Source organism: Bradyrhizobium sp. USDA 10063 (assembly GCF_054063735.1).
Window position 1 is genome coordinate 6192508 of the sequence record NZ_JBSSGP010000002.1, and the last position, 230686, is coordinate 6423193.

Below are 230686 nucleotides of genomic sequence, written 5' to 3' on the forward strand. Positions count from 1 at the left end.
TTCGCGCTGGGTGATCTTGCGCTCGCTCTTCGGCGTGTAGTTGATGATCAGCGCGGCGCGCCGCACTTCCTGCGTGCCCGGCGGCACCCGGCCGCCGTCAACGAACACGCTTCTCACCTCCGGCCGCTTGCGCAGGCGCGCGACGATCTCTTCCGTCACCTTCTCGGTATGCGCAAGCTGCGAGCCCGGCGGCAGCTCCATCGCCAGCAGGGAGCGCGCGGTGTCCTGCGCCGGCAGGAAGCCTTGCGGCAACAGCCTGATGCTCCAGATCGATGCCGCGAAGACGGCGAAACCGATCACCACCGTGATGTAATGGTGCTTCACCGACCACGTGACCAGGCTGTGATAGGTCCGCAGCACGCGGCCCGGCGGCGGCTCCTCATGGGCATGGTGCTTGAGGAAGTAGGCAGCCAGCATCGGCGTCACGAAGCGCGCCGCAAGCAGCGAGAAGAACACCTGCACCGACACCGTGATGCCGAACTGCTTGAAGAACTGGCCGGCGATGCCCGACATGAAGCTCGCCGGTGCGAAGATCGCGATGATGGTGAGCGAGATCGCGATCACCGCAAGCCCAATTTCGTCGGCAGCTTCCAGCGCGGCGCGGTAGGGCGACTTGCCCATGCGCATATGGCGCACGATGTTCTCGATCTCGACGATGGCATCGTCGACCAGGATGCCCGTCGAAAGCGTGATGGCGAGAAAGCTGACGAGGTTGAGCGAGAAACCCAGAAGGTCCATCGCCCAGAATGCCGGGAAGATCGATAGCGGCAGCGAGACTGCGGCGATGATGGTGGCGCGCAGGTCGCGCAGGAACAACAGCACGATGATGACGGCGAGTATCGCGCCCTCGAACAGCGTCGAGATCGCGGCTTCGTAATTGCCCTTGGTGAACTCGACCGAGGTATCGATCAGCTTGAGATCGACATCGGGGTAGGCGGCCTTCAGCGCATCGATCCGCTTCTGCACGGCGGCGGCGACCACGACGTCGCTCGCGCCCTTGGAGCGCTTGATGCCGAGTGCGACCACCGGCTCGCCGTTGAAGCGGGCGAAGGTGCGGCGGTCGGCGATGGTGTCGGTCACCGTGCCGAGATCGTCGAGCCGCACCTCGCCGCCGCCGAACAGCGGGATCATGGTGCCGGCAAGCTCGTTCAGCGTCTTGGCTCCGGCGAGCGTGCGGATCGCCTGGTCGTTCTTGCCGATCTCGGCGCGGCCACCGGCGAGGTCGACATTGGTGCCGCGCAGGATCTGGCTGACATTGACGGCGGTGAGCCCCGCCGCCTGCAGCCGATCGGGATCGAGCGAGACCAGGATCTCGCGCTCGACGCCGCCGATGCGCTCGACCTGGGCGACGCCGCGCACGCCCTGCAGCGCGCGCTTGACAACGTCGTCGACGAAATAGGAAAGCTGCTCCGGTGTCTTGCCAGGCGAGATCGCGGCATAGGTCACGATCGGCAGGCCGATGACGTCGACGCGCTGGATCAGCGGTTCGGTGACGTTTTGCGGCAGGTTGGCGCGGACGCGGGTGACGGCATCCTTGACGTCGTTCAGCGCGCGATCGGTGTTGGTCTCCAGCGCGAACTGGATCGTGGTCACTGACAGGCCGTCGGTGATCGACGAGGAGATGTGGCGCACGCCCTCGACGCCCGAGACGCCGTCTTCAATCGTCTTGGTGACCTGCGCTTCCAGTTCGGACGGCGCCGCGCCGAATTGCGACACCGCCACGGAGATCACGGGGATGTCGGCGCTCGGCAGCCGCGTCACCGCAAGCTTGGCGAAGGAGACCCAGCCCAGCACCAGCAGGATGATCGAGAAGACGATCGACGGCAGCGGGTTCCGGATCGACCAAGCCGAGATGTTCAAAGCCATTAGCGTGTCCGCGTGCGCTCGAGTTCGTCGGCGAACATGATCTTGATCTGGTCGCCGTCATGCAGCGAGGTGCCGGCGTCGGCGACGACAGTTTCGCCGACGTCGAGGCCCTCAAGGATTTCCGTTGACGTGTCCGAGGTCAAGCCGACCCGCACTTTCCGCGTCTCGATCGTGTTACCCTTGACCACCTGCACGGTGAGGCGGTCGATCGCGGTGCGCGGAACGGCGACGCCGCAAGACCGCTTGGCGTCGATATTGGCGCGGGCGAACATGCCGACCTTCAGCGAGGGATTGTTGGTGAGGGATATCCTGACATGGCCGAGCTGGGTGTTGCGGTCGATCTGCGGCGAGATCTGACGCACCTTGCCGACCATGTCGGGTGCATCGTCGCGGCTGATCCGCACGGTTGCGCCGGGATTGAGCTTCAGGAGGTGAATGCTCGGCACTTCGGCATCCAGCTCGATCTCGTTGTTGATCGCGATCCGGAACATCGGTCCGGCCTGTGGCGAGGCGGGGGCTCCGACGGCGGTCCGCACCTCGGTGACCAGGCCTGCGGCCGGTGCGCGCAGGGAAAGCGATGCTGCGCGTCCGCCTGCCTGCTGCTGTTGCTGCGGCGGCGGGGTCAGGCGCGCCAGTTCCTGGTTCTCGGTCACGGTGTCGCCCTCACGGACAAGGAGATCGGTGACCTTGGAGCCTTCCTGATCGACGCCGACCTGCGCTTCGCGACGCGGCACGATGTAGCCGGTGACGCGCACCATGTCGGAAAAACAAGCGTTGGTGGATTTGGTGACGACGACGAGCGCCTGGCCCGGCGTTTCCTTCTCTTCCGGACGCGGGCGATGCTCCAACCAATAATAGCCGGCGCCAAGTGCGACGACGAAGACTGTTCCGAGCACAGGCTTTAGGTATTCGGAGAATTTCATCGCCGGATCGATCCAGACCTGAAGTTTAGCTGAAGCGGAACGCTTCGAATGTGTTGAAGTTTAGCTCAAAACAAAATGCGTCCCGCAGGGATGCGAGACGCATCTTACCCCTAAAATATCACGCCGCGCCACGCCGTTTACTTGACGGTTACTTGGACGCGGTCGCCTTATTTTCCATGTTCACGACCTGCACACGGCGGTTCACTTCCGCCAGCGGCTGGCCCGGATCCTTCAACTTGCTTTTGCCGTAGCCGACGGTGACGAGGTCGGAACCGTTGATGCCATATTTGTCGACGAGATAGCGCTTGATCGCCTCGGCGCGCCGCTCGGACAGGTCCTGGTTGAAGGCCTCGCCGCCGGCGGCGTCGGTGTGGCCGGCTACGACGAAGGTCGAGCCCTTCAGGTCGGCATTGGTCAGAGCACGGCCCAAGGCCTGCACGGAAGGCAGCGACTTGGCGTTGATCTGAGCCGAGTTGTAATCGAAGTTGATTTCCAGATCGATCTTGGGCTTGTCCTTGACGATGGTCGCGATCTCCTCGCGCTCGGCCGACGACAGCGAGCGGGTGGAGCGGCCGCGGATGGTTTGCACGAACTTGTCCTCAGTGGCGTTTGCGGCCGGCTCGACCTTCGGTCCGATCGACAGGCCGCGGGTCAGCGGCTTCTTCTCAGGCGTCAGCGCCCTGAGGATCTGTTCCTCAGTGACGTTGTCGCCGGCCCGGGCGTCCGCCATGCCAAGGGCAAGCGTGGCGCCGATCGTTGCAACCGAAAGCATGGCAGCAAGATTCTTCCTCGCAGAGATGTCGAACATTGTCAGCCCCCTCTTGCGCTGCTCGCGCGGTTTCAAATCAACTGCCAAAATCACTGCCGGTGCTTGATCCCGGCCCACCTTAAATTTTTAGTCTCACACGTCCGCTCGAGGTTCGAGGTCGGACGGCGCTACCTATCCAGATTATTGTCACTGCACGCCATAGTCGGCGAATTCCTTGACGATGTTCGGGTCCATCGCCTTGGCGTTGGTGATGTCCAGATCCCCTTCCGCGATCGCGCCGTTGCGCTTCTTGGCAAGGCCGCGCCCGTAGAGGGAGGACGTCAATCTGGGATTGATCTTCAGCGCCGCATCGAAATCTGCAATGGCGTTCTTGGCTTGCCCGCTCTTTAGATTCAGCAGGCCGCGGCTGTCGAGCGCATCGACGAAATTCGGGCGCAGCCGCAGCGCCTCGTTGCAATCCTTCAGCGCGGCCTGCAGGTCGCCGATGACGGTGCGGGCCCAGCAGCGGTTGTTGTAGGCCTCGACGTCCTTGGGGTTGAGCCGAAGCGAGTTGTTGAAGTCCTTGATGGCGAGTTCATAGGCGCCCTTGCTGGCATAGACCTGGCCTCGGCGGTAAAGCGCGGCCGCATCATCGGGATTGTCGTTGAGCCGTGCCGTCAGCGTCTTGATGGTCGGATCATCGGCCAGCGCGTCGGCCGGTTTTGTCGCCGGGGGAGCAGGCGGAGCCGCGGTTTCCACCGGTGGCGGCGTGGGCGGCGGCGGTGGCGAAACGGTCGTGGTTTGCGCCGGAGGCGGTGCAGGTGGCGGCGACGGTGGGGCAGGTGGTGGGGCCGGCGGGGCGACCGCCGTTTGAGCCGGCGGTGGCGGCGGAGGCGCAGGCGGCGGCGGGCTCTGCGGCCGCGCCGCGGAGCCCGGAATGAAGGAGAAATCTTCCGCAAGCGAAGACGATATCCACGGCACCTGTTCGCTGCGCGAGGCGCGGGTGACACCGACGCGGGTGCGATTCAGCGTCTCCTCCGCCATCAGGTCGGGCGTGCGGATCTCCTTGAGCAGTTCCCGCACAAACAGGCTGTGGTCGCTGCCATTGTCCGAGATCACGGACGACAGCGCCGCCGAATACATCACCAGCGTTCCGTTCGGCGCGATCACGGGTGCGAGGCCCGCTGAAAAGCTGCGGAATCGGCGCTCGAACGGGTTGCGCCTGGAAGCATCGATCAGGGCAATCTTGACGCCGGCGCCGCGGCTGTTGATCTCGCCCAGGACCGTCTCGAGACTGAAACCATCGCGGCGGACGTCGGCCTCGCTCCAGATCTGGGCGTCGATCGGGATCATGTAACTCTGGCGGCTGGACTGGATGCCGTAACCCGAGAAGAACAGCAGGACGACCGAGCCCGGCTTGATCTTGCCGTAGAGGCGATCGAAGGCGCGCCGCATCTGTTCGCCGGTCAAATTCTCCCCGATGTCGACATTGAAGCCGTCGCGCTTGAGCTCGTCGGCGACGTCGCGCGCGTCATTGATCGGCTCCTTCAGCGGCGCATCCGCGTCGGGATATTTGGCGTTGCCGATCACCAGGGCATAACGGTCGCCCGCAGCGAAGGTGGGGGCGGTCGAGGCGACGGCAAAAATCAACGTGAGGAGTAAAGCAAAGCAGATGTTCATAATCGCGGCAGTCCAGCCAAAAGACGCCGATCCCGGTCTGCGCCGCGGCGACCTTACTCTACGCAACCGGCATTATCAAACCGCGCTCACAGGCCGTCAACCGCTTGCGCTGTCATCGTTAATTGCGACAATTAAACGCGAGGCGACGGCTTCCGGCAGGGAATAAATCACGCCTCGTATGGCCGTGCGGATGGCGGCGCAGGTTCCGTCGGCAGCGCCGCAGTGGGCAATGTGGCACACCTCCGACATCGTCGCGCGCGGTCCTGTTATGCAGCCGCGGCAAGCACGCAAGGTTTGACCTTTGCGAACCGTGATGGCTTGCTTGCCGCGTGACGGCCACTCCAACAAGAAAAGCGAAACCGATGGGAAACGCCTACGAGATCTATGCCCTGCGCTATGCGACAATGTCGCCGCGCACCCCGCAGATGAACTTTCTTGCGCCTGATCCGCATGAAACCACGGCGCAGGACCTCGATTATTTCGTCTGGCTGATTCGAGGAGCAGGCCGCGATATCCTGGTCGATACCGGCTTCAATGCCGAGGAGGCCAAGCTGCGCGCCCGCAAGCTGACGCTCAATCCGGTCGATGCGCTCGATCGCTTCGGCGTCTCGGCGGCTTCGATCCGGGACGTGATCGTCACCCACCTGCATTACGACCACGCCGGCAATCTCGATCGCTTCCCGAACGCGCGCTTCCATTTGCAGGAACGCGAGATGAGCTACGCGACCGGGCGGTGCATGTGCACTGGCATGCTGCGGCATCCTTTCTCCGTGGAACATGTGACGCTGATGGTCCGCCATGTCTATGGCGAGCGCGTCACGTTTCACTCCGGAGATGGCGAGGTCGCGCCAGGCATCACCGTGCACCGTGTCGGCGGCCATTCCGATGGCCTGCAGGTGGTGCGGGTCGAGACCGCACGCGGTCCTGTCGTGCTGGCATCCGACGCCGCGCATTACTACGCCAATCTGCAGAAGCGCAGCCCGTTCCCGATCGTCTACAATATCGGCGACATGGCGATCGGTTGGGAAACCGTCGAGCGGCTCGCCGGGCATCCCGATCGTTTCATTCCCGGGCATGATCCAATCGTCGCCGAGATCTATCCGCGCGCCAGCGATAAAGTTGACGCCTTTGCCCTCCATCTTGCGCCGTCACGGTCGTTTGCGAAATAGGTGTTTAAGGCGCCTTGCCAGTCATCGCGAAGCACACCGTTTCCCCTCATCCTGAGGAGCGCGGCACGCGCGTCTCGAAGGATGAGGCCACGGCGGGGCCTCATGGTTCGAGACGGCGCGCTGGCGCGCCTCCTCACCATGAGGGACTAGGGCCAGCTAATACGCTTCCTTGGCGTCCGCCTCTTCGCTGGTCTGCACCAGTTCAAGGCTGTGTTCGATCTTGCCGAGCAGTTTTCCGAGCTGCCGACGCTCCTGCGCGGACAGGCATGAGAAAATCTCCTGCTCCCTTCGGAGCAGGCGCGGGATCAGTTCCTCGTACAGCGCCTTCCCCTTGCGGGTAAGCTGCAGGCGAAATTCGCGACGATCCTCGGCATTCTCGACGCGTTCGACGATCTGGCGTTCCATCAACGCGGTGACGGCGCGGCTGATGGTGGACTTATGCGTCCGCGTGCAATCGGCGATGTATTGTGCGCTGCAAGCATCGCGGCGGAAGCCGAGCGTTGCGAGGACGCGCCATGAGGGAATGTCGAGCCCGTAGCGCGCCTGATATTCCGCAGAAAGCGCCGAACTGACTTCGGCCGCCAATCGGTTGAGGCGGAACGGCATGAAGTGGAAGAGGTCGAGCCTTTTCTTGGCGGCCGAGTCTTCCCGGGGCGCGACAGAGTCCGGTTCGGACTGCGTCGCCGCCATGCCGTCGCTCGAAACCGATTTCGTCAAAATGCCTCCGCAGGGGAGTTGACGGCAGCGCCGTCCGGGAGTTTAAGATCGTTGCATGTGAGACTAATTTAACAGGGTCACGAGGAAGCGGCAAGGGTTTGAGCGAATGGCGCAGGCCAGCACTCAATTCGGCTATCTGAGGCATCCCGACCAGGACCGGGCGGCAGCCGACACGGCTGAACATCCCGTCGTGGTAGTCGGCGCGGGTCCCGTGGGCTTGTCCCTTGCGATCGATCTCGCCCAGCGCGGACAGCCGGTGGTGCTGCTCGACGACGCCGACCGGATCGGCGAAGGCTCGCGCGCGATCTGCTTCTCGAAGCGCTCGCTGGAATTCTGGGACCGGCTCGGCGTCGGCGAGCGCATGGTCCAGAAGGGCGTGGTCTGGAGTGTCGGCAAGATTTTCCACGGCGCCTCTCAGCTCTATCAGTTCAACCTGTTGCCCGAGGATGGTCACAAGCGGCCGGCCTTCATCAACCTGCAGCAATTCTATGCCGAGGCCTATCTGGTCGATCGCGTGCGCGAGCTTCCCGCGATCGACCTGCGCTGGCGCAACAAGGTGATTGGGCTGGAGAGCCGCAACGATGGCGTCGCGCTGACCATCGAGACGCCGGAGGGCGCCTACACGATCCGCGCTTCCTTCGTGATCGCCTGCGATGGTGCGCGCTCGTCCTTGCGCGGGATGGTCGGCGCGGAATTTTCCGGGCAGATGTTCGAGGATCAGTTCCTGATCGCCGACGTCAAGATGACTGCGGCGTTCCCGACCGAGCGATGGTTCTGGTTCGATCCGCCGTTCCATGCCGGACGCTCGGCGCTCTTGCACAAGCAGCCGGACGACGTCTGGCGGATCGACCTGCAACTCCATCCGGATGCAGACCCGGTGCACGAAAAGAAGCCGGAGAATGTGCGGCCGCGGATCGCGCGCATGCTCGGCCACGACAAGTTCGAGTTCGAGTGGATATCGCTCTACAAATTCCAGTGCCGGCGGATGGACAAGTTCATCCACGGCCGCGTGATCTTTGCCGGCGACGCCGCGCACCAGGTCTCGCCCTTTGGCGCGCGCGGCGCCAATTCCGGATTGGAGGACGCCGAGAACCTGTCGTGGAAACTCGACCGCGTGCTGCGCGGGATTTCGCCGGAATCGCTGCTCGAGAGCTATCACATCGAGCGCAGTGCCGCGGCGGATGAGAACATCCGCGAATCCACCCGCTCGACCGATTTCATGGCACCTGCCTCGCGGCAGGAGGCGCGGCTGCGCCAGGCGGTGCTGGCGCTGGCCAAGGAAACCGAATTCGGCAAGCGCATGGTCAATGGCGGCCGGCTGTCGGTGCCGTCGGTCTATGAGACGCCGCTGTCGACGCCGAATGGTGACGCATGGCGCGGCGGACCTCGGCCGGGCGCTTCGATGCTGGACGCGCCGATCGCCGGACGTGACGGCAGTCCGCAGTTCCTGACTGAGGCGTTTATCAGCGCGGGAACGCGGTTCACGCTATTGGAGTTTGGTAATGGCGCTGCGGTGGATGTGCCCGAGGGCATCAAGACCATCCGCATCGGTGGCGATGACGGCTTCGTCGACGCCACGGGTCTCGCCGGCAAGCGCTATGACGCCGAGCCCGGCTCCGCCTATCTGCTGCGGCCCGACGGCTATGTGGCGGCGCGCTTCCGCCACCCGACGCGGCCGCTGTTAGAGGCGGCGCTGGCGCGGGCGTCGGGCTTGAACTGAGGTTTGTCATGGCGCTGTCGACCAGCTCGAACTTCGCAAAACCCGACGACGCCTTCCGCGCCATCGTCGAGGCGCATCGTGGCCTCACCGATGCGCAGAGCGCCGATCTCGACGCCGCGCTGGTGCTCGTGCTCGCCAACCACATCGGCGACATCGACGTGCTGCACGAGGCGATCGCGCTCGCCAAGCGACGGATGCTGGAGGCGAGCCAGCAGCAACAACAACAGCAGCAGCAGCAATAACGAGGGCACCCGATGGCCAAAGGCTTTGCGTCCACCACGGATCTCGCGGAGAAGAAGATCACCTTCTCCGAGATCGGTACCGATCTCTACGCCTTCACCGCCGAGGGCGATCCGAACACCGCCGTGATCGTCGGCGAGGACGGCTGCCTTGTGTTCGATGCGCAGGCGACGCCGGCGATGGCCAACAAGGTGATCGAGCGCGTGCGTACTGTGACCGACAAGCCGATCAAATATGTCGTGCTGTCGCACTATCACGCGGTGCGCGTGCTCGGGGCCTCCGCCTACAAGGCGCAGGGCATCGTCGCCTCGCAGGAAACCTACCGCCTGATCGAGGAGCGCGGCCAGCAGGACTGGGATTCCGAGTACGGGCGCTTTCCCCGCCTGTTCCAGGACGCGCAGAGCATTCCCGGCCTGACCTGGCCGACGCTTACCTTCGAGGGCGAGATGTCGATCTATCTCGGCAAGCGCGAGGTGCGGCTGATGCAGCTTGGCGCCGGGCATACGTCCGGCGACATCGTCGCCTGGGTGCCGGATGCCGAGGTGATGTTCTCCGGCGATCTCATCGAATATCATTCCGCCTGCTATTGCGGCGATGCGCATTTGCGCGAGTGGCCGATGACGCTGAACGAGATCCGCGCCTTCAATCCCAAGGCGGTCGCGCCGGGTCGCGGCGACGCGCTGAAGGGCCTTGCCACCACGCGCGAGGCAATTGCGATGACGCGTGATTTCGTCACCACGCTCTACGGCGCAGCCGAGGCGTCGGTGGCAAAAGGGCGTACGCTGAAGGAGACGATGGCGGCGACGCGCGAGGTGATGGACCCGAAATTTTCCAGCTTCGCGATCTACGAGCATTGCCTGCCGTTCAACGTCTCGCGCGCCTATGACGAGGCGTCCGGGATCGACGATCCCGTGATCTGGACCGACAAGCGCGACCGCGAAATGTGGGCCGCCCTGCAAGGAGGAGGATGACCATGAACATCAACACCTCGCCTGATACGATCGCGAAAAGCTCCGCGCAAATCACGCCGGGCTACATGTCCGGCTTCGGCAACAGCTTCGAGACCGAGGCCCTGCCCGGTGCCTTGCCGGTCGGGCGCAATTCGCCGCAGCGCTGCGCCTACGGGCTCTATGCCGAGCAGCTCTCCGGCTCGCCCTTCACCGCGCCGCGCGGGGCCAATGAGCGCTCCTGGCTCTACCGCATCCGCCCATCGGTGAAGCATTCCGGGCGGTTTGCAAAAGTCGATGCCGGGCTGTGGCGCACCGCGCCGTGCCACGAATACGAGATGCCGATCGCGCAGCTCCGCTGGAATCCGGCGCCGATCCCGACGCAGGAGCAGACTTTTCTGCAGGGCGTGCAGACCATGACCACGGCTGGCGATGCCAATACGCAAGGAGGCATGGCCGCGCATGTCTATCTGATCACCAAATCGATGGTGGATCAGCATTTCTACAATGCCGATGGCGAGATGATGTTCGTGCTGCAGCAGGGCAATCTGCGCCTCGTCACTGAGTTCGGCCGCATCGATGCCGAGCCGGGCGAGATCGTGGTGATTCCGCGCGGTGTGAAATTCCGTGTCGAGATTCCGAACGGGCCCGCGCGCGGCTATCTCTGCGAGAACTACGGCGGCGCGTTCACGCTGCCGGAGCGCGGTCCGATCGGCGCCAATTGCCTGGCCAATTCGCGCGACTTCCTGACGCCGGTGGCCAGCTATGAGGACAAGGACACGCCGACCGAGCTCTATGTGAAATGGGGCGGCTCGCTCTGGAAGACGACATTGCCGCATTCGCCGATCGACGTGGTCGCCTGGCACGGCAACTACGCGCCGTACAAATACGATCTGCGCACCTTCTCGCCGGTCGGCGCGATCGCGTTCGATCATCCCGACCCCTCGATCTTCACGGTGCTGACCTCGCCGTCGGAGACGGCGGGCACCGCGAATATCGATTTCGTTATCTTCCCTGAGCGCTGGATGGTGGCGGACAATACGTTCCGGCCGCCGTGGTACCACATGAACATCATGTCGGAGTTCATGGGCCTGATCTACGGCGTCTATGACGCCAAGCCGCAGGGTTTCGTCCCCGGCGGCATTTCGCTGCACAACTGCATGCTGCCCCACGGCCCTGACCGCGAGGCGTTCGATCACGCCAGCAATAGCGAGTTGAAGCCGGTGAAGCTCACGGGCACGATGGCCTTCATGTTCGAGACCCGCTTCCCGCAGCGCGTCACCGAGTTCGCGGCGAGATCTGAGACGTTGCAGGACGACTACGCCGATTGCTGGAAGGGACTGGAGAAGCGGTTCGATCCGGGCAGGCCATAGTATAAACTCTCTCCGTCATTCCGGGGCGCGCGAAGTGCGAGCCCGGAATCCATTTCCCCACCCGCGCCTGTGGCCAAATGGATTCCGGGCCTGCGCCTTGCGGCGCACCCCGGAATGACGAACGATAGAGCGTCGAAACATTCGGCAGGAAAGCATGTCCCACCCCAACGACCCAAAGCTCCGCTCCTTCATTCCCGTCGATCCCGCGTCCGATTTCCCGATCCAGAATCTCCCTTATGGCGTGTTCTCGGCCAAGGACGGTCTTGCTCCGCGTGTCGGCGTTGCGATCGGCGACTATGTGCTCGATCTCTGGCAGCTTGCGCAGGACTGCCGGATCGATGTCGTCGAACCCGCGGTGTTCGCCGCGTCCTCGCTCAATCCGTTCATGGCGCTCGGTCCAAAGGTGTGGTCGCGCACCCGCGCACGGATCAGCGAACTCTTGCGCCACGACCATTCCGAGCTGCGCGACAATGAGCGCCTGCGCCAGCGCGCGCTGGTGCCGATGACTGAGGTGAAGCTGCATCTGCCGATCACGGTCGCCGGCTACACCGACTTCTATTCATCGAAGGAGCATGCCACCAATGTCGGCGTCATGTTCCGCGGCAAGGACAATGCATTGCAGCCGAACTGGCTGCACATGCCGATTGCCTATAACGGCCGCGCCTCGACTGTCGTCGTCAGCGGCACGAAAGTACGCCGGCCGCGCGGGCAGTTGAAGCCGCCGACTGCCGACGCGCCGAGCTTCGGTCCATGCAAGCGCCTCGATTTCGAGCTCGAGATGGGCGTCGTGGTCGGCCAGCCGTCTGCGATGGGCGAGATGCTTGGCGAGCAACAGGCCGAGGAGATGATCTTCGGCTTCGTGATCCTCAACGACTGGAGCGCGCGCGACATCCAGCAATGGGAGTATGTCCCGCTCGGTCCATTCCAGGCAAAGGCCTTTGCGACCTCGATCAGCCCATGGGTGGTCACGCGCGAGGCGCTGGAGCCGTTCCGCCTGCAAGGACCCACGCAAGAGCCGGTGCCGCTGCCCTATCTGCGCCAGACGAGGGCGAACAATTACGATCTCACGCTCGACGTCGCCCTGCGCGCCGCCGGGATGAACGAGGCGGCGCGGATCTGCCGCACCAATTTCAAATACATGTACTGGTCGTCGGTGCAGCAATTGGTGCACCACGCCTCCTCCGGCTGCGCCATGAATGTCGGCGATCTCTTAGGCTCCGGCACTATCTCCGGGCCGGAGAAAGACCAGCGCGGCAGCCTCTTGGAGATAAGCTGGAACGGCACCGAGCCAGTCGAACTCGCCGGCGGCATCAAGCGCACTTTCCTCGAAGACGGCGACTCGCTCGTCATGCGCGGCTGGTGCCAGGGCGACGGCTATCGGGTCGGTTTTGGTGAGGTGGAAGGGACGATTGTGCCGGCGGAGTGACCGAGGAGCATGTAGGGTGGGCAAAAGCGAAGCGTGCCCACCTTCAAGCACTCCGCTCGTGACGGTGGGCACGCTGCGCTTTGCCCACCCTACGCAGCTTCGCTCGCAATGACGATGTGGCTGCTTTAGCGCTGTCCCGGCGGAATGTCGCGCAGCCTCGCTGAATGCGCGGCGATATCCTCGAGACTGTACTTCAAATGCACCCGCTGCTCAGACGGCGTCTGCTTCACCGCACACACGCCCGGCCGCCATTCCTGCGCCGGCCTTATCGGCCGCGGTGCGAAGCCGCCGCCGCAGTTCGGGCAGACGTTGAACAGCCTGTGCTCCACGCAATCCGCGCAGAAGGTGCATTCGTAGGAGCAGATCATCGCCTCCGTCGCGCTCGGCGGCAGATCCTTGTCGCAATATTCGCAGTTCGGTCGCAGTTGCAGCGCCATGGCCGTTTCTCAGGGTGAGGCGAAACACATCATCGCAAAGTCGCTTTCCAAATCGAATGACGGAATTCCCTCGATTTGCGCCACGCTATTTGCTTATTGCCTTCAACGGCAATTTCGCGCTTTCCTTCAGCCGGTCAAGCACGATCGAAGAGCGCACATGGGCGACGCTCTGGTGCGGCATCAGCACATTGTTGACGATGTCGGACAGGCTCTTGAGGTCGCGCAGCACGGCCTTCAGCAGATAGTCGGCGTCTCCGGTCAGCGAATAGGCCTCCTGGATCACATCGACGCGGGTGACCAATTCACGGAACTTCTTCGCGTTGTCGGGCGAGTGCGTCGCCAGCGTGATCTGGATGAAGGCGATCAACTCGAAGCCGAGCGCCTCGGCGGCGAGGTCGGCGTGATAGCCCGAGATCACCTTCTCCTCTTCCAGCCGCATCCGCCGCCGCGAGCATTGCGAGGCCGATAGGCCGATGAGATCGGCGAGCTGTTGATTGGTCAGCCGGCCATCATCCTGCAATGCGGCCAGGATCTTGAGATCAAACGTGTCTAATTGAACCATGCGTTATGTGCCATTATGATGCACGGATTGTGCATGATGCTAACCCATAGCGCGCCATTTTGCATGCACCTTGCAGCCCGGCGGGAGGAGATTCAGCCAACCCAAGCCTTACGGAGAATCGCCAATGGGCCCGTTTCCGCACGATGCGCCGCCGGCCGAAATCACGGCCGACAATCCGATGGGCACGGATGGTTTCGAGTTCGTCGAATACGCCCATCCGAATCCGGAAGAGCTGCACCGCCTGTTCAGGCTGATGGGCTATGTGCCGGTCGCCCGCCACAAGACCAGGAAGATCATGATCTATCGTCAGGGTGACATCAATTATCTCGTCAATGAGGAGCCGGGCACGCATGGCCATGACTTCGTCGCCGCGCATGGGCCGTGCGCGCCATCGATGGCGTTCCGCGTGGTGGATGCCAGGCGCGCCTATGAGCGTGCGATCTCGCTCGGCGCGGAGCCGGCCGATACTGCCGCGCGGAAGACACTCGATGTTCCCGCGATCAAGGGCATCGGCGGCAGCCTGCTCTATCTGGTTGATCGCTACGGCGCGAAGGGCTCGGCCTACGATCTCGAATTCGAATGGCTCGGCGAGAAGAACCCGCGGCCCGAGGGCTCGGGGCTGTATTACATCGATCACCTCACCCACAACGTTCATCGCGGCCGCATGGATGTCTGGACCGGCTTCTACGCAAAGCTGTTCAATTTCCGCCAGATCCGCTTCTTCGATATCGAGGGCCGTGCCTCCGGCCTGTTCTCGCGGGCATTGACCAGCCCGGATGGCAAGATCCGGATTCCAATCAACGAGGACGCCGGCGAATCCGGGCAGATCGAGGAATATCTCAACGTCTATCGCGGCGAGGGCATCCAGCACATCGCCTGCGGCGCGCGCGATATCCATCGGACCATCGAGACGCTGCGTGCGGCCGGGCTGCCGTTCATGCCGTCACCGCCCGACACCTATTTCGAGAAGATCGACCAGCGCCTGCCCGGGCATGGCGAGGATGTCGCACGGCTGCAGAGGAACGGCATCCTGATCGACGGCGAGGGCGTGGTCGATGGCGGCCAGACCAAGGTGCTGCTGCAGATCTTCTCGGCCAATGCGATCGGGCCGATCTTCTTCGAATTCATCCAGCGCAAGGGCGACGACGGATTCGGCGAGGGCAACTTCAAGGCGTTGTTCGAATCGATCGAGGAAGACCAGATCCGCCGCGGCGTGCTGAAAGTCGACCACGCGGCATGATTTCGTAGGGTGGGCAAAGCGAAGCGTGCCCACCTTCTTGCACCGACCGTGGATGGTGGGCACGCTGCGCTTTGCCCACGCTACGCCGAGCGGATACAGACGGTTATCGCTTCCACGCGCTCACGACGTCGCCAAGCTCCGCCTTCACCGGCTCCCTGATCGCTGACGGCGTCCGCGAGAAGCGCGGGGCCGGCGCCGGCTGCGTCACGCCATGGCGCTCGACGAACACATTTCGCGCGGCCATGTGCGGATGTTTCGGGGCCTCCGCCATGGTCAGGATCGGCGCGAAACAGATGTCGGTGCCTTCCATGATCTTGCACCACTCCTCGCGCGTCTTGCTCTTGAATATCCCGGTGAGCTTTTCCTTCAGCGCAGGCCAGGCTTTGCGGTCCATCTGGGCGTCGAACTCGGCCTCCGTCAGGCCGGCGTGCTTGCGCAATAGCGCATAGAATTGCGGCTCGATCGAACCGATCGAAACGAAATGGCCGCAGGCGCATTCGTAGACACCGTAGAAATGCGCGCCGCCGTCGAGCATATTCTGGTCGCGTCCCTCCACCCAGCGGCCGTTCGCGGCCAGATCAAAGAACATCGACATCAGCGAGGCCGCGCCGTCGCACATCGCGGTGTCGACCACCTGACCCTTGCCGGATTTTGATGCCTCCAGCAGTGCTGCGAGCACGCCGACCACGAGGTAGAGCGCGCCGCCGCCGAAATCGCCGACGAGGTTGAGCGGCGGCACCGGCTTTTCCTTGGTGCCGATTGCGGCCAGTGCGCCGGTGATCGAAATGTAGTTGATGTCGTGGCCGGCCGCGTTCGCGAGCGGGCCCTGCTGGCCCCAGCCGGTCATGCGGCCGTAGACCAGCTTCGGGTTACGCGCGAGCACGACGTCAGGACCGAGGCCCAGCCGCTCCATCACGCCGGGACGAAAGCCCTCGATCAGTGCATCGGCATTGGCGAGGAGATCGAGCACCTGCGTGACCGCGGCCTTGTCCTTGAGGTCGAGCTCGACGACCTTGCGCCCGCGGGTCGAAACGCCTTTGAGATTCTTGCCGGCACCGATGCGGTCAAGGGTGATGACTTCAGCCCCCATGTCTGCCAGCATCATGCAGGCGAACGGTCCGGGACCGATGCCGGCGAATTCGACGATGCGGAAGCCGGCCAGCGGGCCGGAGGCGCGGACAGCGGATTGAGGGGCGGGTTTATCGAGCACGTTTCCATCCGTTTTTTAATTAGCCGATTAGCTAAATTGTCGGGCGATATGCCCGGCCTGGCAAGCGCTTTTTCGAAAGACCTTCATCGAAAATGGAACGGCGCGCATCGCTGCGCGCCGTTTGCATAGGTGGAAGGTAGGATGTTCTGGATCAGCCTGCCGCAGTCACTGCGCGCTGCGCCATCACCTTGATGAGATTGGCCCGGTAATCGGCGGAGCCGTGGATGTCGCTGAGCAATCCGGCGGACGGAATTTGCACGCTGTCGAGCGCAGCCGCCGACCAGTTCGCCTTCAGCGCCGTTTCGATCGGGCCGACGCGCATGACGCCGCTTTGCGATGCGCCGGTCGCGGCGACACGGACGTCACCATCCCCAGTTTTGGCGACGAACACGCCGGTCAGTGCGAAGCGCGAGGCGGGGTGCGGGAATTTGGCGTAGCCCGCCTTGGCCGGAATCGGGAACGACACCGCGGTGATGATCTCGCCGTCCTCGAGGGCGGTCGCGAACAGGCCCTGGAAGAAGTCATCGGCCGCAATCGTGCGCTTGTTGGTCTTGATGGTGGCGCCGAGCGCCAGCACTGCGGCCGGGTAATCGGCGGCGGGATCGTTGTTGGCGAGCGAGCCGCCGATCGTGCCGCGATGGCGCACCGCCGGATCGCCGATCAGCGTGGCGAGATAGGCGACCGCGGGGATCGCCTTTTGCGCCGCGCTGCTCTGCGCCACGTCATGATGCGGTGTCGCCGCTTTGATCGTCAGCGCGTCGGCGGTTGCTTCCACGCCGATCAATTCCTTGATCTTGCCGAGGTCGATGACGTCAGACGGCGAGGCGAGCCGCTGCTTCATCACGGGGGATCAGCGTGTGGCCCCCGGCGAGATATTTCGGCTCCTCACCTTTGGCGAACAGGGCCGCCGCTTCGTCGACCGATGAAGCGCGATGATAAATGGTCTCGTACATGGCTCACGCTCCTCGTTAGCCGTGAATGGCGTGCCAGACGCGATCGGGCGTCGCGGGCATTTCAAGCTTGTTGTTGCCGATCGCATCCGTGATCGCGTTGATCACGGCAGCCGATGCGCCGATCGCGCCGGCCTCGCCGCAACCCTTGACGCCGAGCGGGTTGCCCGGGCACAGCGTCGTGGTGTGCGAGATCTGGAACGATGGCAGGTCGTCGGCACGCGGCATGGTGTAGTCCATGAAGGATGCCGTGACGGGTTGGCCGTTGCTGTCGTAAACGGCACCTTCGAGCAGCGCCTGGCCGATGCCCTGTGCAAGTCCGCCATGGACCTGGCCCGCGACGACCATCGGGTTGATCAGCCGTCCGAAATCATCCGCCGCCACGAAGTTGACGAACGACGTCTTGCCAGTCGCGGCATCGACCTCGAGCTCGCAGATATAGGCCCCGGCCGGGAAGGTGAAGTTGGTGGGATCGTAGAATGCAGTCTCCTTCAATCCCGGCTCCATGCCGTCGGGCAGATTGTGCGCGGTGTAGGCGGCGAGCGCGACCATCGGCAGCGCGATCGACTTGTCGGTGCCGGTGACCTTGAACTCGCCGTTCTCGATCACGATGTCGTTCTCGGACGCTTCCAGTGCGTGCGCGGCGATCTTCTTGGCCTTGGCCTCGACCTTTTCCATCGCCTTCACGATGGCTGCGCCGCCGACCGCGATCGAGCGCGAGCCGTAGGTGCCCATGCCGAACTGCACCTTGTCGGTATCGCCATGGACGATCGAAACCTGGCCAATCGGAACACCCAAGCGGTCGGCGATGATCTGGCAGAAGGTCGTTTCGTGGCTTTGGCCGTGGCTATGCGTGCCGGTCAGGACTTCGATGGTGCCGACCGGATTGACGCGGATTTCGGCCGATTCCCACAGCCCGACGCCGGCACCCAGGCTGCCAACCGCCTTTGACGGCGCAATGCCGCAGGCCTCGATGTAGCAGGATACGCCGATGCCGCGCAGCTTGCCGTCCGCTTTGGCCTTCGCCTTGCGCGCCGGGAAGCCGGCATAGTCGATCGCCTTCATCGCGGCGTCGATCGAAGCATGGAAATCGCCGGTATCGTAGGTCATGATGACCGGCGTCTGGTACGGGAACTGGGTGATGAAGTTCTTCTTCCGCAGTTCCGTCGGATCGACCTTCAATTGCCGTGCCGCGGTTTCCATCATCCGCTCGAGCAGATAGCTCGCCTCGGGACGGCCCGCGCCGCGATAGGCGTCGACCGGCGTGGTGTTGGTATAGACGCCCATCACCTCCGCATAGATCGCCGGGATGACGTATTGCCCCGACAGCAGCGTCGCATACAGATAGGTCGGCACCGCCGAGGAGAACAGCGACATGTAGGCGCCGAAATTGGCGTGGGTTTTCACGCGGAGACCGAGGATCTTGTTGTCCTTGTCGAACGCCATTTCGGCCTTCGAGACATGGTCGCGGCCATGCGCGTCGGTGAGGAAGGCCTCCGAGCGGTCGCCGGTCCACTTCACCGGGCGGTCGACTTTCTTGGAAGCCCACAGCGCCACCATCTCTTCGGGATAGATGTAGATCTTGGAGCCGAAGCCGCCGCCGACGTCGGGCGCGATCACGCGGAGCTTGTGCTCGGGCGCGATGTTGTAGAAGGCCGACAGCACGAGACGGGCGACGTGCGGGTTCTGTGAAGTCGTATAGAGCGTGAAATGCTCTTCGGCGGCGTCATAGTCCGCAACCGCCGAGCGCGGCTCCATCGCGTTCGGCACCAGGCGGTTGTTGGTAAGCTCCAGCGTCACCACATTCGCCGCCTTGCTGAAGGCGTCCTTGACCGCGGCCTCGTCGCCGAGATGCCAGTCGTAGACCACATTGCCCGGCGCTTCCGGATGCAATTGCGGCGCGTCCGGCTTGATCGCGGACTTGATGTCCGGAACGGCCGGCAGTTCTTCGTACTCAACCACCACGGCTTCTGCGGCGTCGCGGGCCTGGTTCTTGGTCTCGGCGATCACGACCGCGACCGCCTGCCCGACGAAGCGCACGATCTCGGGCGCCATCGCCGGCCACGCACCCATCTTCATCGGCGAGCCGTCCTTCGAGGTAATGGCCCAGCCGCAGATCAGGTTGCCGACCTTGTCATCGACGAGCTGCTGGCCCGTGAGCACGGCGACCACGCCGGGCTTCTTCAAGGCCTCGCTCGAGTCGATGCCCTTTACCTTGGCGTGGGCGTGCGGGCTGCGGATGAAATGGGCATAGGTCATGCCCACCAGTTTGATGTCATCAACGTAGCGGCCTTTGCCGGTGATGAAACGGCGGTCTTCCTTGCGGACGACGCTTGCGCCAATGCCTTCGATGCCCATTGTGAATTCCTCCCGACCGGAGATGTGATGTCCCGCCGCTTCCATCGAAGCCCGGCGGCGTTTGACGAGCTGTGGCGGGCGGCGGCTATTCCGCCGCCTGCGCGACCTTCATGCGGCCGGCGGCGTCCAGCACCGCCTTGACGATGTTGTGGTAGCCGGTGCAGCGGCAGATATTGCCTTCCAACTCGTGACGGACGGTCGCTTCGTCGAGCTGGCCGCCATAGCGGTGGACGATGTCGATCGCCGACATGATCATGCCCGGCGTGCAGTAGCCGCACTGCAGGCCGTGATTGTCCCGGAACGCCGCTTGCATCGGGTGCAATTCGTCGCCCTTGGAGATACCTTCGATGGTGGTGACGTTCGAACCCGCCGCCTGGCCCGCCAGCACGGTGCAGGACTTCACCGCCCGCCCATCGATATGGACGACACAGGCCCCGCACTGGCTGGTATCGCAGCCGACGTGGGTGCCGGTCAGGTTCAGGTTTTCGCGCAGGAGATGGACGAGGAGGGTTCGGTCCTCAACGTCGACGGATACCGCTTTGCCGTTCACCGTCAGCTTGACTGTAGACACGCGTCGTTCCTCCAGACTGCTTTTAATTATTCCAATTAGAAACAGCGGCGACGAACTTGGCAACTGGGATTTTCGCTACCTTTGTCACGGCCATGACATCGGCGACGACGAACCGCGCCCCGCGAAGGGGATTCCACAACCTCTCCGAAATGTCTGCCGAATTTACTAGCTCTTATCCATTCTGCCTTAGTTTTGCGCGTCGGGTCCGGGCAACGCTTTCCGGACGTTGCTTGTTTTCAGAATGAAGACGGGGGTTAGGGGTGGGGCTGCTGGGGCGTGCGGGGTCGCGAATGCCGACCCTTCGATTTCGTGCGAAAATCATCTTGGGCTTTGCCGCGGTGCTGGCGATTACGGCAGCCAGCATGGGCTTCGCCTATCTCGGCTTTGAGCGTGTCTCCGTCGGCGTCGCCGCCTACCGCGCGAGCGTCCGGGAGGCCGATCTGGCGCGCAATATCGACCGCGAGCTGATCTCCTACCGTTCGCTGGCGCGCTACTATGTGGCGACCGGCAAGGAGGAAGACGGCAAGGCGGCGCTCGCTGCCGAAGCCAGCCTCAAGGAGGCCATCCTCCAGGCGATGAAGGGCACCACCGACCCCGCGCGGGTCGAGCAGGTGACGAAACTCGAGCGGGAGTTCCGCGCCTTCACCAAGATCTTTGCCGAGATCCTCAAGGTCAAGGAAGAGAGCGGGCTGATCGCGCAGAACCAGCTCGCCCGCGGTGGCAACTCGCTGCGCTACAAGCTCGACGATCTCGCTTCCAGCGCGGCCGAAGCCGGACAGTCCGCTGTCGAGATGGGCGCCAAGCAGGTCGCCTCGCAATTCCAGGCGGCGACCGCGCTCGCCAATACCTTCGTGGTCAATTCCGACAAGATCACCGCAACGAGCGGGGTGGCGCGGCTGAAATTCGTCGAGAACTCGCTGAAGGCGATCTCCGCGACCGACGAGAAGACCGTCGCCGCGCTCAAAGAGCTGATGAAGATGCTCGAAGAGTATCGGGAGGCGCTCTCGAAACTGATCGAGAACGCGAAATCGATCGACGAGCTGACCATCGAGATGACGGAATCCGCAGCCGCCATCAATCAGGGCTCCGGCGTGATGAAATCCGACCTGCTCGCCGACCAGAAACGCATGGAATCCGAATCGGATGCCGCGATCGGTGCGACAGAGCGGTTCATTCTGATGCTTGCCGCCGGTGGCTTCGTGCTCGGCGCCGTTCTCGCCTTCCTGCTGGGCACCGGCATTTCCCGCCCGATCCGGGCGATGTGTGCCGCGATGCGCGAGCTCGCCGCCGGCAATTTCGACGTCGTGCTGCCGGGGCTCGGCCGCAAGGACGAACTTGGCGAGATGGCCGGCGCAGTGGAGGAATTCAAGCTCCAGGCGATCACAAAGGCCGAGCGCGACGCCGCAAGCCACGAAGCGCAGAACAAGGCGAGCGCCGCGGCGCGCCGTGCCGAATTGATCCGCTTCGCCGACGAATTCGAGGCGGCGGTCGGCTCGATCGTCGGCAATGTCTCGGCCTCGGCGGTGCAACTCGAGACCGCGGCGGGCACGCTGACGCGGACCGCAGAGACCACGCAGAACCTTTCAAGCCAGGTGGCGGGTGCCTCCGAGGAGGCATCCAGCAACATGCAGTCGGTGGCCTCCGCCACCGAAGAGCTGTCTGCGTCCGTCGACGAGATCGGACGCCGCGTGAAGGAATCCAGCCGGATCGCAGATGCTGCGGTGCGGCAGGCCGAACAGACCGACGCCCGCATCGGCAAGCTCTCGATCGCCGCGCAACAGATCGGCGACGTGGTCAAGCTGATCACCGCAATCGCCGAACAGACCAATCTGCTGGCGCTGAACGCGACGATCGAAGCGGCACGCGCCGGCGATGCCGGCCGCGGCTTCGCAGTGGTGGCCTCCGAGGTGAAATCGCTCGCCAGCCAGACCGCGCGGGCGACCGAGGAGATCTCCAGTCACATCTCGGGCATGCAGTCGGCGACCCAGGAATCCGTTGCCGCCATCAAGGAGATCGGCGACACCATCGGCCAGATCTCTGAGATCGCCGCCAACATCGCCGGCGCGGTCGAGCAGCAGAGCACGGCGACGCAGGAGATCGCCCGCAGCGTGCAGAACGTCGCGCAGGGCACGCAGGAAGCCGCCACCAGCGTCACGCTCGTCAACCGCGGCGCCACCGAAACCGGCTCGGCGTCGGAGGAGGTGCTGAACTCGGCGCGCTCACTGTCCGCCGAAAGCACGCGGCTGCGCGACGAACTCGACCGCTTCATGGCGAACATCCGCGCGGCCTGACCTTCTCCTGTCGTCCCCGCGAAAGCGCGGACCCATCGCCACACGGCGCTGTTGTGGGGCGGGCAAGCGGTTGCAGCTTCGCGCATCACAAAACCCTGTGGCTATGGGTCCCGGGTCAAGCCCGGGACGACAGCGGAGAGTGGGCGACAAACTCACTCCCGCCCGAACTGGCGCTTCAGCTCCGCCTTCGCGCGTTCTAATCGCGCGCGCTGCGCTTGCGGCAGCGTCTTGCCGGCGCGGTTGATGTAGAACGTCAGCATCGACAGCGCCGAGCGGTAGGCGCCGGCCTTGCGGCGCGAGCTTCGCTCGGCGGAGCGCTTCAGCGATACCGCGATCTTCTTCGCACTTGTCTGCTTGAACACGCCGCGGTCGAGATCGAGCGCGTCGCTTCGCTGCGTCACACGCTGCGACCAGCGCCGCGATGACGTCTTTCGCGTACCGGTCTTTCTCGTGCCGGCCTTGCGCCGCGCGGCGGTTGTTTTTTTCGTCGTGCGTTTTCGTGCCGTGGCTTTTCGTGCGCTGCTCTTGCGGCGTTGTGCCATTGCGACCTCCGGTTTTTCAGGTGGAAACATCTGCAAATCCGTCTGGGTTCCTATGTCGCGATGCGGGAACCAGGAGGCGTCGCGGACGTTGTCGTGCGTGGTGGGCATCTGTTTGCCGCAAATGTTGGGGATGAGCACCTTGGGGCAAGCTGCATTCCGAGGTGATTTCTCATTGGTTCCGTGATGGATGTGCAGCCGATCCAGCCCAGTCCAGCAACTGCCTCTGCAACCGGTGGCGCTGACGCGCCGCCGTCGCAGGATCATGATCGCATCATCGAGACCTCGATCCCCGTGCGTCTCGACAATCTCTATTGGAGCGGCTTTCACACCCGCGTGGTGACGGCGCTCGGGATCACCTGGATCCTCGACGGGCTCGAGGTCACGCTCGCCGGCGCGCTTTCGGGGGCGCTGAAGGAAAGTCCGACGCTGCAATTCTCCAACTTCGATGTCGGCTTCGCCAACAGCGCCTATCTTGCCGGCGCCGTGCTGGGCGCGATCGGGTTTGGCTGGCTCACCGACCGCATCGGCCGCAAGAAGCTGTTCTTCATCACGCTCGCGGTTTATCTCAGCGCCACCGCTGCGACCGCGCTGTCGTGGAATCTCGCAAGCTATGCGCTGTTTCGCTTCCTGACCGGCGCCGGCATCGGCGGCGAATATACCGCGATCAATTCGACCATCCAGGAACTGGTGCCGGCGCGCTATCGCGGCTGGACCGATCTCATCATCAACGGCAGCTTCTGGATTGGCGCTGCGATCGGCGCCATCAGCGCGATCCTGCTGCTCGATCCCGCCGTGATCAATCCCGATCTTGGCTGGCGGCTCGCCTATCTCACCGGCGCCTGTCTCGGTCTCGTCGTGTTCGTGATGCGGATGTGGATTCCGGAAAGCCCGCGCTGGCTGATGATTCACGGCCGCCCCGACGAAGCGCATCGCATCGTCGACGAGATCGAGCGCTCGGTGAACGGCGAAGTCGAGGCACAGTCGCAAGGGCTGCCGAAGATCAAGCTCAGGATGCGCGACCACACGCCGCTCCGCGAAGTGGCGCATACGCTGCTCGTCAGCTATCGCCAGCGCGCGCTGGTCGGGCTCGTGCTGATGAGCGCGCAGGCGTTCTTCTACAATGCGATCTTCTTCACCTTCGCGCTGGTGCTGACCGACTTCTTCGGCATTCCTGCAAGCCATGTCGGCTGGTACATCCTGCCCTTTGCCGCCGGCAACTTCTTAGGGCCCCTTGTTCTCGGCCGTCTGTTCGATACGCTGGGACGCCGCACCATGATCACGCTCACCTATGGCGTGTCGGGTCTGCTGCTGGCGCTGTCGGGCTACCTGTTCTCGATCGGCGCGCTGAGCGCGCAAGGACAGACCATCGCCTGGATGGTGATCTTCTTCTTTGCCTCGCCCGCCGCGAGCGCCGCTTATCTCACCGTGAGCGAGACCTTCCCACTTGAAGTGCGGGCGCTTGCGATCGCGCTGTTCTATGCGATCGGCACGGGCATCGGCGGCGTGATCGGACCTGCGTTGTTCGGCGCGCTGATCGATACCGGATCGCGCAATTCCGTCTTCGCCGGCTACCTCCTGGGGTCGGCGCTCATGGTCGTCGCGGCTTTCGTCGCGTGGCGCTATGCCGTCGCCGCCGAGCGAAAATCGCTCGAAACTGTCGCACGGCCGCTAGCTGTTGTGGAGTAGTATGAGATGACTGAGGAACTGGTTGACATGTCCGTGGACGAAGAATTTTCGCCGGAAGATGAAGCCTCGCCGGAAACCGTGCCGGTGCCGAGCGCGCTGGTCGGGCATCTGCGCGAAACCGCGGTCCTGCTCGACGTCGACGGCACCCTGCTCGATTTTGCGCCGACGCCGCGCGAGGTCTGGGTGCCCCCGGGGCTGGCGAAAACGCTCCACCGCCTGCTCGAGCGCACCAACGGTGCGCTGGCGCTGGTCAGCGGCCGTTCGGTGAACGACCTTGACCTTATCTTTGCGCCCGATGTCTTCCCCGCGATCGGCGGCCATGGCGCGGAGATGCGGATCGATCCGCAGAGCGATGGCGACGCCGGCCACGCGCTGCAACTGGACAAGGAGCTGAAGCGCCGTCTGGCCGCCATCGCCAGGCTGAGCCCGGGCATTCTGCTCGAGGACAAGGGCTATTCGCTTGCGCTGCACTATCGCCTTGCGCCGCATGCGGAAAGGGCGATCTACGAGGCCGTGTCGCTGATCCGCGCCGATCTGCCGGATGCACCGATCGAGGTGCTGCCGGGCAAGCAGGTCTGCGAGATCAAGCTCGCCGGCTTCACCAAGGCAACGGGCGTGCGCGAATTGATGAAGCGTCCGCCGTTCAAGGGCCGCAAGCCGTTCTTCATCGGCGATGACGTCACCGACGAGACGGTGTTTGCGATCATGCCCGAGCTCGATGGGCTCGCCTTCTCCGTCGGCCGCCGCGCCAAGGGCGTGGCGGGGCATTTCGATGCGCCGAGCGATGTGCGCGAATTCCTTGCGCATCTGCTCGATGACGAGCGCGAAATCGCCGCGCCTTAGCCGAACCCTTATCAGCAAATTGGCGCGGAATCACCGCAGTTCCTGCGGCCGGCCGTCGCTCGCTCGCGAAAAATTTTCTTTTTGTGAGTTGACGCCCGGTTCCAGGCTGCAATGCCTGAATTTGGTTTCAATTCGGAGAAAGCGTGGCCAGGAACCATATTGATGAATGGTTGTTAATACGCGAATGCCCAACGGGAGGGGACCATTTGAACCTCGTTGTCGTTTCAAACCGCGTTGCGCGTGGAAAACCCAATGAACCCATGACGGGCGGCCTCGCCGCCGCTCTTTTGCCTGTTGTCGAGAAGTCCGGCGCGATCTGGGTAGGCTCCAGCGGCCGTGTCCGCGATGGGAACCAGAAGGAGCCGTTCGCCGAGGTGGAAGCCCTCGGTGCCGGTGCGCTGGCCATGCTCGATTTGCCGGCCGCGCATTACGGCGGCTACTACGAAGGCTTCGCCAATTCAGCGCTGTGGCCGGCGCTGCATTCGCGTGCCGACCTGATCCGCGCCTCGGAGGAGGACTATGCCAGCTACCGCGAGGTGAACGCGTTCATGGCGCGCGCGCTGCTGCGCTTCCGCAAAGAGGATTCGGTGTTCTGGATCCAGGACTACCATTTCCTCGCGCTCGGCGCGGAGCTGCGCGATCTCGGCATCGACAAGCCGATCGGCTTCTTCCTGCACACGCCGTGGCCGGCGCGCGCGGTGATCGAAGGCGTGCCGCATCATCGCGAACTGATCGAGGCGATGCTCGCCTATGATCTCATCGGCTTCCAGACCGAGGAGGATTGCGAGAATTTCCTCCGCTATGTCGAAGCCGATCTCGGGCTCGTGGTGCGGGGCGGCAGCGTGATCTCGCGCTTTGGGCGCACGCGCGCGGCGGTCTTCCCGATCGGCATCGATCCGGCGAAATTCGCGCAGCAGGCGACCAAGGCGATGACCCATCCCGACGTCTCGCGACTGCGCCGCAGCCTCAATGGCGAGCGGCTTGCGATCGGCGTCGACCGGCTCGACTATTCGAAGGGGCTGATCAATCGCATCAAGGCCTTCGACCGGATGTGGACGATGCATCCCTCGCTGAAGCGCACGATCTCGCTGCTACAGATCGCGACGCCGTCGCGTGGCGGCATCGAGGCCTACGGCAATCTGCAGAGCGAGGTGGCAAAACTCGTCACCGACGTCAACGGCATCCATGGCGAGGTCGACTGGACGCCGATCCGCTACCTCAACAAGGGATTCAGTCAGGCGGTGCTCGCCGGCCTCTACCGCACGGCGCAGGTCGGCGTGGTGACGCCGTTGCAGGACGGCATGAACCTCGTCGCCAAGGAATACGTCGCCGCGCAAAATCCGGCCGATCCCGGCGTGCTGGTGCTGTCGAAATTCGCCGGCGCCGCCAACGAGCTCGATGCCGCGCTCATCGTCAACCCGCACGACGTCGACGGCATGGCGCGCACGATCGCCACGGCGCTTTCGATGCCGCTCGCCGAGCGGCGGCTGCGCTGGGAAGCGATGATGGACAAGATCTGCACCCACACCATCCAGCAGTGGTTCGCCGATTTTGTCGAGGCGCTGCAGGACACCGGCGACGAAAGGCCCGAGCGCTCGCCGCCGCTGGCCGAAGCCACGCACTGGCCGTACCGCAGCGCGCGCATTCATTAGCCGCTCCCTCGCGATGTTGTGCCTCATCGATGTCGTCCCGGCTACGCCAAGGGGCTTCGCCGAGGCGCGCAAGCCCGGGACGGTAAGCGGGGAGTTCTGATTCAAATTTCAAACAGCGGAGGGGGCATGAGTCCGCGTTCTCGCGGCATTCGGTGCCCGAGCTCTGCGTGTCGTTTCACCCTCTCATCGAACAGAGGGCGCAGGGAAAGCCGGGTGCCGGTTGCACCCATGGGCCCCGTGCAACAAAAAGCACGGGGGTAGGACCACAGGTCAACCGAAGCAACTCCGGCTTTCCCTGCGCAGTGGTTTTACGGCTTACTTCGTGCTCTTCCCGGTGACCGGGCTTTCTTGCCACCGTCACTCGCGGATCATCTCCGCGAACTTAGCGCCAGCGTCGGGGCGCCAGAACCACACGACTTCGCCGTCCGCGTTACATGCGCTCGTCAGTCGCACGCATCGCGTCCACCGCATCCCACCGCAACGTTCGTGACGATCGCGACCCGCCCCTCATCTGGGTGAGATGCGCGGATTAATAATGCTGATTTGCCCGACGGCGAAAGCGAAATATTTTTCGCGCGAGGACTGGACGGGGCAAATCATCTTGGAATCGCTGGCGAATTTTTCTCCGCCGTCATTCCGGGGCTCATCGCTTCGCGATGCCCCGGAATGACGGAGAGTGAGGAGCCCGTGGCCATCCCTCGAGACGCCGCTTTCGCGGCTCCTCGGGATGAGGAGCATTCATTGCCGCGCCATCACTGCAAGCGCGGACCGATCACCCAATCAATAGCAATACGGCACGCCATCGAGCACCGGGCAGCGCGCCCGCCGCGGGTCGCTTGGATTCTCCATCGGCACGACGCCGCTGCCTTTGCCGACGAACACGCCTTGCCCGACCCTGACCGAGGACCGATTGCCGACGATCACGCTCGGATGCGGAGAGGTCAGGCTCGAGCGGGTGCCGTCGCTCCAGATGATGGTGTCGCCCGACAGCACCCCGCGCCGCCCATCGTCGCAACTCACGTCCGTGCCCGCCTTGCTGCAGCTTTGCGCCAGCGCCGGACCGGCGTCCGCGGCTGCCGCTACGACCAGGACGAGAATTGCAAATGCCCGCGTCATGCCGCCCTCCACCACTGATTTGCCTTGCGGTCGTCGTTGCCGACAAGATTCGGGTTTAACAGGCCGAACCCGCGCCCCGATCCGCACCGGCGATCCCGCCGAAAAGCCAAGCTGTTCCAAAAACTTAAGGAAATTTCAGCTTCCGCCCCCTCTCTCCCTTGCAAAATCCGCCCCATCCCTTCAAGAGAGGGCGCTTCCGGAGAGATGGCCGAGTGGCTTAAGGCGCACGCTTGGAAAGCGTGTGTGCGGGAAACCGTACCGTGGGTTCGAATCCCACTCTCTCCGCCATTCGCACGATTTTGTGCGCCAAACTGCGATCTTCTACGATCCTACGCGTTCGAACCGTTCTTGGTCCGTGATAGCCGTCGGCACGCGACGCTAAGAATCGCGGCTGCCGGCGCGATTGCGGCCTTGGTCGGCTCGCGCGTGCGGTCGGCGACAAGCGGCTGTCAGCCACCCTTCTGCAGGCCAGTCGCCAAGCTTTGCACCATCAAGCCGCGGGTGCCAGCGCAGGAGCGTGTCCAGCCGACAGCATCTGAATTCCAGGAGTCGTTTCATCTCTGCCAAGAACGCTTGAACATCGTTGCGCACTCGTGTGTTTGATCGTTGCGGTCATTCTGTCGCCAGTATCACGCGAGCCAGCTCCGACGGATTCTCGACGGCTGAGAAGTGGCCGGTATGTTTCAGCGTCACCATCTGCGCGGCAGGGATCAGCGACCGTGTGCGTTCGCGCTCATTTGGCCGGGACCAATCGCTATCGCCATAGACGAGCGTCACAGGCGCCGAGATCTGCCGATAGTAGTCGCGTGCCTTGCTCCAGGATCGCCAGCCTGCCAGCACCTTGCGTGCGGCCCGCTTGTATCCCGGGCGGTGGGCTACTTCATCGAATTCGGCGAGCAGATCGGCCGGCAGTCTGCGGGGGTCGTGATAGCCACCGCCCATGATCTTGCCGAGGATCATCTTGTTTTCGAGCGATGCATTCACCGCACCGAGCACGGGGATCTGCAAACTTCCGATGATGAAATTCGCGAGCCAGTTGCCGCGTCGAATACCGTCGCCGTAGCGGGTCTCGTAATCGTAGGGGTTGATCGCATAGACCCGCTTCACCCGCTGCGGAAGCGACGCCGCCACTGTGAGGGCCAGTGCGCCGCCGATCGACTCGCCAACAACCGTTACCGCCGAAAGGTCTAGCTCCTCGATGAAGCGAATGACGGCCTGCCTGAAGTAGGGTTCGTCGAAGCTCGCGCTCGGATCAATCGGTGAGTGTCCGTGGCCTGGGAGGTCAATGGCGTACACCGTGTGCGATGTCGCGAGGAGGGGCGCCAGACTGCGGAAATATTCGAGCTGCGTCCGGATCGTATGTATCAGGAGCAGCGGAGGCCCGCTGCCGATCTTTTGAAAACGTACGCTTAGCGTCTCCGATATTTTTAGCAAACTCGGTTTGACTTCAGTCGCGCTAAGCATTCGATCCCTCTCTCTGCTTTGAAGGGGGCGATCGTTCAAGCGCAGTCGCGTCGCGAACCTGTTCGGCCGCCGCGTCCAGAAGGGCCCGAGCCAGATCGGGGTCGTTGACGACGCGCGACAGCGTCACCGCGCCGACCATCGTCGCGAGAATGGCCATGGCCTTGCTGCTGGAGGTCTCGCCGCCGCTCTCGACAACGAAGCGGCCGAGCACTTCGAGATGCGCCTTGATTCCCGCTTCGAACGCGGCTTTCACGTCGGGGCCCTGCCTGGCGGCATCGGAGCCGAGCGCCACGATCGGGCAGCCGTCCATCCTTTCTTCGCGATGGTCGCCGCTGAGGTAAAACGCGATTACCGCGCCAAGCGGATCATCAGGATTTGCCGCAGCCGCGTCCGACCATCGGCCGGAAGCACTCTCCAATGCGCGCTTGGACGCCTCTAACGCCAGCTCCTCTTTTGAGCCGAACTGCTTGTAGAAGCCGCCTTGGGTTAGCCCGGCCCCTTTCATCAGATCCTTGAGCCCGATGCCATCGAAGCCGCGCTCCCTGAAGAGGCGACTTGCCACATTGATCACGGTTTGGCGGTTCTCGGCCGCCTGGGTGCGACTCACGCGCATCGTGGCTCTCCATTTGGATTTCGTTCGACTTCTATATTTTAAATAGAGTTCGAGCGCAATCTATCAAGCTGCGTGGCTTGGATTTGGCCGCCAGACGGGGAAAAGGCTCGGTTTCCGGGGATCACATTCGCGTTAGCGTCCTAAATTAGATTGCGATCGAAATCTAAGTCCCGTATAGAAGTCGAACGAAATCTAATCCAAAGGAGACGGTCATCATGATGAGGGGTGTTGCGGTGCTGGCCGGAATTCTGATCCCGGCGGGGGTGGCCACCTTCGTTGCTCTTGCGATTCCCGCCCAGGAAGCCTCTGCGGTCAGCGACCCGAGGCAGGAACCACCGATGGTCCGTGTGGTGACGGCGGCGCGGGTGAGCGGATCCGAACGCGGTTTCACGGGCACCGTAGGCGCGAGGGTGGAAAGCAATCTTGGTTTTCGCGTTGCCGGTAAGATCGTTGAGCGGCTCGTGAATGTCGGTGAGCAGGTCAAGGCCGGGCAGCCGCTGATGCGGATCGACGAAACCGACCTCCGCCTTGCGCTCACGGCGAAGCGCAACGCCGTTGCCGCGGCGCGCGCAACCGTCGTTCAGACGGATGCGGATGAGCGGCGATACGCCAACCTCGTCAACGACGGATGGACGTCCCGGCAGCGCTACGAGCAGGCAAAAGCCGCGTCGGATACAGCCAACGCGCAACTCGCCGCGGCCGAAGCCGAAGCTAGCGTCGCCGAGAACCAGGCGACCTATTCCGTCCTGGTGGCGGATGCGGACGGAACGGTCACCCAAACGCTTGGTGAGCCGGGACAAGTGGTCTCCGCCGGCCAGACGGTTGTTCGGCTCGCGCAGTCCGGTCCTCGCGAAGCCGTGGTGGCGCTTCCCGAAACGATCCGGCCGGCGATCGGCTCGCTGGCCGAGGCGAGCCTGTATGGAAGCGATGGGCGCCGCTATACCGCACGTCTCCGGCAGTTGTCGGATTCCGCCGACGCCCAGACCCGCACCTACGAGGCCCGCTACGTGCTCGATGGTGGGGCCGCGGCGGCACCGCTTGGTGCGACGGTCACCATTCGGCTTGCAAGTCAGGATAGTCAGCCGGAAGTCCAGGTGCCGCTGGGAGCCGTGCTCGACGACGGCAGAATGACAGGCGTTTGGGTCCTCGACAGCGCCACCTCGACCGTACGCTTTCAGCCCATCAAGCTTCTGCGTGTGACCAGCGAAACCGCCGTGATCTCTGGATCGAGCTCTGGTGACCAGATTGTTTCCCTCGGCGCTCATCTCCTGCACGAGGGCGCTCGCGTCAGGACTGCCTCTGACAGCGGGAGCAACTGATGAGCCTCAATCTTTGCGCGATTGCCGTTGGAGAAGTCAAATGCTGTACAGTTACATTGTCAGGAAAGAAATCCGAAAGACCTTCGACCACGTCAACAACCATCGCTGGGATGACGCGGTGAAGGCAGTCGCGCCGCATGTCCACCACCGCGTTTCCGGCGCCCACGCGCTTGGTGGTGAGCGCCACGACAAAGAAGCTCTGCGCCGTTGGTTTGAGCGCCTCGGCCGCCTCCTGCCCACTCTCCATCTCACGGTCAACAACATCTGGGTGAAGGGCTGGCCGTGGAACACCACCGTGTTCGCCCAATGGGACGCCACCGCAACGCTGCTCAACGGCGACGCGTCGTACGTCAACCGTGGTCTCCACGTGTTCACCCTGCGGTGGGGTAGAGTCTATGCACTCGAGGAATTTCAAGACTCGCAGGAAGCGGCCCGTGGGCTTGCCGCCCAAGCGGCAGCTGGCCTCAAAGAAGCTGTCGCCGAACCAATTGTAAGTAGCAGAAGCGCAGTCAGAGGCCGCGCTTTTTAGATAAGCGCGGTTCACTCGGCGCCCACCTGCTGCAGGACGGCGCGAGCGTCAGGACGGACGTCGAGGAAATAGGAGTGGCCAAATGATGAATTTCAATCTCTCCGCGATCGCCGTTCGCGAACGGGCCGTAACCCTGTTCTTCATCGTCCTGCTGGCGGCCGCAGGCGCCTACGCCTTTCTCATGCTCGGGCGTGCGGAGGACCCCTCCTTCACCATCAAGACCCTGACGGTCACGACCGTATGGCCGGGCGCGACGGCGCGCGAGATGCAGGACCAGGTCGCCGAACCGTTGGAGAAGCGGCTTCAGGAGCTGACCTGGTACGACCGGGTGGAGACGACCACACGGCCAGGATATGCGTACATGACGGTTACGCTGAAGGACAGCACGCCGCCATCCAGCGTGCAGGAGGAGTTCTACCAGGCCCGCAAGAAGCTGGGGGATGAAGCCCGCAAGCTGCCGTCTGGTGTGCTCGGCCCCTTCGTCAACGACGAATATTCCGACGTGAGCTTCGCCCTCTATGCCCTCAAGGCCAAGGGCATGCCGATGCGGGAACTTGCCAGGCAAGCCGAGACCATTCGTCAAGATCTTCTGCACGTGCCCGGCGTCAAGAAGATCAACATCCTCGGTGAACGTCCCGAACAGATTTTCATCGAGTTTTCCTATGCCAAACTGACGACGCTCGGCGTGTCGGCACAGGATATTGTTGCCGCCCTGCAGCGGCAGAACACGGTGACACCGGCAGGCTCGATCGACACCAAGGGGCCACAGGTCTTTATCCGGGTCGATGGCGCCTATGATAGCGTCCAGGCGATCGCCGACACGCCGATCGTCGCCGCGGGGCGGACGCTGAAACTCTCCGACATCGCGGAAGTCCGCCGCGGTTACGAGGATCCTCCCACCTACCTCATCCGACACCAGGGTGAGCCCGCCGTCATGCTCGCTGCGGTTATGCAAGAAGGCTGGGATGGCCTCGCACTCGGCAAGGCACTGGAAGAGAGGTCCGCAGCCATCTCTCGCACGCTGCCACTCGGGATGACGCTGGCCAAGGTCAGCGACCAGGCCGTCAACATCACCTCGGCGGTTGACGAATTCATGATGAAGTTCGCGATGGCGCTCGGCGTGGTGCTGCTGGTGAGCCTGCTCAGCCTTGGCTGGCGCGTCGGCATTGTTGTCGCGGCCGCTGTCCCTTTGACGCTTGCCGTCGTGTTCCTCATCATGCTGGAGACTGGCCGGTTCTTCGACCGCATCACGCTCGGCGCCCTCATCCTGGCGCTTGGCCTTCTCGTCGACGACGCCATCATCGCCATCGAGGTGATGGTGGTGAAAATGGAAGAAGGCATGGACCGCATCAAGGCGGCAGCCTACGCGTGGAGCCACACTGCGGCGCCGATGCTGTCCGGAACACTGGTCACGATCGCCGGGTTCCTCCCAGTAGGGTTCGCGCGCTCAACGGCCGGCGAATACGCCGGCAACATCTTCTGGGTCGTGGGGTTCGCCCTCATCGTCTCCTGGATCGTGGCGGTGATCTTCACACCATATCTTGGCGTCAAGATGCTGCCCGCGATCAAGCCGGTCGAAGGCGGTCACCACGCGATCTACGATACACCGAACTATCGGCGCTTGCGCGGGCTTATCACCTTCGCCGTGCGGCACAAGTTCGTAACCTGCGGCATCGTTGGAATCGCGTTCGCGCTTTCCGTCATCGGCATGGGTGGCGTCAAACAGCAGTTCTTCCCGACATCCGACCGCCCCGAAGTGCTGGTGGAGGTTCGTCTGCCGGAAGGCACGAGCATCGAGACGACGACTGCCACAGTCGAGAAGCTCGAACACTGGCTTGACCAACAATCGGAGGCCAAGATCGTCACCAGCTATGTCGGTCAAGGTGCGCCGCGCTTCTTCTTCGCGATGGCGCCGGAGCTGCCCGATCCGGCATTCGCAAAGATCGTCGTGCTGACGCCTGACGCAGAGGCTCGCGAGGCTTTGAAGTACCGGCTCCGACAAGCGGTGTCAGAGGGCCTTGCATCTGAGGCAAATGTGCGCGTCACCCAGCTCGTGTTCGGACCCTACACACCTTTCCCGGTGGAGTTTCGGGTGATGGGGCCTGATCCCGCGCAATTGTACGCCATCTCTCAAAAGGCCCTCCATGTCATGCGCGGCGTACCCGATGTGCGGCAAGCGAACCGCGATTGGGGCAATCGCACGCCCGTGCTCCGCTTCATACCGGATCAAGATCGACTGAACCTCATCGGCCTTTCGCCAGCCGAGGTGGGCCGGCAACTCCAGTTCCTGCTCACTGGCATCACGGTAACGCAGGTCCGCGAGGACATCCGCAATGTCCCTATCGTGGCACGCAGCGCCGGCGGCGAGCGGCTGGATCCGACGCGTCTGGCGGATTTCTCATTGATGAGCCGGGACGGCCGCTCGATTCCGCTCGACCAGGTCGGCCATTCGGAAGTCCGACTCGAAGAGCCGATCATGAAGCGGCGCGATCGCACACCCGTCGTCACGATTCGCTCTGATATCAATGAGGCGACCCAACCTCCGGAGGTCTCCAAGGAGATCAGGACAGCCCTTCAGCCGCTGATCGCATCCCTTCCGGCCGGTTATCGTATCGAACTGGGCGGATCGATCGAGGAGGCAACCAAGGCCAATGACGCGCTGGCGACGATCTTTCCCGCCATGATTGCCGCCATGCTGATCGTCGTCATGCTGCAGGTGCGATCCTTCTCGACGATGGCCATGGTCGTGCTGACGGGACCACTTGGCCTCGTCGGCGTCGTGCCGATGTTGCTGACCTTTCACCAGCCCTTTGGATTCAACGCGATTCTGGGCCTGATTGGACTGGCGGGCATCCTGATGCGCAACACTCTGATCCTGACCGAACAAATCAAGGAAAACCTTGCCGCCGGCCTTGATGACTATCACGCCGTCATCGAGGCCACGGTGCAACGTACGAGGCCCGTGATCCTGACCGCATTGGCTGCGGTGCTGGCCTTCATCCCCCTCACGCATTCCGTCTTCTGGGGATCGATGGCCTATACGCTGATCGGCGGCACCGCGGTCGGAACGGTTCTGATTCTGCTGTTCCTTCCTGCGCTTTATGCGGCGTGGTTCCGGATCAAGCCGACTGCAGATGAGCTCCATGGGGATTTGACGGAGGAACCGGAATTGCGAACAGCAATGGCCGCCGAGTAGGGCTCTCTTGTATCCATGAATCGTCCGGTCCGAGCGGGAGCTAATCCCGACGAGACGCGCACGCGCATCCTGGAGGTGGCGGAGGAGCAGTTTCGCCGCATCGGTTACCATAAGACGTCGGTGGCCGATATCGCCTCCGAACTCGGCATGAGCCCGGCGAATGTCTACCGTTTCTTTCCCTCCAGGGATGCGATCAACGAGTCGATCTGCGGGCGTGTCTTGCACGAAGTTGCCGACATCGCCTCGGCGATCGCACGCACGAACGTGCCGGCCATGGAAAAACTCGACCGGCTCCTGACCGCCGTTCACCGCCACAACAAGATGACGCTGGTCGAGAAAAAGCACATGCACGACCTGATTGTCGTCGCCATGCATGAGAACTGGACGATCATCAAGGCGCACGTCGAACGGATGGTGGCGATCTTCGAGGCGATCATACGCGCGGGCATCGAAGCGGGCGAGTTCGAGGTCGAAGATGCCGCGGAAGCCGCGCGAGCTGTCAAATCCGCCTTCACGCCATTCTTCCATCCGATTCTGATCGAGCACTGCATTCGACACGGCGAAGACACCGAAGCAGGCCTGCGCGACCAGATTCGTTTTATCCTGAAAGCTCTCGGCAAGTCCGGCTAAGCGGTGTGCTGCATTCAGGCCTGATGCGTTCGCCCGTCCGGGGCTGAATCCAGTTAAGCTTCCGTCTACAAGAAAACACTGCTCCGGAACAGTGGATTAGCGTGTAACGGAGCCCTGCTACTCTTTCTTGCGCCATCCCACACAGAGGCTTGAGGGGCAGGCGCGGTTGGGCCAATTACTGGTAGAGAGGACCGTAGGTGCCGTCCCCATAAGGCCGAGCGAATCCGCCTGAGCGAGGTTGCGTCCCAGGAGCTTGGTGATTTTGCCGGCGTGGGTCTGTAGATCGGCGTCGAGACGATCCGCCTCCCGCATCCGCTTCGCGAGAATCGTTGGACCGGATATTCGCGCAGGTTATGACTGGACAGGCTTGCGCCGGCAGCCGTTTCCGGAGGCGCGTCAGGCGTTGGCGATCAATGAAGCGATGTCCTCGAGCGGACGCCGGCTGAAGTCCTTCGCGAGCTCGCCTATGATCTTGCCTCTCAGGTCGCGGTGGAAGTGCTTGCGCATCTCCCCCAGGGTCCTGGGGTCGGAGACAACGACCAGGTGTTCTATGGTCCCGTCCAGGCTGAGCTTGTTCAGGAACGCGGCCGTCGCTGCCGCGAAGTCGTCTTCGACGAGCCGCCTGCCATCGGGGTTGGCAGAGCCGGTGTGATGCCGTGCACCCGAGCCTGAGCGGGCGGGCGCAGGTGGAGCCGCCGTGATCTCGACCAAGTGCACCCCAGGTTTCACGCCTGTATTGTGGAACAGGCGGATCGTCTCGCCGTCAGCGACTGCTACTGTCGTACCGATAGGTAGAATCATCGAAAGACCTCCCGTTCACGATCCCGCATAACGCCGGCGGATTATGATACTTGCATGCTGGCGCTCTGCGGCGCCTCTTCGATAAGCTCCTGGCTCGAAGCTCCCCAGAGCAGGGCAGTCCCAGCGACGGCCGAAAGAATCGACGCGGCGAACACGGCGATCTTGGCGGCCGAGAAGTCGGTGGCACTTGGAAACGCCTGTCCGGCGATGAAGAGCGACATCGTGAAGCCGATGCCAGCGAGAGCTCCTGCCCCGGCCAACTGCCGCCACGTGTACTCAGCCGGCTTGGCGGCTATGCCTGTGCGCACGGCCGCGGCGGCCGCGAGGAAGACGCCGAGCGGCTTTCCTATGGCGAGGCCAGCGACGATCGCGGCCATGAGCCAGCCATGCCCAATGAAGGCGCCAGGGCTGATCGTCACGCCCGCATTAGCCAGTGCGAAGATCGGAAGGACAGCGTAGCTCGACCGCGCGCCGGCGTGCCGCAGCAGCCGGTCGGCGGGCGATTCAAGTCTGTCGTAGATCGCGTCGAGCGCATGCAGTGCCGGCGTGGAGGGGCCGTGCCTGAGCACCTCGCCCTCATGCCGGGCCTCGGAGGCGATGATGGTGCTGGCCTGCGTCATCAGGGCGGCCAGGTTGGCTGGCGGCCGCGTCGGAATGAACAGCGCAAGTACCACGCCGGCCAGCGTAGCGTGGAGGCCGCCCGCGTAGACGAACGCCCACAACGCGACGCCCAACAGGATGTAAGGCGACAGCAGATAGACCCTCGATCGGCTCAGCAGCGCCAGCGCAACGACCATCGCCGCAGCCGCGGCCAGATAGCCCGGATGGATCTCGCCCGAGTAGAACACAGCGACGACGACGATCGCACCGATGTCGTCGACGATGGCCGCCGCGGTGAGGAAGATGCGCAGCTCGACGGGGACGCGGGCGCCCATCACGGCGATCAAGGCAATCGCGAAAGCGGTGTCGGTCGCCATCGGAACGCCCCACCCGTGCGACCACGTCCCCGCAGGGATGACCAGCGCATACAGAAGCGCCGGCACGACCATGCCGCCGAGCGCGGCCGCGATCGGAAGCGCGGCGGAGCGGCGGCTTGCGAGGTGGCCGACTGTCATCTCGCGCTTCACTTCCAATCCCACGACAAGGAAGAACACCGTCAGCAGGCCGTCGTTGACCCAATGGAGGATCGTCATCTGAAAGGTTGCGTCGCCCAAGCTCACGCCGAGCTCCTGGCGCCAGAGCGCCTCGAACGCCGGCCCGACCGGCGAGTTCGTCAGGACGATCGCCGCCACGGTCGCGAGGATCAGCAAAATACCGGCGGATGGGCCCCAGCTCGCGAAGTCAAGGGCCGCCGTACGGACGCGGTGGCCGAGCGTGCCAAGCATCGCGTCGACGAGAGAGCTCTCGTCCCAGGGCCCGTCGTAGCGCCGGCGGTTGATGTAGAAGGTCGGCGTGAACCTTACGCCGCTTGCGCGTGCGCTTGCGATGTCCGCCTCCACCCTCGCCCTCGCGCGCCGCACGGCGTCGCTGTCGCCGAGCACGAAGTCGGCGTTCACGCCGAGGTCGGCGGCCACCGCGACGAGGTCGTCCTCTGTGAGCTGCATCGACCTCGTCATCAGCTTGATGTGCGCGGACCAGAACGCCTCGGGCGTCTCGGCAAGCTCAGCGAGCTCGGCGGCCCGAAACGCAAGGCTGTTGTCCGTGAGCGGCATGTGCCGGAAGGCGTAGCAGACGCGGTCGCCGAGTTGGTCGCGTGCTTGCGCAATACGCTCGTTGGCAGCCCTGCAGTGCGGGCACGCGTAGCTGCCGTACTCGACGAGTGTGATCTCGGCATCGACGGGGCCGAGCACGTGGTCCGTCTCGTGGTCGACCGGACGGTCGAGGCGGCCGGGCGGGGTCATGAGCTCCATCGGTGAGCCGGTCTCCAGGTGTTCGCGCCGGCTACGACGTCGGCGTAGCTGTCGCTGGGTTGACGATGTGGAATACGCCGCCGATCTCCACGCACCTGGACGCAATGAGGCCGCTACCGCCATCGCGGACGCCCCGCACCCTTGCGCTCAACGCACGCTGCACTCCAAGCGCGACGCCTGTGCCGTCCGCGAGCACGACGACATCCTCCAGCGGCGGGCTTTCGACAGAACCGCAGAATGAAACGCCGATTGTCTCCTTGATGTGCATGTCGGACCTCCTGGCCTGCGATCGTTCAACGGAACGCCGACTTCGGCCCGTATACGAGGGCGGGCGACGATTAGGTCGAAGATTGAGTCCGTGACGGTCTAAAGGAAAATCACCTCTCGCCATGGAGTCGATAGCCGACCGTTATCGAGAATGGCTGAGAGACGCGCGGCACCGCTGCGGAGGGAGCGCGGCGCTTCCGCCTGCGAGCACTCGCCCGAGCGGAACTCTCGGCGACCGCGCAGAGATGTTCACGTGCCTACGGCCATCATAACGCGCGGCTATCGACTTCATGGCGTGACGTCATTTCCCATTCGCCGCGCGCAATCCCATCCTGACGAACGTGAGCAGCAACCTTTCGCCGCCACTCCGACACCCGAACAAGGGTCCACAATCAGGAGGCTACAAATGTCAGTGAAGCAACCGGTTCTCACGCCGCCCCGCGGTGGCCAGACGGTGACCTCGAACGGGGGCTCGAGCGTCGAGATGAAAGTGGAGAGCAGCCAGAGCGGAGGCGAATATGGCGCTGTCCTGTGGACGGTGCGGGCCGGGGAGGAGCCGCCACTGCACACCCACTCGCGCGAGGACGAGCTGCTCTACGTGGTGCAGGGGCAGCTAATCGCGCGGGTCGGCGATGCCCGCGTCGAGGTGGGGCCCGGCGCCTACGCGGCTCTTCCGCGCGGTGTGCCGCATACAATCGAGGTAGTCGGCGACCAGGCGACCCTGCTGCTCAGCTTCGTGCCGGGTGGGCTGGAGCGTTTCTTGGTCCCCCGGAAAGGCGAGCAGCCCGATCCGGCCGCTTTCGGCCTGACGTTCCCCTAGGGCGGGGACCGCGGCGCGCGGCGTTCGCGACCGTGCGCCCGCTCGGGCCCCGGGTGCCGGCCGCGCGCGACCGCGCCAGATGCTCCTTTCACCCGCCGACGGAGGAAATCCGCTATGGTCACTCGCGGTTTCACAGGTCGCCAATCCGGATCAGAACCATCGGACCGGATTCCTCCGGGACAGCACCTCGTCGACAATTTCCCGGTGCTTACGGCCGGCCCCACGCCGCGAATCGAGCCCGCGGACTGGACTTTCACGCTCAAGGTCGGACCTCGTCCGGTCAAAGCGTGGAACTGGTCGGAGTTCAACGCGCTCCCACGAACCAGGATGACGCGAGACATCCACTGCGTGACCTCGTGGTCGAAGCTCAACACCGCCTGGGAGGGCGTGGCCGTCGACGACATCCTCGCCGACGCTGGCCTTGGCGCACCCACTCCGTTCGCACTCGCACATTGCTACGACGGATACTCCACCAACGTGCCGCTCGCCGACCTCGCAATGGGGAAGGCGATGGTCGCGCTCAAGTACGAAGGCCAGCCGCTGCCGCGCGACCATGGGGGGCCGGCGCGCCTGCTCGTGCCGCATCTCTACTTCTGGAAGTCGGCGAAATGGGTGAACGGGCTTCAGTTCACGGAGCGCGACGAGGCCGGCTTCTGGGAGCTGCGCGGGTACCACATGTACGGCGATCCGTGGAATGAGCAGCGATACACGAATGACTGAAGCGATTGCCGCAACCGCGCGATGGCAGAGCTGTGCGATTGTCGAAGTCGCGACGAGAACGCCGGCTATCAAGAGCTTCTTTCTCCGCCTCTCCGAACCGTTCGACTATACGGCCGGACAGCACGTTGACGTGCGGCTGACTGCGCCCAACGGCTACACTGCCATGCGCAGCTACTCGATCGCCTCGGCCCCGAGCGACTCCAAGGTGATCGAGCTGGCGATCGAGCGCCTCCCGGACGGTGAGGTCTCCCCGTTTTTCCACGACGTCGCCCAAGTAGGCGACACGATCGAGCTTCGCGGGCCGCTTGGCGGACACTTTCTCTGGCCGGGGCCTTCCAACAAACCAGTGCTCTTGATCGGCGCCAGCTCCGGCGTCGTGCCGCTCATGGCGATGATCCGGTATCGGAAGGCCAGCGGAGAGCCAGTGCCTGTCGCGCTGCTGCTATCCTCCAGGACCTGGGGTGACGTGCTGTTCAGGGACGAACTCCTCGAGCTCGAGAGGTCGCTTCCCGATTTCGTGCTCGCCTTGGCCCTGACACGCGAGCCGGCGGCGCGCCGCACCGATTTCAGCAGGCGGATCGACGGCAGGATGGTCGCTGACGTCGCGGCGCGGCTGCCCGTGTCCCCCGGCTGCGCCTTCGTGTGCGGGTCGAACGCCTTCGTCGACATCGCGGCGGACGCCGCGCTCGCTTTGGGACTGGAAGCCGGGGCGATCAAGACCGAACGCTACGGCGCTTGAGAGACGATCCCTCTCGCTTGGCGAGAGGATAATTTTCGTAAACGCCGGATTATCCGTGGAGCGGGACACGACCATGTTTTCAGTGATTTTCGAGGTCCTCCCTAATAAAGAGAACTGGGATGACTACCTCGACAAAGCCAAGATGCTGCGCCCCGAGCTGGAGCAGGTCGAGGGCTTCGTCGACAACATCCGCTACAAGAGCCTGATCCGCGAGGGTTGGATCCTTTCGCTTTCGAACTGGCGGGACGAGAAGTCGCTCGTCCGCTGGCGCACCCGTACGCGCCATCACGAGGTTCAGCAGAAGGGCCGCGACGAAATCCTCGCAGACTACCACCTGCGTGTCGGCCAGATCACTGCCGACAACAAGGTGCCCGCGGGGTGCGCCCTCACGGAGCAGCGGCTCGACGAGACCGAGGTCGGGGAGGGAACGACGGTCACGCTGATCAACGCGACGCGCCCCGCGGAGTGGAAGCAGACCAACAACCCGTACGACTGCGCCGAGTGGCTCGGACTGAACCCTTGGGCCGCCGACTGCACGTCCTGGGACATCTTCGACGCAGTGCTCACGCCCGGCGACCTGATTCTGCTCATATCCTGGAAGGACGCCGCTGCAGCGCAGGCCTACGAGGACGCTTCCGCGCCGAATGACAAGGCGAGGGTCCGGAGAGTGCGGATCGTGCGCGACTACGGGAAATACGACCGTCGCGAGGCGCCTCAATACTACGCAGATGCCAAGGGCGGCGAGACCCTCCGCGCCTGACACCGCTCCGTCGGGAAGGGCCAGCCTGCCGCGAGTTCGACTCTGCGTTCGCCCTGCGAGGGTGTTCACGAATTGTCGTTGAGGCTTGCTCCGCTTGTTGTCGAACGATTGATCTCAGCGCTGACGATCACGTCTTGGGGATCGCGTACGCGCGACGCGGTGACCCGTCCGAACTGATCCCGGTCCTGGCCCACCTCGCAGCGCACTGGCCCGGCTCTCAGAAGTTCCTGAAAGCGTGTCCGTGCGTCCGAATCAATAGACCGAGCCGTTCCAACGTGTGCATGCAGGTAGCATCTACGCCCCATGATTGCGACGTGCCCCTCACGTCGTCGACTGCAAAGGCTCGTCGGTCTAGACGACCGCACCTTGACGGAGAACAACAGCCCATGGAGCTTCATCAGGTTCGCTACTTCCTCGCCGTGGCGTCCACGCTCAACTTCACCCGCGCCGCCGAGCAGTGCAATGTCACGCAGCCCGCCCTGACCAAGGGGGTGCAGAAGCTCGAGCAGGAGCTCGGCGGCCAGTTGATCTACCGCGAACGCCAGCTGACCCAACTCACCGATCTTGGAAAGGAAGTCCTTCCGATGCTGGAGCGCACACTGGCCTCGGCAGAGGCGGTGCGTCGCAGGGCCCAGGAGTTCCAACGCAAGGACGTCGCGCCATTGAAGATCGGCCTCGCCCCTTCAATCTCGGCCTCGCTCGTCCTCGATCCGATCGCGGAGATCGCAAAGTTCGTCCCTGGACTTCACGTCGAGCTGCGCGAGGGCGCGGCGGAGAAGCTCGTCGACCTCTTGCTTGAGGGCGAGATCAACGCCGCAATGGTCGGAGACGTGCAGGACGTGCCCGCCCGCATCGACGACTGGTCGCTGTTCGAGGAGCGCTACGTCGCGGTTCTCGCGCCGACACACCAACTCGCAAACCGTCCCTCGATCGGCATCGACGACCTCCGTGAAACCGTCTTGCTGGAGCGCGCCGACTGCGACGTCGCCCCGAAGATCCAGCAATCGTATTTCCCCGAGAAACCGCCCCAACTCGGCCACCGCAGCGGTCACGACTTGCACCTGCAGCACATGGCCGCGGCTGGCTTCGGCGTGATACTCGCGCCCGAGCACATGCCGCGCCTTCCGACGCTCAAGACCATTCCGCTCGAAGGCGACCCGGTTTCGCGCGAGGTGCGCCTACTGGCTGTGCAGGGGCGCCGCTACTCGCCGGCGCTGGACGCTTTCGTCAAGGTCGCGCGGCTTCGCGACTGGTCGGTCGAAGTCCCCGACCGGGGCGTGCCGCACGCAGCGGTCCCGGAGGTGGCGAGGACGCCCGCATGACCACGACGCGCACGCCGGCGGCCAACCGCTTCCAGCCAATCGATCCTCAGCCTGATGACTCCCCACCGATGCTAAACCAGACCGACAAGACACTCGCCCGGATTCGCACCGAGCTGTTGACGACGTTCAGCACCGCGGACTGGGAGTCATACAACCACCTCGTGGGCTGGCTCCGGGATACAGACGTGGCATCGCATGCGTTGAAGGTCGGAGACGACGCGCCGGACTTCCTCCTGCCGGACGCTGACGGCCGTCTCCACTCCTCCCAACAGCTGCGCCGCAACGGACCCCTCGTCCTGAGTTTCTTCCGAGGCGGCTGGTGTCCGTTCTGCACCGCTGAACTCTGCGCCCTCCAGGCTGCGAAGGATGAGTTCGAGAGCGTCGGCGCGACCCTCGCAGTCGTGACGCCCGAGACGAGGGACTTCCCGCGGCAGCTCAAGCGGAGCCTGGGCTTGGACCTGAAGGTGCTCTCCGACGTCGACTACGGCGTTGCCATGTCGTATGGCGTGCTGTTCCGGGTGCCTGACGAGACCAAAGCGCACTATTCCGGGCTAGGCTTCGACTTCGGCGCCCGGCACGGGTCACCGGTGTGGATGTTGCCCATTCCCGCGACCTACGTGATCGACGCGGAAGGCCGGATCCGCAGCGCGTTCGTCGAGCCCGACTTCACGATCCGGGCGGAGCCGGCGCAAATCCTGGCCTCGCTGCGCCAGACCGCTTCCACGTCCTGATGAGGGAGCCAAGAAGTGCCGTGCGCGCCGGCGTCCCGTCTGTCGGGATCAGCCGTCGAGGAGTGCGGCGTGCTCCTTGGACGACGATACCTCACGCCTATCGAATGCATGTCCAAAGGGAATTTCTAATTTCGTCGGCTGCGTCCGATCTTTGGGTCTGCTAGGCCGGCCGAGCACACGCGGTCGGCTCCACAGCGATTGAAACAGTGATTGAAGCCGTTGCGCCGGGTCACCGTGCGGCGCGCGAGCAGCAAAGGAGACCCCCCATGAAATTATCGAGGACCGTCGGCCTGGCTGTCGCCGTCTCGCTGGTCGCCGGCACCGTGGCAGCACTCGCGCAGATCAGCGGAGCGACTCCGGCCGGTCCGACCGCGAACGTGGTGGACGCCGCCGGGCACCTGCGCGTGCCGGCGGACTACCGAACCCTCTACCAAGCGCTCGGCACCTGGGCGATTGCCGCCGACAGCGGCCAGGGCTCGAAAGAAATCCACGCCGTCTACGCATCCCCGGGAGCGATCGACGCCTACCGGAAGACGGGGCACTTCCCGGACAGCGCCGTCCTGGTGAAAGAGGTCTTCGAGACTTCGACGAACGAGATGACCACCGGCACGGTAAGCCACGCCGACAAGCTCAAGGGTTGGTTCGTCATGGTGAGAGACAGCAAGGGAACGCACCCCGGCAACCCGTTGTGGGGCGACGGGTGGGGATGGTCGTGGTTCGACGCGGACAAGCCGCTCAAGACCACCTCGACGGACTACCGTTCCGATTGCCAGGGGTGCCACGTGCCGGCCCAGGCCACGGACTGGATTTATGTGAATGGATATCCGGTCCTGCGTCACTAGGCACCGTATGCGTGGGAGCTCTCCTCTTGCCGCGGTTTTGCGGAGGTCATGCCCGCAAGCTGGTGCGGCAAGAAGATTGAAGGGCCTATTGTGACCATCCGTTTCGGTTATCGACCTTTCGGATCAGACCGACGTTCAGAATACAAACGAGCGCATGGAGGTCGACGTGTCCTTCTCGGTCTATGACATCACGGTCCCCGTCATGGTGCACGGGCTGAACGTGATGGACGACTATCTCGACCATGCCCAAGCGCTCGAGCGGACCAGGGGATTTGAGCCTGGAAGGATCCTTGGCGAGCGGCTCGCGTCCGACATGCTGACTTTCGGAGAACAATTTTCCGTAAGCTGCAATAAGGTCGAAGCGCACATGGCGAAGCTGATGCAGCGTGACGCGCCAGCACCCCACGACACCCTCATGATGTATTCGGCATTGAAGGGGCGGCTCCTCGAGACGCGCGGCTTCCTGCAAAACGTGCAGCCGGACGAGATTGCCGGCGCGCAGTCCCACACATACGAGCTGACGCCGCCTATCGTGCGCGGGTGGTTCGGCGGCGACGACTACATCCGGCATCTGGTGCTACCCGACTTCTTCTTCCACATCTCGATTGCGCACGCGATCCTTCGGCACCTCGGAGCAAAGATCGGGAAGCGCGACTACCTCGGCAACCTCAGCCAGCAGAGCGGCGGTGACTATTCGTGAAAGGCGGGCGCGGTGCGCGACACGGGCCGAGGCCTTCAAGACAAGAAAGCAAGTTCAGGGGACGCCGATAGTGAACGAGTTGCGAGAGGTCATTGGCGCGCTGCAAAGCGAAGCGGACTTCGAGGCTGGAGGCGCGAATTGCATGAGTTTCCATGAGACGTTTCGGCGAGACAACGCCATGCATATGATCGACGTGCTCGCAAGCGGGGTTGCTCACGACTTCAATAATAGATTGCAGAGCATGGCCAGCGCCCTCAGCATGATACGCGCACGCGTTGCCGCCGGGTGCACGTCCGACCTCGGTTCCCTCATAGAAGTTGCAGAACGATCGCTCGTTAGCGCCAGCGAGCTCGCGCATCGTCTTATGACTGTTGCGCGTAAAACGCTTCATCAATCAGACAATCTATTTCACCTTAACGATGCCCTCCTTTCAATGAGTGATCTGCTGCGCTGCGTCGTCGGAGAAGGAATCGTGCTGCGCTTGGCTTTATCGGATTCAGCAACTCGGATCCGGTGTGATTCTCACCTGCTCAAATGCGCGATCATAAACCTTGTGATAAACAGCCGAGACGCAATGCCCAGCGGAGGTATCATTACAATCGAGACCAGTAAGACTTACTTGCCCAACGGCGACGATGGCCAAGAGTATGTTTCCCTATGCGTCACTGATTCTGGATGTGGCATTACCTCCGATGTCCTGGAAAAGATATTCGAACCATTCTTTACGACGAAGCCACAAGGCGTCGGAACAGGGCTTGGACTTCCAATGATACGCCATTTTGTTGATCAGGCGCGCGGCCACATTGAAGTTCACAGCACGCCGCAACAGGGCACATGCATAAAGCTCTACTTACCGGTTGCGGCCGAAAGCAAGATAGAAGCAGCTTAAGTCGCTAGTCAGTCTCGAACCACGAAGTCACTTTAGAGATGGCAGAGCGGTGCGCACAGCTTGGGATGGGAAGTTTGGTCTCGTCCTGTAGTGTCCGTCGACCGCCGGCAGGACCATGCTGCTCACGGTCCGCGATCGTAGCGAATATCGCGCGGGTGAGCGTGGGCGGGGGACACGCCGCTCCGCATGGCTGCGTCAGTGAAGTTGAGGGTGCCTGCCAGGTTTAGGAAATATTGAATCTGGTTGAATTCCATGCCTTCTAAGCCTCTCCCGAGCCGTCCGCTTTCGCCGCGACCGGTGTCAGGGTCATCGCGGCTGTAAGGGCGCCGCCGATCGAGGTCGCAGCGGCTACGGCGAGACCGACTTCGTAGCCGGACGCGAAAGACGCGACGCCGGCGGCCAGTGCCACGCCGGCAAGCTGTGCAATCCGGCTCGCCGCATTGTTGATGCCGGAGGCGAGTCCTTCGTCGGCCTGATCCACACTCGACATGACCGACGCAGTGAGCGGCGCCACGAGCACAGCGAAGGACAGGCCCAGCACGGTCATGGGTCCGATCACGCCGAGCATCAGCGATTCTTCCCGGCCGAGCGCCATCAAGATATAGGCGAGTGCCGCACCTGCCGGTCCCGCGACGAGCATGGCCCGCGCGCCAATCCTGTCCGCCAACCCGCCGAAGAGATTCGACAAGAATCCAACGCCAAGCGTGAAGGGCAGGAATGCCAGCCCGGCATCGGTCGACGACAGGGCGCGGCGATCGACGAGGTCAAAGGGTAACAGAAAGAACATGATCGAAACCGCCGCATAGACCATCAGGGTGGTCACGTTCAGCCCGAGGAAGGCGCGGTTCTCCACCAGGCGAGGTGGCGTCATCGGGTGTTCGCTTCTGCGCTCCCAGAACGCGTAGACGGCGAGCCCGACAATGCCAAGCCCGGCGACGATCGTGAGCACCGTGCCCGGCTGGGCTGGAGCGTCCGCGGCGGCCTGAGCTTCACCGGGGCCGATCTGGCTGAGTGCCCAGGCGAGCGCCCCGATCGCCGAAGCGAGGATCGCGGCGCCAATCACGTCGAACCTGCGCTGGATGCGGCCATCTTTCGGCGCGAAGACCAAGAGGACTCCCACTGTTACGAGCGCGAGCGGGGGGTTGATCCAGAACACGGATGGCCAGCCAAAGGTCTCGGTCAGCCAGCCGCCCAGGACGGGACCTCCAGCGGTGGTGAGAGCCGATGCCGCGGCCCATAGGCCGATCGCCCGGTTCCGCTCCGCACGCGGATAGGTGGCGCCGATCAGGGCGAGGCTGGCGGGGGTGACGATCGCTGCGGCCGCTCCCTGCGCGACGCGGGCAGCGATCAGCCAGGCGGGCGAAGGCGCCAGCGCGCAAGCCGCGGACGCCAGACCGAACAGGACGCAACCGAGCGCGAGCATGCGCGCCTTGCCATAAACATCCGCGAGCGCGCCACCAATCAATGTCAGCGAGGCGAGCGCCAGCATATACCCGTTGAGAACCCATTGAACGGAGGCAAGGTCCGCTCCGAAATCAGCTCGCAATCTCGGTAACGCGACGGGCAGCGCTGTCCCATCGATGAACGCCATCGAGGAGGCGAGCACACAGGCCGTAAGCACCATGCGCCGGCGCCGAGGCGGCGCTTCCCGCCCGAGCTCTCGCGGGCAGGGTTCTGCATCGATAACGCCGCGGCCGCAAGACTCTACAAACGGCTGCATCTCGTGGCGACGAGCTCGCCGTCTCTCGTTTGCAGGGTTGGTCACTTGGAGTCTCGTTTTGGGTTGTAGGTGCTTCTGACAGCGGTCTCACACTGTGGCGGTCGAACCCCGGCGAGGGAAATCACCTCTCGCCTTAGAATCGATAGGCGATCGTTATTGCCGCTCGCCGCGCGGCGTGACGCAGTGGCGGCCTGCGCAACTTGCCTTGATTTACGAATGGCGATGCGGACCGTCGCGGCACAATTCCTGGCCGCTATGAAAACTATATGCACCGGCTATTGGAAAAATTCGTCCGGCACTGCGATCAATAACCGCGACATTCGCAAATCTTAGCGAATAGCGCCCAGCAGAAAACAGGAGACCCCTGATGTCCGAGAGCTTTCCACTCCCAACTGAACCCGAAGGCGTTATCCCGTCTCTGCTCAAGCGATTTAACTCCGGAAAGATCGAGGCAATGATGGCCTTGTACGCCCCGGAGGCGGTATTCGTCGCGAACGACGGCCGAACCATCACTGATCGCGCCGAGTTCACGGCCATACTCGAGCACGATATCAAGCTCGGCCTGCCGCTGAAGGCAAATGTGCGCCATGTGTTCGTCGGCGGCGACACCGCCCAGATTGTGCTGGACTGGTCAATTGACGGAACAGGTCCTGACGGCAAGATCGTGCACATGCACGGCACAGCGAGCGACATCATGCGGCGCGGCGCGGATGGGTTCTGGCGGTACATTATCGACAATAATCAAGGCACGGCGGTGCGACATCCCGCCTGACGTATGTGCGCCACGGCAGCTCTCAGCGATGGAGCTGCCCTTCAGACTGGCGTCGACGATCACCGCGATGTCGTGCTGGCGCAGCTGCTGGCACGGCTTCGGGCTGCTGGTCAACGAGCTCGCGCCGCGAATCGCGCATTTATCGGGCAGGCGAGAGCTGGTTCGAACCGCCGGGCGCGACCCATTCGATCAGCCGCAACGCGAGCAAACAGAGCCGGCAAAGCTGCTCGCTGTCTTCGTCCTCGACACCAATGACAAAGTGCTGACCACGCCTGTCAAATAGCCTGCTCGCTGCGCCAGCCAAGAATCTATGGTGATGATATCGGCCGCGAGTTTACCGCGACCGTGCGTCGTCCGCCGTGTCACCGAAAGCGGATGCACCGAGCACCCTGGGAGATGGTCGATGCGACCGCATAGAGTTCAGATCGAGCCGGCAGGCGCGACGACGGGAAAGTCCTTCTCGGGATCGAACACGTTATTGAAAAAGTTCGTCAGGGAGTACATGGCAACCAGCGCGACGATCTCCATGACGTTCGCATCCGTGTAGCCGGCGTCTCGGACGGCTTTCAGATCGGCGTCACTGACTTTGCCGCGGGTATCGATCACTTTGCGCGCAAACTGGATGGCGGCGTCCCGCTTCGGTTCGCTGGCATGGCCCTTCCGAGCGAGAATGATTTCATTGGCCGGCAGCTTGGCCATATGATCGGCCGTAAAGCTGTGAACCGTCAGGCAGTAGTCGCAGCCATTCACTTCGGAGACAGCGAGGCCGATACTGTCACGCGTCTTCACGTCGAGCGCCTTGCTCATGGAGCCGAGCAGGGTGGCCCATGAGTTGAACGCGATCGGGCTTGCCGCGAAGGTCGCCATCATATTTGGGGTGAACCCGATGTTCTTGGTGAACATATCGAGGGTCGGTTTCGAATCGGCCGGCACCTGTTCCGGCCTTAGAGCCGCGCTTCTTGGCATGACAATTCCGTAAGCTGCTGGTTTCACCAATGATTAAACGAGATCCAAATACATCGACCACCGGCGGCGCGGCTTCTGCGGCCAGTTTCCGGGACGCACCGCCCCCACGGACTACAGCATGACCGGTACTTCGTCCTCGGCCAGTCCGCACTCGCGGTGCGCGGCTTCCGCATCGAAACCGATCGTCGGCGTCGAACCCGGGCCTGGCGAGCGAGCAGCATTGATGACCGCCGCCGCGACGAAGGTGCATCGAAGGCGCGTGTCGTTCACGGACGAACGCGGATGATCGTCTTCCCGCTGATCCGCTTGGTCGGATTGAAGGCGGCGACGGCATCGTCGAGTGTCGCGATGTTGCCGATGTTCGTCCGCAGTCGTCCGTCTCGCACCCGCTGGACGATCTCACTCAGTTGAGCACGATCGGATTCAACAACGAAGTCGATCGCCAGGCCGTCGGCGGGCCGCGCCTCGCTTGGCCCGACGATGGACACCAGTGTTCCTCCAGTTCGAATCAGGCGCGCGGAACGCTTCCCGATGTCGCCGCCGATGACATCGAACACCAGATCGACTCCGCCGACGTCTTCGAGGACGTCGTGCTCGAGGTCGACGAATTCCTGCGCACCGAGTTCGAGCGCCTTCTCATGATCGGCGGCACGTCCGGTGCCGATGACGTAGGCGCCGGCCTCACGCGCGAGCTGCGTCACCATCGAACCGACTGCGCCGGCCGCGCCATGCACGAGGACGCTCTGCCCCGCCCGAAAGCGGCCGTGCTCGAACAGTCCCTGCCACGCAGTCAGGCCCGAGATCGGCAGGCTCGCGCCCACCGTGAAGTCGACGTCGCCCGGGAGCGGCGCGAGGTTGCGTGCCTCCATGGCTACATACTCCGCCAGGGTGCCGTCGCGATACCAGTCGGCGAGGCCAAACACTCGCTGTCCCACCGACAGCCCCGTCGTGCCGTAGCCGAGGGCGGTGACCACTCCGGCCAGCTCGTGCCCAGGGATCGACGGTGTTCGATCACGGTCGAGGCGATCGGTCCAGGTCGAGGGCCACTCCAGCTCGGTCGGGACGAATCCCGATGCATGAACCCGAACGACGACGTCGTTAATCGCTGCCTGCGGCTCGGGCCGCTCCACGAGCCTCATCCCGGTCGTTCCCGCCGCCTGGTTCGTCACAACGATCGCCTTCATCATCCACCTCCTTGTGTGTGGTATGCCGTCATCTTCCGAATTCCTTTGCAGACGAGCAAAGATACGACCGCGAAACTCGATGGTCCAATGACCTGTGGCTATGGAATCGATGCCATCGACGCGGCGCGCAGAAAAAGCGCGCCCAACGCGGCAGTGAACCGCAGCGAATGCTCCGTGAGAGCATGATTTCTCGGGCTGAGGATGCTAGAGAGGTTCGGCGCGATCAGCCGAGGCCTGTACAACAGCAACCGAGAGGCTTCAGCCCGTCGGGCATCCGGAGTCGCGGGTTCAACCGAACTGAAGACCCTGCGGATATGATAGGCCGCGGCGCCGGGGTGCATTGATCGACGGCACGAGAGAACGCTCAATCCGGAGTGATATTCGGGATCGGGAGTTGAGCCAGATCATCCTCGTAGCTGGCCTGAGAGCCTGCGTTGTGCCCGGAAGTGGTGGCGTCCGGGCGTGTGTGAATATCCGCGCTAATGCCGAGAAGTTCGCCAACGGGGCAGAGGTTTGCGGCCTCCAGCAAGAATGCGCGTTGTTGCTCGTCGAGTTCTCCCTCCAGCACGAGAGTGCGCTCGAACGAATCTCTTTCGCCCTGGGCGCCGTGGCGGAAGCTGACGCCCACTTCTACCCGTTCCAGCGGAAATCTTCGGCGCCGGGCATGAAAACGAACAGTCATAGCGGTGCATGCAGCGAGAGACGCGCTGAGAAGGTCGTAAGGATTGGGACCGGGAGATACGTGGCCGGCTCCATCTGGGCCGCCGATGGGAAACTGAGACGCGTCGACACGACCAACCAGCATGCCGTGATTGGTGGAGTCGCTCACGACGACAACTTCGCGGATCTTGGTCATGATTAGGTCCCGATCGTTCGAATGATTGATCCACCGGCTTCGACGAATGTGTACGCCAGCAGCGGTGCAAAACGAGTCTTGGAGTTCGTGCGAGATCTCAGCGCCGCGTCCGCTTCAGCCAGTGCGTTCAGCAACTAAATCCGGCGACCATTCGGGTAAAGCTATCATGTCCATAACCGCCAGGAATGCTCCGTGAAGTCAGTGTCGAGGCTCCCGGGTGAGCGACTCCGTGAGCGCGCAGCGGGCCTAATGCACGCGACGTAGAAGTCTCTGCAGAATAAAAACGTCGCGGCTTCGAGTGCCATGCGGCTCGTGGCATCCTTGCTACGGCATCACGCTTGCGCGGCGAGCGGCAATAACGACCGTTTATCGACTCCATGGCGAGAGGTGATTTCCGTCGCCGGCGTTGCAAGGTCATTCTCCAAAGCATCGTCGAGCCGAAACTTGCGGTTTCGCGGGCGACACGCGGAACACGATGGAGGAATACTCGGCATCGGAATGGCGGTGCGAATGCTGCGGCCGTATCGAGGCCGGCGGGCGGGAACAGTGCGACCTGTCCAATTTGATTTCAGCATTCCAGGTCCTTGGAGAGACGGAAGTGAGTACGACTGACAGAACGGAGCATGCGGCTCCGGCGCGCGGTTCGTTTTGTCGCCTTCCACGATGCGGCGGCGCACCGATGGGTCTGCTGTTCGCGCTGGCGCTCGCTGGCTGCGACGAGAAGGCGCAATCGCAGGCGGCCGCGCCTCCGCCGCCGCCAGTGACAGTCGCGCAACCGGTCAAACGTACGGTCACCGATTGGGACGAGTTCACCGGCCGCTTCGAGGCGATCGAGGAGGTCCAGGTCCGCGCCCGCGTCGGCGGCTTCGTCAACAGCGTCGAGTTCAAGGACGGTGCGATCGTCCATGCCGGCGATCTGCTCTACATCATCGATCCGCGCCCATTCGAGGCGGTCGCCTCGCAGGCCCAGGGCCAACTCGACGACGCGCGGGCCAAGGCAGAGCTTGCCAAGCGTGAACTCGACCGTGGACTGAACCTGGTCCAGACCAGCGCAGTTTCGGTACAGGTCGTCGATCAGCGCCGTCAGGCCTTGCAGGCGGCTTATGCGGCCGAGACGCAGGCCGAGGGTGCGCTGAAGGCCGCGCAGCTCAATGTCGAATTCACCCACGTGCTGGCGCCGATCACCGGCCGCGTCAGCCGGCATCTGGTGACGCCGGGCAATCTCGTGCAGGGCGCCGATAGCGGCGCGACGTTGCTCACCTCGATCGTGTCGCTCGATCCGATCTACATCTATTTCGACGTCGACGAGGCGACCTATCAGCGCAACAGCCGGCTCTGGTTCGAAGGCAGGCGGCCGAGCTCGCGCGATACGCCGAACCCGGTGCAGGTGATGCTGACCGGCGAGACCAAGCCCTCGCATGAGGGGAAGATGGACTTCCTCGACAATCGACTGGACATCTCGACCGCGACGCTGCGCAGCCGCGCGATCGTCCCGAACAAGGATCTCTCGATCCTCCCGGGGCAGTTTGGCCGCGTCAGGATCATCGGCTCGTCACCCTACGAGGCGCTGCTGATTCCGGACACCGCTATAGCCACCGACCAGTCGCGCAAGATCGTGTTCGTGGTCAAGGAAGACAACACGGTGGAGGCAAGGCCGGTGGTGCTCGGGCCGCTCGATGAAGGGCTGCGCGTGATCCGCGAGGGTCTCAAGGCGGAGGATCACGTCATCGTCGACGGGCTGCAGCGTGCCCGCGTCGGCGCCAAGGTGACACCGAAAATGGCGCAGGCGCCGGCAGGCGACAAGGCTACGGCGGGTGCCACGCCATGAATCTCGGAAAACTTTCCATCAACCAGCCCATCCTGGCGATGGTGCTGTCGATCGTGCTTGTGATCGTCGGCACGATCGCCTACCAGACGCTGCCGGTCTCGGAATATCCGCAAGTGGTGCCGCCGACCGTTACAGTCACCACGCAATATCCCGGCGCCTCCGCGCAGACCGTGTCCGACACGGTGGCCGCCCCGATCGAGCAGGAGATCAACGGCGTCGAGGACATGCTGTATCTCTACAGCCAGGCGACCTCGAACGGCCAGCTCACCATCACCGTCACCTTCAAGCTCGGCACCGACCTCGACAAGGCGCAGGTGCTGGTTCAGAACCGCGTCGCGATTGCGCAGCCGCGGCTGCCCGAGGAGGTGCAGCGCAACGGCGTCGTCACCCGCAAGAACTCGCCCGACATCCTGATGGCCGTGTTCGTGCTATCGCCCGACGACACGTTCGATCAGCTCTACATTTCCAACTACACGCTGCTGCAGGTCCGCGATCAGCTTTTGCGGCTCGACGGCGTCGGTGACATCCAGATGTTCGGCGCGCGCGACTACTCGATGCGGTTGTGGCTCGATCCCGACCGGATCGCTGATGTCGGTCTGACGTCGGGCGAGGTGCTGGCTGCGATCCGCGCGCAGAACCTGCAGATCACCGGCGGGCAGATCGCGGAGCCGCCGATCGCCGATCGCGCGTTCCAGCCGAACCTCACCTTCACAGGACGCCTCAAGGATATCAGGCAGTTCGAGGACATCGTGGTGAAGGCCGGCTCCGACGGCCGTACCGTACGGCTGCGCGACGTCGCGCGCGTCGAGCTCGGTGCGCTGTCCTACGCCACCAGCAGTCGCATACTGCGCAAGTCGGCCGTCGCAATGGTGGTGACGCAACGGCCCGGATCGAATGCGCTCGCCACGGCGAGGGCAATCTCCACCACCATGGCGAAGCTGAAGGAGGGTTTTCCGAAGGGGCTCGACTACAATATCGGCTACAACCCCACCGAATTCATCGCCCAATCGGTCCATGAGCTGATTAAGACGGTCTACGAGGCGATGGCGCTCGTCGTCATCGTAGTGCTGGTGTTTTTGCAGGGGTGGCGGCCTGCGATCATCCCGATCATCGCGATCCCGGTGTCGCTGGTCGGCACCTTCGCGGTGATGGCCGCGCTCGGATTCTCGATCAATAATTTGACGCTGTTCGGTCTGGTTCTCGCGGTCGGCATCGTGGTCGACGACGCCATCGTGGTTGTCGAGAATGTCGAGCGACATCTCCAGCACGGTATGAGCCGGCGCGAGGCGGCGCTCAAGACCATGGAGGAGGTCGGCGGCGCGCTGGTCTCGATCGCGCTGGTGCTCTGCGCGGTGTTCGTGCCGACAGCCTTCCTGGGCGGCATTTCCGGACAGTTCTTCCAGCAATTCGCGGTCACCATCGCGGTCGCGACCGCGATCTCCTGCTTCTGCTCGCTGACGTTGTCGCCGGCACTGGCCTCGCAGATCCTTACTCCGCACGAGGAAAAACGTCCGCCGGCGCGCTGGAACATCATTGCGCGCGGCTGGGACGGCTTCACCGCGCTGTTCAACCGCATCTTCGATCGCCTGGCGTACGGCTACGCGGCCGCCGCCGACTTCGTGATCCGGCATACGGTGGTGATGCTTGCGATCTATCTCGCGCTGATCGGAAGCGCCGGCTGGCTGCTCGCCACCACCTCGCAGGGCTTCATTCCCGCGCAGGATCGCGGTTACCTCATCATCTCGGTGCAATTGCCAGGCGCCGCGTCGCTGGCGCGGACCGCTGAGGTGGTGCGCGAAATCGAGCGGATTGCGCTGGATACGCCGGGTATCGTCCGCGTCGGGGCGTTCAGCGGCTTCTCCGGCGCGACGCGCACGCAGGCCGGCAACGCCGCGGCGTTGTTCCCGGTGTTCGACGAGGCGGAGGCACGGCAGAAGAAGGGATTGTCGGCCAACGCGATCACGGCCGATCTGCGCAAGCGGCTGTCGGCGATCCAGGGCGCTTTCATCATCGTCATTCCGCCGCCCGCGGTGCCAGGCATCGGCACCGGCGGCGGCTTCGCCATCCGCATCCAGGATCGGCAAGGCCGCGGCCCTGAGCTGCTCGCAGCCGCGACCGACGAACTCGTCGCCGCCGCGCGGAAGTCGCCAAACCTGACCTCGGTCTTCTCGCCATTTACGGCGAATACGCCGCAGCTGTTCGTCGACATCGATCGCGTCAAGGCGCAGAAGCTCGGGGTGCCGATCGCCAACATCAATGACACCATCCAGACCTATTTCGGCTCGACCTACGTCAACGACTTCAATTTGTTCGGCCGCACCTATCACGTCACGGCGCAGGCCGATCTCCCATTCCGCAAGGAGACCTCCGACCTGGCGCGGCTGCGCACCCGCAACGCCGCTGGCGACATGGTGATGCTCGGCAGCGTCGTGGACTTCAAGAACATCTCGGGCCCCGACCGTGTCGCGCGTTACAATCTCTACTCCGCGTCCGAGCTGCAGGGTGAGCCGGCACCGGGCGTGAGCTCGACGACGGCGCTCAACACCATCAAAAAGCTCGCCGACGAAACATTGCCGAGCGGCTTTTCCCTCGAATGGACCGATCTGTCCTATCAGCAGGTGACGGGTGGCAATGCCGGCCTCTATGTGTTCCCGATCTGTGTGCTGTTCGTCTATCTGGTGCTCGCCGCGCAATATGGCAGCTGGACGCTGCCGTTCGCGGTGATCCTGATCGTGCCGATGTGCCTGTTCGCGGCCACCATCGGCGTGCGCATCATGGGCCAGGACGTCAACATCCTGACCCAGATTGGCTTCGTGGTGCTGGTGGGACTTGCCGCCAAGAACGCGATCCTGATCGTCGAGTTCGCGCGCGATATCGAGCTCGAGGGCAGGTCGCGGCTGGAGGCTGTCATCGAGGCCTGCCGGTTGCGGCTGCGGCCGATCCTGATGACGTCGTTTGCCTTCATCTTCGGCGTGCTGCCGCTGGTGGTGTCGACCGGTTCCGGCTCGGAGATGCGCCAGGCGGTCGGCGTCGCCGTGTTCTTCGGCATGCTCGGCGTCACGCTGTTCGGCCTGATCTTCACGCCGATCTTCTACATGGTGGTGCGCAACCTCGCGGAAGGCAGGAACGAGGGCAAGCCGACCCAGAGGATCGCGGCCGCGGCGGAGTGAGTCGCGGTGACGCCGATGCGCGATGGAGCGGGAACACTATCTCCGTTACCCTGAGGAGCGCGGAACCCGCGTCTCGAAAGGTGCACGGCCTCGCCTGGTCAGGGCGGGCAAATCGCTCCAAATTGCTGCTAAAACGAACGAGGATCCGCGGTCGCCATAGCCGGCAGGGCCAACGGCTGGCATTTCTCGGGTGATGGAGTACGATTTCTCCAGGCTGGAGAGAGGCCGCGCGTGCGGCGCGCGAAGAGCTTGATCCGCCGACTTCAAGCCGAAGCCCGACGCCGGAGTCTGACAGATGGTGCAGCAGTCGCTGAACGTCGGGTACTCGGACGGTAGCTCTCAGGTGTTGTGGGAGGACGGCGAGCGCGTGTTCAGCCGTGGCTGGCGACTGGACGACAATGGCAACCAGATCGCCGTGCTGCTTGTTGCCCCTGCCGCCGACCACCCGTCCCGGACAAGACTCGATCGCCTCACGCACGAATACGAGCTGAGAGATGAGCTCGACAGGGCATGGGCGGCGCGGCCGCTGGCCCTTATGCGCGATGCCGGTCGGATCGTGCTGGTGCTCGATGATCCGGGCGGCGAGCCGCTCGACCGTTTGCTCGGGAGGCCCATGGAGGTAGGACGCTTCCTGCGCCTGGCTATCGCTGTTACCTCGGCTCTGGGCAAGCTTCATCAGCGCGGGCTCATCCACAAGGACATCAAGCCAGCTAATATTGTGGTGGACTGCGCGGATGGACACGTGCGGCTCACCGGGTTTGGCATCGCATCGCGCATGTCCCGCGAGCGGCAGGCGCCCGAGCCGCCCGAGACCATCGCCGGTACGCTTGCCTACATGGCACCCGAACAAACCGGGCGGATGAACCGCTCGGTGGACGCCCGCAGCGATCTCTACGCCCTCGGCGTCACGCTGTACCAGATGCTCACGGGCGTTCTGCCCTTCACGGCGGCCGATCCGATGGAATGGGTGCACTGCCACATTGCAAGACCACCGGCGCCGCCCAGCGAGCGGTTAAAAAACCTCCCAGCCTCCGTCTCTGCGATCATTATGAAGCTGCTCGCCAAGACTGCTGAGGAGCGTTACCAGACGGCTGCAGGCGCCGAGAGCGATCTACGGCGTTGCCTTGCTGAATGGGAAACCCGAGGCGATATCGACGAATTCCCGCCCGGGGAACACGACACTCCGGACCGGCTGCTGATCCCCGAGAAATTGTATGGTCGGACAGCCGAGATCGATACCCTGCTTGCCTCCTTCGACCGTATCGTCGCCGGCGGCAGGCCGGAGTTGGTGCTGGTTTCCGGATACTCCGGCATCGGCAAGTCCGCGGTCGTCAACGAGCTTCATAAGCCACTTGTTCCGCCCCGCGGTCTCTTTGCATCGGGCAAGTGTGACCAGTACAAGCGCGACATCCCCTACGCCACCCTTGCGCAGGCCTTTCAAAGCCTGATCCGCCCACTTTTGAGCAAGACCGACGCCGAGCTGCGGCAATGGCGGGAGGTGCTGCTCGAAGCGCTCGAACCGAACGGTCGGCTCATTGTTGATCTCGTCCCGGAATTGAAGCACATCATCGGCGAACAGCCACCGGTCCCCGAACTGCCGCCACAGGATGCGCAGGGCCGCTTTCAGCTGGTGTTCCGGCGATTTATCAGCGTATTCGCGCGGCCGGAACATCCGCTCGCCCTGTTCCTCGACGATCTCCAATGGCTCGATGCAGCAACGCTCGATTTGCTCGAGGATCTGTTGACCCGGCCGGATGTGCAGAACCTGTTGCTGATTGGCGCTTACCGCGACAACGAAGTCGGTCCCATCCACCCGCTGATGCGCAAGCTCGAAGCGATGCGCCAAGCTGGAGCGATATTGCAAGACATCGTATTGGCACCCCTGACCTGTGAAGACTTGGGACAACTAATCGCGGATACTGTTCACAGCGAACCAGAGAGAAGCACGCCGCTGGCACAGCTCATCCACGAGAAGACAACCGGCAATCCGCTTTTCGCCATTCAGTTCATCTCCGCGCTCGCCGACGAAGCATTGCTCACTTTCGATTATGGCGAGGCGCGATGGTGCTGGGACCTGAATCGCATTCACGCCAAAGGTTACACCGACAATGTGGTGGACCTTATGGTGGGGAAGCTGAATCGCCTGCCCGCCGAAACCCGAAACGCATTGCAGAAGCTCGCCTGCCTGGGCAACGACGCAGGGTTCACCATGTTGCGGATCGTTTACCAGGACTCCGAGGAGGAGATGCATGGCCAGCTTTGGGAAGCGGTGCGAGCAGGGCTGATCTTTCGTTCGGAAGATTCCTACAAGTTTCTCCACGACCGTGTCCAGGAAGCCGCCTACTCCTTGATCCCGGAGGAATCGCGTGCCGAAGCCCATCTCCGAATAGGGATGCTGCTCGCAGCGCAGACCCCTCCAGAGAAGCTGGAGGAGACGATCTTCGAAATCGTCAATCAGCTCAACCGCGGCTCGCATCTCATCACGTCAATTGAGGAGCTTGAGCGGGTCGCGGAGCTGAATTTCATCGCAGGCAGACGCGCCAAGAGCTCGACAGCGTATGCCTCGGCGCTGAACTATCTGCTCTCCGGCGCGGCACTGCTGCCAGGGGACTCCTGGGAACGCTGGCACGACCTGATCTTTGAGCTGGAGCTGCACCGGGCCGAATGTGAGTTCCTCACTGGTGCACTGGCGGAAGCCGAGCAGCGCCTGGCGGTGCTGTCGACCCGTGCCGCAACGACGATCGAACGAGCCCGCGTCACGTGCCTGCAGGTGGATCTTTACACGACCCTGGATCAGGGCAGCCGCGCGATCGCAGTCGGTCTCGACTATCTCCGCCACCTGGGCATCGACTGGTCGCCGCACCCGACGGAAGACGAGGCTCGGCGCGAATATGAGCGGATCTGGTCCCAACTTGGCTCCCGCACGATAGAAAGCCTCATTGATCTGCCTTTGATGAGCGATGCCGCATCGCTCGCGACCCTCGATGTCCTGACGAAGCTCGGGCCGCCTGCCCACTATACGGATGCGAAATTACGTTCGATGGTCATCTGTCGAGCAGTCAATCTGAGCCTCGAGGGCGGCAATTGTGACGGCTCGTGCTACGCTTATGCGGTGCTTGGCAGGGTTGCCGGACCGGAATTCGGCGACTACCAGGCGGGACTTCGATTCGGCCGTCTCGGCTATGAACTGGTCGAACAGCGCGGGCTAAAGCGCTTCCAGGCCAGGACCTATTTGAACTTTGGATATTTACTCATGTTCTGGACGAGACATGTCCGGGAAGGTCGTGATGTGCTGCGGCGGGCGTTTGAGACGGCAAACCAGATCGGTGACCTCACTTTTGCGGCGTACTACTACACCCACCTGAACACGTATCTTCTCGCGGCGGGCGATCCGCTCGATAACGTGCAAGTCGAGGTCGAGCATGGTCTCGCGTTCGCGCGGAACATGCGGTTCGGTTTTGCGATTGACTCCATCGCCGGCCAGCTTGGGCTGATTCGGACGCTCCGCGGCTTGACGCCGATTTTCGGTCGCTTTGACGATGGGCAGTTTGACGAACTCCTACTGGAGTCCCGTTTCTGCAGGAACCCGGATCTGGCGTTGGCCGAGGGCTCATATTGGACCCGCAAGCTGCAGGCACGCTTCTTTGCCGGCGACTATGCGGGTGCCATCGAGGCCTCATCGAGGGCGCAACAGCTGCAGCCGACATCGGCGTCTTTTTTCGAATGCGCTGAATATCACTTTTACAGTGCGCTCTCCAGAGCGGCATCCTGCGAGTCCGCGGCGGCCGGCCAATGGCAGGAGCATGTCAGGGCACTGGCCGCGCACCACCGACAGCTCGAGATCTGGGCGACGGCTTGCCCGGACAGCTTCGAGAACCGCGCCGCACTCGTCGGGGCGGAGATCGCCCGGATCGAAGGCCGCGCGCTCGATGCCGAACATCTTTACGAGCACGCTATCCACTCGGCACACACGCACGGCTTTGTCCACAACGAGGCGCTCGCCAACGAAGTTGCCGCACGCTTTTATGCCGCACGCGGGTTCAAGAAGATCGCGCATGCCTATCTGCAGGACGCGCGGTACGCATACATCCGTTGGGGAGCCGACGGCAAGGTACGCCAACTCGACGAGTTGTATCCGCACCTCAGGGAGGAAAAGCCGGTTGCCGGCCCCACAAGCACGATCGGGGCACCCGTCGAACAACTGGATCTGGCTACTGTTATCAAAGTCTCGCAAGCCGTGTCGGGCGAGATCGTTCTAGAAAAACTGATCGACACGCTGATGCGCACAGCGATTGAGCACGCGGGTGCCGGGCGAGGTCTGTTGATCCTTGCGGTAGGTGATGGGTATCGGATCGAGGCGGAAGTCGCGACCAGCAATAATACGGTGACCGTCGGTCAGCGACAGGCAAGTGTAACCGCTGCAGATCTGCCGGAATCCATCCTACACTACGTGATCCGGACGAAAGAGAGCGTTCTTCTCCACGATGCCGCAGCCGCGAACCCGTTTTCTGCCGATAAGTACATTCATCAGCATCACGTCCGTTCAATTCTCTGCCTGCCGTTGCTCAAACGGGGCAGACTGGCCGGCGTACTCTACCTCGAAAACAACCTGACGGCCCACGTTTTCACACCTGACCGCGTCACAGTGTTGAAGGTGCTTGCGTCGCAGGCGGCGATCTCGCTCGAAAATTCGCAGCTTTATCGCGACGTCGCTGATCGCGAAGGGAAGATTCGGCGTTTGGTCGACGCCAATATCATTGGGATCCTCATTGCCGACCGCGAAGGTCGAATTCTTGAAGCCAATGACGCGTTTCTGCGTATCTTAGGATATGATCGTGAGGACTTGGTTTCGGGCCGCGTGCGCTGGACTGAGCTGTCCCCGCCCGAATGGCGCGAGCGCGACATTCTGACTCTGGCAGAACTGAACTCAACCGGGATAGTTCAGCCCTTCGAGAAGGAGTATGTCCGGAAAGACGGCAGCCGCGTTCCTGTGCTTATTGGCGCCGCTCTGTTCAAAGAAGGAGGCGACGAGGGCCTTGCATTCGTGCTCGATTTGACAGAGCGCAAGCGCGTCGAGGAAGCGCTTAGCCAAGCACAGAGACTCAGCCACACCGGCAATTGGATCTACGACGCGACCACGATGCGTTACCTCTATTGGTCGGACGAGAGCTACAGGATCTGGGGGTTTGATCCGCTGCAGGGCCTTCCAAGTCGACAAAGTATGTGGGAACGCATTCACCCAGAGGATCGCGACAGAGTGTGGGCAGCAGTTCAGGGGGCCGTGCACCAGAAAAGAGATTTGATTGCCGAGTTCAGACTCCTCCTACCTGATGGAACAATCAAATGGGTCGAAGGAACCAGCTATCATGTGTTTTCCCCCCGGGGCACGCTGGCTGAGGTCATCACCACGACCGTCGATGTGACGGAACGAAGGCGGGCCCAGGAGGAACGTGAAAAGCTGCGCCAGCTCGAGTTGGATTTCGCCCACATGAACCGCGTGAGCATGATGGGAGAATTGGCAGCCTCGCTCTCTCACGAAATCCTGCATCCGATCGCTACCGCTCGTAACAACGCCCGTGCAGGGATGCGCTTTTTTGGAAATGAAACCGCCAAATCTGGATGAGACCAGGGAAGCGCTCGCTTGCGTTGTCAGGGACACGGACCGAGCCAGGGATATCGTCGGACGGATGCGTGATCACATCAAGAAAGCGCCAACGCGAAAGGAGTGCTTTGATCTCAACGCTGCGATCAACGAAGTGCTCGTATTGGCGCAAAACGTGACCCACAGGAATGAGGTTTCGGTTCAAACCCGGCTTGCGGATGGATTGCTCCCGGTTCTGGGGGACCGCATTCAGCTGCAACAAGTCTTGCTGAATCTGATTCTCAACGCGGCTGAAGCAATGAGCTCGGTTGAAGAGGGAGCAAGAGAGCTGTTGATCAGCACCGAGCAGGACCAGACAGGCGCCCTCGTAGCCGTACGCGATTCTGGGCCCGGCATTGATGGGCAGCATCTCGATCGAGTCTTCGACGCCTTTTACACCACGAAGTCCAGTGGAACAGGGATGGGGTTATCGATATGCCGCTCCATTATCCATGCTCATGGAGGCAAGTTGTGGGCGGAAGCGAACGAACCTCGCGGCGCGGTATTTCAGTTCACCCTGCCGGCGGACAACGACTCATGAATTGTCTTCAATCGGCGTACCCGGCTGCAGAGCCGAGCGCAGGCATCGCTCGAGATAGTCGTCATCCACTGGCTTGCTGAGGTAGCAAACAATCCCGTCCTTTAGAGCCCGATCCCTGACGACCTCATCGGGGTAGGCGGTAACGAGGATCGTCGGGATCGCGTACCCTGCATCGACCAAATGCCTGTGCAGCTCGACTCCGGTCATTCCGGGCATGTGAACGTCGGCGATCAAGCAGGTGGTTTCCGGCAAAAAGCGTGACGCCAGGAAATCGGCTGCTGACGGAAACGCCTCGACAGTGTAGCCCATTAACACTACGAGCTTTCGCAGTGACTCACGATAGAGCTGATCATCGTCGACGATGGCTATCAGTGTTCGGTTCAACATTGCCGGTTCCAGGCGCCTTCCTCGCTCCACTACGTTGGCGGCATACCTCGCGCCTGCATGCAATTTCTAGTGTCCGGGACATTCGCCAATAATGCAATGACCGCGCCCGTAAGCGATGGCTTAGGCTTCCGGCTATCCGCTTAGGCAAAAGATACCTGTTCATCTCGACTGATTGTGCGTAGAATGACGCTGGAATAGGAAAAATGCGCTTCCCCACGCAGGATATCGAGAATGGGTGAGGCAAATCCCAGCGTCTTGGTTATCGATGACGATCCCGAGTTTCGCGACTCGGTCGTGCGGCTGTTGCGAACAGTGGGCTTACCTGCCCGACAATTTTCGTCTGTTCCCGAGTTTCTCGAGGCCGATCCGCCGGACGGTCCCACTTGCCTGGTGCTCGACGTGAGAATGCCGGGGCGAAGCGGTCTTGAGCTTCAGCGCGACCTTGTCGCCGCAAACAGGCAGGTGCCGATCATCTTCATCACAGCGCACGCCGACGTCCCGATGACCGTGCAAGCGATGAAGGGCGGTGCGATAGAGTTCCTTACAAAGCCATTCCGTGATCAGGATCTGCTTGACGCCATCGAGGCCGGCCTCGCTGGCGATCGTGCCCGTCGAGAGAGTGATAGGGCATTGGCTGCGCTCAAGGAGCGTTTCGACATGCTCAGCTCTCGCGAGCGTGAAGTTATGCTCGGCGTCGTGGCCGGTCGCTTGAACAAACAGATTGCCAACGATATCGGCATCTCCGAATCCACGGTGAAGGTGCATCGCGTGAACCTGATGCGGAAGATGAAGGCACGTTCGCTTCCCGAGCTCAGCCGGATGGCGGACCTTCTCAGTATGAGACTACAGCAGCCGCATAACTTCTGAGCCCAAAGGCATGTCCTCGGTGCTTTCGTGCGAGGGCGCCATCTACTCTCAAATTGCGTCTGCCGCATTTTTCTGCGCCGCCGATCCTCTCGCTTAGGCGCCGATCCGGCTAACGGATTCGGGGCGCGAGGTTTACGCCCTCACTTCTAAGCGATCGCTTAGCACAGGCAGCGACAAGCGAACCTCACAGTACCTCCGCGCAATCGACCGCAGCGCTCCAAGCCATCAAAATGCGAAGGTGACGACCAAGCGGCCGTTGACAGTCACCGAGGTCGTCTTCCCCCTCCTGGTGAACGACCACGACCGCCCGAGTCCGGACGGGCGACGCAAGGCTCGTCAATATAGTCCGCAGCGCCTTGACGGAGAACAACAGCCCATGGAGCTTCATCAGGTTCGCTACTTCCTCGCCGTAGCGTCCACGCTCAACTTCACCCGCGCGGCCGAGCAGTGCAATGTCACGCAGCCCGCCCTGACCAAGGGGGTGCAGAAGCTCGAGCAGGAGCTCGGCGGTCAGTTGATCTACCGCGAACGCCAGCTGACGCAGCTCACCGATCTTGGAAAGGAAGTCCTTCCGATGCTGGAGCGCACACTGGCCTCGGCGGAGGCGGTGCGTCGCAGGGCCCAGGAGTTCCAACGCAAGGACGTCGCGCCGTTGAAGATCGGCCTCGCCCCTTCAATCTCGGCCTCGCTCGTCCTCGATCTGATCGCGGAGATCGCAAAGTTCGTCCCTGGATTTCACGTCGAGCTGCGCGAGGGCGCGGCGGCGAAGCTCGTCGACCTCTTGCTTGAGGGCGAGATCAACACCGCAATGGTCGGGGACGTGAAGGACATGCCCGCCCGCATCGACGACTGGTCGCTGTTCGAGGAGCGCTACGTCGCGCTTCTCGCGCCGACACACGAGCTCGCAAACCGTCCCTCGATCGGCATCGACGACCTCCGCGAGACCGTTTTGCTGGAACGCGCCGGATGCGACGTCACCCCGAAGATCCAACGGTCGCATTTCGCCGAGGAGCCGCTCCACCTCGGGCACTGCAGCGGTAGCGACTTGCACCTGCAGCACATGGCCGCGGCTGGCTTCGGCGTGATACTCGCGCCCGAGCACATGCCGCACCTTCCGACGCTCAAGACCATCCCGCTCGAAGGCGCCCCGGTTTCGCGCGAGGTGCGGCTACTGGCTGTGCAGGGGCGCTGCTACTCGCCGGCGCTGGACGCTTTCGTCAAGGTCGCGCGGCTTCGCGACTGGTCGGTCGTCATTCGCACGGCGCGAAAATCGTGGAATGTGTCGAGCATCCGAGGAGAGCATGCGGCGCGTGCGGTCACCGCGGCTACTTCAAAAGCCATCTAAATGAGCAACGTTGAGGAAGGCGCAGCCGTGAAGCTAGGCGGACGGTTTTTCGTTATCGCCTGTGTCAACAAGCAACTTCGCGTGCGACGGCAACGAGATCATGGGTATCTCTACCCAGGCGCCGATCTGTGTTGAATTGGAGAGCAAGCGCGTCGGTGACGCCGATCTCGTGTTTTTTGTCCCGAGCCACCTTTCGGGATTGCGGGTGGTGCTGATTGCGCATGGCGTCGATCGACGTGCCGCAAATCGTCTTCGGGGCGCGGGCGTCGCAATAAGCGCCGCTATCATTTCGTCTCGGACGATTGAAGAGAATAAAAACGTCGGTTTCGAGGTGCGATGCGACTGGTGGCATTGCTCGCTAAGTCATCACGCGGCTGGGCGAGCGACGATAACGATCGTCTATCGACTCTATGGCGAGAGGTGATTTCCCTCGCCGGCGTCGCAAAGTCACTCTCCAAAGGCATGGTCCGATCAATCTCAGGATCAGGAGCCGCAATGGCGCTGCGTCGGCGACGGGTGTCGATTGAACGATACAAATGGTGCGAAAGAAAAAGACAAAGATGTCCCAGGAGGCCTACGATATTGTCATTGTCGGTGCGGGCGCGGCCGGTTGCGTTGTCGCGAGTTATCTCGCCGAACACACCGATGCGTCGATCGCGCTGATCGAAGCGGGCGACATGGATCGCGATCCGTTCATCCACATTCCAGCCGGATTCGCCAAAATACTAGCCCACGATCGGCATGTCTGGACATACGAGACGGTTCCCCAGCACGGCACCAAGCGAGCTTATCGCTCAGGCAAGGTGCTCGGCGGCGGCTCCTCGATCAACGCGATGTGCTACGTCCGTGGTCAGAGACGCGACTTCGCCGCGTGGCAGGATGCAGTCGGCGACACCGGTAAATGGTCGTATGAAGACCTGCTTCCAGTGTTCATGGCGCAGGAAGACAACGACACCTTCCACGACGAATATCACGGCATAGATGGTGGTCTGGCGGTCCAGTTGCCTAAGGGCATCAACAAGCTGAACCAATATTGCCTCAAGGCATTCCAGGAATATGGGATTCCCTATAATCCCGACTATAACGGCAAGAGCCAGATCGGCGTCTCGCCGGTGCAGTCGACCGTCGGAGATCAGCGCAGGTGCAGCGCGGTCGACGCTTATCTGCGTCCGCACCTCGCCTCGGGCCGCGTGACCCTCCTCACCGGAAAGACCGTCGTTCGCATCCTCGTCGAGAACGAGCGGGCTGTCGGCGTTGAGTTAATGGACAAGAGCCTGAAGAGGATCGCGGCCGACGAAGTTGTGCTGTCGGCTGGCACCGTTCATAGCCCGACGATCCTCATGCACTCGGGTATCGGACCAGCCGAGCAGTTGCGCCAGCACGGTATCGCGGTGATCGTCGATTCTCCGGAGGTAGGCGAAAATCTCCAGGACCACCCGATGGTACCGGTCCGTGTCTATGTAAAGGGCGATCTCGGCTATCAGGCTGCCGCGCAGGGCCTCGGCAGCGTGAAGGCGGGCTTGCGCTATCTCGTCACCAAGGATGGCCCGGCGTCGGGCAATGGCATCGAGACGGTGACACACTGGAATCCGTCAGATTTCACCGCCGAACCTACGATTCAATGCTATCACGCTCCTATCGTCTTGAACGAGCAACTCGGCCCGGCGGGCGACCGCTCGGGCATCACCTTCGAACTCGTGGTGCTTCAGCCCAAGAGCCGTGGCTGGGTGCGGTTGGCCGACAGCGACCCGACGTCGATGCCCCTCATCAACCCGAACTTCATCGGCGAAGAGGAAGACCTGAGGGCCGCGGTGGAATCGGTGCGCGCGATCCGCAAGGTCATGGCCCAGGAGTCATTGGCGCCGGTGATCGAGGAGGAGATGGATCCCGGCCCGCACATCCAGTCGGATGCGGAGATCGGCGAATGGGTGAAGCGTGTCGTGACGACAATGTGGCACCCGGTCGGCACCTGCCGGATGGGCCAGGATACGCGAGCGGTGGTCGATGCAAGGCTCAGGGTCCGCGGCGTCGACGGCCTCCGGGTAATCGATGCCTCGATCATGCCGAACATCACCAGCGGCAATACCAACGCGCCGACCCAGGCGCTTGCGCGCCACGCCGCGGCGATGCTGGTCGAGGATCTGAAGCGGACCTAGGGAGTTCTAGCGCGAGCCGGCGGCAGCGGTAGCCGGTCTACGTATGACAGTGGACTGCCCATCTGACTCGCCGACGTCGTAGACGCACGCTTGGAAGAGGGGCACCTCGTTCTCAGATATCCTTCGGGGCTTTGCCCTCCTTGGCTATCCGCCGATAGTCGCTCGGATCTCGATTGTACGCCTTTCGAAAAGCTCGCACGAAACTTGAACGGCTCTCGTACCCCGCATTAAGAGCAACGACGTCGATCGACATCGTCGTTGTCGTCAAATCGATCGCAGCCTGGCGCATTCTCAAGTCTCGCAATATGGCCATCGGGGATTGTCCAAAGATGTCCGAAAAACGCGCCATGAACGCCGAGCGACTCAATCCCGCACTGTGTGCCAAGCTTTGAACTGAATGGGCGGCTCCCGGCCGCGCCACCATATCCGCAAAAGCTCGGGTGACCTGCCTGTCGGCAAGTATCGAGAATCGCTCAGTCCACCGCTGGGATGACCTGAGGGACCGCCGCACCAACGAGACAACGATTTGCTTGAGCAGAGACGCTGTCATGGCTCCAACGCCGACCTCTTGCTGTAGCAGCTCGTCCATAGCCTCGCGAAGCTTCAGATCGATCCTGTCCGCTGGCTCGAATTGCTCAATCACCGGCTCGCGGAGTTCTCCGAACAGCCTCACAGACTGACCAAAGGATGCGTTAAAGAAGCCGCATATCTGAACGATTTCAGGTTGCTCGTTTGGCACTGCGATGCGGAGGATGCCGTCTTGACGAGTCCAGCAGTCTCTCGAAATGAGCTTCGGTGGGCCACTTCCACCGCCAACCTCGATCGCGAACGGAGTGTTTGGCGGCACGATGATGAGCAGATGAGGGCTCAACGGCATCTTCGGCCCGCCGTTGATGGACATCCGTCCCACGCCACTCAAGTTGTAGTGGATCCCGGGTACGTCAATCGTCCCAAATTCGACTCGATGGCCGCGCGGCACCAGAAGCTCGGTCAGCGCGATGACGTCGATGTCGAGCGCCTGCATCAAGTTGTTGAGGTCTGTTGTAGACAATTTGACAGTGGCGCCCGCGGGCGGCGAAACGTTCTGCCCGACGAGAGCCCGCTTTGGAACCGCTTTCGAAGCGTGCATGACTGTAGTGGCCCTTTACTGCCTGGCTACCGGCGCCGATAGTGCTCCGAAGCCTGTTCTCCAAGGATCAGCGGGGGCGTCGCCATGCTCGTTCGTACCACTGGACTTCGTCTCTTGCCATTAGACGAAATTGGGACCCGCGGAGAACGCGAACGCTCCCATAGTCGTTATGCTTCGGGGCTTTAGTTCCGGGCCGTCATCCCGTGCGCGCTACAACGCGTGCGGGACGACGGGCAAGGACTAAGACGACGACTTCAGCGAATTTGTATCGATCGGCAGGCTGCGCACACGCTTGCCAGTCGCGGCGAAGATCGCATTGGTCACTGCAGCACTGACAATGGCTGTCGGAGCTTCACCAACGCCACCCGGAGCCTCCGCGTTCTTAATCAAGTGTGTCTCCACCACCGGTACCTCGTCGATACGCATCGGCAGATAGCTGTCGAAATTGCTCTGCTCGACCCGTCCATCCTTGAAGGTGATTGACCCATGGAGAGCTGCGGTCAGACCGAAAAGCGTTCCACCTTGAATCTGTGCTTCGATCGTATCGGGATTGACATACATGCCGCAGTCGATCACACAGACGATCCGCTTGACTTTGACAGAGCCATCGCCCGCCACTTCGACCTCGGCGACCTGCGACGTGTAACTTCCGTATGCGAATTGTACCGAAATTCCGCGGCCATGCCGCGCGGGAAGGGGTGATCCCCACCCTGCTTTTTCCGCCGCAAGCGACAGAACAGCGAGCGCTCGCGGATTGTGGCCGAGCAATCCCTTGCGAAAAGCGACGGGATCCTGCTTCGCGGCATGAGCGAGCTCATCTATGAAGCTTTCGACCACAAAAACATTGTGAGTCGGTCCGACGCCGCGCCACCAAGACGTCCGGACACCGGGGGGCTCGACCCGGACATAGTCGACGCGGATATTGGGCAGTGCATAGGGCGGTTCTGCCGCCGCTTCTACGGCATCGGGGTCCAATCCGTCCTTGAAGTAAGGGGGATAATAGCGAGCCATGACTGAGGAACCGGCGATCCGATGTGTCCAGGCAACCGGCTTGCCGGCCGCGTCAAGTCCGGCCGACAGCCGATCGAGATAGTACGGCCGATACATATCGTGCTGGATGTCTTCCTCGCGGCTCCAGATCACCTTCACCGGGCCGTCGACGTGCTTGGCGATCTTGACGGCGAGGATCGTGCCATCGGCTTCCAGTCTTCGGCCGAAGCCACCACCAATCAGATGATTGTGAATTTTGATCGCATCCTTTGGCAGGCCGGTGAGTTCGGCCACCTGAGACTGCGTGATCGTAGGCGCCTGTGTCCCGACCCAGATGTCGCAACGATCCTTCCGCAGATGAACGGTACAGTTCATCGGCTCCATCGCCGCATGGGCCAGGAAGGGCACTCGATAGATGGCGTCAACCCGTTGCGCCGCCCCCGCAAGTGCCTTCGCCACATCACCGACGTTGCGGGCAACCGCGCCCGGCTTTTTGGATTCCTCCTCCAATTGCGTGACGATATCGGCGTTGCTGACCTTGCCGTTCGGCCCGTCGTCCCACGTGATAGCGGCGGCCTCGAGTCCCTTCTTCGCCGCACCCATGTGATCCGCCACCACGGCAACAGCTTCATCGATATTGACCACCTGCCGGACGCCCTTCACTGCCAGCGCGGCCTTCTCGTTTACCGTTTTCGCTTTGCCACCGAGCACGGGCGAAATAGCAACCGTTGCAACCTTCATGCCCGGCAGTCGCGTATCGATGCCGTAGAGCGCGCGCCCATCGACCTTTATCGGTGAGTCCACGCGCCTGGCACGCGTGCCGATCAGCGTGAAATCCTTCGGATCCTTCAATTTGACGGCTGCCGCAGGCGGCACAGGCAATTTCGCCGCAGCCGTTGCAAGTTCGCCGTAGCCCAGATGCCTCGAGCCTGACGCATCGAACACGACGCCATCCTTGGCGCGGCAAGTCGCTGGATCGGCATTCCAGCGCTTTGCGGCCGCCGCGATCAGCAGATTACGACCCACTGCCCCTGCCTGACGCAGCGGTGTCCAGAAGGCGCGGACAGAGGCGGAACCACCTGTATTTTGAATGCCTATGATCGAGTTGACGTAAAGCGCATGATTTGGCGGCGCATGCTGAACCTGAATCTGGTCAAGCTTCACTTCCAGTTCTTCAGCGAGAAGCATCGAGAGCGACGTGTAAACGCCCTGTCCCATCTCGATCATCGGAATGACCAGGGTCACGGCGCCGGTCGGATTGATCCGTATAAAACCATTCGGCGCGAAAGTACCCGTGACCTCGTTTTCGACCACCTGCGAAGCAGGCGCCGCGAAGACGGACCCCGTGCTTGCACCGGTCAGCGCAAAACCAAGCAGCAAACCTGTGCCCTGAAGGAAGGCGCGCCGCGACATCGCTGTTTCATCGACAATCTGCTCTTTCAGAAAAAGCTCATCCATAATTTCAAACTCCCGCAGCGTGCTTGATCGCGGCGCGGATGCGCTGATAGGTGCCGCATCGGCAGACATTGCCCGACATGGCGGCGTCGATATCGTCATCGGTCGGCTTCGGCGTGTCCTTCAGCAGCGCCGCCGCCGACATCACCTGGCCGGACTGGCAGTAGCCGCACTGCACCACCTCCAGCTCCAGCCACGCCTTCTGCAAGGCCGCGCCCTGCGGCGTCTTGCCGATCGCCTCGATCGTGGTGATCGCACTGTCGCCGACGCTGTCGACCGTTGTCTGGCAGGAGCGGACGGCCTGGCCGCCGACATGCACGGTGCAGGCGCCGCACAGCGCCTGGCCGCAGCCGAACTTGGTCCCGGTCATGCCGAGCACATCGCGCAGTACCCAAAGCAGCGCGGTGTCGCCGTCGACATCGATCTCACGGGGTGTGCCGTTGATCTTTAACGTGAAAGCCATGGACGCCTCTTGAGCGCGTTGGGGGTGAACGGCGGGCCCGCGAACACCCACACATTGAAATTCTTCCGCAGGATCAAGTTGCCCGATGTAGGTACGTTCGGGAGATAGCGCTTCCTCGTCGGTGCGCCGCCGTTATCGGATTGGGACTGCGCGAATGCAGCCGTCATAGCAACCGCGCTGAAGACGGTTCCGGCGATCGGTAGGGTAAGGCGCCTACTTTTTTCTCCACGACCAAACCTTTTTTCCCACGCCATTGGGTGACATCCGTCGAGGTCGCCTTAGGCGTTACTCGATGAAATCTGCGACGGTGCTACCCATTGATCGCAGCGCGGGACGGAGTTTTCCAATAGCCGATATGCATAGTTTCCATAGCAGCGGAGAATAATGCCGCGACGGTCCTCTCTGCGTAGCAAATCAAGGCGCGTGTGCAGGTCGCGATGGCATTGATTGCCGATACAGCGACCGAACGCGGCTCGGACTTCTCTTCAGAATGAGAACGTCGGTTGGACGTGTTGACGTCGAGGTGCTGCCTTCGGAGGGCAGACGCCGAGCCCCCTTCGCAAGTCGCTTGTTGGCACTGTTGTCGATGACGGTCCGTCGGACGGGACAGATCAGAAACGATTCACGCCGGCATCATCCTATTCAGAACGTCGCCCGCACTTCGAGCGACCCGCCGTTGTCGCTGGTACGGCTACCGAAGCGGCCCTCATAGCTGAGGCGCAGACTGAAATTCTTGCCTTGCCAAACGTCGAAACCGGCGGAGACTTGGGCTAACGTCCGATCGATCGGCGAAGTCGCCGTGAATGGCGCGATGCCAGCGGGTGCTCCTTCGAAGCTTGCCGTGGTGCTGAAGCTGTCCTTGCTCAGGAAGCGAACGCCGGCACGTACATAAGGCCGCCACGTGTAGCCGCCCTGCTGCCACTGCGTCCCGATCTCCACCGCCGGCGCTGCCGACGCCAACCAATCGTTCTGGCTTTGCACATGCAGGTTAAGCGCGCCGGCGCCACTCTCGTTGATCGCCCCACGCCACAGGCCCACCGCGTCAAAGTCGACAAGCGGTTTGACGTAGAGCGCCGGCGTGCCGAAGGCGTAGGCAAAGCGTAAGCGCAGGTCGAGCGTCGACGTATCAGCATGCGCTGTTGCCGTGCCTGCAGTCGGAATGCCGTAGCGGCTGGTATCATAGCGGGCGAGGCTGCCGCTCACGCTGCCGGCTACCAGCCAATTGTCGCGGATGTATTTGAGCGCGGCGCCGCCGTGGAACACGTCGCCGTTGGCGGAAGAGGTGTCGGTGCCGATACTCGAGCGCTCATAGCCGGCGCCGACGTCGAGATACCAATTGGCAGCCAGTTGGCCTTGCACGCCGCCGGTGAGGCCGGCTGCCCTCTCGGTGAAACCCATGTAGCCGTCGTGCCCGCCGATTGAGGCCCCACGTCCGTTCGGACGCAGCCAATAGCAGCTTTCCTCGCCCATCAGCGAGGCCCCGCTGCTCGGGACCGGGCAACTGAACAGCGAATTGACGAAGTCAAAGCCGGACCAGAGCGCGGTCTGCGACTGCGCGAGATAGGGCTCGGGGGTCAGGCGGTTGAGGCTCGCCGCGAATGGCCCGAAATCGAGCGTCGTCAGATAGGTCAGCAGATTGCTGAGACCACCACCGCCGGCAAGGTAAGCCTGCTGCAGGTTCTGCGCCACCGCTTTCTCGTTCGGCATCAATCCCGACGGGGCGAAGTTGACGGTGACGGCAAGGTTGACATCGGTCACGTTCGGATATGAGAGCGCGTAGGTCACCGCCGCCGTGTTCTGCACGCCGAGCACACCGAGCCCGGTGCCGATGGTGCCGCCGGCAGCGGACAGGATGGTGTAGGTCTGTCCTGCCGGGCCGAAGATATTCGTGAGCCTGGGCGCCACGGTGCCGGCGAGGTTAGCGGTGCCACTGACGTTGAGCCGGTCTGCCGTTCCGGTAGCGCGATCGATATCCACGGCAAATACGCCGCTTGTGTTCTGCACGAAATTGCCGGTGAGCGTCGTCGTTCCGACTGTGCCGATCCCGCCCGGCGCCAGCGTGCCGCTGCTGGTCAGCGCATTGCCGGCGCCGAGGTTGACCGTCGCGCCGCTGTTGAACACGCCGCCCGAAAGGTTGTTGAAGGCGTTGGTGCCGCCGCCGAGATCGACATTGCCGGTAACCGTGCCGGAATTGTTCGCCGTGTCGTTGCCGGCGCCGCCGACGATGGCGAAAAGGCCTCCTGTCACCGTCGCCGTCGAACCAACAGTCACGGTACTGGTGCCGCCGCCGTCCAGCTTAACGCCCGCGTTGGCGCCGGATATGGTCCCGCCATTGACCGTGACGTCGACATTGCCGGTGCCGTGCGCATAGATGCCGCTGCCAGTTAGCGATGTGACGTCGCCGGTGCTGTTCACCGTGACGTTGCCTATGGACCAAGCGTCGATCCCGTAGTCATGCGCGCTGATGTTTCCCCGGCTGGTGACCGACACGTTGCCGGCAACCGATCCTGCTTCGATTCCACTGCCGCCGGACGCGGTGATGTCGCCCGTACTGTCCACCGTGACGCCGCTTCCGAAGACATTCGACATGCGCGCGTTAATGCCGTCGCCGGGCGCGTGGATGTTTCCCCTGCTGGTGACAGAGATGGCTCGCTGTGCCGAGAGAGACATGCCGGCACCGGTGCTCGCGGTAATGTCGCCGGTGCTGTTCACCGTGAGATCGTTCCCGGCGGTTGCGATAATTCCATAGCGATGGGCGATAAGATTGCCGCGGCTGACAATGTTTATGTCGCCACTGGCATCCGCAAAGATGGCGTCGCTGTTGGACGAGATGATATCGCCATTAGAATGCGTGATCGTTGCGGACCCGCTGCTAGTTGCCCAAATGCCGATATAAACAGCCGACACGCCGCCGCTTTGCGAGACCGTTACATCGCCGCTAAACGATGACTCCGCGAAGATGCCGGAGGCCGCGACAATATCTCCGATGCTGTTGACCGTGGCACCGAATGAACTGTACGCATAAACGCCAAACCCGGCCGCGTTGATATTTCCGACGCTGCTGACAGAGGTGGTCCCATCGCGCGAACGGGCAAAAATGCCATTGCCGTTACTCGAATTGATATCGCCACTGCGCGTGACGACGATGGAAGCGCCTAAATTGTCGCGCGCGTAAATGCCATCACGATATGAAGCGATCGTGCCGCTGCTGGTGATGGCGATGCCGGTGGAGCCGAAAAAACCATCCGTGAATGCGTGGATGCCGAAACCGCCGGCCGACGTGATGTCGCCGGTGTGGTTGATCGTCACCATCCCGGAGGACCACGACCCAGGCACGAAGGTCTCGGCACGAATGCCGTCGGCGGTTCCGGTCACCGAGATGGAAACGGGCGAGATGTCGCTGTTGATGGTGACATTGCCGTTCGAGCGGTAGAAATCGATACCGTGCGTGCCGGCAGCCGGTGTGATATTGGCAGTCAGCGAATTGACGTTGAGCGTGTCGACGGCGGACTGATCGAAATCAGCAGCGCCGATCCCGGCCGACTGGTCGCCCGTGCAGGTGGCGGTCGTTCCGACCGTCGTGCAGCCACCGGGTCCGGCTTGCGCCGGTCGCGGCGCCATCAGCCACAGCGCACCGCTTGCCGCCGTACCGAGCAGCGCCAGGCGCCAGCCGCGGCTCGCGCTCAGCGCCTGGAATGTGTCCGCCCCCTCGCCGGCGAGCGCATGGTAGCTGTAGAGGCCGGTTTCGGTGAGCCGCCCGAGCCGAAGGGGGCGTGCCCAGTCGTCTTGCCATCCTCCCGCGGTTGCGCCGGAGCGCAACGACGCCTTCCCCTTCCGCATCACGTTCACTCGAGCCCACTTGTGTCGCGTTGGGGCGACGTTAGCGGATTCTTACGCGGCGCAATGTGCAGCGCGTCCCAATGGGCAAGATTGCTGCGTGGATGGTTGCCTTCTTTTCGGGCAGGCGGCGCTTGCGCGAAATCTATTCGGGCTGACATGGTCAGCCGTCATGGCCAGGCTGAACGCTTGTCCCGGCCATCCGCCGCGAGTTGTCGCATGGCGGCGGCCGGGTCGAAATTCAGCCCCGCGCCGCTGCGGCCGCTGTCATTTTGCGCGCGTGCCATCGCCAGTTCGCGCACCTCGCCGGGCGTGATGCCAAACCGGTGACGGAAGGCGCGGACAAAGGTGTTGTCGCTGCTGAAATGCGATTCGAATGCAAGATCGATCAGGCGCACCGCTTCGCCCAGGGGCGACATCAACCGGCGGAAGGCGCGGTCGAGGCGGCGCTCCCGGATGTAACGGTAGAGCCCGCCGTCGGGCTCCAACAGCCGGTAGAGCTGGGTGCGCGAGACGCCGAACCGCTTGCAGAGCGTCTCCGCCGTCAACGACGGCGAGTCGAGTTCGGCCTCGATATGGCGCTTGATCGCGGCGGCGAGCGCGCCGTTAGCGGCGCGCGCGACGGTGGCTTCGGCATCGCCGGCGGAGCCGACCGCACCGGCGACGAGCCGCGCCGCATCGTCGACCGCGGCGGGATCGTCCGCGCGCGCTTCGCCCCGACGCAGCGCCAGAAGATGGTCGCCGATGAGGCGGCCCGCCGGCGTATCGGCGGCGACGACTGAGGCGGACATCGAATCCGGCGTTGCCAGCAGCGGCGCCAGTCGCGCGCGGGGCACCACCAGCGTCAGGACGCGGGAGACGCCGCTCGCGCCGGCCTTCATGTGCGTGCGGTTCGCCTGCGCCATGTCGATGAGGCAGACGTCGCCGGTGCGCAAATGCGCGCTGCGGCGGCCGGCGGCGAATTCGGTCTCGCCGTCGAGATACATTGCGATCTGGTAGTGATCGATTCCGCCGCGTGCGACATGGCGCACCGTGCGCTGGTATTGCACGGACGTGGAGCGGGCGTCGATCAGCAACCCGCCGGAGAGAGGCGTACCCGTGGAAATATTGCGGAATGTGTCCGGCGTGACCGCGGAGCGGACATCGCAGATTTCGTCGGTCGCTTCGCAGAACTGCTTGAAGCCGCGTTCGCCGGCGGTGAACTGCTCCATGATCTATGATCGTTGCGAGCCGGTGCCGCTGTCTTCCATCCGGAAGCGATTCGCGACTCTGACCTTCCGATTCCCCTGTTCCAACTAAAGAATAAAGTTATCTTGTCGGTATTACAAGATCAGGACATCCCGCGCGCATGCTACGAAGGTGGCTGCATACATTGGCAATTGCGTAGGTAACTCATGGATGAACATTCCGAGCGTTTTCCTCCTGGACAGCAGGCACTCGTCGATCCTGCTCAGGCAGCGTCGAGCCCGCGGCAGCAGCAAGCGCCGGCGCAGGACGGCGCGCCGCAGTCGCAGCCGGTCAAGATCACCTGCACGCGCGGACTGGCGAGCTGGCTTCTGCGCAACAATGTCAGCATCGCCTTTAGCTCCTACCAGAGCGGCCGGCTTTATCTGGTCGGCGTGGACCGACAGGAGCGCGTCTCTTTCCACGAGCGCTTCTTCGCGCGTGCCATGGGACTATGGGCCGACCCGCAGCGCATTTTGCTCGCCACGCTTTTTCAGCTCTGGCGATTAGAGAATGTGCTCGGCCAGGAGCAGCGCACGAATGAAGGCGCCGACCGCCATTACGTGCCACGCGTCGCTCACACGACCGGCGATCTCGATATTCACGACGTCGCTGTGATGGCAGATGGGCGCATCGTTTTCGTCAATACGAGCTATTCCTGTCTCGCGTTGTTGAGCCCGGTCCATTCCTTTCGCGTCTTCTGGAAGCCGCCCTTCATATCCAAGCTGGCACCGGAGGACCGCTGTCACCTCAACGGTCTGGCCATGCGGGATGGTGCGCCAGCCTATGTCACTGCGGTCTGCAAAAGCGACGTCGTCAACGGCTGGCGCGATCGCCGCGCCGAGGGAGGCTGTGTCATTGACGTGGCCACCGATGCCATCGTCAGCGAAAACCTGTCGATGCCGCACAGCCCGCGGCTGCATCAAGGCAAGCTCTGGCTGCTCAATTCCGGTACCGGCTATTTAGGCACGGTCGATCTGGCGAGCGGTGAGTTCGTTCCGCACACCTTCTGCCCCGGATTTCTGCGCGGGCTTGCCTTCCATAACGGCTACGCCCTCGTCGGCCTGTCGCTGCCGCGGGGTGGCTCGTTTTCCGGGCTCGCACTCAATGGCGAGTTGAAGAAGCGCGATGCCGAACCGTGGTGCGGGGTGCAGATCATCGAGCTTTCGACCGGCAACATTGTCGAATGGATCAGGCTGGAAGGCGGCGTTACCGAATTGTTCGACGTGCAGGTGATCCCGGACGTACGGCACGCGACCGCAACCGGGATACTCACCGATGACATCCAGCGCATCGTGACTTTTGAAGCCGCGGCACGGCTACCATCGGACGCGCCGTAACCTCTATTGTGGCAACCATCAGGTAGGCTTGGCTGTAGCGGGACCTAGAGGTCCGTGACGTTCCGATGGTGCAATTTGCCTTTCGCTAGTTGCTTGACGGCATTGTTGTCGATGACGGGCTGCATGCGATTCCCGTCTCCCACGGATTGAGCTAACATCCGATTCGCGCGCGGCCCACGCCTCCCCCCTCCGATCGGGAAAGTATCATTCATACCGGGCTACCTGATCATCGAACCGACTGTTCGAGCGCCAAGCATAAGGAGGGATTGCGAAGATTGCTCGCAATAGGAGGTTGCCGATGAAGCTGTCTGCGCCGATTTACCATTTGAAGCGCAAAGCCAAACTCTTGTCCCGCGACGAACGCATTCCACTCCATGTCGCGCTCAACCGTGTAGCCCTCCAGGAAGGCTACAGCGATTGGAGCCTCCTTGCGGCGAAACTGTCGGCGTCCAGGCCGGCTCGCAAGCTGCTTGCTCGATTGAAACCTGGTGACCTGGTGCTGGTGGGCGCGCGCCCGGGTCAAGGCAAGACCCTGATGAGCCTCGAACTCGCCATTGAGGCCATGAAATCCGGCAATCGGGCCGTGTTCTTCACGCTGGAGTATACGGAAAAGGACGTTCTGGATCGTTTTCAGGCAATCGGAGCGGAGTACGCGCAGTTTGATGGACTGTTCGAACTCGACTGCTCCGACGCGATAAGTTCCGATTACATCATGGGGAGGCTGGCGGCGGTGGCTCGCGGCACGCTGGTCGTAGTGGACTATCTGCAGTTGCTCGATCAGAAACGGGAAAACCCCGAATTGGCAGAGCAAGTTCGCGTGCTGAAGTCATTTGCGCAGGAGCGGGGACTGATCATCGTCTTTATCTCTCAGATTGATCGATCATACGATCCGTCGAAGAAGCGGTGTCCCGACATTGGCGATGTCCGACTCCCCAACCCGCTGGACTTGCGGCTGTTCAACAAGACCTGCTTCTTGAACAAAGGCGAAGTTCAGTTCCGGGCGGCGAGCTAGCGAGGGCCAATCCGGTCCTGCTCCTGTCGTGTGCCAGATCGATCGTGCGCGACAGGGGCTGCAAGGATGCGTTGTGCGAGATTGTCGATCGCTATGCCGGCAGCAGACCCGCCACGCGATAGCTATCGATCAACGCGTCGTAGAGCGAGATATCCGAGCGGCTCCTCGCAATGAGCTGAGCGCCGGCGATGGCGGCGAAGATGGCGCGAGCCCGCGGCTCGCTCTCGGCGGGACTGACCACGGCCGCAGCGGACAGAACCCTCCTTAGCCACGCCACGTTGACATCGGCGAAGGCCTGAACCTCTTTCTTCACCGCTTCCGGCAGGTCATCATATTCGGCAGCCATGAAGCTGCAGAGGCACATGCGATTATTGTTCGTGAGCGCCTTGCGAAATACATCGGGATATTGACGCAGGCAGCGGACCGGATCCGAGGTTTCGGCCAGCATGGATTCAAGACTGGCCGCTGTGTCCTCCCAATAGCGCTTCGCTACCGCAGCGCCGAGATCAGCCTTGCTCGGGAAATGATGGTAGATGCTCGCGGCCTTGATGCCCACCTCGTCCGCGAGATCGCGGAAATTCAAGCCGTTGTAGCCACGCGCCTGTGCGGTCCGTCTGGCTGCCGCCAGGATGGCTTCCTTAGAACTTGAACTCATTTCGCTCCTCACTGACCGCCAATCAAGCCTACCAAGCGCTAGATAGGCCTTGACCAGACAAATTTGAAGGCTTATTGGTGGTCTGCCATGTGACAGGTAGGTTCGGTAAAGGACGTGATGATGAAGATTCATGATTGGCCCACCGGCCCTTATCCGGCTCGCGTGCGTATCGCTTTGGCCGAGAAGAACCTGCAATCGCGCGTCCGGTTCGTGACGGTCAATTTATGGAAAGGCGAGCACAAGAAGGCCGACTTCCTCGCCAAGAACTACTCAGGCACGCTGCCGGTGCTCGAACTCGACGACGGGACATTCATTGCAGAGTGCACGGCCATCACCGAATATCTCGACGCACTCGATGGCACTCCCACGCTCACCGGCAGGACACCACGCGAAAAGGGCGTGATCCACATGATGAGCAAGCGCGCCGAGTTGGAGCTGCTCGACGCGATCAGCGTCTATTTCCATCACGCGACGCCGGGGCTCGGGCCGGACGTCGAGATTTATCAGAACGAAGAGTGGGGGCTCCGTCAGCGCGACAAAGCCCTGCGGGGCATGCACTACTTCGATGCGGTTCTGAAAGGACAGCCGTTCGTCGCCGGTGAAGCCTTCTCGATGGCCGACATCACGGTGATAGGCGGGTTGATCTTTGCGGCGCTGGTGAAGCTGCCGGTCCCTGCGGAATGCGAGGCCCTTCAAGCCTGGTACGCAAGGATGCAAGCGCGTCCCAGCGTAAAGAACCAGCTCGCGATGTCTGCACCGACCGGCGCGTCCGCTTGAAATCGTCGGCAATGGTCCTCACCGCATAGCAAAAAGCCCCGGACGATGCCGGGGCTGAGTTGGCTGGATTTCGGGAAAATCAGTAACGGGCAGCAACCGGTGGAGCGTAAGCGCCCCAGCCGAAGCGATAGTTGACGCGCAACGTCACCATATCCACGTCCTGGCTGATGCGATTGAGCGCACCGGCAACGATGGGATTGATCACCGAGAACGAATTGTTCGCATCGCCCATGAACAGGTGGTCGTACTCGACACCGACCGACCAGTTCGGTGCGAAGCCGTACTCAAATCCGACACCCACGACACCACCCCAGCGGGTCGAACTCGCGGAGTCAAATTCAAAGCCGCTAAACGTGTCGAGTACGCTGAATCGGTTGCTCGTCACCGCCGCGCCACCCTTGAAGTACAGCAGCGACGCGTTCCAGGCATAACCGATCTGGCCGGTGAAAAGGCCGATGCCGTCCGTTTCCACGCGCGTCGAGAACAGCGGATTGATGATGCTGGCGCGCGTGTTCTGGATATCCGCCCAATCCCCTTGGGCCTCCAGGCCGAACACCCAGCCACCGCCCCACTGCCACCGATACCCGATCTGACCGCCGACCAGACCTCCGGATCGGTCGCGACACCCGTCACTGAACACTCCACCGAAAGCGTCGACGAAGTCCCAGCAATTGCGGCTCTGGCCCCAGCCGCCGTTGGCGCCGATGTAGAAGCCGCTCCAGTTGTAGATCACCGGAAGCGGCGCCGGTGGCGGTGCCTTGACGGGCATATCCGCGGCCAGCGCCGGGGCGGACGCGCCGAGTGCAATCAAACCAACAGTGCCCAGCAAAAACTTCTTCATGTCGTTCCCCCTTTTTCGGCGTCGCCTTGGATCGGACGGCCGATGAACTTATTGCGGCGGTTGTGTCTCCATTCCAATTCCACCTCGCACCATAGATGATTTGACCCTCGATGCCCGTGCCCGAACTGCAACACTCGGATTTTGTTGCGGGAAGAAATGGCAATAACCCTGCCTAAACCGGTATGCGGTTTGTGCCAAGATCGCCGGCCCTTGCGGACGCTCCAAGCTCGCTCCGGCTGATTGGTGCAGATCAAGCCGCGCGCCGGTCTCGGGAAAAAGCTGATCTCGTTGACGATAGGAGCGAGCGGTCACATGAAGCCGGTCGGCGCCAAACGGATGCTGCTCGTTGCAGGCGCGCAGGCGCGGTCGTCCTTAGCGCAAGCGTGATCGGTCGATCTCGATCGCAGCGAGCTGCGCGATATGCAGGTCGATCTTCGCCATCGGATCGCCGTCGCCCAAGTACCATGCTGCGGACAACCCGGTCCAAGCGAGGATCCAGGAAAGCAAGCGGAGCCGGTCGAGCTTTGCGGCTTCTGCGACGATGTCCAGGCGCCGGGCAAAGCGGCCTGGCTCGGTCGCTATCGGCCGCGTCGGGTCGGCAAGATCGGGATTGGTGAAGATGTTGGCGAAGTCGAAGCCGCGCTCGCCCACGATATGCTTGGGGTCGATCGCGAGCCAGCCGCGTGCGCCGAAGTCCAGCACGTTGTCGTGGTGCAGATCACCATGCAGAACGACGACGTCGCGCTGATCGCGGAGCAGGGCTTCGGCCGTTTCCGCGCACCGTGAGAGAATGCCACCGTGGGTTCTCGCGGCTGGTGCCAACTCGCGAAACCATTGCGCAAGCGGTGTCAGCTCGGGCAACGCTTTGTTGCGGGGCGCATGAAGGCGGGCGGCTGTTTGGCACAGGATGCGGCAGGCTTCATCGTCCTGTCCCGTTCTCGCCATGTCGCTGAGGGAGGCCGGGCCGGTGGCGCGCTCCATCAGGAGCGCGTGGTCGTCGCGTGCCAGCACGCGGGCCGCGCCGTCGCCATCCCACCATTCCATGACCGTGCCGCCGAGACGTTCGTCCTGCTCGAACGACAATTTGAGCATGGCAGGTTCGCCGTGCCGCAGCACCGGCAGCAGCCGGGCGGCACGTGTGACGATGGGATCGCCGTCAGGGACCAGGCGCCATTTTGCGAGATACGAATCGAACATCCGATCAGCGTATAGCGGCATTTACCTTCGGCGCCCGGCGCCGCCCGATTTCTGCGATTTGCGCACAAGTCTTTCAAGCGCGGCGCGCTTTTTCCGAATCTCTTTTCCGCGATAGCTCTGCGGTCAGATCAGTTGCAGCCATTGCGAGTTGAGCGGGCATGTCTCCCACACGATTGAAAGAGCCACGCCGTTGCGTGGGCGATGATTGCTGCCGTGATCCTCATTCAAGGTATTTACGGAGAAACAAGATGACCAGCCTCAAGACGTTCGTCGCCTCGGCCATGCTGCTTTCGGTCTTGGCGCTTTCAGTTTCGGCGGCACCGCCGGTGTTCGCGCAGGCAGTGATCCAGGAGCCGGGCCTGCAGGCATTCTATCACCCCAACTCGGACGTGCTGAACTCGGGTACGGGCGCAAGGACGCTCGTGAATGATGCAAGCGCCTACGCGGCCATGGAGGGCGGCCGTGCTTCCGTCTGCGCGCAGCGGGATCGGTCGCACAATTCCCGATCGCGGGCGGTCGCCGCAGGAGACAATCGGCAGCTTCGTTGCCAGTGACGCGCCGTCCATCCCGAACGTTGAACGCGCCGCGGGTCCGCTTGGCGGACCCGCGCTTCACACGCTGAGAGCCGGAGTGCTCCGGCCGCTTGCCTGATCCCGGACCTCGCCGGGGTCCCCGGGGTCCGCGGAAAGCATAGCTCGAATTTCGCGCAGCTCCTCCAGGATGAAATTCAAGACCACGCGCGTACGTGGCGCAAGATGTCGACGTGAGGAGTAGACCAGGCTGAACGGAATGTTCGGAGACGGGAAGTTGCTCAGGACGCGGACGAGCTGGCCGCTACGCAGATCGTCGAACACGTCGACCAGCGCGAGATAGGCAATCCCGTATCCGCCTCGGGCAGCCAGATGCACAGCACTTGCGTCATTGGCGAGGAATCCTCCCGATACGCGAAATTGCTCCGTGCCTTCGTTGGTCACGAACGTCCACATATCCGAATTCTGGCTGGTGGCGTGCACGATGCAAGTGTGCTGTGAAAGTTCGGCAGGCAACGAAGGTTCGCCGTGCTTATCGATATAGCTCGGCGCCGCAACGGCGACACGCGACATCGTGCCGGCGTGACGAACGACGAGCGATGCATCTGATATCTCGCCGGCGCGCATCGCAAGATCGAGACGATCCTCGATCATGTCACCGATCCGATCGCTCACCACCAGCTCGACCTTCAGCCCCGGATGATCCGCCAGCAATTCGGGCAGGCGCCGCGCGAGAAAACGACCTGCCGTACCCGTCACGCCGACGCGGACCAGCCCTATGGGAGAGGCGCTCTGTCGTCCCACAGCCGTCAGCATGTCCTCGACGCCGTCCAATATCGGTCGGGCGAGGACGACGAGCATCTGCCCGTCATCGGTGAGGCTGATCTTTCGCGTGGTGCGATGGAATAAGCGAACGCCGAAATGTTCTTCGAGCTGCGAAATCTGGCGGGCGACCGCGGCCTGACTGACATCGCGCTCGCGCGCGACGGCGGAAAACGAACGAACTTCCGCTACGCGTAGGAGAATGCCGAGGCTGCCGAGAAGGTCCATGGCGGTGTACCTGTTCTCTAAGGCCCCGCTACCTTCAGACGCGCTTTCTCCAGCCTTTCCTTGAGAGAGAATAATTTTCCACTGAGCTCATCGAGTTCGCCGGGCGCGAACTCCGCGAAGATAAATTCGTTCAACAAATCTCGTCGCGGCGCCAATCCATCCAGATGCGCCAACGCCCTATGCGTCAGCGACATGTTGACGATTCGTCCGTCTCTTCGCGATGTCCTTCGGTGAATCAATCCATGTCTTTCAAGGATTTTTGACTGCGTTGTGACAAACGACGCCTCGACGTTCAAAATTTTCGAGACGTTGCCAACCGACAACTCGTTGTCATTGCCGGCATCGGCGAGGACCAGCATGATCTTCGATTGCGGGCCGGTGATTCCGAGCGTTTTCGCCCAGGAATGATAGAGTTCATCAAGAGATGCGTGGAGCGACGCTATTTCCCGACCCAACTGTCGAATAGAGTCTCGCTTCCTCATCGCGACTACATGCGCTCCGCTCATTGGTGAGATGTCACCGAGTGTATCTTGGCTGCAACAAGATCGATTTAGTTGCCGTTTGATAAGGGTGTTATCTAGATCACGTCACATAAGTTCGTTACTTATGCTCGGGCAAGGGGGCTGGTCGGCTCGGCGCGATAAATTTTCCGTCAGCTTGAGACACTTGTAATTGGGCATTCCGCGAGGGCGATGAGGTCTCAGGCCGCACGTTCCGCATCGACTGACACCAGCCCGTCAGATCAGGAGGTTGCAATAAATGACTGTCGTTAGGACATTCGTACTTGGTGGGGCGGCGAGCCTCATCACTCTGGCGGGCGCGCAAGCGGCCGACCTTCCGGTGAAGGCGAAGGCCGTCGAATATGTGAAGGTCTGCTCGCTGTATGGCGCCGGCTTCTGGTATGTTCCGGGCACCGACACCTGCATGAAGATCGGTGGCTATCTGCGCGTGGACGCCACGTTCAACGGCGGCATCCATGGCACGCCGGCCTGGAACGGCGACATCGGTCAGGGGAATCGTTATCGCGACTATTTCGCCGCCCGCTCCCGTATGGCGCTGACGGTCGATACCCGCACCGCCACCGAATACGGCGTGGTCCGCACCTTCGCGCAGGCCGACTTCCAGTTCTCCACGCTGGGCGGCTCGACCTACAGCCCGAACTCGATCAACGGTTCGCTCCCGGTCGCCGGCTCGCAACTGCTCGACACTCCCGGCGGCGGCTATGTCGCGGTCGAATACGTCTTCATTCAGTTTGCCGGTTTCACGTTTGGTAAGTCTGCCTCCGCCTACGCTACGCCGTGGCAGGGCTTCCCGGGCAACATCAACTCCAACCTGCTGGGCGGTCAGAACACCGACACCGGCGTCAACAACATCCAGTACACCGCGCAGTTCGGCAACGGCGTGTCGGCCAGCATCGGCCTGGACGATCCGACGGTCTGGGACCGCACCGCGGTCTACAATCTCTCGCTGCCGCTTAACGCCACGTTCAACACCGGCAACGCCTATGCGGGCGTTCACGCGCCTGACGTCGTCGGCAACATCCGCATCGACCAGGCCTGGGGTTTGTTCCAGATTTCGGCCGCGGCGCATGAAGTGAGCGGTTCGTACAACACGCTCAACGCGCTCGGCGCTCCTGCCGGCGGCGTGGGTCTGCCGGGTGCGGCGCCGACCGGGGCGTCCGAGCTTTCCGGTCACCCCGACAGCAAGTGGGGCGGTGCGGCGATGATCGGCGTGAACATCAAGAACATCCCGACCGGTCCCGGCGACGACATCAAGTTCGACGCGAGCTATGCCAAGGGCGCGACGAAGTACGTGATCTCCACCTCGTCGGCCTCGCCGAGCTTCGCGATGTTCGGCAGCAGCGGCGCGTTCGGCGCGTATCAGAGCATCGGCTTCGGTGCGACCACCGACGGCGTCTACCTGCCGGTCGCGGCTGGCGGCGATGGCTCGCTGCATCTGACGGAAGCCTTCGGCATCCGCGGCGCCTTCAACCACAACTGGGATCCCTACTGGTCGACCAGCTTCTTCGGCAGCTATTCGGCAGTCCGGTATGATGGTGCGGCGAAGGCGTTCATGTGCCTCAACTACACCACGCCGGCCAAGGCGGTCAGCGCGGACTTCGTCTGCAATCCCAACTTCAACGTCTCGCAGCTCGGCGCGGTCACCCGCTGGACCCCGGTCAAGAACCTGACCTTCTCGGCCGAATTCCAGTGGTTCCACCTCGACCAGAGCTTCCAGGGCACCGCTGTCTTGGGCCCGTCGGCCCCGAAGCCGGCCGCCCGCTACGAGTTCAAGGACCAGGATACCTTCCTGCTCCAGCTCCGCGCGCAGCGTAACTTCTGAAGACAAAGAGCCGCGGGCCTGCGGCTCTCCCAACGTCAACAGAGACCTGCCGCAAACAGATCTTCATGTTGACCTCCAGGGACCTCCGGCGATGCCCCGCCGGAGGTCTTTTCCTTTTCACATGACACATTGTTCACGTGACATGGTGTCCGCGCGACATATTGTTGTTGCGCCCGGTTCCGCATTTGCTCATATTTTGTGCAGAACCAGCCGGTGAATTTCGATTTTCGCTCTGGCGTTTCCTAGGGTGGCCGATGCAGCATCCTGCGCCCTGTCGGTGCTCCCTGGGCCGCCTCCATAAGGGTAGTCGGGAACGCGCCGTCGGTCATGCCCATCCTGTCCCGCGAGCATATTGAACCAGCAGAAATGTCCTACCTTGACGGTTCCCTTGGCTATGCCCTCCATCGGGCTCAACTGGCGGTCTTTGAGGGAATTCTTCAGTGCTTTGCTGAGTCCGAGGTAACGGCTGCCGAATTCCTGGTGCTGGTGGTGGTCGCGGAGAACCCGGGCATCAACCAGGCCGATCTCGCCAAGAGCCTCGAAGTGGAGCGACCGCGGATCGTTCCGACCCTCAACAGCCTGGAAAAGCGCGGATTAGCCAAGCGGACCCAGGTCGCGGAAGATGCACGCGTCAGACAGATCCACCTCACCAAGAGTGGCCATCAGCTCGTGAAGGTGCTGCAACGGCGCGCCCGCGACCATCAGAAAAGGATCATGGCGCGCCTCGACGCAACCGAGGCAAAGGTGATCCTCTCCTGCCTCTGGAAACTCGCAGGGCGAGAATGCCCGGCCGAAGAACGCATCCGTCGGAACGGGGCGCACGTCCGCGGCGTCTAGAGCATGATCCGATCAGGCTGGAGTCTTCACCTCTCCCGCTTGCGGGAGAGGTCGGCGCGTAGCGCCGGGTGAGGGCTCTTTCCACTCGGGGAGTCCCAGTTCGGAGGCACCCCCACCCCAGCCTTCCCCCGCAAGCGGGAGAGGGAGCGCAGCTCACCGGGGCCGCGCTTCAACCTGATCGGCGATTGCTCCTGAAGCCTTCGCGGCGAACATCCTGCGAGCCGCGCTTCTGCTGCTCGGCTTGATCACGCCTGGACGTTGATCAGCTTCGCCGCGGTATGGCCGAGGATGTCGGCCTTCTCCTCATCGTTCAGCGACGTGCATGCGAAGATGTGGTCGACCGGCTGCAACTGCCACGGATAAGGATAGTCGCTGCCCAGCACGAGCTGGGACGCGCCGACCTGCGCGGCCAGATGCCTGATGGCCTCCGGCGTGAACACCAGCGAATCGAAATAGATCTGCTTGAGATATTCGGTCGGCTTCTTCTTCAGCCTGACGTCGGGGTTGCAATTGGCCGGGCTGACCAGGCAGGCATGATCGGCGCGATCCGCGTAAGAAGGCAGATAGCCGCCACCATGCGCGGCGATGATCTTCAAGCCGGGGAAGCGGTCAAACGTGCCTTCAAAGATCAGATGCGCCAGCGCAATGCTGGTCTCGGTCGGGTAGGCAACGAGGTTGGAGAGCCAGCCGTTACCGGCAAGATGCTTGTTCAATTCCGCGATCCCCTGCGGATGGATGAACAAGGGGACGCCAAGCTCTTCAGCCTTGGCCCAGACCGGGTGAAATTTGGGGTCGGAAAACGGCATGCCATCGACCATACCGCCGATCGCCGCGCCTTTCAGTCCCTGCTTCTTGACCGCCGTCTCCAGCTCCTTCACGGCGAGATCGGGCGCCTGCAGCGTCAGCGAGGCGAAGGCTGCAAAGCGGTCCGGCTTGGACGCACAAAGCTCGGCCAGCTTTTCGTTCTGGATCTGCACGATCGAACCTGCGAGCTCACGATCGCGGTTGTACCAGAACGGATTGATCGACAGCACTTCCATGTCGACCGCTTGCGCGTCCATCGCCGCCAGCCGCTGATCGAGATTGATGAAAGCTTCTTCGGCGCCGCGTACCGGAGGGACCTGCGTCTTGCTGGCATCGCTGCCCAGCAGCGCGCCGGCTTCCCGGATCTGACAATGCGCGTGAACGTCGATGGTCTTCACGCGCTTGCCATTGATGCTGACCGGCAGCGTTTGGCGCACCGGCTGTTGCGCGTGCGCGCCGCGCAGGAGACCGCAACTGCAAAACAGGATGCTTGCGGCAGCGCCGCCCTTCAAAAAGTTCCGACGGGTGGTCACGAGTTCCTCCCAGGTTTATTTTTTTGGTGTACGCAAACTAAGGTGGAGGAGGCGGTCTCAGCAAGGCAGCGGGGTGCGCGCCGCACACAATGCAACTACGGCAATTTTTCAGAGGTGCTTCTCGAAGAACGTGTCGGGATACGGATCGTCGTTGAAACGCTCGATCTCGTTCCAGCCGCTGCTGCGGTAGAGCTGCTGCGCCTCGGCCAGAGCACTGTTGGTATCGAGACGCAGGACCCTGATGGACAACTCGCGGGCGATGTCCTCGGCGGCCTTCATGAGACGACGCGCCAGTCCAAGGCCGCGCGCGGACGGCGCGACCCAAAGCCGCTTGATTTCTGCGATCTCGCCGCCGCCGCGCTTCAGTCCGACGCACCCGATCGGCAGGCCGTCCGACATCGCGACGAGGAATGCGCCGCGCGGGCGGATCATGTCCACGGCCTCCGGATCGCGCGACAACGAGACGTCGAAGCCGTTCTCGAAGCGGCGGGCGAGCTCGGCATAATATTCGCCGAGGCAATATTTCGCATCGTCGCGTCGCGGGTCCATTTCCTCGAGCACGATGCGGCCGCGCCCGAGCGCGGAAGCGACGAGGTCCATCGCACGCAGAAGTTCTTCCGGGTGGGAGTGGCGGGCCAGGAAGTTGCCGGCCTGGGCGTTGGAGAGCGCTTCATAAGCCCGGAATTCGGAACGGCCGGCCTTGGTCAGCCGCGCGACGCGGCGGCGTGCATCGTCGGGATGCGGCACCGTCTCGATCAGGCCCTCGTCTTCCAGGCCGCGCAGCAACCGGCTCATCAGGCCGGAATCGAGGCCGAGATATTCGCGGATCACAGCGACATCCGACTGCCCATGCCCGATCGCGTTGAGCACGCGGGCAGTGCCGAGCGGCCGGCCGCGCCCGAGAAAGGACGTATCGAGGGCGCCCACCTCGGAGGTGACGGCACGGTTGAAGCGGCGGACACGAGCGATCGGGTCGAGCGGCATAATACCTGACTTTAGTCAGATAAAATGTCTTGTCAATCGTAGGGGAGTTGGGGGAAGCCTCTGCTCCATGTCCGTCCGCCGATCTCTATCCAGGTCCGAAAATCACCTTGCTCGGGCTTGGCGCGGTCACACCGGCTTTATGCCGGCCTTCGCAATGACGTCACGCCATTTCGGCACTTCATCATCGATGCGTCTTCTCATGCCCTCGGGTCCGTTGGCGATGACTTCGAAGCCATCATTGCGCAACTGCTCGGCGATCTTCGGTGTCCTCAGGATTTCGATCGATCTGGCCGAAAGCAATTCGATGATGGCCGCTGGCGTTTTCGCAGGCGCAAGAAAGCCCTGAAACGTGTCCGAGACGAAATCCTTGTAGCCAAGCTCGACCATGGTCGGGACGTCAGGCAGATCGAACCAGCGATGCGCGCCGGTCACGGCCAGCGGCTTCAGCGCGCCCGATTTGATATGCGGATGCGCCGGCGGCAGCGCCGCAAAAGCGATCTGCGTGGTTCCAGCAAGGATCGCCTGGATCGCGGGCCCCGCGCCGAGAACGGCACATGGGTCAGATTGGCTCCGCAGACGATCTTGAAGAGTTCGCCCGACAAATGCGGTGTCGTTCCGATGCCGGGGCTCGCATAGTTCAGTTCGTTCGGATTGGCCTTGGCACGCGAGACGAGATCGGCGATCGAATTCACGCCGAGAGCGGGGGCCACCAGGATCACGTTCGGCGAGGTGCCGAGTTCGGCGATGGGCGCAAAATCCTTGTACGGATCATATGGGATCCTGGCGTAGAGCCCGGGATTGACGACATAAGCACTCGAGGTCACCAGCAGCGTGTAGCCGTCAGCATCTGCATGCGCGGCCATCCCGATGCCGATATTGCCGCCCGCGCCGGGACGGTTCTCGATCACCGCCGTGCCGCCAAGCGCCTGGCCGAGATGGGTTGCGAGGACGCGCGCCATGATGTCGGTCGGCCCCGCCGGCGCGAATGGCACGATGATCTTGATCGGGCGATCGGGATAGTTCCCTGCGCTCACCGGTCCTGGTCTGAGGCTTGCGGCTGCTATCAAGCCGACGAACGTTCCGCCGGCGCGCAGGACCTCCCGGCGCGACCGGTGCTTGCGTTTCCTCTCCTGCATTTTTCTTTTCCTGTTCTGTCCTAACGCTTCGGTTCTGACTGGATCGGAACCGAAGCTCTAGAGCATGAGCCGATCAGGTTGAATCGGCTGCGGATTGATTTCACCTCTCCCGCTTGCGGGAGAGGTCGGCGCGTAGCGCCGGGTGAGGGCTCTCTCCACTCGGGGAGTCCCAATGCGGAAACACCCTCACCCCAACCCTCTCCCGCAAGCGGGAGAGGGAGCGCAGCTTCTCGTCCTGACGCGTTTTCTTCACGCGAACCGGTATCCACTTCGCTTGAAAACGCTCTACATGTCGAACATCGCGACCGCGCGGATCGGCGAGGCTGTGCCTTCGCGCCACTTCATCGGCAGGCCGATGAAGGTGAACTGTCCCTTGCCGAGCAGAGCTTCGAGATTGCAAAGGCTCTCGATATGGGTGATGTCCAGATCGAGGCATGCTTTGTGCACCAGCAGGTTGACGTCGCTGTCAGGTCCTGGCCGCATCGAATCGATGCCGAAATGCACGATGCCCTGGCTGGCGAGCCACTCGGTGGCGGCGACGTTTACACCAGGATTGTCGGTCGAATAGGCCTTGCGCGGAAAGGTGCGTTCGTGATGGCCGGTGCATAACAGCACCGTGCCGCCTTTCGGTACGCCGACGCCAGTCTGCTGCACGGCGGCTTCCAGATCGGCGGGCGTGATCTCGGCGCGCGGCGCGATGTGCCGCAGGTCGAGGCAGATGCCCGGTACGATGCATTTTTCCAGCGGGTATTGGTCGATCGATATGCCGCGCGGGCCGAAATGCCTGGGCGCGTCGATATGGGTTCCACCATGATCGGCCATCGAGATGAACATCGACGACAGCCCGTAGACATTACCGGACTCCGCCAGGGCTTCTTCATGGTTCTTCCACATGCCGTGCATGATCGGCGGATGGCCAGGATAGCTCGGCGTGCGATGATAGAGCTCGCGGCTGAGGTCGACGATTTTCATGAGATGCACCTTCCTGCGTGGGAGCTGCCGCCATCCTATGTTTGGTAAAGGCGCCTCTCAACGTGTCATTACAATGCGAACGAATCGGCGAGCCTGCGTTGCGTTAACCGCATCCATTTACAATCCGTAAACGCCTCCGAGCGCAGCTTCCGCAGCGGAGGTGCTGCGATGCTCATCTACCCCGTACCGGTCGAAGTGACGAAGGCGAGGGTTCAGCTTCTCGCCTATCAGATGGAAAAGGCCCCGCCTCGTATCATCAGCGAAGCCGTCCTCGACGTGTTCGCGGCCAAGAACAAGGTCGAGCGCGACGCTGTTGCCGTCGACATCAAGGCGTAGACGCGCCGACGTCTTCTCGTCTCGTCAGCGCGAGCCAGGCGTGCACTCTTCGATCGAGTGCTTGGGCTAGGTACGTCTGACGCCTGCTTGTCCGCCAATAGCGGCGCAATAGATGACGTCCCCGACGGTCGCAAAAGGGCCATGTCCGGCCGTAGAGGCTCTCGACTTAGCACTATCGCGGGACGGAACTCGGCGTCAGAAGTCGCCCGATTCCTCACGCGCGGTTCGCCCCCGATGACGCACATGCTGCCAGACGGCTAGCCCGACCGAGAGCGCCGCGCAGAACAGCAGCCCGCCGGAAATCGGTCGCGTGACGAACAGCAGCAGGTTGTCGTCCGTCATAATCGCTCGAATAAGATTGATCTCGATCTGATCGCCGAGGATCAGGCCAAGGATCAGCGGCGCCAGCGGAAATCCTGCCTTCACCAGCGCATAGCCGAACACACCAAAGATAAGAAGGACGTATACGCTCTGCATGGTGTTGTTGAGCGCGTATGCACCGATCACGCAAAGTACCAGCACGACCGGCGCAAGCACAGCGAGCCTCACGCGGGTGATCTGAAGCAGGAATAGGGTGCCTGCGGCCAAGATCAACACCATCAGCGGGTGTGCCAAAATGTATGCGGCATAGATGCCGTAGGCGAGGGAGGGTTGCTGGGAGACGAACAGCGGCCCCGACTGGATACCATGGATCGTCATTGCGCCAAGCATGACGGCGGTCACGGCGTCGCCCGGGATGCCGAACGCCATAATGGTCACCAGCGAGCCGCCGACGTTGGCATTGTTGGAGGACTCCGACGCAATGATGCCTTCGGGCACGCCGGTGCCGAAACGCTCGGGGTGACGCGAGAACTTCTTCGCCTGGTCGTAGGCCAGCATGTTGGCGGCGCTGCCACCAATCGCCGGCAGCACGCCGATCAGGATGCCGACAATCGTCGACCACAGCAGCAGGAACGGACGGCCGAGGATTTCGCCGATCACCTTGAGATGGGAAGCCCTGAGGCTTGGCTGGGCGCCCAGAGCGGCCTTGGGCGCCTTTGGCATTCCGACCTTCTCGATGTCGGACATGATCTGCGCGAAGGCAAAGATCCCGATCAGCACGGGGAGAAACGGGAAGCCGCCGCTGATGAACTCGGACCCGAAGGTGAAGCGCGGCACACTGCCGATCGGATCCGTGCCGATGACCGTGATCAGCAGGCCGATGGCGGTGGATAGCAGGCCCTTGATGAACGAGGACTCGGCCAGGCCCGCCACCATCGCCATGGCCAGCACGAACAGCGAGAAATACTCCCACGGTCCGAACTCAAGTGCGATGGCCGCCAACGGCCCGGTCGTCAGTACCAGGAACAGGCCGCCGAGCAGCCCGCCAAAGAACGACGACCAGATGCCGAGCCAGAGCGCCCGGCCCGGCGCCCCAGCCCGCGCCATCGGAAAGCCGTCGAAGGTTGTGGCGATTGCCGAGGGGGTTCCCGGGATTCCGAGCAGACAGGCGGTGACGAGGCCACCTGCGGAGCCGCCGACATAGACGCCGGTCATCGCCGCCAGTCCCTGCAGCGGATCGAGACCATAGGTGAACGGCAGGATGACGATGATCGTCATCGTGATGGTGACGCCCGGCAACGCGCCGCCGATGACGCCAACGAGCGTGCCGGCAAACAGCGGAACGAGATATTTCCACTGCAGCACGGTCAGGAGCCCCTGGCCCAAAAGCTCGAACATTCCGCCTACCAGTTTGTCCAACTGCCGCGAGGGAGCAGCACCGCGAGATAGCGCTCGAAGACCAGGTACGTCAGCGCCGACGTCCCAACCGCTATGGCGGACAGGACCGCCCACTGACGCCGGGTCGTCGGCCTCTCAAGCGTCGCCTGCATCGCAGCAACGAACACGACAGTGGCGATGCGATAGCCGAGCAGAGGCAGAAGCACGATATAGAGCGCGATCATCGCGAAGGAGAGCGCGACCAGGCCATAGGCCCGTTGCGGCTGCGCCGGCGCAGCGACGCTGGCCTCGCCGGCACGCCGCGCGAGCAGGTCCTGCACGACCAGCGCCGCGCTCGTGACGGCCATGAAGATCAGGACGATGCGTGGATAGAAGCCCGGACCGACGGGTACCAACGGGAGCTGCGGCAGCCCAAACGATTGCACCAGCAGAGCCAGACTGACCGCAAGGAAGATCAGCCCGGCAAAGCTATCGCGGCCAAGCCTCATTGCTTGGCGAGACCGAGCTCGGTCATGATCGTCTTGCTCTCTCGGTCGAGCTTGTCCAGGAATGGACCGTAGTCGGCGGCGTTGAGATAGGAGACGCGCGTTCCCTGCTTCTTCATCGCGTCCGCGAACTCCGCCTCCTTGGCGGCCTTTCCGCAGGCCTCGTCCAGCTTTTCGCGCACCGCGGCCGGCGTGCCCTTCGGTACCACCAGGCCGCGCAGAACCGCGTAGACGATATCCATGCCAAGCTCTTTCAGCGTCGGCACGTCAGGAGCTTCGGGGTCGCGCTTCTCGGCAGCGATGGCAAGAAACTTCAACTGCCCTGCATCGACTTTGCCCTTCTGCGTCAGGTTGGAATCCGTCAGATCGACATGGCCGCCGAGAATGGCATTCATGCGCGGCGCAAGGCCTTCATAGGACACGTACTTGAACTTGACGCCGGCCGCCTTTTCGATGAGTGCCGGGAAGATGTGGCTGGTCGATCCGAGAGTCGCCCCGACGGTGATCTGGCCCGGACGCTTCTTGGCGTCGTCGGCAAGCTCAGCCCAGCTCTTCCAGGGTGTTTTGGGGCTCGCCGTCAGGACCGACGGCGTCGCCGAGAGCAGGCAGATCGGCTCGAAGTCGCTGTATTTGACGTCGGTGACGCCGGCATAGTGCACGAGGTGGATGTAGTCGTGCACCGCGTAAAGCGTATAGCCGTCCGCCGGCGAGCCCTTGGCTTCGCGCGCCCCGACGGTGCCGGAGGCGCCGACGACGTTGGCGATCACGATCGGCTGACCGATGTGCTTTTGTAGAAGCGGAGCAAACGGGCGGAAGATGTTGTCCGTATCGCCGCCTGCCGCCCACGGCACGATCATTTTGATCGGGCGCTCAGGATAATTTTGAGCCGCGGCCGGCGCGACCATCGCGCTCAACGCTGCTGTCACCGCCAAACTGCGGAGCACTGCCCTCATGGCGCTTCTCCCTATGGCTGTTGCTTGATTTTTATCGATCATAGCAAGGCGCCAGGACTTGGCAAACAATGACGCGACAAGGATGATCCGGCGGCGTGTGCGGCGCTCCGCCAAATCCCGATGCGTGGGGCGGAGTCCACGGATGCCTTTGAGGCGCGTTTGCAGTGCTGGAAGCAGCCGTTTGCTCCACAGGTGATCTGCAATCGGCATCTGTAGTCAGCCTGGGCGAGCAGGGCGCAAACCTGACGACGTTTGAACGTGTTGGACAGGACCGGCGGACCTATCGGAGCGTTCGGGCGTTAGTGGCAGGCCATCCCCGTGAGGGTGGCGCGATTTGTCTCACCAGCGAGGTCACGCGAATGAAGCGGCAGTTCATCATCGCGCTCGGCGGGATGACGCTCCTGCTCGCGTCATCCGCTTCCGAGCAACCGGCGGCGCAAGGCGCTGATACGTCGGGACAGCAGGTGTTCAACAATGCCTGCCGGACCTGCCACACCACCAAAGAGGGCGACAATCGCGTCGGCCCTCATCTGCACAACATCATCGGCCGCAAGGCCGGCTCGCTGCCGAATTATCGCTACTCGGAGGCGATGCAATCCGCTGATTTCGTGTGGGACGAAGACAAGCTCGGACGCTTCATCGAAAGTCCGGATGCGCTGGTGCCGGGCAACGGCATGACGCCCTATACCGGGGTGCGTTCTGCCGAGGACAAGGCGAAGATCATCGCTTTCCTGAAGTCATCCAGCCAATGAGCCGCGCAACTTCCCTCGTGGCGCAGGCCTTCACTGCGTCGGCACGACGAAGACCTGGCCGGGATAGATCCGGTTGGGATTGCGGATCTGCTCCTTGTTCGCCCGGTAGATGACAGCGTAGCGCTGGCCTGCGCCGAACGCGCGCTGGCTGATGCGCCAGAGGCTGTCACCGCGGGAGACGGTGGCGGTCGTGATCTTCTGCACCACCACGGCGGAGGGCGAGCCCTTGCCGGACGGAGCGGTTGCCTCGGCGGCGGCCAGTTGCGGCTTGGTCATGGCAGCTTCCGCGGGCTTGGCCTGCGCGCCGGCACGGAGGCGGTCGTCAGCGTCGTGGGAACGTTGAACGGCACCTCGGCGCGCGCGCGGACGGCGCCGGAAGCAGCCTCCACCTCGTCCAGCCTGATCCGGTAATTGCCGGCCGCCACGCCGGCATTGATCGCGACGGAGAGACGTCCATTGTCGTCCGACGTCACGGCAGTGACAAAGCTGTCGTTGAGATAGAGCCTCACTGCGGCGCCCGGGCGCGCGCGACCGCTGACACGGAGCTTTCCGCCGGGCTCGGTCTCCACCGCTTCCACCACGATCTCGCGCTCCGCCCCGGCCCCCGGCGCGGGATCCTGTGAGAGTACCTTCACAGGTCTATCCGGCGCTATCAGCGCCACGATCGGCTGCTCCTTTCCAGCAGGCTCAAGCGCCACCGCGACGCTCTGCCTGGACACGGTCTCCTTGCCGTCGGGCTGCTTGACGCGCAGCGTCAGATCGTAATTCCCCGGCGGGAGCGGACGCGGGATCATGGCGAATTGTCCCGATTGATCGGCGACGATGCGATCATGCGGTTCGCCGTTGCGCAACAGCTCCACCATCGCACCCGGTGTCGCCCGGCCTGCGACGACGGCTTCGCCTGTTGGTTCGATGCGGACGATGTCGAACTCCGGCGTGCCATCGCTGCCAGCCGGCGCTGGAGGCAACCCGGTAAGTGCGGTAGCGAGGTTCGCGGCCTCCGATTGCAGGGCCGACAGAGCCGATGCTGCCTGATCGCGCTTGCCCGATGCCGAATCCGTGGCTGTCGGTGCAGCGGCTGTGGCGGACTTCGTCTCGACGGGTGGCGTGTGCTGCGCGGCAGGGATGAGGAAGAGGAGCGCGGCGACGCCGGCAACGGCAAGTGCCAGGATCGGCACGACCATTCGGCTTATCAACGTGGCGCTCATGATGTTCATCCGTTTGGCCGAATCGCCTGATGGCGCGAGGCGCAGAGTATCGGGGAACACTGCTCCGATCTGTTCTCTCCATCAAGTAGACTTCAAGGTAGCCTCGCGGATTGGTCAGCTAAGCTGACCTAACCCAGTGGCTGCTTCTCCAGTCCTCAACGCCAGTCCGCCAGATTGATTGCGAGCGCGACAGCCCCCACCAGGACGAGGCTCACCGCCCAGACCGTTTCCAGATTGAACCAGCTCCTCGCCACGAACCGCACGCCGAGATACCGATACACCAGCCACGCCAGGCATCCGCCGGCGGCGATCATGGCTGCGGTGTGGACCAGCGCGACCAACAGCGCCATCACGAGATTCTGGTTGACGATGCCTGCCGCCGCCTCATGGCCATCATGGATGCCGGAAGGCTGGCAGAGCCCGAGATAAATCGGCAGGATCATCAGCCCTGCGCCATGGGCGATTGCGACCGCGAACGACCACAGGCCGAGTTGCGCCGGCGGTATCCGCGCCAGCGCGCGGGGATGCCGAGGCCTGAGCAGCCGCGCGAGGCCGAAGGCGATGACGAGCAGGCTGGCGCCGGCCTGGATCGGGCGCTGCCATTCGACCAGCGCGATCAGCAGCGCGAAAGGCAACAGCACCAGCAACATCGCCAGCAAATGGCCGGCCGCCAGCGGCACAAGCGCACTGATGAGTGCGCGCGGAGATTTCTCCATCAGGCCTGCGGCGACCGCGAGCGGCCAGCCCATGCCGGGATTGATCCCATGATAGAGACCGCTCGCGACGATGCCAAGCCAGAGCCAGAGGACTGCAGAACCGGCTTCGTTCAATTCCAGACCGACGGATAGCAGAAGGAGTCCGTCGAGCAGTCGCCGCCCTCGAGGCGGATCTGATGCGCACGGTAGCCATCGGGGAAGCTCACGAAATAGTCGCGGGCGAGCTCCAGCCCGCCATTGGGCCCGACATTGGCCATCACCTCGGCGCCCGGCATGCCGTCGGGATAGAACTGGTCGTCCCAGCTCGAGTAGAGCGAGTTGGACCAGTAGACGCGCTTGCCATCGCGGCTGATCTCGACCATCTGCGGACCGCCGGCGAAGGCTTTTCCGTTGGGGTGGGGCGTACGGCGCGCGATGCCGCCGAGATGCACGGAGCCTGAAAGCTTCGGCTTCCTGGGATCGCTGACGTCGTATTGGCGCATCTCGCCGGTGCCCCAGCAGGAGACGTAGAGGAAGCGATCGTCCATCGACAGGTCGATGTCGGTCACGAGCGGCGGCACCGCGCCAAAACCCTGCAACAGCGGTGGCAGCTTTTCCTTCGGCGCGGGCTCGGCGGGGATCGTCGCCGTCTTCTCGATGTGGAACTTGCCGCCCTCGCGCCACCAGGTCCAGATCGAGCCTTCGAGGTTGGTGGTGTCGACGACGACGCCGACGAAGCCATGTTCCCTGACGGGATCATGCGCAGGACGCACCTCGAGCGCCATCTGGTGGTTGGCGCCGAGATCGATGGTCTGCACGTTGCGGCGGGCGCGAAGATCCCAGAAGTGGAGCCGGTGGCCGTATTTGTTCGACAGCAGATCTTCCGGAACGATGCCGTTCTCGAATTGCGGCGGCAGCGCCCACTCGCTGCTCACCATGTAGTTGCGCGGCAGATTCCACCAGAAATCATAGTGCAGCGTCTGCGGGCCGCGATCGATTTCCCAGCGTCCGAGCACGTCGAAGCTCTCACAGTCCATGATGAAGACGCCGGGAGGCCCTTTGGTGCCGTCCTTGCCGCCGCCGCCGAGCGTCGAGACATAGATGCCGTCCGGCCCGCAATGGATCGTGTGCGGCCGCGAGTAGCCGGTCTTGTCGAAGACTTCCTCGGGCTCGATGACCTTGTGCAGCTTCGCCTTGGTCGGATCGGGCTTCGTATCGACGATATAGATGCGCGAAGACCGCAGTCCCGGGATGATGAGATAGCGGCGTTCGACGAAAGCGTGTCCCGTGAGCGGCGACAGCGCCGAGGAGCAGGCGTTCCAGCCGAAATGATGGAATTCATCACCCTTGTTCGGCATCGTCACGGTGTGGACGATCTGGCTGTAGGTCTTTGAGCCCGGCTTGACGTCGATCACCGCGAGGGCGTCGGGCTTCGAGAAATCGGGGCTGAGCAACAGCGTATAGGCAAAATTCTCCGGCGGCGCTTCCATGGCAAGCTTTGGCGACGCGTGGAACGTGGGGTCCGGTCTCATCGTCATGACTTCCTCCGGGTTATGTCGGCTTGCGCCAACGGCTCGGACGCTCGGAGCGAGGGGACGGCTTGCTTTGAGACTTGCGATCAGGGCTCCGCGGGCGAGGGTTGGCAGCGCCAGTCTACGGCATCGCGCGCCTGCGCGGAATATGCTTGCACGTGCGGTAGCGAAACTCCGCCGTCGATGGCGTATCGCCCGGGTAAAGCGCCAGCGTAACCCGGGGCCGCTTGCACATATTGATGCGGGTACCCCCGGGTTACGTTCCGCTCCATCCGGGCCACGAGCCTATCTCCGCGATCTCGGTATTCTTCCGTCAACCAAGCTCATTTAGCTTTCGTCTACAAATCCCTGCCAACCTATCGTCATTGCAAATGGTCGCGGCTAGAGCGCGATGACCTTTCGTTGAATCGTGATCGCGCTTTAGCTCTTTGTTTGAGCATGATTTTTTCGGAGGACCGGCAGCCACTCTGCCGGATCATGCTTTTCGCGACAGCGAATTCCGGAATGATTTGAAACCCGGACCAGCCCGGTTGGCGGTCTCTTCCACAAAGGAGGCCCGTATGCTCAAGGGCTTCGTAATTGCGGTTTTGGCGCTGCTTGGTGCATCGCAGTTAGATCGGTACTACTACGCAGGCCAATACACGGATGCTGCTCTGTCGATGCTACGACAGATCAAGCATTCGTTTCGGATCTGACATTCGACGCCGCCAGCCGCGGGTCGTCGTGCACTCATGATTTGGGACGCGCAAGCCGCGCGATCGTCCCACAAGCAGGCATTTCCGTCGTCAATCGGCTCGGCCCGTTTTCGCGGGGGCTATCGGAAGCGGAATTGTCGCCAACGCTCGCCCGCAGCACTAACGACTATGTGATCAGGCCGTTTGGCGGCCCCTTGCCTTTGCAATCACTGCACTTTCCAGGATTTGCGCGTCGCCGCTCCAGATTCTTCGGGGCGCGATGGAATAAGACGCGCCCGCACACGTCACACCCGCACAACGTAACTAGATATGGAGGCCAGAATGCATCGGCCATCGTTTCGCGGCGCCGCGGCAGCGCTGTCAGGCAAGTTTCCGAGACCCGGTCTAGGCGCTGCCGTCGTTGGCGCGCGCCTTCTCGTCGCGTTTGCTCTTCCGTCACATGTGCTTGCGCACGAAGCCCGCCCGCCCGCGCAGCCGGCGGTTGCCGTCGAGGAGGCTCCGTTCTGGAAAGAGAACGAGGCCGCGATGATCAAGATGATGAACGACATGGAGATCAAGCCGACCGGCGATATCGACCGCGATTTTGTGGCGATGATGACCCCTCATCATCAGGGTGCGATCGACATGGCGATCAGCGAACTGCGCTACGGCAAGAACGAACAGCTACGGCGCATCGCGCAGGAGATCATTGTCGAGCAGATGCAGGAAATCGCGGCCATGAAACTTGCGATCGGCCAGCCCGTGACCGATTCCGCGCCTGCTCCCACGCAACAGCCGTCAGCTTCGACTGCGGTCGAACATCACCACTCAGGCATGCCGATGGACATGTCATCGGGAATGAAGAAGTAGGAGCAAACCATGACGATCCGGAAGAGCCTTCTCCTTGCAGGCACGATGCTTGCGACCTGTTCCGGCGCCTGGGCAGGACAAGCGCCCGGCGCGCTGTCCGCGCCTGACGTGCCGATCAGCCATCACGACCGCGTCTACGCAGCGGAGCAATTCTCGAATACGGTCTCGGTGACGGACCCCGTCGACAACAAGCTCCTCGGCGTGATCAGGCTGGGCGATGCACAACCCGTCAACTTCAGCCCGCTCTACAAGGGTCAGGTTCTCGTCCATGGGCTGGGCTATTCGCCCGATCATCGGACCTTGGCGGTGGTTTCGATCGGATCGAATTCGGTGACCTTCATCGACACCGCGACGAATGCCGTCAAGCATGTGACCTATGTCGGTCGATCGCCGCATGAAGCGTTCTTCACGCCCGACGGCCGGGAGGTCTGGGTCACCGTTCGCGGCGAGAACTATATCTCCGTGATCGATAGCAAGACGTTCACGGAGAAGACCCGCATCACCACGCCCAGCGGTCCCGGCATGCAGATCTTCTCGCCCGACGGCAAATACGGCTATATCTGCTCGTCCTTCAACCCGGAAACGGACGTCGTCTCCGTTGCCGATCACAAGATCATCGCGAAGGTCAAGCAGGAGAGTCCGTTCTGCCCGAACATCGCGGCGACGCCGGACGGAAACCAGGTGTGGTTCACGCTGAAGGACATCGGCAAGACGCAGGTGTTCAATGCCAGGCCGCCGTTCAATCTGATCAAGACGATCGACACCGGTCCGATCACCAACCACGTCAACTTCGCCCATACGGCAAAGGGGACGTTCGCCTATGTCACGATCGGCGGCTTGAACCAGGTCAAGGTGTTCCGCATCGATGATTTTTCGGAGGTCGCAATCATCCCTGTCGGCAATCTTCCGCACGGCGTGTGGCCGTCGGGCGATGGCAGCCGGATCTATGTCGGGCTTGAGAACGCCGACGCCCTCGCAGCGATCGATACCGCGACCAACACGGTGATCGCCAACATCCCGATCGGACAAGCGCCTCAGGCGATCGCTTATGTTCCGAACGCCGCCCCGGATGCAGACGACCGCCAGAACCTGCAGGCGCTTGGTGTCGCGGGCCAGGCCGCGCACCTCGCGCTCGGGCCGAAGGACGGATCAAAGGACGGGAAAGCTCCGACCAGCGTTTCGCTGTTCGATCAGGGCCTGATTCAGGTCCTGCAGGCGTCGGTGACCGGTCTGACGCCGAAGCAAAAATACGTGCTTGCGCTGGCGGGCCACGCCGACGGAAGCGGTTCGCTGCAACCGTTGGCCGCTTTCATGACCAATCCGGCAGGATCGGCGATCGTCAATGCGACGGGCCCGATCCGGCAGATCGTCCAGGATCCGGCAAGCTCGGAACGACGATACCTGGTCATTGCCCCCGGAGATGCGACGACGTTCGGAGAGGCGGTGCAGGTGCAGACCCGGTGATGGTAGAGTGAGGGCAAGCCAGAACATGATCCGGAAAAGTGGAAACCGGTCTTCCCTCGCGACAAACGCGAAGCGTTTGCGCGAGATCATGCTCAAACAAAGAGATGAGATCATGATCCGATTCCGTCCAATCGGATCATGATCGAGGCGGAGCGCCATGAAAGACATGCTGAGGCAGGTCGAACCGTTGATACCCGCGCTCCGCCGCTACGCACGCGCACTGGTCCGCAATCGTGCGAATGCCGACGACCTGGTGCAGGATTGCCTGGAGCGCGCCGTCAGCCGCTGGTACCAGCGGCGCGACGGCGATGTCCGCGCCTGGCTCTTCACGATCCTGCACAATCTGGCGATCAATCAGTTTCGGCAGTCAGCGACGCGCGGCAGGCATGTCCCGATCGATGCGACCAATGAGGACGATTTCGGCGAGGCCGCAGCGCAGGAACAAAGGCTGATGTATCAGGATGTCCTGAACAAGCTTGCGAAACTCCCCGCAGACCAGCGTGCCGTGCTGCTGCTCGTTGGCGTCGAGGACCTCTCCTATGCGGATGCCGCGAAGGTCCTCAACATTCCCGTGGGTACGGTGATGTCGCGGCTTTCCCGGGCGCGCGAAAGGCTGCAGCAGGAGATCGAAGGTCGCGCGACCGAGGCGCCGAACAACATCGTGTCAATACGGAGCGTGAAAAATGAGCCATCGGCCGATCACGGAGGATGATCTCCACGCCTATGTGGACCGAGTCCTCGAACCGGAGCGGCAGGCACAAGTCGCCGCTTATCTGGGTGACCATCCGGATGTTGCCAGACGCGTCGCCGCCTTCAGCGATCAGCGTGATCTGCTGCGCGCGGCGCTCGCGCCGATCGCCGAGGAACCCTTGCCGGCGGAGCTCAATCTGTCGCGCATCATCGAGCAACGTGCGCGACGGCCCTCACCGGTTCGGTGGGCGATGGCGGCGATGCTGCTGTTGAGCATCGGCGGCCTCGGCGGCTGGTTCGTGCGCGGTGCGCTGCAGGCGTCGCCGAGCGGATTGGTCGCGCTCGCTCAGGAGGCGGCCAATTCGTACAACGTCTATGCACCGGATCGCGTCCGGCCTGTCGAGGTTCGCGCGTCCGACAGTGCTCAGCTCGTGCAATGGGTCTCCGATCGGCTGCATCGGCCGGTGAAGGTGCCGGATCTGACCACGTCGGGCTACCGGCTGATGGGAGGGCGCCTTGTCGCCACTTCGCACGGCCCCGCTGCAATGTTGATGTATGATGATGACCGCGGCAGTCGAATTGTCCTGCTGACCAGGCCGATGAGCAGCGCGGACCAGAACGCGCCAATGACGCCCCAATCGCAGGGCGAAGTTGGAGGTTTCGCCTGGGCTGACGACGGCGTGGGCTACAGTCTGATCGGCCACGCCGCTCCAGAATCCTTGAGACCGATCGCAAATGAGGTTCGCAGGCAAGCGCGTCCGATCTGAACGTCAGGATCGTTCCGCCCACGCGTAGGCGGTCATTTGCTTCGACCGCAGGCGCCGACGCCTGGCTCATGGCGCGTCTTTGTTCCGGAATGCCGCCTCGCCGGCATCAGACACTTCGACCCACTTCCTGTCGGGCGCGGCGTCTGCGACGTAGTTGTCGTGCCAGTTCCACCACTTGTAGGTCGGGGTCTGCGGATAGCCTGCGGGCGAGTCCTCCCAGACCTCCTGCCGGCCCAGCGGCGTGATGTCGAGGTAGTTCCAGGTGCTGCCCATCTGCTCGTCGCCGCGGTTGTTGATGAAGTAGGTGCGGAACACGCGGGCGCTGTCGCGGTAGAACACGTTCGTGCCGTGCCACTCGTTGACGCCGAAGTCGGCGTCGAAGCTGTCCGTGATGGTGAACCACGGCATCTCCCAGCCCATCCGCGCCTTCAGCCGCGTGATGTCCGCCTGCGGCGCGCGTGAGACGAACACGAGAGTGGTGTCACGGGCGTTCAGGTGCGCGACATGGGCGACCTGGTCGGCCACCATGGAGCAGCCCCGGCAGGCGTGGTCGGGCCAGCCGAACACGCCCGGTTCGAAGAAAGCGCGATAGACGATCAGTTGACGGCGGCCGTCGAACAGGTCAAGCAGGCTGACCTTGCCCGCAGGCCCTTCGAACGCATACGACTTCTCCACGGCCATCCACGGCATACGCCGGCGCTCGGCGGCGAGGGCGTCACGGGCGCGCGTCTGTGCCTTCTCCTTCACGAGCAACTGCGTGCGGGCCGTTTCCCAATCCTGCGGCGACACGACCGGTGGTGTGTGCATGGCAGGCTGTCCGCTTTTCCGTCCGTTTTCAGCAGATGTATTCATGGCTTGAAACCTCCTGATTGGGGCGAACTCCCGCGCCTCGTGGCGTGAGGCGCGATTCCATTCGCCGCTCATGGCCCGTCATTGGTCATGAGCTAGCCTGGCACCGGGAAGTCGAACGGTGGGAGTAACAAGTGTGGCGCTATTTGGTTCGAGCCGCTGATCACAGCCGCGGAGCGTTCGAAGCGGGCCGATAGGCGATGCGCTGGCTGCCGACCTATTGCCGAGGGGCTCGCTCAATGCCACGATCGCTGAATGCAAATACGAGACGCCTTACCAGAGGATGCGATCGCCGGCTGTATCGTGTTGAAGCGGTCGATAGCGGAGCTTTGCGAAGCTGATCATCGAAACGACCCCTCCATGTTGGCGCAATGGTTGGGTAACAAGACCCACGAGAACTTCTGCGCCTGGGTCAAGCAACCTGACAATTCATTGCTGGTGGCCGTCGAACATGGCGAGATTCTCGCGGTCGGTTCAGCGACCGATGCGGGAAGGATTGGCCTTAACTACGTATCGCCTGATGCACGGTTTCGGGGAGTTAGCCGCGCCCTGCTGCACGCACTTGAGGCGCGAGCCGCCGAACGAGGCAATGATCGGTGCAACTTGCTGAGCACCGAGACCGCGCGGCGATTTTATCTGTCGAACGGCTATGTTGAAGACGGGCCACCGGTTGGTACGTTTGGAACGAGTTTCGGTTATCCGATGACGAAGAGTTTGGCCGTGCCGTAGATCCTATGGGGGTGGCAGGTGGTCAGGAGGTAAGCTGAGTATTCCACCACCCCACCCACCTGAGGATCTACGAGGAGAGAAGCGAACTATGTTCTGGTCAATCCGGCACCGGCACGTCGAACGTGTTCAGCGTGACGGAGACCATGCAGTAGACGCCGACGAGATAGGACAGCTCGGCTGCGCCATGCTCGCCGAATTCCTGCACCGCTGCGCGATAGGTCAATTCCGGCAGCACGCCGCCGTTCACGAGCGCCGAGGCCATGTCATAGGCGACCGCCTCCTGCCGGGTCAGGTCGAGCGGGCGCTGGCCGGCGACGATGGTGGCGAGCTTCTCGTCGGAGAGGCCGCGCGCCTCGGCGACCAGCACGTGGGCGTAGAGCTCATAGCCCGAGCGGAAATGCGATCCGGTAACGAGGATCGCGACCTCGCGCACCGGCGCCGGCAGCAGCGGGTTCGAGGCGACGGCCTTCACCAGGTCCCAGACCGGCTTGCCGAACCTCGGCTCGCGGAGCCAGGGATTCCAGGGGCCGAGCAGCGCGCCATCGGCGCGCATGTTCACGAAGCCCTTGAAATGGTCTTGGATGCCCTTTCGCATGTTGTCATAGAGCGGCTTCTGCTCGTCGGTGAGCTCGGTCGGATCGAGGATGGGAAGGCGCACGGCAAAGCTCCTCTCTCTGATGAAAACCCAAAAGAAGACTTCAGCGTCGCGTGCATGGCGGCATGAAGCAAGTGAAGTTGCCGTGACATGCGATTGGGCAAGATCGCCAGGCTCAAAACTCCAGCGCCGCATTGTCCACGACCTCCTTCATCACGAAGAAGGTTCGGGTCTGCCGCACGCCCGGCAGCGCGATCAATTGCTCGCCGTGGATGCGGTTGAAGTCTTCCATGTCGCCGACACGGATCTTCAGGAAGTAGTCGAAGTCGCCGGCGACGAGGTGACAGTCGAGGACGAATTTGAGTTTCGCGATCGCCTGCTCGAACGACGCAAAACTTTCCGGCGTGGAGCGGTCGAGCACGACGCCGACCATCACGAGCGCGCCCTTGCCGACCTTGCGCGGGGCGACGATCGCGCGGACCTCCTTGACAAAGCCTTCGTCGAACAGGCGCTGGGTGCGGCGATGGCAGGTGGCGGGGCTGACGCCGGCCTTGTCAGCCAGTTCGGCGTTGCTCAGCCGGCCGTTCTTCTGCAGCAATCGCAGGATCTTAAGGTCGATGCGATCGAGGCTGACAGTCATGGAAGATTCTTTCACTATGAACGGCGTCTGTGAGAGATTTGGTAGCTTAGAATGATATTTGACGTAATAGAGCAGAAAGCGGCCTATCGAGATAGAGAGCACCTTTCGCGCAGCCGGTGGTAGGAATTCGCATCGAGACCACGCCATTCAATGGGGACCACGATGCTGGAAAAATTCGCGCGCTATCCACTCACCTTCGGGCCGACGCATATCGAGAAACTGGAGCGGCTCTCGAAACATCTCGGCGGCAAGGTCGAGATGTTTGCCAAGCGCGAGGATTGCAATTCGGGGCTCGCCTTCGGCGGCAACAAGCTGCGCAAGCTCGAATACATCGTTCCCGACGCGATCGCGTCGAACGCCGACACGTTGGTCTCGATCGGCGGCGTACAGTCGAACCACACCCGCATGGTGGCGGCCGTGGCCGCCAAGATCGGCATGAAGTGCCGGCTGGTGCAGGAAAGCTGGGTGCCGCACGAGGATGCGGTCTATGACCGCGTCGGCAACATCCTGCTCAGCCGCGTGATGGGCGCCGATGTACGGCTGGTCGACGACGGCTTTGACATCGGCATCCGCAAGAGCTGGGAGCAGGCGATCGAGGAGGTGAAGGCCGCGGGCGGCAAGCCCTATGCGATTCCCGCCGGCGCTTCCGTGCACAAATATGGCGGGCTCGGCTATGTCGGCTTCGCCGAGGAGGTGCGGGCGCAGGAGAAGGAGCTCGGCTTCAGCTTCGATTACATCGTCGTCTGCACCGTGACCGGCTCGACCCATGCCGGCATGCTGGTCGGCTTCGCCGCCGACGGCCGCGCGCGAAACGTGATCGGCATCGATGCCTCCTTCACGCCGGCGCAGACCAAGGCGCAGGTGCTCTCGATCGCGCAGAACACGGCCGATCTCGTCGAGCTCGGCCGCAAGATCGTCGACGACGATGTGGTGCTGCTCGAGGATTATGCCTATCCCGCTTACGGCGTGCCGTCGGACGCGACCAAAGAGGCGATCCGGCTCTGCGCGCGGCTGGAAGGGATGATCACCGACCCCGTCTACGAGGGCAAATCCATGCAGGGCATGATCGACCTCGTGCAGAAGGGTTTCTTCCCGGCAGGCTCGAAAGTGCTCTACGCCCATCTCGGCGGCGCGCCGGCGATCAACGGCTACGCCTACACGTTCCGGAATGGGTGAGGTGACAAAGAGCTGTAGGGTGGGCAAAGCGCAGCGTGCCCACCATTGCGTGTGGAGTGCTCGATGGTGGGCACGCTGCGCTTTGCCCACCCTCATATGGGGCTTTGTGAGTCAAGGCTCTTGAACCGGTGCGGGTTGGGTTTTTGCAGTGAGAGGGCGGCGCGCGGAGCCATGCGTAGCGCAGCGCGACGACCGGGCCCCGGGCGAGGATTGGCTTCCGAAGATTTCTGCAGCTCACTGCATCACCTCATATCCGGTCGGATCGGCTGATCCGTACCCACATTCCGCATGCTTGCGGCGAGGAAGCCAAGAGGATGAGACCCATCTACAAAGCGGCCTGGTTGGGCCCCTGGGTGGCACGGTCATCATCCATCCTGTACGGGGCGCGCGGCGCGGAGCCGCCTCGCCCTGGTGGCGTGGTCCGGTGCTAGGCCTTCATCACGGCCTGCTCCGGAACAAGGCCGGTGGTGAGATAGCGCCACAGCGCCACGATCAGCTTGCGCGCCAGCGCGACGATGGCGATGCGCTTGGCGCGCTTGCCGGCGTTTTCGGTGCGGGTGCGGAACCAGCGGCTGAGCGCGCTGTCCGGCTGATGGCGCAGCCAGAGCCAGGCCAGTTCGATCGTCTTGTGGCGGGCGCGCCGGTTGCCGGCCTTGCTGATCCCCTGCTCGCGATCGATGCTGCCGCTTTGCCAGGGACTGGGCGCCAATCCGCAATAGCTGGCGACCTCGCGCCGGTTGCGGAAGTCCTTGTAGAACACCTCGTTCACCAGCGTCGCGGCAAACGCCGGGCCGAGCGCCTTGAGCTGCTGCAACTGATCCCGTCGCTTCGCCATCGGCGCCGGCGCCGCGGCGGCTTCCGCCGCGACTTCTGCCGCGACTTCTGTAGCGACTTGGGCCTGCTCCAGCGCCTTGAGCTGGTCGCGCACCAGCATCAGCCGGGCATGCTCGCGCTTCACTTCGGCCAGAAGCTGCGGCGGCAGCGGCTGCCCTTGCCAGTCCCGCTGCTGCTCCAGCCAGGCGAGCCAGGTCCGTCGTCGCAAGGTGCCGGCCGCCATGCCCAACAGGCGCAGCAGCGCCTTGATCCGGTTGGTGTGCCCCGTCTGCTCCTTCACCAGTCGTTCGCGTTCGCGGCTGGCGCGCCGGGCGTCCTCCTCGGCCACGCTCGGCACCCGGACGATCCGCACCACCCGCGGCTCGCCTCGCAAATGAGCCATCAAGGTGCGCAGCAGAAGCTCGCCATCGATCCGGTCTGTCTTCGCCCGCCGCGCCCGTTGCTCCACCGCGATGCTCGCCGGGTCGAAGATGAAGTTGGTGATCCCAGCCGCCGCGAGCAGCCGGTGCAGCCAGAAGCCGTCATAGCCAGCCTCGTAGCAGCTCACCACCCGCGGCGCCGCTCCAAGCTTCGCAGTCGCCCGGGCCTTGACCTGCTCGATCAGCGCCAGCAGCCCGGCGTGATCGCCGCCTTCCAGCTTGTGGCGCGATATCCGGTCCCGATCCGGACTGTGCAGCGTCACCAGCCACGTCTTCTGACTCAGTTCGATCGCAACGAAAATCGTGCCACAATGCCCGGCGGTGGGCGTGTTCTTGGTCAATGCTTGCATCAGACTCTCCGATGGTTCGAGTGTGGAAACCCAAACCTACCGGAAAGGGCGCGCTCACCGCCCCATGGAATCTACGGCCAATCACTTTGTGGTTGACGAGATTCCATGCTAGGAACAAAATAGGAACATTGCGGCGCGCGACCTTAGCTACGGTGCCTGACCGCTGGTGTACGCGTGCAGCTTGCGGATGAGTTCCGAAGCCTCTTATGATGGGGTCGTGGCTGGGGTAGTTAAGTATGAGATTTGCAATCAGCGCGGTTGTCGCGGCCGCGTGCGTCCTTTTGTCCGTGACATCTTCGCATGCGCGCGGGCCGTATGGCTCGATCTCGATCGGCAACTGGCAGGGCGGCGCCTATACCGACGACAGCAGCGGTAACTTCACCCATTGCGCCGCCGGGGCCTCCTACCAGAGCGGCATCTACTTCCTGGTCCTGATCGACGCCCGCGGCAATTGGCGCCTGGGGTTTTCCCATCAGGGCTGGCGGTTGACGGCCGGCGAATCCTTTCCGATGACGCTGACCTTCGACGGCCAGCAGCCCTTCAACGTATATGGGCGTCCGCTCGGCGCGCAGCTCGTGGCGGTCGACATGCCGCTCAATTCGTCGCTGATCAATCAATTCCGCAAGGCACGGACGATGAGCGCGTTTGCCGAGGGCCAGCTCTTCCAGTTCAACCTGAACCAGACCGCACAGCTATTGCCCGCGCTGGTCACTTGCGTCGAAAGCGTCAGGAAGAACGGGCTCGCCAATGCCGGTGAGTTCGCGGTCGCACCGCCGAAACAGGCCGCCGCACCGTCGACGGCTGCGCCGGCCCAGCCCAGCGCCGTGCCGCCGAAGCAGGCCAAGTCCGTCAACAAGACCGGCACCGGCTTTGTGGTCAGCGGCAGCGGACACATCGTCACCAACAACCACGTCATCAGTGGCTGCGACGAGATCAACGGCAATCTCGGCGGCGAAGCGCCGATCAAGCTGCGGCTGGTCTCGAGCGACGAAACCAACGATCTGGCGCTGCTGCAGGCGCCCAGCCCGTTCAAGGAAATCGCGACCATCCGGGAGTTTTCGGTGCACACCGGAGACGGCGTGATTGCGATCGGCTATCCGTATCACGGGCTGCTGACATCGGATTTCACCGTCACCACCGGTATCGTCAGTTCGATGAGCGGCATGTTCAACGACACCCGCTTTCTGCAGATCAGCGCCGCGGTGCAGCCGGGAAACAGCGGCGGTCCGCTGCTCGACTTCACCGGCGCCTTGGTCGGCGTAGTCTCGGGCAAGCTCGATGCGATCAAGGTCGCGCAGGCGACCGGCAACATTCCCGAGAACATCAACTTCGCCATCAAGACCGGTGCCCTCAAGGATTTCCTCGACAACAGCGCGGTGGCGTATCGTGTCACCACACAACGTGACCCGAACAAGGAAACCGCCGAGATCGCGAAAGCCGCCCGCGGCTACACGCTCCTGATCTCCTGCACCGCGAGCGAGCAGAGCGCGAGGGCGAAGAAGCCGGCTCGTTGACGCAGGCACGCCCCCCTATGGCGCCTCAGCCCGCGCGTCGCAGCGTGTGCAGCGTGATCTCGGCCGGGCAGTTGAGGCGGACCGGCAGCAGGCTGGTACCGGCGCCGACCGAGGTATAGCCGGCCATCTTGTCGTAGCGCCAGGCTCCGGCGCCGAACTTGCGCGGCAGCCACGCTTCCAGCTTGATCGGGATGCCCCCGGGCAGGCAGAGCTGTCCGCCATGGGTGTGCCCGCTCAGCATCAGGTCGAAGCCGGCCCCTGCCGCTGCCCGGTACACTTCCGGCGTATGCGAAAGCAGGATCGAGAAGGCGTCGCCGGGAATCGGCGCGGCGGCCTTGCCGATGTCGTCGGCGCGATAGAAATGCGCATCGTCGACGCCGGCGAGATAGATCGCTTCATCGCCGCGCCGGATCACCTCGCACTCGTTGAACAGCATCCGGATGCCCATCGCCTCCAACGCCGGTGTCATGCGGATCGTGTCGTGATTGCCGAGGATGCCGTAGACCGGCGGTTTCAGTGCCGCGATCAGCGGCGCGATATAGTCGAGGCTCTTGTTGAAGGGGCCAAAGGTCTGGCCGCGATAGTCGCCGGTCAGGACGCAGACGTCATAGGCGAGATCCGCGACCATGCCAGGCAGCCGTCGCATGGCGCCGGCGCTCATGTCGGCGTGCAGGTCGCTGATATGCAGGATGGTGAAACCGTCAAAGCTCTTCGGCAGCACGCCCGAGGCGAGTTCGTTCTGCCTGATGCTCACGCGGTCCGCGTTCTGCCGCGCGCGGCCGTACAGCCCGGTAATTTTGAGCGCCGTTGCGATGACGCCCGGCGCCAGCAGCGAGTTCTCCAGGTTGAAGAACAGCGTGCCCTGGCCGAATAGCTGCGCCTCATGCTCGGTCTCGTCGTTCAGCCGCCGCCTGACATGCTCGGCGCCGATCCGCTTGATCAAGTCCTGAAGGCCTAGTTCGTGCATGGCCACCATCATAGCAAACGGCAAGGGCGCAGCCCAACGCCAGATCGAGCGCTTATCCCTCAGTCCTCTTCACCACCGCGATCAGTTCGTCGCCGTAATGCTCGAGCTTCTTGTCGCCGATCCCGGCGATGCCGCGAAGCTGGTCGAGCGTCGTCGGGCGCACGGCGGCGATGCCGTCGATGGTGGAATCGTGCAGTACGACATAGGCCGGCACGCTGCGCTGTCGCGCCACCTCGGAACGCCAGGCGCGCAGCGCGGCGTGAAGTGCGGGATTGGCGGCCTTGCCCTGGCCGGCTGCGACAGGCGCAAGCTCGCCGCGCCGCGACTTGGACCGGATGGCGCGGTTGCGCGCGCCTTCCGCCTGCTCGCGCAGCAGCACTTCGGTTTCACCTTTCAATACGCCGCGCGCGCTCTCGGTCAGCTTCAGCGCGCCGAAGGCATCGCTGTCGGCCCAAAGATGGCCCATCGCGACGAGCTGGCGCAGCACCGCGCGCCACTGCTTCTCATTGAGCTCGCGGCCGACGCCGAACACCGACAATTGATCGTGCCCGAACTGTTTGACGCGGTCGGTGAGGCGGCCGACCAGCACGTCGATCAGGTGCATGGCGCCGAAGCGCTGGCCGGTGCGGTAGACGCAGGATAGCATCTTCTGCGCCAGGATCTTGCCGTCGCGGACGCGCGGCGGCGACAGGCAATTGTCGCAATTGCCGCAGTTCTCTTCCGTTAGCGTCTCGCCGAAATAAGCCAGCAGGCGCCGCCTGCGGCAGCCCACGGTTTCCGCCAGCGCCACCAGCGAATCGAGCTTGCCGATCGAGACGCGCTTGTAGGCATCCGAGCCGGTGGATTCATCGATCATGCGGCGCTGCTGCACGATGTCGGAGAGGCCATACGCCATCCACGCGCTCGATGGCTTGCCGTCGCGTCCGGCGCGTCCGGTCTCCTGGTAATAGGCCTCGATGCTCTTGGGCAGGTCGAGATGGGCAACGAAGCGCACGTCCGGCTTGTCGATGCCCATGCCGAAGGCAACCGTGGCGACGACGACGATGCCGTCCTCGTTGATGAAGCGATCCTGGTTGCGGGCACGGACGTTCGGCTCGAGGCCGGCATGGTAGGGCAGTGCCGGGATGCCGGCTTCGCTGAGCGAGGCCGCGACGTCCTCGACCTTGGCCCGCGACAGGCAATAGACGATGCCGGCGTCCCCCGCATGGCGTTCGGCGATCAATGCCTTCAACTGCGCCATCGAGTTCACCTTGTCGACGATCTCGTAGCGGATGTTCGGCCGGTCGAAGCTCGAGACGAAGCGCGGCGCATCGGTGAGCGAAAGCCGTTCGGCGATCTCCTTGCGCGTCAGTTCGTCGGCGGTCGCGGTGAGCGCCATCCGCGGCACGTCGGGAAAGCGCTCGGCGATCACGGACAGGCCGATATATTCAGGCCGGAAATCATGGCCCCATTGCGAGACGCAATGCGCCTCGTCGATCGCAAACAGCGCGATCTTGGCCTGCGCGAGCAGGCCGAGGCAGCGCGGCGTCACCAGCCGCTCCGGCGCGACATAGAGCAGATCGAGATCGCCTGATATCAGCCGGCGCTCGACCTCGCCTGCTTCCTGCGGCGACAGCGTCGAGTTCAGCACGGCCGCGTTGACGCCGGCCTCGGTGAGCCCCGCGACCTGGTCGCGCATCAGCGCGATCAGCGGCGAGACCACGATACCGCAACCCTCGCGGAGCAGCGACGGCAACTGGTAGCAGAGCGATTTGCCGCCGCCGGTCGGCATCAGCACCAGGCAATTGCCGCCATCGGTCACATGCCGGACGATCTCTTCCTGCGCGCCCCGGAACGCGGTGAGGCCGAACACCGAATTGAGCACGGCACGCGCATCCCTGATATCGCCGGACGCACGGTTGAGGACAGAATCCATGTCGGTTTCGAACGCAGTCAAGAAGAGGTGATCGGGAGCCCCGCCGGCGAACGATGCCGGGAGATCCGTGTTAAAACACGGTCCAACCACAAACTCAAATGGCCGGCATGGCGAGATTGCCACGGATCATCGCAGGCATTGTCGCTGTTACACTGGTCGTGGGCGCGGCGGCGGTGTTTGCGGCTGTGTGGCGGCCGGCAATCGATGCCATCGAGCCGCCGTCACCTGAAACGTTCGATCCGGCCGTGGTCAAGCGCGGCCGCGAGCTTGCTGCGCTGGGCAATTGCAATAGCTGCCACACAAGGCGGGATGGCCAGGATTTTGCCGGTGGCCTGCCGGTGCCGACCCCGTTCGGCGTGATCTTCTCCTCCAACATCACACCGGATCCGGAGACCGGCATCGGCGGGTGGTCGGAAGCCGCGTTCGGGCGTGCCATGAGCAGCGGCGTCAACCGCGAGGGCCAGCATCTCTATCCGACCTTTCCTTATGACCACTTCACCAATGTCACCGACGAGGACGACCGGGCGCTCTATGCATTCCTGATGACACGGCCGCCGGTGCATGCCGTGGCCCCGCGGAACGAACTTGTTTTTCCGCTGGACCAGCGGCCGATCATCGCCGGGTGGAAACTATTGTTCCTGCGCCGCGATACGTTCCAGCCGGATCCCGCAAAGAGCGCCGAATGGAACCACGGCGCCTATCTGGTCGACGGCCTCGCCCATTGCGGAGCCTGCCACACGCCGCGCAATGCGCTGGGCGCCGAGCGCGTGAGCGCGCAGTTTGCCGGCGGCGAGGCCGACAATTGGCACGCTTATGCTCTCAACGACCGCGCGCACGCACCGGTGCCGTGGAATGCGGAGTCGCTTTACGCCTATTTGCGCAACGGCTGGCATCCCGATCACGGCACCGCACGTGGGCCGATGGCGGAGGTGGTGAGCAACCTCGCCACGGTGCCGGACCGCGACGTCCGCGCCATCGCTGTCTACATGGCCGACATTTCCGGGGCGAAGCCGGAACGCGACCGCGGCGCTGTGCTTGCGCAAGCCGAACCGGCGCCTACGCAGACGGACACCGCCGGTGCGGCGATTTACGTTGCAGCCTGCGCTTCCTGCCATGAATCAGGCCGGCCGCTTCCTTACGGCGGCGTCAACCTTGCGCTGAGCACCGCGGTCACGAGCCCCGATCCCCGCAACCTCGCCAACATCGTTTTGGCCGGCATTCCGGCGGTGGCGGGCGAACGCAGTCCGATCATGCCGGGCTTCGCCGACAGCATGAGCGACGTGCAGGTCGCTTCGCTCCTCAATTACCTCCGCGCGCGCTTCAGCAAGGAGCAGCCTTGGAGCGGCGTCGAAAAGACCGTTGCGGATGCGCGCCGCACCCAGACCGCGCTTCTCCAGACTTCCGCCGGCCCGCGCAATGCGCCGGCCGATCCCTCGCAGCGAGACAAGCCATGATGACATTGAAGGTCAACGGCCAGGACAAACAGATCGATGCCGATCCCGATACTCCGCTGCTCTACGTGCTGCGCGACGATCTGAAACTCAATGCCGCCAAATTTGGCTGCGGGCTCGGCCAATGCGGTTCATGCACCGTCATTGTGGATGGCAAGGCCGTGCTGTCCTGCGTCACGCCGCTGCTGCTGGTCGAGGGCAAGCAGGTGACGACGCTGGAAGGTCTCGGCACCGTGTCCGCGCCGGCGCCGATCCAGCGCGCCTTCATGGAAGAGCAGGCGGCGCAATGCGGCTATTGCATCGCCGGCATGATGATGCGCGCGCAGGCGCTGCTGCTCAGGAATCCAAAGCCGACCGACGCCCAGATTCGCGCCGAGCTGCAGCCGAATCTTTGCCGCTGCGGCACCCATATGCGCATCCTGCGCGCGGTGCATCGCGCCGCGCGACTGATGGATACGGCGGATGCATCCACGAGCGAGAGGAACGCCCAATGAATGCGCCTGTCATCCTCGATCGCCGCCGCGTGCTGCAGGGTGGCGGCGCCCTCATCGTCAGCTTTTCGCTCGGCCGTGCGTTTGCAGAGGAAGGGGCGCCGGCGGCTGCGGGTGCAAAGCGGCCGGGCAGCCTCGCCATCGCGCCGCATCTTGATTCCTGGCTCCGCATCGACGCCGATGGTCGCATCACCGCGTTCACCGGCAAGGCCGAGCTCGGCCAGGGATTCAAGACGGCGTTCCAGCAGATCGCCGCCGAACAGCTCGATGTGCCGTTCGAAGCGATCAAGGTCGTCACCGCGGACACACAACTCACCGCCAACGAGGGCTATACCGCGGGCAGCCACTCGATGCAGGATTCCGGTACCGCGATCCTGAATGCCGCCGCGCAGGTGCGCGAACTTCTGATCGCGGAAGCGGCGAGGCGGCTCGGTCTCGCCGGAGAAAGCCTGAAAACCGACAACGGCGCGGTGGTCGCGCCGGACAACAGGCGGCTCAGCTACGGCGAACTGGTTGCCGCGGACATGCTCCACGTGCAGGCGCAGCCGCAATCGAAATTGAAGGATCCCGCGACGTTCAAGATCATGGGTCACGCGGTGCCGCGCGTGGACATCCCGGCAAAGGTCACGGGCGGTGAGGCCTACGTGCAGGACATGCGGCTGCCCGGCATGGTGCATGCACGCGTGGTGCGGCCGCCGAGCTACGGTGCGCAGCTCATCGAATGCGATAGTTCGGCCGTCGAGAAACTGCCCGGTGTCGTCAAGGTCGTGCGCGATGGCAATTTTCTCGCCGTGGCCGCGAACAAGGAATTTCAGGCGGTCAAGGCGATGAACGCGCTCGCAGCCGCTGCGAAATGGAAGGAAAGCGCGAACCTGCCAAAGCAGGACGATCTGCTCAATGTGCTCATCGCTCTGCCTTCCCAGGATTCCACGATCCTCGATCGCAGCGATCCTTCCGTCTCCGGCCAAACGACTCTCGAAGCCACTTACACGCGTCCCTATCAGTCGCATGGTTCGATCGGACCATCCTGCGCCGTGGCGCATTTCGCAGGCGGCGCGATGACGGTGTGGTCGCACACCCAAGGTGTGTACCCCGACCGCCAGGCGATTGCCGAGATGCTGCGCATGCCGCCCGCGAGCGTGCGGCTGATCCATGTCGAGGGTTCAGGCTGCTACGGCCATAACGGCGCCGACGATGCTGCCGCTGACGCCGCGCTGATCGCGCATGCGCTGCCGGGCCGGCCTGTGCGCGTACAATGGATGCGCGAACAGGAACATGCCTGGGAGCCGTACGGCCCGGCGATGGTGACGAAGCTGAAGGCCTCGCTCGACGCCAATGGCCGGATCGCCGACTGGAATTTCGCGGTGTGGAGCAACACTCATTCGATGCGGCCGGGCGGCGCGGGCACGCTGCTTGCTGCGCAGCACATGGCGCAGGCCTTTGCCATTCCGCCGGCAAAGCCGCTGCCATTGCCGGAAGGCGGCGGCGACCGCAACGCGATCCCGCTCTACACCTTTGCCAACGCGCGCGTGGTGCATCACTTCATTCCGGAAATGCCGCTGCGGATTTCGGCGATGCGCGGGCTCGGCGCCTATCACAACGTGTTCTCGATCGAGAGTTTCATGGACGAGCTTGCCGGGCTCGCCGGCGCCGATCCGGTCGAGTTTCGCTTGAGGCACCTCGAGGACCGGCGCGGGCGCGAGGTCATCGAGAAGGCCGCGCAGGAATTTGGTTGGAAGCGGGATCAGAAATCGCAAGCCGGCCGCGGCTACGGCTTTGCCTTCGCCCGTTACAAGAACCTCGCGGCGTACTGCGCCATCGCCTCTGAGGTCGAGGTCGTCAGCGAAACCGGGCGCGCGCGGCTGTTGCGCGCAGTCGCCGCCGTCGATTCCGGGCAGGTCGTCAATCCCGACGGGCTGACCAACCAGATCGAGGGCGCAATCATGCAATCGATGAGCTGGACGCTGTATGAGAGCGTCAGCTTCGACGACACGAGGATCACCAGCATCGACTGGCAGACCTATCCGATCCTGCGTTTCGACGCGGTGCCCGACCGCATCGACGTCCACATCATCAACCGCCCCGGCCAGCCGTTCCTCGGCAGCGGCGAGACCGGCCAGGGCCCCGCCGCGGCCTCGGTTGCAAATGCCATCGCAAATGCCACAGGAAAACGTCTGCGCGATTTGCCGCTGACCCGCAAGCGCATCAAGGACGTGATCGACGCGTGAGGGCTACTGATACGTCGCGACGATATCCGATACCGCGCGCTCGAGCTGCTGGGCGGTGGCGCATTGGCGCACCACACTGCAGAAGGTGGCGTAGCGCGGCATCTCCGAATCGCCGAAACCCCACGTCATGCGCCCTTCCGGGTTGAGCCAGACCAGGCGCTTTGATCGCTCGCCGAGGCGGCGCAAAATATCGGCGCGCGGATCGAGGTTGTTGCTGCGGGCGTCGCCAAGCACGATCACGGTGGTCTGCGGCGTGATCGTGTCCATCCAGCCCTTCTCGAAATCGGCAAGCGAATTGCCGTAATCGGAGGAGCCGAAGCCGACCTTGGACATGATCTCGGCCATCGCCGCCTCGGGCGATTTCTCCTCCAGGATGTCGCTGACCTCGATCAAATGGCCGGAGAACGCGAAGGAGCGGACGTCGTCGACCACTTCATGCAGGGAGTGGATCAGCAGCAGGAAGAAATCGGACACGCGTGCGACCGAGCCCGAGACGTCGCAGAGCGCTACGATCTTCGGCCGGTCGCGGTGCTTGCGCTTCCAGGCGGTGAGGAAAGGTACGCCGCCCCAGGCCGCGTTTCGCCGCAGCGTGCGGCGCACATCGAGATGACCGCGGCGCTGGCGCTTGCGCGGCTTCGAGTAGCGCTCGCGCAGGCGGCGGGCGATCTGGCGGATCAGCGCGCGCATCTGCTCGACCTGGCGCGGCTCGATACGGGCGAGCGGCGCATTGCGCAGGATCTCGTTGCGCAAATTCTCGGCCTCCTCGCGGCCGTAGAGCAGGAGCGCCTGCGAGACCGTGTCGCGGACGGTGCCGCGCAATCCGTCGATCGCCGCCTGCAGCCGCTCGGCCAGCGCCGGATTGGTCGCGGTCAGATTGTCGAGATCGTCGCGCAGGCGCTGGATGCCCATCGCGTCCAGTATGCGGCCCGAGAAGATGCCGCGCTGGGTGAAGTATCTGATGTTGGAAAGCGAGGCCGCGCCGGAGGCGCTCGCGATCGCCGCCGATATCGCGTTGCGATCCTGCGACAGCAGCATTTCCGCAAGTGGGCCGAGATTCTCGGCCTGGTCGCCACCGCTGCTTTCGCTTGAAGCATTGGAGCCCGCGTTGGAATCCGTCCGTTCCGTATCGTCGGACTTGCTGTCGTCTTGCGACGTATCCTGCGCCGGCTCGGGCCGGCTGAAGAACAGATCAAAACATTCGCCGAGCGCCCGCTTCTCGTCCTGCGATTTTGCGAGCGTCAGCAGGAAGGTGTCGCGCAGCACGCCGCGGTCGGTAAAGCCGATCTTTGAGACCGCGCGCATCGCATCGATGCTTTCGGCGGGCGAGACCCGGACCCCGGCTCCGCGCGCGGCACGAAGGAACCGATGCAGGTTCTCGCGCATGGCGTCTACCCGAACACGCCCTGCCGCGACGCCTTGGCAATGAAGGTGGTGAGCTGCGGCTGCGCGGCCTCGATGTCGGCCTCGTATTTGAGCAGGACGTTCAGCGTGTCCTTGACGATCTCATGGTCGAGCTCGGTCGCCTGCAGCAGCACCAGCACGCGCGCCCAGTCGATGGTCTCGCTCACCGACGGAAGCTTCTTCAGGTCGAGGGTACGGATTTCGTGGATAAAGCCGACCATCTGCCGCCGCAGCGCCTGCGAGATGCCGGGCACGCGGCTCTCGACGATGCGCTCTTCCAGCCTTTGCTCGGGGAAACCGATATGCAGATGCAGGCAGCGCCGCTTCAAGGCGTCGCCGAGATCGCGCTCGCTGTTGGAGGTCAGGATCACGGTCGGCGGCGCGATCGCCGAAACCGTGCCGAGCTCGGGAATGGTGACCTGGAAATCGCTGAGGATTTCAAGCAGCAGCGACTCGAACTCGGCGTCCGATTTGTCGATCTCGTCGATCAGGAGCACGCAGCCCGCCGGCTGCTCCAGCGCCTGCAACAGCGGCCGCGGCTCGACGAACTCCTTGGAGAAGAACACGTCGCCGAAGGTGTGGAGCTGGTCGAGCGCCGCGTGCAGCGTCTGCGCGCCGCCCAAGACCTCGCCGAGCTTGTCCTTCAGGATCTGCGTATAGAGAAGCTGCTTGGCGTATTTCCACTCATACAGCGCCTTGGCCTCGTCGAGGCCCTCATAGCATTGCAGGCGGATCATCTTCATGCCGCGCCAGGCGGCGATCGCCTTCGCCAGCTCGGTCTTGCCAACGCCCGCGGGGCCTTCGACCAGGATCGGTTTCTCGATCTCCTGCGACAGATAAACCGCGGTCGCGATCTGCCGGCTCGCGATATAGCCTTGCGCGGCGAGGCCGCTTTCGACGGCCTCGATCGAGGCCGCAGGCCGATTGTCAGCCACCGATGTAAGCTCCGGATTTGCCTTGTGCATCAGGTTGTTCTGCCTGCCTTGGCGGCAAAGCACAAGGCTCGTTTGTGTGAGGGCAGGCCCGGTTCCGGCCTTTTTCCGCCTAGCGCAATACCGACCCGGTCGCAGCCTCAAGATCTGAGATCGCCTGGTCTGCGCTCACGACCTTGATCGTGGTCATGCCCATTTCGCGCGCCGGCTTCAGGTTGACGCCGAGATCGTCGAGATAAACGCACTTGTTCGGATCGACCTTCAGCGCTTCCACCATCATCCGGTAGATGCGCGGATCGGGCTTGCGCAGGCCGATCTTGGCGGATTCGATCACGTGATCGAACAGCGCCATCACCTCCGCGACATAGAGCGTGCGGCCGCTTTTGCTGCCGATCGCGTTCGCGGGCAGATTGTTGGTGATGCAGCCGGTCTTGAATTTGGCGTTGATGCGCTTCAGCGCCTCCACCATTTGCGGGCGCAGGTCGCCCTGCAGCAGCGGCAGCACGTCCCTGCCGCGGACCTCGGCGCCGAGCGCGAGCGATTCAGCGGCGAACAGCGCGTCGAAGGTCTCGATGTCGACCTCGGCGCGCTCAAATTTCGCCCAGGCATTTTCCAGGTGATTGGCGGCGTTGGTGCGGCGGATGATGTCGGCTGGCAGGCCGCGCTCGGTCTCGAACCGCGTGAACGCCTCGAACGGCGAGGTGGTCAAGACGCCGCCGAAATCCCAGATCACTGCCTCGATCATTTCCCTCTGCCTGCCATTATGTGGGTTGACGAGCGGCTAACACGGATCGATCCGCCGAGCCAGCCTGAATCCGGCGGCTTGGCGATACGCGCGACGCAAGCTATTGCTGTGCCCATGAAAGCCTTGTCCGCGATATCAGCAGCGCTCGCGCTCTTCGCCTCCACGCCAGCCTCCGCCATTGTCGGCGGCGGCGTGCCGAGCGCCGAAGGCGTCGGCCGTTCCATCATCACCATTGTCGGCTCGCGCGGCAATTTCTGCACCGGCGCGCTGATCGCGCCGAAGATGGTGCTGACAGCCGCGCATTGCGTGCAGCCCGGCGCGGACTACAAGATCGTCGAATATGGTCCGGACCGGCAGCCGCTCTTGAAGGACATCAAGAGCGTTGCGATCCACCCCGCGTTCAGGATGGACGCGATGACGGCCCATCGCGCCACCGCCGACGTGGCGCTGCTGCAGCTTGCCGCGCCCGCCGCCGGCAAGGCGCCCGCGGCGCTCGGCGCGCCGAATATTCCGGTGGTCGTCGGCAGCCGCTTCACCATCGCGGGCATCGGCGTCACCGTGCGCGGCGACGGCAAAAGCGGCGGCATTGTCCGCGTCGCCGGGCTGATCGCAACTGGCCAGCCGGGCACGCTGCAGATCCGCCTGGTCGATCCGCTCAGTCAGGGCGCACGCGACGGACTTGGCGCCTGCACCGGCGATTCCGGCGGCCCGGTGTTCGAGGACAAGCAGACCGGGCCCGCGATCATCGGCGTCATCAGTTGGTCCACGGGACCGAACAATTCCGCCGGCTGCGGCGGCATCACCGGCGTCACGCCGCTGACGCTGTACCGTGACTGGATCCTGCAGACCGCAAGGCAGTGGGGCGTGGTGTTCTGACGTAACGCCGTAGGGTGGGCAAAGCGAAGCGTGCCCACCATTGCGTGGGGAGTGCTTCATGGTGGGCACGCTGCGCTTTGCCCACCCTACGCGCTGTCGTCCCTGCGAAAGCAGGGACCCATAACCACAGGCAGTTGTTGTGGCGAGAGCAAGCGGTTGCGGCGGAGCACAACACAAAAGCCTGTGGTTATGGGTCCCGGGTCAAGCCCGGGACGACGAATTGGCTGGAGCGGCATTGTTCAGCACGATCAGCGCATCCACCGCAACGCCGAGCTTGGGGTTGATCAGGAACGGATTGATGTCGATCGAGGCAACGCGGTTGCCGGCGTCCGCGATCAGGTTGGAGAGGCCGACCAGCGCCTTCACCGCGGAAGCCTCGTGCAGTGCCGGCTTGCCGCGATAGCCCTTCAGCTTGATGCCGGCTTTTGTCTTCGCGATGAGCTGCCTTGCCTCGTCCGCATCGATCGGCGCGCCGGCGAGCGCGACGTCCTTCAATAATTCGATGTCCACGCCGCCGGTGCCGAACAGCACCACCGGCCCCATCTCGGCATCGAGTGAGGCGCCGACCACGAGTTCCAGATCGGCCTTGACCTGCTGCGCGATCAGGATGCCCTCGAGCTTCGGCTTGTTCTTGAGCTTCCTGACCCGCGCCGTGATCTCGTTGAACGCCTTCCTGACCTCGGCGGCGCTGTTGAGGTTCAGCGCAACGCCGCCGATATCAGATTTGTGCAGGATATCAGCGCTGATCACCTTCGCGACCACGGGGAAGCCGATCTTCCTGGCGATCGTTGCCGCTTCAGTCGCGGTCTGCGCGATCTCCTCCTTCGAGATGGGAATGCCGTACGCCTTGAGCAGCTTTTTCGAGGCGACCTCGTCGAGCGCCGCGGCGCCATTGGCGCTGTTCAGAGCCTTCTCCAGCATCGCGCGCGCGGATGCCGTCGAGCTCGAGACGATATCGGGCACTTCCTTGCGGAGCTGCGCGTATTCGATCAGCGACTTGATCGCGCCGACCGCGCGGTCGAGCCCTTGCAGCACCGCCACGTTCGGCAGGCTCTTGCGCAGCGCCTTAGTGTGCTCGGTGAAGCCGATCGACATCGCGCTGATATAGATCACGGGCTTGCCCGCCTGGCCGGCCATCTCGTTGACGATGCGAAGATTGCGCTCGCGCAGTTCATGCGGCGCCTTCGGCAGCTCGGAATCGATGATGACGATGTCGGTATCGGGATCGTCGATCATGATCTTGATCGACTTCATGTAGACGGAGGGATCGACCACGGCGGCAAAGCCGGCGTCCAGCGGATTGCCGACGATGCTGCCGGGGCCAAGCATCTTTGCGAGCTGCGCGGTCGCGTTCGGGCCCAGCGCCGCGAAATTCAGTCCGGCCGAATAGAACGCGTCGATCAGGAGGCCACGCTTGCCGCCGGACAGCGACACCGCGGCGAGCCGGTTGCCCTTCGGCAGGTCGGCGTGCACGAAGCATTCGGTGGTCTCGATCAGTTCATCCAGGCCGCGGACGCGGATCACGCCCTCGCGGGTCGAGATCGCGTCAAACGTCTCGATCGAGCCGGCGAGCGCGCCGGTATGCGCCATCGCCGCGGCGCGGCCGCCTTCGGAGGCGCCGAGCTTCAGCGCGATCACCGGTTTGCCGGCGGCGCGCGCGGCCTTGCAGGCATCACGGAACGCCCTCGTGTTCCGCACGCCCTCCAGATAGACCACGATGACGCGGATGCTCGGATCAGCGGCGAAATAGGTCATCAGGTCGGGCGTGGTCAGCCCAACCTCGTTGCCGGTCGTCACCATGTAACCGACACCGACGCCGCGATCCTCCAGCGTCTGGCGGATCGCCATTACGATCGCGCCGGATTGGCCGGCGATCGCCACCGGCCCGGCCTCCATGGTGACGATGCGGTCATCGATATTGGTGAAGAGGTTCTCGCCGGCGCTCAGGTTTCCGAGGCAATTCGGTCCTGTAACCGCAAGCCCGGTCTCCTGCACCGCCTGCTTCAATTCCACCGCAAGCCGCTGGCTCTCTTCGTCCTGCAACTCGCTGAAGCCCGAGGTGACGATGGTGGCGGAGCGCGCGCCCGCTGCGGCCGCATCGCGGATCACCTGCACCGCAAAGCGCGCCGGCACCAGCACCAGCACGTGATCGGGCTTGTCGGGGAGAGACGCAAAATCCTTGTAGCAGGTGACGCCCCAGATCGTCTCGCGCTTGGCGTTAACCGGATAAAGCCCGCCGCGATAGCCGTATTTGATCAGGTTGTTCCAGATCCGCTCGGCATAATTGCCGGGCTTGTCGGTGGCGCCGACCAGCACGATGTTGCGCGGGTGCAGCATCGCATGGATCTGCTTGACGATGTCGCTGGCGTCACGCGAAGGCGACCATTTCTCTGTGGGAGCAGACGCGGGGCTGAATTGAGCTTCCATGGACCTGCCTTGTCGTTTCCTGCGGCGCCGCAGCGAACGCTGTGCGCCATGTTTTTGTTATTTCTATTGAGGCTTGCGCAGCGTGGCAACTCACGCTGACTGCATGCCGCTACGCGCTGATGCGATATCCCACCACACGGACAATATTCACGGCGCTGTCATCCGCGAGGGGTCGGATCCGATCATCGTCGCGTGCAGGAGATAGCGCTCCGGCCCCGATGTCAGCGCGTCGAATGGCCAGCAGGTCGAGAGCACCAGCTCGTATCCGCTCGACTGCGGATCGATGCCGGAAGCATCGAAGCGCACCACGGAGCTGGCATCGGCGCGATATCGGAAGGTCTTGCCGTCGCTGCGGGTGACGTCGATCTCGTCGCCGATGACGACGTCCTTCAGGAAACGGAAATGGGTGTCGCGATGCGCGGAATAGACGGCAACGCCGCGTTCGCCGGCGTCAGGCGTGAGCTCGACATGGCCCGGTCCGAAGGCAAGCGCTTGGCCGCTTGAGCCCGCGAGCACGATGGCGCTGGCATTGAGCCGCTTCACCTCGATGCGTGCGACCGGCCAGGTGTCGGCCCATGACCAGGGTTTCGTTGGATGCCCGGCGGCGATGGTCTTTGCAAACGCGCGTTCGAGCAGGACCTGTGCGAGGAGTGCCTTGGCGTGAATGTAGGCGCCTTGGCCGAACAGGAAGAGGCCGATGAGGGCGAGGAGGAGAGGGGTGATGAGGCGAGGCATGTAACTTACATTCTGGTCATCGCGAGCGATCCTGCATCCCCTCATCCTGAGGAGCGCGGAACGCGCGTCTCGAAGGATGAGGCCCCGCCAGTGGCCTCGCCCTTCGAGACGCCTGCTGCGCAGGCTCCTCAGGGTGAGGGTCGAGAGAAGAGCGCGCGCGGCTCTGGGGGACGGGAGGCCGCGCGCGCTCAAGAGGAGGTGGGGGCGCCTCCTCTTTTCATTCGGCATCAGTGGGCGACGTTCTGACGCCGGATGAATGCGAGCAGGAGCAGGCTGAGCGCGAGCAGGGTTGCGCCGGCGATCATCTTCAGTTCGGCGTCGGTCGCGGTCTTCGGCAGCTTGATCGTGTCGGGCGCCTGCACCACCGCCGGGCGTTTCAGGGCCGCAAGCTGCATCCGTCCGTCGCCTTCTGCGCGCCGTTCGGCCGGTGCCGCCGGCAATTGCGGGCGCTCGCCGAACACTTTCGCGAAATCCCAGCCGGCGGGCAGGTTGAGCGGCAACTCGCTCAGCTTCAGCGGATCGCCGTCGGGCCGGCTCGGGGTCTTGTCGACCGCAACCAGGCTGGTCAGCCGGGTCACGAGCTGATGCTCGAGCGCCAGCGCCAGGATGGTCTTGTCGGCTTCCTCAGGACTCGCGTGCCGCGTGGTGCGCGCAACCTCGGCGTCGTCGATCCTGCGCCGCGCCCACAGTTTTGACAGGCCCTTGCCTTCGGCCGCGCTCGCAAGCGGCAGCGTCACGACCCACGGGCGGTCGCCGATCCGGCCCTTGATCTCGACGGAACCCGCGAGCTTGTCGAGCCTAGCCGCCAGCACCAGCGGCTCGTCACGATAGAGGTCGGGCAGGATCGCCGGTGTGACATCGGCATGCGCGTCGGAGAACTTGGCGGAAAGATTGGTCACCGCAGGATTCTCGAGCTTCGCGAACAGCGAGCGCATGCGTTCCTCCACCTGGTCGGTGGAGCCGATATGGGTGAAGGCGCCGCGGCCGAGCTCGGCGGCGCGCGTCATCAGATAGGTGTTGGGCGCCGAGCCGATGCCGACCATGAAGATGCGCGAGCGGCCGCGCATCGCCGTGATGGTCTCGAACAGTTGCTGCTCGTTGCCGATGGCGCCATCGGTCAGGAACACGACCTGGCGGACATAATCGGAATCGCTGTTCGCGCGATCCGTCAGTGCCGCCCGCATCGCCGGCACCATCTCGGTGCCGCCACTGGCTTGCAGCGCGCTCACGAAAGCGTTGGCACGACTGAGATATTCGCTGTCAGCCGGCACCGCCGATGGAAACAGCACGTCCATGGTGTGGTCGAAGCGGATCACGTTGAAGCGGTCGTTCGGCTGCAGCCGGCCGAGCGCGTAAGTCAGGCTCGCTTTCGCCTGCAGGATCGAGGTGCCGCCCATCGAGCCGGAATTGTCGATCACGAAGATCACTTCGCGCGGACGTGGCTTCTGCTCGGCCTGCTCGACGGCAGGCGGGGTGACGAAGGCGAGCAGATAGTCGGCATCGCCGACATGCTCGCGGAACAGCCCGACCGACGGCGCTTTTTCGGCTGCCGGTTTCCAGCTCAGTTCGAAATCGCGATCCGCCGGCACGAGCCCTTCGGCGAGCTTGATGACCCGCGTCGCATCGTCGACGCTCTCGCTTCTGATGGCGTGATGGTGGCTCTTCACCTCGCCGAGCGGAAAGCCCGCCTGCAGGCGGACGGTGATGTTGGTCGGATTGACCGGCGCGTGCTCGGCCGGGTCGAGTACCGGCGGCGTGATGCGGTCGCGATCCGGAACGGGATCCGACTTTGTCGCGCCCCAGCCGCCGCCGTCGGCACGGAGGTCGACGCTCTGGACGATCGGTGCGGGATTGTAGCGCGGTGTTACCACCATCGGCACGCGCAGCGAGAATTCGTTGCCGGACTGCCGCACCGGCTCCTGGTATTCGATCTGCACCAGCACGGTCTCGCCCGGGCCGATATTGGCGACGGAGTTGGTGAAGATGTTCGGCCGCTCCTGCTCGGTGAGCGCGGCCTTCTGGCCGTTTTGTTTTGCCTGCTCATAGATCACGCGCGCTTGCTTGCGCTCCTTGATGTCGCCGACCACGATGCGATCGCCGACCACCATCTTCAGCGTGTCGACCGCGCCGCCTGCCGGCAGCGGATAGACGTAAACCGCCTCGACCCAATCCTTGGTCGGGTTGCGGAAGACTTGCGTGACGCGGGCGCGGATGGTCGGGCCTGATACCGTAAGGTCGACATCGGTGCCGAGCCTGATGGCGTCGTCATAGCCCTCGTCGGTCTTCAGGAGCAGCGAGCCGGAGCGGGCGTCGCCTGGCTTGATGAACGCTGCCGGCGGCTTGATCTCTACCGACCACGCCGGCGCGAAGTTCACAAATAGCACCGCAAAGCCGATCACGAGCGCGGCAACCGCTTCCGCCAGGAAGAACAGCACTATTCGCATCCTGCGCGACAGGCGCGGGCGGCCGGTCGCAATATAATCGCACGTCGTCATTTCCTTCTCCCGAGGAACGTCTTGGACGCGTAAAATCTTCGGGAAAGCGCTGCGAGCCGCGAGCAGAATGATCGGCATTGTTCCGCCGCGGGCAGGCGCCGCACGCCGCGCTGTGGGCGGCTTTGTGCGGTTTTGTGCTGAAATGTGCGGTCTGGTAGAGTCGGCGTGAATCAGCATGGGGTGACGATGCCGACGCCGGACAATCAGCTTTCCGAAGAACAAAGCCGGCAGATTGCGGAGATGATCCGTGAGGAACTGGCGCGCCGGCGCATCTCGCGGCAGGCGCTGGCCGAGCAGGCCAAGCTCAGCCTCTCGACGCTGGAGAAGGTGCTGGGCGGACGCCGCCCGTTCACGCTCCAGACCACGGTGCGGCTCGAGCAGGCACTCGGCGTCTCCTTGCGCAAGGTCCAGCCGGCGCCGGCGATGTCGGTAGCCAATGGCGAAGTCGCGCCAGACGGGTTAGGAGCCTATTCGCGGCGCGCGGTGCAGTGGATCGAGGGCACTTATCTGACGGTCAGGCCGTCGTTCGGGGCCAAGGACGCGGTCTATGCCTATCGCACCGAGATCGTCTGGGACGACGCCGTCTCGTCGCTCATTTTTCGCGAAGGTGAACGGCTGGATGCCGCCTACACCCAGTTCGGCGAAGTCGCCGTCCCCAATCAGTCCGGCTTCATCTATCTCGTCACCAACCGGCACGGTCAGCATCGCCTGATCACGGTGTCGCGGCCGCGCAACACCGGGGAGATGTACGGCATCATCACCACACTGCTCGCCGGCCGCGGCTCGCTCCTGACGCCGATCGCAGCACCGATCGCATTCCTGCCGATCAAGAATATCGCCAATCCCTCGGTCGGGCGGGTGTCACCTGACGACGAAAACTACGCACTCTATCGCGAGCACCTGCGCCGTACCGTCGACGAGCCGTTCGCGATTTTTCTGCCGGGCTAGATCTCCCTCTCCCGCTTGCGGGGGAGGGCCGGGGTGGGGGTATCTCCGCGATTCGCACTCTTTGCGTGGAGAGAGCCCTCACCCGCTTGTGCTCTTCGAGCGCAAGCGACCTCTCCCGCAAGCGAGGTTTACGAGGCGCGGTGCAAGGGCGACGGCGAAACGATGGAGGCGAGCAGCACCGCGAGAATGCCGGTCAGGAAAACGCCGTCAAACGTGCCGGCGCCGCCGATCGAGGCGATGGGCGCCCCCAGGCTGCCGATCTTGTCCAGGTTGAGAAGATCGGCGCCGACCAGCGTTCCGACTGAACCTGCGATATAGGCGAGCGGTGCGGCATACACACGCGAGAGCAGGAGCGCGATGATCGCGACGCTGACGACGGGCACGAACACGGGTACGGCGATGCCTATACCCGGCACCGGCGTCGCCATCGAATGGACGATGAAGGCGATGATGGCGGTGGCGATCGCGGCCCTGACCCAGAGCTCGTATCTGGCGACCAGATAGATCGACATAAATGTCGGAATCACCGCGCCGCCGACATTCACGGCCAGGATCGTGCTGGGCGCGGTTACCAGCGGCACCACATAGCGCATGCCGAAGAAGTCAACGATCTCGCCGGATCTGACCGGCGGGCCGGACAATTCCGTGATCGGAATATTGAGATAGCTGCCGACCAGCGAGCCGAACAGCAGCAGGAACGCAGCTCCCGGACTGACACCGAGGCTCAGATAGGCATATCGGAGGATGCCGAGCTGGATCAGGATCACCAGCACCAGTGCCAGGAACACCAGGATCGAGAACGATCCCGGTGTCATCGGCAGATAGTGCATCTGGCTTTCCACGATCGGCGGCTCGCGTTGTTGGGCCGCCTAATCAAGTGGGGAGCCGTCCGCGCGATCTCAAGCTCTCGACTTACTCTCTCCGCGACCTGGAGAGGTAGAGCCGGCACCTCCCTTCGGCAACCTCGCCGCGGAGCGCCTTTGGAGTCACCTCTCCCGCTTGCGGGAGAGGTCGGCGCGCAGCGCCGGGTGAGGGCTCTTTCCGCACGAAGAGTCCCCCAGCGGAGACACCCTCACCCCAGCCCTCTCCCGCAAGCGGGAGAGGGAGCGCAGCCTGGACGTAGCTCTACCCCGACTAACCGCCCGTCTCCGCGCTGATGATGTCGCCGAACAATTCCCACTGTCCCTTGGTGAACCGCATCATCTTGAGCTGCTCGATCGGGGCGAAGTCGTTGGGGCCGGTGTTGACCTTGATGCCGGGGATCAATGTATCCGGCGCAAAATCCTTCAGGCTTGCGGCCTGCTTCATCACGTTCTCGCGGGTGAGATTGTCGCCGCACTGTTTCAGCACCTGCACCAGCGTTTGCGCCGCGGCGTAGCCGTAGACGACGTTGGTGTCGGAGATGTTCGCGCCCGGCATATACTTGTCGATGAAGGCCATGAACTTCTTCATGCCCTCATCGTCCTTCCATTGCGGATCGGACGCATCCTTGAGATATCCCGCCGACAGCACGCCCTCGGACGCATCGAGTCCGGCCGGCTTCATGACCGCGCCGATCGAGATCGAGACGTCGGTCATCAGGTGCATCGGCTTCCAGTCCAATTCGGCAATCTTCTTGATCGCCTGCGCGGCGAATTTCGGTGTCGCGATATTGACGAAGACGTCGGCGCCGGTGCCCTTCAGCTTGACGATGTGGGAATCGATCGAAGGCTCGGTGGTCTCGTAGCTCTCTTCGGCGACGATCAGGCTGGAGGCCTTCTCGCCGAAGATCTCCTTGAAGCCTGCGACGTAATCTTTGCCGAAATCGTCATTGGCGTAGAAGATCGCGACCTTGGCATTGGGTTTCGTCTTCAGGATGTACTTCGCGAAGATCCTGGCCTCGACGCGGTAGCTCGGCTGGAAACCCATGGTCCAGGGAAAATCCTTCGGATCGTTCCACTTGCTGGCGCCGGTGGCGAGGAAGAGCTGCGGCACCTTCTTGGCGTTGTGATATTTCTGCACCGCGGTCTGGGTCGGCGTGCCCAGCGCGTTGAACACCAGGAACACCTCGTCGCCCTCGATCAATTTGCGGACCTGCTCCACCGTCTTCGGCGGCGAATAGCCGTCGTCATAGGAGATCCAGTTGATCTTGCGGCCGTTCACGCCGCCCTGGTCGTTGATCATCTTGAAATAGGCTTCCTCGGTCTTGCCGATGATGCCGTAGGCCGAAGCCGGCCCGCTATAGGCCTCGACATTGCCTATTCTGATCTCGGTGTCGGAGGCGCCGACGTCGTATTTCTTCTGCGCGAAAGCGCTGTGGGTGGCGAGCAGCGAGAAGGCCGCGACGGCGGCAAGCAAAGCGATTTTCTTGTTCTTCATAAAGCAATTTCCTCGGGGCTTCTTGTGGTTGGGGACGAGCGCACGAAAATCGCCGCCGGTCCCGGCAGGCGGCGGCGAAACTTGTCAGCGGGTCATGTCATGAAGCGTGCGCCAGATCGGTCGGCTTCAATTCCGCGAATTGCTTGCGCAGCGTCGGTTTGTGGATCTTGCCGGTCGCATTCCGCGGCAGCGCGTCGACGAACTCGATCAGGCGCGGGCATTTGAACTTCGCCAGGTTGGCTGCACAATGCGCATGGATCTCCGCCGGCGTCAGCCTCTCGCCCGGCTTCACCGCGACGATCGCCATGCCGACCTCGCCCCATTGCTCGTTGGGGATGCCGATCACGGCGGCCTCGGCGACCGCCGGCATCTGGTGCAGCACGTTCTCGACTTCGGTCGGATAGACGTTCTCGCCGCCGGAGATGTACATGTCCTTCCAGCGGTCGACGATGTAGTAGAAGCCTTCCTCGTCGACGCGCGTCGCATCGCCGGTGTGCAGCCAGCCGTCGGTGAAGGAGGAGGCGTTGGCATCGGGTCGGTTCCAGTAGCCAGGCGTGATGTTCGGCCCCCTGACCCAGAGCTCGCCGAGTTCGCCCACGGCGGCGTCGGTGCCGTCGGGGCGCACGATCCGCACTTCCGTGTGCAGCACCGGCTTGCCGGCCGAGCCGGCCTTGCGCGCGGCATCCTCGCGGTCGAGCGCCATCACCGCCGGCGATGTCTCGGTCATGCCGTAACCCTGCTGCAGCGCCACGCCGCGCGCTTCCCACACCTTCAAGAGCGGCACCGGCATCGGTGCGCCGCCGACGCCGCCGATGATCAGCCGGCCGAAATCGGCGCTCGCGAAAGAAGGATGCTGCGCCATGAACTGGTAGATCGCGGGCACGCCGAAGAAGACGTTGATGCGCTCCGTGGGATCGCTGATCAGCCGCAATGCCTCACCGGGATCGAAGTTGCGCATGATCAGGACGGTGCCGCCGGCATGCAGCACCGGGTTGGTGTAGCAATTGAGCCCGCCGGTATGGAACAGCGGCAGCACGCAGAGGAATACCGAGGATGGCGAGATGTAGGCGAGGCCGCCGAGATTGACGCAATTGAAGAACGTCATGCCGTGGGTGATGATGGCGCCCTTGGGCTGGCCTGTCGTGCCCGAGGTGTACATGATGGTCGAGATGTCATCGAGCGTGACGTGCTCGAATGTCTCGATCGGCTTTGCCGCTGCGATGCCGGCTTCATAGGATCCATCGGGGCCGAGCAGCAGCGTCGATGACACGTTGCAGAGCGTGGCGACGCTGAGCGCGGTTTCGGCGAGGTCGCCGTCATGGATCATGACTTTCGGCGAGGCATCGCCGACGATGAACTGCAGTTCCGGTACGGTGAGGCGGGTGTTGAGCGGCAGGAACACGGCACCTAGCCGCCCGCAGGCGAACTGCACTTCCAGCGTGTCTGATGTGTTCAGCGCCAGCACCGCGACGCGGTCACCGCGCGCGACCTTGTGGGTATCCCGCAAATGCGCAGCGAGCCTCGAGATCCGCGCATCGGATTGCGCATAGGTAAAGCGGCGGCCGCTCGCGAGGTCGACCATTGCGACCTTGTCAGGCGTCCTCCGGCCGTAATGGGCGATCCAGTCGTAGTAACGAACCGGCAAATTTCCCTCCCACGGTGGGCGGTCTGGCGCCGCCTGATCGTGATCCGCAAGGGCGCCAGTGGATGGGCCGGGGCCGGAACCTGTCTTGCGTCTAGTGGCTGGACCGGGGGTAGGATCGGCGCCCATTCGCCGCCGGCAGCCACTCGACGCAAGTTGGCGCGGCGATTTCCGGACATCGTCCTGGTCACGAGAATCGACGGAGCAAGGAGATGGCGAGCCCATTCTACACCAGCGAGCACGAGGCCTTTCGCGAGGCGGTGCACCGTTTCGTGCAGAAGGAGATCGAGCCCTACGCCCATGAGTGGGACGAGGCGGGTGAGTTTCCGCGCGAGCTCTATCGCAAGGCCTCCGAGATCGGGCTATTGGGGCTGGGCTTTCCCGAGGAATATGGCGGCATTCCCGCTGACCAGTTCATGAAGATCGTGGCGTCGCAGGAACTGGCGCGGACCGGCGCCGGCGGCATCAGTGCGAGCCTGATGAGCCACACCATCGGCTCGCCCCCGATCGCGCGCGCCGCCCGGGCCGAGGTCAAGGCGCGCGTGCTGCCGGAGGTGCTGCGGGGTGAGAAGATTTCCGCGCTCGCGATCACCGAACCGAGCGGCGGCTCCGATGTCGCCAATCTCCGCACCAAGGCGCGCCGCGACGGCGATCATTACGTCGTCAGCGGCGAGAAGACGTTCATCACCTCGGGCGTGCGCGCCGATTATTTGACAGTTGCCGTGCGTACCGGCGGCGAGGGCGCCGGCGGCGTCAGCCTGCTGCTGATCGAGGGCGATACGGCCGGCCTGTCGCGCACCAAACTGAGGAAGATGGGCTGGTGGGCCTCCGATACGGCGACGCTGCATTTCGACGAGTGCCGGGTGCCGGTCGAGAACCTGATCGGTGAGGAGGGGCAAGGCTTCAAGATCATCATGCAGAATTTCAACAGCGAGCGCATGGGCATGGCGGCAAGCTGCACGGCCTATGCCCGCGTCTGTCTCGAGGAGGCCATCGCCTATGCCAAGGAGCGGAAGACCTTCGGCAAGCCGATCGCCCAGCACCAGGTGATCCGCCACAAGATCGTCGACATGGCGCAGAAGGTCGCAGCGTCCCAGGCGATGCTGGAAATGCTGGCCTGGCGGCTGGAGCAGGGCGAAAGCCCGGTCGCCGAGATCTGCATGATGAAGAACCAGGCGACCCAGACCATGGCGTTCTGCGCCTCCGAAGCGGTGCAGATCTTCGGCGGCGCCGGCTTCATGCGCGGCGTCAAGGTCGAGCGCATCTACCGCGAGGTCAAGGTCAACGCCATCGGCGGCGGCACCGAGGAGATCATGAAGGATCTCGCCAGCCGCCAGATGGGATTGTGAGAGAACACGCGTCGTCATTCTGGGGCGCGCGTAGCGCGAACCCGGAATCCATTGGCCCGCATACGCCGGGGTGAAATGGATTCCGGGCTCATCGCTTCGCGATGCCCCGGAATGACAAGAGAAACGCCGATTGGAGTTCGAAAGAGACAATGATCTTCACCGCCGAACATGACGAACCCCGCCGCATCTTGCAGAAATTCATCGCGGCTGAGATCAATCCCTTCGTCGACGAATGGGAGGACGCGGGCATCTTCCCCGCGCATGAGCTGTTCAAGAAGCTCGGCTCACTCGGCTTCCTCGGCCTCAACAAGCCGATCGAATTCGGCGGCCAGGGACTCGACTACAGCTATGCGCTGATGATGGCGGAGGAACTCGGCGCCATCAGATGCGGCGGCGTGCCGATGGCGATTGGCGTGCAGACGGACATGGCGACACCGGCGCTGGCGCGATTCGGCTCCGACGAGGTGCGGCGCGAGTTCCTGGTGCCGGCGATCGCAGGCGATCAGGTCGCCTGCATCGGCGTCTCCGAGCCCGGCGCCGGCTCCGATGTCGCCTCGATCAAGACCAATGCGCGCTCCGACGGCGACGACTACGTCATCAATGGCGGCAAGATGTGGATCACCAACGGCACGCAGGCGGACTGGATCTGCCTGCTCGCCAACACCGGTGACGGCCAGGTCCATCGCAACAAGTCGCTGATCTGCGTGCCGATGAAGAGCAAGGGCGTCACCATCGCGCGCAAGCTCGACAAGATGGGCATGCGCTCCTCCGACACCGCGCAGATCTTCTTCGACAATGTCCGGGTGCCCAAGCGCAACCGGATCGGCGAGGAGGGCAAGGGTTTCACCTACCAGATGATCCAGTTCCAGGAGGAGCGGCTCTGGGGCGCCGCCGCCTGCCTCAAGGCGCATGAATTCATCATCAATGAGACGATCGAATATACAAGCAACCGGAAAGCGTTCGGCGGCTCGATCCTCGACAACCAGGTGGTGCACTTCAAGCTCGCGGAGATGCAGACCGAGGTCGAGCTGTTGCGGTCGCTGATCTACCGTGCCGGCGAGGCGCTGGTCGCAGGCGAGGACGTCACGCGCCTTGCCACCATGGCGAAGCTGAAAGCGGGCCGATTGGGGCGCGAACTCACCGACGCCTGCCTGCAATATTGGGGCGGCATGGGCTTCATGAACGAGACCCCGGTCAGCCGCGCCTATCGCGACAGCCGCCTGACCTCGATCGGCGGCGGTGCTGACGAAGTGATGCTGATGGTGTTATGCAAGATGATGGGCACGCTGCCAGGGCTGAAGGGAAAAGGAAACGCCTGATGGTCACGCTTTATCATTGCGACGCTGCGCGTTCGTTCCGGCCGCTCTGGATGCTGGAGGAAATGGGGCTTCCGTACGAGCTCAAGATGCTGCCGTTCCCGCCGCGGGTGTTCGCAAAGGACTATCTCGCGCTCAACCCGCTCGGGACGATTCCCTTCCTGATCGATGGCGAGACGCGGATGACGGAGTCCTCCGGCATCTGCCATTACCTTGGTACCAAGTATGGGCCAACGCCGCTGATCGTCGGACCCGACGAGCCGGCCTATGGCGCCTTCCTGAACTGGATGTATTTTTCTGACGCGACGCTGACCTTTCCGCAGACGCTTGTGCTGCGTTACGGCCAGCTCGAGCCGGAGGAGCGGCGCAATCCGCAGGTCGTCGGCGACTATGCCAAATGGTTCTTCGGCCGCCTGCGCGCGGTGGAGGCCGCGACCGGCAAGGCCGAGACGCTGTGCGCCGGCCGTTTTACCGCCGCCGACATCGCCATCGGCTATGCGCTCCGGCTCGCCGACAATATTGGGCTCGCCAAGGATTTCGGTCCCAATGTCGCAGCCTATTGGGCGCGGCTGCAGCGGCGCGAGGCATACCAGCGCGCAGTCGCGGCGGAACGCAAGGCCGGCGTGGAGCAAAACGTCGCGCCGCGGGTGCGCGGGTAAAGCGCCCGCCCCGTCATTGCGAGCGAAGCGAAGCAATCCATTTCCCCACTCGTGGTGGCATGGATTGCTTCGCTTCGCTCGCAATGACGGTGAGAGCCGTTCATTTGTTCGCCCATTTGTAACGGTGACTTCAGTCAGATTTCCGCTATGGTTGGCGCCGCAGCGGCCGAAAGAGCCGCGCGAGGAGGAACCACCATGGACGACCAAGCCCGCGAAGTAGGCCATTTGATGCTGATCACGCCGGAGCGCGTGTTTTATGCCGGACTGCTCGGCCGGCCGCGCGAGCGCTGTCCGGGCGCATTCCATGTCTATGTCGCGATCAAGGGCGGCCTGCACCTTGCGACCAGCGACGGCCGCGAATCCTATGGCGACCTCGTCGTGACCATGCCGAACCTGCGCCATACCATCGCGAGCGACTATCGTTCGGCGATCTGCGTCGCCATCGAGCCCGAAAGCGTCCGCATCGGCGCGCTCGAGTCGTTCGCTCGTCAGTTGATAGGGCCGGAAAGCCAAGTCTTCGCCGACCGCATCCGCGCCGCCTATGCCGCGTTGGCACGGCGGCAATATAGCGATGACCTTTCGAACGCCGAGTTCGACATCATGTGCTTCGGCCAGGCGCTGCCGCAGCGTAGGCTTGATCCGCGCGTGGTGCGGGCGATTGCGCGTATCGGCAAATTCTCGGGCGAACCGGTGACGGCGGCGGACTGCGCGGCGGAGGCCTCGCTATCGCCCTCGCGCTTCCTGCACCTGTTCAAGGAGGAGACCGGGATCTCGTTCCGCTCCTTCCGCGCCTGGAAGCGGGCCCGGCATCTCCTGCATTTCGCCAATCAGGACATCAACCTCGCCCATCTCGCGCAGGACATCGGCTATCCCGACTCCACCCATTTCAGTCACTCGATCCGCCGCTTCTACGGCCTGAAGCCGCGCGCGATCTTCTCCGGCTCGCGCGATCTGGCGATCTATCGCAGCAGCGGATCGTTGACGGAGGCGGCCGCCTCTTAGCCCGGCCATGACGGAGCCGTAGGGTGGGCAAAGCGACTGCACGCACGGTGGTTCGCACAAGCGAAGGCGGAAGCGTGCCCACCATCAAACACGGTGCTCGCAATGGTGGGCACGCTTCGCTTTGCCCACCCTACGATTCCGGACGACGTTAGAGATTCGCCCCCTGGATCACCTCGCCGAACCGGGTCCAGCCGGTGCCCTCGATCCGCTGCAACTGGATCTGCTGCAGCGGGTGGTGGTTGGTCGGGCTGGTGTTGACGCGGATGCCAGGTAGCAGCGTCGGGATCTCGACGTCCTTCAGGCTGTTGGCCTGCTTCATGATGTTGTCGCGGCTGAAATCGCCCTTGCACTGTTCGAGCACGATCTTGAGCACCTGCGCCACGGTGTAGGCATAGAGGTTATAGGCCTCCTTCGGATTGCCGTCCGGAAAATACCTCGCCATGAAATCGAGGAAATCCTTGATGCCGGCATCTTCCGCCCAGGCGGGGTCGGACACGTCCTTGACATAGGCCGAGGAGATCAGGCCCTGCGCCTTCTCCGGACCGACCGGCATGATGGTCGAGGAAATCGAGGCGGCGCCGCTCGTGACGAAATGCATCGGCTTCCAGCCGAGCTCGAACAGTTTGCGGATCGCCTGCGCCGCGAATTTCGCCGTGGTCCCCGAGATCAGGACGTCCGGATTGCTGTTGCGCAAGGTCACGATCTGCGAATCGATGGTGGGGTCGGTGACCTCGTGCGATACGGCGACCGCCGCGGAGCCGAAGCGCGGCCCCAGCACATCCTTCACGCCGCTGACGAAATCCTTGCCGAGGTCGTCATTCTGATAGAGCACGGCGAATTTCGCATTCGCGTTCTGGCTCAGCGCATATTTGGTGAACACCTGCGCTTCGATCCGCGCGCTCGGTGCAAAGCCCATGGTCCAGGGATAGCTCTGGTAGTCGCCCCATTTGTCGCCGTTCACCGAGAGGAACAGATGCGGCACCTTGGCCGCATTGATGTATTTGACGACGGCCGAATTCGGTGCCGTGCCGAGCATGTTGAACAGGAACGCGACATTGTCGCTCTCGATCAGCCGCCGCACCTGCTCGACCGTCTTCGCCGGATTGAAGGCGTCGTCATAATAGATGTACTTGATCTGCCGTCCGCCGATGCCGCCCTTTTCGTTGATCATCCGGAAATAGGCGTCCTGGCAGCGCGCCTGCACACCCAGCGCCGAGACCGGGCCGCTCAGCGACGTCGTGCTGCCGATCTTGATCTCGGTGGCGGTGACGCCGGGTGTATCCCCGGCGCGGGAGGCATGAAGGCCGGTGAATGCGGTTGTCGCGATGGCAGCCGAGCCGGCCAACAGCGCGCGACGATCAATCGTGCCCATGACGTCCTCCCGCGGTCGCAACCCGTTCTTTGCGAGGCTGCTTTTGGCGGAAGCCTAGGCCACATCGTACGCGCGGTCTTGCGTCAATCCGCTGGCGGCTTCCGCCATTAGTGCGAAAGCAGCACGGGCAGCGGCGGCCGCGACATCATGCTGAGCGTGGCGCCGCCGAGGACGAATTGCCGGAAGCGGGAGTGGCCGAAGGCGCCCATGACCAGAAGATCGCTGTCATGGCTGGTCAGCGCGGCTTCCAGCGCGTGCGCGACCGTGCGCCCCGCGGCATCGACAGTGTCGAGGATCACCTCGACCCCATGACGGGCGAGATGTTTTGCAAGTTCCGGCCCGGACCGCTTGGTGTCGATGCGCTTCTCGTTGGTCACCGTCACGATGTGAACGCGCTTGGCCTGCTTAAGCAGCGGCAGCGCATCCGCGACCGCGCGCGCGGCCGGACGGCTGAAATCCCAGGCCACCGTCGCCGTATCCAGCGCAAACGGCTTGCGGCTGGTTGGCGGCAGCAGCAGGACGGGGCGGCCGGATTCGAAGATGAGGGGCTCAGCATTCCAGGCGCCGAACAGGGCGTTCTCCTGGACCGGAATGATGGTGAGGTCGCGAAGGCGCGCATAGTCGACCAATAGCTCGCGCTGCTCGGATGTCAGGCAACGCTCCAGGATGCGCTCTTCGAAGACGCCGCGATTTTCCGCTGAGGCCTGGAAGGCGGCGAGCGAAGCCTCGGCCTGAAGGCGCGATTTCTTCTCGTCGCTGGCGGCGATTCCGGGAACGTCGAGCAGCGCCGGGCTCAGGAAGCTGCCGGGCACGGCGACGCGGATCTCGCAGCCGATCGCGGAAATCTTGGCTCCGATCGCGGCGGCGAAATCGGTCGCAAGATCGATCGCCGACGGCGGCGTCGTTTCGGGGTAGCTCGCGAGCGTCAAGAGGAGGTCCTTGTAGGCCATGTCATGTCTCCCAGGATTTAAGGAAACTCATAGCCCGGCCGCGGCGTCCGGGTTTGATTCAGAACAAACCTCCGTGCGCGCTATTGCCACGGTGATCGGACCGCGAGCCCGGCAATAGCCAGTCAACGCAAGAGGGTCCCGGCCAAATCCCGCATCATGCAAAAAATCGAGCCATTCAAACACGTTGGACGGGATGCATGAGCGACAAGGCCGTTATCACCTGCGCGCTGAACGGCGTGCTGACCGATCCAAAACAGCACAACGTGCCGGTGACGCCGGAACAGATGGCGCGCGAGGCCAGGGCCGCGTTCAACGCCGGCGCCAGCATCATGCATATCCACCTTCGCCAGCAGGCGCCGGGCAAGGGCCATCTGCCGTCCTGGGAGGTCGGCGTCAGCAAGGAGATCCAGCAGGCGATCCGTGAGGCCTGCCCTGATGTCATCATCAACCACACCACGGGCACCTCCGGCCCGAACTACCAGGGTGCGCTCGATTGCGTCCGTGAAACCAAGCCCGAGATCGCCGCCTGCAACGCCGGCTCGCTGAATTATCTGAAGGTCAAGGCCGACAATACCTGGGCCTGGCCGCCGATGCTGTTCGACAACGCGGTCGAGAAGGTGCAGGACTATCTCGATGTGATGAAGGGCGCCGGCACGATTCCCGAATTCGAATGTTTCGACGTCGGCATCGTGCGCTGCGTCGGCATGTACCGACAGACCGGCATGTATTCCGGCCCGCTCGAATATAATTTCGTGATGGGCGTCGCTTCCGGCATGCCGGCCGATCCGGACTTGCTGCCGATCCTGTTGAAGCTGAAGGCGCCGGACGCGCATTGGCAGGTGACCGCGATCGGCCGCGGTGAGATCTGGCCGCTGCACCAGCGCGCCGCCGATCTCGGCGGGCACCTGCGCACCGGGCTGGAAGACACCTTCTATCTGGCTGATGGCACCAAGGTGACATCTAACGGCCAGTTGATCGAGGCGATCGCGGCCTGCGCACGGAAGGCTGGGCGCGAGATCGCAAGCCCCGCCGAGGCACGGCAGATTTTCGGGGTGAGGCATTAGGCTGTCATTCCGGGGCGCGCGAAGCGCGAGCCCGGAATCCATCGGGCCGTACGCGCGGGCGGCGCAATGGATTCCGGGCTCAGCCCTGCGGGCTGCCCCGGAATGACGGCTGGTCGAGGGGAGGGAATCAAATGGACGATCTCGCAGCAACCGGCGGCGTGCCGGGTCCGGGGCAGATCGGCCGGGTGGCAATCGGCGATCTCCTCAAGCGCGCAGCGCGGCGCTTTCCGGATCGGATCGCGCTCACCGACGGCGCGCGTCGCGTCACCTTCACCGAGCTCGAGCGCGACGCCAACCGCTTTGCCAACTACCTCGTGCAGCGCGGCCTGAAGCCGGGTGAGAAAATCTCGACGATCTGCAACAACTCGGTCGAATTCGTCAAAGCGCTGTTCGGCATTCATCGCGCGGGCCTGGTCTGGGTGCCTATCAACACCATGCTCGGGCCATCAGATATGGACTACATCCTCGGCCATGCCGAGGTGCGCTTCGCGCTGATCGACGACAATCTGCATGCGCAAGCAGAGCGGCGCGCGGCGCTGGAACAGCGCGGCATCGGGATGATCGCGATCGATCTCACCGGCAAGGCCGCTGCCACCGGACTTGAGAACTTCAACGATCTCATCGAGGGGCAATCCGACGTCGAGCCGGAGATCGAGATCAACGACCGCGATCTCGCCATGATCATCTATACCTCCGGCACGACGTCGCGGCCGAAGGGCGCGATGCACTGCCATCTCGCTGTCGTTATGGCGGTCATGAGCAATTGCATCGAGATGCAGCTCTCGCGCGACGACGGGATCACCGGCCAGTTTCCGTTGTTCCACTGCGCCGGCCACGTGCTGCTGCTGAGCTACCTTTCGGTCGGCGGTCGCATGGCGCTGATGCGCGGCTTTGATCCGGTGGTCTGCATGGAAGCGATCGTCCGCGACAAGCTCACGGTGTTCGTCGGGCTGTCGCTGATGTACCAGGCGATCCTCGACCATCCGCGGCGGCGGGAGTTCGATCTTTCCGGCCTGCGCTGCTGCATCTACACCATGGCGCCGATGGGCAAGCCGCTGCTGGAGCGCGCCATCGCCGAGCTCTGCCCGAACTTCGTGCTCTCCAGCGGGCAGACCGAGATGTATCCGGCGACCACGATGTCGCGGCCCGAAGTGCAGCTCGATCGTTTCGGCAATTACTGGGGCGAGTCGCTGATCGTCAACGAGACCGCGATCATGGACGACAACGGCAATCTCCTGCCGCGCGGCGAGGTCGGCGAACTCGTGCATCGCGGGCCGAACGTGATGATGGGCTATTACAAGGACCCGAAGGCGACCGAGGAGGCGCGCAAGTTCGGCTGGCATCACACCGGCGACCTCGCGCTGATCGACGCGAATGGCGAGGTGCTGTTCCTCGACCGCAAGAAGGACATGATCAAGTCCGGCGGCGAGAACGTCGCTTCCGTGAAGATCGAGGAGACCCTGCTCGCACACCCCGCCGTGCAGAACGCCGCGGTGGTCGGCCTGCCGCACCCGCAATGGGGCGAAGCCGTCTCCGCCTTCGTCAAGCTGAAGCCGAATGCGGTGGCAGACGAAGCTGATATCATCGAGCATTGCCGAAAGCATCTCGGCGGCTTCCAGGTGCCGAAACTGGTGCGTATCCTTGAGGAAATGCCGATGACCGCGACCGGCAAGCTACGCAAGGTCGAATTGCGGCAGGCGTATGGTGAGTATTTTGCGGAGAAGAGCGCGTGATGTCCGCCAAAAACACCGCCGTCATTCCGGGGCGCGCCTCTTGGCGCGAGCCCGGAATCCATTTCTCCACGGCGCCTGCGGCCCGATGGATTCCGGGCTCGCGCTGCGCGCGCCCCGGAATGACGGCGTGAGTTGAGCCCATGGCCATTATCGAAAACACCATCTCGCCCTCCGGCGTCGCCTTCCAGGCCAATCGCGATGGCATGCTCGCGCTGATCTCCCGTATGCGCGGCCTGGAAGAGCGCACGCGCGCGGCGTCCGCTGCCGCGAAGGACCGCTTCCACAAGCGCGGGCAGCTTCTGCCGCGCGAACGGGTGGCGCTCGCGCTCGATCCCGGCTCGCCCTTCCTCGAACTGTCGACGCTCGCCGGCTACATGTTCGACGTCGCCGACGCGGACAAGAGCGTGCCCGGGGGCGGGCTGATCGCCGGCATCGGCTTCGTCTCCGGCATCCGCTGCATGGTCAGCGCGAACGATGCCGGCATCGATGCCGGCGCGCTGCAACCCTACGGTCTCGACAAGACGCTGCGGGTGCAGGAACTCGCGCTGGAGAACAAGCTGCCCTATGTGCAGCTCGTCGAAAGCGCCGGCGCCAATCTCCTGCGCTACCGCGTCGAGGATTTTGTCAGAGGCGGCAACATCTTTCGCAACCTCGCGCGATTGTCGGCCGCCGGCCTGCCGGTCGTCACGGTGACGCATGGCTCGTCCACCGCCGGCGGTGCCTATCAGACCGGGCTCTCCGATTACATCGTGATGGTGCGCGGCCGCACCCGCGCCTTCCTCGCCGGGCCGCCGCTGCTGAAAGCCGCGACCGGCGAGATCGCAACCGAGGAAGAACTCGGCGGCGCGGAGATGCACACCTCGATCTCCGGCCTCGGCGATTACCTCGCCGAGGACGACCGCGACGCGATCCGGATCGCGCGCGACATCATGGCGGGCCTCGAATGGGACCGGCGCAAGCCGCCGCAAAATTCATTCAAGCCGCCGCGCTACGACGCCGAGGAGCTGCTCGGCATCATGCCGATGGATCACAAGCGCCCCGTCGACATGCGCCAGGCGATCGCCCGCTTCATCGATGATTCCGATTTCACCGAGTTCGGCGCCAATTATGGCCCGGCCACGATCTGCGGCCATGCCCGCATCGAGGGGCAGGCGATCGGCATCGTCACCAATAACGGCCCGCTCGATGTGCCCGGCGCCAACAAGGCGACGCATTTCATCCAGGCCTGCTGCCAGTCGCGCACGCCGCTGCTCTATCTGAACAACACCACCGGCTACATGGTCGGCAAGGCCTATGAGGAGGCCGGCATGATCAAGCACGGCTCCAAGATGATCCAGGCGGTGACCTCGGCGACGGTGCCGCAGATCACGATCTATTGCGGCGCCTCGTTCGGTGCGGGCAATTATGGCATGTGCGGCCGCGGCTTCCATCCGCGCTTCTGCTTCTCCTGGCCCAATGCCAAGACCGCCGTGATGGGTGGCGAGCAGGCCGCCGAGACCATGGCGATCGTCACCGAAGCCGCCGCCGCGCGGCGTGGCAAGCCGATCCCGAAAGAGAAGCTGGAGGCGATGAAGGCCGAGATCATCGGCGTGTTCGACGGCCAGATGGACGTGTTCTCCACCAGCGCGCGGGTGCTCGACGACGGCGTGATCGATCCGCGCGACACCCGCAGCGTGCTCGCCGAGGTGCTTGCGATCTGCCGCGAGGCGGAAGCGCGTGAGCCCCAGCGCATGCAGTTCTCGGTGGCGCGGCCATGAGTCGTGAAGGGGGTGGGATGTTCTACCGGATCCTGATCGCCAATCGCGGCGAGATCGCACTGCGGATCATGCGCACGGCGCGGCGGCTCGGCTACGGCGTGGTTGCCGTCTATTCCGATGCCGACCGCGATGCCTTGCATGTGCGCGAGGCCGATCATGCGGTGCGCATCGGCGAGGCGCTGCCTTCGCAATCCTATCTCAACACCGATGCGATCATCGCGGCGGCAAAAGCCAGCGGCGCCGGCGCCGTGCATCCCGGCTATGGCTTTCTCGCCGAGAATGAGGAGTTCGCGCGGGCCTGCCGCGACGCCGGCCTCGTCTTCATCGGCCCTTCGCCGGAGGCGATCCGTGCGATGGGTAACAAGGCCGGCGCCAAGGAGATCATGCAAAAGGCCGGCGTGCCCTGCGTTCCCGGCTACCAGGGCGCCGACCAGAGCGACGAGGTCATGCTCGCCGAAGCCAGGCGGATCGGCTTTCCCGTGATGATCAAGGCGGTCGCCGGCGGCGGCGGGCGTGGCATGCGGCTGGTCCTCGACGCTGCCTCGTTCCCCGATGCGCTGCGCAGCGCGCGCTCGGAGGCGCTGGGTGCCTTCGGCGATGCGACGGTCATTCTGGAGCGCGCGATCGTCGATCCCCGCCACATCGAGATCCAGGTGTTCGGTGATCGCCATGGCAACGCCATCCATCTCGGCGAGCGCGACTGCTCGGTGCAGCGCCGGCATCAGAAGCTGATCGAGGAGGCGCCGTCGCCGGCGGTGTCGCCCGAATTACGGGCGCGGATGGGTGCGGTCGCGGTCCAGGCCGTGAAGGCGCTCCGCTATGAAGGCGCCGGCACGCTGGAATTTTTGCTCGACGGCAATGGCGACTTCTATTTCATGGAGATGAATACGCGCCTGCAGGTCGAGCATCCCGTCACCGAGGCGATCACCGGGCTCGATCTGGTCGAGCTGCAGTTGCGTGTCGCCCGCGGCGAGCCGCTCGGCGTGAGGCAGGAGGAGATCACATTCTCCGGTCACGCGATCGAGGTGCGGCTGTGCTCGGAGGATGCGGACCATGATTTCATGCCGCAGTCCGGCAGGATGGCGCACTGGCAGATGCCGCAAGGCGTCCGCGTCGAGCATGCGCTGCAATCGGGTTCGGAGATTCCGCCGTTCTACGACTCCATGATCGCCAAGATCATCAGCCATGGCGCCGACCGGCGCGAAGCGCGCAGCAGGCTGATCGTCGCGCTGGAGCAGGTCGAAGCCTTCGGCGTCACCACCAACCAGGGATTTTTGATCTCCTGCCTGCGCCATCCGGCCTTCGCCAAGGGCGAGGCCACAACATCGTTCATCGCGGCGCATCGGGGCGACCTGCTGGCACCGCGGGCGGACGTGAGCACGGATGCGGCGCTGGCAGCGCTGCTGCTTTACGTCACGCATCCGCATGCGCCGTCCTGGCGGAGCGGCCGCTCGCTTGCCGCGACATTCCCGCTTTCATTGCGCATCGATCTCGGCCGCGGCCGCTGCGAGGTCGAGATCGTGCGCGAGCGCGACGGCTCCTATGTCGCCGATGTTGCGGGACACAAGCAGCGCTTCGAGCTCGATGAGCTCGGCCTGGATGCGATCCGCTATCGCACCAACGGTCTCATGGGACGGGCAAAGTTCCTGCGCGATGGCGATCGTCTCTACATCCTGCACCACGACGTCACGCTCGCGGTTCGCGACCTGACGCTGGCGCCGCCGGAAGCCGCCGCAGGAGCCAATGGCGACGGCAAGGTGCGCGCCGCCATGAACGGCCGCGTCGTCGCGGTGCTGGTCAAGCCGGGCGAGCAGGTCGCCGCCGGCCAGCCGGTGATGACGTTGGAAGCGATGAAGATGGAGCACGTGCACACCGCGGGCGTCGCGGGCACGGTGTCGGCGATCGACGTCGCCGAGGGCGAACAGGTGACGACGGGCCGCATCGTGGTAGAGATCGAAGCGGCGGCTTGAGCGGGAATGCGTAGGGTGGGCAAAGCGCAGCGTGCCCACCTGTCTTGCACCGAACGTGGATGGTGGGCACGCTTCGCTTTGCCCACCCTACGGCGCTACGGCGCGTTCGCTCGTCCCGTTCCCTCATTCAGCCAGCACGCGACCTGATGCCCATGGCTCGCGTCCACCAGCGGCGGGCGCTCCAGCTTGCAGCGGTCCATCGCGTAGCGGCAGCGCGTATGAAAGGCGCAGCCGGAGGGCGGGTTGATCGGGCTCGGCACGTCGCCCTCGACCAAGGGCGTCAGCCGTTTGATCCGGGGATTGGCGACCGGCACCGAGGCGAGCAGCGCCTGGGTGTAGGGATGGCGCGGATTGGCGAACAGCTCGGCCTTGTCCGATATCTCGACGATGCGGCCGAGATACATCACGGCGACGCGGTGGCTGATATGGGCGACGACGGCGAGGTCGTGCGCGATGAACAGATAGGAAAAGTTACGCTGGCGCTGCAGGTCGATCAGCAGATTGATCACCTGGGCCTGGATCGAGACGTCGAGCGCGGAGACCGGCTCGTCGCAGACGATCAGGCTCGGCCCGAGCGCGAGCGCGCGGGCGATGCAGATGCGTTGGCGCTGGCCGCCGGAGAACTGGTGCGGATAGTTCTTCATCTGGTCGGGCCGCAGGCCCACCTGCTGAAACAGTTCCGCGACGCGTTGCTGCTTCCGTTCGCCCGAGGCGAGGCCATGCACGCTCAAGGGTTCGCCGACGATGTCGCCCGCGGTCATGCGCGGGTTGAGCGAGGCGAACGGATCCTGGAACACGATCTGCATCGAGCGGCGGTAGGGACGCAGCTCCGATTTGCTCAAGCGCGTGATCGCCTCGCCGTTCAGCCGGATCTCGCCGCTCGACGGCTCGACCAATCGCAGCACGCTGCGCGCCACCGTCGATTTGCCGCAGCCGGATTCGCCGACCAGCCCCAGCGTCTCGCCGGGCGCCAGCGAAAAACTGACGCCATCGACCGCATGCACGGTGCCGACCTGCCGGCGCAGCACGCCGCCGCGCACCGGGTAGTGTTTCACGAGGTCGGTGACCTCCAGCAGCGGGCTTGTCGCGCTCATGACGCCTCCGCCATCTCGCCCGCGCGCCAGCAGGCGGCAAGGTGCTGGCCGCCGAAATCGCCGAGCGGCGGATATTCCTCGCGGCAGCGCGGGATTGCGAACCGGCAGCGCGGCGCAAATGCGCAGCCCGTCGGCAGCTTCGTCAGCGACGGCACCATGCCCGGGATCTCGACCAGCCGCGCGTCGGCTTTTGCATCGAGCGAGGGCACGGCTGGGATCGAGGCCATCAGGCCGCGGGTATAGGGATGCAGCGGATTCTCGAACAGCGCCTCGACGCTTGCTTCCTCGACCTTCCTGCCGGCATACATCACGATTACGCGCTGCGCCGTCTGCGCGACCACGCCGAGATCATGCGTGATCAGGATCAGCCCGGTACCGAGCTTCTTCTGCAGATCGACCATCAGCGCCAGGATCTGCGCCTGGATCGTCACATCCAGCGCAGTGGTCGGCTCGTCCGCGATCAACAGCGCAGGCCGGCAGGCCAGCGCCATCGCGATCATCGCGCGCTGGCGCATGCCGCCCGAGAGCTGGTGCGGATATTCCTGCGCGCGCCGCTCCGGCTCGGGGATGCGGACCAGGCGCAGCATGTCGACCGCCTGCTTCCAGGCCTCCTTGCCGCCGATGTCCTGGTGCAGGCGCAAGGCTTCCGTGATCTGGTCGCCGATCCGCATCACCGGATTGAGCGAGGTCATCGGCTCCTGGAAGATCATGGAAATACGATTACCCCTGATCTCGCGCATCGCTTCGTCATCGAGCGCGAGCAGGTTCTTGCCTTCGAGCACGATCTCGCCGCCCACGATCTTGCCGGGCGGATCCGGCACCAGCCGCATCACCGAGAGCGCGGTCACGCTCTTGCCGCAGCCGGATTCGCCGACGATTGCCAGCGTCTCGCCGCGGCGGACGCTGAAGGAGACATCGTCGACCGCCCTAAACAATCCCGAATTGGTGAAGAACACCGTTTTCAGGTTCTTCACCTCGAGCACCGTTTCTCCCTTGCTTGTTCCGCTCATCAGCCGCGCTGCCTTGGATCGAGGATGTCGCGCAGAGCGTCGCCGAACAGATTGGTGCCGAATACCGCGAGGCTGATCGCGATCCCCGGAAAGATCACAAGCCACGGCGCGACGCGGACATATTCGGCGGCCGATTCCGAAAGCATGCGGCCCCACGATGGATAGGGTTCGGGAATGCCGAGGCCAAGAAACGACAAGGACGCCTCCGTCAGGATGGTGGAGCCGAGCTGCGCGGTCGCGAGCACGATCAGCGGCGCCAGCGTGTTCGGCAGCACGTGGCGGAGCGCGATCCGCATCTCGCTCATGCCGATCGATTTGGCCGCCTCTACGAACGGCAGCTCGCGCAGCGCCAGCGTGTTGGCGCGGATCACGCGCGCCACGGTCGGGATCAGCGGGATCGCGATCGCGATGATGACGTTCGGCAGCGACGGGCCGAGCGCCGCCGTCATCACCAGCGCCAGCACCAGGAGCGGCAGCGACTGCAGGATGTCGGTGATGCGCTGGAACAACAGATCGACCCAGCCGGAGAGATAGCCGGAGGCGAGCCCGACGATGACGCCGATCGAGGCGCCGAGCGCGGTCGAGCCGATACCGACCGCAAGCGAGATGCGCGCGCCATAGATGATGCGGCTCCAGACGTCACGGCCGAAGGAGTCGGTTCCGAACCAGTGCCGTGCGTCCGGGGCGGCGAGGCGATGCGCCGAATCGACGGCAAGCGGATCGTACCGGCTGATCAGGTCGGCCGAGAGCGCCATCGCGACGAACAGCACCATGATGACGAGGCCGACCGTGCCGAGCAGGTAACGCTGCGCAAGGAACGTCAGCCGCCGCCAGCCATGAGTGGCCTCAGCGCCGGCGCGTTTCAGTTCGGCGTCAAAGTTGATAACGGCCAAGAATTAATCTCCGTAGCGAATGCGCGGGTCGATCGCGGCGTAGAGCATGTCGACCGTGAAGTTGACGACGACCACGACGACCGCGATGAACATCACGAGGTTCTGCACGATCGGGTAATCGCGCCAGCGCAGCGCCTCGACCAAAAAGCGCGCGACGCCGGGGATGTTGAATACCGTCTCGGTGACGATCAATCCGCCGATCAGGAACGCCGCCTCGATGCCGATCACGGTGATGACAGGCAGCACCGCGTTCTTCAGCGCGTGGTGATAGTTGACGGAAGCCTCGGAGGCGCCCTTGGCGCGGGCGGTGCGGATATAGTCCTGCCGCAGGATCTCCAGCATCGAGGAGCGGGTGATGCGCATGGTCAAAGCCGCGCTGCGGAAGCCGACCGCCATCGCCGGGATGCAGTAGATCGCGAACGCCTCGGCCCAGGTCTGTGGATTGGGGTTGAAGATCGGCATCCAGCCGAGCATCGACACCGAAGCCATCAGGACCAGAAGTCCGAGCCAGAATGACGGCAGCGACAGTCCGCTCAGGCTGACCACGCGCAGCGCATAGTCGAGCCGCGTGCCCTGATGCACCGCGCTGAGCACGCCCAAGGGAATCCCGATCGAGGCCGAGAACAATAGCGCAAGGCCGGCGAGTTTCGCCGTGATCGGGATTCGCGGCAGGATCTCCTGCAGCGCCGGCTTCTCCGAGACATAGGAATAGCCGAGATCGCCGTGCAACAGGCCTCCGATCCACTTGAGATACTGCACGACAATCGGGTCGCTAAGGCCGAGCTCCTTCTCCAGATTGGCTTTGTCGGCAGGATCGACATAGCCGGCGGCGTCGAACAGGATATCGACGATGTTGCCAGGCACGACGCGCAGCAGCACGAAGATGATGACCGAGATCCCGAACAGGGTCACGAGCATCAGGAAGAGGCGCCTGACGATATAGGCTAGCACCTGGCCACTCTCCTTTTAACTCTTCCTTCACCTCTCCCGCTTGCGGGAGAGGCATAGGCCGCCTTGGCGGCCGTCCTTAAGACACGCCGAAGCGAAGCTTCGGCTATGGCGAGCGCCGGGTGAGGGCTCTCTCCACTCAACGACTCGTGGAGAGACCCCCACCCCGGCCCTCCCCCGCAAGCGGGAGAGGGGGAGCAGCCCCGCCGTGGATACACCTTACTTGTCCATCCAGACGTCTTCGTAACGGTAGCCGTTGTAGGAGCTGTTGGACATCACCGTCACGTTCTTGACGTAGGGCTGCCAGCAGGTTCCGGTGCGGCTGTGCAGGATGATCGGCCGCGCCACGTCTTCCTGCAGTTTCTTGTCGATCTCCCACACCAGCTTCTTGCGCTTGTCGACGTCGGTCTCGGCCGATTGCTGGCCGAACAGCTTTTCGATCTCACGATTGCAGTAATTGGTGTAGTTCCGCTCGGATTCGCAGGAATAGTTCTCGTAGAAGGACTGGTCGGGCTCGTCGACCGCATTGCCGGTGAGATTCAAACCGAGCGAATAGTCCTTGCGCGCGACCTTCGGGAACCATTGCGCGGTGTCGACGACGTCGAGCTCGGCGTCGATATAGATGCTCTTGATCTGGTCGATCAGGATGATGGCGGGGTCGCGGTAGATCGGGATGTTGCGGGTCGACACCTTGATCTGCAGATGCTTGTCGGGGCCGTAGCCCGCCTTCTGCATCAGCTTGCGCGCCTGTTCGCGGTTGGCGTTGACGTCGGGGCCGTAGCCCGGGATCGTCTCCAGCATCTCCTTGGGCATCGCCCACAGTCCGGCCGGCGCGGGCTGCATGGTGCCGCCGACGTCAGCCTGGCCCTCGAACAGGATCGAGATGAACGCCTTGCGGTCAATGGCGAGCGCCAGCGCGCGGCGGATATCGAGATTGTCGAACGGCGGCGCCGACGAATTGATGATGATGTTGGTGGAGACGTTGCTCGGTTCCACCACGCACACCGCGTTGGGCGCCTGCGATTTGACGTCCTTGAGCAGCGGGATCGACACTTCGGTCGGGAACGTCATGTCGAACTTGCCGGAGACGAAGCCCAGGATCGCCGTCGAGCGGTTCGGGACGATGTTGAATTCGATGCCGTCGAGATAGGGCAGGCCCTTTTTGAAGTAGTCCGGGTTCTTCGTCAGCTTGATCGACTCGTTGGCCTTGAACTCGACGAACTTGAACGGACCCGTGCCGATTGGCTTGGTGCGCATTTCCGCCGGCGTGACATGGCAGGGATAGATCGGCGTATAGCCGGAGGCGAGCAGCGACAATAGCGCCGGCTGCGGCCGCTTCAGGTTGAAGGAGGCCTCGTAATCACCATTGATGGAGATATCGTTGACCTGGTCGTACCAGGACTTGCGCGGGTTCTGGCGGAACTTCTGCTGCGATTTGCCCATCAGGAGGTCGAAGGTGCATTTGACGTCGGCCGACGTGAACGGCTTGCCGTCATGCCATTTGACGTCCTTGCGCAGCTTGAAGGTCAACTTCTTCTTGTCGTCGCTCCAGGCCCAGCTCTCTGCGAGTTCCGGCACGATCGTGTCGACGCTGTTCTGCGCAACATGCTGGTTGAAGATCACCAGGTTGTTGAACACCGGCATGAAGGGAACGTTGAAGGAATAGCTCGCGCCTTCATGGATCGAGGCGCTGCCCGGACTGTCGCGATGGTACAGTCGAAGGATGCCGCCGGACTTCGGTTCCCCCGCCAGCGAAACATCGTAAGTCGCAAGCCAACACAGCGCCGCCACGGCAAGCGCTCGCACGCTCCGCATCATTTCCTCCCGACGTTCGGTCTCTATGGCCGATTTGGCATGGAGGATACCATGGTGTGAGGTCTGAGCAACCAGCGTCGTGTGCATGAGGGTCGGCAATTCGGATGAAATGCCACGCCTGCGACATCAGGCGCCGCAATGCGGCCGCGCTATTCCGCGGCCTGCGGCGACGGCAGGCCCATGGCGGCGAGACCGTCGGCCTCGGTCGCCGAGATCGTGGTGCGGATCATCAGCCGCGGCTCATGTGCCGCGCCACGGCCGCCCGCGATGCATGGTGGCGCGGTTGTCCCACATCACGACGTCTCCCTGCCGCCATTTATGCAGATAGGCCGTCCCCGGCGCGGTGGTCGCCGCCATGAGTTCATCGATCAGCTTCTTGCCGGCGGCAGCGCCCATGCCTTCGATGGCATAAGCGTGCGATGCGAGATAAAGCGCGCCGCGGCCGTTGACGGGGTTGCGCCACACCATGCGCCAGCACGTCGGCGGCAGCACCGCCATCTCCTCGGGCGTCGCAAGGCCGGGCGCGATCTGGTCGCGCGAATGCGCGTAGGAGTGCCAGGCGAAGGAGTTTTCGAGCTGCTTTGCCAGGCTCTCGTCGAGCAGCTCGAACGCAAGGCGGGTGGAGACGAATTCGGTTTCGCCGCCATGATCGGGAATGACCCGCGCCGACAGGATCGAGGTCAGAGCCGGCACGCGCTTGAACGAGGAGTCCGTGTGCCAGAGCTGGTTGGCCTTGCTGCGCAGCGCCTGCCGGTGATCGGGCGCCACCACCTTGCCGTCGGGACCGATGGTCGTCAGGATCACGAAATGCGATCCCGTTCCCATGGAACCGACCTTTGTCACTTCCGGAGGGCCGAAACGGCGCGAGAACGCCAATTGCTTTTCATCTGACACGTTCTGGTCGCGAAACACCAGGACGGAGTGCGCTTCAAACGCCGCACGCACTGCAGCATAGGCGGCATTGCTCCTTACGACATCGTCGAGCGTCACGCCGCGAATTTCCGCAGCGAATCCTGGACCCACCCGGACCACGTCCATCGGCCGTTCTCCCCAGATTTTCTTGTTACGCAAGGATTAGGGTAAATCGCGGAGCCGGGCAACGCGGCGATGTATCAACCCATCGCGATCAGGCTCTGCCGCTCGCGTCGGTTGGCGATTTCGATGCGATACGTGACAAGGGCAAAAATCGCCCAGCTTGCATGGAAGAGGATTCCTGCAAGCACGACCAGCGTGCCTGGAATGGGGCCGATCGCGGCCCGTTCCCAAACCTCGGCAAGGGTGGTCAGCGGCACGGGATGGATCGCAAGCTTGCCGTAATAGGCGATGGCCTGGATCGCGAAGATCCAGCCATAGGTACGGCGCAGCCTTCGGCCGATCGCGCGCGCATAGCTGATGTGGTAGCTCGGATTGCGATAGTCATTGGCGAGCAACTCGGTCCAGCTCGAATCCGGCGTGATCCGTTCGCCCCTGATCATCGGCGCGTAGAAATCGGTCTCGAGCAGGCGTGCGCGGGCGCGCCAGACATTGAAGTAGCGGTAGCGGCGGGCCTCGAACAGCAGGAACACGGTGACAAGCAGGCCGACGAGAACCATCGGCAAAGGCGAGGCTTCGGCGCTGCTGTAGGTGGCCGACAGGGCAATACCCGTTGTGACCACCGCCCAATTCGTCGAGCTGTCGAGGCGCGTGCGCCAGACCGTGCTTCGGTAGACCTCGCCGCGGTAGAGGTGGGCGAGGGCGCCAATCTCTGCGGCAGTGAATTCGAGCCTTGGGACCGGTAGAGGCGTCGGCTCGCGTGGCTCGGGCAATGGCATGGCGCGCCTCCCGACGAAGCTGGCAGACAGTCAAACTATAGCGCACACTCGCCCCACCGCGCGAGTCCGGCCTCGGCGAACATGGCGACGCCCGGATTGTCGCGCGAACGCAGATGCGCCACTTCACACGATGCGCGAGGCCTTGTTGCCCCAATAGCGGTCGCGCAACAGGCGTTTGTAGAGCTTGCCGGTCGGCAGCCGCGGCAGTTCCGCCTCGAAATCGATCGAGCGCGGCACTTTCTGGCGCGACAGCGATTTCGCGCAGAAGGCAATCAGTTCCTCGGCAAGACCGGGTCCCGGCGTCACGTCTTGCATCGGCTGCACCACCGCCTTCACTTCCTCGCCGAGATCGGGATTGGGCACGCCGAACACGGCGGCGTCCGCGACCTTGGGATGGGTGATCAGCAGATTTTCGCATTCCTGCGGGTAGATGTTGACGCCGCCGGAGATGATCATGAAGGTCGAGCGGTCGGTGAGATAGAGATACCCGTCGTCGTCGACATAGCCGACGTCGCCGACCGTGCTCATGCTGCCGTCCGGTGAGCGCGCCTCACGGGTCTTGGCGGGGTCATTGAAATACTCGAAGGGCGAGGCAGTCTTGAACCACACGGTGCCCGGCGTCCCCTTCGGGCTCGGCCGCATGTTCTCGTCGAGGATATGCAGGTCGCCGAGCAGCACCTTGCCGACGGTGCCGCGATGTGAAAGCCACTCCTCTGTGTTGCAGGCGGTGAAGCCGAGACCTTCGGTCGCGCCGTAATATTCGTGGATGATCGGCCCCCACCAATTGATGATGTCCTCCTTCACCAGCGCGGGGCAGGGGGCGGCGGCGTGGATCGCGATCTCCAGCGACGACAGGTCGTAGCGGTTCCGCACCTCGTCCGGCAGCTTCAGCATGCGCGAGAACATCGTCGGCACGAGCTGGGAGTGTGTGATACCCCATTGCTCGACGAGCTGCAGATAACGCTCGGGATCGAAACTCTCCATGATCACGACGGTGCCGCCGACGCGGATGGTGAGGTTGACGGCCGCCTGCGGTGCCGAATGATAGAGCGGCGCGGGCGACAGATAGATCATCCCTTCGCGGTAGCGCCAGAGTTTCTGCAGGAAATCGAACAGCGGCAGTTGCCGGGACGGCAATTGTTCCGGCAGCGGCCGCAGGATGCCTTTCGGCCTCCCGGTGGTGCCGGACGAATAGAGCATCGCGGTGCCGATCGCTTCATCCTCGATCGGCGTCGCAGGAAGGCCGGCGGTCGCCTGTTGCAGCCCGACGATGCGATCGCTTTCTCCGTCGCCGTCGGCGACGATGCAGAGCTCGACCTGCGGACACTCCTTTAGCGCCTCGCGCGCGACGTCGAGTTTCGCTCTTGATGTGATCAGGATGCGCGATTGGCTGTTGGTGAGGATGTAGGCGAGCTCACCCGGAGTCAGGTACGAATTCACGCAGGTGAAATAGAGGCCGGACCGCTCGCCGGCGCCGCAGGCCTCGAGATAGCGATTGTTGTTCTCCATGAAGATCGCATAATGGTCGAGCCGCCTCAATCCGCGCTTTCGAAACAGATGCGCCAGCCGGTTGCTGCGCGCCTCGAGCTCGCGATAGGTGACGGTCTCGCCCGTCGCAGCCATGATGAAGGCGGGTTGCAACGGGCGCAGATAAGCGTGCTTGCCGGTATACATCGGTGGAAAATTTCCCTCATGCTGCCAATAGAAGAATCTCGCGGACCTGCTCGGGCCCTGCGATCGGGCGCGGATTGCGCGGAACCCACGGCGTCTTCATCGCCTGCCCGGCGATGTGGTCGAAATGCTCGGGGCCGATCCGCACGTCCTGGAGGCTGCGCGGCAGGCCGAGTCCGCGAATAAAGTGGTCGAGCACGTCGCCGGCGTCCTGACCGGGATGCCCCATGGCCGTGGCGACCAGCGCCTGGCGCTCGGCATTGGCAGGCTTGTTCCAGCGCATCACCGCGGGCAGCATCACGCAGGAGGTGTAGCCATGTGGGACGTCGAATTCGGCGCCGAGCACATAGCCGATGCCGTGGCTCGCGCCCATCGGCACGCCGGAGGCGAGCGGCCCGGTCGACAGCCAGGTGCCGATCTGGCAGTCCAGCCGCGCGTCGATGTCGGTTGCATCGGCTTTGACCCGCGGCAGCGCTTGCGCCAGCATCGACAGTCCCTTCAGCGCCTGCGCATCGGCATAGGGATGCGATTCGTCCGAGCAGATGCCCTCGACGCAATGATCGACGGCGCGGATGCCGGTCGAGAGCCACAGCCATTCCGGCGTATGCACCGAAAGCCAGGGATCGAGGATGACCGCGCGCGGCATCACCAGGGGATGGCGTAACAGCTCCTTGACGCGCTTCTTTTCGTTGGTGACGCCGGCGATTGCCGTGAACTCGCCGCCCGCGATGGTCGTCGGCACGCTGATCTGGCGCACGCTTGGTGCGTTGATCTCGGGCGATGCGCCATGGCTGGTGCGAACGTTGTCGATGTCGTCGGCGCTGCGGATATTGTTGGCGAGGCAAAGCTGCACCGCCTTGGCGCCGTCGGTGATCGAGCCGCCGCCGATGGTGACGATGAGATCGGCGTTCGCGGCGCGCGCCTGCTCGGCGGCCGCGATCACAGCGGCGCGCGGCGTATGCGGCGGCATCGCTTCGAAGGTGCCAACGCAGGCCGCGTCCAGCGCGGCGCGGATTTTCTCGATGTCGTCGGTCGTGCGGTTGAGCGTGCCGCTGACCATCAGGAAGACACGCTGCGCGCCGACGCGCTCCACCTGCTCGACGATCGCCTCGGCCGCCTGGCGGCCGAACACGACCTCCTCCATCGCGCCAAATACGACACGTCCTCGGTGCACGAGCCGACCCTCCCTGAGAGATTTATTTTCTTTGACGACAATCTAACGGAGCTGGAACCCCCCGTCATGCCCTTAGATGCGTCGGCGGCCCGGGCTTCCGGAGGCGATCACAGCCTGCGTCTGTGCACCGCCCGCGGAAATGGACAGCGATTTTGCTTGATCCGGCTCGTGTCTTGAACAGACTAACGGGCGGTCACATCTTTGACCTCCGCTGCGTGTAGGGTGCGCGGCCGGGGGCGCATCGGGTGCGCCGGCTGTGCTGTTCAGGGGGAGATCCAATTGGGCGCGACCGACAGGACGGGAAGCCTTAACGCCCAGTCATGGCGCGGCGTAAGCCGGCCGGGCCTGCTCATTGCGTTGGCATTGCCAGCCCTGACGTTGGCAGGCTGTGGCGACAAGCCGCAGCAGCAGGCGGCTGCGCCGCCCCCTGCGGTCACGGTGGCGCAGCCGACCAAGCGCACGGTCACCGATTGGGACGAATTCACCGGGCGGTTCGAGGCGATCGAGGAGGTTCAGGTTCGCGCCCGCGTCGGCGGCTTCGTCACCAGCGTCGAGTTTCGCGACGGCGCGATCGTCCGCACCGGCGACCTGCTCTACGTGATCGATTCGCGTCCGTTCGAGGCCGTCGCCCTGCAGGCCGACGGCCAGCTCTCGGATGCCCGAGCCCGGGCCGAGCTTGCCCGGCGCGAGCTCGACCGCGCACTGGTGTTGAACCAGACCCAGGCGGTCTCCGATTCCATTGTCGACCAGCGCCGCCAGACCCTGCAGGCGGCGCGTGCCGCGGAGATGCAGGCCGAGGGCGCGCTGAAGGCGGCGAAGCTCAACATCGAATTCTCCCATGTACTGGCGCCGATCACCGGCCGCGTCAGCCGCCACCTCGTCAGCACCGGCAATCTTGTGCACGGCAGCGAGGGCGGTGCGACGCTGCTCACCTCGATCGTGTCGCTCGATCCGATCTACATCTATTTCGACGTCGATGAGGCGACCTATTTGCGGAACAGCCGGCTCTGGTTCGAGGGCAAGCGGCCGAGCTCGCGCGACACGCCAAACCCGGTGCAGGTGACGCTGACCGGCGAAACCAAGCCGTCGCACGAGAGGCACGATGGATTTCCTCGACAACCGCCTGGATGTCTCGACGGCCACGCTGCGCAGCCGTGCGGTGATCCCGAACAAGGATCTCTCGATCCTGCCCGGACAGTTCGGCCGTGTGCGGATCATCGGCAGCGCGCCCTATGAAGCGCTGCTGGTGCCCGACACGGCTGTCGCCACCGACCAGTCGCGCAAGATCGTGTTCGTGGTCAAGGAGGACGACACGGTGGAGGCGAAGCCCGTGACGCTCGGCCCGCTCGATGAGGGCCTGCGCGTGATCCGCGAGGGCCTCAAGGCGGAAGACCGCGTGATCGTCGACGGCCTGCAGCGCGCCCGCGTCGGCGCCAAGGTGAGCCCGCATCCCGCCCAAGCCGCGGCCGGTGGCAGATCATGAATCTCGGGCGGCTCTCCATCAACCAGCCCATCCTGGCGATGGTGCTGTCGATCGTGCTCCTGATCGTCGGCGCGATCGCCTACACCACGCTGCCGGTCTCGGAGTATCCGCAAGTGGTGCCGCCCACCGTTGTGGTCACCACGAGCTATCCCGGCGCCTCCGCGCAGACCGTGTCCGACACTGTCGCTGCCCCGATCGAGCAGGAGATCAATGGCGTCGAGGACATGCTGTATCTCTACAGCCAGGCCACCTCGAACGGGCAGCTCACGATCACCGTCACCTTCAAGCTCGGCACCGACCTCGACAAGGCCCAGGTGCTGGTGCAGAACCGCGTCGCGATCGCGCAGCCGCGATTGCCCGAGGAGGTGCAGCGCAACGGCGTGACCACGCGCAAGAACAGCCCGGACATCCTGATGGTCGTGTTCATGCTGTCGCCCGATGACAGCTTCGACCAGCTCTACATCTCCAACTACGCGCTGCTGCAGGTCCGCGACCAGTTGCTCCGGCTCGACGGCGTCGGCGACATCCAGATCTTCGGCGCGCGCGATTACTCGATGCGGCTGTGGCTGGATCCCGACCGCCTCGCCAATCTCGGCTTGACCTCAACCGAGGTGCTGGCGGCGATCCGCGCGCAGAACCTGCAGATCGCGGGCGGACAGATCGCGGAGCCGCCGATTGCGGATCGCGCGTTCCAGCCCAACCTTGTCTTTACCGGTCGTCTCAAGGATCCCAGGCAGTTCGAGGATATCGTGGTCAGGGCCGGCGCCGACGGTCGCACCGTGCGCCTGCGCGACGTTGCCCGCGTCGAACTTGGCGCGCTGTCCTACACCACCAACAGCTTCCTGTTGCGGAAATCGGCGGTTGGCATGCTGGTGACGCAGCGGCCCGGATCGAACGCGCTCGCCACCGCCAAGAACATCTCCGACACGATGGTCAAGCTCAAGGCGAGCTTCCCGAAAGGGCTCGACTACAATATCGGCTACAACCCGACCGAATTCATCGCGCAATCCATCCAAGAGCTGATCAAAACCATCTACGAAGCGATGCTGCTCGTCGTCATCGTGGTGCTGGTATTCCTGCAGGGCTGGCGGCCGGCGATCATTCCGATCATCGCAATCCCGGTGTCGCTGGTCGGCACCTTCGCGGTGATGGCTGCGCTCGGCTTCTCGATCAACAATCTGACGCTGTTCGGCCTGGTGCTGGCGGTCGGCATCGTGGTCGACGACGCCATCGTGGTGGTCGAGAATGTCGAGCGACATCTCGAGCACGGAATGAGCCGGCGCGATGCCGCGCTCAAGACAATGGAGGAGGTCGGCGGAGCGCTGGTCTCGATCGCGCTGGTGCTGTGCGCGGTGTTCGTGCCGACCGCATTCCTCGGCGGCATCTCCGGGCAGTTCTTCCAGCAATTCGCCGTCACGATCGCGGTCGCGACCGCGATCTCCTGCTTCTGCTCGCTGACGCTGTCGCCGGCGCTGGCCTCGCTGATCCTGGTGCCGCATGAGGAGAAGCGGCCGCCGGCGCGCTGGAATATCATTGCCCGTGGCTGGGACAAGTTCACCGGCCTCTTCAACCGCGTCTTCGACCGGCTGTCGCATGGCTATGCCGCAGCGGCCGACTTCGTGATCCGCCATACGGTGGTGATGCTGCTGGTCTATGTCGCGCTGATCGGCAGCGCCGGCTGGTTGCTCGCGACCACGGCGCAGGGCTTCATTCCGGCGCAGGATCGGGGCTACATCATCATATCGGTGCAATTGCCGGGAGCGGCCTCTCTGGCTCGCACGACGGCCGTGGTGCGCGAGATCGAGCGAATCGCGCTCGATACGCCGGGCATCGTGCGCGTCGCGGCCTTTGCCGGCTTCTCGGGCGCGACGCGCACGCAGTCGGGTAATGCCGCGGCGCTATTCCCAGTGTTCGATGAGCCGGAGGCGCGCCTGAAGAAGGGGTTGTCGGCGGCCGCGATCACGGCCGAGCTGCGCAAGCGCCTGTCTGTGATCCAGGGGGCCTTCATCATCGTGATCCCGCCGCCTGCGGTGCCGGGTATCGGCACCGGCGGCGGCTTCACCATCCGCATCCAGGATCGCCAGGGCCGCGGCCCCGAGCTGCTGGCCGCCGCGACCGACGAGCTTGTCGCGGCCGCGCGCAAATCGCCAGATCTCACCTCGGTGTTCTCGCCGTTCACCGCGAATACGCCGCAAGTGTTCGTCGACATCGACCGCATCAAGGCGCAGAAGCTCGGCGTGCCGATTGCAAGCATCAACGACACCATCCAGACCTATTTCGGCTCGACCTACGTCAACGACTTCAACCTGTTCGGCCGCACCTATCACGTCACCGCGCAGGCTGACCTGCCGTTCCGTAAGGAAACCTCCGATCTCGCGCGGCTGCGCACACGCAATGCCGCTGGCGACATGGTGATGCTCGGCAGCGTGGTCGAATTCCGCGACGTCTCCGGGCCCGACCGCGTCGCGCGCTACAACCTCTATTCGGCATCCGAACTGCAGGGCGAGCCGACGCCCGGCACGAGTTCGCAGACCGCGCTCGACACCATCAAGCAGCTCGCCGATGCAACGCTGCCGAGCGGTTTTGCGTTCGAGTGGACCGATCTGTCCTATCAGCAGGTCACCGGCGGCAATGCCGGGCTCTACGTGTTTCCGATCTGCGTGCTGTTCGTCTATCTCGTGCTCGCCGCGCAATATGGCAGCTGGAGCCTGCCGTTCGCGGTGATCCTGATCGTGCCGATGTGCCTGCTGGCCGCGACCATCGGCGTGCGCATCATGGGGCAGGACGTCAACATCCTGACCCAGATCGGCTTCGTCGTGCTGGTCGGGCTTGCCGCCAAGAATGCGATCCTGATCGTCGAGTTCGCGCGCGACATCGAGGCCGAGGGCAGGCCGCGGCTGGAGGCGGTGATCGAGGCCTGCCGGCTGCGCTTGCGGCCGATCCTGATGACATCGTTCGCCTTCATTCTTGGCGTGCTGCCGCTGGTGGTCTCGACCGGCTCCGGATCGGAGATGCGCCAGGCGGTCGGGGTCGCCGTGTTCTTCGGCATGCTCGGCGTCACCCTGTTCGGCCTGATCTTCACGCCGATCTTCTACATGGTGGTGCGGCGCCTCGCCGATCCCCGGCATCCGAAGAAGCCGGTGGAGGCTTGAGCGGGGGCCGCCGCCTCACCACCGCCGTCATTCCGGGGCATCGCGAAGCGATGAGCCCGGAATCCATTTCTCCGCCAGCGTATGCCGCCCAATGGATTCCGGGCTCGCGCTGGCGCGCGCCCCGGAATGACGAAGAGAGTGCTGGGACGCAAGCCCCACTAATGGCTGAGCCGAAATAGATGGGCAGCCGCGGGGTTATAAAATATCATTCGCCGATATTCCGAACAGAAACTGCAGGGAGACAATTGATGAAATCGGGATTGCTCGCCGCCGTCGCTCTTGGCGGCCTTTTGCTGTCAACTCCAACCTTCGCGCAAGCCGTCAAGATCGGCATCCTGAACGACCAGTCCGGCGTCTATGCCGATTATGGCGGCAAGTATTCGCTCGAGGCCGCGCGGATGGCGATCGAGGATTTCGGCGGCGAGGTGCTGGGACACAAGATCGAGCTCGTCACCGCCGATCACCAGAACAAGCCCGATCTTGCGGCAGCGATCGCGCGCCGCTGGTATGACGCGGAAGGCGTCGACATGATCACCGAACTCACGACCTCCTCGGTGGCGCTCGCGATCCAGGAGCTTTCCAAGGAAAAGAAGAAGATCGACATCGTGGTCGGCGCAGCGACCTCGCGGATAACAGGCGATGCCTGCACGCCCTACGGCTTCCACTGGGCCTACGACACCCGCGCGCTGGCGGTGGGCACCGGCGGCGCGCTGGTGCAGGCCGGCGGCGATAGCTGGTTCTTCCTGACCGCCGATTACGCCTTCGGCTACGCGCTGGAAAAGGATACCAGCGACATCGTCAAGGAGAAGGGCGGCAAGGTGCTGGGCTCGGTGCGCGTGCCTCTGAATTCGTCCGATTTCTCGTCCTTCCTGCTGCAGGCGCAGAGCTCGAAGGCCAAGATCGTCGGCCTCGCCAATGCCGGCCTCGACACCACCAACTCGATCAAGCAGGCGGCCGAGTTCGGCATCGTCAAGAGCGGACAGAAGCTCGCCGGCCTCCTGATGACGATATCCGAGGTGCACGGCCTTGGGTTAGACGCCGCGCAGGGGCTGGTGCTCACCGAAGGGTTTTATTGGGACCACGACGACGCCTCGCGTGCCTTCAGCGAGCGCTTCATCAAGCGCACCGGCCACATGCCGAGCATGATCCATGCCGGCACCTATTCGGCGACGCTCTCCTATCTGAAGGCGGTGAAGGCCGCCGGAACCAAGGATAGCGATGCGGTGGCGAAGAAGCTGAAGGAACTGCCGGTCGACGACGCCTTCGCCAAGGGCAAGGTGCTGGAGAACGGCCGCATGGTGCACGACCTCTATCTGTTCGAGGTCAAGAAGCCCTCGGAATCGAAGAAGCCGTGGGACTACTACAAGCAGATCGCCGTGGTGCCCGGCGACAAGGCCTTCTTCACCGCCAAGGAAAGCGGCTGCCCGCTGACGAAGTGATGCTTTAGCAAACACTCAGTCGTCGTCCCCGCGAAAGTAGAAGTGTATGGTGGGCAAAGCGAAGCGTGCCCACCATCACGAGCGGAGTGTTGGAAGGTGGGCACGCTTCGCTTTGCCCACCCTACAACTGCTTCGCCGTGACGAATTCAGTGAATGACCTTCCACGTAGCCGCCCCTAGCGCGCCGCACCACAGCACGATGCACACGAGCGCCTGGATGCCGAAGCCGGGGCCGCGCTTTTCGACGGCTTGGCGATAGCCAACAAAATACACGATGCGGCCGATGATCCAGACCACGCCGAGCGCGGCCGCGATCGCGTCGCTGATGTAGAACGCAAACAGCCACAGCGAGGGCAGGAAGATCGGCATCCATTCCAGCGTGTTCATCTGCACGCGGAATATGCGCTCAAAGTCGGGATGGCCCGTAATCGCCGGCAGCTTGACGCCGAATGTGTAACGCGCCCGCGCAACGGCTACCGAGGTGAAGAAGTAGAACGCTATCGCGAGGCAGGTGACGATGGCTGTGTCGTGATACATGAAGCGCCTCCCGTGACGCCGCTCAATAGCCGGTCAGTTCGAGATAGCCGACGCCGGCGTGGCTGCCGGCAAAGCTGATCGGCCCCTCCCAGTAGGAGAAACCCGTTCCCATCCAGCTTCGCGCGTTGAGCGGCCTGGTTTCGATTGTTATCCCGCGCGCAGGGATTTCCACACGCCACGCCGTCGGCACCTTGCGGTCGCCGATCTCGGTGAAGGCGGTCGGCGTGATGCTGTTATCGCCCGAGGCGATCTCGCTCGATCGGCCGTCCGGCGTGATCCAGTTGCCGAACAGGTTGCTGCGGCCGTCCTTCTGGCGCAGCCGGTAGAGCATCAGCTTTTGATCGTTTGGTAGATGCAGCGAGAACCAGTCCCAGCCGGTCTGGTCGGCTGCAAGCGGCTGGCTGCTCCATTCGCGGTCCATCCAGGCCTGCCCGGTGACGTCTACCGGTCTGTCGTCGATGACGATGCGGCCGGCCGCCTTGAAGAAAGGCTGGCTGTAGTAATAGGACGCCTGTCCGCGATCGGACTTCTTGCTGTAGCCGCGGTCGCCCTGCAGCACCAGCGCCCGGTCTGCATCAAGGCGGAGCTCGTAGCTGAAATCCGCGCCGGTCGCGCTGAGTTTCAGCGGCGCCACTTTGTATGCATTGAATCCGTCGAGCCCGCGCATCTCCCAGGCGTCGATCCAGGCGACAAAGGAATTCGACTCGACGCCGGCCTGCCCGATGCCGCCGCGCGCAAAGGTTTCGGAATAGCGGTGCGTATCGGCGCGGGTGACCGCGGCATGTCCCATCCAGACCTGCTGGTTGGCCCAGCCTTCAAGCTGCGCGCCGGCGCGCATCGCCTGCCGGAACAGCGTCCATTGCGCGCCATGAGCGGTGCCGGCCGTATCGACGAGGTTCGCGGTTACATACCACCATTCGATGCGGAATTCGGGATGCGGACCGTGATCGAGCGGAAAGACGAAGTTTTTTCCCGGCACGACCGGCGCGAAACCATCGGCGGTCTCGCCAAGCCCCGCGAAACCTTGCGCATGCGCGCGGCTCGCGAGGCCGACTGCAAGCGCGCCGCCGACAAACGCCCGGCGCGAGATTTTCACCTCTCCCGCTTGCGGGAGAGGTCGGCGCGTAGCGCCGGGTGAGGGCTCTCTCCACACGGACTGTCCCATCGTGGAGATACCCTCACCCCAGCCCTCCCCCGCACGCGGGGGAGGGAGCCCAGCATCGATTGTGGATGCCATTCGGCCTATTGTCATCTACCGCTCATTGACAAAGATCCGTATCAAATTCGCCGGCTGCATCCGCGCCAATCGAATGACCGGCAGCAGCGCGGCACAGAGCGCGGCCGCCAGGGCAACGCCGAGCAGCTCCACCAGTTGCAACGGAAACACCTGGAACGGCAACCGCCAGCCGAACGCCTTCACGTTCACGACGGCAAGCAGGCACCACGCCACCAGAAGGCCGAGCGGCAGCGCGAACAGCGAGGTGATCAGCGCCATCGCCATCGTCTTCAATAGTTCGATCCGCGCGAGCCGCTGCCGCGTCAGTCCGATCGCCCATAGCGGCGCAAGCTGCGGCAGGCGGGAATTCGCCAGCGTCAGGAGGCTCGTGAGCAGCGCGACACCGGCAACGCCGAGGGTGAAGGCGTTGAGCGCCGATGTGACCGAGAACGTCCGGTTGAAGATGCGTTTCGACTCCGCCTTTACCGTCGTCTGATCAGCGACGCTGCGGTCATCGAGGCCGAACTTCTGCTGCAGCTCGGCGATCAGCGCGGGCACGGCCGGTGGCGCGACGCGCAGGCCGAACCGCGTCTGCGGCACTTCCGGAAAATGCTGCGTCAGCGCGGCAAAGTTCACGGCAACCTGGCCCTTGGGGTTGCCGTAATCGGCGTAGATGCCGACGATCTCGAGCGGCCAGTTGCCGGCGGGCGCAGGCAGCTCGATCCGGTCGCCGATCGCAAGTTTCAGCCGCCGCGCCAATTGCTCGCTGGCAAAGCAGGTATCGCCGGCGCGCACGCGGTCCCATCCATCCGACCTCGCTTCCAGCAGCGGCCAGTTGTCGCGAAACGTCGCCTGATCCGGCAGGCCCAGCACCTCGATCGGCATGCCCGCAAGCTGCGCATCGGCGCGGCCGCCGGGCAGGATGGCCTGGACCTCGCGCCGCCCGCGCAGCCAGGCCTTGATCTCATTCGCCTGCGCATCGCTGGCTGCGTTGACATAGACGTCGGCGGCGAGCCGTCCGTCGAGCCAGACCAGGAAGGTGCGGCTGAAACTTTCGACCATGGTGCTGACGCCGACATTGACCGCGAGCGCGAGCAGCAGCGCCATCAGCGCCAGTGACAATCCCGAAAGCTGCTGGCGGCTGTCGGCCCAGAACCAGACGCTGACCGGCCGCCCGGCGCTGCGTTGGCCGAGCGCCAGCGCGATCTCCAGGATCATCGGCAGGATCAGCGCCGCGCCGAGCATCAGCGCCGCAAGCACGGCGAAGCCCGAGAGCAGGGAATCGCCGAACCAGAGGAAGCCGCCGGCCACGGCAAAGGCGGCAAGCGCCGCCGCGCTCTGAAACACCAGCCAGCGCCGCTGCGCCTGTTGCCAGGCCTGCGGCTGCGCCGAGGTCAGCACCGGCATGCGGATCGCCTTGGCGAGACTAGCGGCGGCCGCCGCCAGCGCGCCGAGGATGCTGATCGCGATGCCGGCGAGCCACCACTCGCCCTTCAACGTCAACTGTCCCGGGATCTGTGCGCCATAGAGCCCGCGCAGGGAGGCGGCGACGTCAGGCAGCAGCGCTGCCGCGATGAAATAGCCGCAGACCAGTCCCGCCAGTCCCGCGAGCAGCGCGAGCGATACCAGCTCGGCTACCAGCACGCTGTTCAGCATCCGCGCCGACACGCCGCAGGCGCGCAAGGTGCGCAGCATCGGCAGGCGCTGCTCGAAGGCAAGCCCGATCGCGGAGTTGACGATGAACAGGCCGACGAAGAACGACAACAGCCCGAACGCGGTTAGATTCAGATGGAAGCTGTCGGTGAGGCGCTCGAGATCGGTTTCCGCATTGGGCTCGACCAGGCGCAGCCTGTCGCCTGCGATGCGTTCCAGCGGCGCCCGCCTGGCGCTGGATTTCCCGATCAGCAATCGCGAGATCTGGTCCGGCGTCTTCAGGATCTGCTGTGCCATGCCGATATCGACCACGAGCGCGCCGGGCACGAGCTGTGCCTGCACGCGGAGTGGCGGCAGCAGCACGCCGCCATTCGACGAAGGCCGCTCGCCCTCCTTGAAGCCGAGGTCTGCCAGCGTCTCGGGCGCGACCAGCATCTCACCGGGCGGCGTGACGAAGGACCGCAGATCGGTCCGGCCGATCACGGGCGCCGTGCTGACTTCGCCCGGCAGGGTCACCGGCTCGATACCGAGCAGCCGATACGATCGTCCGCCAATCTGCACGCGTCCCTCGACGACGGGCGAGACCGGCCAGCCGGCGCGGCGCAGATCGACGAAGAGGTGTTGCGGAAAGCTGGTGCCGTCGCGACTGATGAGCATCGCGGTGCGGGCGCCGCCGAAGGTCGACGCCGCGCGATCATAGGCGTTGCGCGCCTGCTGGTTCAGCGCCTGCACACCGCTCCATAACGCGGTCGCCGAGATCAGTCCGATCAGCAGCGTCGCAAGCTGCATCGGATGCCGGCGCCAGTGGCTGAGCAGTACCGCCAGTATCCACAGCGCCCGCCTCATGCGATCACCCCCGCATGCAGGTTGACCTGGCGGTCGAGCAATGCTGCGAGCCGCGCGCTGTGTGTCACCAGCAGGAAGCCGCAGCCGGTCCGCGCCACCAGGTCGCGCGCCAGCGCCAGCACCTCGTCGGCGGTCTCTTCGTCGAGATTGCCGGTCGGCTCGTCCGCGAGCAGCAGCAGCGGCTTTGGCGCCAGGGCGCGGCCGATCGCGACGCGCTGCTGCTGGCCGCCGGACAATTGCTCCGGGTATCGTTTCAGGAGACGCGCCAGCCCAAGCCGCTGCACCAGCTCGTCGTGCCATTTCGGATCATGCCGTCCGGCGATCCGTGACTGAAAGGTAAGATTGTCTGCAACCGTCAGGCTCGGAATCAGGTTGAATTGCTGGAACACCAGCCCCAGCCGGTCGCGACGCAGCGCGGCACGGCCGGCATCGCCGAGGTCGGAGAGGCTGACGCCATCAAGGATGATCTCGCCGCCATCGGCCGCATCGAGCCCGGCGATCAGGTGCAGCAGTGTACTCTTGCCGCTGCCGGATTCCCCGGTCAGCGCCACGCTTTCGCCCGCGGCGACCGTAAGATTGACGCCGCGCAGCACCGCAATTTCCTCGCCGGCCGAACGATAGCTCTTCCTCAGGCCGGTGACGTTGAGCACGGGGCGATTTCCACTTGCCATGCGCTGTCGATGCCACGGCAGAGCCGGCAGGTCAAAATCCACGGTTGCCTTGTCAGGAAACCCAAGGCTAGCATCGGTTTCGGACCGGCCGACAGAGCCGAACAAGAGCGAAAACGACGGGGAGAGCCAAGCATGACCGCACAGCCGACGCCGAAAGGCGCCTGGAAGATCACCTTCCTCCTGTTCCTGTTCATGCTGGTAAACTTCGCGGATAAGATCGTAGTTGGCCTCGCCGGCGTGCCGATCATGACCGAACTGAAGCTCGATCCGGAGCAGTTCGGGCTGCTCGGCTCGTCCTTCTTCTTCCTGTTCTCGATCTCGGCCATTGTGGTCGGCTTCATCGTCAACCGCGTCGAGACGCGCTGGGTGCTGCTCGTGCTGGCGCTGGTCTGGGCACTGGCGCAGTTCCCGATGGTCGGCACCGTCGGCTTCACCACGCTCCTGATCTGCCGCATCATCCTTGGTGCGGGCGAGGGACCGGCCGGGTCGGTGGCGGCTCACGCCATCTTCAAATGGTTCCCTAACGAGAAGCGAACCTTGCCGATCGCGATCCTGTCGCAGGGCTCGGCGTTCGGCGTGATCCTGGCAGTGCCGGCGCTGAACTGGATCATCGTCAATCACGACTGGCACTATGCGTTCGGCGCGCTCGGGATCGTCGGGCTGATGTGGGTTGTGGCGTGGTTGATCCTCGGCAAGGAAGGCCCGCTGGTGGAGAACGCGGCGACGGCGGCCGGCGAGCAGCGCATTCCCTATTCCAGGCTTTTGACCTCGCGGACCTTCGTCGGCTGCGTCGCCGCCACCTTCGGCGCGTACTGGGCGCTGTCGCTCGGGCTCACCTGGTTCACGCCGTTCATTGTCAAGGGACTGGGCTTCTCGCAGCATCAGGCCGGCTTCATTTCGATCCTGCCATGGGTGTTCGGCGCCGTGGTCGTCATGCTCACGGGCTGGATTTCGCAATCGATGCTGACGCACGGTTTCACCACCCGCGGCGCGCGCGGCGTGCTCGGCTCCGTGCCGCTGATCGTCGGCGGCGCGATCATGGCGATCATGCCTCATATCACGCCGGGCGGACTGACGATTGCGCTGCTCGTGTTCGGCTCCGGCCTCTGCGGCTCGATCTACGTGGTCTGCGCACCGATGATCGGCGAGTTCACACCGGTCTCGCAGCGCGGCGCCGTGATCTCGATCTACGGCGCGCTCTATACGCTCGCCGGCATCGTGGCTCCTGCGGTCATGGGCAGCGTGATCCAGCACGCGGGGAATCTGTTCGACGGCTACATGACAGGCTTCACCATCAACGCCGTGATCATGATCGCGTCCGGATTGCTCGGTTTGTTGCTGCTCTGGCCCAACACCGAGCGCGCGCGGCTGCGCCACGCGGTGGCGCCTTCAAGCGAACTGAAGAGTGCGGTGTCGCCGACGTAGCTTTGGTCCGATTGAACTAACGACGCACGTTGGCAAGTATTCCCACGGAATTGGCTCCAAATCGGCAGCGTTGTGTACATCAACGGCATCGTGCATCCGCGCGAATGCGAATCAACGAGAGTCATGAGTTATCCGACGCGCAAGACGACAATTGTGCAGCTACTGATAGGCGTGATTCGAACAAGAGCGGGGCGGGCTCGACCATTTTTTCGGACGTCGATCAAACGTCAGTCAAGGTGACGTTCTCGCTTTAAGAAATGGCGTGACACGCGTAGTCGTGCTCGCGCGGCGGCGCACTCGCGCTCAGTCATGAACCTTTAGCCAAGAGGTACAGACCTACTGATAGGTGATTGAGCCTGCATGCCCGGCCTACCCGTCGCAGGTCAAAAATTCGGTCCTCTTGTCAGCCGGCTCACACTTCCTTTTGCGGGTCAGTGGGACTATCAAACTTGAGGACGATCAGTTTGAAAAGCAATTGGTGAGCATAGCTGACAACGAGAGTGTTCCTGCAATTATCGCTTTGCGTCGCCGCCGTGACCGTTACCGGTTTGATCGTGGTCGGAGCATGGTAGTGCAATTCGGCTAACCGCCAACCAGCCGGGGGGTGGAGCCAATGCAGCAGATTGCGGACTGGCTCGAGAAGCTTGGGCTTGGGCAATACGCGAAGCGTTTTGCCGAGAATGGGGTCGATGTTGTCGTCCTTCCCGAACTAAAAGATGAGGACTTCGATAGGCTCGGGGTCCTGCTTGGCCATCGCCGTAGAATGCTGCGTGCTATCGCCGAACTCAATCAGGCCGAATTGATTGCGGCTCGTCCGCATGACGCCGAGCGACGCCACCTGACCGTCATGTTCTGCGACCTGGTAGGCTCAACTGCGCTCTCGGCTCGTCTCGACCCCGAGGATATGTGGGAAGTGATTGGTGCCTATCGGGCCGCCTGCGCAAGGGTCATTGCCGCTTATGACGGCATCATCGCCAGGTTTATCGGAGACGGAATCCTCGTCTATTTCGGCTATCCCCGCGCACACGAGGATGATGCGGAGCGCGCAGTGCGAGCGGGGCTCGACATCATCGCCGCAATAGAGCAGCTCGAAACGCGCGCGCACGAGCGGGCCGAGGTGCGGATCGCCATCGCGACAGGGCTGGTAGTGGTAGGCGACCTCATCAGCGGAGGCGCATCAGAGGAGCAGGCGATGGTCGGCGATACACCGAACGTCGCTGCTCGGCTACAAGGCTTGGCGGAGCCGGGGGTGGTTGTCGTTGCTGCTTCGACGCGCCGGCTGCTTGGCGATCTGTTCACTTTTCGCAACCTCGGCCGGCGCGAGGTCAAGGGCCTCTCCGAGCCCATCGCGGTTTGGGCGGTCGAAGGTGCAGCCGCGTCGGAGAGCCGTTTCGAGGCGGTACGAACAGCGCGTTCCATTGGCTTTGTCGGCCGCAAGGCGGAGATTGACTTCGTGCTCTCGCGCCAGCGGCTGGCGTGGCAGGGCGAAGGCCAGGTGGTGTTGATTTCCGGAGAGGCCGGGATAGGCAAATCGCGCCTTGTGGCAACTCTCTCGGAGAGCCCCGCGTTGGGGTCGCACCGCCGGGTCCAGTACCAGTGCTCGCCCTACCACTCGAACAGTGCGCTTCATCCTTTTATCGCTCAGCTTGAACGCGCCGCCGGCATCAGGTCGCAAGACGCGTCCGGACAAAAGCTCGACAAGCTCGAGGCAATGCTCGCGCTTGGAACGCAGCAGGTGGCAAGAGTGACGCCACTCATTGCCGCGCTTCTGTCGATCCCGGCCGGCGAGCGCTATCCACCGCTCGGCTTGAGTCCAGTGCAGCAGCGGCGACAGACTTTCGCCGCCCTCCTCGACCAGCTTGAGGGTCTGGCACGGCAGGGGCCGCTGCTGGTTGTCTGCGAGGACATGCATTGGGCTGATGCCACGACGCTGGAGCTGTTCGACCTTGCGGTCGATCGGATCAGGGGACTTCCGATACTCGCGCTTGCGACATTCCGGCCGGAGTTCGAGCCGCCCTGGGCGGGTCTTGCGAATGTCAGCCTGCTGCAGGTCGATCGGCTTGATCGGCAGGACACGCGCGCTTTGGTCGAGGAGGTGACCGTCGGTCGACAGTTGCCGGGCGAAATGATGACGCAGATCATCGACAAGACGGATGGCGTCCCGCTGTTCGTCGAAGAATTGACCAAGATGGTGCTGGAGTCCGGGCTGCTCGTGGAAGATGCGGGGCGCTATCGTGTCGATAGCCCGCTGCCGCCGCTTGCCATTCCCGCGACGCTGCAGGACTCGCTTATGGCGCGGCTTGACCGGCTGGCGCCAGTCAAGGAAGTGGCACAGATAGGTGCCGCCATCGGACGCGACTTCTCATACACGCTGCTGCGATCCGTGGCGGGGCGCGATGATCTCACGCTGAGCGGCGCGCTGGCGCAACTCGAAGAGGCCGAACTGCTAATTCGCCATGGGACGCCACCGGAAGCGACCTATAGTTTCAAGCATGCGCTCGTTCAGGAAGCGGCTTACGAAAGCCTGCTCAAGAGCCGACGGCAACTGCTCCATAAGCACATCGGTGACGTTCTTTGCGACAAGTTTTCAAGCATCGCCGAGACGGAGCCGGAAGTTCTGGCATATCACTTCACCGAAGCGGGTTTGAGTGAAGTAGCCCTTGAGTGGTGGCGCAAGGCGGGCCAACAGGCGTTGAAACGCTCGGCTTATGCCGAGGCAATCGCACATCTCGCGAAGGCGGTCGCCATCGCGGACGGGCTGCCTGATGAGTCAGGCCGGATCATGAACCGGCTCCATCTTCAAATTGCATACGGCCGTGCGCTCCGGGGAGGCCTCGGGCACAGCGCTCCCGAGACGGTGGCCGCATGGAAGCGCGCCCGGCAGTTCGCAGCCGACATCAATGATCCCGTCGAGCTGGCGCCGATCCATTCGGGCCTGTTCAACGCCAGCTTGACCCACGGCGAGCTCGCGCCGATGCGGGAGTTGGCAGAGGCCATCTCAAGCGCGGTCGACCAACGACCGGAATCGCCGGTGGCCGCGGTCGTCGCACACTGGACGAGCGGGGTGACCTGCTGGTTCGGGGGCGATTACCTGAGCGCGAGAGTTCATCTTGAGAAAGCACTTGCGATCTATGATGCCGAGCCGAATCCGGCGAGCTTCAAGGCGTCGGCGCTGGACCTGCCCTTCGTTATCATGCGGTTTCTCGCTCTGGTACTTTGGCCGCTGGGAAGCATTGATCAATCGCGCAGGCTCGCCGGGGAGGCGGTTCGCGCGCAGGGAGCGAAGCCTGCACTCGCTCAAGTTAATGCGCTTGTTCACAAGGCTGTCTTCGACGGACTTTGCGGGGGTATGCTGCAGCAGACCGAGACGATCCTTGCCCTTGCTCTCGCCCGCGAGCATACGATGCCGTTGTATGTGGCCGCCGGCACCTACCTGAACGGCTTGGCAAAGTGGCGTGCCGGCGACCGACCGAGTGGGCTGGCGGACATGCGCCGGGGCTGGACCTTGCTTCACGAAAATGACTGCTACCTTTGTGAACCATTTTGGGGGATGCAGGTTGCGGTGGCGGATGCAGAGGAAGGGCAACTCGAGACCGGGTTGGAGATTTTGCGGGAGTTGATCGTCTGGACGGAACAGTCAGGCCAGCATTGGCTTGATGCCGAGCTGCATCGTGTTCGCGGTGAGCTTCTGTTGCGTGGTGAGAATTTGTCGGCTGCCAAGGACGCCCTGAACAGAGCTCTGCAAATCGCCCAGAGCCAGCAGACGAAAACCTTCGAACTGCGCAGCGCGCTTGGGCTTGCGCGTCTATACCGCATGAACGGCCGGGCGGGCGAGGTACAGGAGGTCCTCGCGCCGGCGCTCGCTGGCTTCGATATGCGGCAAGATCTCCCCGAGATCCGGGAGGCGGAAGAGCTACTCAAGCAGAGGTACTAACGGTCGGCTTCCAGGCGCGAGCATTGCCGAGCGGTCGTCGGCTGACAGCGATAGTTAGTCAGCCGGGATGAAGCGGAGTGTGCCTGCTCGACGCGTTGGCCTGCCGGTGTCGTTCGTGTGATTAACGCCATCCATGACAGGCACCTCAGAGAAATCGAATGGGCTTACCCCGTCCAGGCACGCCACGTTTACGGCATAGAGATTCTGGTTAGATCGTCGTTGATGATGTGTGTATATTCCGCAACGAGAACAGAAGAAGTGCTGCGCTGATCCGGTATGGAAGCGGTAGCTTGTTAACGCATCCTCGCCCTGCAGGACCTTGATTCCACCCATTTCCGCCATGACAACGGCGGCGCCTCGCATTCGGCAGTAAGAGCAAGTACAGCGGCGGATCGAATTGAAGCCGTCGCTGAGCGTGACCTCGAAACGCACCGCGCCGCAATGGCACTGGCCAGCCCGAACGTTCGTGTCGCCCACCATGTTGCCTGTGTCTCCTGTTCAGATCACTTCTACGCCCGGTCGTGGTGGGCGGACGAGAACGTCTTAGCGACGTCAACCGGTAGGAAGTCGGCAGTTCGCTGGAACCGTGCAGCCATCATGATTTGCTGACTGCGACTGATCTCAATACGAACGTATCTCTAGAATTTGAGCCGGACAACCCTTCAAGAATTCGCGCATAATGTGAGAAAAATTCACGCGGAGGCTCGAAGCCAACCTTAACGGTGCTGTGTGTGAACTAGGTGGTGTCCAGTGTGTCAGGAGATAGGTCGGGAAAGAGGCATCGCAGATGATGCCGCAATGTGCGCCGCCGTCGGAGAAGCCGGGCACCGAGCTCGGGTGCGGCCGAACGAACGCCGCCGCACCAAGTGCCCGCACTGTGGCCAGATCACGAGGATCAGCGAACGATGATGCTCACTGCGGCCAATCCCTGTAGAGCATGAAACCCATCATGATCATCGAGCTGGCTGCGACCACCGCAGCGCAGATAAGCGGCAAGTCTTCCAGCACGGCGACAATGGCTGCCCGTGCCCTCAGATTTCTCTTCACATGCGCAAAGCGCCAGCCTGCCACACCCATTCGGACAACTCCGTTTGGCCCCCAGCAGCGGCGGTGTGACTCTATCAAGGGGAAGCGCTCGGATCGCTATAGCCAATTCGGATGTAACCTTAGATCAAGGTGAAGGAACCCTTGCGCTGCGACCATGGCGATGTGGCTATCGATCAGGAGCGACAGCCAACTCTACGAGATCGCGGCGGGTGGATCTGAAATGTGCCAAGAGCCAAATCGGATGTGCCGTAAACAGCAGCGCGACCGCGACGACGACCATCGCGATGTACCCGAACAACGATCCTCGGCGAGCGGGTCAGGCTGTATGTCGAAGCGAATTTCCATGCTGCTTGAAGAAGAGATCAAGCTTCACAGGTTCGCCGGTATCTCGCCAGAACAGTTTTTTACCCAGGCTGGCCGCCACCGCGAGGCGATGGTGGCCGCCGATTAGAGTATGGTCATCCGTTGCTTTGGCGATGATCTCGCCGGCTTCGTCGACGATGATTTTCATGCGCCGCCTCCAATGCAACGCGCCAGTCGGCGCGGCAGCGATGGTACGCAATATCTAACCTCGTGCCGGCCCCGGCGTTCCAATCCATGAAGATCACGGCTTCCGCATTCGATACGCGCCACATCGCGCACCGCCATGTTTTGCACTGATCCGCACTAAATAAAGCCGGGAATGCGCGATGGCGAATCCTCAATGGTCGCCGTCGCGCGCCCCCCGCATCTCGTCGCGCCCTCGGAAGGACCCGAGAAACCGATTGGGACGCGGTCGCCCCCTAACTCCTGCCGTACTGGTCTTGATCGTAGGCCTGAAGGATGCGGACAAAATCGGCCATGCTGGATCGATCCCGATTGCCGGCCGTAACCGCAACCTGAGTCTTGGATGCGGGCTGGCTCCCTTGCCAAAACCGCACCAGGAGATCGGCGATGTCTTTCATGGCGTACTCTCCGCAGCCAACTGTGGCAGTAGACGCTAATTACTGTGCGGCAACGCCGCGGCTCGATCAGGGGAAAGGCCGGCGGGCGCTACGCCGCCGACCTTGTCCTGCAACTGCCTGCTCGCGGGCCGGTTCCGTTGCTTTTCACTCCGCATCATTGGGTAGCACCGCGCACTTCGTTGACGCCATTGCGCGCGGGTATGAAGTGACCGTACTGAGGTACGCTCGGGCTAGTGAATGGGTATAGGTCGACAAGACGTCGGTTTAATCCCACGGCGCACACAAGAAGAGGGGCCGCCTGCGTTGCCACAAGCGGCCCAAGGCCAGGGAGGAAACGCCCAAGGAGGGCCGCGATAGCGCGTCGCGGGGGAGCAGAGGAGCGCTACCGCTTACCCCATCTAAAGATGATCGCGATCAGCGGCTCAATTGAACGTCGGTAAATGTCGGGCATCTAAAGGGGGCACGGACCGATACGAAGGTTTATGGCGCTCGCCATCCGACCCGCGCTCTTGCGCCTCCCCTTCGCCTCCGGTTGGATGCTCCCCGGGGCGAGGGCGCAAATAGTCCAAGGAGGTTCTGATGCGCATTCCGGCCTTGGCGATTTTGGCGATCGGCTCGATCTCAATGGGGCCGGCGGCGGCCCAGACTTACGATCCGGGTTATCCGGTTTGCCTGCATGTGTACGGCCGGACCAATTATTACGAATGCCGCTACACGTCGCTGCCTCAGTGCAACGCGTCGGCATCGGGCCGCGCCGCCCAGTGTGTCATCAATCCATATTTCGCGCGCGCGGAAGAGCCCGCGGGATATCGGCGGCATCGCCGCGTCTACTAGAGCTTATTTTGGAGCAGACAAGCTCAATGGGCGGCCATTCCCACAAGGGGAGAGGCCGGAGCGCGCGGCCTAGTCTCGTGCCTAATGCATCCCCTGTGTGCCGCGAATGAGCCGGCCGGGCCTTGCGCCTGTCGCCGCGCCGCCGCGCTGGGTCACCACGCCCGAGACGATCGTCGCCTCGTAGCCGTCGACCTGCTGCAAGAGGCGGCGGCCGCCGACGGGGAGGTCGTAATGCACCTTCGGCGGGTGCAGATGCAGCCGGTCGTAATCGATCACGTTGATGTCGGCCTTGTAGCCCGGCGCGATCAGGCCGCGATCGGAGAGGCCGACCGAGAGCGCGGTCTTGCGCGATTGCACCGCGATCACGAAGGGGATCGAGAGCTTCTCGCCGCGGCTGCGGTCGCGCGTCCAGTGCGTCAGGAGATAGGTCGGGAAAGAGGCATCGCAGATGATGCCGCAATGCGCGCCGCCGTCGGAAAGGCCGGGCACCGCGTTCGGGTCCAAGAGCATCTCGCGCGTTGCGTCGAGATTGCCGTCGGCATAATTGAGGAACGGCACGTAGAGCATGCCGCGGCCCTCGTCGGTGAGCATCGCGTCATAGGCGAGCTCTTCCGGTCGCTTGCCGAGCCGGCGCGCCTGCGCGCCCAGGGCGTTCTCCGGCGGCTGTTCGTAATCGGGCGGATTTCCGAGCAGGTACATCTTGTCGTAGTTGGGCCGGAAGAACAGCGGATCGTCGGTGTCGGTCGCATTCTCGGCGAGGATCGCGGCGCGCATTTCGGGCTGGCGCAATCGCGCTACCCGTTCCTTGAGCGGAAGCCGCGCGATCGCCTTGTAGCTCGGATGGGTCCGGAACGGGTTGCGCGACAGCTCCAGCCCGAGCATCAGCCCGACCGGGCGCGCGGCGATCTGCGCGGTGATCGAGAGGCCGCGGCCGGTGGCCTCGTTGATGGTGTCGAGCGTCTGGCGCCAGCGCCGCGGCGCCTTGTCGTTCTGCGCGAGCGAGAACGAAATCGGGCACCTGGTGTTCTGCGCCACCCGCAGCATCATCGGCAAATCTTCGTCGGCGGTGGAGGCATCGAGCACGAATTGCAGCACGCTGCGGCCGACGCCATGCATGGCGCCGGCGATCGCGGTCAGTTCGTCCTCGCCCGCCTTCAAGGTCGGCGTGAAGTCGCCGGTCGAGGTGCGGTGGTTGAGGGTGCGCGAGGTGGAGAAGCCGAGCGCGCCCGCGCGCACCGCGTCGCCCGCCAGCGCGGCCATCTGCCTGTTGTCCTCCACGGTGGAGGGATCGCGACGCGCGCCGCGTTCGCCCATCACATAGACGCGCAGCGCCGCATGCGGCAGTTGCGCGCCGATGTCGATGTCGAAGCTGCGCCTCGACAGCCAGTTCATGTAGTCGGGAAAGCTCTCCCATTCCCAGGGAATGCCGGCGCTCAAGACCGGCTCGGGAATGTCCTCGACGCCTTCCATGAGCTGGATCAGCCTTGTGTGGTCGCTCGGACGGCAGGGTGCAAAGCCGACGCCGCAATTGCCCATGATCGCTGATGTGACGCCGTTCTGCGAGGAAGGCGTGATGTCCTGGCTCCAGGTCACCTGGCCGTCATAGTGGGTGTGGATGTCGACGAAGCCCGGCGCGACCAGCTTGCCGCGCGCGTCGATCTCTTCTTTAGCCTTGCCTGAAACCTTGCCGAGCTCGGTGATCTTGCCGTTCGCGATCGCCACATCGGCTTCATAGAGGTCGCCGCCGCTGCCGTCCGCCAGGGTACCGCCGCGGATCACGATGTCAGGCGCTGAGGTCATGGCGCTTCATCCCGGTTTGTTATGGTTGCCCGCATCATGGGTCGTCCCCGGATACTGTCAACCGGCGGGGATGAAGCTCAGCAATGCGCTATGGTGCGGCAACCCGGAAAAATAGCGACATCCGTGCCTCAAACGGAAACAAACTTCCCCGCGGCTCAGCCGGTCTATGCTGGCTATCGCCTGAAAGCCTAGCCCATGTCGCGAAAGGCGTGACCGTTGGTTTCGATCCTCTTTACAAGATCTGGCGGCAATTCGGCTTGAGCCGCCGTACCGTCAAATGCCCATTCCTTGGGATCGGCCAGATCGGGAAGGCCTGCCCCTTTGCGCACATAGAGGCCCACACTCGGCTTTTGCGGATTAATGTAAAGATCGTATTCCTGCATCGAGATGTCTCCTCGTCTGTTGCCAGTCCCGGATCGCCTCAAGCCGCGTTCGTTCACCTCTCTGCCAGATTATAGCGGTCGGTTACGACTGTAAGCATTTAATGCGAGGCAGTGATCGGGCCGTAACAGGCACACCGCAGAGTCCTCTGGAATCACCGGGGAGATCTCTCAGTGACCGCGACCACCAAAGGCGGCGAGCGCGCACTTTCCATGCGGCCTGCCGACGCCGGCCATCACGTTGCCGGCGCTGCGCGCGCGCCGACGCGTCGGGACCGGAGCGTTTGCGCGCTTCGGACCATCTATCTCGGTATCGCGTGTTATGTCGGCCTGAGCGATTGCGCGCATTGCTTGGAAGCAATAGCTCGCGAGGACACCTGAAGGATGGGCCGTCAGGCCGCCGCGCGCGCCTCCGATTCCTGCGGCTTGCGGTCGGTGACGAGGGCGAGCAGCACCGTCAGCACCATGAAGGCGGCGGATGCGCCGAACACCCAATGCGGCAGATTATGGTCCATGATCCAGCCGAACAGCAGCGGGCTTGCGATGCCGCCGAAGTTGAAGCCGGTGGAGACGATGCCGAAGGCGCGGCCGGCCGCACCGGGCGGAGCCGCGTTGCGCACCAGCATGTCCCGCGAGGGCGTGATCACGCCGCCGAGGAAACCGGCCAGGCCGAGCGCCGCGGTCAGCACCGCCGACGGCAGATTGACCAGCGCGATCAGCAGCACGATCGCCGCATTGACCGCAAAGCAGATCGCCGCGACCTGGCTGTGGCGGTGGGTGCGGTCGGCGAGATAGCCGCCGGCGAGCACGCCGATTGCACTGGCGCCGAGGAACGCGGTCAGCGCGATATTGGCCGACGAGAACGACACGCCATAGCCGCTCAGCAGCGCCACCACGCCGAAATTGTTGATCCCGGCGCTCGACAGGCTGAGCAGCGTGAAGAACACGGTCAGCATCATGATCGCCGGCGTCACCACGCTCGCTTGCCCCTTTTCGGCCGCCTCCGGCCCGTCCTTCGCGGCACCGGCATCGGGAATGCCCATGACGACGAGCAATAGCGCCACCAGCGGGCCGATGGCGCCGGCCACCATCAGCGCGCCGAGCCCGCCGATTGCTGCCACCAGTGCCGCCATGATCGCCGGCGCCACCGCGCCGCCGAGGAAGCCGGCAAAGGTGTGGATCGAGAACGCGCGGCCCATCCGCGCCTCGTCCATATGCGCCGACAGGATCGCGTAATTGGCGGGATGATAGACGCTGTTGGCGAGCCCGAGCGCAATCGCGCTCGTGATCAGCGCGGGATAGCTCAAATGCGTGCCGAGCCCGATCAGGGCAAAGCCGCCCAGGCAAAGCCCGATCAGGAGGATTTTTCGCGCGCCGATATGGTCGGCAAGATAGCCGATCGGCGCCTGGGTCAGGCCGGAGACCAGCGCGAAGGCGGTCAGCGCGAAGCCGAGCTCGATATAGCCGACGCCGAGCTGCTCCTTCAGGAACGGGAACAGCATCGGCAGCACGAAGAGATGGAAATGGCTGACCCAATGCGCGATCGAGATCCCCGTCAGCGTGCGCAGCGCGCTGTCGGTCTTCAATTGCTGCGGTGCGGCGAGAACATCAGCCATATCAGTGAGAAGCCCATCAAATTTGTGACGCCCGGCAAGGCTTGCCGGGAAAATATCGGCTGGGCGTTATTTGTCCATGAAGGCCGCTGCATGGCTGCCCCGGCATACCGCGTCCGAGCGACATGCGGCATTAAAGCGGCAAGACAAGCACTTGCATTGCAGCAATGATCCGGCATGACCGATCCGGCAAGAAAGCTGCGCATCCTGATCCCCGAGGGGGCGAGCACCTCGGCGCGCGAGGCGATCACGATCCTCGGCCTTGCCGGCCACCATGTCGAAGTCTGCGATCCCTCACCCTGGTGCCTGTCGCGCTATTCACGCTTCGTGCGGAAATTCCATCGCTGTCCGGGATTGCGCCACGACCCTGAGGGATTCCTCAGTTTCATCGAGCGGCTCCTGAAGCAGACGCCTTTCGACGTGCTGCTGCCGACGCATGAACAGGGTTTTCTGTTCGCGCGCGCCGAGGCGCGGCTGAAGGGCCGCGTCGGGCTGGCGCTGCCGCGGTTCGACAGCTATCGCCTGGTGCACAGCAAGGCCGGCTTCAGCCGCCTGCTCGACCAATTGGGCCTGCCGCAGCCGCCGACGCGGATCGTGACGTCGGAGAGCGAGCTGCGCGATGCCATCCGCTTCCCCTCCGTGATCAAGACCTCGGTCGGCACCGCGAGCCGCGGCATCTGGTTCGTGCGGGATGAGGCTGATTTCAACATTGCGCTCTACGAGCTCGGCGCGACCGACACGTTCGCCGACCAGCTTCTGGTGCAGGATCTCGTCACCGGCACCACGGAGAAGGCGCAATCGGTGTTTTGCTTTGGGAAACTGGTCGGCTTCCACGCCTACCGGCAGATCGCGCCCGGCGTCGGCGGCGGCGAGGCGATCAAGGAGAGCGTCAGCCGTCCGCAGGTGCGCGCCTATCTGGAGAGAATCGGAGAAACGCTGGCCTGGCATGGCGCGCTGTCGGTCGACGCGATCATGCCGATCGACAGCCCCGTGCCGCTCCTGATCGACTGCAATCCGCGCCTGGTGGAGCCGCTCAACGCTTTCCGCGCCGGCACCGATCTGGTCGATCTGCTGCTGCGGGTTTCGCTCGGCGAGACGCCACAGCCCTTGCCCGAAAGCCGCACCGGCGTGCGGACGCACCTGGCGATGCAGGCGCTGCTCGGCCACGCCTCCCGCGGCGGCACCAGGCGCGACATTCTGGTTGAGTGCGGCGATCTGTTGAAGACCTCAGGGCCCTACAACGCCAGCACCGAGGAATTGACGCCCGTGCAGCTCGACTGGCTCAGCGCCGTGCCGCTGGCGATGACGGCCGGCCTGACGCTGGTCTCGCCGAAACTGGCAAGGACGGTCGCCCGCGGCGGTTTCGGCGCGCATCTGCTCGACCTGAAGAGCATCCGCAAGATCGAGCGCGAGGATTTTGCGGGTCTGCATCAGCCGCCGTAGGGTGGCAAAGCACTCACTCTCCGAAACCGCGCACCGGCGTCGTCCCGTCGAAAGACGGGACCCATAACCACAGGCGGTTGTTGTGGCGCGAGCAAGCAGTTACAGCAATGCACACGACAAAGGCCTGTGGTTATGGGTCCCGGGTCAAGCCCGGGACGACGGGGCGTTGTCCTTGCGCCTCACAACGGCTCATCATCCGGGCCGTAGCGGTCGCGCTTCGGCGTTGCGATGTCGCCGTCCTCGTAGTCGTCGTCCTCGTCATGAGGCGCAGGGGGAGGCGGCGGCTTCGGCTTGCCGCCCTCCTGCTTCGGACGTTTTCCCTTCTTCCAGATCCCGCCCATGGCAATCTCCCGCCACCACGACATAGTGGCTGATTGCGGCGGAACAAGCCAGCCCGCGCGCAGGCCGCGGACCGGCGAGGCGCTTCAGAACGTCGCGCCGGCCTTCACCAGGAAGGTCCGGCCCGGCAGCGGATAGGCGCTGAAGCGGCCGGGCGTGAAGTTGGAGGCGATCGCGTAGTCGTAGTAGAGCGCGTTCAGCACGTTGTTCACGCTGACCGACCAGAAGAAATGCTCATAGGCGCCGCTCAGCTTGAGGTCGATCGTCGCATCGCCCGGAATACGGGTTTGCGTATTGGCCTGGTCATTATCCATGACGCGCGAACTCCAGGCGCGCAGGGTGGCATCGAGCACGAGATAGTTCTGCCAGATATTCCAGGTCACGCCGAGATTGCCTGTCGTGCGCGACACCAGCGGCACGTCGTTGCCGGCGAACTGTCCCTCGCGGAAGACGGCCCGCGTATAGGCCATGCCGCCGCGCAGCGACACGGTATCGCTGACGCGCAGCGAGGCCTGCGTCTCGGCGCCATAGCGCCGGGTCGGATCGAGGTTGACGTTGAAGAACAGCACCGGATTGAAATGGATCTCGTTCTCGAGGTCCATGTTGTAGATGCTGGTCTGCACCTGGAAGCGGTTGGTCCTGACGCGGAAGCCGGCTTCGACGTCATGCGAAGTCTGGGTTTTCAACTGGAAATTCTGCGGCAGGGAAAGGCCGGTCAACGGATCGAACGCAGGTCCCGTCGACACCCGCTCGTCGACATCAGGCGTGCGGAAGGCGTGCGCGGCACGGGCGAACACTGAGAACACGTCGGTGATGCGGTGCTCGACGCCGACATGCAGCGCATAGTTGGTCTCGCTCTGGTCGAGCGGCGTCGCCTGCGCGTCAAAGGCGAACGGCGCGTTCGGATCGTAGCGGTCGCGTGCGCTGAGCCAGGTGTTCTGCACCCGCGCACCATAGGAGAAATCGGTCGTCGGCAGCAGGCCGACCGTGTGCATCCAATAACCGGCGAGCGACTGCTGCGACAGGTCGTAGGTATGGATCGGCGGCACGCCCTGGAACGCACCGCGCTGCTGGTGGAACGTCGCATCGTAATAGTCGATACCGGTCAGGATCGACGAGGGAATCCCGAAGATCGAATTGTTGACGCTCAGCCGCGGCGTGATCGACCAGGTCTGCAGCGCGGCGTCATTGTAAGTTGACGCGAAGCTCGGCAGCGGCGAGGCACCGAAGAATGCGCTTTGCGTATCCTTCTGGCGGTAGCCGCCATCGACGATCAGGTCGACGCCGTTCAGAAGGGTCTTGGTGAAGCCGGCCGTGGCGCTTGCGCCCTGCTGGTTGCCATGGTCGAACGGCGTGCTGGTGCCCCTGCGATTGGTGACCAGTTCGTTGACGCCGATCGAAGGATCGACCAGCCGGCCGCCGGGAAAGCCCAGCTTCTGGTCGTCGCCGGTCACGGTCAGGAATGCTTTCAGGTCCGGCGTCGTGTAGTTGAGATTGCCGACGCCGTTGCGCTGGTCGAGCGCATTGTTCACCCGGTAGCCGTCGGACTTGATGCCGTTGCCATAGAACGAGGCCGACCATGGCCCGGAATTCATCGCGGTCGAGATCGCGGCCATGCGCTGGTTGAAGGAGCCGTAGCCGGCCTCGCCGCGGATCGAAGCCGGCGGGCCGCCGACGCCGGTCTTGGTGACGATGTTGATCACGCCGCCGATCGCGTTGTCGCCGTAGAGCACCGCGCCGCTGTTGCCGCGGATGATCTCGATGCGCTGGATCGAATCGAGTGGAATGGTGGAGAGATCGACCTGCGCCATGTCGATATCGTTGAGCCGCCGCCCGTTGAGCAGGAACAGCGTGTTGGCGGTGGCGAAGGCGCCGAAGCCGCGCAGGTCGACCGAGCTCTTGGCGCCGTTGACGCCGCCATAGAGCGATTGAAGCTGGACGCCGGGCACCTGCGCGATGATCTCCGGCAGCGTGTGCGACGGCGAATGCGCGATGTCATCGGCGGTGATCACGGTCGAGGACGTCCCGACGATGCCCGCGAACTGCGGGCCGCCGCCGCCGGATGCCGCTCCGGTCGCGGCGGCGCCGCCCGAGCCCGCGCCGCCGGCCGGCCGCGCGTTGCTAGGCACCTCGCCTGGCGCGGGCCGACGCGGCCCCGGTGTTCCGTCGGACGCAGGCCTGGCGCGGGTGCGGTTCTGGTCGACCGGCGCGCTGACTTCGACCGGCGGCAATTGCTCGGAGGGCGCCTGCTGTGCCTGCGCGGCGGAAACGTGCAAAGCGGGCGCCAGCATGCTCGACGCGAGCAGAAGCGCCCGGCGTCGCCTGGTGGCTGCAATAACGGAAAACATCGGTGAGACCTCGGTATGACGTCAGTGGCACGTCACAGCGAACCAAGGCTCACCATCGCGTTTCGCGCTTCAGGTGAAGCTAATGCCTGTACTCCCCGACCGACATCGTCGCGTGTGACCACGTATGACGGCAGGTCTCCTGGCTCGCGGGTCGTTACCCTTCGTCGCCTTCCCAGGACCGAGACGCCCAGTGGCATAAGACGAAGGATTCACCGCATACAGTTGCGGGGGCAGCCGCGGCTTGAGGGAAGTTTCCCGGTACCGCATTCCCTTTTGATCCCGATAGGAACCGTCGGAGCCATCTAGGATTTTGGCGGCACCTGAGTCAATCCCGGCGAAACTGCGGCGCCCTGTCTCCGATACGCTTTTTTGTTCTGGTGTCGCTTGTCTGCCACCCAATTCGCTGCAAGAAGCAGGGCGCGATGAGTGTACAGGATTTCACGATAGCGGCCGGTCTTGCCGCGCGGCGACGGTTGGGGGCGACGGTTGCGATGATCGCGCTGGTTGCCCTGCTGATGCTGATCTCACTCGGCACCGGTCCGGTGCGGCTGTCGCCGCTGACGGTGATCGAGGCGTTGTTCGGCGGCGGCAGCGATGTATCGCAGGTGATCGTGCGCGAGATCCGCCTGCCGCGCACCATCCTGGCATTCGCGATCGGCGCCATCCTCGGGCTGTCAGGCGCGGCGCTGCAGGGTTTGTTGCGCAACCCGCTGGCTTCGCCCTCGCTGTTCGGCGCGCCGCAATCGGCGGCGTTCGGCGCGGTGCTGGTGATCGCGCTGGGATTGGCTGATGTCCGCTCCTATGCGCTGCCGGTTGCCGCCATCATCGCCGCCTTCGGCTCGGTATTCGTGCTGCTTGCGATCGCTGGCCGCAATGCCGGACTGTTGATCCTGATCCTCGCCGGGCTTGCGATCTCGAGCCTGGCGGGCGCTGCGACCGCGCTGGTGATGAACCTCGCCAGCAATCCGTTCCTGGTGCTCGAGATCGCATTCTGGCTGCTCGGCTCGCTGGAGGATCGCAGCTTCCAGCATGTCGCGATGGCGCTGCCCTTCATCGTAGCAGGTAGCGCCATCCTGCTTTCGCAAGCCAGCGCCTTCCGCGCGCTCACGCTTGGCGAAGAGACCGCGCAAAGCCTCGGCGTCGACGTCGCCCGCCTGCGGCTGTTCGTGATCGCGGGTGTCGCGCTCGGCGTCGGCGGCGCGGTGGCGGTCACCGGCACAATCGGCTTCATCGGTCTGGTCGCGCCGCATCTGATGCGGCCCGTGATCGGCCACGACCCGGCGCGGCTGTTGGTGCCGAGCGCGCTCGCGGGCGCGGCGCTGTTGCTCGCGGCCGATATCGCGGTGCGCATCATCCCGTCGACCTCGGACATCAAGGTCGGCGTCCTGACCTCGATCATCGGCGTGCCGTTCTTCCTCTATCTGATCGTGCGCGAGCGCCGCGCGCTCGGCGGAGGCGTCGCATGACGGCGCTTGTCGCAGAACATCTCAATGTCGCGCTCGCCGGCCGCCGCGTGCTCAGCGATGTGTCGCTGCAACTCGCTTCAGGCCATCTCGTCGCCCTCGTTGGTCCGAACGGCGCCGGCAAGACCACGCTGCTGCGCGCGCTCGCCGGCCTCATTCCCTCCGATGGCGTCATCAAGGTGGGTGGCGAGGGGCTCGCCGCGCTGTCGCTGCGCGAACGGGCGAAGCGCTTCGGCTATCTTCCGCAAGGGCACATGGTGCACTGGCCGCTGCCGGCGCGCGACATCGTCGCGCTCGGCCGCTATCCGCATGGCGCGACCGATCCGGCCCGGCTGTCCCCGCGCGATATTGAGGCGGTGACACGGGCGATGCAGGCCGCCGACGTCATGGAGTTCGCCGCGCGGCGCGTCACCGAACTGTCCGGCGGCGAGCGCAGCCGCGTCGCGCTGGCGCGCGTGTTCGCGGTGGAGGCGCCGATCATCCTGGCGGACGAGCCGACCGCCTCGCTCGATCCGCGCCACCAGATCGACGTCATGAAGGGTTTGCGCGCCGCCGCCGACAAGGGCGTGCTGGTGATCGTGGTGACGCACGACCTTGGCCTTGCTGCGCGCTTCGCCGACCATGCGCTGGTGCTGTCGCAGGGCCGCCTCGCATCGCAGGGCGTGCCGGCAGACGCGCTGTCGGAAGCGGTCATGGCCGATGTGTTCCGCATCAGCGCCTTCCGCGCCGAATATCAGCGCGAGACGGTGATCGTGCCGTGGGCGGAGATCTGATGCGGCGGCTCGCTGCATTCGTCGCAGCGTTCGCCTTGTCCACCACTGTCGCGCTTGCGGCAAGCCCGCCGCGCATCGTCTCGATGAATGTCTGCAGCGATCAATTGCTGCTCTCGCTCGCCGATCCCCAGCAGATCCTGGGCCTCAGCCGGTTCTCCCGCGACGCCTGGCAATCCTTCGCCGCCGACAAGGCGCGCCGTTTCCCGATCCTGTCAGGCGGCGCCGAGGACGTGCTGGTGCTGAAGCCGGACATCGTCGTCGCCAGCCTGTTCGACAAGCGCGCAACGCGCGAGTTACTCAAAGCAAACGGCCTTCATCTCGTCGAGTTCACCGTGCCGCGCACACTGGACGAGGTGAAGGACCAGATCCGCGAGATGGGCGAGATCGTGCAGCATCCGGATCGTGCCGAGGCCGCGATCACCAGGCTCGACGCCGCGGTCGCCCGCGCGCGGCGGGCCGCAACCGGCAAGCACTATCGCGTGCTGCCGCTGGCGCGCCGCGGCTGGGTGTCCGGCAGCGACAGCCTGGTGTCGTCGCTCCTGACCGAGGCCGGTCTGCTCAATCCGGCCGGCGACCTCGGCCTCGCCGCCGGCGGCTACGCCCCGCTGGAAGCGATCGTGCAATTGAAGCCGGACTTCATCCTGGTGTCGGAGGCCGGCGACCGCGCCGAAGACGACGGCCGCGCCTTCCTGCTGCATCCGGCGCTGGAGCATTTCTATCCGCCCGCGAGGCGCATCGTGCTGTCCGAACGTCTCACCGTCTGCGGCGGCGTGATGCTCGCCGACGCGCTGGACGTGCTGACGAAGGAATTGGAGCGCGTGGCGCGATAGCCGCATCCCCTCGTCATTCCGGGCGAGAGCCCGGAATCCATTTCTCCGCTTGCGCATGCGGCGCAATGGATTCCGGGCCTGCGCCTGGCGGCGCATCCCGGAATGACGAGGTGGAGAGATGGGCGCGTCACCTGCCCCGCTGTTCCCGGATTACGCTTCGCTTCATCCGGGCTAGGGATGCAGCGCGCAAGGACGCAATCCTCCCACAAAGGCGCGGTTAAATCGCGCATTGCGACGACTTATATGGAATAGCAGAATCGTTCCGGTGTTGCGCTTTGTACGACAGGCAGAGGAGAGTGGCGTGGCGGAGTTCGTGGTCGAGTTCGGCAAGGACGGCGGGCGGGTCGAGGCCGACGGCCGACTCGATGCTGCTGCCTTTCACCGCAACCATCAGCCGATCTGGGCGGTGCTGGAAAAATTTCTCGCGGGTAAATCCGGCCATGTGCTCGAGGCCGGCAGCGGCACCGGCCAGCATGTCGTGTATTTCGCTGAGCAGACCCCCGACATCACCTGGTGGCCGAGCGACCTCAACGACGCCCATCTGAAGAGCATCGCCGCCTGGCGCGCGCATTCCGCACTTCCGAATATCCGTCCGCCGCTGAGGATCGATCTCTCCGATCCGGCCTGGCCTGGTGCGACACCTGAGGGCGGCGAGCTGCCAAAGCTGCTCGCGGTGTTCTGCGCCAATGTGATCCACATCGCGCCCTGGCGCGTCGCCGAGGGCCTGGTCGAAGGCGCCGCGCGCCGCCTGCGCGACGACGGCCGGCTGTTCCTCTACGGCCCCTTCAAGCGCGACGGCAAGCACACTGCACTCAGCAACGCCGTGTTCGACACGTCCTTGCGCAACCAGGATCCCGACTGGGGCGTCCGCGACATCACCGACCTCGAGAAGCTGGCGGCGCGCGTCGGCTTGTCATTGCAGGAGGCGGTAGACATGCCCGCGAATAACATGATCCTGGTGTTTGGTCGCTCCTAGCCAACGATCTCCGACCTCATCCCGAGGAGCCGCGTCAGCGGCGTCACGAGGGATGGGCCGCGGGCCTCATGGTTCGAGACGGCGCTGCGCGCCTCCTCACCATGAGGAACCACCATCCACCCACCCGATCTTCTCTCTCAAGAACCCAAGCCCCAGCGCCGTGAAGGCGGCGCGCTCCTTGTTGTCCTTGCCATAGCCGTGGCCGCCGGCCGCGGGCTCGTAGAAATACGCCTCATATCCCATCGCCTGCAGCTTGGCGGTCATCTTGCGGGCGTGGCCGGGATGCACGCGGTCGTCACGGCGCGTGGTCGCGATCAGGATCGGTGGATATTGCTGGCCCGGCTTCGCCGAGTGATAGGCGGAATAGGTTTGCAGCCAGGCCCATTCCTCGGGCTTGTCGGGATCGCCATATTCCGCAATCCAGCTCGCGCCGGCGAGCAGCCTGGTGTAGCGGCGCATGTCGATCAGCGGGATCGTGCAGAACAGCGCGCCGAATCTTTCCGGGTAGCGCACCAGCATGTTGGTGATCAGGATGCCGCCGTTCGATCCGCCTTCGGCCGCGATCCGCTCGGGCCGCGTCACGCCGCGCCTCACCAGATCGGCGGCGACGGCGGCGAAGTCGTCGTGCGCCAATCGCTTGCCCGCATAGCGGCCGGCGTCGTGCCAGCGCGTACCGAATTCGCCGCCACCGCGTATATTGGCCTTCACAGTGGTGCCGCCGCGCTCCAGCCACAGCTTGCCGAGCGCCGGGTTGTAATAGGGCTTCACCGGTACGCCGAAGCCGCCATAGGCCGTCAGATGCACCGGCGCATCGCCGGTCCCGGTCGCAGGTCCCGTCTGCACATAGGGGATGCGTTCGCCGTCGACCGAGATCGCCTCGTGCTGGGTCACGACGAGTCCATCCGCGTTGAACGTCTTCGGCGCCTGCTTCAGCACCGTGGGCGCTCCGACCTTCTCGATCAGCATCAGCGAGGACGGCGTCAGCGGATCCTGCACGTTGGCGAGCAGATCGCCGTTGCTCTCGGATATGTGGCCGTCGAGCCGCCAGACATCGACGACGCCGATCTCGGGCAGCCCTTCGAGCCGCTCGCGCGTCCAGCCGCCAGCCGATGGCATGCAGATCTCGAACACCGGCCGCAGCTCGTCGAGGATCGACAGCACCAGCCGGCCCGCGGTCCAGGAGAAGCCCTGCAGCGCCCGCCGCGGCTCCGGCTCGAAGACGACGGTGAAATCGCGGCTGCCGGCGAGGAATGCCGACAGCGACATGCCGAGCACCGTATCCGGCGCGTAGGTCTTGCCACCGACTGTCCACGTCTCGCGCAGCTTGACGACGAACCAGTCCTGATAGGCGAGCAGCCAGATGCTGGTCGGCAGATCGAGCTTCGTCTTCGCGCCCGTCTCGTCGCCGAGCCAGGCATTCAAGTTGAAGAAATCGAGCCGGTCGATGTACCACGTCCGTGGGACCGGTCCGGAATCGTCGACCTGAGAGCTTGCGCTCATGCGGTCGGCCGGCACTTCGAACAGCACCGGCGCGCGCTCCACGGCCTCGCCGCGCCGCCATAGCCTCACGGTTCGTGAATAGCCCGAGGTGGTCGCCATGCCTTCGCCATAGGCGCTTGACAGCAGCAGCGTGTCGTCGTCGACCCAATCGATGCCGCCCTTGGCCTCCGGCAGCACGAAACCGTCGGCGACGAAGCGCTTTGCATCCATGTCGAATTCGCGCAGCGTCACCGCATCGCTGCCGCCGCGCGACAGTGCGAGGATCGCGCGCCGATCATATCCCGGCCGCATATGCGTCCAGTTCAACAGCCAATCCTGACCTTCGTCGGCGGCGAGCCGGTCGACGTCCAGGAGGATGTCCCAGTTGGGATCGGATTTACGGAATTCGTCGAGCGTCGTGCGCCGCCACAGGCCGCGCGGATTGTTCGCATCCTTCCAGAGATTGTAGAGCAGCCCGCCGCGCCTGCTGACATAGGGAATGTTGTCCGGCCGGTCGAAGATCGCGACAAGCGTGTCGCGATCGGCGGCAAAGGACGCGCCGGCGAATTTCTCCAGCGTCAGCCGGTTTTGGCGCTCCACGAATTCCAGCGCCCGCGCGCCTTCGATCTCCTCCAGCCAAAGATAGGGATCGTCGTCGGGCGCGTCGATCGTAGGCCTGTCGTTGATGGTCATCGCGGAACTCCGAGGGCAGTCACAGAATTCTCGATGTAGGCGCTCGCGCCTGTGCTGTCCAATGGCGTGCGCGCCGCTCGCGCGCCCCAACCACCGTCGTCATGCCGGGGCGCGCGCTAGCGCGAACCCGGAATCCATTGGGCCGCAGGCGCAAGCGGAGAAATGGATTCCGGGCGCACGTTACGCGTGCCCCGGAATGACGGCGGAGAAAAATTCGCCAGCGATTCCAGAGTGATTTGCCCCGTCCAGTCCTCGCACAAAAAATATTCCGCTTCCGTCGTCGGGCAAATCAGTGATTTAACTCCGCGCGTCTCACCCGAATGAGGGGCGGCTCGCGATCGTCACGAACGTTGCGGTGAGATGCGGTGGACGCTGATATCACGACTGACGAGCGTGACTATCCGTGGACGGCGAAGTCGTGTGGTTCTGGCGCCCCGACGCCGGCGCTAAGTTTTTTGCGTGAACAAATTCACGCGAGAGATGACGGTGGCAAGAAAGCCCGGTCACCGGGAAGAGCACGAAGTAAGCCGTAAACCACTGCGCAGGGAAAGCCGGTGTTGCTCCGGTTGACCTGTGGCCCTACCCCCGTGCTTTTTGTTGCACGGGGCCCACGGGTGCAACCGGCACCCGGCTTTCCCTGCGCCCTCTGCGATTTGAGAGGGTGGAACGAGATGCAAACCTCGGGCGCAATGCGCCGCGAGATGGCGGACTCACATCCCCTCCGCTGTTTGACAATTGAATCCGAAAATCCATCCCCGTTATTGCCCCGCTTCGCTCGGAGCGGTGCGCTCCACTCCATCCCCTCACCCTGAGGAGGTCGCGCAGCGATCGTCTCGAAGGGCGAGGCCACCGGCGGGGCCTCATGGTTCGAGACGCGCGTTCCGCGCTCCTCACCATGAGGGTCTGACAGCGGCGCCCGAGTCGCGCGCTATCCCACCTAACGCCTCACGTTCCCTCTTCGTTGAACTTGCTCGCAACGAGTTCGGCGATGGCATCGAGAGCGGCTTCGGCTTCGGGGCCGGTGGCGGAGACGATGACAGAAGTGCCGGGGCCGGCGGCGAGCATCATAAGGCCCATGATCGAAGTGCCGCCGACGGTCTCGCTGCCGCGCGTCACCCAGATCTCGGCGTTGAAGCGTTCGACCATCTGCACGAATTTGGCGGAAGCGCGTGCGTGCAGGCCGCGCTTGTTGACGATCTGGAGTTCACGGGAGATCGCACCCGCAGGAACGGTCGGGCCGATTTCGTTTTCGCCCGAGCCCTCGGCGCTCATTTGCCGGCAAGGACGCGGCTGGCAATGGTGACGTATTTGCGGCCCGCTTCCTGGGCCATCGCGATCGCGTCGGGCAACGACCGCTCCTCGCGAACCTTCGCGAGCTTCACCAGCATCGGAAGATTGATGCCTGCGAGCACTTCGACCTTGGGCCGGCTCATGCAGGAGATCGCAAGGTTCGACGGCGTGCCGCCGAACATGTCGGTCAGGATCGCAACACCGTCGCCGCTATCGACGCGGTTGACCGCTTCGATGATGTCGCTGCGACACAGATCGGCGTCATCTTCGGCTCCGATCGTAATTGCTTCAATTTGTTTTTGTGGGCCCATCACATGTTCGAGCGCCGCCTTGAACTCGTCGGCAAGGCGCCCGTGGGTCACAAGCACTAGACCAATCATCGGAAACTCCTCGCGGGTGCTTCTTGGTGCACCGCACGAACGCGCCACTTTGACCATCCAGAGGCCCCGCGCAAGAGGGCATCTTGGCTATCTCCCGGAATTTGGGGGCGGAGAAATACGGGTCTGCACCGGTCTATTCAGTGGCCATATTGCGGCTGATATGGTTACCGATCCGCCCCAAGCAATCATCCGCAACATTACGGGAACATGAACTTTCAGTTGTCGTCAACGCTGCGACAACCAGTAGCAGGGGTGAAATGCCTTCACCGATGGGGATTCGCGGTAGTAAAACACCGTTTATCTCGGTCTGCAGGGCTTCGGGCGGCGGCAGGCGCTCGGCATCGCTGGCGGCGAGATCGACCACCAGCCCCACGATTGCCTCGTTTGTGAACTCAAGGTGGCGGATGCCGAGCCCTCGAATCTCCATCAGCCCGGCCAATTCTGCGACCGGCCGGACGCGCAATTCTTTGCCGGCTGTGTCGAGATGGACACGGTCGTCGCCGACCAAAACGGCCGGCGGCAGCTGGTTGGCGCGCCCGGCGAGGATCAGATCGAAGGCGAGACGCGACTTGCCGGAACCGGATGGTCCGCGGATTAGCACCGCGCGTTCTCCGACCAGCACTGCGGAGGCATGCACGCTGGCGGTGTGGCTCATAGCGCCGGCAGCCTGACCACGAAGCGCGCGCCTGATACCGTCGGCTTGCCGTCGGCATCAGCCGGACCCGGGCGGTTCTCCGCCCAGATGCGTCCGTTATGCGCCTCGATGATCTGCTTGGAGATCGACAGCCCCAGTCCGGAATTCTGGCCGAAGCCCTGGTGCGGCCGGTCGGTGTAGAAGCGCTCGAAGATGCGCTCGAGTGCATCCTCGCCGATGCCCGGGCCGTCGTCGTCGACCACGATCTCGATCTCCGCGCGCACGCGGCGGCAGATGATGCGCACCTTGTCGCCGGCTTGCGAGAACGACTGCGCGTTGGAGAACAGGTTGGAGATCACCTGTCCGAGCCGCGAGTCGTGGCCGGGCACCGCAAAGGTGTCGGTCGGACCGCGGCCCTCGAACCGGGCTTCGACCGCGACGTCGTGGCCGAGCTTGGTCTCGTTGGCGACCGATGTCAGCGTCGTCAGCAGGCGGCGCAGATCGACCTGCGCCATATCCTGGCGCTGCAACTCGGCATCGAGCCGGCTCGCATCGGAGATGTCGGAGATCAACCGGTCGAGCCGCCTGACGTCGTGCTCGATCACGGCGAGGAGGCGGGAGCGGCTGCTTTCGGTGCGAGCCAAAGGCAGCGTCTCCACCGCCGAGCGCAGCGACGTCAGCGGATTCTTCAATTCGTGGGCGACGTCGGCGGCGAACATCTCGATCGCCTCGATCCGGCTGTAGAGTGCGTTGGTCATGTCGCGCAGCGCGCCGGAGAGATGGCCGATCTCGTCGCGGCGGCGGGTGAAGTCGGGAATCTCGACGCGGGTCTGGATGCGGCGGCGGACCCGCTCGGCGCCATCGGCAAGCCGCCGCACCGGACCGGCTATGGTGCTCGCAAGCAGGAGCGACAGCACGATCATCACGGCGGCGGCGACGCCGCCGACCTTGAGGATCGCAAGCCGCTCGGCGGTCACCATCTGGTCGATGTCGTCGCCCTGGGTGGAGAGCATCAACGCGCCATGCACGGCGCGGAAGCGCTGCACGGGGACGGCGACCGAGACGATCACCTCGCCGCGATCGTTGACGCGGACCATGCTGCTCTTCTGGCCGTTCAAGGACTGCGCGACTTCCTGGTAGCCGGTGCCGTTCTCCGGACCCAACTCGCGATAGAGCGGGAGATCGCCGCGGTTCAGCCAGGTGCGGATTGCGATCGTGGTCCGCTCGGCGAATCCCGGCTTCTCGGCATTCGGCGGCGGCAGCTCGATCCGGAACACGTCGCCCTTGCCGTAGAGGCTGCGGCTGTCGAGGATCAGTCCGCCCTCGCGGTCGAAGATGCGGGCGCGCGTCTTGGTCGGCGAGATCAGCCGCCGCAGCACCGGCGCGACGCGTTCGGGATTGATCGGGAAGTCGGAATATTCGTCCGGTACGCCGTAGCTTTCACCGGGCTTGAGGTCGAGCAGCCGCTCCGGATCGATGGTGATGGTGTTGGTCTCGACGGTCGCGGAGGCCGCGATCGCGCCGGCGATGATCTCGGCCTGCACCAGAAGGCTCTGGGCGCGCGCATCGATCAGGCCGGCGCGGAATTGCGAGAGGTAGAGGATGCTGGCGACGAGGGCGACCAGGCCCGCGAGATTCAGCGAGACGATGCGGCGGGTGAGGCTCGAGAAGGACAGCGCGAAGAAGAACTGTCCGGCGCGGCTCAGCAAGTCCAGCGGCCGCCAGCGCTTTGCCGCCACCTTGTCGGCAAACTGGTCCTGATCGAGGAGCGCCTGGGCGTCCTCGACGGTTTGGGCTGGGTCGGGCTGCGTTCGATCAAGCACTGGCAGAACTGCCGGTTCGTTGACGAGAGGTGTTACCATGCAACGCTATCGGGCCCGCACCCTACCCCATAGGTGCGGACCGTGTCAGTTAACAAAGCGGGCTTTCGCCGCGGATCAGGCTTCCTTGAAGCGATACCCCACGCCGTACAAGGTTTCGATCATCTCGAAATCCTCGTCGACCACCTTGAACTTCTTGCGCAGCCGCTTGATGTGGCTGTCGATGGTGCGATCGTCGACATAGACCTGGTCGTCATAGGCGGCATCCATCAGTGCATTGCGGCTCTTCACCACGCCGGGCCGCGTCGCCAATGCCTGCAGGATCAGGAATTCGGTGACCGTGAGCGTCACCGGCTCGTTCTTCCAGGTACAGGTGTGGCGCTCCGGGTCCATCCTGAGCAGGCCGCGATCGAGCGCGCGCGTATCCGGCTCCTTCGGAGCGGCGGTCGGATCCTTTGGCTGGCCGCGGCGGAGCACGGCCTTCACGCGCTCGACCAGGAGGCGCTGCGAGAATGGTTTGCGGATGAAATCGTCGGCGCCCATTTTCAGGCCGAACAATTCGTCGATCTCTTCATCCTTGGAGGTCAGGAAGATCACGGGCAGATCGGATTTCTGCCTCAGCCGTCGCAGCGTTTCCATGCCGTCCATGCGCGGCATCTTGATGTCGAGGATGGCCAGATCCGGCGGCGAGGTGCGGAAGCCGTCCAGCGCCGACGCACCATCCGTGTATGTCATGATGCGGTAGCCTTCGGCTTCCAACGCGATCGAGACAGAAGTGAGAATATTGCGGTCATCATCGACCAGGGCGATTGTGGGCATGAGCCTGCTTTCAGTTTCCAGTTGGCTGAAACGGCGAGCATTCCGGTGATGCGCCGCATAATTGGGCTTCGGACGCGGTCAGCGAGCAATGCAACGAAGGCTGAAGTGTGACCGAGTTCCGCCAAACGCTTCGCCCCCGCGACGCGTTCGACCCGTCTGGAGCCCGTTTACCCGAAAAAAGCCCCGAAGTGCAACCACATGGCCAGACAATTGCTAGGTAATTTCGATGCGAGCAACCGCCGATTTCGACCCCGCCAGGCTGGCCCGTTCCCTGCTCCGGAGGAGCCGGCAAGGGGCCTTGGCGACGCTGATGCCAGAAACCGGCGACCCCTATTGTTCCCTGGTCAGCATCGCGTGCTGGTCGGGGGGCGGAAGAGATGGAAGGCGCGCCGCCGCGGCCTCTCGCGCTGCCGCTACTCGTCGCCCATCCATCCTAGCAAGCATTTGTAAAATATAGTGTTTATGCCTTGCGGATCACCCCCTCCGCCGCCTCATCTGGCCGCCCGCTTCCACCGGATCGTCGATCTCGCGTCCGAGCAGTCTTTGACCGATCCGGTTGGGGCGAAGCGGCTGCTGGAGGCGGAAGCCGGGGGCAGCCGAGCAATATGAACGAGGCTCACCGCGACGCTGCTCGGGGCCGAAAGCGCCGCTTGGCACTGCATTGGCTGCGACCGCGAGGGCATGGACATGCAGGCGGGCAGGCGGACGCTGCGGCTCGGATTTCCCGAGCGCGCCGGCAACGCCGCGGAGCTGTGCAGGATGCTGGTCCGGCTCGCCGACGAAGCGCGCAAAGGGATAGGCGCGAGCAGCGCGATGTCGCAGCGAATTGAAGAGAGTGCAATCGTCAACGCGCCTGGCATCATGCTTCTCATGCGCAATTGCGCGGAACGTTCGCGCGCGCCGCGCATTCTTATGGGCCGTCGAATTCGATGATGGCTTGTTGACGTCGAGTAAGGCCGTGCAATCAACTCTCTTTGTCGATTGGATTGTGCGATCCGACTGCAGCGGCATCGCCGGTGACAAGGCCCGACGTCTCGTCTCTCCAGACCGCATATCCGGTATCTGCGCGTTGATCGACAGCGACGCAGCGTGTCGGATGGCATCAATTGTGCATCGCAAAGATGTCGTCCCTGGCGTTGATCGCGGCGGATCGTCGCGCGATCCATGGACAAGAAACGCAGCCTTGCGCTGCAGCAAGTGCTTGAACCACATGGGAGCAGATGCCTTGGAATAAACCAAAATTCGGGGACTAGCTTGGCAAGCTCGGATTGCCCCATTATGAGGTCGCTGGACCGGGGCCTTCGGGCTATATTCGTTGTTGGAAAAGGTCACCGCGACTGAGCGCGTTTAGCGACATTCGCGCAATGGGAAACGCGGGTTCGAGGAGGTTCTTCGTGCAAAACACGGGCGTGTACAACGGTGCCTTTGGCGCCGACAAATTCGGCTTAAAAAATCTCAAGCGCGTGCATTGGAATCTTCGCGCGCCGCAGCTCTATCAATATTCGCTTGCGGGAGGCGAGGCCGTGCTCTCGGCCGATGGCGCGCTCTGTGCGGACACCGGCGAATTCACTGGCCGCAGCCCCAAGGACAAGTTCACCGTCCGCGACGCGACCACCGACAAGAGCATGTGGTGGGCCGGCAACCAGTCGATCACATCGGAACAATTCGAAGCGCTCCATCAGGATTTCCTCAAACACGCCGAAGGCAAGACGCTGTTCGCGCAGGATCTTTATGGCGGCGCCGATCCGACCTATCGCATCAAGACGCGCGTGTTCACTGAGCTTGCCTGGCACTCGCTGTTCATCCGTACGCTCCTGATCCGCCCCGAGGCGATCGAGCTTTCGAGCTTCGTGCCCGAGCTCACGATCATCGACATGCCGAGCTTCCGCGCCGATCCGAAACGTCACGGCGTGCGCTCGGAGAACGTCGTCGCGATCGATTTCGCCCGCAAGATCGTTCTGATCGGCGGGTCTCAATATGCTGGCGAGATGAAGAAGTCGGTCTTCACCACGCTCAACTATTATCTGCCGGCGCGCGGCGTGATGCCGATGCACTGCTCGGCCAATGTCGGGTCGAAGGGCGACACCGCGATCTTCTTCGGCCTCTCCGGCACCGGCAAGACGACGCTGTCGGCCGATCCCAACCGTACGCTGATCGGCGACGACGAGCATGGCTGGGGTCCGGACGGCGTGTTCAACTTCGAAGGCGGCTGCTATGCCAAGTGCATCAAGCTGTCGAAGGAAGCCGAGCCTCAGATCTATGCCGCGAGCAAGCGCTTCGGCGCGGTGCTCGAGAACTGCGTGCTCGACGAGGACACCCGCGAGGTGGACTTCGACGACGGCTCGAAGACCGAGAACACCCGTTCCGCCTATCCGCTCGATTTCATCCCGAACGCCTCGCGGACCGGCCGCGCGCCGCATCCGAAGAACGTCGTGATGCTGGCGGCCGATGCCTTCGGCGTGCTGCCGCCGATCGCGAAGCTCTCGCCGGCGCAGGCGATGTATCACTTCCTGTCCGGCTACACCGCGAAGGTCGCCGGCACGGAGCGCGGCCTCGGCTCGGAGCCGCAGCCGGAATTCTCCACCTGCTTCGGCTCGCCGTTCCTGCCGCTCGACCCCTCCGTCTACGGCAACATGCTGCGCGACCTGATCGCCCAGCACAATGTCGATTGCTGGCTGGTCAATACCGGCTGGACCGGCGGCAAGTATGGCGTAGGCTCGCGCATGCCGATCAAGGTCACGCGCGCGCTGCTCACCGCGGCGCTTGACGGCAGCTTGCGCAATGTCCAATTCCGCACCGATGAGTATTTCGGCTTTGCGGTGCCGACGGCGCTGCCGGGCGTGCCGAGCGAGATCCTCAATCCGGTGAACACCTGGAAGGACAAGGCTGAGTTCGACAAGACCGCCCGCGCATTGGTCGGCATGTTCCAGAAGAACTTCGCCAAGTTCGAAAGCAAGGTCGACGCCGAAGTCCGCGCCGCCGCGCCCGACGTGAAGCTCGCGGCTGAATAGCTCTACGTAAATTTCCTCGACTGAAAAGGGCGACCCGCGGTCGCCCTTTTCTGTTCCGGAACATGTCTGCATCACAGCCAGCAACATCCGGAAACACTGCGCAAGCGCCCGTTAACCGCCTTCGCCCGTAACTCGCGCATCTCGATCAATGGAGCACGGCGCGCACGATGGGCGACATCATGAGCATTCTGCAGAATTCCTACGCTTCGGCGTCGCTGTCGACGCCCTCCAATACGACCTATGTCAATGTCGATCCCGCGAGCTACCAGGGCACCTGGGACGGCACCTATTCGAATGGCCAGAAATTCCAGTTCAGCATTTCGCAGGTGAACGGATTCCGCGCCCAGGTGAAATATCAGAACGGCGCGACCGTCCAGTATCAGCAGGTGCTGATCAAGGACAATTCGTTCCGGATCGGCGACACCAAGTTCACTCTTGCCTCGCAAGGCAATGCGCAAGTGAGGAACGTCGTCACCGATCCCGTGTCGGGCAATACGTCACTCATCACGGGAAATGCGACGCAGGATACTTGAAAAGGCGAATAGCGAATGGCGAGTAGCGAATTAGGTCTGCAATGACTTCTTATTCGCCATTCGCTATTCGCAACTCAGTCGGGCAGCACGGCGTTGGTCGGTGTCGGGCGGTCGGTGATCTGCAGCCCGAACAGGCTGCCGATCAGTTCGACCGCGACCCGCGCGGTACGGCCGCGCTCGTCGAGGAAGGGATTGAGCTCGACGATGTCCACCGACCGTACCAGTCCGGAATCGTGCAGCAGTTCCATGATCAGGTGGGCCTCGCGGTAGGTCGCACCGCCCGGCACCGTCGTGCCGACGCCGGGCGCGACCGAAGGATCGAGGAAGTCGACGTCGAAAGAGACGTGCAGCACGCCATTCTTCGCCTTGACGCGATCGATCACGCGGCGGATCAGCACGGCGACGCCGAACTCGTCGATGGCGCGCATGTCGGCGATGGCGACGCGGCGCTCGCGCAACAGCTTGCGCTCCAGCGGGTCGATCGAGCGGGTGCCGATCAGGTCGAGCTGATCAGGTGACATCGACGCGCGCGGCAGGCCGCCGAGCAGGTTGTCGAGCCCGGGCTCGCCGCAGAGGAAGGCGGCGGACATGCCGTGCATGTTGCCGGTGATCGTCGTGTCGGGCGTGTTGTAGTCGGCATGCGCGTCGACCCATAGTGCGAACAGCGGCCGGCCCTTCTCCTGCCAGAAGCGCGCAACCCCATTGATCGACCCCATCGAGAGCGAGTGATCGCCACCCATGAAGATCGGCAGCGCGCCGGATTGCGCCAGCCAATAGGCGCGCTCCGAGACCAGTCGGATCCAGGTCTTCACCTCGTCATAGAACTTCGTATTCGCGGGCACCGGCCCGTCCGAGACCACCGCCGGGATGGAGAGGTCGCCATGGTCGTCGACGGAAAATCCCAACTGTTCGAGTACGCGCGCGATGCCCGCCGTGCGCAGTGCCGCCGGCCCCATCAGCGTGCCGGCCTGCGCGGCGCCGATCTCGATGGGCACTCCGAGAAGCGCGATCCGCGAGGGATTTGAGTTGTCAGCTTCGGACATGAGGCGGCGCTCTCTCAAATCGTAGGGTGGGCGAAGCGAAGCGTGCCCACCATCGACATTCCGCAAGAAGTGGTGGGCACGCTTCGCTTTGCCCACCCTACGCTTTCTCGCTCACGCCTTGAAGTACGCGATCTGCGTCGTGGTGGCGAGCAGGCGGCCGGAGGGCGACCACAGCTCGCCGTTCTGGTCGCCATAGCTCTTATGGAAGATCTTGGCATCGGCCGCCGCCAGCACGCGGGTGATGTCCTCGGCGGCGAGGTCGGCGGCGTCGACATGGAAATAGGTCGTCAGCGACACCGTCCCGAACGGCACCAGTTCCCGCTTGGCGTGGAAGACGCGGCCGAAGAAGGCGTCCGACATGGCCGTCAGCGATAGCGCATCGATCTTGCGCGGCACGCGGTCGGAGATCCAGAGTTTTGAGTAAGCGTCCGGCGCTTCGCTCGAGGGCGTGCCGAATTTCGGCTCGCCCTCGACGAAGCGGAAGTCATATTGCTTGACCCACGAGGCCGCCATTTTGGGATAGGGCAGGGTCTGTTCGAACGGCGTTGCGTCCGGAAACCTCGCCTGCTGATGCGACCAGGAGGAGCGACGCTCGGCGAACACCGCAGTCGCAAGCGTCGCGACCTCGCCGCCGCCTTGAGTCATCTCCACGGACCAGTGCTGGCTCGAACGGTTGGCCTTCACCAGGCGGACATCGAGGTCGAAGGCGCCTTGCGCGACCGGCGCACAATAATTGACGGTGAGCGCGAGAGGATCGCCGGCGCGTTGCGGATGGTCGATCAGGGCCCGCAGGATCGTCGCAGCGGTGGCCCCGCCGAACGGGCCGACAAACGCCCAGTAATCGTCACTGGTCTTCCCCTGCCAGCGGCTGTCGCCGGCAGTGATCGCGGTGGCGTCGTCGAACAAATGCGGGGTCTTGGTGAGCATATGAATCCTCGGTTGCGCGCGCAACGAAGATGCGCGACGGCCGCAGTATCGCGACTACTCGGCGGAATTCAATAACGTCGGAGGTAGTGGTCCTCAGAACACCAGCCCTCATTCTGCGCAGCAGGCGTCTCGAAGGATGGCGGCAGGCTCGGTCGGGGCCTCATGGTTCTCAAGGCGATGCGAAGCATCGTCCGGAGACGCCCGCTGCGCGGGCTCCTCACCATGAGGGGATACGGCGTGTCCCGCGATCTAGCGCTTGGCTCCCCACTGCGCCTGCTCCTTGAGCGTGCGCGGCGCGGGCGGCCTTACCGGCACGTTCCAGATGTCCTCGGCGTATTCGCGGATGGTGCGGTCGGAGGAGAACCACGGCATCCGCGCCACGTTCAGAATCGAGGCCCGGGTCCACGCCGGCACCACCTGCCAGCGCGCGTCGATGCCGCGCTGGGTGTCGTAATAGGAATCGAAATCGGCGCTGACCATGTAGTGGTCGAGATAGCGCAGCGCATGGCCGATCGAGGCGAAGCGCGCGGGATCTCCCGGCGAGAACGCGCCGCTCTCGACCGCGGTGATGGCGCGCGCCAGCCGCGGCGAGCGGCCGATCAGGTCGCTGGCATCGAGTCCCTGCTTGCGACGGACCATGACGTCGCCGGCTTCCATGCCGAAGATCGCGATGTTCTCGGCGCCGACATGGTCGCGGATCTCGATATTGGCGCCGTCGAGCGTGCCGATGGTCAGCGCGCCATTGAGCGCGAGCTTCATGTTGCCGGTGCCGGAGGCTTCCATGCCGGCGGTCGAGATCTGCTCGGACAGGTCGGCGGCGGGGATGATCACCTCGGCCAGGCTGACATTGTAGTCGGCGAGGAAGGCGATCTTCAGCCGACCATTGATCGCGGGATCACTGTTGACGACCTCGGCGACATCGTTGATGAGCTTGATGATCAGCTTGGCGTAGCGGTAGCTCGCCGCCGCTTTGCCGGCGAAGATTTTTACGCGCGGCACCCAGTCGCGCTGTGGCTCATCCTTGATCGCCTGGTACAGCGCGACCGCTTCCAGGATGTTCAAGAGCTGCCGCTTGTATTCATGGATGCGCTTGATCTGCACATCGAACAGCGCTGAAGGGTCGACCTTGATGCGGTTGCGCTCGCCGATCAGCCGCGCCAGCAGCACCTTGTTGTGACGCTTGACGTCGCGGAATTGCTGCTGGAACGCGTTGTCGCTGGCGTACGACTCGAGCCGCTCGAACAGCGAGAAATCGTCGAGCACGGCTTCGCCGCAGACGTCGCGCAGCAGGCCCGTCAATCTCGGATTGGCCAGCATCAGCCAGCGGCGGAAGGTGATGCCGTTGGTCTTGTTGGTGATGCGTGTGGGATAGAGATGGTGGAGATCGTGAAACACGGTCTCCTTCATCAAGTCGGAATGCATCGCCGAGACACCGTTGATGCGGTGCGAACCGACGAAGGCAAGCTGCCCCATCCGCACCCGGCGGCCCGACTTCTCGTCGATCAGCGACACTGAAGCGCGGAATTCGATGTCGCCGGGGCAGCGCTCTTCGGCGAGCGCAAGGTGCTGCACATTGATGCGGTAGATGATCTCGAGATGTCGCGGCAACAGCCGCTCGAACAGTTCGACCGGCCAGGTCTCGAGCGCCTCCGGCAGCAGCGTGTGGTTGGTGTAGGACAGCGTGGCGACCGTGATCTTCCACGCCTCTTCCCAGCGGAAATGGTGCAGGTCGACCAGGATCCGCATCAGCTCGGTGACGGCCAGACTCGGATGGGTGTCGTTGAGCTGTACGGCCGCTTTCATGGCAAGGCTGCGGAGCCCGCCGTCGGCCGCAAGGTGCCGCTTGACCAGATCCTGCAGCGAGGCCGAGACGAAGAAATATTCCTGGCGCAGGCGCAGCTCGCGCCCCGCGGCGCTTTCGTCGTTCGGATAAAGGAATTTGCAGATCGCCTCGGCGCGCGCCTGCTCGGCGCTGGCGGAGACATAGTCGCCGGTGTTGAACACGTCGAGTTTTAATGGATCCGGCGCATGTGCTGACCACAGCCGGAGCGCGTTGACGCGCTGACCGCGCCAGCCGACGATCGGGGTGTCGTAGGCCATCGCCTCCACAGTTTCCGCGGGGTGCCAGACGGCGATGTCGCGGCCGCGGTCGTCGGTATGCTCGACGGTGCCGCCGAAATGGATGTTGTAGACGACTTCCGGCCGCTGGAATTCCCAGGGATTGCCGTAGCCCAGCCACTCGTCCGGATATTCCTGCTGCCAACCGTGGTTGATGATCTGGCGGAACAGGCCGAAATCGTAGCGGATGCCGTAGCCGATGGCGGGGATAGCCAGCGTCGCCATGCTCTCCATGAAGCAGGCGGCGAGGCGCCCAAGGCCGCCATTGCCCAGCGCCGCGTCGGGCTCGCATTTGCGCAGTTCATCGAGGCCGACGCCGAGGTCGCCGAGCGCTGCCTCGAACACCGGCAGCAGGCCCATATTGTTGAGCGCGTCGGTGAAGAGCCGGCCGATCAGGAATTCCAGCGAAAGGTAATAAACCCGCTTGGCGCCGGCGTCGTAGCTCTCTTTTTCCGCCGTGAGCCAGCGATGGGTGATGCGGTCGCGCAGCGCGAGTGCCGCCGCCTTGTACCAGTCGCGCTTGGTCGCCATGCTGGCGTCCTTGCCGATCTCCAGCCTCAGCTTGGCGAGGATCGCACCCTTGATCTCGGCCAGCGCCAATTCATCGATCGGCTGACTGAGCGCCGGATAGCTTCCTGAGAAAGACTGTTCTTGCAACGCGGCAATCCTGAACTTGGGGGACTCGACCATGATCCGATCAGACGCAATCGGATCATGATCTAATCTCTTCGTTTGAGCATGATCTTTTCGGAAAACCGGTTTCCACTTTTCCGGATCATGCTCTAGATAACAAATGATACGCGTCTTGCACTTCAACCGGAACTGCCCCAGCCGGTTGTTGTGCACCGCGCTGGTATGATTTTATGCAAGGACCGGGCCGATTTTGCCGCCTCGAGGCAAGGCGCTTCGGTGGTATGATTACACATTAGGCGGCATGATCACCATCATCGAGAGAAGGGCACCATGAGACTGCTGATCGAAATCGCAGCCGCTGTGCTGTTCATCGTCTGCATCACCGTCACCAGCGCCGCTTTCGCCGCCGGCAAGACCGGACGCAGCGCCGACGCGCTGGCCTGCGGCTTCAGCATCCCGCAAAACGCTTCGCCTGCGGCTCGCTGCGCCGCCATCAAGCGGCAATGCGGCGGCAGGTTTTACGCGAACTATTGTGGCGACAAGATGCTGTCGGCGATGTGAAAGGATTTCGTCGTCCCGGCGAAGGCCGGGACCCATACCCACAGGGCTTAGAGTAGGTGCGATAGATCAGCCCAATCGAGGTTGTTCTCTTCGATCAGCCGAATTTTCCAGTCGCGTCGCCAAGTCTTCAATTGCTTCTCGCGCGCAATCGCTTCTTGCGGCGATGTGTACGTTTCCATGTAGACGAGACGGGTGACGCCATATTTCTTGACAAATTCCGATCCCCGTCCGGAGCGATGCAGCGCGAGACGGTTGCCGAGGTCGTTGCATACGCCGATGTAGAGCGTGCCGTGGCGGCGGCTCGCAAGGATATAAACGTAGTAGGCGTTCATGGTCGGCTCGACCTCGCGACAATTGAACGTTCGTGATTATGGGTCCCGGCCTTCGCCGGGACGACCATGTGGAAGCATAGGAACAAATTAAGAACACTTTAGCAACTGTCTGATATCATTGTGATTCGGTGCGCTGCCGACACAACATCTATGGCCTGTCCGTTTCCGCGAGGACTACATGTCCACCATTGCCTTCGATCAATTCGCGCTCACCCGCATCGCCGACTTTGCGCGCTCGCTGTCGCGCCTGCATCAGGCGTCCCGTCGCCAATGGGTCGATGACGACCAGATCGACCGCGAGTTCAACGCGGTCTGCATGTCGATCTGGGGCTACACCATCGACGACATCAGCGACGACCTGTTTTCGGCCGAAGATCACGCCTGGCTCGATTCGCTGGATGAAGCGCATGCGCGCATCTTTGCCGCCGAGCATGGCTATGACCTCGTTGACGACCAGGGCATGCTCACGGACTGGTGGGGCTATTGCTGGATGATCCTCGCCGAAAAGCGCGGATTGCTGACGCCGGAAAACCGCGCCGCAGCGCGCGCGGCGATCGAGGAGAAATATCTCGCCGCGCCGAACGTGATCGGGGTGATCGTCGGGCGGTGAAGTTCGCAATGACCGTGGATTAATTGATCTCTGCCCGCTTCGCCTTCGGCGCGGTCGATTTCGGCACAACGGTGACCGGCGGTGCGGTGTCAGGGCTGGTCTCGGGCTGCGGCGGCGCTTCGCCGACCGTGTCGGCCGTGACCGGCGCGACCTTCATCTCGCCGAGTCGGGCGCGGAGCTCGGAAGTGAGACCGGGGTAGGAGGCGACCGGCGTGAAGTCGGCGCTCTGGTTGTTGCCGACCCGGACGCCCGTATAGGCAACGAGGCCATCGGTGGTGGCGACCACGTCGCCGGCGCGAAGCGAGCTATCGAGCGCGAGGTCGACGGGCGCGAGGCCCGCCGGATCGCGGCCGTTGCAGGTGCAGTCCGCGCGCAGCGACTTGCGGTAGGCGAAAGCGTTCTCGCTGTCGGCATAGCGCTCGCCGGTTGAGGAGGCCGCGCCGTCGATGCTGCCGCCGTAATAAACCTTGGTCGCGCTCGCCGGACAGAACGCCTGGCAGAGCTGAACCGGTGTCGCGCTGCCGCGCAAGGTCAGCGGGAAATATTTGCCGTCGCAGCTTCTGACGCAAAAGGCCGGACCGGAACCTGCAACGCGCGGCGCCGGCGCGGCCTGCTGCGGCTGCTGCTGGTTGAGGCCGAACGGATCGAACAAATTGGGTTGCGACTGCCCCTGTCGCGTCTGCTGCTTCGCGCCGCCAAACAAGAAATCGAGCAGGTTTTCCGCCGAGACTTGCGCTGGCGCGAGCGTCACCGCGCCAACGAGGGTGGCGGCAACTAGCGACAGATGGCGCTGCATGCGCCGATCAGCAAACCCTCTACGCAACGCCAACTCCACCCGACAGAGCCAACAGTGCCGAGACGTCGTCTCCGCGCGATTCACCCTAGTGTCGGATGGTAAACGAGCAGTTGATTGCGGAAGAACTATGGAGCGAGGCGTAATTTGGCGCAGTGTACCAATGCCGCAACACTAGCTCTTCAGGAACTCGCCCGCTTTGTACAGCGAGCGGAACGGCAAGCCGGCTTCGGCGAATGTTTCCGTCGCGCCTTCCTCGCGGTCGATCATGGTGAAGACCAGCGCGATCTCGCCGCCGGCCTCGCGCACCGCTTCCACCGCCTTCAACGCCGAGCCGCCGGTTGTGGTGACGTCCTCGACGATCACGATGCGCTTGCCTTGCAGTGTCTCGCCTTTGGCAAGCCCCTCGACCGCAAGCTTCGCGCCATGCTCCTTGGGCTTCTTGCGCACGAAGAACGCCGCGATCGGGTGGCCCTTGATCCAGGAGAGCTGCGCGATCGCGCCCGCGAGCGGCACGGCGCCCATCTCGAGGCCGCCGACGAAATCAAGATGGTCGTCCTTCAGCGCTTCGTAAGTGAGTTCGGCGAGCAGGGTCGCGCCTTCGGGATCCAGCATCGTCGGCTTGAGGTTGAAGTAGAAATCGCTCTTGCGGCCCGAGGCCAGCGTGATCTCGCCGCGCCCGAAGGAGCGCTTGCGGATGATCTCGGCGAGGCGGGCGCGGGCGGCTGATTTGGACAAGGCGGCGTTCCGGGTCGTTTTACGGTGGCGCGCAATCTATCGGCGGTCATGCCGAGATTCCAGCGCCGAAAACAGGCCGTCAACAGCGCGCGGCGTCGCATCTGGCGCGGGATCCATATTCGCAAAGGCTGGTTGTAAGGGCGTCCGGTTCCGCGCTAGGGAAGCCTCAAACGATTGTGGGGGAAGCGAAAATGACCATCGAGCTGCACACCTGGAACACGCCGAACGGCCGCAAAATCTCGGTTGCGCTGGAGGAGATGGGGCTGCCCTACAAGGTGATCCCGGTGAACATCACCAAGGGCGAGCAGATGGCGCCCGCCTTCCTCGAGATCAGCCCGAACAACAAGATCCCGGCAATCGTCGACCCGGACGGACCCGGCGGCAAGCGGGTCAGCGTGTTCGAATCGGGTGCGATCCTGCTCTATCTCGGCGAGAAGACTGGAAAATTCCTGCCCAAGCCCCTGATCGAGCGTATCCCCGTCTATGAATGGCTGATGTGGCAGATGGGCGGTTTTGGGCCGATGCCCGGCCAGGTGCACCATTTCATCGCGCTCGAGAACGAGCATGACCGCGCCTACGGCCTGAAGCGTTTCATGACCGAGACGCTCCGCCTCTACGGCGTCCTGAACCGCCGGCTGGAAGGCCGCGACTTCGTCGCCGGCGATCTCTCCGTTGCCGACTTCGCGATCCTCGGCTGGGCCTGGCGCCACCCGCGGCACAAGGTCAATCTCGGCGATTTCCCCAATGTCGAGCGCTGGTACAACAAGCTGATGGCCCGTCCCGGCGTGAAGCGCGGCATGGAAGCGAAGCTGGATTGAGCTTGCCGCTTGCGCGCTGCGCTCCCTCTCCCGCTTGCGGGGGAGGGCTGGGGTGGGGGTGTCTCCGCAAATTACGCTCTCCGAGTGTGGGGAGAGAGCCCTCACGCGGCGCTGCGCGCCGACCTCTCCCGCAAGCGGGAGAGGTTAAGAGAAGAGCTCACGCCCGTCGCGCCTCAAACGCCATCTTCATTGCGAGTCCCGCCAGCACGGTGCCCATCAGCCAGCGCTGCAGCAAGAGCCAGGTCGGCCGCGTGCCGAGGAACAGCGCGATCGAGCCGGCGGCGAGCGCGATCATCGCGTTCACGCTGACGCTGATCGCGATCTGGATCGCGCCGAGCGCGAGCGACTGCATCAGCACGCTGCCTGTGGGATCGATGAACTGCGGCAGCAGCGCCAGGTAGAGCATCGCGATCTTCGGGTTCAGGAGGTTGGTCACAAATCCCATCGCGAACAGCTTGCGGGGGCTGTCGACCTGCAGCTTCTTCACCTGGAACGGCGAACGTCCGCCGGGTTTCAGCGCCTGCCACGCCAGCCACAACAGATAGGCTGCGCCGGCGAAGCGCAGCGCGTCATACGCATAGGGAATCGCGAACAACAGCGCGGTGATGCCGAACGCCGCTGAGAGCATGTAGAACACGAAGCCGAGCGCCACCCCGCCGAGCGACACGATCCCCGCTGCCGGTCCCTGTGTGAGCGAGCGCGAGATCAGGTAGATCATGTTCGGCCCCGGTGTCAGCACCATGCCGAACGAGAGCAGCGCAAAACCGAGCAAAGCGGAGGTGTGGGGCATAGAGGACTCGCGGAAGGATGCACGTTTCTAACGTGCGTCGCGCCGCGGTTCCATTGCGCAATTGCTCCGAGAGCATTTTTGCCGTCGTCGTCCGGCCGGACGACAACAGCGAGAGCTCAATGCGCCTCGTCCCAATTGTTGGCGGCGCGGGCGTCGACCTGCAGCGGCAGCGACAGGATCACGGCCGGGAATGGCGCGTCCTGCATCACGTGCTGCACGACCGGCAGCGTTGCCACGACTTCGTCATCCGGCACCTCGAAGATCAGTTCGTCATGCACCTGCAAGAGCATCTGAGCCGATAGCTTCTTCTCGGTGAGCGCATCCTCCATGCGGGTCATGGCGCGGCGGATGATATCGGCGGCCGAGCCCTGCAGGCGCGCATTGATGGCGGCGCGCTCGTTGAAGGCGCGCACCGAGGCGTTACTGGCCTTGATATCGGGGTAGTAGCATTTGCGGCCGAACAGCGTGGTGACGTAGCCATTGCGGCGGCAGAAATCCTTGGTCTCGTCCATGTAGGCGCGGATGCCGGGGAAGCGCTCGAAATACTTCCTGATGTAGGCCGACGCCTCCTCGCGGGCGATGCCGAGCTGGTTGGCGAGGCCGAACGCCGAGATGCCGTAGATGATGCCGAAATTGATTGCCTTGGCGCGGCGACGCACCTCGCTCGGCATGTCCTTGATCGGCACGCCGAACATTTCGGACGCCGTCATGGCGTGAATGTCGAGGCCATCGCGGAACGCCTGCTTCAGCACCGGGATGTCGGCGATCTCCGCCAGCAGGCGCAGCTCGATCTGCGAATAATCCGCCGATACCAGCTTGTGCCCGGGCGTCGCGATAAAGGCGCGGCGGATTTTCCTTCCGTCCTCGGTACGCACGGGGATGTTCTGCAGGTTCGGTTCGTTCGACGACAGTCGCCCTGTGGTGGTCGCCGCCAGCGCATAGGTGGTGTGGACGCGGTGGGTCTGCGGATTGACGTAAGTCGGCAGCGCGTCGGTATAGGTTGATTTCAGCTTCGAGACCTGGCGCCATTCCAGGATCTTCTTCGGGAATTCGTGGCCCTGCTCGGCGAGATCGTCCAGCACCTGCGCCGTCGTCGACCACGCGCCGGTCTTGGTCTTGGAGCCGCCGGGCAATCCCATCTTGCCGAACAGGATGTCGCCGATCTGCTTGGGGCTGCCGACATTGATCGGCTCGCCTGCGATCTCCTGGATCTCGGCCTCGACGCGCGCCGCGGTCTGGGCGAAATCGCCTGACAGGCGCGACAGCACCTGGCGGTCGATCGAGATGCCGCGCCGCTCCATCCGTGCGAGCACGGAGACCAGCGGCCGCTCCAGCGTCTCATAGACTGTCGCCATCCGCTCCGCGACCAGCCGCGGCTTCAAGACGCGCCACAGCCGCAGGATCACGTCGGCGCTCTCGGCGCAATGCTCCGTCGCCTTGTCGATCGCGACCTGATCGAACGTCAGCTTGTTCTTGCCGCTGCCGGTCAGGCCGTTCTCGGTCAGGACGGCGTGTCCAAGCCAGCGCTCGGCAAGCGATTCCAGTGCATGCGACCCGCGGCCGGCATCCAGCACGTAGGAGATCAACTGCGCATCGTCAAAGTTGCGCAGCGTGACGCCAGCTTGCGCCAGCATCACCGCGTTGAACTTGACGTCGAAGCCCACCTTCAGGATGCCCCGCGATTGAAGGATCGGCCGCAGGGCGTCGATCGCCTGCTCGAACTTGATCTGGTCCGGCGCCAGCCCTGCGTCGAACAGCCCGCTGCCGCCGCCCGCCTGCTTATGGGCGAGCGGGACATATGCGGCGTCATTGGGGCCGAGTGCCAGCGCGATGCCGGAGATCTCCGCCTGCATCGGATCGATCGAATTCGCCTTCGCCTGCACCGCGACATGGCCGGTATCGTGGATCCGCGCGATGAACGCGCCCAGCTGATCGAGGCTCTTGATCGTCAGGTATTTGCTGCGATTGATCTTGGTCTTGCGCGCCGCCTCGGCGCGCGCTTCCGCCAGCGCGATCGGCGTGCCCTTGAGGCTCGAGGCCTTGTCCTCCTTGCCCGCGGGCTTGGTGCGCTCCTTGGCGGCAGGCGGGGCTTGCGCGGACGCGCCGGGACCCGGGGCAGGCTCGACACCCGATGGCGGCAATGGTGTGAACACGCTCGCGCCACTCTTGTTGCCGGGATCGGGCTCGATATCGGAGGGGTCGATCTGCGAATATTCGGCGACGCGGCGGGTCAGCGTCGAAAACTCCATCGCCTTCAGGAAGGCGATCAGCCGGCGCGGATCGGGCTCATGCACGGCAAGGTCGTCAAGCGGTACTTCGAGCTCGACCTTGTCGTCGAGCAGGACGAGCTGCCTCGAAATACGCGCCTTCTCGGCATTCTCGACCAGCGCCTCGCGCCGCTTCGGCTGCTTGATCTCGCCGGCGCGCTCGAGCAGGGATTCGAGATCGCCATATTCGGTGATGAGCTGCGCCGCAGTCTTGACGCCGATGCCAGGGACGCCGGGCACGTTGTCGGTGGAATCGCCGGCCAGGGCCTGTACCTCGACCACCTTCTCCGGCGGCACGCCGAACTTCTCGACCACCTCGGCAATGCCGATGCGGCGATCCTTCATGGTGTCGTACATGGTGACGCAGTCAGTCACGAGCTGCATCAGGTCCTTGTCGGAGGACACGATCGTCGCGCTCGCGCCGCGCTCGCAGGCGATCCGGACATAGGTCGCGATGAGGTCATCGGCCTCAAAGCCGACCTGTTCCAGGCAGGGCAGGTCGAAGGCGCGCACCGCCTCGCGGATCAGCGCGAATTGCGGGATCAGGTCATCGGGCGCCGGCGGCCGGTGCGCCTTGTAGTCCGGATAGATCTTGTTGCGGAAGGTGATCTCGGACTTGTCGAAGACGATGGCGAGATGTGTCGGCCGATTGTCCTCGGGCATCTCGCGGAGCAGCTTCCACAGCATGTTGCAGAAGCCGAGCACGGCGTTGACCTGCAGCCCGTCGGACTTGCGGTTCAGCGGCGGCAACGCGTGGTAGGCGCGGAAAATGTAGGAGGAACCGTCGACCAGGAACACATGGTCGCCCTTGGCCGGGGCCTTGGCGGCAACGGGCTTGGGGGCGGCTTTCGGGGCTGTCTTGGCTGGAGTCTTGGAGGCTGTTTTCGGCATGGCCGAAATTTAGGGATTTTTGCAGCAAATGACAGCCTTGAGGGGGTGGAATTTTGGTCCGCCGGCCCGGCTATCCCCCGCTGTCATCATCCGCGAAAGCGGATGATCCAGTATTCCAGGGCAGCCGACGCATGCGGAGAGGTCGCCGCATACTGGATTGCCCGGTCAAGCCGGGCAATGACGGCGGCGTGCGTTACTCGGCCGCCTGGAGAGCAGGCGCCGTCTTCTTCGGCGCGATCCAGAATGCGGCGGGGCGCTCGAACAGGAAGTTGGCGCGGAGCGCGAGCGCCACGCGCCAGATCACGAGCGAGCCGATGAGGCCGGTGATGGTGACGAGCAGCGAGATCAGGCCGATGTCGTGGATCACGCCGCTGCGCAGCAGGCCGACCCGTGCGATCACCTTCGGCAGGAAGAAGGCGAGATAGATCACAATCGAATGCTCGCCGCAGAAGCGCAAGGCAGTGAGCCAGTGCATCCGCGCCAGCAGCGTGCCGGTCACGACGATGGCAAAGGCGCCCGCAAATCCCAGAGCAAGTGAAACAAGCGGCCATTCGCTCACCCCCGCCATCACCAGGGTGCCATTGACCAGCGCCCACAGCGTGAGCCCGCCCAGTGCCAGCATCGGCGCGGAACGTGCGCGGTCCGACAGCTTGAATACGTAGGGCGCAAAGAGATAGCCGGCGTAGAAATAGACGAAGCGCGAGCAGAATTCGTCGATCACGGTCCAGCCGGTCACGACATGCGCCATCTCAAGTCCGGCGGCCAGCGCCAGAATCGCAAGCGGCGGCACGTTGCGTGTCAGTTTTGTGACCACGAAGAAGATCGGCAGCAGATAGATGAACCACAGCGTGCCGAACGGCTCGATGAAGGATTCGAGATAGAGATAGCCGGTATGGCTCCAGCTCGTTTCGGCGGCAAAGGCCGGCGCCTTGAACCCAAACTGGATCGTCACCCACAGCACATAGAAATAGGCGAAGTGGACGACTTTGCGGTCGAGATAGGTCCGCCAGTCACGGTCGATCACGAGCGAGAGGAACAGGCCCGAAATCAGGAAGAAGTCCGGCATCCGGAACGGTTTTGCGAACATCACGAACGCATGCATGAAGCCGGTCTCGCCGGCGGCGGCTTCCACCCCCAGGACCGAATGCATCATCACGACCATGACGATGCAGATGCCCTTGGCGTAGTCCACCCAATCGACGCGCTCGCCCGGCGAGGCGTTGGAACGCAAGCTCGCGAAAGTTGTGCCGTTTGCAGTCATGGCTGTCCTGTTTCGGTGCGCATTTGGCGCATCTTCGGGCGGATCGGTTGCTATCGCCTTTATTCATACAAATGACATGCCGCTCGTGCCTGCTTTTTTGCCGTTTCCTCCTGGCCGGCAAATGTTCTAAGACGCTGACGGGAGTTGTGGAATCGTTAACGATAGCAAGCGGGTGGTTTCATGCGCATCGCCATGATTGGCACGGGTTATGTGGGATTGGTGTCTGGCGCGTGTTTTGCGGATTTCGGACACCACGTCACCTGCGTGGACAAGGATGTCGAGAAGATCAACGCCCTTCGCCGCGGCGAAATCCCGATCTTCGAGCCGGGGCTGGACGCCCTGGTCGCCGCCAATGTGAAGGCGAAGCGGCTCGACTTCACCACCGATCTGAAGGACCCGGTCGCCGAAGCCGATGCAGTCTTCATCGCGGTCGGCACGCCCTCGCGCCGCGGCGACGGCCATGCCGACCTCTCTTATGTCTATGCCGCCGCCCGCGAGATCGCCGCTGCGCTCAAAGGCTTCACGGTGGTGGTGACCAAATCGACCGTGCCGGTCGGCACCGGCGATGAGGTCGAACGCCTGATCCGCGAAGCCAACCCGGCCGCCGATGTCGCGGTCGCCTCGAATCCGGAATTCCTCCGCGAGGGCGCGGCGATCCGCGACTTCAAGTTTCCAGACCGCATCGTGGTCGGCACGTCGGATGAGCGGGCGCGAAAGGTGCTCGGTGATGTCTACCGGCCACTGTCGCTCAACCAGGCGCCGCTGATGTACACGGCGCGCCGCACGGCGGAGCTGATCAAATACGCCGCGAACGCGTTCCTCGCGACCAAGATCACCTTCATCAACGAGATCGCCGATCTTTCCGAAAAGGTCGGCGCCGACGTCCAGGAAGTCGCGCGCGGCATCGGTCTCGACAACCGCATCGGCTCCAAGTTTCTGCATGCCGGCCCGGGTTTCGGCGGCTCCTGTTTCCCCAAGGACACCCGCGCGCTGATCAAGATCGCGCAGGACCATGACGTGAACTTGCGCATCGTGGAGGCCGTGCTCGGCGTCAACGACAACCGCAAGCGCGCGATGGCGCGCAAGGTCGCGGGCCTCGCCGGCAATTTGCGCGGCAAGACCGTCGCCGTGCTCGGCCTCACCTTCAAGCCGGAGACCGACGACATGCGGGAGGCGCCGTCGATCCCGATCGTCACCGGTCTGCTCGACATGGGCGCAAAAGTGCGGGCGCATGATCCTGTCGGCATCGAGCAGGCGCGCAAGGAGCTGCCTGATATCCAGTACTGCGATGATCCCTATGAGTGCGTGACCGGCGCCGATGCCATGGTCGTCGTCACCGAGTGGGTGCAGTACCGCACGCTCGACCTGGAGCGGCTGAAGGGCCTGTTGCGGCAGCCGGTCGTGGTCGATCTCCGGAATATCTACCGCCCCGAGGACATGGCCGCCCACGGCTTCAGCTATGACAGCGTCGGCCGCGCAGCCGAACCGCCGGTGTAGCGATTGTCGCTTTCCCGTCATGGCCGGGCTTGTCCCGGCCATCCACGTCTTGTGTTGTGTGGGCGCAAAAAGAGCGTGGATGCCCGGGACAAGGGCCCGGGCATGACGACGTGGTGAGGCCGTGCCCCGTCATTTCGACACTTCACTTCCAATCGACGCGGTGCTCCCCGAGCTCGCGGCGACGCTTGCGGCGAAGAACACGGCCGTGCTCGTCGCGCCGCCCGGCGCCGGCAAAACCACGCGGGTGCCGCTGGCGCTGCTCGACGAGCCCTGGGTTAAGGACAAGAAGATCATCGTGCTGGAGCCGCGGCGGATCGCGGCGCGTGCCAGTGCCGAGCGGATGGCGCAGACGCTTGGCGAACGGGTCGGCGAGACCGTCGGCTATCGCGTCCGCTTCGGTTCGAAGGTGTCGCGCGCAACCCGCATCGAGGTCGTCACCGAAGGCATCTTCTCGCGCCAGATTCTCGACGATCCCGAACTCGCAGGCATTGCCGCTGTCCTGTTCGACGAATTTCATGAGCGCTCGCTCGATGCCGATCTGGGGCTCGCACTGGCGCGCGACGCGCAACAAGGTCTGCGCGAGGAGCTTCGCCTGCTCGTGATGTCGGCAACGCTCGACGGCGCCCGTGTCGCAAGGCTGCTCGGCGACGCGCCGGTCGTCGCGAGCGAAGGCCGCGCCTTTCCGGTGGAGACACGCTATCTTGGCCGCAAAGTGGACGTTCCCTTGGAGCGGCAGATGGCGGAGGCGATCGTAACAGCACTTCGCGCCGATCCCGGCTCGGTGCTGGCGTTCCTGCCGGGCGCCGCCGAGATACGCCGCACGCAGAATTTCCTTCAAGAGCGCATCCATGACGCCACGATCGAGATCGTGCCGCTGTTCGGCGCGCTCGACGCCAGCGTTCAGGATCGCGCCATCGCGCCGGCGCCCAAAGGCCGCCGCAAGGTGGTGCTGGCGACTTCGATCGCCGAGACCTCGCTGACCATCGAGGGAGTCCGCATTGTCGTGGACTCCGGCCTGTCGCGCGTCCCGCGCTATGAGCCCGACATCGCCCTGACGCGCCTGGAAACCGTGCGTGCCTCCCGCGCCGCGGTCGACCAGCGCCGCGGCCGCGCCGGCCGTACCGAGCCTGGTATCTGCTACCGGCTCTGGGATGAGCCGCAGACCGCCTCGCTCGCGCCCTACACCCAGCCGGAGATCCTGTCCGCCGACCTGTCTTCGCTGGTGCTCGACCTCGCGCAATGGGGCGTCGGCGACGCCTCCGGCCTTGCTTTCCTTGATCCGCCGCCGCTGCCTGCCTGGAGCGAAGCAAGCGCGCTGCTCCGCGAACTCGGCGCGCTCGATGCCGACGGCCGGATCACGGCGGAAGGTAACAGCCTGCGCGCGCTGGCGCTGCCACCACGGCTCGCCCGCATGATCGTGGATTCGGCGCGGTTTGGCGCGGCAGCAGAAGCCGCGGAGATCGCAGCGGTGCTGACCGAGCGCGGGCTCGGCGGCGACAGCATCGACCTCGATGTCAGGCTCGACCAGTTCCGCCGCGATCGCTCACAGCGCGCCTCGAGCGCGCGCAGCCTTGCGCGGCGCTGGGCATCGCAGGTGACTTCGTCGAAGACATCCGAGGCGGCAGGCACGCTCTCCACCGGCACCATGCTCGCCTTCGCTTTCCCTGACCGCGTCGCCCGCAACCGCGGCAATGGCAGCTTTGTGCTCGCCAATGGCCGCGGCGCCGGCGTTGAGCAGACGTCATCACTTGCGCGTTCGCCCTATATCGCGGTCGGGGAGCTGACCGGAACGGCGGCGAGCGGTCGGATCCTGTTGGCGGCGCCGATCACGCTCGAAGAGATCGAGCTGCGTTTCGCAGGTGAGATCGAGACCACGGAAGACATTTCCTTCGACCGCGGTGCGCTGGCGCTGCGCGCGCGGCGCAAGCGCGCGCTGCATGCGATCACGCTCTCGGAAGCGCCGATGGCGTTGTCACCATCGGCGGAGACCGCCCGCGTGCTCGCCGACGGGCTGATCGCCGCCGGCCTCGACAGACTGCCGTGGTCGAAAAACCTGAAGCAATGGCGCGACCGCGTGATGTTCCTGCGCAAGGCCGAAGGCGATAGCTGGCCGGATCTGTCGGACGAGGCGCTGGCGCGGGAGCGCGAGGCCTGGCTGGTGCCGGCGCTTTACGACAAGACCTCGCTGAAGGAGCTTTCGGCCGGCGATCTCTCGGATGCGTTGATGGCGCTGTTGCCCTGGAATCTGCGCGCCCGGCTGGAGCAGGAGGCCCCGACCCATTTCGAGGCGCCGACGGGCAGCCAGCTTCCGATCGACTACGAGGCCGAGCAGGGTCCGACCATCGCGGTCCGGCTGCAGGAATTGTTCGGGCTCAACGTCCATCCGTCGATCGCAAAGGGCGCTGTGCCGCTGGTGCTGGAATTGCTCTCGCCGGCGCAGCGCCCGGTGCAGGTGACGCAGGACCTGCCGGGTTTTTGGCGCGGCAGTTACGCCGCGGTCCGCGCCGATCTGCGCGGGCGCTACCCGAGACACCCCTGGCCCGACGACCCGGCCAATGCCGTGCCGACGCGCCGGGCGAAGCCTCGCGGGACATGAGGCCGCGCCGTCATTGTCAGGCTTGCCGTTAACGCTTCACTCATCCTTTTCGCGAAAATGGCAGGCTCCATCGCCATTGCCGGTCGCGGGCTGGTGGATGGCGTGGTGAAATCGGCCAGTTCCCGGAAATGTGCGTGGCGTCATGCGTAACATAGTGATCTTCGCCGCCATCCTGATCGGCCTCGGCAGCTTCATGGCGCAGATGGCGGACAAGATGACGCCGGCGTCTGCCTCCGCCACGACCGCTTCGAAGACTATCCCCGTTCAGACCTTGGCCCAGGGCGGCCGCACGTTGAGCATTCCGCGCGACTCCCGCGGACATTTTGCGACTGACGGCCGCATCGACGGCCAGCGCATCGACTTCATGGTCGACACCGGCGCCTCGCTCGTCGCCCTGAACGAGAAATCCGCCGCGCGCTTCGGCCTGCGCCCGTCGCGCGGCGACTACACCGCGACCGTCACCACTGCCAACGGTACCATCAAGGCCGCGCGCACCCGCCTTGCCATGATCGATCTCGGCGGCCTCATCGTCCGCGACGTCGACGCCATGGTGCTGCCCGACGAAGCGCTCTCGGAAAACCTGCTCGGCCTGTCCTTCCTGTCCAAGCTGAAGCGCTTTGAATACGCCAATGGTCGGCTGGTGCTGGAGCAGTAACGCTTGTTTGACGACGCAGCCTATTTGACGAGCCGGTCGACGTTGTAAATCGCGAAGCTCTCAAATCTTGCAGCTCGCCGCGACTGCAGATGCCATTTATGCCTTCTGAGTAGGCATTTCTCCGGCCAACAAATCCGCCGCAATTGTCGGTCAAGAGCGCTGATCCCGCCTTTCGCTGCGATCGGCCTTTAGCTATGGCTGCAGCGTCGACTTTCCTACTTGCGAGGCTGCCACAACATGTTTCCAAAGCCCAAGCCCGTTCTGGTTCCGAACACCTATGCCTTCGAATCCGAGCCGATGGTGAAGCCGACCGGGTTTCGCGAATATGACGCGCGCTGGCTGTTCGGCAAGGAAATCAATCTGATGGGGGTGCAGGCGCTGGGCATGGGGCTCGGCGCGCTGATTGCGGAACTCGGCGTCAAACAGGAGATCGTCACCGGTCACGACTTCCGCGGCTATTCCGCCGCGATCAAATATGCGTTGATCTCCGGCCTGATGGCGGCGGGCTGCAAGGTGCACGACGTCGGGCTCGCGGTGACGCCGATGGCGTATTTCGCGCAGTTTGATCTCGACGTGCCCTGCGTCGCCATGGTCACCGCCTCGCACAACGACAATGGCTGGACCGGGGTCAAGATGGGCGCCAACCGCCCGCTGACCTTCGGGCCCGACGAGATGACGCGGCTGAAGGAGATCGTGCTCAATGCCGACTTCACCAACAAGGCCGGCGGCGCCTATCAATTCCACGAGAATTTCCCGGCGCGCTACATCGCCGACCTGACCAACCGGCCGAAGCTGAAGCGCAAGCTGAAGGTGGTGGCCGCCTGCGGCAACGGCACCGCCGGCGCGTTCGCGCCGCAGGTGCTGGAGGCGATCGGCTGCGAGGTGATCCCGCTCGACACCGAGCTCGACCATACCTTCCCGAAATACAATCCGAATCCGGAAGACATGGAGATGCTGCACGCGATCCGCGACGCGGTCTTGCAGCACAAGGCCGATGTCGGTTTGGGCTTCGATGGCGACGGCGACCGCTGCGGCGTGGTCGACAACACCGGCGAGGAGATCTTCGCCGACAAGGTCGGGGTGATGCTGGCGCGCGACATGTCGGCGATCCACAAGGATGCGCAGTTCGTGGTCGACGTGAAATCGACTGGCCTCTTCGTCACCGATCCGGTGTTGCAGAAACAAGGTGCCAAGACTGCGTACTGGAAGACCGGCCACTCCTACATGAAGCGCCGCACCAACGAGCTCGGGGCGCTCGCCGGCTTCGAGAAGTCCGGCCACTTCTTCTTCAACAGGCCGTTCGGCCGTGGCTATGACGACGGCCTGGTCTCGGCGATCGCGATCTGCGAGATGCTCGACCGCGCGCCCGGCAAGTCGATGGCCGACCTGAAGGAGGCGCTGCCCAAAACTTGGTCGTCGCCGACGATGTCGCCGCATTGCGCCGATGAGGCCAAATACGGCGTGGTCGACGCCGTGGTGAAGCACTTCGAGGGCTTGCAAAAGAAGGGCGCGAAGATCGGTGGCCAGGCGATCCGCGATCTCGTCACCGTCAACGGCGTCCGCGTCACGGTCGAGGACGGGAGCTGGGGCCTGGTGCGCGCCTCCTCCAACAAGCCGGAGCTCGTGGTGGTGGTCGAAAGCCCGGTCAGCGAGCAGCGCATGCGCGACATGTTCGAGACGGTGGATAGCGTGCTGCGCACGCATCCGGAGGTCGGTGAGTACAATCAGAAGATTTGATTGAGATGCTCGCCACGCCCACTGTCGTCATACCCCGCGCATGCGGGGTATCCAGTACGCCGCGGCGTCTCGGCTAACGCGCTAACTCTCTGTAATACTGGATCGTCCGCCTTCGCGGACGATGACGGCGGGCGCGAAGCGCTTACGCCGCCGCCGGCACCGGCAGCGCGGTCACTGACTTGATCTTCTCCATCGCAAAGCGCGAGGTGACGTTCTTCAGCGGCACGGCGCTGATCAGCTTCTTGTAGAAGATGTCATAGCTCGACATGTCCGCGACCACGACGCGCAGCATGTAGTCGACGTCACCGGCCATCCGGTAGAACTCCATCACCTCCGGCATGGCGCTCACCGCGTCGGCGAATTTGCGCAGCCAGGCCTCGGAATGGTCGGCGCTCTCGACCGACACGAAGACGGTGATGCCGAGCCCGATCTTGTTCTGGTCGACCAGCGCAACCCGGCGCAGGATCACGCCGTCGGCCTCGAGCCGCTGGATGCGCTTCCAGCAGGGAGTGGAGGACAGGCCGACCCGATCGCCGATCTCGGCGACCGAGAGGGAGGCGTCCTCCTGCAACACGGTCAGGATTTTGCGATCGATGGCGTCAAGCCGGCGGTTGGCATCGTGCAGCGGGACGGCGAGCTCGGTCATGAGAAGAAAGTTCCATATGAAGGGGCTAAATCCCTCATATAGAGAAAAATCTTCTAAAGCAAGCCTATTGGCTGCTCTCGCACGGGCGGGCGCTCTGATCCTTTCCCAAAAGCTGTTCAACTTCAGTGCGTTGCGGGGCCGCGAAGGCGCCGCCAAAACGGGTGCATTTCAGCGCGGCGGCGGCGGACGCAAATCGCAGAGCGTCCCGCAGCTCCTGCCCTTCGGTGACGGCGAGCGCAAACGCGCCATGGAAAACGTCGCCGGCCCCGAGCGTATCGACGGTATGGACAGGGAAGGCCGGCGTCTCCTCCAGTTCGCCCTGTTCGTTCAGCCAGATCGTGCCGCGCGGCCCACGCGTTCCGGCCAGGAACGAGCCCGTCAGCTTGGCGATCTTCTTCAGCGCCTGGCCGTCATCGGTGACACCTGCCGTCTCCTGCAACGGCTCGCTCGAGAACACGAGATGGGAAGAGGCCGTGAGCAGCCCCTCCCTGAGCGACATCGCGCGGTCGACATCGACGATGACGGGGATGCCGCGTTTCCTGGCCTCGGCGCAGAGATCGGTGCAGAACTCCGCACATCGGCTCTCAGTCAGGATCGCCGCGCAATCGTCCAGCAGGACATCTGCGCGGGGCAGGCGGACCTTCCACAACTCCGGATCGCGGAAGGTGACGATGGTGCGCTCGCCAGTCGGGTCGATCATGATGGTCGAAATCGGCGTCACCAGGCCCGGCATATGCACGATATGCTTGGTATCGATGCCCTCATGGGCCATCTTTTCGAACATATATTTCGACGACGTCTCGCGCGCATCGCCGATCGGTCCGCAGATCGAGGCGCGGCCGCCGAGCCGCACGATGGCGATCGCGGCGTTCAGCGCATTGCCGCCGCAGATCTCTTCGAAATGAGTGGCATTTTCCTTGGAGCCGCGGCCGGGGACGCCGCGCACGCGAAAGGTCAGGTCTCGCACCGGCATTCCAACGCAGAGGATGCGCGGCGGAATCTTTGGCGCGGCAGTGTGGAAATTCATTTCGTGGCCCATGATCACGATTCCGGACCCGGCCGGAACCACTCTCCGCTAATAGATTGGTGCATGGACCTGTTCCCGCTATGCGCCCTCGGCGTCACCCCCATGCAGCCAGCGTCCGACCAAATGATGGGCAATGGCAAAAGGATGCGGACCAGCCAGACCGTCGGGATGCTGCCGCTTGAGCATCAGGGTCGCCTCCGCGCGATCGAACCAGCGCGCATCTTCGAGCTCGGTGCGGTCGACGACGATCTCCTCATTGGTCGCACGCGCGGTGCATCCGATCATCAGGGATGACGGGTAGGGCCACGGCTGCGTCATGTAATAATTGACGTCGGTGCAGCGGATTCCCGACTCCTCGAAGATCTCGCGGCGGACCGCGTCCTCGATGGTCTCGGCGGCTTCGACGAAACCCGCGAGGCAGGAATACATCCCCGGTGGAAAACGATTCTGGCGGCCGAGTAGGCATCTGTCGCCGTGGGTCACCAGCATGATGACGACCGGGTCGGTGCGCGGAAAATGCTCGGCCTTGCAGCTCGGACATTCGCGCTTCCAGCCACCCTCCTTCATTGCGGTGCGCGCGCCGCAATTGGCACAAAAGCCGTGGCGCTGGTGCCAAGTCACCATGGATTTTGCCATCGCGATTGCCGAAAGCTGGTCGGGTGGGACGGTGCCCTGCATCGCCATGCCGCGTAGCTCGGTGACGGCGACATCGCTGCGGCCGACGAGCTTTTCCGCTGCCTGCGGCGCCATGCCCATGCCGAATACCGGCGCACCATCGCGCAGGCCCAGGAATACCGTGCCTGGATTGGCGCCGAATTTCAGCGCCTCCTCGACCGAAAGCAGCGCCTGCGGACCGGTTTCGCCCTGCTTCACCACCAGCGAGTCGCGGTAGATCACGTAAGCGCGGGCGTCGCGGCGGCTTTCCAGCGCGAACAGCTTCTCCTCATTGGTGCGCAGATGCGCAGCGCGGTCGAGAACATTGGTGACGAAAGCCGGCTGCCCCAGCGGAAAATTGTCGAATGCTGACATTTATTCTCTCAACCCAACCAGATCTTGCGGCGAAGCGCGCTGATGAAATTCTGCACTTCTTCGGCATCATGCGCCAGCGGCGGCACCACGCCCCACACCGGGCGCGGCCAGGCGGCGTCGGTGGTGCGGCGCGCGATGATGTGGACGTGAAGCTGCGGCACCGCATTGCCGAGCGCTGCGATGTTCAGCTTGTCGCATTTGGTGACTTCCTTCAGGGCGCGCGCGACGCGGGAGATCTCGGTCATGAGCTGCGCCTGCTCGACCTCCTCGAGGTCGATGATCTCAACCGCGCCCTCGCGGCGCGGCACCAGCAACAGCCAGGGGTAATTGGCGTCCTTGATGACCAGCACCCGGCTCAGCGGCAGGTCGCCGATGTCGATCGTGTCTTCCTTGAGGCGTGCGTGCAGTGACCAGGCGGAGGCGGACATGCATATTTCCCCGTCATGGCCGGACTTGTTCCGGCCATCCACGTCTTGTTACGGCCAAGAGGAAGACAAGAGGAAGACGTGGATGCCCGGGACAGGCCCGGGCATGACGGCACCTAAAGCCTTTCTGCGTTCCCGCACAAGTCCTGCAAACGCGCCTCGCGCCACGCTTGCTTTCCGGCCCTTTTGGCCCCAAATAGGGACCGGGAGATTGGCGGTGGACGAGCCACTCGCCAACCGGGTCAGGTCCGGAAGGAAGCAGCCCTAACGAGGTCCGGATCGGGTCGCTCGTCAGTCTCCTACCTGTTTTTCCGAGCGAATCGTGCGTAAGCCGGATGTTCCGCGGTTTTGCATTCGATTCCGCTCCTTTCCGCAAAGCCGGCCCGAGAGACATTCAATTGCGGATCGACCGATGAACGACGCTGGCGCTCCCCCAAATCAGGCTGACGGCGCCGGCCAAGCCGACGCGCGGCCCTACCGGGTGCTGGCGCGCAAATACCGCCCCTCCAGCTTTGAGGACCTGATCGGCCAGGAGGCCATGGTGCGCACGGTCTCGAACGCGTTCGAGACCGGACGAATCCCGCAGGCCTGGATCCTGACCGGGGTGCGTGGGGTCGGCAAGACCACCACCGCCCGCATCCTCGCCCGTGCGCTGAACTATGAATTGCCTGACGGCTCGGTGAAGGGGCCGAGCATCCAGATGCCCGTGCTCGGCCTGCACTGCCAGGCGATCATGGAAAGCCGGCACATGGACGTGCTGGAGATGGACGCCGCCTCCCATACCGGCGTCGACGACGTGCGCCAGATCAATGACAGCGTGCGCTATGCGCCGGCGAGCGCCCGCTACAAGGTCTACATCATCGACGAAGTCCACATGCTCTCGACCGCGGCCTTCAATGCGTTCCTGAAGACGCTGGAAGAGCCGCCGGAGCACGCCAAATTCGTTTTCGCCACCACCGAAATCCGTAAAGTGCCGGTCACGGTGCTCTCGCGCTGCCAGCGTTTCGACCTGCGCCGGGTCGAGGCCGATGTGCTGATGACGCATCTTTCCAACATCGCGGCCAAGGAAGGCGTCGAGGTCGAGCCGGAAGCGCTCGGCATCATCGCGCGCGCCGCGGAGGGCTCGGTGCGCGATTCGCTGTCGCTGTTCGACCAGGCGATCGCGCATGCGGCCGGAACCGTGCGCGCGGAGGAAGTGCGGCAGATGCTCGGCCTTGCCGACCGCACCCGGGTGATCGAGCTCTTCGATTCGCTGGCGCGCGGCGACATCGCGGCTGCCTTCACCGAATTCCGCGCGCAATACGATGTCGGCGCCGATCCGGTCGTGGTGCTTTCCGACCTCGCCGAATTCGTCAATTTCGTCACCCGCGTGAAGATCGTGCCCGCCACCGCCGATAACGTGGCGTTTGGCGAGACCGAGCGCGTCCGCGCCCGCGAGTTCGCAGCCAAGCTGTCGATGCGGGTGCTGTCGCGGATGTGGCAGATGCTGCTCAAGGGCATCGCCGAGGTGCAGACCGCCACCCGCCCGGCGGCCGCCGCCGAGATGGTGTTGGTGCGGATCGCCTACGTCGCAGACCTGCCGACGCCGGACGAGGCGATCAGGATGATCGAGCAGAACGGCGGCGGATCGCCGGTGGTCGCGGGCGGCGCCGCCGCGTCGCGGGCCGCGCCATCGGCGCCTGTCTCCTCGATTGCGTCATCGCCGGCGCGTGCTCCCACAGCCGTGCCCCGGGCCAGCGCGGAAGCCTCGCTGCGACCGCAGGCCGCGGCGCCCGAGACGCAGTCGGCGCCCGCGCTCCGCATCACCAGCTTCATGCAGCTCCTAGCGCTGGCCGGCGAGAAGCGCGATTTGATGATCAAGGGCGCGCTCGAAGCGGACGTGCGGCTGGTGCGCATCGACGACGGCCGGCTCGAGATCGCGCTGGAGCCGCACGCCTCGCGCGGCCTCGTCACCGACCTCTCGCGCAAACTGGAACAATGGACCGGCCGGCGCTGGACCGTGATCGTCTCCAACGAGGCCGGGCAGCCGACCATTCGCTCGCAAAATCTCGCCGAGAAGAGCCAGCGCGAGCGCGCGGCCGAAGCCGATCCGCGGGTGAAGGAGGTCCTGGCCCGTTTTCCCGGCGCCAAGGTCGTCGAGGTGCGCAGGCTTGCCGCCGAGCCGGCGGAAACCGATATTGTCGGGGAAGACCCTATCGAGAGTGGCGACGGCGACGATTAGCGCGATCGGGGATCATGCGCGAACAAATTGAAGGGACCACCGATGGCTGATTTTCTCGGCATGATGAAGCAGGCGGCGCAACTGCAGTCCAAGATGCAGGCGATGCAGGAAGAGCTCGGCAATGTCGAAGTCGAGGGCATTTCCGGCGGCGGCCTCGTCGCCGTGCGCATGAGCGCGAAGATGGAAGTCAAGGGCGTCAGGATCGATCCGTCACTGATGAAGCCGGAGGAACGCGAGATACTCGAAGATCTCCTGGTCACCGCGCATAATGACGCGCGCCGCAAGGCGGAACTCGCGGTGCAGGAGAAGATGCAGGCGCTCACCGGCGGGCTCGGCCTGCCGCCCGGACTTGGTCTCACCTGAAATGGCCACAAGCGTCGCCGGACCTGAAATCGAGCGCCTGATCCAGCTCCTGGCGCGGCTGCCGGGCCTCGGTCCACGCTCGGCCCGGCGCGCGGCGCTGCACCTGATCAAGAAGCGCGAAGCCCTGATGACGCCGCTCGCCTCGGCGCTGCAGGTGGCGATCGATAAGATCCAGGTCTGCAAGACCTGCGGCAATATCGATACGCAGAATCCCTGCACGGTCTGCACCGATCCGCGGCGCGATCCGTCCATCATCGTCGTGGTCGCCGACGTCGCCGATCTCTGGGCGCTGGAACGGGCGAACGCGACCAATGGACGCTATCACGTCCTCGGCGCGACGCTGTCGCCGCTCGATGGCGTCGGCCCGCAGGATCTCACCATCGACCAGCTCGTAGCGCGCGCGCATGATCCGGAGGTGAGCGAGATCATCCTGGCGCTGAATGCAACCGTGGATGGCCAGACCACGGCGCACTACATCACCGATCTGCTTCAAGACGCCAATGTCAGGGTGACACGGCTGGCGCATGGCGTGCCGGTCGGCGGCGAGCTTGATTACCTCGATGAAGGTACGCTATCCGCAGCCATGCGGCAGCGAACGCTCTTCTAGCTAAAGATCAACGGAACTGAACGAGATGACGAAACACCGATTCGGCATTCGCCTGTGCTTTGCGGTCATTCTGGGAGCGGCGCTGGCCGCACCTGCCGCGCTGGCCCAAGAGGAGGAGCCTTCGCCGAAGCCGGGCAAGCCGATTCATGCCGGCGACGTGCTGTCGGGCGAACTCAACACATTGCGCGTCCGCGACATCAAGAAAGCCGGCAAGCGCATCGCAACCTATCAGTTGACCAGCGAACCGCGCCGCCTGCCGCCGCCGAACGGGCTGTGCAATCTCGAGACGGGTCCTGAGACGTTCCAGCTTGTCCCTGCCAATGACGCCCAGGCTGCGCAACTGAGGCCCTTTGTCGGCAAGGAAATCTCGGTGAAAGTCGACGAAGTCGCCTGCGCGGAGGAGGCCGGCCAGATGAGTGAGGCGGTGGTCACCAAGTGGAGCGTGGTGACGAAGCATTGATCGCTCTCAGCCGTCGTCCCGGCTCGCGCTTCGCTTGGCCGGGACGCAGCGAGGGATTACACCTTTACCGGCCCGAGCTCGTCGAAATGCCCACGTCGTTGCAGCCAGGCGAGCAGGATCAGGCTCGGGATCGCGACCAGCACGCAGATCACGAAGAACAGCGGCCAGCCTGTCGCCTTGGCGACGAAGCCCGCGCCTGACGAGAGATAGGTGCGCCCCACAGCGGCCAGCGCGGTCAGCAGCGCATATTGCGTCGCCGTGTGCAGGGGATTGCGGCACAGCGCCGAGAGATAGGCGACGAAGATGACGGTGCCGATCGCGCTGGTGAAGTTCTCGCAGGTGATCGCGAGCGCCAGCGCCCACTGGTTGACGCCGACCAGCGCGAGCCAGGAGAAGGAGAGGTTGGCGAGTGCCTGCACGACGCCGCCGATCCACAGGCTCGTTGCCAGCGAATAGCGTCGCGCGACGAAGCCGCCGGCAAAGCCGCCGATCAGGGTCGCGGCCAGTCCCACGCCTTTGACGATCGCGGCGTAGTCGACCTTGCTGAAACCGATGTCGATCACGAAGGGCGCCGTCATCGTCCCGGAAAATGCGTCGGTGAACTTGAACAGCACGACGAAGGCGAGCGCCGCAATGGCATCGCGCCGGCTCAGGAACTCGGAGAAGGCGCCGACCGCCGCGTGAATCACGCGCGAGAATGCCGTTTCCGCGGCCGTGGCCGCTTCGGCGTCCTTGGACTGCGGCCGGCTCGGTCGCCACCAGCGCGGTGATCGCGCCGATCACGACCAGCGCGGCCATCACCACATAGCCCCACATCCAGGCCGACGACCGCACTAGGCCGCCGCCCTCGAACCCGCTGACGATGAACAGCGCGCCCGCGGTCGAGACCAGCATGCCGATGCGGTAGGCCGCGACATAGGAGGCCATGCCGGCGGCCTGCTCGCTCTCGGGCAGGCTCTCCACGCGGAAGGCATCGACGACGATGTCCTGCGTCGAGGAGGTGGTGGCGACCAGGAGCGCGGCAAGGGCGGCGAACCAGGGTGAGCGCGCGGGATCGGCGATCGCGAGCACGAGAATCGTGGTGATCAGCAACAGTTGCGAGAACAACAGCCAGCCGCGGCGCCTTCCGAAGTGTCGCGTGAAGAATGGCACGTGAAGCGCATCGACCAGCGGCGCCCAGAGGAATTTCAGCGTGTAGGGCGTGCCCACCAGCGCGAGCAGGCCGATGGTGCCGAGATCGACGCCGACCTCGCGCATCCACACCTGCAGCGTCGACCCCGACAGCGCCAGCGGCAGGCCGGAGGAGAAGCCCAGCATCAGCACGATCAGGACGCGCGGCTGCAGATAGACGGCAAGGCTGTCGCGCCAGGAGGCGGCGGCAGGCTCGGCTTTTTCGGTGGCGGCGGCTGTCGCTTCAGGCGCGGTCATGCAGCCCTGTTAGCAGATTCGACGGGAAAATCCGCCCCTGTCCTACTCCCCCGCCTGCAGCTTGGGCGGAGCGGGGAACAGCTCGGGCCTGCCGCTGGTCACGATCCGCGGCAGTTCCACCGGGGCGTCCGACTTGCTGAAATCGAGCTCCTCGATGCGGCCGGCGCGCTTTTCGATCTTGTCGGCGGAGACCAGGATCTGGCGCACGTCCTCGTTCACCTGCGAGAAATGGTTCTGCAGCTTGAGCACGCGTTCTCGCAGCCGCGACAGATCGTCGCCGAGCTTGATCACCTCGGTGCGGATCTGGTCGGCGGCATCGCGCATCCGCGCGTCCTTCATGATCTGCTGCATCACCTGGATCGCGAGCATTAGCAGCGAGGGCGACACCAGCACCACGCGGGCGCGGTAAGCCTTCTGGATCACATCGTCGAAGCCGTCATGGATTTCGGCATAGACCGATTCCGACGGCACGAACATCAGCGCGGTATCCTGGGTCTCGCCGGCGATCAGGTATTTTTCCGCGATGTCGCTGACATGCTTCATCACGTCGTTGCGCAGGCGCTGGCTTGCGTATTTTCGCTCCTCGTCGCTGCGGGCGTCGTGCAGCGCTGTCATCGCCTCGAGCGGGAATTTCGCGTCGATGCAGAGCGGGCGCTGGTCCGGTAGGAACACCACGCAATCCGGCCGCTTGCCGCTCGAGAGCGTGAACTGGAATTCGTAGGAATCCTTCGGCAGACCGTCCTGCACGATCGCCTCCATCCGCGCCTGGCCGAAGGCGCCGCGCGACTGCTTGTTGGCGAGCACGTCGCGCAGCGTCGTCACTTGCGTCGTCAGGTCGGTGAGGTTCTTGTGCGCGTTGTCGATGATGCCGAGCCGCTCGTGCAGATGGCGCAGGCTGTCCATCGTATGGCGCGTGGTCTGTTCCATCGATTGGCCGACACGGTGGGTGACCGAATCCAGGCGCTCGTTGACCGCGCGCGCCATCTCGGCCTGGCGGCCGGCGAGCGCCTGCGTCATCGCATCGACCCGGCCGCTCGCCTCGCTCTGGGCGCGCAGCACCTCGCCGAGCCGCTCTTCCAGTTCATCGGCGCGGATGGTCTGGGCCATCGCCAATTCCGCGCCGCGCCGGGAGGACCGCGCGATCACGATGGCGATCGTCAGCAGCAGGACGAGCACGAGCACGCCGAACGCGACCAGCGTGTCGGCGATGCGGACCGGCCAGTCGCCGACCATGAAGAGAATCTCGTTCATGGAAGCGCTATAGCCGATTCGGCGGCAGGCGCGAACGAAAGTGGAACATTTATGGTTAACAAGCCGTGAAGTTTCGTGGTTAAGAAAGCCTGAGGAATCATGGTTAAGGCCGTCTTAACCGGTTCCGGATCGATTGACCCCGGCATATCAAGCGCTTAAATCGCCCGCCATGGCCTTAAGAGAAATCATCATCCTGCCGGACAGGCAGTTGCGGCTCGTCTCCAAACGCGTGGAAAAGATCACGCCCGAGATCCGCAAGCTGGTCGACGACATGTTCGAGACCATGTATGCGGCGCCCGGCATCGGGCTGGCCGCGATCCAGGTCGCGCAGCCGCTGCGGCTGGTCACCATGGATCTCGCGAAAAAGGACGAGAACGGCGAGACCACGCCCAAGCCGCGCGTCTTCATCAACCCGGAGATCATCTCGGCGTCCGAGGAGAAGTCGGTCTATGAAGAGGGCTGCCTGTCGATCCCCGAATATTACGAGGAGGTCGAGCGGCCGGCGCGGGTGCGCGTGCGCTTCACCGATCTCGACGGCAAGGTGCACGAGGAGGACGCCGAGGGCCTCTTCGCCACCTGCATCCAGCACGAGATCGACCATTTGAACGGCATCCTGTTCGTGGACTATCTGTCGAAGCTGAAACGCGACCGCGTGCTGAAGAAGTTCGCCAAGGCCGCTAAACGCGCGGCGGAGTAGGGTCGACACTCTATCTGCCGTCATGCCCGGCCTTGTGCCGGGCATCCACGTCCTTTCGCGCCGCGAGCACGAAGACGTGGATGGCCGGGACAAGCTCGGCCATGACGAGTACTTTTACCTTCAGCCAAGGTAACCCGCCCCATGCCCCTCCGCCTGATCTTCATGGGTACGCCCGATTTCGCCGTGCCGACGCTGCTCGAACTGGCCGGGCACGGCCACGAGATCGCCGCCGTCTACACCCGTGCGCCGAAACCGGGCGGGCGTCGCGGCCTGCAATTGCAACCGACGCCGGTCGAGCAGGAGGCGCGGCGGCTCGGCATTGCCGTGCTGACGCCGAAGACGTTGAAGACGCCGGAAGCGCTGGAAGAATTCCGCGCCCACCAGGCGGATGCGGCCGTCGTGGTTGCCTATGGCATGATCCTGCCGCAGGCGATCCTCGATGCGCCAAGGCTTGGCTGCTACAACCTGCACGCGTCGCTGTTGCCGCGCTGGCGCGGCGCGGCGCCGATCAACCGCGCCATCATGGCCGGCGACGCCGAGACCGGTGTGATGGTGATGAAGGTGGATGTCGGTCTCGACACCGGCGACGTCGCGATGGCCGAGCGGCTTGCGATCACCGACCGGATGACGGCGGCCGACCTGCACGATGCACTGGCCCCGCTCGGTGCCGACCTCATGGTGCGGGCGATGGCCGCGCTGGAACGCGGTGCGCTGCAACTGACTAAGCAGAGTGAGGACGGCGTCACCTACGCCGCCAAGATCGAGAAGGCCGAGGCGCGGATCGATTGGAGCCGACCTGCGCACGCCGTGCTGCGGCACATTCACGGCCTGTCGCCGTTCCCGGGCGCGTGGGCCGAGTTGGGAGGCGATGGCGAACCGGTACGCATCAAGATTCTCCGTTGCGAACCGGCGAGCGGCTCGGGCGCGCCGGGCACAGTGCTCGACGACAACCTTGCAATCGCTTGCGGCGAGGGCGCCATCCGCGTCCTCGAACTGCAGCGTGAAGGCAAGGCGCGGATGAAGTCGGTCGACTTCCTGCGCGGCACGCCGCTGAAGGCCGGCGCGCGGTTCACTTAAGCCGTCATGCCCCGCTACAAGCTCACCATCGAATATGACGGCACGCCGTTCTGCGGCTGGCAGATCCAGGACAACGCGCCGACCGTGCAGGGCGCGCTGGAGGCTGCGGTGAAGGCGATGTGCGGCGAGGACGTGCGCGTCCATGGCTCCGGTCGCACCGATGCCGGCGTGCACGCGCTCGGGCAGATCGCGCATTGCGACATCGCAAAGCCGTTTCGAGCGGACCGTCTGCGCGACGGGCTGAACGCGCATCTGCGTCCGAATCCGGTCGCGGTGCTCGCAGCCGAGATCGTGCCTGACGATTTCGAGGCGCGCTTTTCGGCTAAGAAGCGCCATTATCTCTATCGCATCAGGAACACGCGTGCGAACCTCGCGCTCGACATCGGCCGCGTCTGGCGCGTGCCGCGCCATCTCGATACGGAGGCGATGCATGAGGCCGCGCAGCGCCTGATCGGCAAGCACGATTTCACGACCTTTCGCGACACCGAATGCCAGGCCAAATCGCCGGTGAAGACGCTCGATCAGCTTGACGTTGCGCGCAACGGCGATGCGGTCAGCATCATCACCTCGGCGCGCTCATTCCTGCACAGCCAGGTGCGCTCGATGGTCGGCTCGCTGGTCTGGGTCGGCGAAGGCCGCTGGACCGCCGACGATCTCGCCGCAGCGCTAGCCGCCCGCAACCGCGCCGCCTGCGGGCCGGTGGCACCGCCGGAGGGGCTGTACCTGGTGCGGGTGGAGTATTGAGGGCGCAACTCTCCCCCCGTCATACCCCGCGAAGGCGGGGTATCCAGTAAGCAACGGCGTTGGTAGCTTGACCGAGACGCCGCGGACTACTGGATCGTCCGCCTTCGCGGACGATGACAGCGGAGTGGG

General features: G+C 63.7%; 189 protein-coding genes, 1 tRNA gene, 1 other RNA gene, 6 pseudogenes and 1 riboswitch (1 of these 198 cut by a window edge). Of the genes and pseudogenes, 92 read left to right on the forward strand and 105 right to left on the reverse strand.

All coding sequences use genetic code 11. From position 1 onward, the window contains the following. From ACVJGD_RS31385 to ACVJGD_RS31400, 4 genes are all read right to left on the reverse strand, one after another. Positions 1–1866 carry the 5' portion of an efflux RND transporter permease subunit gene (locus tag ACVJGD_RS31385; RefSeq protein WP_456637845.1) on the reverse strand. 1284 nt of this gene lie to the left of the window's left edge, so 1866 of the gene's 3150 nt are visible here — the first part of the coding sequence; its start codon is at positions 1864–1866; its stop codon lies beyond the left edge, outside the window. Then, entirely contained in the window at positions 1866–2789 is a 924-nt protein-coding gene (locus tag ACVJGD_RS31390) for an efflux RND transporter periplasmic adaptor subunit (RefSeq protein ID WP_456637846.1), read from the reverse strand. Before ACVJGD_RS31390 ends, ACVJGD_RS31385 begins: the two co-directional genes overlap by 1 nt. Positions 2790–2937: 148 nt before the next feature. Then, positions 2938–3597 carry an OmpA family protein gene (locus ACVJGD_RS31395; protein WP_456637847.1) on the reverse strand — a complete coding sequence of 220 codons (660 nt, stop codon included), beginning with the start codon at positions 3595–3597 and terminating at the stop codon, positions 2938–2940. A gap of 147 nt (positions 3598–3744) precedes the next feature. Then, on the reverse strand, positions 3745–5217 hold the full coding sequence (locus tag ACVJGD_RS31400; protein WP_456637848.1) for a caspase family protein: 1473 nt from the start codon (positions 5215–5217) through the stop codon (positions 3745–3747). 362 nt (positions 5218–5579) lie between these two features. Between ACVJGD_RS31400 and ACVJGD_RS31405 the strand changes: the two genes are divergently transcribed. Then, positions 5580–6386: an N-acyl homoserine lactonase family protein gene (locus ACVJGD_RS31405; RefSeq protein WP_456637849.1), complete on the forward strand. Its 807-nt coding sequence runs from the start codon at positions 5580–5582 to the stop codon at positions 6384–6386. Between the two features lie 156 nt (positions 6387–6542). On the opposite strand, the gene ACVJGD_RS31410 is transcribed toward ACVJGD_RS31405, so the two are convergent. Then, on the reverse strand, positions 6543–7076 hold the full coding sequence (locus ACVJGD_RS31410) for a MarR family winged helix-turn-helix transcriptional regulator (RefSeq protein WP_456640434.1): 534 nt from the start codon (positions 7074–7076) through the stop codon (positions 6543–6545). A gap of 133 nt (positions 7077–7209) precedes the next feature. Here ACVJGD_RS31410 and ACVJGD_RS31415 point away from each other — a divergent pair, with 133 nt between their 5' ends. From ACVJGD_RS31415 to fahA, 5 genes are all read left to right on the forward strand, one after another. Continuing rightward, positions 7210–8823: an FAD-dependent oxidoreductase gene (locus tag ACVJGD_RS31415; RefSeq protein ID WP_456637850.1), complete on the forward strand. Its 1614-nt coding sequence runs from the start codon at positions 7210–7212 to the stop codon at positions 8821–8823. Positions 8824–8831: 8 nt separating this feature from the next. Beyond that, positions 8832–9065 (forward strand): DUF2783 domain-containing protein, encoded by a 234-nt coding sequence (locus tag ACVJGD_RS31420; RefSeq protein WP_456637851.1) that lies wholly within the window; start codon positions 8832–8834, stop codon positions 9063–9065. 12 nt (positions 9066–9077) lie between these two features. Next, on the forward strand, positions 9078–10034 hold the full coding sequence (locus ACVJGD_RS31425; RefSeq protein WP_456637852.1) for an MBL fold metallo-hydrolase: 957 nt from the start codon (positions 9078–9080) through the stop codon (positions 10032–10034). A gap of 2 nt (positions 10035–10036) precedes the next feature. Then, on the forward strand, positions 10037–11383 hold the full coding sequence (gene hmgA / locus ACVJGD_RS31430) for a homogentisate 1,2-dioxygenase (RefSeq protein ID WP_456637853.1): 1347 nt from the start codon (positions 10037–10039) through the stop codon (positions 11381–11383). A gap of 154 nt (positions 11384–11537) precedes the next feature. Next, the gene (fahA, locus tag ACVJGD_RS31435) at positions 11538–12809 is read left to right on the forward strand and encodes a fumarylacetoacetase (protein WP_456637854.1); all 1272 of its coding nucleotides are present in this window, start codon (positions 11538–11540) and stop codon (positions 12807–12809) included. A 125-nt stretch (positions 12810–12934) separates the two neighbouring features. Here fahA and ACVJGD_RS31440 read toward each other — a convergent pair whose 3' ends face one another. Then, positions 12935–13246, reverse strand: a complete 312-nt coding sequence (locus ACVJGD_RS31440) for a DUF1272 domain-containing protein (protein ID WP_456637855.1) — start codon at positions 13244–13246, stop codon at positions 12935–12937. An 85-nt stretch (positions 13247–13331) separates the two neighbouring features. Continuing rightward, the gene (locus ACVJGD_RS31445; RefSeq protein ID WP_456637856.1) at positions 13332–13808 is read right to left on the reverse strand and encodes an Lrp/AsnC family transcriptional regulator; all 477 of its coding nucleotides are present in this window, start codon (positions 13806–13808) and stop codon (positions 13332–13334) included. Positions 13809–13932: 124 nt separating this feature from the next. Here ACVJGD_RS31445 and hppD point away from each other — a divergent pair, with 124 nt between their 5' ends. Beyond that, a complete protein-coding gene (gene hppD / locus ACVJGD_RS31450) occupies positions 13933–15048 on the forward strand; it encodes a 4-hydroxyphenylpyruvate dioxygenase (protein ID WP_456637857.1) in 1116 nt (371 codons plus the stop codon). A gap of 103 nt (positions 15049–15151) precedes the next feature. Here the strand turns inward: hppD and ACVJGD_RS31455 are convergent, their stop codons facing one another. The 4 genes and pseudogenes from ACVJGD_RS31455 to ACVJGD_RS31470 all read right to left on the reverse strand — a co-directional run bounded on the left by ACVJGD_RS31455 (position 15152) and on the right by ACVJGD_RS31470 (position 20137). Next, complete coding sequence (locus ACVJGD_RS31455) at positions 15152–16258, reverse strand: CaiB/BaiF CoA transferase family protein (RefSeq protein WP_456637858.1); 1107 nt, start codon at positions 16256–16258, stop codon at positions 15152–15154. Positions 16259–16409: 151 nt separating this feature from the next. Continuing rightward, positions 16410–17211: pseudogene (locus tag ACVJGD_RS31460) on the reverse strand (FAD binding domain-containing protein). Between the two features lie 15 nt (positions 17212–17226). Continuing rightward, positions 17227–19566, reverse strand: coding sequence for a xanthine dehydrogenase family protein molybdopterin-binding subunit (locus ACVJGD_RS31465; RefSeq protein ID WP_456637859.1), 2340 nt, complete (start codon positions 19564–19566; stop codon positions 17227–17229). An 85-nt stretch (positions 19567–19651) separates the two neighbouring features. Next, positions 19652–20137 (reverse strand): (2Fe-2S)-binding protein, encoded by a 486-nt coding sequence (locus ACVJGD_RS31470; protein WP_454621804.1) that lies wholly within the window; start codon positions 20135–20137, stop codon positions 19652–19654. Between the two features lie 290 nt (positions 20138–20427). Here ACVJGD_RS31470 and ACVJGD_RS31475 point away from each other — a divergent pair, with 290 nt between their 5' ends. Then, positions 20428–22428 (forward strand): methyl-accepting chemotaxis protein, encoded by a 2001-nt coding sequence (locus ACVJGD_RS31475; protein ID WP_456637860.1) that lies wholly within the window; start codon positions 20428–20430, stop codon positions 22426–22428. A 152-nt stretch (positions 22429–22580) separates the two neighbouring features. Here ACVJGD_RS31475 and ACVJGD_RS31480 read toward each other — a convergent pair whose 3' ends face one another. After that, positions 22581–22970 carry a DUF3175 domain-containing protein gene (locus ACVJGD_RS31480; protein ID WP_456640435.1) on the reverse strand — a complete coding sequence of 130 codons (390 nt, stop codon included), beginning with the start codon at positions 22968–22970 and terminating at the stop codon, positions 22581–22583. Positions 22971–23153: 183 nt separating this feature from the next. On the opposite strand from ACVJGD_RS31480, the gene ACVJGD_RS31485 reads away from it, so the two are divergent. From ACVJGD_RS31485 to otsA, 3 genes are all read left to right on the forward strand, one after another. Further along, complete coding sequence (locus ACVJGD_RS31485) at positions 23154–24656, forward strand: MFS transporter (protein WP_456637861.1); 1503 nt, start codon at positions 23154–23156, stop codon at positions 24654–24656. A gap of 27 nt (positions 24657–24683) precedes the next feature. Next, the gene (gene otsB / locus ACVJGD_RS31490; RefSeq protein ID WP_456640436.1) at positions 24684–25499 is read left to right on the forward strand and encodes a trehalose-phosphatase; all 816 of its coding nucleotides are present in this window, start codon (positions 24684–24686) and stop codon (positions 25497–25499) included. Between the two features lie 206 nt (positions 25500–25705). Continuing rightward, positions 25706–27151 carry an alpha,alpha-trehalose-phosphate synthase (UDP-forming) gene (gene otsA / locus ACVJGD_RS31495; RefSeq protein WP_456637862.1) on the forward strand — a complete coding sequence of 482 codons (1446 nt, stop codon included), beginning with the start codon at positions 25706–25708 and terminating at the stop codon, positions 27149–27151. Positions 27152–27931: 780 nt separating this feature from the next. Here the strand turns inward: otsA and ACVJGD_RS31500 are convergent. Further along, complete coding sequence (locus tag ACVJGD_RS31500) at positions 27932–28267, reverse strand: hypothetical protein (protein WP_456637863.1); 336 nt, start codon at positions 28265–28267, stop codon at positions 27932–27934. Positions 28268–28465: 198 nt separating this feature from the next. Here ACVJGD_RS31500 and ACVJGD_RS31505 point away from each other — a divergent pair. After that, positions 28466–28555, forward strand: a tRNA-Ser gene (locus ACVJGD_RS31505). A 324-nt stretch (positions 28556–28879) separates the two neighbouring features. Here ACVJGD_RS31505 and ACVJGD_RS31510 read toward each other — a convergent pair. Beyond that, the gene (locus tag ACVJGD_RS31510) at positions 28880–29731 is read right to left on the reverse strand and encodes an alpha/beta fold hydrolase (protein WP_456637864.1); all 852 of its coding nucleotides are present in this window, start codon (positions 29729–29731) and stop codon (positions 28880–28882) included. Next, positions 29724–30344: a TetR/AcrR family transcriptional regulator gene (locus ACVJGD_RS31515; protein WP_456637865.1), complete on the reverse strand. Its 621-nt coding sequence runs from the start codon at positions 30342–30344 to the stop codon at positions 29724–29726. Before ACVJGD_RS31515 ends, ACVJGD_RS31510 begins: the two co-directional genes overlap by 8 nt. Before the next feature lie 215 nt (positions 30345–30559). Here ACVJGD_RS31515 and ACVJGD_RS31520 point away from each other — a divergent pair, with 215 nt between their 5' ends. The 4 genes from ACVJGD_RS31520 (at position 30560) to ACVJGD_RS31535 (ending at position 36018) form a co-directional block, all read left to right on the forward strand. After that, positions 30560–31663: an efflux RND transporter periplasmic adaptor subunit gene (locus ACVJGD_RS31520; RefSeq protein WP_456637866.1), complete on the forward strand. Its 1104-nt coding sequence runs from the start codon at positions 30560–30562 to the stop codon at positions 31661–31663. 40 nt (positions 31664–31703) lie between these two features. Continuing rightward, positions 31704–32192 carry a nuclear transport factor 2 family protein gene (locus ACVJGD_RS31525; protein WP_456637867.1) on the forward strand — a complete coding sequence of 163 codons (489 nt, stop codon included), beginning with the start codon at positions 31704–31706 and terminating at the stop codon, positions 32190–32192. An 85-nt stretch (positions 32193–32277) separates the two neighbouring features. After that, a complete protein-coding gene (locus tag ACVJGD_RS31530) occupies positions 32278–35388 on the forward strand; it encodes an efflux RND transporter permease subunit (RefSeq protein ID WP_456640437.1) in 3111 nt (1036 codons plus the stop codon). 15 nt (positions 35389–35403) lie between these two features. Further along, positions 35404–36018, forward strand: a complete 615-nt coding sequence (locus ACVJGD_RS31535; RefSeq protein ID WP_456637868.1) for a TetR/AcrR family transcriptional regulator — start codon at positions 35404–35406, stop codon at positions 36016–36018. A gap of 396 nt (positions 36019–36414) precedes the next feature. Here ACVJGD_RS31535 and ACVJGD_RS31540 read toward each other — a convergent pair whose 3' ends face one another. Genes ACVJGD_RS31540 through ACVJGD_RS31550 form a run of 3 tightly spaced genes read right to left on the reverse strand, consistent with a single transcriptional unit; the run spans position 36415 to position 38997 of the window. After that, positions 36415–36819, reverse strand: a complete 405-nt coding sequence (locus ACVJGD_RS31540; protein WP_456637869.1) for a baeRF12 domain-containing protein — start codon at positions 36817–36819, stop codon at positions 36415–36417. A gap of 41 nt (positions 36820–36860) precedes the next feature. Beyond that, entirely contained in the window at positions 36861–38729 is a 1869-nt protein-coding gene (gene nhaA / locus ACVJGD_RS31545; RefSeq protein WP_456637870.1) for a Na+/H+ antiporter NhaA, read from the reverse strand. 31 nt (positions 38730–38760) lie between these two features. Then, on the reverse strand, positions 38761–38997 hold the full coding sequence (locus ACVJGD_RS31550) for a hypothetical protein (RefSeq protein WP_456637871.1): 237 nt from the start codon (positions 38995–38997) through the stop codon (positions 38761–38763). Positions 38998–39402: 405 nt separating this feature from the next. Between ACVJGD_RS31550 and ACVJGD_RS31555 the strand changes: the two genes are divergently transcribed. The 9 genes from ACVJGD_RS31555 (at position 39403) to ACVJGD_RS31595 (ending at position 46519) form a co-directional block, all read left to right on the forward strand. After that, complete coding sequence (locus ACVJGD_RS31555; RefSeq protein WP_456637872.1) at positions 39403–39816, forward strand: cupin domain-containing protein; 414 nt, start codon at positions 39403–39405, stop codon at positions 39814–39816. A 114-nt stretch (positions 39817–39930) separates the two neighbouring features. After that, on the forward strand, positions 39931–40536 hold the full coding sequence (locus ACVJGD_RS31560) for a sulfite oxidase-like oxidoreductase (protein WP_456637873.1): 606 nt from the start codon (positions 39931–39933) through the stop codon (positions 40534–40536). Continuing rightward, the gene (locus ACVJGD_RS31565) at positions 40529–41275 is read left to right on the forward strand and encodes a ferredoxin reductase (protein WP_456637874.1); all 747 of its coding nucleotides are present in this window, start codon (positions 40529–40531) and stop codon (positions 41273–41275) included. The genes ACVJGD_RS31560 and ACVJGD_RS31565 overlap by 8 nt, the downstream gene beginning before the upstream one ends. Positions 41276–41330: 55 nt before the next feature. Then, a complete protein-coding gene (locus tag ACVJGD_RS31570; protein WP_456637875.1) occupies positions 41331–42035 on the forward strand; it encodes an antibiotic biosynthesis monooxygenase family protein in 705 nt (234 codons plus the stop codon). A gap of 386 nt (positions 42036–42421) precedes the next feature. After that, the gene (locus ACVJGD_RS31575) at positions 42422–43357 is read left to right on the forward strand and encodes a LysR family transcriptional regulator (RefSeq protein WP_456637876.1); all 936 of its coding nucleotides are present in this window, start codon (positions 42422–42424) and stop codon (positions 43355–43357) included. Beyond that, positions 43354–44088, forward strand: a complete 735-nt coding sequence (locus ACVJGD_RS31580) for a peroxiredoxin-like family protein (protein WP_456637877.1) — start codon at positions 43354–43356, stop codon at positions 44086–44088. Before ACVJGD_RS31575 ends, ACVJGD_RS31580 begins: the two co-directional genes overlap by 4 nt. A gap of 266 nt (positions 44089–44354) precedes the next feature. Continuing rightward, a complete protein-coding gene (locus ACVJGD_RS31585) occupies positions 44355–44930 on the forward strand; it encodes a cytochrome P460 family protein (protein WP_456637878.1) in 576 nt (191 codons plus the stop codon). A gap of 166 nt (positions 44931–45096) precedes the next feature. Next, positions 45097–45630: a DUF1993 domain-containing protein gene (locus ACVJGD_RS31590; protein ID WP_456637879.1), complete on the forward strand. Its 534-nt coding sequence runs from the start codon at positions 45097–45099 to the stop codon at positions 45628–45630. A 70-nt stretch (positions 45631–45700) separates the two neighbouring features. Then, a complete protein-coding gene (locus ACVJGD_RS31595; protein ID WP_456637880.1) occupies positions 45701–46519 on the forward strand; it encodes a sensor histidine kinase in 819 nt (272 codons plus the stop codon). Positions 46520–46778: 259 nt separating this feature from the next. Here the strand turns inward: ACVJGD_RS31595 and ACVJGD_RS31600 are convergent, their stop codons facing one another. Beyond that, positions 46779–48143 (reverse strand): MFS transporter, encoded by a 1365-nt coding sequence (locus ACVJGD_RS31600; RefSeq protein WP_456637881.1) that lies wholly within the window; start codon positions 48141–48143, stop codon positions 46779–46781. A gap of 463 nt (positions 48144–48606) precedes the next feature. Between ACVJGD_RS31600 and ACVJGD_RS31605 the strand changes: the two genes are divergently transcribed. Continuing rightward, positions 48607–49011 carry a YybH family protein gene (locus ACVJGD_RS31605; protein WP_454621142.1) on the forward strand — a complete coding sequence of 135 codons (405 nt, stop codon included), beginning with the start codon at positions 48607–48609 and terminating at the stop codon, positions 49009–49011. Positions 49012–49142: 131 nt separating this feature from the next. Next, a pseudogene (locus ACVJGD_RS31610) lies at positions 49143–49294 on the forward strand (cupin domain-containing protein); the annotation flags it as partial. Positions 49295–49431: 137 nt separating this feature from the next. Here the strand turns inward: ACVJGD_RS31610 and ACVJGD_RS31615 are convergent. The 4 genes and pseudogenes from ACVJGD_RS31615 to ACVJGD_RS31630 form a co-directional block, all read right to left on the reverse strand. Next, positions 49432–49977 carry a carboxymuconolactone decarboxylase family protein gene (locus tag ACVJGD_RS31615; protein WP_456637882.1) on the reverse strand — a complete coding sequence of 182 codons (546 nt, stop codon included), beginning with the start codon at positions 49975–49977 and terminating at the stop codon, positions 49432–49434. 33 nt (positions 49978–50010) lie between these two features. After that, positions 50011–50223, reverse strand: a pseudogene (locus tag ACVJGD_RS31620) (nitroreductase family protein); the annotation flags it as partial. Between the two features lie 20 nt (positions 50224–50243). Continuing rightward, the gene (locus ACVJGD_RS31625) at positions 50244–51161 is read right to left on the reverse strand and encodes an NADP-dependent oxidoreductase (protein ID WP_456640438.1); all 918 of its coding nucleotides are present in this window, start codon (positions 51159–51161) and stop codon (positions 50244–50246) included. A gap of 364 nt (positions 51162–51525) precedes the next feature. Continuing rightward, a complete protein-coding gene (locus tag ACVJGD_RS31630; RefSeq protein WP_456637883.1) occupies positions 51526–52017 on the reverse strand; it encodes an OsmC family protein in 492 nt (163 codons plus the stop codon). 679 nt (positions 52018–52696) lie between these two features. Between ACVJGD_RS31630 and ACVJGD_RS31635 the strand changes: the two genes are divergently transcribed. From ACVJGD_RS31635 to ACVJGD_RS31650, 4 genes are all read left to right on the forward strand, one after another. Further along, on the forward strand, positions 52697–53845 hold the full coding sequence (locus ACVJGD_RS31635; RefSeq protein WP_456637884.1) for an efflux RND transporter periplasmic adaptor subunit: 1149 nt from the start codon (positions 52697–52699) through the stop codon (positions 53843–53845). Continuing rightward, positions 53842–57015: an efflux RND transporter permease subunit gene (locus tag ACVJGD_RS31640; RefSeq protein WP_456637885.1), complete on the forward strand. Its 3174-nt coding sequence runs from the start codon at positions 53842–53844 to the stop codon at positions 57013–57015. The genes ACVJGD_RS31635 and ACVJGD_RS31640 overlap by 4 nt, the downstream gene beginning before the upstream one ends. Positions 57016–57310: 295 nt before the next feature. Further along, a complete protein-coding gene (locus tag ACVJGD_RS31645; protein ID WP_456637886.1) occupies positions 57311–62638 on the forward strand; it encodes an AAA family ATPase in 5328 nt (1775 codons plus the stop codon). 64 nt (positions 62639–62702) lie between these two features. After that, the gene (locus ACVJGD_RS31650; protein WP_456637887.1) at positions 62703–63197 is read left to right on the forward strand and encodes a sensor histidine kinase; all 495 of its coding nucleotides are present in this window, start codon (positions 62703–62705) and stop codon (positions 63195–63197) included. Here the strand turns inward: ACVJGD_RS31650 and ACVJGD_RS31655 are convergent. Next, positions 63192–63584, reverse strand: coding sequence for a response regulator transcription factor (locus ACVJGD_RS31655; RefSeq protein WP_456637888.1), 393 nt, complete (start codon positions 63582–63584; stop codon positions 63192–63194). The genes ACVJGD_RS31650 and ACVJGD_RS31655 overlap by 6 nt on opposite strands. Before the next feature lie 231 nt (positions 63585–63815). Between ACVJGD_RS31655 and ACVJGD_RS31660 the strand changes: the two genes are divergently transcribed. From ACVJGD_RS31660 to ACVJGD_RS31675, 4 genes are all read left to right on the forward strand, one after another. Continuing rightward, complete coding sequence (locus tag ACVJGD_RS31660) at positions 63816–64451, forward strand: response regulator transcription factor (protein ID WP_456637889.1); 636 nt, start codon at positions 63816–63818, stop codon at positions 64449–64451. A gap of 238 nt (positions 64452–64689) precedes the next feature. After that, positions 64690–65796, forward strand: coding sequence for a LysR family transcriptional regulator (locus ACVJGD_RS31665; RefSeq protein ID WP_456637890.1), 1107 nt, complete (start codon positions 64690–64692; stop codon positions 65794–65796). Positions 65797–65857: 61 nt separating this feature from the next. After that, on the forward strand, positions 65858–66220 hold the full coding sequence (locus tag ACVJGD_RS31670; protein WP_456637891.1) for a hypothetical protein: 363 nt from the start codon (positions 65858–65860) through the stop codon (positions 66218–66220). Between the two features lie 136 nt (positions 66221–66356). Then, positions 66357–67952, forward strand: coding sequence for a GMC family oxidoreductase (locus ACVJGD_RS31675; protein WP_456637892.1), 1596 nt, complete (start codon positions 66357–66359; stop codon positions 67950–67952). A gap of 112 nt (positions 67953–68064) precedes the next feature. Here ACVJGD_RS31675 and ACVJGD_RS31680 read toward each other — a convergent pair whose 3' ends face one another. The 5 genes from ACVJGD_RS31680 to ACVJGD_RS31700 form a co-directional block, all read right to left on the reverse strand. Beyond that, positions 68065–69081, reverse strand: a complete 1017-nt coding sequence (locus tag ACVJGD_RS31680; protein WP_456637893.1) for a helix-turn-helix transcriptional regulator — start codon at positions 69079–69081, stop codon at positions 68065–68067. A 240-nt stretch (positions 69082–69321) separates the two neighbouring features. Then, a complete protein-coding gene (locus ACVJGD_RS31685; protein WP_456637894.1) occupies positions 69322–71529 on the reverse strand; it encodes a molybdopterin cofactor-binding domain-containing protein in 2208 nt (735 codons plus the stop codon). A 4-nt stretch (positions 71530–71533) separates the two neighbouring features. After that, positions 71534–71989: a (2Fe-2S)-binding protein gene (locus tag ACVJGD_RS31690; RefSeq protein WP_456637895.1), complete on the reverse strand. Its 456-nt coding sequence runs from the start codon at positions 71987–71989 to the stop codon at positions 71534–71536. A gap of 642 nt (positions 71990–72631) precedes the next feature. Next, positions 72632–75829 (reverse strand): autotransporter outer membrane beta-barrel domain-containing protein, encoded by a 3198-nt coding sequence (locus tag ACVJGD_RS31695; protein WP_456637896.1) that lies wholly within the window; start codon positions 75827–75829, stop codon positions 72632–72634. Between the two features lie 167 nt (positions 75830–75996). Further along, on the reverse strand, positions 75997–77037 hold the full coding sequence (locus ACVJGD_RS31700) for a helix-turn-helix domain-containing protein (RefSeq protein WP_456637897.1): 1041 nt from the start codon (positions 77035–77037) through the stop codon (positions 75997–75999). A 183-nt stretch (positions 77038–77220) separates the two neighbouring features. Between ACVJGD_RS31700 and ACVJGD_RS31705 the strand changes: the two genes are divergently transcribed. Then, the gene (locus ACVJGD_RS31705) at positions 77221–78390 is read left to right on the forward strand and encodes a TIGR03032 family protein (protein ID WP_456637898.1); all 1170 of its coding nucleotides are present in this window, start codon (positions 77221–77223) and stop codon (positions 78388–78390) included. 298 nt (positions 78391–78688) lie between these two features. Next, a complete protein-coding gene (locus ACVJGD_RS31710; protein WP_456637899.1) occupies positions 78689–79402 on the forward strand; it encodes a DNA helicase in 714 nt (237 codons plus the stop codon). A gap of 91 nt (positions 79403–79493) precedes the next feature. Here ACVJGD_RS31710 and ACVJGD_RS31715 read toward each other — a convergent pair whose 3' ends face one another. Continuing rightward, positions 79494–80057 carry a TetR/AcrR family transcriptional regulator gene (locus ACVJGD_RS31715; RefSeq protein ID WP_456640439.1) on the reverse strand — a complete coding sequence of 188 codons (564 nt, stop codon included), beginning with the start codon at positions 80055–80057 and terminating at the stop codon, positions 79494–79496. Positions 80058–80177: 120 nt separating this feature from the next. On the opposite strand from ACVJGD_RS31715, the gene ACVJGD_RS31720 reads away from it, so the two are divergent. Continuing rightward, on the forward strand, positions 80178–80834 hold the full coding sequence (locus ACVJGD_RS31720) for a glutathione S-transferase (RefSeq protein WP_456640440.1): 657 nt from the start codon (positions 80178–80180) through the stop codon (positions 80832–80834). Between the two features lie 79 nt (positions 80835–80913). Here ACVJGD_RS31720 and ACVJGD_RS31725 read toward each other — a convergent pair whose 3' ends face one another. Both ACVJGD_RS31725 and ACVJGD_RS31730 read right to left on the reverse strand, forming a co-directional pair. Next, positions 80914–81675 carry an outer membrane beta-barrel protein gene (locus ACVJGD_RS31725; RefSeq protein WP_456637900.1) on the reverse strand — a complete coding sequence of 254 codons (762 nt, stop codon included), beginning with the start codon at positions 81673–81675 and terminating at the stop codon, positions 80914–80916. 372 nt (positions 81676–82047) lie between these two features. Next, on the reverse strand, positions 82048–82872 hold the full coding sequence (locus ACVJGD_RS31730; RefSeq protein ID WP_456637901.1) for an aminoglycoside phosphotransferase family protein: 825 nt from the start codon (positions 82870–82872) through the stop codon (positions 82048–82050). A 248-nt stretch (positions 82873–83120) separates the two neighbouring features. On the opposite strand from ACVJGD_RS31730, the gene ACVJGD_RS31735 reads away from it, so the two are divergent. Then, positions 83121–83426, forward strand: a complete 306-nt coding sequence (locus ACVJGD_RS31735; protein ID WP_456637902.1) for a hypothetical protein — start codon at positions 83121–83123, stop codon at positions 83424–83426. Between the two features lie 57 nt (positions 83427–83483). Here the strand turns inward: ACVJGD_RS31735 and ACVJGD_RS31740 are convergent, their stop codons facing one another. Together ACVJGD_RS31740 and ACVJGD_RS31745 are read right to left on the reverse strand one after the other, a co-directional pair. Further along, on the reverse strand, positions 83484–84452 hold the full coding sequence (locus tag ACVJGD_RS31740; RefSeq protein ID WP_456637903.1) for a LysR family transcriptional regulator: 969 nt from the start codon (positions 84450–84452) through the stop codon (positions 83484–83486). A gap of 17 nt (positions 84453–84469) precedes the next feature. Next, positions 84470–84958, reverse strand: coding sequence for a MarR family winged helix-turn-helix transcriptional regulator (locus tag ACVJGD_RS31745; protein ID WP_456637904.1), 489 nt, complete (start codon positions 84956–84958; stop codon positions 84470–84472). 253 nt (positions 84959–85211) lie between these two features. Here ACVJGD_RS31745 and ACVJGD_RS31750 point away from each other — a divergent pair, with 253 nt between their 5' ends. After that, positions 85212–86795: a porin gene (locus ACVJGD_RS31750; RefSeq protein ID WP_456637905.1), complete on the forward strand. Its 1584-nt coding sequence runs from the start codon at positions 85212–85214 to the stop codon at positions 86793–86795. 366 nt (positions 86796–87161) lie between these two features. After that, positions 87162–87632, forward strand: coding sequence for a MarR family winged helix-turn-helix transcriptional regulator (locus ACVJGD_RS31755; RefSeq protein WP_456637906.1), 471 nt, complete (start codon positions 87162–87164; stop codon positions 87630–87632). A 245-nt stretch (positions 87633–87877) separates the two neighbouring features. Here the strand turns inward: ACVJGD_RS31755 and ACVJGD_RS31760 are convergent, their stop codons facing one another. The 4 genes and pseudogenes from ACVJGD_RS31760 to ACVJGD_RS31775 all read right to left on the reverse strand — a co-directional run bounded on the left by ACVJGD_RS31760 (position 87878) and on the right by ACVJGD_RS31775 (position 92061). Next, the gene (locus ACVJGD_RS31760) at positions 87878–88969 is read right to left on the reverse strand and encodes an amidohydrolase family protein (RefSeq protein ID WP_456637907.1); all 1092 of its coding nucleotides are present in this window, start codon (positions 88967–88969) and stop codon (positions 87878–87880) included. 108 nt (positions 88970–89077) lie between these two features. After that, positions 89078–89953 carry a bifunctional helix-turn-helix transcriptional regulator/GNAT family N-acetyltransferase gene (locus ACVJGD_RS31765; RefSeq protein ID WP_456637908.1) on the reverse strand — a complete coding sequence of 292 codons (876 nt, stop codon included), beginning with the start codon at positions 89951–89953 and terminating at the stop codon, positions 89078–89080. 126 nt (positions 89954–90079) lie between these two features. Further along, positions 90080–91089 (reverse strand): annotated as a pseudogene (locus tag ACVJGD_RS31770) (Bug family tripartite tricarboxylate transporter substrate binding protein). Positions 91090–91374: 285 nt separating this feature from the next. Further along, the gene (locus tag ACVJGD_RS31775) at positions 91375–92061 is read right to left on the reverse strand and encodes a cyclase family protein (protein ID WP_456637909.1); all 687 of its coding nucleotides are present in this window, start codon (positions 92059–92061) and stop codon (positions 91375–91377) included. A gap of 168 nt (positions 92062–92229) precedes the next feature. Here ACVJGD_RS31775 and ACVJGD_RS31780 point away from each other — a divergent pair, with 168 nt between their 5' ends. Continuing rightward, the gene (locus ACVJGD_RS31780) at positions 92230–92397 is read left to right on the forward strand and encodes a hypothetical protein (RefSeq protein WP_454621757.1); all 168 of its coding nucleotides are present in this window, start codon (positions 92230–92232) and stop codon (positions 92395–92397) included. Positions 92398–92592: 195 nt separating this feature from the next. Here ACVJGD_RS31780 and ACVJGD_RS31785 read toward each other — a convergent pair whose 3' ends face one another. The 3 genes from ACVJGD_RS31785 to ACVJGD_RS31795 are packed head-to-tail and all read right to left on the reverse strand — an operon-like array spanning position 92593 to position 95554. Then, positions 92593–94116: a tripartite tricarboxylate transporter permease gene (locus ACVJGD_RS31785; RefSeq protein ID WP_456637910.1), complete on the reverse strand. Its 1524-nt coding sequence runs from the start codon at positions 94114–94116 to the stop codon at positions 92593–92595. A gap of 5 nt (positions 94117–94121) precedes the next feature. Next, the gene (locus ACVJGD_RS31790) at positions 94122–94604 is read right to left on the reverse strand and encodes a tripartite tricarboxylate transporter TctB family protein (RefSeq protein WP_456637911.1); all 483 of its coding nucleotides are present in this window, start codon (positions 94602–94604) and stop codon (positions 94122–94124) included. Continuing rightward, complete coding sequence (locus ACVJGD_RS31795) at positions 94601–95554, reverse strand: Bug family tripartite tricarboxylate transporter substrate binding protein (protein ID WP_456637912.1); 954 nt, start codon at positions 95552–95554, stop codon at positions 94601–94603. Before ACVJGD_RS31795 ends, ACVJGD_RS31790 begins: the two co-directional genes overlap by 4 nt. 359 nt (positions 95555–95913) lie before the next feature. Here ACVJGD_RS31795 and ACVJGD_RS31800 point away from each other — a divergent pair, with 359 nt between their 5' ends. Beyond that, positions 95914–96306, forward strand: a complete 393-nt coding sequence (locus ACVJGD_RS31800) for a c-type cytochrome (RefSeq protein WP_456637913.1) — start codon at positions 95914–95916, stop codon at positions 96304–96306. Positions 96307–96336: 30 nt separating this feature from the next. Here ACVJGD_RS31800 and ACVJGD_RS31805 read toward each other — a convergent pair whose 3' ends face one another. The 4 genes from ACVJGD_RS31805 to ACVJGD_RS31820 form a co-directional block, all read right to left on the reverse strand. Then, on the reverse strand, positions 96337–96582 hold the full coding sequence (locus tag ACVJGD_RS31805; RefSeq protein ID WP_456637914.1) for a LysM peptidoglycan-binding domain-containing protein: 246 nt from the start codon (positions 96580–96582) through the stop codon (positions 96337–96339). After that, complete coding sequence (locus ACVJGD_RS31810) at positions 96579–97514, reverse strand: peptidoglycan-binding protein (protein WP_456637915.1); 936 nt, start codon at positions 97512–97514, stop codon at positions 96579–96581. The genes ACVJGD_RS31805 and ACVJGD_RS31810 overlap by 4 nt, the downstream gene beginning before the upstream one ends. 155 nt (positions 97515–97669) lie before the next feature. Continuing rightward, complete coding sequence (locus tag ACVJGD_RS31815) at positions 97670–98263, reverse strand: hypothetical protein (protein ID WP_456640441.1); 594 nt, start codon at positions 98261–98263, stop codon at positions 97670–97672. A 77-nt stretch (positions 98264–98340) separates the two neighbouring features. Then, positions 98341–99747, reverse strand: coding sequence for a selenium-binding protein SBP56-related protein (locus ACVJGD_RS31820; protein WP_456637916.1), 1407 nt, complete (start codon positions 99745–99747; stop codon positions 98341–98343). Between the two features lie 1010 nt (positions 99748–100757). Between ACVJGD_RS31820 and ACVJGD_RS31825 the strand changes: the two genes are divergently transcribed. The 4 genes from ACVJGD_RS31825 to ACVJGD_RS31840 all read left to right on the forward strand — a co-directional run bounded on the left by ACVJGD_RS31825 (position 100758) and on the right by ACVJGD_RS31840 (position 104206). Next, positions 100758–101285 (forward strand): DUF305 domain-containing protein, encoded by a 528-nt coding sequence (locus tag ACVJGD_RS31825; protein WP_456637917.1) that lies wholly within the window; start codon positions 100758–100760, stop codon positions 101283–101285. 9 nt (positions 101286–101294) lie between these two features. Beyond that, positions 101295–102749 carry a YncE family protein gene (locus ACVJGD_RS31830; RefSeq protein WP_456637918.1) on the forward strand — a complete coding sequence of 485 codons (1455 nt, stop codon included), beginning with the start codon at positions 101295–101297 and terminating at the stop codon, positions 102747–102749. Positions 102750–102906: 157 nt separating this feature from the next. Continuing rightward, complete coding sequence (locus ACVJGD_RS31835) at positions 102907–103461, forward strand: RNA polymerase sigma factor (RefSeq protein WP_456637919.1); 555 nt, start codon at positions 102907–102909, stop codon at positions 103459–103461. Beyond that, positions 103433–104206 carry an anti-sigma factor family protein gene (locus ACVJGD_RS31840; RefSeq protein WP_456637920.1) on the forward strand — a complete coding sequence of 258 codons (774 nt, stop codon included), beginning with the start codon at positions 103433–103435 and terminating at the stop codon, positions 104204–104206. The genes ACVJGD_RS31835 and ACVJGD_RS31840 overlap by 29 nt, the downstream gene beginning before the upstream one ends. A 66-nt stretch (positions 104207–104272) precedes the next feature. Here the strand turns inward: ACVJGD_RS31840 and ACVJGD_RS31845 are convergent, their stop codons facing one another. Then, positions 104273–105058, reverse strand: coding sequence for a DUF899 domain-containing protein (locus ACVJGD_RS31845; RefSeq protein ID WP_456637921.1), 786 nt, complete (start codon positions 105056–105058; stop codon positions 104273–104275). 252 nt (positions 105059–105310) lie between these two features. On the opposite strand from ACVJGD_RS31845, the gene ACVJGD_RS31850 reads away from it, so the two are divergent. Next, positions 105311–105784, forward strand: a complete 474-nt coding sequence (locus ACVJGD_RS31850; RefSeq protein ID WP_456637922.1) for a GNAT family N-acetyltransferase — start codon at positions 105311–105313, stop codon at positions 105782–105784. A 97-nt stretch (positions 105785–105881) separates the two neighbouring features. Here the strand turns inward: ACVJGD_RS31850 and ACVJGD_RS31855 are convergent, their stop codons facing one another. Beyond that, positions 105882–106442, reverse strand: coding sequence for a carboxymuconolactone decarboxylase family protein (locus tag ACVJGD_RS31855; RefSeq protein WP_456637923.1), 561 nt, complete (start codon positions 106440–106442; stop codon positions 105882–105884). A 112-nt stretch (positions 106443–106554) separates the two neighbouring features. After that, complete coding sequence (locus ACVJGD_RS31860; RefSeq protein WP_456637924.1) at positions 106555–107019, reverse strand: Lrp/AsnC family transcriptional regulator; 465 nt, start codon at positions 107017–107019, stop codon at positions 106555–106557. A 162-nt stretch (positions 107020–107181) separates the two neighbouring features. On the opposite strand from ACVJGD_RS31860, the gene ACVJGD_RS31865 reads away from it, so the two are divergent. Then, positions 107182–108195, forward strand: a complete 1014-nt coding sequence (locus ACVJGD_RS31865) for a 1-aminocyclopropane-1-carboxylate deaminase (RefSeq protein WP_456637925.1) — start codon at positions 107182–107184, stop codon at positions 108193–108195. A 427-nt stretch (positions 108196–108622) separates the two neighbouring features. Here the strand turns inward: ACVJGD_RS31865 and ACVJGD_RS31870 are convergent, their stop codons facing one another. After that, positions 108623–109798, reverse strand: a complete 1176-nt coding sequence (locus ACVJGD_RS31870; protein ID WP_456632918.1) for an IS110 family RNA-guided transposase — start codon at positions 109796–109798, stop codon at positions 108623–108625. 287 nt (positions 109799–110085) lie between these two features. On the opposite strand from ACVJGD_RS31870, the gene ACVJGD_RS31875 reads away from it, so the two are divergent. After that, positions 110086–111312, forward strand: coding sequence for a S1C family serine protease (locus ACVJGD_RS31875; RefSeq protein ID WP_456637926.1), 1227 nt, complete (start codon positions 110086–110088; stop codon positions 111310–111312). 25 nt (positions 111313–111337) lie between these two features. On the opposite strand, the gene ACVJGD_RS31880 is transcribed toward ACVJGD_RS31875, so the two are convergent. Together ACVJGD_RS31880 and recQ are read right to left on the reverse strand one after the other, a co-directional pair. Further along, positions 111338–112279: a metallophosphoesterase gene (locus ACVJGD_RS31880; protein WP_456637927.1), complete on the reverse strand. Its 942-nt coding sequence runs from the start codon at positions 112277–112279 to the stop codon at positions 111338–111340. A gap of 52 nt (positions 112280–112331) precedes the next feature. Beyond that, positions 112332–114194 carry a DNA helicase RecQ gene (recQ, locus tag ACVJGD_RS31885; RefSeq protein WP_456637928.1) on the reverse strand — a complete coding sequence of 621 codons (1863 nt, stop codon included), beginning with the start codon at positions 114192–114194 and terminating at the stop codon, positions 112332–112334. Between the two features lie 107 nt (positions 114195–114301). On the opposite strand from recQ, the gene ACVJGD_RS31890 reads away from it, so the two are divergent. From ACVJGD_RS31890 to ACVJGD_RS31900, 3 genes are read left to right on the forward strand one after another with little or no spacing between them, the layout of a single operon-like run. Next, positions 114302–115648: a c-type cytochrome gene (locus tag ACVJGD_RS31890; RefSeq protein WP_456637929.1), complete on the forward strand. Its 1347-nt coding sequence runs from the start codon at positions 114302–114304 to the stop codon at positions 115646–115648. Beyond that, positions 115645–116139 (forward strand): (2Fe-2S)-binding protein, encoded by a 495-nt coding sequence (locus tag ACVJGD_RS31895; protein WP_456637930.1) that lies wholly within the window; start codon positions 115645–115647, stop codon positions 116137–116139. Before ACVJGD_RS31890 ends, ACVJGD_RS31895 begins: the two co-directional genes overlap by 4 nt. Beyond that, complete coding sequence (locus ACVJGD_RS31900) at positions 116136–118364, forward strand: molybdopterin cofactor-binding domain-containing protein (protein ID WP_456637931.1); 2229 nt, start codon at positions 116136–116138, stop codon at positions 118362–118364. The genes ACVJGD_RS31895 and ACVJGD_RS31900 overlap by 4 nt, the downstream gene beginning before the upstream one ends. A 3-nt stretch (positions 118365–118367) precedes the next feature. Here ACVJGD_RS31900 and ACVJGD_RS31905 read toward each other — a convergent pair whose 3' ends face one another. The 3 genes from ACVJGD_RS31905 to ACVJGD_RS31915 form a co-directional block, all read right to left on the reverse strand. Continuing rightward, positions 118368–119747: a vWA domain-containing protein gene (locus tag ACVJGD_RS31905; protein WP_456637932.1), complete on the reverse strand. Its 1380-nt coding sequence runs from the start codon at positions 119745–119747 to the stop codon at positions 118368–118370. A 5-nt stretch (positions 119748–119752) separates the two neighbouring features. Continuing rightward, entirely contained in the window at positions 119753–120700 is a 948-nt protein-coding gene (locus ACVJGD_RS31910; RefSeq protein ID WP_456637933.1) for an AAA family ATPase, read from the reverse strand. A 109-nt stretch (positions 120701–120809) separates the two neighbouring features. Further along, positions 120810–121442, reverse strand: a complete 633-nt coding sequence (locus tag ACVJGD_RS31915; protein ID WP_456637934.1) for an HAD-IA family hydrolase — start codon at positions 121440–121442, stop codon at positions 120810–120812. A 114-nt stretch (positions 121443–121556) separates the two neighbouring features. Between ACVJGD_RS31915 and ACVJGD_RS31920 the strand changes: the two genes are divergently transcribed. Next, on the forward strand, positions 121557–122318 hold the full coding sequence (locus ACVJGD_RS31920) for a S1 family peptidase (RefSeq protein ID WP_456637935.1): 762 nt from the start codon (positions 121557–121559) through the stop codon (positions 122316–122318). 201 nt (positions 122319–122519) lie between these two features. On the opposite strand, the gene ACVJGD_RS31925 is transcribed toward ACVJGD_RS31920, so the two are convergent. The 3 genes from ACVJGD_RS31925 to ACVJGD_RS31935 all read right to left on the reverse strand — a co-directional run bounded on the left by ACVJGD_RS31925 (position 122520) and on the right by ACVJGD_RS31935 (position 127975). Further along, positions 122520–124745: an acetate--CoA ligase family protein gene (locus ACVJGD_RS31925; RefSeq protein ID WP_456637936.1), complete on the reverse strand. Its 2226-nt coding sequence runs from the start codon at positions 124743–124745 to the stop codon at positions 122520–122522. 147 nt (positions 124746–124892) lie between these two features. Further along, the gene (locus ACVJGD_RS31930) at positions 124893–125480 is read right to left on the reverse strand and encodes a class GN sortase (RefSeq protein ID WP_456637937.1); all 588 of its coding nucleotides are present in this window, start codon (positions 125478–125480) and stop codon (positions 124893–124895) included. 227 nt (positions 125481–125707) lie between these two features. Beyond that, the gene (locus tag ACVJGD_RS31935; protein ID WP_456637938.1) at positions 125708–127975 is read right to left on the reverse strand and encodes a marine proteobacterial sortase target protein; all 2268 of its coding nucleotides are present in this window, start codon (positions 127973–127975) and stop codon (positions 125708–125710) included. A gap of 186 nt (positions 127976–128161) precedes the next feature. Between ACVJGD_RS31935 and ACVJGD_RS31940 the strand changes: the two genes are divergently transcribed. Then, on the forward strand, positions 128162–128923 hold the full coding sequence (locus tag ACVJGD_RS31940) for a helix-turn-helix transcriptional regulator (RefSeq protein WP_456640442.1): 762 nt from the start codon (positions 128162–128164) through the stop codon (positions 128921–128923). Positions 128924–129051: 128 nt separating this feature from the next. On the opposite strand, the gene ACVJGD_RS31945 is transcribed toward ACVJGD_RS31940, so the two are convergent. The 3 genes from ACVJGD_RS31945 to ACVJGD_RS31955 all read right to left on the reverse strand — a co-directional run bounded on the left by ACVJGD_RS31945 (position 129052) and on the right by ACVJGD_RS31955 (position 132926). Beyond that, positions 129052–129765 carry a DUF1614 domain-containing protein gene (locus ACVJGD_RS31945; protein ID WP_456637939.1) on the reverse strand — a complete coding sequence of 238 codons (714 nt, stop codon included), beginning with the start codon at positions 129763–129765 and terminating at the stop codon, positions 129052–129054. A gap of 292 nt (positions 129766–130057) precedes the next feature. Next, a complete protein-coding gene (locus ACVJGD_RS31950) occupies positions 130058–131281 on the reverse strand; it encodes an ABC transporter substrate-binding protein (RefSeq protein WP_456637940.1) in 1224 nt (407 codons plus the stop codon). 97 nt (positions 131282–131378) lie between these two features. Continuing rightward, on the reverse strand, positions 131379–132926 hold the full coding sequence (locus tag ACVJGD_RS31955) for an acyl-CoA synthetase (RefSeq protein ID WP_456637941.1): 1548 nt from the start codon (positions 132924–132926) through the stop codon (positions 131379–131381). A 209-nt stretch (positions 132927–133135) separates the two neighbouring features. Between ACVJGD_RS31955 and ACVJGD_RS31960 the strand changes: the two genes are divergently transcribed. From ACVJGD_RS31960 to ACVJGD_RS31975, 4 genes are all read left to right on the forward strand, one after another. Then, on the forward strand, positions 133136–134272 hold the full coding sequence (locus ACVJGD_RS31960; RefSeq protein WP_456637942.1) for an acyl-CoA dehydrogenase family protein: 1137 nt from the start codon (positions 133136–133138) through the stop codon (positions 134270–134272). A 149-nt stretch (positions 134273–134421) separates the two neighbouring features. After that, positions 134422–135591: an acyl-CoA dehydrogenase family protein gene (locus ACVJGD_RS31965; protein WP_456637943.1), complete on the forward strand. Its 1170-nt coding sequence runs from the start codon at positions 134422–134424 to the stop codon at positions 135589–135591. Next, positions 135591–136247 carry a glutathione S-transferase family protein gene (locus ACVJGD_RS31970; protein ID WP_456637944.1) on the forward strand — a complete coding sequence of 219 codons (657 nt, stop codon included), beginning with the start codon at positions 135591–135593 and terminating at the stop codon, positions 136245–136247. Before ACVJGD_RS31965 ends, ACVJGD_RS31970 begins: the two co-directional genes overlap by 1 nt. A gap of 195 nt (positions 136248–136442) precedes the next feature. Beyond that, positions 136443–137249 carry a helix-turn-helix domain-containing protein gene (locus ACVJGD_RS31975; RefSeq protein ID WP_456637945.1) on the forward strand — a complete coding sequence of 269 codons (807 nt, stop codon included), beginning with the start codon at positions 136443–136445 and terminating at the stop codon, positions 137247–137249. Positions 137250–137397: 148 nt separating this feature from the next. Here the strand turns inward: ACVJGD_RS31975 and ACVJGD_RS31980 are convergent, their stop codons facing one another. Together ACVJGD_RS31980 and ACVJGD_RS31985 are read right to left on the reverse strand one after the other, a co-directional pair. After that, positions 137398–138621 carry an ABC transporter substrate-binding protein gene (locus ACVJGD_RS31980; protein WP_456637946.1) on the reverse strand — a complete coding sequence of 408 codons (1224 nt, stop codon included), beginning with the start codon at positions 138619–138621 and terminating at the stop codon, positions 137398–137400. 107 nt (positions 138622–138728) lie between these two features. Further along, positions 138729–139571: a universal stress protein gene (locus tag ACVJGD_RS31985; RefSeq protein WP_456637947.1), complete on the reverse strand. Its 843-nt coding sequence runs from the start codon at positions 139569–139571 to the stop codon at positions 138729–138731. Positions 139572–139768: 197 nt separating this feature from the next. On the opposite strand from ACVJGD_RS31985, the gene ACVJGD_RS31990 reads away from it, so the two are divergent. From ACVJGD_RS31990 to ACVJGD_RS32005, 4 genes are all read left to right on the forward strand, one after another. Beyond that, positions 139769–140635 (forward strand): 3-keto-5-aminohexanoate cleavage protein, encoded by an 867-nt coding sequence (locus tag ACVJGD_RS31990; RefSeq protein WP_456637948.1) that lies wholly within the window; start codon positions 139769–139771, stop codon positions 140633–140635. Between the two features lie 131 nt (positions 140636–140766). After that, complete coding sequence (locus tag ACVJGD_RS31995) at positions 140767–142368, forward strand: AMP-binding protein (protein ID WP_456637949.1); 1602 nt, start codon at positions 140767–140769, stop codon at positions 142366–142368. Between the two features lie 140 nt (positions 142369–142508). Next, entirely contained in the window at positions 142509–144125 is a 1617-nt protein-coding gene (locus tag ACVJGD_RS32000) for an acyl-CoA carboxylase subunit beta (protein WP_456637950.1), read from the forward strand. Then, complete coding sequence (locus tag ACVJGD_RS32005) at positions 144122–146095, forward strand: acetyl/propionyl/methylcrotonyl-CoA carboxylase subunit alpha (protein WP_456637951.1); 1974 nt, start codon at positions 144122–144124, stop codon at positions 146093–146095. The genes ACVJGD_RS32000 and ACVJGD_RS32005 overlap by 4 nt, the downstream gene beginning before the upstream one ends. Positions 146096–146190: 95 nt before the next feature. Here the strand turns inward: ACVJGD_RS32005 and ACVJGD_RS32010 are convergent, their stop codons facing one another. The 9 genes from ACVJGD_RS32010 to ACVJGD_RS32050 form a co-directional block, all read right to left on the reverse strand. Then, positions 146191–147189, reverse strand: a complete 999-nt coding sequence (locus tag ACVJGD_RS32010) for an ABC transporter ATP-binding protein (RefSeq protein WP_456637952.1) — start codon at positions 147187–147189, stop codon at positions 146191–146193. Then, complete coding sequence (locus ACVJGD_RS32015) at positions 147186–148199, reverse strand: ABC transporter ATP-binding protein (protein ID WP_456637953.1); 1014 nt, start codon at positions 148197–148199, stop codon at positions 147186–147188. Before ACVJGD_RS32015 ends, ACVJGD_RS32010 begins: the two co-directional genes overlap by 4 nt. Continuing rightward, positions 148199–149092: an ABC transporter permease gene (locus ACVJGD_RS32020; protein ID WP_456637954.1), complete on the reverse strand. Its 894-nt coding sequence runs from the start codon at positions 149090–149092 to the stop codon at positions 148199–148201. The genes ACVJGD_RS32015 and ACVJGD_RS32020 overlap by 1 nt, the downstream gene beginning before the upstream one ends. 3 nt (positions 149093–149095) lie before the next feature. Further along, a complete protein-coding gene (locus ACVJGD_RS32025; RefSeq protein WP_456637955.1) occupies positions 149096–150043 on the reverse strand; it encodes an ABC transporter permease in 948 nt (315 codons plus the stop codon). 216 nt (positions 150044–150259) lie between these two features. Beyond that, complete coding sequence (locus tag ACVJGD_RS32030; RefSeq protein WP_456640443.1) at positions 150260–151855, reverse strand: ABC transporter substrate-binding protein; 1596 nt, start codon at positions 151853–151855, stop codon at positions 150260–150262. A 240-nt stretch (positions 151856–152095) separates the two neighbouring features. Then, the gene (locus tag ACVJGD_RS32035) at positions 152096–152893 is read right to left on the reverse strand and encodes a TauD/TfdA dioxygenase family protein (RefSeq protein ID WP_456637956.1); all 798 of its coding nucleotides are present in this window, start codon (positions 152891–152893) and stop codon (positions 152096–152098) included. A 74-nt stretch (positions 152894–152967) separates the two neighbouring features. Next, positions 152968–153666 carry a DUF2270 domain-containing protein gene (locus tag ACVJGD_RS32040; RefSeq protein ID WP_456637957.1) on the reverse strand — a complete coding sequence of 233 codons (699 nt, stop codon included), beginning with the start codon at positions 153664–153666 and terminating at the stop codon, positions 152968–152970. Positions 153667–153789: 123 nt separating this feature from the next. Continuing rightward, complete coding sequence (locus ACVJGD_RS32045) at positions 153790–155340, reverse strand: AMP-binding protein (protein WP_456637958.1); 1551 nt, start codon at positions 155338–155340, stop codon at positions 153790–153792. A gap of 16 nt (positions 155341–155356) precedes the next feature. After that, on the reverse strand, positions 155357–156511 hold the full coding sequence (locus ACVJGD_RS32050) for an iron-containing alcohol dehydrogenase (protein WP_456637959.1): 1155 nt from the start codon (positions 156509–156511) through the stop codon (positions 155357–155359). A gap of 345 nt (positions 156512–156856) precedes the next feature. On the opposite strand from ACVJGD_RS32050, the pseudogene ACVJGD_RS32055 reads away from it, so the two are divergent. From ACVJGD_RS32055 to ACVJGD_RS32065, 3 genes and pseudogenes are all read left to right on the forward strand, one after another. Then, a pseudogene (locus ACVJGD_RS32055) lies at positions 156857–157994 on the forward strand (efflux RND transporter periplasmic adaptor subunit). Continuing rightward, on the forward strand, positions 157991–161146 hold the full coding sequence (locus ACVJGD_RS32060; protein ID WP_456637960.1) for an efflux RND transporter permease subunit: 3156 nt from the start codon (positions 157991–157993) through the stop codon (positions 161144–161146). Before ACVJGD_RS32055 ends, ACVJGD_RS32060 begins: the two are co-directional and overlap by 4 nt. Positions 161147–161394: 248 nt before the next feature. Continuing rightward, on the forward strand, positions 161395–162585 hold the full coding sequence (locus ACVJGD_RS32065) for an ABC transporter substrate-binding protein (protein ID WP_456637961.1): 1191 nt from the start codon (positions 161395–161397) through the stop codon (positions 162583–162585). Positions 162586–162731: 146 nt separating this feature from the next. Here the strand turns inward: ACVJGD_RS32065 and ACVJGD_RS32070 are convergent, their stop codons facing one another. The 4 genes from ACVJGD_RS32070 to ACVJGD_RS32085 all read right to left on the reverse strand — a co-directional run bounded on the left by ACVJGD_RS32070 (position 162732) and on the right by ACVJGD_RS32085 (position 167507). Continuing rightward, positions 162732–163121, reverse strand: coding sequence for an MAPEG family protein (locus tag ACVJGD_RS32070; RefSeq protein WP_456637962.1), 390 nt, complete (start codon positions 163119–163121; stop codon positions 162732–162734). Positions 163122–163143: 22 nt separating this feature from the next. After that, entirely contained in the window at positions 163144–164217 is a 1074-nt protein-coding gene (locus ACVJGD_RS32075) for a lipocalin-like domain-containing protein (RefSeq protein WP_456637963.1), read from the reverse strand. A 156-nt stretch (positions 164218–164373) separates the two neighbouring features. Then, positions 164374–166836, reverse strand: coding sequence for an FtsX-like permease family protein (locus tag ACVJGD_RS32080; protein WP_456637964.1), 2463 nt, complete (start codon positions 166834–166836; stop codon positions 164374–164376). Then, positions 166833–167507 carry an ABC transporter ATP-binding protein gene (locus ACVJGD_RS32085; RefSeq protein ID WP_456637965.1) on the reverse strand — a complete coding sequence of 225 codons (675 nt, stop codon included), beginning with the start codon at positions 167505–167507 and terminating at the stop codon, positions 166833–166835. The genes ACVJGD_RS32080 and ACVJGD_RS32085 overlap by 4 nt, the downstream gene beginning before the upstream one ends. A gap of 132 nt (positions 167508–167639) precedes the next feature. On the opposite strand from ACVJGD_RS32085, the gene ACVJGD_RS32090 reads away from it, so the two are divergent. Both ACVJGD_RS32090 and ACVJGD_RS32095 read left to right on the forward strand, forming a co-directional pair. Then, positions 167640–168932, forward strand: coding sequence for an MFS transporter (locus tag ACVJGD_RS32090; protein ID WP_456637966.1), 1293 nt, complete (start codon positions 167640–167642; stop codon positions 168930–168932). A gap of 613 nt (positions 168933–169545) precedes the next feature. After that, positions 169546–172866, forward strand: a complete 3321-nt coding sequence (locus ACVJGD_RS32095; protein ID WP_456637967.1) for an adenylate/guanylate cyclase domain-containing protein — start codon at positions 169546–169548, stop codon at positions 172864–172866. Between the two features lie 54 nt (positions 172867–172920). Here the strand turns inward: ACVJGD_RS32095 and ACVJGD_RS32100 are convergent, their stop codons facing one another. From ACVJGD_RS32100 to ACVJGD_RS32115, 4 genes are all read right to left on the reverse strand, one after another. Continuing rightward, positions 172921–173346 carry a GFA family protein gene (locus tag ACVJGD_RS32100; RefSeq protein WP_456637968.1) on the reverse strand — a complete coding sequence of 142 codons (426 nt, stop codon included), beginning with the start codon at positions 173344–173346 and terminating at the stop codon, positions 172921–172923. A gap of 432 nt (positions 173347–173778) precedes the next feature. Continuing rightward, positions 173779–173943 carry a hypothetical protein gene (locus ACVJGD_RS32105; RefSeq protein WP_456637969.1) on the reverse strand — a complete coding sequence of 55 codons (165 nt, stop codon included), beginning with the start codon at positions 173941–173943 and terminating at the stop codon, positions 173779–173781. A gap of 286 nt (positions 173944–174229) precedes the next feature. Further along, on the reverse strand, positions 174230–174424 hold the full coding sequence (locus ACVJGD_RS32110) for a hypothetical protein (protein ID WP_456637970.1): 195 nt from the start codon (positions 174422–174424) through the stop codon (positions 174230–174232). Positions 174425–174695: 271 nt separating this feature from the next. Beyond that, the gene (locus tag ACVJGD_RS32115) at positions 174696–174857 is read right to left on the reverse strand and encodes a hypothetical protein (RefSeq protein ID WP_456637971.1); all 162 of its coding nucleotides are present in this window, start codon (positions 174855–174857) and stop codon (positions 174696–174698) included. A gap of 579 nt (positions 174858–175436) precedes the next feature. Here ACVJGD_RS32115 and ACVJGD_RS32120 point away from each other — a divergent pair. Further along, complete coding sequence (locus ACVJGD_RS32120) at positions 175437–175691, forward strand: DUF3551 domain-containing protein (RefSeq protein WP_456637972.1); 255 nt, start codon at positions 175437–175439, stop codon at positions 175689–175691. Positions 175692–175772: 81 nt separating this feature from the next. Here ACVJGD_RS32120 and ACVJGD_RS32125 read toward each other — a convergent pair whose 3' ends face one another. The 3 genes from ACVJGD_RS32125 to ACVJGD_RS32135 form a co-directional block, all read right to left on the reverse strand. Further along, positions 175773–177491, reverse strand: a complete 1719-nt coding sequence (locus tag ACVJGD_RS32125) for an N-acyl-D-amino-acid deacylase family protein (protein ID WP_456637973.1) — start codon at positions 177489–177491, stop codon at positions 175773–175775. A 188-nt stretch (positions 177492–177679) separates the two neighbouring features. Continuing rightward, a complete protein-coding gene (locus ACVJGD_RS32130) occupies positions 177680–177874 on the reverse strand; it encodes a hypothetical protein (RefSeq protein ID WP_456637974.1) in 195 nt (64 codons plus the stop codon). 389 nt (positions 177875–178263) lie between these two features. Continuing rightward, a complete protein-coding gene (locus tag ACVJGD_RS32135; RefSeq protein WP_456637975.1) occupies positions 178264–179487 on the reverse strand; it encodes an MFS transporter in 1224 nt (407 codons plus the stop codon). A 174-nt stretch (positions 179488–179661) separates the two neighbouring features. On the opposite strand from ACVJGD_RS32135, the gene ACVJGD_RS32140 reads away from it, so the two are divergent. Continuing rightward, positions 179662–180927, forward strand: a complete 1266-nt coding sequence (locus ACVJGD_RS32140) for a hypothetical protein (protein ID WP_456637976.1) — start codon at positions 179662–179664, stop codon at positions 180925–180927. A gap of 179 nt (positions 180928–181106) precedes the next feature. Here ACVJGD_RS32140 and ACVJGD_RS32145 read toward each other — a convergent pair whose 3' ends face one another. Both ACVJGD_RS32145 and ACVJGD_RS32150 read right to left on the reverse strand, forming a co-directional pair. After that, positions 181107–181268, reverse strand: a complete 162-nt coding sequence (locus ACVJGD_RS32145; protein WP_456637977.1) for a hypothetical protein — start codon at positions 181266–181268, stop codon at positions 181107–181109. An 84-nt stretch (positions 181269–181352) separates the two neighbouring features. Next, complete coding sequence (locus ACVJGD_RS32150) at positions 181353–183614, reverse strand: TonB-dependent receptor (RefSeq protein WP_456637978.1); 2262 nt, start codon at positions 183612–183614, stop codon at positions 181353–181355. 112 nt (positions 183615–183726) lie between these two features. Further along, positions 183727–183923, reverse strand: a riboswitch (cobalamin riboswitch). A gap of 182 nt (positions 183924–184105) precedes the next feature. On the opposite strand from ACVJGD_RS32150, the gene ACVJGD_RS32155 reads away from it, so the two are divergent. The 4 genes from ACVJGD_RS32155 (at position 184106) to ACVJGD_RS32170 (ending at position 187656) form a co-directional block, all read left to right on the forward strand. Then, the gene (locus ACVJGD_RS32155) at positions 184106–185080 is read left to right on the forward strand and encodes a FecCD family ABC transporter permease (RefSeq protein ID WP_456640444.1); all 975 of its coding nucleotides are present in this window, start codon (positions 184106–184108) and stop codon (positions 185078–185080) included. Further along, a complete protein-coding gene (locus ACVJGD_RS32160) occupies positions 185077–185850 on the forward strand; it encodes an ABC transporter ATP-binding protein (RefSeq protein ID WP_456637979.1) in 774 nt (257 codons plus the stop codon). Before ACVJGD_RS32155 ends, ACVJGD_RS32160 begins: the two co-directional genes overlap by 4 nt. Beyond that, positions 185850–186680: an ABC transporter substrate-binding protein gene (locus ACVJGD_RS32165; RefSeq protein ID WP_456637980.1), complete on the forward strand. Its 831-nt coding sequence runs from the start codon at positions 185850–185852 to the stop codon at positions 186678–186680. The genes ACVJGD_RS32160 and ACVJGD_RS32165 overlap by 1 nt, the downstream gene beginning before the upstream one ends. Positions 186681–186981: 301 nt before the next feature. Continuing rightward, positions 186982–187656, forward strand: coding sequence for a DUF938 domain-containing protein (locus tag ACVJGD_RS32170; protein WP_456637981.1), 675 nt, complete (start codon positions 186982–186984; stop codon positions 187654–187656). A gap of 96 nt (positions 187657–187752) precedes the next feature. Here ACVJGD_RS32170 and ACVJGD_RS32175 read toward each other — a convergent pair whose 3' ends face one another. The 6 genes from ACVJGD_RS32175 to ACVJGD_RS32200 all read right to left on the reverse strand — a co-directional run bounded on the left by ACVJGD_RS32175 (position 187753) and on the right by ACVJGD_RS32200 (position 194771). Beyond that, a complete protein-coding gene (locus ACVJGD_RS32175; RefSeq protein WP_456637982.1) occupies positions 187753–189828 on the reverse strand; it encodes a prolyl oligopeptidase family serine peptidase in 2076 nt (691 codons plus the stop codon). A 945-nt stretch (positions 189829–190773) separates the two neighbouring features. Further along, positions 190774–191100, reverse strand: coding sequence for an HPr family phosphocarrier protein (locus tag ACVJGD_RS32180; protein WP_456637983.1), 327 nt, complete (start codon positions 191098–191100; stop codon positions 190774–190776). Next, on the reverse strand, positions 191097–191498 hold the full coding sequence (locus ACVJGD_RS32185) for a PTS sugar transporter subunit IIA (protein WP_027579987.1): 402 nt from the start codon (positions 191496–191498) through the stop codon (positions 191097–191099). Before ACVJGD_RS32185 ends, ACVJGD_RS32180 begins: the two co-directional genes overlap by 4 nt. A 133-nt stretch (positions 191499–191631) precedes the next feature. After that, entirely contained in the window at positions 191632–192153 is a 522-nt protein-coding gene (locus ACVJGD_RS32190; protein WP_456637984.1) for an HPr kinase/phosphorylase, read from the reverse strand. Then, positions 192150–193955 carry a stimulus-sensing domain-containing protein gene (locus ACVJGD_RS32195; protein WP_456640445.1) on the reverse strand — a complete coding sequence of 602 codons (1806 nt, stop codon included), beginning with the start codon at positions 193953–193955 and terminating at the stop codon, positions 192150–192152. Before ACVJGD_RS32195 ends, ACVJGD_RS32190 begins: the two co-directional genes overlap by 4 nt. 114 nt (positions 193956–194069) lie before the next feature. Beyond that, entirely contained in the window at positions 194070–194771 is a 702-nt protein-coding gene (locus ACVJGD_RS32200; RefSeq protein WP_027579989.1) for a response regulator transcription factor, read from the reverse strand. A gap of 759 nt (positions 194772–195530) precedes the next feature. Here ACVJGD_RS32200 and ACVJGD_RS32205 point away from each other — a divergent pair. The 3 genes from ACVJGD_RS32205 to ACVJGD_RS32215 all read left to right on the forward strand — a co-directional run bounded on the left by ACVJGD_RS32205 (position 195531) and on the right by ACVJGD_RS32215 (position 198315). After that, positions 195531–195704, forward strand: coding sequence for a hypothetical protein (locus ACVJGD_RS32205; RefSeq protein ID WP_456640604.1), 174 nt, complete (start codon positions 195531–195533; stop codon positions 195702–195704). A 461-nt stretch (positions 195705–196165) separates the two neighbouring features. Beyond that, positions 196166–197782, forward strand: coding sequence for a phosphoenolpyruvate carboxykinase (locus ACVJGD_RS32210; RefSeq protein WP_456637985.1), 1617 nt, complete (start codon positions 196166–196168; stop codon positions 197780–197782). Positions 197783–197949: 167 nt separating this feature from the next. Beyond that, on the forward strand, positions 197950–198315 hold the full coding sequence (locus ACVJGD_RS32215) for a hypothetical protein (RefSeq protein ID WP_456637986.1): 366 nt from the start codon (positions 197950–197952) through the stop codon (positions 198313–198315). A 74-nt stretch (positions 198316–198389) separates the two neighbouring features. On the opposite strand, the gene rocF is transcribed toward ACVJGD_RS32215, so the two are convergent. The 3 genes from rocF to ACVJGD_RS32230 all read right to left on the reverse strand — a co-directional run bounded on the left by rocF (position 198390) and on the right by ACVJGD_RS32230 (position 203060). Next, entirely contained in the window at positions 198390–199358 is a 969-nt protein-coding gene (gene rocF, locus ACVJGD_RS32220; protein WP_456637987.1) for an arginase, read from the reverse strand. A gap of 111 nt (positions 199359–199469) precedes the next feature. Further along, the gene (locus ACVJGD_RS32225; RefSeq protein ID WP_456637988.1) at positions 199470–200285 is read right to left on the reverse strand and encodes an acyl-CoA thioesterase; all 816 of its coding nucleotides are present in this window, start codon (positions 200283–200285) and stop codon (positions 199470–199472) included. 249 nt (positions 200286–200534) lie between these two features. Next, on the reverse strand, positions 200535–203060 hold the full coding sequence (locus ACVJGD_RS32230) for a glycogen/starch/alpha-glucan phosphorylase (RefSeq protein WP_456637989.1): 2526 nt from the start codon (positions 203058–203060) through the stop codon (positions 200535–200537). 306 nt (positions 203061–203366) lie between these two features. On the opposite strand from ACVJGD_RS32230, the gene ACVJGD_RS32235 reads away from it, so the two are divergent. After that, on the forward strand, positions 203367–203597 hold the full coding sequence (locus tag ACVJGD_RS32235; RefSeq protein ID WP_456637990.1) for a hypothetical protein: 231 nt from the start codon (positions 203367–203369) through the stop codon (positions 203595–203597). Between the two features lie 47 nt (positions 203598–203644). On the opposite strand, the gene ACVJGD_RS32240 is transcribed toward ACVJGD_RS32235, so the two are convergent. Beyond that, entirely contained in the window at positions 203645–203929 is a 285-nt protein-coding gene (locus ACVJGD_RS32240; RefSeq protein ID WP_456637991.1) for a GIY-YIG nuclease family protein, read from the reverse strand. Positions 203930–204107: 178 nt separating this feature from the next. Between ACVJGD_RS32240 and ACVJGD_RS32245 the strand changes: the two genes are divergently transcribed. After that, entirely contained in the window at positions 204108–204539 is a 432-nt protein-coding gene (locus tag ACVJGD_RS32245) for a hypothetical protein (protein ID WP_456637992.1), read from the forward strand. Between the two features lie 19 nt (positions 204540–204558). Here the strand turns inward: ACVJGD_RS32245 and ACVJGD_RS32250 are convergent, their stop codons facing one another. Together ACVJGD_RS32250 and pyrE are read right to left on the reverse strand one after the other, a co-directional pair. Continuing rightward, the gene (locus ACVJGD_RS32250; protein WP_456637993.1) at positions 204559–205335 is read right to left on the reverse strand and encodes a DUF2865 domain-containing protein; all 777 of its coding nucleotides are present in this window, start codon (positions 205333–205335) and stop codon (positions 204559–204561) included. 171 nt (positions 205336–205506) lie between these two features. Further along, complete coding sequence (gene pyrE, locus ACVJGD_RS32255) at positions 205507–206070, reverse strand: orotate phosphoribosyltransferase (RefSeq protein WP_456637994.1); 564 nt, start codon at positions 206068–206070, stop codon at positions 205507–205509. A gap of 191 nt (positions 206071–206261) precedes the next feature. On the opposite strand from pyrE, the gene ACVJGD_RS32260 reads away from it, so the two are divergent. Continuing rightward, positions 206262–206888, forward strand: coding sequence for a glutathione S-transferase family protein (locus ACVJGD_RS32260; protein WP_456637995.1), 627 nt, complete (start codon positions 206262–206264; stop codon positions 206886–206888). Positions 206889–207045: 157 nt separating this feature from the next. On the opposite strand, the gene ACVJGD_RS32265 is transcribed toward ACVJGD_RS32260, so the two are convergent. The 3 genes from ACVJGD_RS32265 to ACVJGD_RS32275 all read right to left on the reverse strand — a co-directional run bounded on the left by ACVJGD_RS32265 (position 207046) and on the right by ACVJGD_RS32275 (position 212097). Further along, on the reverse strand, positions 207046–207678 hold the full coding sequence (locus ACVJGD_RS32265; protein WP_456637996.1) for a LysE family translocator: 633 nt from the start codon (positions 207676–207678) through the stop codon (positions 207046–207048). Between the two features lie 116 nt (positions 207679–207794). Beyond that, positions 207795–210836 carry a DNA polymerase I gene (gene polA, locus ACVJGD_RS32270; protein WP_456637997.1) on the reverse strand — a complete coding sequence of 1014 codons (3042 nt, stop codon included), beginning with the start codon at positions 210834–210836 and terminating at the stop codon, positions 207795–207797. 193 nt (positions 210837–211029) lie between these two features. Beyond that, positions 211030–212097, reverse strand: a complete 1068-nt coding sequence (locus ACVJGD_RS32275; protein WP_456637998.1) for an acyltransferase family protein — start codon at positions 212095–212097, stop codon at positions 211030–211032. A 180-nt stretch (positions 212098–212277) separates the two neighbouring features. On the opposite strand from ACVJGD_RS32275, the gene ACVJGD_RS32280 reads away from it, so the two are divergent. The 4 genes from ACVJGD_RS32280 (at position 212278) to ACVJGD_RS32295 (ending at position 218582) form a co-directional block, all read left to right on the forward strand. Next, positions 212278–213594: a UDP-glucose dehydrogenase family protein gene (locus tag ACVJGD_RS32280; protein ID WP_456637999.1), complete on the forward strand. Its 1317-nt coding sequence runs from the start codon at positions 212278–212280 to the stop codon at positions 213592–213594. Positions 213595–213715: 121 nt separating this feature from the next. Continuing rightward, positions 213716–216190 (forward strand): ATP-dependent helicase HrpB, encoded by a 2475-nt coding sequence (hrpB, locus tag ACVJGD_RS32285; RefSeq protein ID WP_456638000.1) that lies wholly within the window; start codon positions 213716–213718, stop codon positions 216188–216190. 142 nt (positions 216191–216332) lie between these two features. Next, complete coding sequence (locus tag ACVJGD_RS32290) at positions 216333–216845, forward strand: TIGR02281 family clan AA aspartic protease (RefSeq protein WP_456638001.1); 513 nt, start codon at positions 216333–216335, stop codon at positions 216843–216845. 237 nt (positions 216846–217082) lie between these two features. After that, positions 217083–218582, forward strand: coding sequence for a phosphomannomutase/phosphoglucomutase (locus ACVJGD_RS32295; protein ID WP_456638002.1), 1500 nt, complete (start codon positions 217083–217085; stop codon positions 218580–218582). Between the two features lie 142 nt (positions 218583–218724). Here ACVJGD_RS32295 and ACVJGD_RS32300 read toward each other — a convergent pair whose 3' ends face one another. From ACVJGD_RS32300 to ACVJGD_RS32315, 4 genes are all read right to left on the reverse strand, one after another. Further along, positions 218725–219228 (reverse strand): Lrp/AsnC family transcriptional regulator, encoded by a 504-nt coding sequence (locus ACVJGD_RS32300; protein WP_456638003.1) that lies wholly within the window; start codon positions 219226–219228, stop codon positions 218725–218727. Positions 219229–219292: 64 nt separating this feature from the next. Continuing rightward, positions 219293–220255, reverse strand: coding sequence for a sugar kinase (locus ACVJGD_RS32305; RefSeq protein ID WP_456640446.1), 963 nt, complete (start codon positions 220253–220255; stop codon positions 219293–219295). Positions 220256–220333: 78 nt separating this feature from the next. Then, positions 220334–221284: an NAD(+) diphosphatase gene (nudC, locus tag ACVJGD_RS32310; protein WP_456638004.1), complete on the reverse strand. Its 951-nt coding sequence runs from the start codon at positions 221282–221284 to the stop codon at positions 220334–220336. A gap of 8 nt (positions 221285–221292) precedes the next feature. After that, positions 221293–221712: an HIT domain-containing protein gene (locus ACVJGD_RS32315; RefSeq protein ID WP_456638005.1), complete on the reverse strand. Its 420-nt coding sequence runs from the start codon at positions 221710–221712 to the stop codon at positions 221293–221295. A 203-nt stretch (positions 221713–221915) separates the two neighbouring features. Here ACVJGD_RS32315 and ffs point away from each other — a divergent pair. The 5 genes from ffs (at position 221916) to ACVJGD_RS32340 (ending at position 225360) form a co-directional block, all read left to right on the forward strand. Beyond that, positions 221916–222012, forward strand: an RNA gene (gene ffs / locus ACVJGD_RS32320) — signal recognition particle sRNA small type. A gap of 109 nt (positions 222013–222121) precedes the next feature. Next, entirely contained in the window at positions 222122–223930 is a 1809-nt protein-coding gene (locus ACVJGD_RS32325) for a DNA polymerase III subunit gamma/tau (RefSeq protein WP_456638006.1), read from the forward strand. Positions 223931–223972: 42 nt separating this feature from the next. Then, positions 223973–224293: a YbaB/EbfC family nucleoid-associated protein gene (locus ACVJGD_RS32330; RefSeq protein ID WP_130584317.1), complete on the forward strand. Its 321-nt coding sequence runs from the start codon at positions 223973–223975 to the stop codon at positions 224291–224293. 1 nt (position 224294) lies between these two features. Beyond that, a complete protein-coding gene (recR, locus tag ACVJGD_RS32335) occupies positions 224295–224900 on the forward strand; it encodes a recombination mediator RecR (RefSeq protein ID WP_456638007.1) in 606 nt (201 codons plus the stop codon). Between the two features lie 25 nt (positions 224901–224925). Next, a complete protein-coding gene (locus ACVJGD_RS32340) occupies positions 224926–225360 on the forward strand; it encodes a hypothetical protein (protein ID WP_456638008.1) in 435 nt (144 codons plus the stop codon). 56 nt (positions 225361–225416) lie between these two features. On the opposite strand, the pseudogene ACVJGD_RS32345 reads toward ACVJGD_RS32340, so the two are convergent. Beyond that, positions 225417–226788 (reverse strand): annotated as a pseudogene (locus ACVJGD_RS32345) (AmpG family muropeptide MFS transporter). A gap of 42 nt (positions 226789–226830) precedes the next feature. After that, positions 226831–228039, reverse strand: a complete 1209-nt coding sequence (locus ACVJGD_RS32350) for a DNA recombination protein RmuC (protein ID WP_456638009.1) — start codon at positions 228037–228039, stop codon at positions 226831–226833. A gap of 169 nt (positions 228040–228208) precedes the next feature. On the opposite strand from ACVJGD_RS32350, the gene def reads away from it, so the two are divergent. The 3 genes from def (at position 228209) to truA (ending at position 230557) form a co-directional block, all read left to right on the forward strand. Next, on the forward strand, positions 228209–228736 hold the full coding sequence (gene def / locus ACVJGD_RS32355; protein WP_456638010.1) for a peptide deformylase: 528 nt from the start codon (positions 228209–228211) through the stop codon (positions 228734–228736). 141 nt (positions 228737–228877) lie between these two features. Then, the gene (gene fmt / locus ACVJGD_RS32360) at positions 228878–229813 is read left to right on the forward strand and encodes a methionyl-tRNA formyltransferase (protein ID WP_456638011.1); all 936 of its coding nucleotides are present in this window, start codon (positions 228878–228880) and stop codon (positions 229811–229813) included. 6 nt (positions 229814–229819) lie between these two features. Then, positions 229820–230557 (forward strand): tRNA pseudouridine(38-40) synthase TruA, encoded by a 738-nt coding sequence (gene truA / locus ACVJGD_RS32365; protein WP_456638012.1) that lies wholly within the window; start codon positions 229820–229822, stop codon positions 230555–230557. Positions 230558–230686 lie beyond the last annotated feature (129 nt).

Excerpts from the sequence above, each read along its gene's own strand:
- ACVJGD_RS31390 (WP_456637846.1), bottom strand. The coding sequence starts at position 2,789 with ATGAAATTCTCCGAATACCTAAAGCCTGTGCTCGGAACAGTCTTCGTC.
- ACVJGD_RS31395 (WP_456637847.1), bottom strand. The coding sequence starts at position 3,597 with ATGTTCGACATCTCTGCGAGGAAGAATCTTGCTGCCATGCTTTCGGTT.
- ACVJGD_RS31400 (WP_456637848.1), bottom strand. The coding sequence starts at position 5,217 with ATGAACATCTGCTTTGCTTTACTCCTCACGTTGATTTTTGCCGTCGCC.
- ACVJGD_RS31405 (WP_456637849.1), top strand. The coding sequence starts at position 5,580 with ATGGGAAACGCCTACGAGATCTATGCCCTGCGCTATGCGACAATGTCG.
- ACVJGD_RS31410 (WP_456640434.1), bottom strand. The coding sequence starts at position 7,076 with ATGGCGGCGACGCAGTCCGAACCGGACTCTGTCGCGCCCCGGGAAGAC.
- ACVJGD_RS31415 (WP_456637850.1), top strand. The coding sequence starts at position 7,210 with ATGGCGCAGGCCAGCACTCAATTCGGCTATCTGAGGCATCCCGACCAG.
- ACVJGD_RS31420 (WP_456637851.1), top strand. The coding sequence starts at position 8,832 with ATGGCGCTGTCGACCAGCTCGAACTTCGCAAAACCCGACGACGCCTTC.
- ACVJGD_RS31425 (WP_456637852.1), top strand. The coding sequence starts at position 9,078 with ATGGCCAAAGGCTTTGCGTCCACCACGGATCTCGCGGAGAAGAAGATC.
- hmgA (WP_456637853.1), top strand. The coding sequence starts at position 10,037 with ATGAACATCAACACCTCGCCTGATACGATCGCGAAAAGCTCCGCGCAA.
- fahA (WP_456637854.1), top strand. The coding sequence starts at position 11,538 with ATGTCCCACCCCAACGACCCAAAGCTCCGCTCCTTCATTCCCGTCGAT.
- ACVJGD_RS31440 (WP_456637855.1), bottom strand. The coding sequence starts at position 13,246 with ATGGCGCTGCAACTGCGACCGAACTGCGAATATTGCGACAAGGATCTG.
- ACVJGD_RS31445 (WP_456637856.1), bottom strand. The coding sequence starts at position 13,808 with ATGGTTCAATTAGACACGTTTGATCTCAAGATCCTGGCCGCATTGCAG.
- hppD (WP_456637857.1), top strand. The coding sequence starts at position 13,933 with ATGGGCCCGTTTCCGCACGATGCGCCGCCGGCCGAAATCACGGCCGAC.
- ACVJGD_RS31465 (WP_456637859.1), bottom strand. The coding sequence starts at position 19,566 with ATGGGCATCGAAGGCATTGGCGCAAGCGTCGTCCGCAAGGAAGACCGC.
- ACVJGD_RS31475 (WP_456637860.1), top strand. The coding sequence starts at position 20,428 with ATGCCGACCCTTCGATTTCGTGCGAAAATCATCTTGGGCTTTGCCGCG.
- ACVJGD_RS31480 (WP_456640435.1), bottom strand. The coding sequence starts at position 22,970 with ATGGCACAACGCCGCAAGAGCAGCGCACGAAAAGCCACGGCACGAAAA.
- ACVJGD_RS31485 (WP_456637861.1), top strand. The coding sequence starts at position 23,154 with ATGGATGTGCAGCCGATCCAGCCCAGTCCAGCAACTGCCTCTGCAACC.
- otsB (WP_456640436.1), top strand. The coding sequence starts at position 24,684 with ATGTCCGTGGACGAAGAATTTTCGCCGGAAGATGAAGCCTCGCCGGAA.
- ACVJGD_RS31500 (WP_456637863.1), bottom strand. The coding sequence starts at position 28,267 with ATGACGCGGGCATTTGCAATTCTCGTCCTGGTCGTAGCGGCAGCCGCG.
- ACVJGD_RS31510 (WP_456637864.1), bottom strand. The coding sequence starts at position 29,731 with ATGCTTAGCGCGACTGAAGTCAAACCGAGTTTGCTAAAAATATCGGAG.
- ACVJGD_RS31515 (WP_456637865.1), bottom strand. The coding sequence starts at position 30,344 with ATGCGCGTGAGTCGCACCCAGGCGGCCGAGAACCGCCAAACCGTGATC.
- ACVJGD_RS31520 (WP_456637866.1), top strand. The coding sequence starts at position 30,560 with ATGATGAGGGGTGTTGCGGTGCTGGCCGGAATTCTGATCCCGGCGGGG.
- ACVJGD_RS31525 (WP_456637867.1), top strand. The coding sequence starts at position 31,704 with ATGCTGTACAGTTACATTGTCAGGAAAGAAATCCGAAAGACCTTCGAC.
- ACVJGD_RS31530 (WP_456640437.1), top strand. The coding sequence starts at position 32,278 with ATGAATTTCAATCTCTCCGCGATCGCCGTTCGCGAACGGGCCGTAACC.
- ACVJGD_RS31535 (WP_456637868.1), top strand. The coding sequence starts at position 35,404 with ATGAATCGTCCGGTCCGAGCGGGAGCTAATCCCGACGAGACGCGCACG.
- ACVJGD_RS31540 (WP_456637869.1), bottom strand. The coding sequence starts at position 36,819 with ATGATTCTACCTATCGGTACGACAGTAGCAGTCGCTGACGGCGAGACG.
- nhaA (WP_456637870.1), bottom strand. The coding sequence starts at position 38,729 with ATGGAGCTCATGACCCCGCCCGGCCGCCTCGACCGTCCGGTCGACCAC.
- ACVJGD_RS31550 (WP_456637871.1), bottom strand. The coding sequence starts at position 38,997 with ATGCACATCAAGGAGACAATCGGCGTTTCATTCTGCGGTTCTGTCGAA.
- ACVJGD_RS31555 (WP_456637872.1), top strand. The coding sequence starts at position 39,403 with ATGTCAGTGAAGCAACCGGTTCTCACGCCGCCCCGCGGTGGCCAGACG.
- ACVJGD_RS31560 (WP_456637873.1), top strand. The coding sequence starts at position 39,931 with ATGGTCACTCGCGGTTTCACAGGTCGCCAATCCGGATCAGAACCATCG.
- ACVJGD_RS31565 (WP_456637874.1), top strand. The coding sequence starts at position 40,529 with ATGACTGAAGCGATTGCCGCAACCGCGCGATGGCAGAGCTGTGCGATT.
- ACVJGD_RS31575 (WP_456637876.1), top strand. The coding sequence starts at position 42,422 with ATGGAGCTTCATCAGGTTCGCTACTTCCTCGCCGTGGCGTCCACGCTC.
- ACVJGD_RS31580 (WP_456637877.1), top strand. The coding sequence starts at position 43,354 with ATGACCACGACGCGCACGCCGGCGGCCAACCGCTTCCAGCCAATCGAT.
- ACVJGD_RS31585 (WP_456637878.1), top strand. The coding sequence starts at position 44,355 with ATGAAATTATCGAGGACCGTCGGCCTGGCTGTCGCCGTCTCGCTGGTC.
- ACVJGD_RS31600 (WP_456637881.1), bottom strand. The coding sequence starts at position 48,143 with ATGGTGCTTACGGCCTGTGTGCTCGCCTCCTCGATGGCGTTCATCGAT.
- ACVJGD_RS31605 (WP_454621142.1), top strand. The coding sequence starts at position 48,607 with ATGTCCGAGAGCTTTCCACTCCCAACTGAACCCGAAGGCGTTATCCCG.
- ACVJGD_RS31615 (WP_456637882.1), bottom strand. The coding sequence starts at position 49,977 with ATGCCAAGAAGCGCGGCTCTAAGGCCGGAACAGGTGCCGGCCGATTCG.
- ACVJGD_RS31625 (WP_456640438.1), bottom strand. The coding sequence starts at position 51,161 with ATGAAGGCGATCGTTGTGACGAACCAGGCGGCGGGAACGACCGGGATG.
- ACVJGD_RS31630 (WP_456637883.1), bottom strand. The coding sequence starts at position 52,017 with ATGACCAAGATCCGCGAAGTTGTCGTCGTGAGCGACTCCACCAATCAC.
- ACVJGD_RS31635 (WP_456637884.1), top strand. The coding sequence starts at position 52,697 with ATGGGTCTGCTGTTCGCGCTGGCGCTCGCTGGCTGCGACGAGAAGGCG.
- ACVJGD_RS31640 (WP_456637885.1), top strand. The coding sequence starts at position 53,842 with ATGAATCTCGGAAAACTTTCCATCAACCAGCCCATCCTGGCGATGGTG.
- ACVJGD_RS31645 (WP_456637886.1), top strand. The coding sequence starts at position 57,311 with ATGGTGCAGCAGTCGCTGAACGTCGGGTACTCGGACGGTAGCTCTCAG.
- ACVJGD_RS31650 (WP_456637887.1), top strand. The coding sequence starts at position 62,703 with ATGCGTGATCACATCAAGAAAGCGCCAACGCGAAAGGAGTGCTTTGAT.
- ACVJGD_RS31655 (WP_456637888.1), bottom strand. The coding sequence starts at position 63,584 with ATGTTGAACCGAACACTGATAGCCATCGTCGACGATGATCAGCTCTAT.
- ACVJGD_RS31660 (WP_456637889.1), top strand. The coding sequence starts at position 63,816 with ATGGGTGAGGCAAATCCCAGCGTCTTGGTTATCGATGACGATCCCGAG.
- ACVJGD_RS31675 (WP_456637892.1), top strand. The coding sequence starts at position 66,357 with ATGTCCCAGGAGGCCTACGATATTGTCATTGTCGGTGCGGGCGCGGCC.
- ACVJGD_RS31680 (WP_456637893.1), bottom strand. The coding sequence starts at position 69,081 with ATGCACGCTTCGAAAGCGGTTCCAAAGCGGGCTCTCGTCGGGCAGAAC.
- ACVJGD_RS31685 (WP_456637894.1), bottom strand. The coding sequence starts at position 71,529 with ATGGATGAGCTTTTTCTGAAAGAGCAGATTGTCGATGAAACAGCGATG.
- ACVJGD_RS31690 (WP_456637895.1), bottom strand. The coding sequence starts at position 71,989 with ATGGCTTTCACGTTAAAGATCAACGGCACACCCCGTGAGATCGATGTC.
- ACVJGD_RS31695 (WP_456637896.1), bottom strand. The coding sequence starts at position 75,829 with ATGCGGAAGGGGAAGGCGTCGTTGCGCTCCGGCGCAACCGCGGGAGGA.
- ACVJGD_RS31700 (WP_456637897.1), bottom strand. The coding sequence starts at position 77,037 with ATGGAGCAGTTCACCGCCGGCGAACGCGGCTTCAAGCAGTTCTGCGAA.
- ACVJGD_RS31705 (WP_456637898.1), top strand. The coding sequence starts at position 77,221 with ATGGATGAACATTCCGAGCGTTTTCCTCCTGGACAGCAGGCACTCGTC.
- ACVJGD_RS31710 (WP_456637899.1), top strand. The coding sequence starts at position 78,689 with ATGAAGCTGTCTGCGCCGATTTACCATTTGAAGCGCAAAGCCAAACTC.
- ACVJGD_RS31715 (WP_456640439.1), bottom strand. The coding sequence starts at position 80,057 with ATGAGTTCAAGTTCTAAGGAAGCCATCCTGGCGGCAGCCAGACGGACC.
- ACVJGD_RS31720 (WP_456640440.1), top strand. The coding sequence starts at position 80,178 with ATGAAGATTCATGATTGGCCCACCGGCCCTTATCCGGCTCGCGTGCGT.
- ACVJGD_RS31725 (WP_456637900.1), bottom strand. The coding sequence starts at position 81,675 with ATGAAGAAGTTTTTGCTGGGCACTGTTGGTTTGATTGCACTCGGCGCG.
- ACVJGD_RS31730 (WP_456637901.1), bottom strand. The coding sequence starts at position 82,872 with ATGTTCGATTCGTATCTCGCAAAATGGCGCCTGGTCCCTGACGGCGAT.
- ACVJGD_RS31735 (WP_456637902.1), top strand. The coding sequence starts at position 83,121 with ATGACCAGCCTCAAGACGTTCGTCGCCTCGGCCATGCTGCTTTCGGTC.
- ACVJGD_RS31740 (WP_456637903.1), bottom strand. The coding sequence starts at position 84,452 with ATGGACCTTCTCGGCAGCCTCGGCATTCTCCTACGCGTAGCGGAAGTT.
- ACVJGD_RS31745 (WP_456637904.1), bottom strand. The coding sequence starts at position 84,958 with ATGAGCGGAGCGCATGTAGTCGCGATGAGGAAGCGAGACTCTATTCGA.
- ACVJGD_RS31750 (WP_456637905.1), top strand. The coding sequence starts at position 85,212 with ATGACTGTCGTTAGGACATTCGTACTTGGTGGGGCGGCGAGCCTCATC.
- ACVJGD_RS31755 (WP_456637906.1), top strand. The coding sequence starts at position 87,162 with ATGTCCTACCTTGACGGTTCCCTTGGCTATGCCCTCCATCGGGCTCAA.
- ACVJGD_RS31765 (WP_456637908.1), bottom strand. The coding sequence starts at position 89,953 with ATGCCGCTCGACCCGATCGCTCGTGTCCGCCGCTTCAACCGTGCCGTC.
- ACVJGD_RS31775 (WP_456637909.1), bottom strand. The coding sequence starts at position 92,061 with ATGAAAATCGTCGACCTCAGCCGCGAGCTCTATCATCGCACGCCGAGC.
- ACVJGD_RS31780 (WP_454621757.1), top strand. The coding sequence starts at position 92,230 with ATGCTCATCTACCCCGTACCGGTCGAAGTGACGAAGGCGAGGGTTCAG.
- ACVJGD_RS31785 (WP_456637910.1), bottom strand. The coding sequence starts at position 94,116 with ATGTTCGAGCTTTTGGGCCAGGGGCTCCTGACCGTGCTGCAGTGGAAA.
- ACVJGD_RS31790 (WP_456637911.1), bottom strand. The coding sequence starts at position 94,604 with ATGAGGCTTGGCCGCGATAGCTTTGCCGGGCTGATCTTCCTTGCGGTC.
- ACVJGD_RS31795 (WP_456637912.1), bottom strand. The coding sequence starts at position 95,554 with ATGAGGGCAGTGCTCCGCAGTTTGGCGGTGACAGCAGCGTTGAGCGCG.
- ACVJGD_RS31800 (WP_456637913.1), top strand. The coding sequence starts at position 95,914 with ATGAAGCGGCAGTTCATCATCGCGCTCGGCGGGATGACGCTCCTGCTC.
- ACVJGD_RS31805 (WP_456637914.1), bottom strand. The coding sequence starts at position 96,582 with ATGACCAAGCCGCAACTGGCCGCCGCCGAGGCAACCGCTCCGTCCGGC.
- ACVJGD_RS31810 (WP_456637915.1), bottom strand. The coding sequence starts at position 97,514 with ATGAGCGCCACGTTGATAAGCCGAATGGTCGTGCCGATCCTGGCACTT.
- ACVJGD_RS31815 (WP_456640441.1), bottom strand. The coding sequence starts at position 98,263 with ATGGGCTGGCCGCTCGCGGTCGCCGCAGGCCTGATGGAGAAATCTCCG.
- ACVJGD_RS31820 (WP_456637916.1), bottom strand. The coding sequence starts at position 99,747 with ATGACGATGAGACCGGACCCCACGTTCCACGCGTCGCCAAAGCTTGCC.
- ACVJGD_RS31825 (WP_456637917.1), top strand. The coding sequence starts at position 100,758 with ATGCATCGGCCATCGTTTCGCGGCGCCGCGGCAGCGCTGTCAGGCAAG.
- ACVJGD_RS31830 (WP_456637918.1), top strand. The coding sequence starts at position 101,295 with ATGACGATCCGGAAGAGCCTTCTCCTTGCAGGCACGATGCTTGCGACC.
- ACVJGD_RS31835 (WP_456637919.1), top strand. The coding sequence starts at position 102,907 with ATGAAAGACATGCTGAGGCAGGTCGAACCGTTGATACCCGCGCTCCGC.
- ACVJGD_RS31840 (WP_456637920.1), top strand. The coding sequence starts at position 103,433 with ATGAGCCATCGGCCGATCACGGAGGATGATCTCCACGCCTATGTGGAC.
- ACVJGD_RS31845 (WP_456637921.1), bottom strand. The coding sequence starts at position 105,058 with ATGAATACATCTGCTGAAAACGGACGGAAAAGCGGACAGCCTGCCATG.
- ACVJGD_RS31850 (WP_456637922.1), top strand. The coding sequence starts at position 105,311 with ATGCAAATACGAGACGCCTTACCAGAGGATGCGATCGCCGGCTGTATC.
- ACVJGD_RS31860 (WP_456637924.1), bottom strand. The coding sequence starts at position 107,019 with ATGACTGTCAGCCTCGATCGCATCGACCTTAAGATCCTGCGATTGCTG.
- ACVJGD_RS31865 (WP_456637925.1), top strand. The coding sequence starts at position 107,182 with ATGCTGGAAAAATTCGCGCGCTATCCACTCACCTTCGGGCCGACGCAT.
- ACVJGD_RS31870 (WP_456632918.1), bottom strand. The coding sequence starts at position 109,798 with ATGCAAGCATTGACCAAGAACACGCCCACCGCCGGGCATTGTGGCACG.
- ACVJGD_RS31880 (WP_456637927.1), bottom strand. The coding sequence starts at position 112,279 with ATGCACGAACTAGGCCTTCAGGACTTGATCAAGCGGATCGGCGCCGAG.
- recQ (WP_456637928.1), bottom strand. The coding sequence starts at position 114,194 with ATGGATTCTGTCCTCAACCGTGCGTCCGGCGATATCAGGGATGCGCGT.
- ACVJGD_RS31890 (WP_456637929.1), top strand. The coding sequence starts at position 114,302 with ATGGCGAGATTGCCACGGATCATCGCAGGCATTGTCGCTGTTACACTG.
- ACVJGD_RS31895 (WP_456637930.1), top strand. The coding sequence starts at position 115,645 with ATGATGACATTGAAGGTCAACGGCCAGGACAAACAGATCGATGCCGAT.
- ACVJGD_RS31900 (WP_456637931.1), top strand. The coding sequence starts at position 116,136 with ATGAATGCGCCTGTCATCCTCGATCGCCGCCGCGTGCTGCAGGGTGGC.
- ACVJGD_RS31905 (WP_456637932.1), bottom strand. The coding sequence starts at position 119,747 with ATGCGCGAGAACCTGCATCGGTTCCTTCGTGCCGCGCGCGGAGCCGGG.
- ACVJGD_RS31915 (WP_456637934.1), bottom strand. The coding sequence starts at position 121,442 with ATGATCGAGGCAGTGATCTGGGATTTCGGCGGCGTCTTGACCACCTCG.
- ACVJGD_RS31920 (WP_456637935.1), top strand. The coding sequence starts at position 121,557 with ATGAAAGCCTTGTCCGCGATATCAGCAGCGCTCGCGCTCTTCGCCTCC.
- ACVJGD_RS31925 (WP_456637936.1), bottom strand. The coding sequence starts at position 124,745 with ATGGAAGCTCAATTCAGCCCCGCGTCTGCTCCCACAGAGAAATGGTCG.
- ACVJGD_RS31930 (WP_456637937.1), bottom strand. The coding sequence starts at position 125,480 with ATGCCTCGCCTCATCACCCCTCTCCTCCTCGCCCTCATCGGCCTCTTC.
- ACVJGD_RS31935 (WP_456637938.1), bottom strand. The coding sequence starts at position 127,975 with ATGACGACGTGCGATTATATTGCGACCGGCCGCCCGCGCCTGTCGCGC.
- ACVJGD_RS31940 (WP_456640442.1), top strand. The coding sequence starts at position 128,162 with ATGCCGACGCCGGACAATCAGCTTTCCGAAGAACAAAGCCGGCAGATT.
- ACVJGD_RS31950 (WP_456637940.1), bottom strand. The coding sequence starts at position 131,281 with ATGAAGAACAAGAAAATCGCTTTGCTTGCCGCCGTCGCGGCCTTCTCG.
- ACVJGD_RS31960 (WP_456637942.1), top strand. The coding sequence starts at position 133,136 with ATGGCGAGCCCATTCTACACCAGCGAGCACGAGGCCTTTCGCGAGGCG.
- ACVJGD_RS31965 (WP_456637943.1), top strand. The coding sequence starts at position 134,422 with ATGATCTTCACCGCCGAACATGACGAACCCCGCCGCATCTTGCAGAAA.
- ACVJGD_RS31970 (WP_456637944.1), top strand. The coding sequence starts at position 135,591 with ATGGTCACGCTTTATCATTGCGACGCTGCGCGTTCGTTCCGGCCGCTC.
- ACVJGD_RS31975 (WP_456637945.1), top strand. The coding sequence starts at position 136,443 with ATGGACGACCAAGCCCGCGAAGTAGGCCATTTGATGCTGATCACGCCG.
- ACVJGD_RS31980 (WP_456637946.1), bottom strand. The coding sequence starts at position 138,621 with ATGGGCACGATTGATCGTCGCGCGCTGTTGGCCGGCTCGGCTGCCATC.
- ACVJGD_RS31985 (WP_456637947.1), bottom strand. The coding sequence starts at position 139,571 with ATGGCCTACAAGGACCTCCTCTTGACGCTCGCGAGCTACCCCGAAACG.
- ACVJGD_RS31990 (WP_456637948.1), top strand. The coding sequence starts at position 139,769 with ATGAGCGACAAGGCCGTTATCACCTGCGCGCTGAACGGCGTGCTGACC.
- ACVJGD_RS31995 (WP_456637949.1), top strand. The coding sequence starts at position 140,767 with ATGGACGATCTCGCAGCAACCGGCGGCGTGCCGGGTCCGGGGCAGATC.
- ACVJGD_RS32000 (WP_456637950.1), top strand. The coding sequence starts at position 142,509 with ATGGCCATTATCGAAAACACCATCTCGCCCTCCGGCGTCGCCTTCCAG.
- ACVJGD_RS32005 (WP_456637951.1), top strand. The coding sequence starts at position 144,122 with ATGAGTCGTGAAGGGGGTGGGATGTTCTACCGGATCCTGATCGCCAAT.
- ACVJGD_RS32010 (WP_456637952.1), bottom strand. The coding sequence starts at position 147,189 with ATGAGCGCGACAAGCCCGCTGCTGGAGGTCACCGACCTCGTGAAACAC.
- ACVJGD_RS32015 (WP_456637953.1), bottom strand. The coding sequence starts at position 148,199 with ATGAGCGGAACAAGCAAGGGAGAAACGGTGCTCGAGGTGAAGAACCTG.
- ACVJGD_RS32030 (WP_456640443.1), bottom strand. The coding sequence starts at position 151,855 with ATGCGGAGCGTGCGAGCGCTTGCCGTGGCGGCGCTGTGTTGGCTTGCG.
- ACVJGD_RS32035 (WP_456637956.1), bottom strand. The coding sequence starts at position 152,893 with ATGGACGTGGTCCGGGTGGGTCCAGGATTCGCTGCGGAAATTCGCGGC.
- ACVJGD_RS32040 (WP_456637957.1), bottom strand. The coding sequence starts at position 153,666 with ATGCCATTGCCCGAGCCACGCGAGCCGACGCCTCTACCGGTCCCAAGG.
- ACVJGD_RS32045 (WP_456637958.1), bottom strand. The coding sequence starts at position 155,340 with ATGTATACCGGCAAGCACGCTTATCTGCGCCCGTTGCAACCCGCCTTC.
- ACVJGD_RS32060 (WP_456637960.1), top strand. The coding sequence starts at position 157,991 with ATGAATCTCGGGCGGCTCTCCATCAACCAGCCCATCCTGGCGATGGTG.
- ACVJGD_RS32065 (WP_456637961.1), top strand. The coding sequence starts at position 161,395 with ATGAAATCGGGATTGCTCGCCGCCGTCGCTCTTGGCGGCCTTTTGCTG.
- ACVJGD_RS32070 (WP_456637962.1), bottom strand. The coding sequence starts at position 163,121 with ATGTATCACGACACAGCCATCGTCACCTGCCTCGCGATAGCGTTCTAC.
- ACVJGD_RS32080 (WP_456637964.1), bottom strand. The coding sequence starts at position 166,836 with ATGAGGCGGGCGCTGTGGATACTGGCGGTACTGCTCAGCCACTGGCGC.
- ACVJGD_RS32085 (WP_456637965.1), bottom strand. The coding sequence starts at position 167,507 with ATGGCAAGTGGAAATCGCCCCGTGCTCAACGTCACCGGCCTGAGGAAG.
- ACVJGD_RS32090 (WP_456637966.1), top strand. The coding sequence starts at position 167,640 with ATGACCGCACAGCCGACGCCGAAAGGCGCCTGGAAGATCACCTTCCTC.
- ACVJGD_RS32095 (WP_456637967.1), top strand. The coding sequence starts at position 169,546 with ATGCAGCAGATTGCGGACTGGCTCGAGAAGCTTGGGCTTGGGCAATAC.
- ACVJGD_RS32100 (WP_456637968.1), bottom strand. The coding sequence starts at position 173,346 with ATGGTGGGCGACACGAACGTTCGGGCTGGCCAGTGCCATTGCGGCGCG.
- ACVJGD_RS32105 (WP_456637969.1), bottom strand. The coding sequence starts at position 173,943 with ATGGGTGTGGCAGGCTGGCGCTTTGCGCATGTGAAGAGAAATCTGAGG.
- ACVJGD_RS32110 (WP_456637970.1), bottom strand. The coding sequence starts at position 174,424 with ATGAAAATCATCGTCGACGAAGCCGGCGAGATCATCGCCAAAGCAACG.
- ACVJGD_RS32115 (WP_456637971.1), bottom strand. The coding sequence starts at position 174,857 with ATGAAAGACATCGCCGATCTCCTGGTGCGGTTTTGGCAAGGGAGCCAG.
- ACVJGD_RS32120 (WP_456637972.1), top strand. The coding sequence starts at position 175,437 with ATGCGCATTCCGGCCTTGGCGATTTTGGCGATCGGCTCGATCTCAATG.
- ACVJGD_RS32125 (WP_456637973.1), bottom strand. The coding sequence starts at position 177,491 with ATGACCTCAGCGCCTGACATCGTGATCCGCGGCGGTACCCTGGCGGAC.
- ACVJGD_RS32130 (WP_456637974.1), bottom strand. The coding sequence starts at position 177,874 with ATGCAGGAATACGATCTTTACATTAATCCGCAAAAGCCGAGTGTGGGC.
- ACVJGD_RS32135 (WP_456637975.1), bottom strand. The coding sequence starts at position 179,487 with ATGGCTGATGTTCTCGCCGCACCGCAGCAATTGAAGACCGACAGCGCG.
- ACVJGD_RS32140 (WP_456637976.1), top strand. The coding sequence starts at position 179,662 with ATGACCGATCCGGCAAGAAAGCTGCGCATCCTGATCCCCGAGGGGGCG.
- ACVJGD_RS32145 (WP_456637977.1), bottom strand. The coding sequence starts at position 181,268 with ATGGGCGGGATCTGGAAGAAGGGAAAACGTCCGAAGCAGGAGGGCGGC.
- ACVJGD_RS32150 (WP_456637978.1), bottom strand. The coding sequence starts at position 183,614 with ATGTTTTCCGTTATTGCAGCCACCAGGCGACGCCGGGCGCTTCTGCTC.
- ACVJGD_RS32155 (WP_456640444.1), top strand. The coding sequence starts at position 184,106 with ATGATCGCGCTGGTTGCCCTGCTGATGCTGATCTCACTCGGCACCGGT.
- ACVJGD_RS32160 (WP_456637979.1), top strand. The coding sequence starts at position 185,077 with ATGACGGCGCTTGTCGCAGAACATCTCAATGTCGCGCTCGCCGGCCGC.
- ACVJGD_RS32165 (WP_456637980.1), top strand. The coding sequence starts at position 185,850 with ATGCGGCGGCTCGCTGCATTCGTCGCAGCGTTCGCCTTGTCCACCACT.
- ACVJGD_RS32175 (WP_456637982.1), bottom strand. The coding sequence starts at position 189,828 with ATGACCATCAACGACAGGCCTACGATCGACGCGCCCGACGACGATCCC.
- ACVJGD_RS32180 (WP_456637983.1), bottom strand. The coding sequence starts at position 191,100 with ATGAGCGCCGAGGGCTCGGGCGAAAACGAAATCGGCCCGACCGTTCCT.
- ACVJGD_RS32185 (WP_027579987.1), bottom strand. The coding sequence starts at position 191,498 with ATGATTGGTCTAGTGCTTGTGACCCACGGGCGCCTTGCCGACGAGTTC.
- ACVJGD_RS32190 (WP_456637984.1), bottom strand. The coding sequence starts at position 192,153 with ATGAGCCACACCGCCAGCGTGCATGCCTCCGCAGTGCTGGTCGGAGAA.
- ACVJGD_RS32200 (WP_027579989.1), bottom strand. The coding sequence starts at position 194,771 with ATGCCCACAATCGCCCTGGTCGATGATGACCGCAATATTCTCACTTCT.
- ACVJGD_RS32205 (WP_456640604.1), top strand. The coding sequence starts at position 195,531 with ATGCTGGTCCGGCTCGCCGACGAAGCGCGCAAAGGGATAGGCGCGAGC.
- ACVJGD_RS32215 (WP_456637986.1), top strand. The coding sequence starts at position 197,950 with ATGGGCGACATCATGAGCATTCTGCAGAATTCCTACGCTTCGGCGTCG.
- rocF (WP_456637987.1), bottom strand. The coding sequence starts at position 199,358 with ATGTCCGAAGCTGACAACTCAAATCCCTCGCGGATCGCGCTTCTCGGA.
- ACVJGD_RS32225 (WP_456637988.1), bottom strand. The coding sequence starts at position 200,285 with ATGCTCACCAAGACCCCGCATTTGTTCGACGACGCCACCGCGATCACT.
- ACVJGD_RS32235 (WP_456637990.1), top strand. The coding sequence starts at position 203,367 with ATGAGACTGCTGATCGAAATCGCAGCCGCTGTGCTGTTCATCGTCTGC.
- ACVJGD_RS32240 (WP_456637991.1), bottom strand. The coding sequence starts at position 203,929 with ATGAACGCCTACTACGTTTATATCCTTGCGAGCCGCCGCCACGGCACG.
- ACVJGD_RS32245 (WP_456637992.1), top strand. The coding sequence starts at position 204,108 with ATGTCCACCATTGCCTTCGATCAATTCGCGCTCACCCGCATCGCCGAC.
- ACVJGD_RS32250 (WP_456637993.1), bottom strand. The coding sequence starts at position 205,335 with ATGCAGCGCCATCTGTCGCTAGTTGCCGCCACCCTCGTTGGCGCGGTG.
- ACVJGD_RS32260 (WP_456637995.1), top strand. The coding sequence starts at position 206,262 with ATGACCATCGAGCTGCACACCTGGAACACGCCGAACGGCCGCAAAATC.
- ACVJGD_RS32265 (WP_456637996.1), bottom strand. The coding sequence starts at position 207,678 with ATGCCCCACACCTCCGCTTTGCTCGGTTTTGCGCTGCTCTCGTTCGGC.
- polA (WP_456637997.1), bottom strand. The coding sequence starts at position 210,836 with ATGCCGAAAACAGCCTCCAAGACTCCAGCCAAGACAGCCCCGAAAGCC.
- ACVJGD_RS32275 (WP_456637998.1), bottom strand. The coding sequence starts at position 212,097 with ATGACTGCAAACGGCACAACTTTCGCGAGCTTGCGTTCCAACGCCTCG.
- ACVJGD_RS32280 (WP_456637999.1), top strand. The coding sequence starts at position 212,278 with ATGCGCATCGCCATGATTGGCACGGGTTATGTGGGATTGGTGTCTGGC.
- ACVJGD_RS32290 (WP_456638001.1), top strand. The coding sequence starts at position 216,333 with ATGCGTAACATAGTGATCTTCGCCGCCATCCTGATCGGCCTCGGCAGC.
- ACVJGD_RS32295 (WP_456638002.1), top strand. The coding sequence starts at position 217,083 with ATGTTTCCAAAGCCCAAGCCCGTTCTGGTTCCGAACACCTATGCCTTC.
- ACVJGD_RS32300 (WP_456638003.1), bottom strand. The coding sequence starts at position 219,228 with ATGACCGAGCTCGCCGTCCCGCTGCACGATGCCAACCGCCGGCTTGAC.
- ACVJGD_RS32305 (WP_456640446.1), bottom strand. The coding sequence starts at position 220,255 with ATGAATTTCCACACTGCCGCGCCAAAGATTCCGCCGCGCATCCTCTGC.
- nudC (WP_456638004.1), bottom strand. The coding sequence starts at position 221,284 with ATGTCAGCATTCGACAATTTTCCGCTGGGGCAGCCGGCTTTCGTCACC.
- ACVJGD_RS32315 (WP_456638005.1), bottom strand. The coding sequence starts at position 221,712 with ATGTCCGCCTCCGCCTGGTCACTGCACGCACGCCTCAAGGAAGACACG.
- ACVJGD_RS32325 (WP_456638006.1), top strand. The coding sequence starts at position 222,122 with ATGAACGACGCTGGCGCTCCCCCAAATCAGGCTGACGGCGCCGGCCAA.
- ACVJGD_RS32330 (WP_130584317.1), top strand. The coding sequence starts at position 223,973 with ATGGCTGATTTTCTCGGCATGATGAAGCAGGCGGCGCAACTGCAGTCC.
- recR (WP_456638007.1), top strand. The coding sequence starts at position 224,295 with ATGGCCACAAGCGTCGCCGGACCTGAAATCGAGCGCCTGATCCAGCTC.
- ACVJGD_RS32340 (WP_456638008.1), top strand. The coding sequence starts at position 224,926 with ATGACGAAACACCGATTCGGCATTCGCCTGTGCTTTGCGGTCATTCTG.
- ACVJGD_RS32350 (WP_456638009.1), bottom strand. The coding sequence starts at position 228,039 with ATGAACGAGATTCTCTTCATGGTCGGCGACTGGCCGGTCCGCATCGCC.
- def (WP_456638010.1), top strand. The coding sequence starts at position 228,209 with ATGGCCTTAAGAGAAATCATCATCCTGCCGGACAGGCAGTTGCGGCTC.
- fmt (WP_456638011.1), top strand. The coding sequence starts at position 228,878 with ATGCCCCTCCGCCTGATCTTCATGGGTACGCCCGATTTCGCCGTGCCG.
- truA (WP_456638012.1), top strand. The coding sequence starts at position 229,820 with ATGCCCCGCTACAAGCTCACCATCGAATATGACGGCACGCCGTTCTGC.